Annotated in this window: 200 protein-coding genes, 1 other RNA gene and 3 pseudogenes (1 of these 204 running past the window's edge); 115 read left to right on the forward strand and 89 right to left on the reverse strand. The window is 59.9% G+C overall.

Going from position 1 to position 220,029, the window contains the following annotated elements:
• The 5 genes from ligA to M2400_RS06815 all read left to right on the forward strand — a co-directional run.
• A protein-coding gene (gene ligA, locus M2400_RS06795; protein WP_177113361.1) for an NAD-dependent DNA ligase LigA crosses the window boundary here: on the forward strand, window positions 1–847 show its 3' end. It extends 1,514 nt beyond the left edge of the window; 847 of the gene's 2,361 nt are visible here — the last part of the coding sequence; its start codon lies beyond the left edge, outside the window; its stop codon occupies window positions 845–847.
• Between the two features lie 138 nt (window positions 848–985).
• Entirely contained in the window at window positions 986–2,149 is a 1,164-nt protein-coding gene (locus M2400_RS06800) for a putative zinc-binding metallopeptidase (RefSeq protein WP_259196172.1), read from the forward strand.
• A gap of 208 nt (window positions 2,150–2,357) precedes the next feature.
• An RNA gene (ffs, locus tag M2400_RS06805) (signal recognition particle sRNA small type) lies at window positions 2,358–2,454 on the forward strand.
• 662 nt (window positions 2,455–3,116) lie between these two features.
• The gene (locus M2400_RS06810) at window positions 3,117–4,163 is read left to right on the forward strand and encodes an N-acetylmuramidase family protein (RefSeq protein WP_177045745.1); all 1,047 of its coding nucleotides are present in this window, start codon (window positions 3,117–3,119) and stop codon (window positions 4,161–4,163) included.
• Window position 4,164: 1 nt separating this feature from the next.
• Window positions 4,165–4,776 carry a hypothetical protein gene (locus tag M2400_RS06815; RefSeq protein WP_259196170.1) on the forward strand — a complete coding sequence of 204 codons (612 nt, stop codon included), beginning with the start codon at window positions 4,165–4,167 and terminating at the stop codon, window positions 4,774–4,776.
• A gap of 57 nt (window positions 4,777–4,833) precedes the next feature.
• Here the strand turns inward: M2400_RS06815 and M2400_RS06820 are convergent, their stop codons facing one another.
• Both M2400_RS06820 and M2400_RS06825 read right to left on the reverse strand, forming a co-directional pair.
• Entirely contained in the window at window positions 4,834–5,745 is a 912-nt protein-coding gene (locus tag M2400_RS06820; protein ID WP_259196169.1) for a DUF2167 domain-containing protein, read from the reverse strand.
• A 61-nt stretch (window positions 5,746–5,806) separates the two neighbouring features.
• The gene (locus M2400_RS06825) at window positions 5,807–6,670 is read right to left on the reverse strand and encodes a LysR family transcriptional regulator (RefSeq protein ID WP_177113351.1); all 864 of its coding nucleotides are present in this window, start codon (window positions 6,668–6,670) and stop codon (window positions 5,807–5,809) included.
• A gap of 97 nt (window positions 6,671–6,767) precedes the next feature.
• On the opposite strand from M2400_RS06825, the gene M2400_RS06830 reads away from it, so the two are divergent.
• On the forward strand, window positions 6,768–7,736 hold the full coding sequence (locus tag M2400_RS06830) for a DMT family transporter (protein ID WP_259196167.1): 969 nt from the start codon (window positions 6,768–6,770) through the stop codon (window positions 7,734–7,736).
• On the opposite strand, the gene M2400_RS06835 is transcribed toward M2400_RS06830, so the two are convergent.
• Together M2400_RS06835 and M2400_RS06840 are read right to left on the reverse strand one after the other, a co-directional pair.
• The gene (locus tag M2400_RS06835; protein WP_177120654.1) at window positions 7,650–8,021 is read right to left on the reverse strand and encodes a VOC family protein; all 372 of its coding nucleotides are present in this window, start codon (window positions 8,019–8,021) and stop codon (window positions 7,650–7,652) included. The two genes, M2400_RS06830 and M2400_RS06835, sit on opposite strands and share 87 nt — an antisense overlap.
• A 147-nt stretch (window positions 8,022–8,168) precedes the next feature.
• Window positions 8,169–8,483: a helix-turn-helix domain-containing protein gene (locus M2400_RS06840; RefSeq protein ID WP_003219061.1), complete on the reverse strand. Its 315-nt coding sequence runs from the start codon at window positions 8,481–8,483 to the stop codon at window positions 8,169–8,171.
• A gap of 310 nt (window positions 8,484–8,793) precedes the next feature.
• On the opposite strand from M2400_RS06840, the pseudogene M2400_RS33490 reads away from it, so the two are divergent.
• The 3 genes and pseudogenes from M2400_RS33490 to M2400_RS06850 form a co-directional block, all read left to right on the forward strand.
• Window positions 8,794–9,222 (forward strand): annotated as a pseudogene (locus M2400_RS33490) (PAS domain-containing protein); the annotation flags it as partial.
• A 795-nt stretch (window positions 9,223–10,017) separates the two neighbouring features.
• Window positions 10,018–10,509 (forward strand): annotated as a pseudogene (locus M2400_RS33495) (methyl-accepting chemotaxis protein); the annotation flags it as partial.
• Between the two features lie 18 nt (window positions 10,510–10,527).
• Window positions 10,528–12,219: a bifunctional diguanylate cyclase/phosphodiesterase gene (locus tag M2400_RS06850; RefSeq protein ID WP_259196165.1), complete on the forward strand. Its 1,692-nt coding sequence runs from the start codon at window positions 10,528–10,530 to the stop codon at window positions 12,217–12,219.
• Window positions 12,220–12,269: 50 nt separating this feature from the next.
• Here the strand turns inward: M2400_RS06850 and M2400_RS06855 are convergent, their stop codons facing one another.
• Entirely contained in the window at window positions 12,270–13,019 is a 750-nt protein-coding gene (locus tag M2400_RS06855; RefSeq protein ID WP_259196164.1) for an ABC transporter substrate-binding protein, read from the reverse strand.
• Window positions 13,020–13,152: 133 nt separating this feature from the next.
• Here M2400_RS06855 and dnaX point away from each other — a divergent pair, with 133 nt between their 5' ends.
• The 5 genes from dnaX (at window position 13,153) to M2400_RS06880 (ending at window position 18,972) form a co-directional block, all read left to right on the forward strand.
• Window positions 13,153–15,210 carry a DNA polymerase III subunit gamma/tau gene (dnaX, locus tag M2400_RS06860; protein WP_259196163.1) on the forward strand — a complete coding sequence of 686 codons (2,058 nt, stop codon included), beginning with the start codon at window positions 13,153–13,155 and terminating at the stop codon, window positions 15,208–15,210.
• A 43-nt stretch (window positions 15,211–15,253) separates the two neighbouring features.
• Window positions 15,254–15,592, forward strand: a complete 339-nt coding sequence (locus M2400_RS06865; RefSeq protein ID WP_003193199.1) for a YbaB/EbfC family nucleoid-associated protein — start codon at window positions 15,254–15,256, stop codon at window positions 15,590–15,592.
• Between the two features lie 299 nt (window positions 15,593–15,891).
• Window positions 15,892–16,926, forward strand: a complete 1,035-nt coding sequence (locus tag M2400_RS06870) for an NADP-dependent oxidoreductase (RefSeq protein WP_177045725.1) — start codon at window positions 15,892–15,894, stop codon at window positions 16,924–16,926.
• Window positions 16,927–16,992: 66 nt separating this feature from the next.
• Window positions 16,993–17,595, forward strand: a complete 603-nt coding sequence (gene recR, locus M2400_RS06875) for a recombination mediator RecR (RefSeq protein ID WP_003219049.1) — start codon at window positions 16,993–16,995, stop codon at window positions 17,593–17,595.
• Between the two features lie 228 nt (window positions 17,596–17,823).
• The gene (locus tag M2400_RS06880; RefSeq protein WP_259196160.1) at window positions 17,824–18,972 is read left to right on the forward strand and encodes an acyl-CoA dehydrogenase family protein; all 1,149 of its coding nucleotides are present in this window, start codon (window positions 17,824–17,826) and stop codon (window positions 18,970–18,972) included.
• A 150-nt stretch (window positions 18,973–19,122) separates the two neighbouring features.
• Here M2400_RS06880 and M2400_RS06885 read toward each other — a convergent pair whose 3' ends face one another.
• Together M2400_RS06885 and fnr are read right to left on the reverse strand one after the other, a co-directional pair.
• Window positions 19,123–19,671, reverse strand: coding sequence for an adenine phosphoribosyltransferase (locus M2400_RS06885; protein WP_177045721.1), 549 nt, complete (start codon window positions 19,669–19,671; stop codon window positions 19,123–19,125).
• Between the two features lie 80 nt (window positions 19,672–19,751).
• Window positions 19,752–20,486 (reverse strand): fumarate/nitrate reduction transcriptional regulator Fnr, encoded by a 735-nt coding sequence (gene fnr, locus M2400_RS06890; RefSeq protein ID WP_003219044.1) that lies wholly within the window; start codon window positions 20,484–20,486, stop codon window positions 19,752–19,754.
• Window positions 20,487–20,639: 153 nt separating this feature from the next.
• Between fnr and M2400_RS06895 the strand changes: the two genes are divergently transcribed.
• Entirely contained in the window at window positions 20,640–21,113 is a 474-nt protein-coding gene (locus M2400_RS06895) for a hypothetical protein (protein ID WP_259196158.1), read from the forward strand.
• A 5-nt stretch (window positions 21,114–21,118) separates the two neighbouring features.
• On the opposite strand, the gene hemN is transcribed toward M2400_RS06895, so the two are convergent.
• The 16 genes from hemN to ccoN (M2400_RS06975) all read right to left on the reverse strand — a co-directional run bounded on the left by hemN (window position 21,119) and on the right by ccoN (M2400_RS06975) (window position 35,981).
• Window positions 21,119–22,501, reverse strand: a complete 1,383-nt coding sequence (gene hemN, locus M2400_RS06900) for an oxygen-independent coproporphyrinogen III oxidase (protein ID WP_259196157.1) — start codon at window positions 22,499–22,501, stop codon at window positions 21,119–21,121.
• 103 nt (window positions 22,502–22,604) lie between these two features.
• The gene (locus M2400_RS06905; RefSeq protein WP_259196156.1) at window positions 22,605–23,288 is read right to left on the reverse strand and encodes a sulfite exporter TauE/SafE family protein; all 684 of its coding nucleotides are present in this window, start codon (window positions 23,286–23,288) and stop codon (window positions 22,605–22,607) included.
• Window positions 23,281–23,499, reverse strand: coding sequence for a cbb3-type cytochrome oxidase assembly protein CcoS (ccoS, locus tag M2400_RS06910; RefSeq protein WP_003219033.1), 219 nt, complete (start codon window positions 23,497–23,499; stop codon window positions 23,281–23,283). The genes M2400_RS06905 and ccoS overlap by 8 nt, the downstream gene beginning before the upstream one ends.
• A gap of 22 nt (window positions 23,500–23,521) precedes the next feature.
• Window positions 23,522–25,972: a heavy metal translocating P-type ATPase gene (locus M2400_RS06915; RefSeq protein WP_177120651.1), complete on the reverse strand. Its 2,451-nt coding sequence runs from the start codon at window positions 25,970–25,972 to the stop codon at window positions 23,522–23,524.
• A 113-nt stretch (window positions 25,973–26,085) separates the two neighbouring features.
• Complete coding sequence (locus tag M2400_RS06920; RefSeq protein ID WP_259196154.1) at window positions 26,086–26,625, reverse strand: FixH family protein; 540 nt, start codon at window positions 26,623–26,625, stop codon at window positions 26,086–26,088.
• Between the two features lie 14 nt (window positions 26,626–26,639).
• The gene (gene ccoG, locus M2400_RS06925) at window positions 26,640–28,043 is read right to left on the reverse strand and encodes a cytochrome c oxidase accessory protein CcoG (protein ID WP_177120650.1); all 1,404 of its coding nucleotides are present in this window, start codon (window positions 28,041–28,043) and stop codon (window positions 26,640–26,642) included.
• A gap of 207 nt (window positions 28,044–28,250) precedes the next feature.
• The gene (locus M2400_RS06930) at window positions 28,251–28,661 is read right to left on the reverse strand and encodes a type II toxin-antitoxin system VapC family toxin (protein WP_177045707.1); all 411 of its coding nucleotides are present in this window, start codon (window positions 28,659–28,661) and stop codon (window positions 28,251–28,253) included.
• Entirely contained in the window at window positions 28,661–28,915 is a 255-nt protein-coding gene (locus M2400_RS06935) for a type II toxin-antitoxin system Phd/YefM family antitoxin (protein WP_259196152.1), read from the reverse strand. Before M2400_RS06935 ends, M2400_RS06930 begins: the two co-directional genes overlap by 1 nt.
• Before the next feature lie 170 nt (window positions 28,916–29,085).
• Window positions 29,086–30,063, reverse strand: coding sequence for a cytochrome-c oxidase, cbb3-type subunit III (gene ccoP, locus M2400_RS06940; protein WP_177045703.1), 978 nt, complete (start codon window positions 30,061–30,063; stop codon window positions 29,086–29,088).
• Window positions 30,060–30,245: a CcoQ/FixQ family Cbb3-type cytochrome c oxidase assembly chaperone gene (locus M2400_RS06945; RefSeq protein WP_008437575.1), complete on the reverse strand. Its 186-nt coding sequence runs from the start codon at window positions 30,243–30,245 to the stop codon at window positions 30,060–30,062. Before M2400_RS06945 ends, ccoP (M2400_RS06940) begins: the two co-directional genes overlap by 4 nt.
• Window positions 30,246–30,250: 5 nt before the next feature.
• Complete coding sequence (gene ccoO, locus M2400_RS06950; protein WP_003193167.1) at window positions 30,251–30,859, reverse strand: cytochrome-c oxidase, cbb3-type subunit II; 609 nt, start codon at window positions 30,857–30,859, stop codon at window positions 30,251–30,253.
• Entirely contained in the window at window positions 30,859–32,301 is a 1,443-nt protein-coding gene (gene ccoN / locus M2400_RS06955; protein WP_177045701.1) for a cytochrome-c oxidase, cbb3-type subunit I, read from the reverse strand. Before ccoN (M2400_RS06955) ends, ccoO (M2400_RS06950) begins: the two co-directional genes overlap by 1 nt.
• A 473-nt stretch (window positions 32,302–32,774) precedes the next feature.
• Window positions 32,775–33,722, reverse strand: coding sequence for a cytochrome-c oxidase, cbb3-type subunit III (gene ccoP / locus M2400_RS06960; RefSeq protein ID WP_177075732.1), 948 nt, complete (start codon window positions 33,720–33,722; stop codon window positions 32,775–32,777).
• Complete coding sequence (locus tag M2400_RS06965) at window positions 33,719–33,925, reverse strand: cbb3-type cytochrome c oxidase subunit 3 (RefSeq protein WP_177045697.1); 207 nt, start codon at window positions 33,923–33,925, stop codon at window positions 33,719–33,721. The genes ccoP (M2400_RS06960) and M2400_RS06965 overlap by 4 nt, the downstream gene beginning before the upstream one ends.
• Window positions 33,926–33,928: 3 nt before the next feature.
• Window positions 33,929–34,537 (reverse strand): cytochrome-c oxidase, cbb3-type subunit II, encoded by a 609-nt coding sequence (gene ccoO, locus M2400_RS06970; protein WP_177045695.1) that lies wholly within the window; start codon window positions 34,535–34,537, stop codon window positions 33,929–33,931.
• 10 nt (window positions 34,538–34,547) lie between these two features.
• Window positions 34,548–35,981 (reverse strand): cytochrome-c oxidase, cbb3-type subunit I, encoded by a 1,434-nt coding sequence (gene ccoN, locus M2400_RS06975; RefSeq protein ID WP_177045693.1) that lies wholly within the window; start codon window positions 35,979–35,981, stop codon window positions 34,548–34,550.
• A 79-nt stretch (window positions 35,982–36,060) separates the two neighbouring features.
• On the opposite strand from ccoN (M2400_RS06975), the gene M2400_RS06980 reads away from it, so the two are divergent.
• On the forward strand, window positions 36,061–36,753 hold the full coding sequence (locus tag M2400_RS06980) for an alpha/beta family hydrolase (RefSeq protein ID WP_177045691.1): 693 nt from the start codon (window positions 36,061–36,063) through the stop codon (window positions 36,751–36,753).
• 84 nt (window positions 36,754–36,837) lie between these two features.
• On the opposite strand, the gene M2400_RS06985 is transcribed toward M2400_RS06980, so the two are convergent.
• The 3 genes from M2400_RS06985 to acnA all read right to left on the reverse strand — a co-directional run bounded on the left by M2400_RS06985 (window position 36,838) and on the right by acnA (window position 42,133).
• A complete protein-coding gene (locus M2400_RS06985; protein ID WP_177130714.1) occupies window positions 36,838–38,403 on the reverse strand; it encodes a PAS domain-containing methyl-accepting chemotaxis protein in 1,566 nt (521 codons plus the stop codon).
• Between the two features lie 85 nt (window positions 38,404–38,488).
• Complete coding sequence (locus tag M2400_RS06990; protein ID WP_177045687.1) at window positions 38,489–39,280, reverse strand: CPBP family intramembrane glutamic endopeptidase; 792 nt, start codon at window positions 39,278–39,280, stop codon at window positions 38,489–38,491.
• 111 nt (window positions 39,281–39,391) lie between these two features.
• A complete protein-coding gene (acnA, locus tag M2400_RS06995) occupies window positions 39,392–42,133 on the reverse strand; it encodes an aconitate hydratase AcnA (protein WP_177045685.1) in 2,742 nt (913 codons plus the stop codon).
• Between the two features lie 191 nt (window positions 42,134–42,324).
• Here acnA and rlmM point away from each other — a divergent pair, with 191 nt between their 5' ends.
• Both rlmM and tusA read left to right on the forward strand, forming a co-directional pair.
• On the forward strand, window positions 42,325–43,398 hold the full coding sequence (gene rlmM / locus M2400_RS07000; protein ID WP_177045683.1) for a 23S rRNA (cytidine(2498)-2'-O)-methyltransferase RlmM: 1,074 nt from the start codon (window positions 42,325–42,327) through the stop codon (window positions 43,396–43,398).
• A gap of 106 nt (window positions 43,399–43,504) precedes the next feature.
• The gene (tusA, locus tag M2400_RS07005; protein ID WP_003218998.1) at window positions 43,505–43,756 is read left to right on the forward strand and encodes a sulfurtransferase TusA; all 252 of its coding nucleotides are present in this window, start codon (window positions 43,505–43,507) and stop codon (window positions 43,754–43,756) included.
• On the opposite strand, the gene M2400_RS07010 is transcribed toward tusA, so the two are convergent.
• Window positions 43,753–45,141, reverse strand: a complete 1,389-nt coding sequence (locus M2400_RS07010) for an MATE family efflux transporter (RefSeq protein WP_310503517.1) — start codon at window positions 45,139–45,141, stop codon at window positions 43,753–43,755. The two genes, tusA and M2400_RS07010, sit on opposite strands and share 4 nt — an antisense overlap.
• A 310-nt stretch (window positions 45,142–45,451) precedes the next feature.
• Between M2400_RS07010 and pdxB the strand changes: the two genes are divergently transcribed.
• Window positions 45,452–46,594 (forward strand): 4-phosphoerythronate dehydrogenase PdxB, encoded by a 1,143-nt coding sequence (gene pdxB / locus M2400_RS07015; RefSeq protein WP_259196137.1) that lies wholly within the window; start codon window positions 45,452–45,454, stop codon window positions 46,592–46,594.
• A 51-nt stretch (window positions 46,595–46,645) separates the two neighbouring features.
• Here pdxB and M2400_RS07020 read toward each other — a convergent pair whose 3' ends face one another.
• Complete coding sequence (locus M2400_RS07020; RefSeq protein ID WP_259196136.1) at window positions 46,646–46,819, reverse strand: PA1571 family protein; 174 nt, start codon at window positions 46,817–46,819, stop codon at window positions 46,646–46,648.
• 255 nt (window positions 46,820–47,074) lie between these two features.
• On the opposite strand from M2400_RS07020, the gene M2400_RS07025 reads away from it, so the two are divergent.
• The gene (locus M2400_RS07025; protein WP_177045676.1) at window positions 47,075–48,847 is read left to right on the forward strand and encodes an ABC transporter transmembrane domain-containing protein; all 1,773 of its coding nucleotides are present in this window, start codon (window positions 47,075–47,077) and stop codon (window positions 48,845–48,847) included.
• Between the two features lie 182 nt (window positions 48,848–49,029).
• Here the strand turns inward: M2400_RS07025 and M2400_RS07030 are convergent, their stop codons facing one another.
• Window positions 49,030–50,958: a transglycosylase SLT domain-containing protein gene (locus M2400_RS07030; RefSeq protein WP_259196134.1), complete on the reverse strand. Its 1,929-nt coding sequence runs from the start codon at window positions 50,956–50,958 to the stop codon at window positions 49,030–49,032.
• A gap of 212 nt (window positions 50,959–51,170) precedes the next feature.
• On the opposite strand from M2400_RS07030, the gene M2400_RS07035 reads away from it, so the two are divergent.
• The gene (locus M2400_RS07035) at window positions 51,171–53,090 is read left to right on the forward strand and encodes an ATP-binding cassette domain-containing protein (protein ID WP_259196133.1); all 1,920 of its coding nucleotides are present in this window, start codon (window positions 51,171–51,173) and stop codon (window positions 53,088–53,090) included.
• 115 nt (window positions 53,091–53,205) lie between these two features.
• Here M2400_RS07035 and M2400_RS07040 read toward each other — a convergent pair whose 3' ends face one another.
• Window positions 53,206–53,643: a universal stress protein gene (locus M2400_RS07040; RefSeq protein ID WP_003218985.1), complete on the reverse strand. Its 438-nt coding sequence runs from the start codon at window positions 53,641–53,643 to the stop codon at window positions 53,206–53,208.
• 105 nt (window positions 53,644–53,748) lie between these two features.
• Here M2400_RS07040 and M2400_RS07045 point away from each other — a divergent pair, with 105 nt between their 5' ends.
• The 7 genes from M2400_RS07045 (at window position 53,749) to M2400_RS07075 (ending at window position 62,161) form a co-directional block, all read left to right on the forward strand.
• Entirely contained in the window at window positions 53,749–54,186 is a 438-nt protein-coding gene (locus tag M2400_RS07045; protein ID WP_177045657.1) for a hypothetical protein, read from the forward strand.
• Between the two features lie 452 nt (window positions 54,187–54,638).
• Window positions 54,639–56,786 carry a fatty acid oxidation complex subunit alpha FadB gene (gene fadB, locus M2400_RS07050; protein WP_063032264.1) on the forward strand — a complete coding sequence of 716 codons (2,148 nt, stop codon included), beginning with the start codon at window positions 54,639–54,641 and terminating at the stop codon, window positions 56,784–56,786.
• Window positions 56,787–56,815: 29 nt separating this feature from the next.
• Complete coding sequence (gene fadA, locus M2400_RS07055) at window positions 56,816–57,991, forward strand: acetyl-CoA C-acyltransferase FadA (protein WP_076017236.1); 1,176 nt, start codon at window positions 56,816–56,818, stop codon at window positions 57,989–57,991.
• Window positions 57,992–58,088: 97 nt separating this feature from the next.
• Window positions 58,089–58,325 carry a DUF1653 domain-containing protein gene (locus M2400_RS07060; RefSeq protein ID WP_088424511.1) on the forward strand — a complete coding sequence of 79 codons (237 nt, stop codon included), beginning with the start codon at window positions 58,089–58,091 and terminating at the stop codon, window positions 58,323–58,325.
• A 114-nt stretch (window positions 58,326–58,439) separates the two neighbouring features.
• The gene (gene topA / locus M2400_RS07065) at window positions 58,440–61,061 is read left to right on the forward strand and encodes a type I DNA topoisomerase (RefSeq protein WP_177045655.1); all 2,622 of its coding nucleotides are present in this window, start codon (window positions 58,440–58,442) and stop codon (window positions 61,059–61,061) included.
• Window positions 61,062–61,208: 147 nt separating this feature from the next.
• Window positions 61,209–61,730, forward strand: a complete 522-nt coding sequence (locus M2400_RS07070) for a DUF6586 family protein (RefSeq protein ID WP_088424509.1) — start codon at window positions 61,209–61,211, stop codon at window positions 61,728–61,730.
• 197 nt (window positions 61,731–61,927) lie between these two features.
• Entirely contained in the window at window positions 61,928–62,161 is a 234-nt protein-coding gene (locus M2400_RS07075; RefSeq protein WP_003218969.1) for a hypothetical protein, read from the forward strand.
• A 112-nt stretch (window positions 62,162–62,273) separates the two neighbouring features.
• Here the strand turns inward: M2400_RS07075 and sulA are convergent, their stop codons facing one another.
• The gene (gene sulA, locus M2400_RS07080) at window positions 62,274–62,747 is read right to left on the reverse strand and encodes an SOS-induced cell division inhibitor SulA (protein WP_259196129.1); all 474 of its coding nucleotides are present in this window, start codon (window positions 62,745–62,747) and stop codon (window positions 62,274–62,276) included.
• A 10-nt stretch (window positions 62,748–62,757) separates the two neighbouring features.
• A complete protein-coding gene (lexA, locus tag M2400_RS07085; RefSeq protein WP_003172575.1) occupies window positions 62,758–63,366 on the reverse strand; it encodes a transcriptional repressor LexA in 609 nt (202 codons plus the stop codon).
• A gap of 262 nt (window positions 63,367–63,628) precedes the next feature.
• Between lexA and M2400_RS07090 the strand changes: the two genes are divergently transcribed.
• Window positions 63,629–64,336: a TetR/AcrR family transcriptional regulator gene (locus M2400_RS07090; RefSeq protein WP_177045651.1), complete on the forward strand. Its 708-nt coding sequence runs from the start codon at window positions 63,629–63,631 to the stop codon at window positions 64,334–64,336.
• 181 nt (window positions 64,337–64,517) lie between these two features.
• The gene (gene nagZ, locus M2400_RS07095) at window positions 64,518–65,516 is read left to right on the forward strand and encodes a beta-N-acetylhexosaminidase (RefSeq protein WP_259196184.1); all 999 of its coding nucleotides are present in this window, start codon (window positions 64,518–64,520) and stop codon (window positions 65,514–65,516) included.
• A 93-nt stretch (window positions 65,517–65,609) separates the two neighbouring features.
• On the opposite strand, the gene M2400_RS07100 is transcribed toward nagZ, so the two are convergent.
• The 3 genes from M2400_RS07100 to mfd are packed head-to-tail and all read right to left on the reverse strand — an operon-like array spanning window position 65,610 to window position 72,340.
• A complete protein-coding gene (locus M2400_RS07100) occupies window positions 65,610–68,300 on the reverse strand; it encodes a DEAD/DEAH box helicase (RefSeq protein WP_177045648.1) in 2,691 nt (896 codons plus the stop codon).
• A gap of 9 nt (window positions 68,301–68,309) precedes the next feature.
• Window positions 68,310–68,879, reverse strand: a complete 570-nt coding sequence (locus M2400_RS07105; RefSeq protein WP_177045647.1) for a CsiV family protein — start codon at window positions 68,877–68,879, stop codon at window positions 68,310–68,312.
• An 11-nt stretch (window positions 68,880–68,890) separates the two neighbouring features.
• Window positions 68,891–72,340 (reverse strand): transcription-repair coupling factor, encoded by a 3,450-nt coding sequence (gene mfd / locus M2400_RS07110; RefSeq protein WP_177075711.1) that lies wholly within the window; start codon window positions 72,338–72,340, stop codon window positions 68,891–68,893.
• Window positions 72,341–72,679: 339 nt separating this feature from the next.
• On the opposite strand from mfd, the gene M2400_RS07115 reads away from it, so the two are divergent.
• A complete protein-coding gene (locus tag M2400_RS07115) occupies window positions 72,680–74,143 on the forward strand; it encodes a glyceraldehyde-3-phosphate dehydrogenase (RefSeq protein ID WP_177045645.1) in 1,464 nt (487 codons plus the stop codon).
• Between the two features lie 162 nt (window positions 74,144–74,305).
• Here the strand turns inward: M2400_RS07115 and M2400_RS07120 are convergent, their stop codons facing one another.
• Entirely contained in the window at window positions 74,306–75,604 is a 1,299-nt protein-coding gene (locus M2400_RS07120) for an MFS transporter (protein ID WP_177045644.1), read from the reverse strand.
• 172 nt (window positions 75,605–75,776) lie between these two features.
• The gene (locus tag M2400_RS07125) at window positions 75,777–76,319 is read right to left on the reverse strand and encodes a chalcone isomerase family protein (RefSeq protein ID WP_259196124.1); all 543 of its coding nucleotides are present in this window, start codon (window positions 76,317–76,319) and stop codon (window positions 75,777–75,779) included.
• A 157-nt stretch (window positions 76,320–76,476) separates the two neighbouring features.
• Between M2400_RS07125 and M2400_RS07130 the strand changes: the two genes are divergently transcribed.
• Together M2400_RS07130 and sthA are read left to right on the forward strand one after the other, a co-directional pair.
• Entirely contained in the window at window positions 76,477–77,394 is a 918-nt protein-coding gene (locus M2400_RS07130) for an FAD:protein FMN transferase (RefSeq protein ID WP_405046178.1), read from the forward strand.
• Between the two features lie 189 nt (window positions 77,395–77,583).
• Complete coding sequence (gene sthA / locus M2400_RS07135) at window positions 77,584–78,978, forward strand: Si-specific NAD(P)(+) transhydrogenase (RefSeq protein ID WP_177045641.1); 1,395 nt, start codon at window positions 77,584–77,586, stop codon at window positions 78,976–78,978.
• Window positions 78,979–79,020: 42 nt separating this feature from the next.
• On the opposite strand, the gene M2400_RS07140 is transcribed toward sthA, so the two are convergent.
• Together M2400_RS07140 and M2400_RS07145 are read right to left on the reverse strand one after the other, a co-directional pair.
• Window positions 79,021–79,743, reverse strand: coding sequence for a glycerophosphodiester phosphodiesterase family protein (locus M2400_RS07140; RefSeq protein ID WP_017477211.1), 723 nt, complete (start codon window positions 79,741–79,743; stop codon window positions 79,021–79,023).
• A 66-nt stretch (window positions 79,744–79,809) separates the two neighbouring features.
• Window positions 79,810–80,394, reverse strand: coding sequence for a PilZ domain-containing protein (locus tag M2400_RS07145; RefSeq protein WP_177045637.1), 585 nt, complete (start codon window positions 80,392–80,394; stop codon window positions 79,810–79,812).
• Window positions 80,395–80,488: 94 nt separating this feature from the next.
• On the opposite strand from M2400_RS07145, the gene M2400_RS07150 reads away from it, so the two are divergent.
• The 3 genes from M2400_RS07150 to M2400_RS07160 are packed head-to-tail and all read left to right on the forward strand — an operon-like array spanning window position 80,489 to window position 83,733.
• The gene (locus tag M2400_RS07150; RefSeq protein ID WP_177075705.1) at window positions 80,489–81,739 is read left to right on the forward strand and encodes a lipoprotein-releasing ABC transporter permease subunit; all 1,251 of its coding nucleotides are present in this window, start codon (window positions 80,489–80,491) and stop codon (window positions 81,737–81,739) included.
• 7 nt (window positions 81,740–81,746) lie between these two features.
• Window positions 81,747–82,430 carry a lipoprotein-releasing ABC transporter ATP-binding protein LolD gene (lolD, locus tag M2400_RS07155; protein ID WP_017477213.1) on the forward strand — a complete coding sequence of 228 codons (684 nt, stop codon included), beginning with the start codon at window positions 81,747–81,749 and terminating at the stop codon, window positions 82,428–82,430.
• Window positions 82,431–82,488: 58 nt separating this feature from the next.
• A complete protein-coding gene (locus M2400_RS07160; RefSeq protein WP_010176339.1) occupies window positions 82,489–83,733 on the forward strand; it encodes a lipoprotein-releasing ABC transporter permease subunit in 1,245 nt (414 codons plus the stop codon).
• Between the two features lie 115 nt (window positions 83,734–83,848).
• Here M2400_RS07160 and M2400_RS07165 read toward each other — a convergent pair whose 3' ends face one another.
• Together M2400_RS07165 and M2400_RS07170 are read right to left on the reverse strand one after the other, a co-directional pair.
• The gene (locus tag M2400_RS07165) at window positions 83,849–85,201 is read right to left on the reverse strand and encodes a heavy metal sensor histidine kinase (RefSeq protein ID WP_310503518.1); all 1,353 of its coding nucleotides are present in this window, start codon (window positions 85,199–85,201) and stop codon (window positions 83,849–83,851) included.
• Complete coding sequence (locus tag M2400_RS07170) at window positions 85,201–85,881, reverse strand: heavy metal response regulator transcription factor (RefSeq protein ID WP_177045634.1); 681 nt, start codon at window positions 85,879–85,881, stop codon at window positions 85,201–85,203. Before M2400_RS07170 ends, M2400_RS07165 begins: the two co-directional genes overlap by 1 nt.
• A gap of 156 nt (window positions 85,882–86,037) precedes the next feature.
• Between M2400_RS07170 and M2400_RS07175 the strand changes: the two genes are divergently transcribed.
• Together M2400_RS07175 and queF are read left to right on the forward strand one after the other, a co-directional pair.
• Window positions 86,038–86,562, forward strand: a complete 525-nt coding sequence (locus M2400_RS07175) for a plastocyanin/azurin family copper-binding protein (protein ID WP_177045633.1) — start codon at window positions 86,038–86,040, stop codon at window positions 86,560–86,562.
• A 57-nt stretch (window positions 86,563–86,619) separates the two neighbouring features.
• Window positions 86,620–87,450, forward strand: a complete 831-nt coding sequence (gene queF, locus M2400_RS07180) for an NADPH-dependent 7-cyano-7-deazaguanine reductase QueF (protein ID WP_259196112.1) — start codon at window positions 86,620–86,622, stop codon at window positions 87,448–87,450.
• Window positions 87,451–87,576: 126 nt separating this feature from the next.
• Here queF and M2400_RS07185 read toward each other — a convergent pair whose 3' ends face one another.
• On the reverse strand, window positions 87,577–87,843 hold the full coding sequence (locus M2400_RS07185; protein WP_003218929.1) for a DUF4404 family protein: 267 nt from the start codon (window positions 87,841–87,843) through the stop codon (window positions 87,577–87,579).
• 110 nt (window positions 87,844–87,953) lie between these two features.
• Window positions 87,954–88,565, reverse strand: a complete 612-nt coding sequence (locus M2400_RS07190; RefSeq protein ID WP_177120636.1) for an HAD family phosphatase — start codon at window positions 88,563–88,565, stop codon at window positions 87,954–87,956.
• A 196-nt stretch (window positions 88,566–88,761) separates the two neighbouring features.
• On the opposite strand from M2400_RS07190, the gene M2400_RS07195 reads away from it, so the two are divergent.
• From M2400_RS07195 to rssC, 3 genes are all read left to right on the forward strand, one after another.
• Window positions 88,762–89,451 carry a VacJ family lipoprotein gene (locus M2400_RS07195; RefSeq protein ID WP_029616133.1) on the forward strand — a complete coding sequence of 230 codons (690 nt, stop codon included), beginning with the start codon at window positions 88,762–88,764 and terminating at the stop codon, window positions 89,449–89,451.
• Between the two features lie 346 nt (window positions 89,452–89,797).
• The gene (rssB, locus tag M2400_RS07200) at window positions 89,798–90,979 is read left to right on the forward strand and encodes a two-component system response regulator RssB (protein ID WP_177045630.1); all 1,182 of its coding nucleotides are present in this window, start codon (window positions 89,798–89,800) and stop codon (window positions 90,977–90,979) included.
• Complete coding sequence (gene rssC, locus M2400_RS07205; protein WP_003218919.1) at window positions 90,979–91,461, forward strand: anti-sigma factor antagonist RssC; 483 nt, start codon at window positions 90,979–90,981, stop codon at window positions 91,459–91,461. Before rssB ends, rssC begins: the two co-directional genes overlap by 1 nt.
• Window positions 91,462–91,548: 87 nt before the next feature.
• Here rssC and tal read toward each other — a convergent pair whose 3' ends face one another.
• The 3 genes from tal to M2400_RS07220 all read right to left on the reverse strand — a co-directional run bounded on the left by tal (window position 91,549) and on the right by M2400_RS07220 (window position 94,042).
• Window positions 91,549–92,475 (reverse strand): transaldolase, encoded by a 927-nt coding sequence (gene tal / locus M2400_RS07210; RefSeq protein ID WP_010176330.1) that lies wholly within the window; start codon window positions 92,473–92,475, stop codon window positions 91,549–91,551.
• A gap of 328 nt (window positions 92,476–92,803) precedes the next feature.
• Complete coding sequence (gene dusA / locus M2400_RS07215; RefSeq protein ID WP_259196109.1) at window positions 92,804–93,799, reverse strand: tRNA dihydrouridine(20/20a) synthase DusA; 996 nt, start codon at window positions 93,797–93,799, stop codon at window positions 92,804–92,806.
• 105 nt (window positions 93,800–93,904) lie between these two features.
• Entirely contained in the window at window positions 93,905–94,042 is a 138-nt protein-coding gene (locus tag M2400_RS07220; RefSeq protein WP_259196108.1) for a hypothetical protein, read from the reverse strand.
• 245 nt (window positions 94,043–94,287) lie between these two features.
• Here M2400_RS07220 and M2400_RS07225 point away from each other — a divergent pair, with 245 nt between their 5' ends.
• A complete protein-coding gene (locus M2400_RS07225) occupies window positions 94,288–94,509 on the forward strand; it encodes a hypothetical protein (RefSeq protein WP_259196107.1) in 222 nt (73 codons plus the stop codon).
• A gap of 101 nt (window positions 94,510–94,610) precedes the next feature.
• On the opposite strand, the gene M2400_RS07230 is transcribed toward M2400_RS07225, so the two are convergent.
• Window positions 94,611–95,798: an MFS transporter gene (locus M2400_RS07230; protein WP_177045626.1), complete on the reverse strand. Its 1,188-nt coding sequence runs from the start codon at window positions 95,796–95,798 to the stop codon at window positions 94,611–94,613.
• A 493-nt stretch (window positions 95,799–96,291) separates the two neighbouring features.
• Here M2400_RS07230 and mqo point away from each other — a divergent pair, with 493 nt between their 5' ends.
• Window positions 96,292–97,938, forward strand: a complete 1,647-nt coding sequence (gene mqo / locus M2400_RS07235) for a malate dehydrogenase (quinone) (RefSeq protein ID WP_259196106.1) — start codon at window positions 96,292–96,294, stop codon at window positions 97,936–97,938.
• A gap of 89 nt (window positions 97,939–98,027) precedes the next feature.
• Here the strand turns inward: mqo and M2400_RS07240 are convergent, their stop codons facing one another.
• Both M2400_RS07240 and M2400_RS07245 read right to left on the reverse strand, forming a co-directional pair.
• A complete protein-coding gene (locus M2400_RS07240) occupies window positions 98,028–100,955 on the reverse strand; it encodes an HD domain-containing phosphohydrolase (protein WP_259196105.1) in 2,928 nt (975 codons plus the stop codon).
• Between the two features lie 113 nt (window positions 100,956–101,068).
• Window positions 101,069–101,740, reverse strand: a complete 672-nt coding sequence (locus M2400_RS07245; protein WP_177045622.1) for an NADPH-dependent F420 reductase — start codon at window positions 101,738–101,740, stop codon at window positions 101,069–101,071.
• A 97-nt stretch (window positions 101,741–101,837) separates the two neighbouring features.
• Here M2400_RS07245 and M2400_RS07250 point away from each other — a divergent pair, with 97 nt between their 5' ends.
• A complete protein-coding gene (locus M2400_RS07250; RefSeq protein WP_259196104.1) occupies window positions 101,838–102,734 on the forward strand; it encodes a LysR family transcriptional regulator in 897 nt (298 codons plus the stop codon).
• Here the strand turns inward: M2400_RS07250 and M2400_RS07255 are convergent.
• Complete coding sequence (locus M2400_RS07255; RefSeq protein WP_259196103.1) at window positions 102,731–103,579, reverse strand: LysR substrate-binding domain-containing protein; 849 nt, start codon at window positions 103,577–103,579, stop codon at window positions 102,731–102,733. The genes M2400_RS07250 and M2400_RS07255 overlap by 4 nt on opposite strands.
• Window positions 103,580–103,676: 97 nt before the next feature.
• On the opposite strand from M2400_RS07255, the gene M2400_RS07260 reads away from it, so the two are divergent.
• Together M2400_RS07260 and M2400_RS07265 are read left to right on the forward strand one after the other, a co-directional pair.
• Window positions 103,677–104,576 (forward strand): DMT family transporter, encoded by a 900-nt coding sequence (locus M2400_RS07260; RefSeq protein ID WP_259196102.1) that lies wholly within the window; start codon window positions 103,677–103,679, stop codon window positions 104,574–104,576.
• A gap of 158 nt (window positions 104,577–104,734) precedes the next feature.
• Entirely contained in the window at window positions 104,735–105,064 is a 330-nt protein-coding gene (locus M2400_RS07265) for a YXWGXW repeat-containing protein (protein ID WP_063032202.1), read from the forward strand.
• A gap of 15 nt (window positions 105,065–105,079) precedes the next feature.
• Here the strand turns inward: M2400_RS07265 and M2400_RS07270 are convergent, their stop codons facing one another.
• From M2400_RS07270 to M2400_RS07280, 3 genes are all read right to left on the reverse strand, one after another.
• Window positions 105,080–105,454: a hypothetical protein gene (locus M2400_RS07270; RefSeq protein ID WP_177045614.1), complete on the reverse strand. Its 375-nt coding sequence runs from the start codon at window positions 105,452–105,454 to the stop codon at window positions 105,080–105,082.
• A 74-nt stretch (window positions 105,455–105,528) separates the two neighbouring features.
• The gene (locus tag M2400_RS07275; protein ID WP_177045612.1) at window positions 105,529–105,924 is read right to left on the reverse strand and encodes a PIN domain-containing protein; all 396 of its coding nucleotides are present in this window, start codon (window positions 105,922–105,924) and stop codon (window positions 105,529–105,531) included.
• Entirely contained in the window at window positions 105,921–106,235 is a 315-nt protein-coding gene (locus M2400_RS07280; RefSeq protein WP_177045611.1) for an AbrB/MazE/SpoVT family DNA-binding domain-containing protein, read from the reverse strand. The genes M2400_RS07275 and M2400_RS07280 overlap by 4 nt, the downstream gene beginning before the upstream one ends.
• 98 nt (window positions 106,236–106,333) lie before the next feature.
• Between M2400_RS07280 and M2400_RS07285 the strand changes: the two genes are divergently transcribed.
• Window positions 106,334–106,726 (forward strand): RidA family protein, encoded by a 393-nt coding sequence (locus tag M2400_RS07285; protein WP_259196099.1) that lies wholly within the window; start codon window positions 106,334–106,336, stop codon window positions 106,724–106,726.
• Between the two features lies 1 nt (window position 106,727).
• Here the strand turns inward: M2400_RS07285 and ppnN are convergent, their stop codons facing one another.
• Together ppnN and M2400_RS07295 are read right to left on the reverse strand one after the other, a co-directional pair.
• Complete coding sequence (gene ppnN / locus M2400_RS07290) at window positions 106,728–108,101, reverse strand: nucleotide 5'-monophosphate nucleosidase PpnN (RefSeq protein WP_017477293.1); 1,374 nt, start codon at window positions 108,099–108,101, stop codon at window positions 106,728–106,730.
• A 147-nt stretch (window positions 108,102–108,248) separates the two neighbouring features.
• On the reverse strand, window positions 108,249–109,073 hold the full coding sequence (locus tag M2400_RS07295) for an aspartyl/asparaginyl beta-hydroxylase domain-containing protein (RefSeq protein ID WP_177075669.1): 825 nt from the start codon (window positions 109,071–109,073) through the stop codon (window positions 108,249–108,251).
• Window positions 109,074–109,458: 385 nt separating this feature from the next.
• On the opposite strand from M2400_RS07295, the gene fabV reads away from it, so the two are divergent.
• Window positions 109,459–110,652 (forward strand): enoyl-ACP reductase FabV, encoded by a 1,194-nt coding sequence (fabV, locus tag M2400_RS07300; RefSeq protein ID WP_177045604.1) that lies wholly within the window; start codon window positions 109,459–109,461, stop codon window positions 110,650–110,652.
• A 65-nt stretch (window positions 110,653–110,717) separates the two neighbouring features.
• On the opposite strand, the gene M2400_RS07305 is transcribed toward fabV, so the two are convergent.
• Window positions 110,718–111,950, reverse strand: a complete 1,233-nt coding sequence (locus M2400_RS07305) for a CyaA/EF/ExoY family adenylyl cyclase toxin (RefSeq protein WP_259196097.1) — start codon at window positions 111,948–111,950, stop codon at window positions 110,718–110,720.
• Window positions 111,951–112,145: 195 nt separating this feature from the next.
• Here M2400_RS07305 and M2400_RS07310 point away from each other — a divergent pair, with 195 nt between their 5' ends.
• Window positions 112,146–112,769, forward strand: coding sequence for an HAD family phosphatase (locus tag M2400_RS07310; protein ID WP_259196096.1), 624 nt, complete (start codon window positions 112,146–112,148; stop codon window positions 112,767–112,769).
• Here M2400_RS07310 and M2400_RS07315 read toward each other — a convergent pair.
• Window positions 112,766–113,671, reverse strand: coding sequence for a LysR family transcriptional regulator (locus M2400_RS07315; RefSeq protein WP_177045600.1), 906 nt, complete (start codon window positions 113,669–113,671; stop codon window positions 112,766–112,768). The genes M2400_RS07310 and M2400_RS07315 overlap by 4 nt on opposite strands.
• 103 nt (window positions 113,672–113,774) lie before the next feature.
• Here M2400_RS07315 and M2400_RS07320 point away from each other — a divergent pair, with 103 nt between their 5' ends.
• A complete protein-coding gene (locus M2400_RS07320; RefSeq protein WP_259196095.1) occupies window positions 113,775–114,944 on the forward strand; it encodes an aspartate aminotransferase family protein in 1,170 nt (389 codons plus the stop codon).
• A 165-nt stretch (window positions 114,945–115,109) separates the two neighbouring features.
• Here the strand turns inward: M2400_RS07320 and punR are convergent, their stop codons facing one another.
• The gene (gene punR, locus M2400_RS07325) at window positions 115,110–116,021 is read right to left on the reverse strand and encodes a DNA-binding transcriptional activator PunR (RefSeq protein ID WP_177045596.1); all 912 of its coding nucleotides are present in this window, start codon (window positions 116,019–116,021) and stop codon (window positions 115,110–115,112) included.
• 122 nt (window positions 116,022–116,143) lie between these two features.
• Between punR and punC the strand changes: the two genes are divergently transcribed.
• Complete coding sequence (punC, locus tag M2400_RS07330; RefSeq protein ID WP_177045594.1) at window positions 116,144–117,328, forward strand: purine nucleoside transporter PunC; 1,185 nt, start codon at window positions 116,144–116,146, stop codon at window positions 117,326–117,328.
• 142 nt (window positions 117,329–117,470) lie between these two features.
• On the opposite strand, the gene M2400_RS07335 is transcribed toward punC, so the two are convergent.
• Window positions 117,471–118,304 (reverse strand): nucleoside-binding protein, encoded by an 834-nt coding sequence (locus tag M2400_RS07335; protein ID WP_259196093.1) that lies wholly within the window; start codon window positions 118,302–118,304, stop codon window positions 117,471–117,473.
• Window positions 118,305–118,448: 144 nt separating this feature from the next.
• The gene (locus tag M2400_RS07340; RefSeq protein ID WP_177045590.1) at window positions 118,449–119,399 is read right to left on the reverse strand and encodes a LysR family transcriptional regulator; all 951 of its coding nucleotides are present in this window, start codon (window positions 119,397–119,399) and stop codon (window positions 118,449–118,451) included.
• A gap of 173 nt (window positions 119,400–119,572) precedes the next feature.
• Between M2400_RS07340 and M2400_RS07345 the strand changes: the two genes are divergently transcribed.
• The gene (locus M2400_RS07345; RefSeq protein WP_259196092.1) at window positions 119,573–121,084 is read left to right on the forward strand and encodes a nucleobase:cation symporter-2 family protein; all 1,512 of its coding nucleotides are present in this window, start codon (window positions 119,573–119,575) and stop codon (window positions 121,082–121,084) included.
• Between the two features lie 116 nt (window positions 121,085–121,200).
• On the opposite strand, the gene M2400_RS07350 is transcribed toward M2400_RS07345, so the two are convergent.
• Both M2400_RS07350 and M2400_RS07355 read right to left on the reverse strand, forming a co-directional pair.
• Entirely contained in the window at window positions 121,201–122,127 is a 927-nt protein-coding gene (locus M2400_RS07350; RefSeq protein WP_259196090.1) for a proline iminopeptidase-family hydrolase, read from the reverse strand.
• Between the two features lie 94 nt (window positions 122,128–122,221).
• A complete protein-coding gene (locus M2400_RS07355) occupies window positions 122,222–122,986 on the reverse strand; it encodes a LuxR family transcriptional regulator (protein WP_177045584.1) in 765 nt (254 codons plus the stop codon).
• A gap of 182 nt (window positions 122,987–123,168) precedes the next feature.
• Here M2400_RS07355 and M2400_RS07360 point away from each other — a divergent pair, with 182 nt between their 5' ends.
• The 6 genes from M2400_RS07360 to M2400_RS07385 are packed head-to-tail and all read left to right on the forward strand — an operon-like array spanning window position 123,169 to window position 129,342.
• On the forward strand, window positions 123,169–124,056 hold the full coding sequence (locus M2400_RS07360) for a proline iminopeptidase-family hydrolase (RefSeq protein ID WP_008437674.1): 888 nt from the start codon (window positions 123,169–123,171) through the stop codon (window positions 124,054–124,056).
• A 3-nt stretch (window positions 124,057–124,059) separates the two neighbouring features.
• Window positions 124,060–125,007: an ABC transporter permease gene (locus M2400_RS07365; RefSeq protein ID WP_259196089.1), complete on the forward strand. Its 948-nt coding sequence runs from the start codon at window positions 124,060–124,062 to the stop codon at window positions 125,005–125,007.
• Window positions 125,004–125,861 (forward strand): ABC transporter permease, encoded by an 858-nt coding sequence (locus M2400_RS07370; RefSeq protein WP_003218837.1) that lies wholly within the window; start codon window positions 125,004–125,006, stop codon window positions 125,859–125,861. The genes M2400_RS07365 and M2400_RS07370 overlap by 4 nt, the downstream gene beginning before the upstream one ends.
• Window positions 125,858–126,814: an ABC transporter ATP-binding protein gene (locus M2400_RS07375; RefSeq protein WP_259196088.1), complete on the forward strand. Its 957-nt coding sequence runs from the start codon at window positions 125,858–125,860 to the stop codon at window positions 126,812–126,814. Before M2400_RS07370 ends, M2400_RS07375 begins: the two co-directional genes overlap by 4 nt.
• On the forward strand, window positions 126,811–127,812 hold the full coding sequence (locus tag M2400_RS07380; RefSeq protein WP_259196087.1) for an ABC transporter ATP-binding protein: 1,002 nt from the start codon (window positions 126,811–126,813) through the stop codon (window positions 127,810–127,812). Before M2400_RS07375 ends, M2400_RS07380 begins: the two co-directional genes overlap by 4 nt.
• 15 nt (window positions 127,813–127,827) lie before the next feature.
• Window positions 127,828–129,342: an ABC transporter substrate-binding protein gene (locus M2400_RS07385; protein ID WP_177075651.1), complete on the forward strand. Its 1,515-nt coding sequence runs from the start codon at window positions 127,828–127,830 to the stop codon at window positions 129,340–129,342.
• 127 nt (window positions 129,343–129,469) lie between these two features.
• Here the strand turns inward: M2400_RS07385 and M2400_RS07390 are convergent, their stop codons facing one another.
• The 4 genes from M2400_RS07390 to M2400_RS07405 all read right to left on the reverse strand — a co-directional run bounded on the left by M2400_RS07390 (window position 129,470) and on the right by M2400_RS07405 (window position 133,159).
• On the reverse strand, window positions 129,470–130,210 hold the full coding sequence (locus M2400_RS07390; protein ID WP_003218829.1) for a YciK family oxidoreductase: 741 nt from the start codon (window positions 130,208–130,210) through the stop codon (window positions 129,470–129,472).
• Between the two features lie 179 nt (window positions 130,211–130,389).
• Window positions 130,390–131,061, reverse strand: coding sequence for an N-acetylmuramic acid 6-phosphate phosphatase MupP (gene mupP, locus M2400_RS07395; RefSeq protein WP_177045568.1), 672 nt, complete (start codon window positions 131,059–131,061; stop codon window positions 130,390–130,392).
• 4 nt (window positions 131,062–131,065) lie between these two features.
• Window positions 131,066–131,764: a bifunctional 2-polyprenyl-6-hydroxyphenol methylase/3-demethylubiquinol 3-O-methyltransferase UbiG gene (gene ubiG / locus M2400_RS07400; protein ID WP_177045567.1), complete on the reverse strand. Its 699-nt coding sequence runs from the start codon at window positions 131,762–131,764 to the stop codon at window positions 131,066–131,068.
• A 63-nt stretch (window positions 131,765–131,827) separates the two neighbouring features.
• A complete protein-coding gene (locus M2400_RS07405; protein ID WP_177113287.1) occupies window positions 131,828–133,159 on the reverse strand; it encodes a TRZ/ATZ family hydrolase in 1,332 nt (443 codons plus the stop codon).
• Window positions 133,160–133,267: 108 nt separating this feature from the next.
• Between M2400_RS07405 and mtnA the strand changes: the two genes are divergently transcribed.
• The 28 genes from mtnA to M2400_RS07545 all read left to right on the forward strand — a co-directional run bounded on the left by mtnA (window position 133,268) and on the right by M2400_RS07545 (window position 170,845).
• Window positions 133,268–134,344 (forward strand): S-methyl-5-thioribose-1-phosphate isomerase, encoded by a 1,077-nt coding sequence (gene mtnA, locus M2400_RS07410; RefSeq protein ID WP_177045565.1) that lies wholly within the window; start codon window positions 133,268–133,270, stop codon window positions 134,342–134,344.
• A 302-nt stretch (window positions 134,345–134,646) separates the two neighbouring features.
• The gene (gyrA, locus tag M2400_RS07415; RefSeq protein WP_177045564.1) at window positions 134,647–137,301 is read left to right on the forward strand and encodes a DNA gyrase subunit A; all 2,655 of its coding nucleotides are present in this window, start codon (window positions 134,647–134,649) and stop codon (window positions 137,299–137,301) included.
• A gap of 219 nt (window positions 137,302–137,520) precedes the next feature.
• Window positions 137,521–138,606 (forward strand): 3-phosphoserine/phosphohydroxythreonine transaminase, encoded by a 1,086-nt coding sequence (gene serC / locus M2400_RS07420; RefSeq protein ID WP_177045562.1) that lies wholly within the window; start codon window positions 137,521–137,523, stop codon window positions 138,604–138,606.
• Window positions 138,606–139,700: a prephenate dehydratase gene (gene pheA / locus M2400_RS07425; RefSeq protein ID WP_003218812.1), complete on the forward strand. Its 1,095-nt coding sequence runs from the start codon at window positions 138,606–138,608 to the stop codon at window positions 139,698–139,700. The genes serC and pheA overlap by 1 nt, the downstream gene beginning before the upstream one ends.
• A gap of 9 nt (window positions 139,701–139,709) precedes the next feature.
• Window positions 139,710–140,822, forward strand: a complete 1,113-nt coding sequence (hisC, locus tag M2400_RS07430; RefSeq protein WP_259196081.1) for a histidinol-phosphate transaminase — start codon at window positions 139,710–139,712, stop codon at window positions 140,820–140,822.
• A gap of 28 nt (window positions 140,823–140,850) precedes the next feature.
• Entirely contained in the window at window positions 140,851–143,061 is a 2,211-nt protein-coding gene (locus M2400_RS07435) for a bifunctional prephenate dehydrogenase/3-phosphoshikimate 1-carboxyvinyltransferase (RefSeq protein ID WP_259196181.1), read from the forward strand.
• Entirely contained in the window at window positions 143,058–143,747 is a 690-nt protein-coding gene (gene cmk / locus M2400_RS07440; RefSeq protein WP_016971485.1) for a (d)CMP kinase, read from the forward strand. The genes M2400_RS07435 and cmk overlap by 4 nt, the downstream gene beginning before the upstream one ends.
• Window positions 143,748–143,866: 119 nt before the next feature.
• Complete coding sequence (gene rpsA / locus M2400_RS07445) at window positions 143,867–145,561, forward strand: 30S ribosomal protein S1 (protein ID WP_003218806.1); 1,695 nt, start codon at window positions 143,867–143,869, stop codon at window positions 145,559–145,561.
• 337 nt (window positions 145,562–145,898) lie between these two features.
• A complete protein-coding gene (gene ihfB, locus M2400_RS07450) occupies window positions 145,899–146,195 on the forward strand; it encodes an integration host factor subunit beta (protein ID WP_003218804.1) in 297 nt (98 codons plus the stop codon).
• Window positions 146,196–146,220: 25 nt separating this feature from the next.
• Window positions 146,221–146,466 carry a LapA family protein gene (locus M2400_RS07455; RefSeq protein WP_177045556.1) on the forward strand — a complete coding sequence of 82 codons (246 nt, stop codon included), beginning with the start codon at window positions 146,221–146,223 and terminating at the stop codon, window positions 146,464–146,466.
• A 389-nt stretch (window positions 146,467–146,855) separates the two neighbouring features.
• Window positions 146,856–148,238, forward strand: a complete 1,383-nt coding sequence (locus M2400_RS07460) for a Wzz/FepE/Etk N-terminal domain-containing protein (protein ID WP_177075641.1) — start codon at window positions 146,856–146,858, stop codon at window positions 148,236–148,238.
• Between the two features lie 783 nt (window positions 148,239–149,021).
• The gene (gene wecB, locus M2400_RS07465; RefSeq protein WP_177075639.1) at window positions 149,022–150,152 is read left to right on the forward strand and encodes a non-hydrolyzing UDP-N-acetylglucosamine 2-epimerase; all 1,131 of its coding nucleotides are present in this window, start codon (window positions 149,022–149,024) and stop codon (window positions 150,150–150,152) included.
• Between the two features lie 9 nt (window positions 150,153–150,161).
• Window positions 150,162–151,427 carry a UDP-N-acetyl-D-mannosamine dehydrogenase gene (wecC, locus tag M2400_RS07470; protein ID WP_177113283.1) on the forward strand — a complete coding sequence of 422 codons (1,266 nt, stop codon included), beginning with the start codon at window positions 150,162–150,164 and terminating at the stop codon, window positions 151,425–151,427.
• A complete protein-coding gene (locus tag M2400_RS07475) occupies window positions 151,424–152,872 on the forward strand; it encodes a mannose-1-phosphate guanylyltransferase/mannose-6-phosphate isomerase (RefSeq protein ID WP_259196080.1) in 1,449 nt (482 codons plus the stop codon). Before wecC ends, M2400_RS07475 begins: the two co-directional genes overlap by 4 nt.
• Before the next feature lie 26 nt (window positions 152,873–152,898).
• Window positions 152,899–153,936: a GDP-mannose 4,6-dehydratase gene (gmd, locus tag M2400_RS07480; protein WP_177045547.1), complete on the forward strand. Its 1,038-nt coding sequence runs from the start codon at window positions 152,899–152,901 to the stop codon at window positions 153,934–153,936.
• Window positions 153,920–154,834: a GDP-mannose 4,6-dehydratase gene (locus M2400_RS07485; protein ID WP_259196079.1), complete on the forward strand. Its 915-nt coding sequence runs from the start codon at window positions 153,920–153,922 to the stop codon at window positions 154,832–154,834. The genes gmd and M2400_RS07485 overlap by 17 nt, the downstream gene beginning before the upstream one ends.
• 81 nt (window positions 154,835–154,915) lie before the next feature.
• Complete coding sequence (locus M2400_RS07490) at window positions 154,916–155,896, forward strand: glycosyltransferase (protein ID WP_256348150.1); 981 nt, start codon at window positions 154,916–154,918, stop codon at window positions 155,894–155,896.
• Between the two features lie 47 nt (window positions 155,897–155,943).
• Entirely contained in the window at window positions 155,944–157,191 is a 1,248-nt protein-coding gene (locus M2400_RS07495; RefSeq protein WP_177113278.1) for a lipopolysaccharide biosynthesis protein, read from the forward strand.
• Window positions 157,188–158,519 carry an O-antigen polymerase gene (locus M2400_RS07500; RefSeq protein ID WP_177045542.1) on the forward strand — a complete coding sequence of 444 codons (1,332 nt, stop codon included), beginning with the start codon at window positions 157,188–157,190 and terminating at the stop codon, window positions 158,517–158,519. The genes M2400_RS07495 and M2400_RS07500 overlap by 4 nt, the downstream gene beginning before the upstream one ends.
• A gap of 10 nt (window positions 158,520–158,529) precedes the next feature.
• The gene (gene asnB, locus M2400_RS07505) at window positions 158,530–160,458 is read left to right on the forward strand and encodes an asparagine synthase (glutamine-hydrolyzing) (RefSeq protein WP_259196078.1); all 1,929 of its coding nucleotides are present in this window, start codon (window positions 158,530–158,532) and stop codon (window positions 160,456–160,458) included.
• A 99-nt stretch (window positions 160,459–160,557) separates the two neighbouring features.
• Window positions 160,558–162,702: a bi-domain-containing oxidoreductase gene (locus tag M2400_RS07510; protein WP_259196077.1), complete on the forward strand. Its 2,145-nt coding sequence runs from the start codon at window positions 160,558–160,560 to the stop codon at window positions 162,700–162,702.
• The gene (locus M2400_RS07515; protein ID WP_259196076.1) at window positions 162,699–164,528 is read left to right on the forward strand and encodes a heparinase II/III-family protein; all 1,830 of its coding nucleotides are present in this window, start codon (window positions 162,699–162,701) and stop codon (window positions 164,526–164,528) included. Before M2400_RS07510 ends, M2400_RS07515 begins: the two co-directional genes overlap by 4 nt.
• A gap of 2 nt (window positions 164,529–164,530) precedes the next feature.
• Window positions 164,531–165,748 (forward strand): glycosyltransferase family 4 protein, encoded by a 1,218-nt coding sequence (locus tag M2400_RS07520; RefSeq protein ID WP_259196075.1) that lies wholly within the window; start codon window positions 164,531–164,533, stop codon window positions 165,746–165,748.
• Window positions 165,745–166,341 (forward strand): sugar transferase, encoded by a 597-nt coding sequence (locus tag M2400_RS07525; protein WP_177045527.1) that lies wholly within the window; start codon window positions 165,745–165,747, stop codon window positions 166,339–166,341. Before M2400_RS07520 ends, M2400_RS07525 begins: the two co-directional genes overlap by 4 nt.
• Window positions 166,338–166,964, forward strand: coding sequence for an acetyltransferase (locus tag M2400_RS07530; RefSeq protein ID WP_177045525.1), 627 nt, complete (start codon window positions 166,338–166,340; stop codon window positions 166,962–166,964). The genes M2400_RS07525 and M2400_RS07530 overlap by 4 nt, the downstream gene beginning before the upstream one ends.
• A gap of 99 nt (window positions 166,965–167,063) precedes the next feature.
• Complete coding sequence (locus tag M2400_RS07535; protein ID WP_177045523.1) at window positions 167,064–168,242, forward strand: DegT/DnrJ/EryC1/StrS aminotransferase family protein; 1,179 nt, start codon at window positions 167,064–167,066, stop codon at window positions 168,240–168,242.
• 164 nt (window positions 168,243–168,406) lie between these two features.
• A complete protein-coding gene (locus M2400_RS07540) occupies window positions 168,407–170,401 on the forward strand; it encodes a nucleoside-diphosphate sugar epimerase/dehydratase (RefSeq protein ID WP_177045521.1) in 1,995 nt (664 codons plus the stop codon).
• A 111-nt stretch (window positions 170,402–170,512) separates the two neighbouring features.
• Window positions 170,513–170,845 carry a helix-hairpin-helix domain-containing protein gene (locus M2400_RS07545; protein ID WP_259196074.1) on the forward strand — a complete coding sequence of 111 codons (333 nt, stop codon included), beginning with the start codon at window positions 170,513–170,515 and terminating at the stop codon, window positions 170,843–170,845.
• A gap of 27 nt (window positions 170,846–170,872) precedes the next feature.
• Here M2400_RS07545 and M2400_RS07550 read toward each other — a convergent pair whose 3' ends face one another.
• The 3 genes from M2400_RS07550 to eat all read right to left on the reverse strand — a co-directional run bounded on the left by M2400_RS07550 (window position 170,873) and on the right by eat (window position 173,194).
• Window positions 170,873–171,451, reverse strand: coding sequence for a TetR/AcrR family transcriptional regulator (locus M2400_RS07550; RefSeq protein WP_177120573.1), 579 nt, complete (start codon window positions 171,449–171,451; stop codon window positions 170,873–170,875).
• Window positions 171,452–171,551: 100 nt separating this feature from the next.
• On the reverse strand, window positions 171,552–171,719 hold the full coding sequence (locus M2400_RS07555; protein ID WP_177045515.1) for a DUF2897 family protein: 168 nt from the start codon (window positions 171,717–171,719) through the stop codon (window positions 171,552–171,554).
• Window positions 171,720–171,829: 110 nt separating this feature from the next.
• Window positions 171,830–173,194, reverse strand: coding sequence for an ethanolamine permease (eat, locus tag M2400_RS07560; protein WP_259196072.1), 1,365 nt, complete (start codon window positions 173,192–173,194; stop codon window positions 171,830–171,832).
• 343 nt (window positions 173,195–173,537) lie between these two features.
• Here eat and kdpF point away from each other — a divergent pair, with 343 nt between their 5' ends.
• From kdpF to M2400_RS07590, 6 genes are all read left to right on the forward strand, one after another.
• A complete protein-coding gene (kdpF, locus tag M2400_RS07565; RefSeq protein ID WP_003218754.1) occupies window positions 173,538–173,627 on the forward strand; it encodes a K(+)-transporting ATPase subunit F in 90 nt (29 codons plus the stop codon).
• Window positions 173,628–173,636: 9 nt separating this feature from the next.
• A complete protein-coding gene (kdpA, locus tag M2400_RS07570; protein ID WP_259196070.1) occupies window positions 173,637–175,334 on the forward strand; it encodes a potassium-transporting ATPase subunit KdpA in 1,698 nt (565 codons plus the stop codon).
• 24 nt (window positions 175,335–175,358) lie between these two features.
• Complete coding sequence (gene kdpB / locus M2400_RS07575; RefSeq protein ID WP_259196068.1) at window positions 175,359–177,416, forward strand: potassium-transporting ATPase subunit KdpB; 2,058 nt, start codon at window positions 175,359–175,361, stop codon at window positions 177,414–177,416.
• Between the two features lie 67 nt (window positions 177,417–177,483).
• Window positions 177,484–178,029, forward strand: coding sequence for a potassium-transporting ATPase subunit KdpC (gene kdpC, locus M2400_RS07580; RefSeq protein WP_259196067.1), 546 nt, complete (start codon window positions 177,484–177,486; stop codon window positions 178,027–178,029).
• Between the two features lie 156 nt (window positions 178,030–178,185).
• Window positions 178,186–180,837, forward strand: coding sequence for a sensor histidine kinase KdpD (locus tag M2400_RS07585; RefSeq protein ID WP_177113270.1), 2,652 nt, complete (start codon window positions 178,186–178,188; stop codon window positions 180,835–180,837).
• 37 nt (window positions 180,838–180,874) lie between these two features.
• Window positions 180,875–181,570, forward strand: a complete 696-nt coding sequence (locus M2400_RS07590; RefSeq protein WP_259196066.1) for a response regulator — start codon at window positions 180,875–180,877, stop codon at window positions 181,568–181,570.
• Window positions 181,571–181,693: 123 nt separating this feature from the next.
• Here M2400_RS07590 and M2400_RS07595 read toward each other — a convergent pair whose 3' ends face one another.
• Window positions 181,694–182,731, reverse strand: coding sequence for a patatin-like phospholipase family protein (locus M2400_RS07595; RefSeq protein ID WP_177045505.1), 1,038 nt, complete (start codon window positions 182,729–182,731; stop codon window positions 181,694–181,696).
• A gap of 217 nt (window positions 182,732–182,948) precedes the next feature.
• Between M2400_RS07595 and M2400_RS07600 the strand changes: the two genes are divergently transcribed.
• The 3 genes from M2400_RS07600 (at window position 182,949) to M2400_RS07610 (ending at window position 184,969) form a co-directional block, all read left to right on the forward strand.
• Entirely contained in the window at window positions 182,949–183,227 is a 279-nt protein-coding gene (locus M2400_RS07600) for a hypothetical protein (RefSeq protein ID WP_177045503.1), read from the forward strand.
• 79 nt (window positions 183,228–183,306) lie between these two features.
• Entirely contained in the window at window positions 183,307–184,071 is a 765-nt protein-coding gene (locus M2400_RS07605; protein ID WP_177075605.1) for a CHAD domain-containing protein, read from the forward strand.
• A 100-nt stretch (window positions 184,072–184,171) separates the two neighbouring features.
• On the forward strand, window positions 184,172–184,969 hold the full coding sequence (locus M2400_RS07610) for an acyl-CoA thioesterase II (RefSeq protein WP_177045499.1): 798 nt from the start codon (window positions 184,172–184,174) through the stop codon (window positions 184,967–184,969).
• A 19-nt stretch (window positions 184,970–184,988) separates the two neighbouring features.
• Here the strand turns inward: M2400_RS07610 and M2400_RS07615 are convergent.
• From M2400_RS07615 to M2400_RS07625, 3 genes and pseudogenes are all read right to left on the reverse strand, one after another.
• Window positions 184,989–185,246 (reverse strand): annotated as a pseudogene (locus M2400_RS07615) (terminase); the annotation flags it as partial.
• A 108-nt stretch (window positions 185,247–185,354) separates the two neighbouring features.
• The gene (locus M2400_RS07620) at window positions 185,355–186,836 is read right to left on the reverse strand and encodes a methyl-accepting chemotaxis protein (RefSeq protein ID WP_259196065.1); all 1,482 of its coding nucleotides are present in this window, start codon (window positions 186,834–186,836) and stop codon (window positions 185,355–185,357) included.
• A gap of 96 nt (window positions 186,837–186,932) precedes the next feature.
• Window positions 186,933–187,739 (reverse strand): TatD family hydrolase, encoded by an 807-nt coding sequence (locus M2400_RS07625; RefSeq protein ID WP_177075601.1) that lies wholly within the window; start codon window positions 187,737–187,739, stop codon window positions 186,933–186,935.
• A 238-nt stretch (window positions 187,740–187,977) separates the two neighbouring features.
• Here M2400_RS07625 and M2400_RS07630 point away from each other — a divergent pair, with 238 nt between their 5' ends.
• From M2400_RS07630 to M2400_RS07640, 3 genes are all read left to right on the forward strand, one after another.
• Entirely contained in the window at window positions 187,978–189,399 is a 1,422-nt protein-coding gene (locus M2400_RS07630; RefSeq protein WP_259196064.1) for a transglycosylase SLT domain-containing protein, read from the forward strand.
• 103 nt (window positions 189,400–189,502) lie between these two features.
• Complete coding sequence (locus M2400_RS07635; RefSeq protein WP_177130564.1) at window positions 189,503–189,937, forward strand: DoxX family protein; 435 nt, start codon at window positions 189,503–189,505, stop codon at window positions 189,935–189,937.
• 255 nt (window positions 189,938–190,192) lie between these two features.
• Window positions 190,193–190,501, forward strand: a complete 309-nt coding sequence (locus M2400_RS07640; RefSeq protein WP_177045487.1) for a class I SAM-dependent methyltransferase — start codon at window positions 190,193–190,195, stop codon at window positions 190,499–190,501.
• A gap of 4 nt (window positions 190,502–190,505) precedes the next feature.
• Here M2400_RS07640 and M2400_RS07645 read toward each other — a convergent pair whose 3' ends face one another.
• From M2400_RS07645 to M2400_RS07655, 3 genes are read right to left on the reverse strand one after another with little or no spacing between them, the layout of a single operon-like run.
• On the reverse strand, window positions 190,506–192,311 hold the full coding sequence (locus M2400_RS07645; RefSeq protein ID WP_259196063.1) for a Gldg family protein: 1,806 nt from the start codon (window positions 192,309–192,311) through the stop codon (window positions 190,506–190,508).
• A gap of 15 nt (window positions 192,312–192,326) precedes the next feature.
• On the reverse strand, window positions 192,327–193,052 hold the full coding sequence (locus M2400_RS07650) for an ABC transporter permease subunit (RefSeq protein WP_177075591.1): 726 nt from the start codon (window positions 193,050–193,052) through the stop codon (window positions 192,327–192,329).
• Window positions 193,049–193,975, reverse strand: coding sequence for an ABC transporter ATP-binding protein (locus M2400_RS07655; RefSeq protein WP_177045481.1), 927 nt, complete (start codon window positions 193,973–193,975; stop codon window positions 193,049–193,051). The genes M2400_RS07650 and M2400_RS07655 overlap by 4 nt, the downstream gene beginning before the upstream one ends.
• A gap of 321 nt (window positions 193,976–194,296) precedes the next feature.
• On the opposite strand from M2400_RS07655, the gene M2400_RS07660 reads away from it, so the two are divergent.
• Together M2400_RS07660 and greB are read left to right on the forward strand one after the other, a co-directional pair.
• Entirely contained in the window at window positions 194,297–195,457 is a 1,161-nt protein-coding gene (locus tag M2400_RS07660) for a hypothetical protein (protein WP_177045479.1), read from the forward strand.
• Window positions 195,458–195,611: 154 nt separating this feature from the next.
• Window positions 195,612–196,085 (forward strand): transcription elongation factor GreB, encoded by a 474-nt coding sequence (greB, locus tag M2400_RS07665; RefSeq protein WP_010176181.1) that lies wholly within the window; start codon window positions 195,612–195,614, stop codon window positions 196,083–196,085.
• A 46-nt stretch (window positions 196,086–196,131) separates the two neighbouring features.
• Here greB and M2400_RS07670 read toward each other — a convergent pair whose 3' ends face one another.
• On the reverse strand, window positions 196,132–198,642 hold the full coding sequence (locus M2400_RS07670) for an ABC transporter permease (protein WP_177075587.1): 2,511 nt from the start codon (window positions 198,640–198,642) through the stop codon (window positions 196,132–196,134).
• Complete coding sequence (locus tag M2400_RS07675) at window positions 198,642–199,325, reverse strand: ABC transporter ATP-binding protein (protein WP_003218726.1); 684 nt, start codon at window positions 199,323–199,325, stop codon at window positions 198,642–198,644. Before M2400_RS07675 ends, M2400_RS07670 begins: the two co-directional genes overlap by 1 nt.
• A gap of 10 nt (window positions 199,326–199,335) precedes the next feature.
• On the opposite strand from M2400_RS07675, the gene M2400_RS07680 reads away from it, so the two are divergent.
• The 3 genes from M2400_RS07680 to M2400_RS07690 all read left to right on the forward strand — a co-directional run bounded on the left by M2400_RS07680 (window position 199,336) and on the right by M2400_RS07690 (window position 201,328).
• The gene (locus M2400_RS07680; protein WP_259196062.1) at window positions 199,336–199,941 is read left to right on the forward strand and encodes an arylesterase; all 606 of its coding nucleotides are present in this window, start codon (window positions 199,336–199,338) and stop codon (window positions 199,939–199,941) included.
• Between the two features lie 58 nt (window positions 199,942–199,999).
• Complete coding sequence (locus tag M2400_RS07685) at window positions 200,000–200,293, forward strand: hypothetical protein (protein WP_003218723.1); 294 nt, start codon at window positions 200,000–200,002, stop codon at window positions 200,291–200,293.
• Between the two features lie 72 nt (window positions 200,294–200,365).
• A complete protein-coding gene (locus M2400_RS07690; protein WP_177045471.1) occupies window positions 200,366–201,328 on the forward strand; it encodes a L,D-transpeptidase family protein in 963 nt (320 codons plus the stop codon).
• Window positions 201,329–201,487: 159 nt separating this feature from the next.
• On the opposite strand, the gene oprI is transcribed toward M2400_RS07690, so the two are convergent.
• Window positions 201,488–201,739, reverse strand: coding sequence for an outer membrane lipoprotei OprI (gene oprI, locus M2400_RS07695; protein WP_003172710.1), 252 nt, complete (start codon window positions 201,737–201,739; stop codon window positions 201,488–201,490).
• A gap of 626 nt (window positions 201,740–202,365) precedes the next feature.
• On the opposite strand from oprI, the gene M2400_RS07700 reads away from it, so the two are divergent.
• Window positions 202,366–202,647, forward strand: a complete 282-nt coding sequence (locus M2400_RS07700; protein ID WP_003189869.1) for a GNAT family N-acetyltransferase — start codon at window positions 202,366–202,368, stop codon at window positions 202,645–202,647.
• Between the two features lie 58 nt (window positions 202,648–202,705).
• Here the strand turns inward: M2400_RS07700 and M2400_RS07705 are convergent, their stop codons facing one another.
• The gene (locus M2400_RS07705) at window positions 202,706–203,782 is read right to left on the reverse strand and encodes a 3-deoxy-7-phosphoheptulonate synthase (protein WP_003218719.1); all 1,077 of its coding nucleotides are present in this window, start codon (window positions 203,780–203,782) and stop codon (window positions 202,706–202,708) included.
• Between the two features lie 133 nt (window positions 203,783–203,915).
• Window positions 203,916–204,350, reverse strand: a complete 435-nt coding sequence (locus tag M2400_RS07710; RefSeq protein ID WP_259196059.1) for a PilZ domain-containing protein — start codon at window positions 204,348–204,350, stop codon at window positions 203,916–203,918.
• Here M2400_RS07710 and M2400_RS07715 point away from each other — a divergent pair.
• The 5 genes from M2400_RS07715 (at window position 204,349) to cysB (ending at window position 208,279) form a co-directional block, all read left to right on the forward strand.
• Window positions 204,349–204,741, forward strand: a complete 393-nt coding sequence (locus tag M2400_RS07715; protein WP_177045460.1) for a thioredoxin — start codon at window positions 204,349–204,351, stop codon at window positions 204,739–204,741. The genes M2400_RS07710 and M2400_RS07715 overlap by 2 nt on opposite strands.
• Window positions 204,738–205,703, forward strand: coding sequence for a putative 2-dehydropantoate 2-reductase (locus M2400_RS07720; protein ID WP_259196057.1), 966 nt, complete (start codon window positions 204,738–204,740; stop codon window positions 205,701–205,703). The genes M2400_RS07715 and M2400_RS07720 overlap by 4 nt, the downstream gene beginning before the upstream one ends.
• A 15-nt stretch (window positions 205,704–205,718) precedes the next feature.
• Window positions 205,719–206,636 carry a 5'-nucleotidase gene (locus tag M2400_RS07725; protein ID WP_003218711.1) on the forward strand — a complete coding sequence of 306 codons (918 nt, stop codon included), beginning with the start codon at window positions 205,719–205,721 and terminating at the stop codon, window positions 206,634–206,636.
• 63 nt (window positions 206,637–206,699) lie between these two features.
• On the forward strand, window positions 206,700–207,200 hold the full coding sequence (locus M2400_RS07730; protein ID WP_017477371.1) for a universal stress protein: 501 nt from the start codon (window positions 206,700–206,702) through the stop codon (window positions 207,198–207,200).
• A gap of 104 nt (window positions 207,201–207,304) precedes the next feature.
• A complete protein-coding gene (gene cysB / locus M2400_RS07735) occupies window positions 207,305–208,279 on the forward strand; it encodes an HTH-type transcriptional regulator CysB (protein WP_010176165.1) in 975 nt (324 codons plus the stop codon).
• 5 nt (window positions 208,280–208,284) lie between these two features.
• On the opposite strand, the gene M2400_RS07740 is transcribed toward cysB, so the two are convergent.
• A complete protein-coding gene (locus M2400_RS07740; RefSeq protein ID WP_177075581.1) occupies window positions 208,285–208,767 on the reverse strand; it encodes a GreA/GreB family elongation factor in 483 nt (160 codons plus the stop codon).
• Window positions 208,768–208,782: 15 nt separating this feature from the next.
• On the reverse strand, window positions 208,783–209,154 hold the full coding sequence (locus M2400_RS07745; RefSeq protein ID WP_177075579.1) for a hypothetical protein: 372 nt from the start codon (window positions 209,152–209,154) through the stop codon (window positions 208,783–208,785).
• 253 nt (window positions 209,155–209,407) lie between these two features.
• Here M2400_RS07745 and earP point away from each other — a divergent pair, with 253 nt between their 5' ends.
• Both earP and M2400_RS07755 read left to right on the forward strand, forming a co-directional pair.
• A complete protein-coding gene (gene earP / locus M2400_RS07750) occupies window positions 209,408–210,541 on the forward strand; it encodes an elongation factor P maturation arginine rhamnosyltransferase EarP (protein ID WP_259196051.1) in 1,134 nt (377 codons plus the stop codon).
• 49 nt (window positions 210,542–210,590) lie between these two features.
• Window positions 210,591–211,163 (forward strand): elongation factor P, encoded by a 573-nt coding sequence (locus M2400_RS07755; protein WP_003218698.1) that lies wholly within the window; start codon window positions 210,591–210,593, stop codon window positions 211,161–211,163.
• Window positions 211,164–211,321: 158 nt separating this feature from the next.
• Here M2400_RS07755 and M2400_RS07760 read toward each other — a convergent pair whose 3' ends face one another.
• The 4 genes from M2400_RS07760 to M2400_RS07775 all read right to left on the reverse strand — a co-directional run bounded on the left by M2400_RS07760 (window position 211,322) and on the right by M2400_RS07775 (window position 214,414).
• A complete protein-coding gene (locus tag M2400_RS07760; RefSeq protein ID WP_259196050.1) occupies window positions 211,322–212,338 on the reverse strand; it encodes an alpha/beta hydrolase fold domain-containing protein in 1,017 nt (338 codons plus the stop codon).
• 25 nt (window positions 212,339–212,363) lie between these two features.
• Window positions 212,364–212,783: an organic hydroperoxide resistance protein gene (locus M2400_RS07765; RefSeq protein WP_177113251.1), complete on the reverse strand. Its 420-nt coding sequence runs from the start codon at window positions 212,781–212,783 to the stop codon at window positions 212,364–212,366.
• A gap of 150 nt (window positions 212,784–212,933) precedes the next feature.
• Entirely contained in the window at window positions 212,934–213,386 is a 453-nt protein-coding gene (locus M2400_RS07770; protein WP_010176158.1) for a MarR family winged helix-turn-helix transcriptional regulator, read from the reverse strand.
• Window positions 213,387–213,463: 77 nt separating this feature from the next.
• Window positions 213,464–214,414, reverse strand: coding sequence for a LysR family transcriptional regulator (locus M2400_RS07775; RefSeq protein ID WP_259196049.1), 951 nt, complete (start codon window positions 214,412–214,414; stop codon window positions 213,464–213,466).
• Window positions 214,415–214,522: 108 nt separating this feature from the next.
• Between M2400_RS07775 and M2400_RS07780 the strand changes: the two genes are divergently transcribed.
• Entirely contained in the window at window positions 214,523–215,272 is a 750-nt protein-coding gene (locus M2400_RS07780) for a sulfite exporter TauE/SafE family protein (protein ID WP_259196048.1), read from the forward strand.
• Here the strand turns inward: M2400_RS07780 and M2400_RS07785 are convergent.
• Complete coding sequence (locus M2400_RS07785) at window positions 215,262–216,143, reverse strand: LysR family transcriptional regulator (protein WP_177130545.1); 882 nt, start codon at window positions 216,141–216,143, stop codon at window positions 215,262–215,264. The genes M2400_RS07780 and M2400_RS07785 overlap by 11 nt on opposite strands.
• A gap of 70 nt (window positions 216,144–216,213) precedes the next feature.
• Between M2400_RS07785 and M2400_RS07790 the strand changes: the two genes are divergently transcribed.
• Together M2400_RS07790 and M2400_RS07795 are read left to right on the forward strand one after the other, a co-directional pair.
• Window positions 216,214–216,420 carry a DUF1127 domain-containing protein gene (locus M2400_RS07790; protein ID WP_177045440.1) on the forward strand — a complete coding sequence of 69 codons (207 nt, stop codon included), beginning with the start codon at window positions 216,214–216,216 and terminating at the stop codon, window positions 216,418–216,420.
• Window positions 216,421–216,465: 45 nt separating this feature from the next.
• Window positions 216,466–217,695, forward strand: coding sequence for a winged helix-turn-helix domain-containing protein (locus M2400_RS07795; RefSeq protein WP_259196047.1), 1,230 nt, complete (start codon window positions 216,466–216,468; stop codon window positions 217,693–217,695).
• Here the strand turns inward: M2400_RS07795 and M2400_RS07800 are convergent.
• Window positions 217,675–219,021 carry a class II 3-deoxy-7-phosphoheptulonate synthase gene (locus tag M2400_RS07800; protein WP_017477382.1) on the reverse strand — a complete coding sequence of 449 codons (1,347 nt, stop codon included), beginning with the start codon at window positions 219,019–219,021 and terminating at the stop codon, window positions 217,675–217,677. The two genes, M2400_RS07795 and M2400_RS07800, sit on opposite strands and share 21 nt — an antisense overlap.
• Before the next feature lie 118 nt (window positions 219,022–219,139).
• On the opposite strand from M2400_RS07800, the gene M2400_RS07805 reads away from it, so the two are divergent.
• Complete coding sequence (locus tag M2400_RS07805) at window positions 219,140–219,895, forward strand: spermidine synthase (protein ID WP_177045434.1); 756 nt, start codon at window positions 219,140–219,142, stop codon at window positions 219,893–219,895.
• The last annotated feature ends 134 nt before the right edge of the window (window positions 219,896–220,029 follow it).

Genomic DNA, 220,029 nt, shown 5'->3' on the forward strand with positions numbered 1-220,029 from the left:
CGACGTTTCCAGCAAGAAGCTGATCACCGCCATCGAAAACAGCAAGACGCCAACCCTCGCACGGTTTATCTACGCCCTCGGCATTCCCGATGTAGGCGAGGAGACCGCCAAGGTGCTGGCGCGCTCCCTGGCGTCCCTGGAGCGCGTGCAGCAGGCCTTGCCGGAAGTGCTGACGTACTTGCCGGACGTCGGCCTGGAAGTGGCCCACGAGATTCACAGCTTCTTTGAAGACAGCCATAACCAGGAAGTGATCGGCGCCTTGGTCTCCAAGGAGGAGTGCGGCCTGGAGTTGCAGGAGCAGGGTGAGCTGAGCGCCGAGTTCGCGGCCAGTACCACGTTGGGTGGTTTGCTCGACAAGCTGCACGTGCCGTCTGTTGGTCCGGGTGCTGCGCAGAAACTGGCGGACAAGTTTGGCTCCCTCGAAGGCGTGATCAAGGCCGACTGGCTCGACATGCGCCAGGCGTTGCCGGAGAAGCAGGCCAAGGCCGTACGGGATTTCTTCGACGTTGAAGAAAACGCCCATCGCGCGCTGGCCATCGAGCAGCAGCTCAAGGACTTCGGCATGCACTGGCAGAGCGAGAAGAAGGTCGTCGAAGGCCTGCCCGAGGCCGGTCACACCTGGGTGCTCACCGGCTCCCTGGAACTGATGAGCCGCGACGTCGCCAAGGAAAAACTTGAAAGCCTGGGCGCCAAGGTGGCGGGTTCTGTGTCGGCGAAAACCCATTGCGTGGTGGCCGGGCCGGGCGCGGGTTCGAAGCTGGCCAAGGCCAGTGAGTTGGGCTTGAAGGTGCTGGATGAAGAAGCATTCGTCGCGTTCCTCACCCAGCACGGCATAACCGTTGCCTGACGCTCATCCTGTAGGAGCCGGCTTGCCGGCGATGGCGTTTTCAAGATCGCCATCGCCGGCAAGCTGGCTCCTACAATTCGTGGGAACGATCATCGGCAGGAAATGATCTAGTCTTGGGCAGCCCAGGGAGAGATCGCCATGTACCGCTTCTTCGAACAACTCAGTTCGCGCATTGCCGCACCGTTCATGGCCGAGACCTCGCGCAACAGCAAGGTCTGGCAGTGCCGCTGTGGGCAGTCGCTGTTCTTTCGCAACAGCCAGTGCCTGGCCTGTTCGGCGCTGCTGGGCTATCAGCCGGAGCAGAGTCGCCTGTCCTCACTGCAGCCCGGCCCGTACGCCGATACGTGGCTGCTGGACGCCGACCCCGAAGGCGTTGCCTTTCGCCGCTGCGCCAACCTCGACACGCCGGCCGCCTGCAACTGGTTGCTGCCCGCCAACAACGGCCAGACCTTGTGCATAGCCTGCAGTCTGAATCGCACCATCCCCGACCTGTCGATCCCCGAAAACCCGGAACGCTGGCGCAAGGTCGAAACCGCCAAGCGCCGCCTGGTGGCGCAACTGATCAGCCTGGGTTTGCAGGTCATCCCCAAGACCGTCGATGAAGACACCGGCCTGGCCTTTGATTTCGTCGGCATCGACCTGGAAGGCAACGCACCGACCACCGGCCACGCCAACGGCCTCGTCACCCTTGATATCAAGGAAGCAGACGACGCCCACCGCGAAAAAATCCGTGTGCAGATGCGCGAGCCTTATCGCACCTTGCTCGGGCATTTTCGCCATGAAGTCGGCCACTACTACTGGGACCGCCTGATCGCCAACAGCCACTGGCAGGAAGCGTTTCGCACGCTGTTCGGCGACGAGCGCGCCAGCTACGCCGACGCCCTTGAGCACCACTACCAGAACGGCCCGCGCCCGGACTGGCAGCAAACCTGCGTCAGCGCCTACGCCACCATGCACCCTTGGGAAGACTGGGCGGAAACCTGGGCGCATTACCTGCACATGATGGACGCCGTCGACACCGCGCTGGGCTTCGGCATGAGCGCCCGGGAGATGGACCTGGATTACCAGCCATTCCCTCTGAGCACCCTCTACGACCCTGAGCATCCCGGTGGCGCGGCATTCCTGTCATTCGTCAATGCCTGGATCGAGCTGGCCGGCATGCTCAACGAACTGTCCCGCAGCATGGGCCAGCCGGATTTCTATCCGTTCGTCCTGCCGCCGGCGGTGATTGCCAAGCTGCACTTCATTCACCTGGTGATCCAGCAAGAGGGCGGCAGGGCAGATGAGGTCGTGCTTTTGTAGGAGCAAGCTTGCTCGCGATGGTCGTCAACGATGACGTGCCTATGCTGAATGAACGCGGCGTGTTTGCGGTCTTCGCGGGCAAGCTCACTCCTACAGGCAAGTACTTGAACCATCAGATATTTTTAATCCCGCACCAACGGTTGTAACTTCCGATGAGATCGGTACAATGGCGCGGCTTGCCGAGAGGCGAGCGTCGTTATGGTGACCCCATCGGTCCCCCCGCAACGATTACCCGTGAACCTGGTCAGAGCCGGAAGGCAGCAGCCACAGCGGGAACATTGTGTGCCGGGGTGTGGCTGGTGGGGTTGCCTCCATAACGCCCCTTCTGCAGTAATTCTTTCTCCATATTCCGACTCAAAGCGCCAGATTCAGATCAGCGTTTGATTTTCTCGTGCCTGAATTTCAAGTTTCTCCCTTGATCATTTGGCGGAAAGTCTCATGTCTGAAGGAAATTAGGTGTGATATCGTTGCGCCACTAATCGCGTTGTGTAACCAGTGTTATAGGGAGATGGCATGAAAAAAATAATAGTTTTGTCCGTTTTAGCTGTGGCAGTAGCCTTTTCATCCAGCAGTGTTTTCGCTCGTGGCAGCAGCTTTGGTGGGCACTCGTCATCCCACTCCGGTTACTCCTCGTCCAGTCGCTCCGATCACACTATTCGAGCGTACACCAAAAGCAATGGTACCCACGTAGGCTCCTCTCATGCGACGAACCCGGATGCTACTCGCAACAATAACTACAGCACCAAGGGCAACGTGAATCCCTACACCGGAAAGCTCGGGACCAAAAGCCGTGATGGCTTCAAATAGTCGGGTGCTTCACAACGAGTGAAAGTCCTTCTGGACAACCCAAATTCGCCTTGTTAGTTTGCGCCAGCGACATATTTCTAAATATGTCGACGGCACATGGATGATATTAAAGTGATGGCGCTTTATGGCTCATCTACTCCAACTAACAAGGATGTCGGTAATGAAAAGCCTGCAAGGGTTGCCTACTCTCATCAGCGCTTCCGTCGGTGCGCCGGGCAAAGCCCGCAACTTGCCCGCCGACGTTCAGTGCGTCCAGTACTTGTTCAACTTGATCATTCCCAAGTTGGGTTTTCCCCTCGCCGAAAACGGCAAGTGCGACGGTCAGTTGGTGCAGTGCATCAGCCAGTATCAGTTCCGCTATCTCAAGTACGCTCATCCTGATGGCGTGATCGACCCCACCGGGCGCACGTTCAATAGCCTGATCGAAGAGGCGGTGAAGGTGCCGGTCAAGCCGCACCCGACCCTGCGCATTCCGACCTTCCTGAATGTGTTCGGCAATACCAGTTCCGACATGGTCCAGGCGACCGTCAACCATTACCTGGACCGCATGCGGGCAATGATCGAGGCCGAGCGGCGCAACCGGCAGATGATGCTCCAGGCCACGTGCGACGGCGGTACGACGCTGACGGATACGGACTTTCAGAACGCCGCCACGCAGTTGGGTAACGGTATTTCCGTCAATATCATCAAGGCCTTCGCCACGGTGGAGTCGGGCGGGCGCTCAGGGTTCGGGCCCGCCAAGTTGCCGGTAATCGCTTTTGAAGGGCACCACTTTCGCAAGTACACCCATCATAAATACGATCAGACCCACCCGCTGTTGTCGTACCCCTACGTGAAAAAAGCCGGCCCCCAGTGGAAGGCCAACAACAAGGACCAGACCAAGGCCTGGGAAACCATGGCCACCGCCTTTGCACTGGATCAGGAAGCAGCCTTGAAATCGGCCTCCTGGGGCATGTTTCAGATAATGGGCTCCAACTTCACGGCATGCGGTTATAAAACGGTGTTTGAATTTGTGGTGGCCATGAAGATTAATGCCGGGCAGCAACTAAAGGCCTTCCTCGGTTTTTGCAGCCAGAGCCCGGCCCTGGTCAAGGCCATGAAGAACAAGGATTACGCCGCCATGGCGCTGAACTATAACGGCAAGGATTATGGCGACTATGACCAGCGCATCAAAAAAGCCTACGAAGCACTTGAAGGGAAAAAATAGTATGCCGTTCAAACATTGCCTGTCTCGTTTGTGGGTTGCCTCTTTCGTGTGTGTGGTGGGAGCGCCCGCGTTTGCCGCCACGTTGCACTCGGGCAAGTACGAAGGGCTGATGCTGGCCGTGACGCCTGAGCATCAGGTGGAAGGTTTTTATTCTGAGGAGATGGGCGAGGGCGTGACCCGCACGTGCACGTTCTTCCTGCAGGGCAAGGTCGACGGTGCGAAGGCGTCGGTGTCCACCTGGCTGGATGCGACTTATCCGGGAACCGTGGCTGCCTCCTCGGACGGCGTGACGCTGACCGTGGAGAAGGGCCGCGAACATCCCGGTTGCGTCAGTGTGTTGATGCCTGAAATTGCCACCGGCCTGGACCTGAGCCAGACGGCTGCCAAGAAGTGGATTGGCCTGGTGACCGTTTCGTCCGACAAGGCCTTCCTGCAGAAAACCCCGGACGCCAAGGCCAGTCATCGTGCCTACGTGGTCAAGGATGATGTGGTCGCGGTGCTGGCGTTCAAGGATGGCTGGGCCCAGGTGGAGTACATCAACGGCGAGGGCCGCTCTTCCAAGGGCTGGATCAGCCAGGACCAATACGCCAGGCTGGCTCCTGCGAAAAGCTGAAGCTGTTCTGTGAGCCGCGGTGTGCCAGGCACGCCGCGGCTTTTTTATGCCTGCAACTCAGGCCTTGTTGCGATTGAACAGCTTGCGGATGACGGCGAACAGCGCCACGACGCCAATCACCAGGAACTTCTTCGCTGCCAGCAGGAAGATGCCGATCTTGGCGAACAATCCGGCCTTGGCGGCGATCCCGCCGGCGACCAATGCGGCGAGGCCGTAGGTCGCGAGTTTGTCAGTCTTCGGGTTGAAGTCGGTGTACAGGTTGCCATCCGTGAAGTTGGTAAAGGCCAGGACCTTGGGCAACTCCTGCTTGATGGTGGCCAGGTCGGACATCCCGGCGACGGCGTTGAGTTCCAGCACGCCTTCACGGCCCAGCACGCGGATGCTGTAGTTGAGGGTGGTCTGCTTGGCGTCGTCGGCTTTCAGTTCACGGGCCCAGTACATCTTGTGGGTGGTGTCGTCGTAGTGCGGCGGCTCAGCCCAGCCCAGCAGGTGCAGGCCGGCGTAGCCTTGCTTCTGGCGTTGCTTGTTGTCTTCGACGTCTTCTTCCTGCATTTGCTTGAGCAGTTCGGCGTAGTCGATTTTCGCCGCGTCCTCGTCGGAGATGTGCCCGTCGGCCTTGTAGCTGACGATCACGCCCCAGCCGCGTTCCGACAATGGGCTGCCGGCTTTCGGCACGATCATGCCCAGCGTCTTGAAGCCTGGCGGGTTGCCCCAGCCATCGGTCAGCAGGCGCTCGGTGTCTGCGGGGTCGAGGTAGTAGAACTCGTCGTTGAGCTTGAGGGTGGCGATGCCGCCGGGCAGGGTGACCGTACCGGTCTTCTGCTTGAGGGAGCCGAGAAAATGTTCTGCGGTTTCGGGGGCTTCGGCGGGTGCAGTGGCTTCAACAGGCGCCGGCTTGGCGGCGGCAAAAGCGGGTGCGACAGGCAGGCTCAGAGCGGCCGCCGCCAACAACAGGCGGAAGTAATTCATGGTAGTCCCTTACAATTTGAATTAATTTCGCGGCAGGATAACTGAAACATGTTGCAACGGGTTAGCCGAATGTCTCTCGCAGCAGCCCCGCAAATGCGTCCCGCGCCAGGTGGCGTTGGGTGTCTTTGTGCCAGAACAGCAGGTTATCCACTGCCGCCAACTCGTCGAAGCGGTAGGACGTCAGCTGGTTGGCCTGTTCGTAGCGCGCCAGGATGCCTTCCGGCGCCAGCGCCACGCCAATCCCCGCGCTGACGCAGCCAATGATCGTGCCCCAGCTGGCGTAGCTGGCGATGGCCGGTTTGATGTCGTGGGGCTTGAGCCAGTTTTCCAGGGCGGCGCGGTACGGGCAGCCGGGCGGCCAGACCAGCAGGGTGCGGCCGGCCAGGTCCCGGGCATCTTCGATGGGCGCGCTGGAAGCGCTGGTGATCAGCACCAGGCGCTCGCTGTAGACCACACTTTGTTCAAGCTTCGCGCGTTTGCCGCCGGCGGCCACCAGCGCGGCATCGATGCGGTGGTGCTGCAGGTCATCGAGTAGCTGGGCCCAGGCGCCGGTCACCAGTTCCAGCTCCACTTGTGGATAGCGTCGATGGTATTCGGCCAACAATGGCGGCAGCCGGCCGCTGGCGCTGGATTCCACCGCGCCGATGCGCAGTTTGCCGCGGGGAATCGCATTGCTGTCGACGGCGCGCTTGGACTCTTCCACCAGCGCCAGGATGCGCTCGCAGTAGTCGAGAAACACCTCACCGGCCGCACTGATCGCCAACCCGCGCCCGGCGCGAATGAACAGCGGGGTGCCCAACTCGCTTTCCAGCTGCTTGATGCGCGTGGTGATGTTGGACGGCACGCAGTGCAATTGCAGGGCGGCCTGGGCCACGCTGCCGGTTTGCGCCACGGCTTTCACCATTTTCAGTTGGGCCAGTTCCATCGCTCAGTTCCAGTGATTACAGAAGTCAGAAACGGTTAATTGTCCTGCACCTTGGCGGGGCCAAGACTGACGGCATTCCCACTGCTGGACGCCGTTCATGAATACCCCGTCACCTGTAAAGCTTACGCTAGTCACTGCCAGCGTCATCCTCTGTTGGGCGTATTCGCCAATCGGTATTCATATGGCCTTGCACAGCTACAGTCCGGGGCAGTTGGCCCTGGGGCGGTTTCTGATTGCGTCGGTGTTGATGGCCGGCGTGGCATTGGTCATGAGGATCGAGCGGCCGCGTCTGCGGGACTTGCCATGGCTGCTGGTGCTGGGGTTCTTCGGGATTTTCCTGCATCACCTGACCATCAACTTCGGCCAGCAATTTGTTACGGCGGCCGCCTCCAGTGTGCTGGCGCAGTCGGTTCCGCTGTTTACAGTGTTGGTGGCGTTTTTCGCCTTGAAGGAGCGCGTCACCAGCTGGCGCTGGGGTTGCGTGCTGTTGGGGTTGAGCGGGGTGCTGGTGGTGATCTGGGGCGAGCATGGCCTGGGCGAGATTGATCCGCGTGGCTTGATGATCCTGGTGGCGGCGCTGTCGTGGAGCCTGTACTTCACGATCCAGAAACACTATTCGCGGCGCTACAGCCCGCTGACTACCGTGTGCTACACCGTGTGGTCGGGCACGTTGCTCTTGTGTGTCTATTTGCCGGGTTTGCCGGCAGTGGTGTGGCAGGCATCAACGCAAGCCAACCTGGCGGTGTTGTTGCTCGGCGCCTTTCCCAGCGCCCTGGCGTACCTGGCCTGGGCCTATGTGTTGCGGCATGTGGAGGTCAGCCGCGCTTCGGTGGCGTTGTACCTGGTGCCACCCGTGGCGATGGTGATGGCCGCCACGTTGCTGGGCGAGCAGGTTTCGCTGCGGGTGGTGTTGGGTGGCCTGATCGTGCTGGCCAGTGTCGGCGCCATCAGCCTGGAAGGGCGCTGGCGCCGCAAGCCGTTAAGGGTTCACGGTGAAGACCCGCAGGCGGTGGCCGTCGGGGTCCTGGGCGACAAAGGTGTAGCCGAAATCCGCCTCGACCGGTGACTGGATGATGCTCATCCCCAGGTCAACCCAGCGCGCGTGCAGCTCATCGACCGTTGCCACGTCGGCGACGCAGAATCCCACCTCGCCACCGCCAACCGTAGCCTGGGCCGCGGGCTCTACGGTGTGGCGCGACCACAGGCCGAGTTTCACCCCGTTGTCGAGAATGAACAGGGCGAAAGTTGGCCCCAGTTCCACGGGAGGCTTGTCCAGCAACCGGCTATAGAGGTTGGCGCTGGTGGCCGGGCTGTCGACGTACAACAAAAAGTAATGGGCAATGCTATTCATGATGACTCCCTGATAATGCGCAGCAATGGCGCGGCTCAGTCCCTAGTCTAAGGGGCTGTCCTGTCAGTTCATGTCAGGAGTCATCCAGCAAAGAGCAGACAGTCGCGCTGCCTGCTCTTTTTATTGCGTGCACTTGTGTTACGAGCTCTAAGGCTTGGACAAGGCCTGGTCTACCGCTGCGATCAGCTTTCCCAGATCCTTCGGGGTGGCTTTATGAATGACACCGAACAGATAAGCGCGCTGTTCCTCTTCGTCGACCAAATCTGCGAAAAAGACTTTCAGCTTCACTCCCAGCGCCTCTGCGAACAAGAACAGAGCCTCGACGCTGGGTGTATAGGTGCCGGTTTCGAAGCGGCTGATGGTTTTAGGGTCAAAACCGGTTTTTTCACCTAGTTCAGCCTGAGTAAGCCCTGCGACCTTGCGGTAACGTCTGATGGCTGGACCCAAACTTGAAATGTGCATCGCTCAATTCCCATTTAGAATCAAGAACTTAACGATAAATCTTAAAATTAGACAACCGCACGTACCATCACCTTTTCTTGCAAAATGTGATGTAATTCGTAGAATCGGCATCTAGGACAAGTATTTGGTGGTCTCGTTTCAGAAGGCAGGTTTATGAAACAGGAAATCATTGCTTTCTCCTTACTCTCATAAATGTGCCCACAAAACGGACGCTTGGCAGGGACTGAAATGTCGCTCGTCAGTGCCACGCATCATTGCGCCTCACGTGCCGGATACCCGAATTAAAGCCTAGTTGATCATCACTGAATGGATGGTGAATTGCTGTGCAAAATCGTGGGTTTGCGTACCTCTGCGGCCAATCAGCCGATCGACGGCGCAGCCCGACTGGAAATACGAATACGCCTGTCCCGCCTACCCGGTGGTCCAGCGAGCGATCGAATGCTGTCCATGGAGCTTTAACGTGCGTCTCAATTTGCCGGTCACTGCTGTTGAACAGACTTTTGGGGAGCAGCAACGGCTAATTTCCGCGACTGACGTCAACAGCCACATTACCTACTGCAACGCCGAGTTTGCCGCCATGAGCGGCTTTACCCAGGCGGAGCTGATCGGCAGCACCCACAACCTGGTGCGCCACCCGGACATGCCGCCCGCCGTGTTCCAACTGATGTGGAGCTACCTCAAGGCCGGGCACAGCTGGATGGGCGTGGTGAAGAACCGCTGCAAGAACGGCAACTATTACTGGGTCAGTGCCTATGTGACGCCGATTCTCGAAGACGGGCGGCTGACGGGTTACGAATCGGTGCGGGTCAAGCCCACCCGCGAACAGGTGCGCCGCGCCGAAGCGCTGTATGCACGGTTGCAGGCGGGTGGGGCGGCGGTCTCGCCGCTGCGACGCCTGGCGCCCGTGGCCCAGGCCTTGGCTTTGCCACTGGCGGCCGCCGTGGCCAGCCTTGCCGCCTTCCAATGGATCCCCGGCGCGTGGGCCCAGACGCTGACTGTCGGATTGTTTCTGGGGGTAGGCATCTGGGGCCATCAGCGACTGGGGCTACAGCTCAAGCGGATTGTGCAGAACACACCCAATGCTTTTTCCGACCCCATCAGCGCCATGACCTACAGCGACGCCCTGGGCCCCACCGCGCAGTTGGAAATGATCCTGATCAGCGAAGAGGCGCGGCTTAAAACCGCCCTGACGCGCCTCAGCGACCTGGCCAACCAGATGGCCGAAGCCGCGGCCCACTCCAGTGTGCTGTCGAGCACCACCGAGTCGGCACTGCTGGAGCAACGTGCCGAGACCGACATGACCGCCGCAGCCATGACCGAGATGGCCGCCTCCATCGCCGAAGTGGCGGTGCACGTGCAACAAACCGCCAGCGAAGCCCACACCGCCAACACCCTCGCCGAGCAGGGCAGCCAGGTGGCCGGCACTTCCCGCGAGGCAATCCAGTTGCTGGCCGGCACCGTCACCCAGATCAACCAGGCGGTGGGCAACCTGGCCGGGCAGACCCAGCAGATCCAGGTGGCTGCGAGCATGATCCAGGCGATCGCCGACCAGACCAACCTGCTGGCCCTCAACGCAGCCATTGAAGCAGCCCGCGCCGGCGAGCAAGGCCGCGGCTTTGCCGTGGTGGCCGACGAGGTGCGCGCACTGGCGGGCAAGACGCGCGAATCGACCCAGCAGATCCAGGGCATCATCCAGAACCTGCGGGCCGGCGCCGATGAGGCGGTCGAGATCGCGAGCCTGGGCATCCACGAAGCCGAGCAGGGTGTGCAGCAAGTGCTTGAGGCGCAACAGGCGCTGCAAGGCATTCGCCACGCGGTGGAGCGAATTACCGACATGAGTCAGCAAATGGCTGCTGCCTCACAGGAACAATCCCACGTCGCCGAGGAAGTTTCACAACAGATCAATAACGTCGCCGCCACGGTGCAAAAGACAGCGGGCACTGCCAACGCTGCAGTCACCCGTGGCCGGGAACTCGAAAGCATCTCTTCCGGGTTGCGCGCCCTGGTCGAGCGGTTCAACCGCTAGCCACAGTGAGCCTGACTCATGGACGAGAAATACCGCAGGGCCGTGGATGCAGCCGCCATTTTCTCCGAGACTGACCTGGCGGGCTGCATCACTTACGTCAATGACCAGTTCTGCGCCATGTCCGGCTACGGGCGTGACGAGTTGCTGGGGCAAAACCATCGGATTCTCAGCTCTGGGCTGCACCCCGCGGGGTTCTTCCAGGGCATGTGGCAAGCCATCAGCGAAGGCCGGGTGTGGCGTGGGGAAATCTGCAACCGGGCCAAGGATGGAACCCTGTATTGGGTGGACAGCACCATGGTGCCGCTGCTCGATGAGAAGACCGGGCTGGTGCAGAAGTATGTGTCGATCCGCTTTGATGTCAGCGAAAAGCGCCAATTGCTGCACACGCTGCAATGGCGGGTCGGCCACGACGTACTGACGGGCTTGCCGAACCGTGCCTACCTGTCCGAGTTGCTGAACCAGTCCCTGGAATTCTCCCGCAACGAAGACATCCCGCTGGCGCTGTGCATGCTCGACCTGGACGGCTTCAAGGCGGTCAACGACGGCTATGGGCATGCCTGTGGGGACCTGTTGTTGGTGGAGGTGGCCACGCGGCTGCGGGAGATCATTCGCGGCGAAGATGTGGTGGCCCGGCTGGCCGGTGACGAATTTGTGCTGATCCTGCGTTACGTGCGGGATATCGACGAGCTGAACGCGGCCTTGCTGCGCATCCTCAAGGCGATCTCCGAGCCGTATTCGATCCAGGGTGCGGAGCTGAACGTGTTCGCCAGCATCGGCGTCACGCTGTTCCCTCTGGATGACGAGGACGCCGACACCCTGCTGCGCCATGCCGACCAGGCGATGTACGTGGCCAAGCAGAGCGGGCGTAACCGTTACCAGTTGTTTGACGTGTCCCTGGAGCAGGAGGCCAAGGCCAGCCACCAGACCGTGGAGCAGATTCGCCAGGCCTTGGCGGCGGGGCAGTTGTGCCTGCATTACCAGCCCAAGGTCAACTTGCGCAGCGGCACGGTGGTGGGATTCGAGGCGTTATTACGCTGGCAGCACCCGGAGCGTGGGCTGGTGACGCCAGGGGATTTCCTGCCGCTGATCGAGCAGACCGACCTGATTGTCGACATCGGAGAATGGGTGATCGCCCAAGTGCTGGAGCAGATGCATCACTGGCAGGTGCAGGGGCGCTGGTGGTCGGTGAGCGTGAACATCGCGGCGCGGCATTTCCAGCGCGAGGATTTTGTCGAGCGCCTGCAAGACTTGCTGGCGCAATACCCGCAAGTGGAGCCGCAGCGGCTGGACCTGGAAATCGCCGAGTCAGTGGCCATCGACAATATCCAGCGCGTTACCCAGCACCTGGAAGCCTGCCAGGCGTTGGGCGTGCAGTTTTCCCTGGATGATTTTGGCACTGGCTATTCCTCCCTCAGCTACCTCAAGCGCCTGCCGACCCAGACCATCAAGATCGACAAGTCGTTTGTGCGCGACATCCTCCACGACAAGGACGACCTGGCGCTGACCAAGGCGGTGATCGGCCTGGCCCGGGCGTTTGGCCGCGAAGTCATCGCCGAGGGCCTGGAAACCCTGGAGCACGGGCAGTTGTTGATGCGCATGGGCTGCGAAGTGGCCCAGGGCTATTTCATCGCCCGGCCGATGCCGGCGGGGGAGGTGCCGGGTTGGGTCGAGGGATTTGCGCCGCCGCCGCAGTGGCAAAAGCTCGAGTGATGTTCACTGTGGGGAGGGAGCTCCCTCCCCACAGAGTAAATCAGATGATCTTAAGGGGCGGGGGCGCTGTCCCCGGTGTACAGCTGGATGATTTCATCAATTTCGCCGGACATTTTCATGCGCAACAAGGTGCGCAGAATCTGTTGCCCGGGCACCTGCGGATCGTTGCGCACATAGCAGCCCAGGCTTTGCTCCTCGATCACGGCCACGGTGTGCAGGCGCTGTGTGGGCGGTAGTTGCTGATTGAAACGGTCGAGTATCCATTCATTGGTCACCGCATACTTGAAGCGCCCGGCCACGAGCTTTTGCAGCACCTGCTCCTCACTGCGGCTGTCGTCGCGGGTGAACTGGCCGCTGGCGAAGCTCGGTTCCAGGGGCGGGTAGCTATAGCCGAGCACCGTGCCGATATGTTGCGGTGCAAGGCTGTCCAGCCGCACTGACAGCGGCGGCACGTGGGCAGTCGCCAGCACATTGCGTTGCACCATCAGCGGGATGCTCCAGGTGTAATCGCCCGACAGGTTGTTCAGCCACGCGGGTGTCACGTAGCAGCGCACATCAACGTCCCCACGCTCCATGGCGGTGTCGATGCGCGCACGGGGCAATACATGGAATTTTGCGGGGCGCCCGACCTGAGTTGCCAGGCTCAACATCACGTCATACAAAATACCCTGGGTCGGCTGGCCCTGGTCGAGTTGCACCATGGGCATGGTCCAGCTGTCGGAAATGGAGAAACGCAGGGGTGCGGGTGCCGCCAGGCTGACCGTGGCAATCATCCACAAGGCGCCCAGGACTGCGCGCATAAACTCTCCGGGTTCAGCCTTTTATAGGCTTGGTTAGAGCAGCTTAGTCAGATTAGACGAGCGTGCCGGATGCAATTTCCCCCTTGCTCCGCTAGCATTACCCGCTTCCGCTTCCCAGTTGCGACGGTTTTCGATGAGTTATCAGGTTCTTGCACGTAAATGGCGTCCGCGCTCGTTCCGCGAAATGGTCGGCCAGACCCATGTGCTCAAGGCTCTGATCAATGCCTTGGACAGCCAGCGGCTGCACCACGCCTACCTGTTCACCGGTACCCGCGGTGTGGGCAAGACCACCATTGCCCGCATCATCGCCAAGTGCCTGAACTGTGAAACCGGCATTACCTCGACGCCGTGCGGTACGTGCTCGGTGTGCCGGGAAATCGACGAAGGGCGCTTTGTCGACCTGATCGAGATCGACGCCGCAAGCCGCACCAAGGTCGAAGACACCCGCGAGCTGCTCGACAACGTGCAGTACGCGCCCAGCCGTGGCCGCTTCAAGGTCTACCTGATCGACGAAGTGCACATGCTTTCCAGCCACTCTTTCAACGCGCTGTTGAAAACCCTGGAAGAGCCGCCGCCCTACGTCAAATTCATCCTGGCCACCACCGACCCGCAGAAACTTCCTGCAACGATTTTGTCGCGGTGCCTGCAGTTCTCCCTGAAAAACATGACCCCGGAGCGGGTGGTCGAGCATTTGACCCACGTGCTGGGGGTCGAGAACGTACCGTTCGAAGACGACGCCCTGTGGCTGCTGGGGCGTGCCGCCGACGGTTCGATGCGTGACGCCATGAGCCTCACCGACCAGGCCATCGCCTTCGGTGAAGGCAAAGTCATGGCCGCCGACGTGCGCGCCATGCTCGGCACCCTCGACCACGGCCAGGTGTTCGATGTGCTGCACGCGCTGATCGAAGGCGACGCCAAGGCATTGCTCGAAGCCGTGCGCCACCTGTCCGAGCAAGGCCCGGATTGGAATGGAGTGCTCTCGGAAATCCTTAATGTGCTGCACCGCGTTGCCATCGCCCAGGCCTTGCCTGAGGGTGTCGACAACGGCCATGGCGACCGCGACCGCGTGCTGGCCCTGGCCCAGGCGCTGCCGGCCGAAGATGTGCAGTTCTACTACCAGATGGGCCTGATTGGCCGGCGTGACTTGCCGCTGGCACCCGACCCGCGCGGCGGCTTTGAAATGGTCCTGCTGCGGATGCTGGCCTTTAGGCCCGCCGACACGGCGGATGCGCCGAGACAGCCGCTAAAGCCAGTGGGGATCAGCCAGGCCACAGTTGATTCCGCCAAACCAGTGGCTGGCCCGGCTGTTGTCGCGCCAGTGGTTGCGCCGCCTGCGCCGGTTGCTCCGGCACCGGCCCCTGTTGTCGCCGAGCCGGTGGCGCCTGTGGTGGCGCCAACGCCTGCGGTTGAGCCCGCGCCCGTGCCGGAAGTCGATCTGCCGTGGAATGACCCGGTAGAAGCCGAGGTCGAGCTGCAGCCAGCCGTCGAGCCAGTGCTGGAAACCACCAGTGAGCAGCCTGAACTGACACCCATGCCAGCGCCGACCCCGGACAGCGTGGTGCCGGACGCCCCCGAATGGGTGTCGGCCCCGGTGCCGGAGCCGACCGTCGCTCAAGTGGACGCCGCCACTCCGGGCACCGACCTCGACGACGAGCCGCCGCTGGACGAAGACTACATCGAGCCGGACATGGACTCGGCCTACAGCTACCTGGACGACCTGGCCAGTGAGCACACCGCCGAGCCCGCCCCGGAGCCTGAGCCGGAACCGGCTGCCATGCCGGCCACCGGCCTGGCGCTGCAATGGCTGGAGCTGTTCCCGAAACTGCCGATTTCCGGCATGACCGGCAGCATCGCCGCCAACTGCACGCTGATTGCTGTCGATGGCGACCATTGGTTGCTGCACCTGGACCCGGCCCACAGCGCCCTGTTCAACGCGACCCAGCAGCGCCGGCTCAACGATGCCCTGAACCAGTTCCACGGACGCACGCTGACCATCAGCATCGAGCTGATCAAGCCCGAGCAGGAAACGCCGGCCCAGGCGGCGTCACGTCGCCGGGTCAACCGCCAGCGCGAGGCTGAAGAGTCGATCCACGGTGATCCGCTCATCCAGCAGATGATGGAGCAGTTTGGCGCGGTGGTGCGTCACGATACTATTGAACCTGTAGAAGCCCCGGTTCCCCAGGCGTCATAAGCCGGGGCCAATAATTGATCCACGTACTTTTGAGGTGATTCCCATGATGAAAGGTGGCATGGCCGGCCTGATGAAGCAGGCGCAGCAGATGCAGGAAAAGATGGCCAAGATGCAGGAAGAACTGGCCAACGCCGAAGTCACCGGTAAAGCCGGTGGCGATATGGTCAGCGTGGTGATGACCGGTCGTCACGACATCAAGCGCGTGAGCATCGACCCAAGCGTATTGCCGGGCGTGGGCGAAGACGACCTGGAAATGCTCGAGGCGCTGTTCGCCGCGGCCGTCAACGACGCCGTGCGCAAGATCGAAGCCAACAGCCAGGACAAAATGTCCGGCGTGACCGCTGGCATGCAACTGCCGCCGGGTATGAAGCTGCCGTTCTGATCGGCAAGCCCGCGACTGAAGATGCCAGGCCCCGTGCCTGGCATTTTTTTGCGCGGAATATTTTCCGCATACGCATACGCATACGCATACGCATACGCATCCGTAGCAGCTGCCGAGCGCCAGCGAGGCTGCGTCGGCGGCGACTCGGTCCCGCGTCTGGCATGAAGACGGCGGTGCGGCTAACGTAGCCTCGCTGGCGCTCGACAACTGCTACGGGAGTTTTGTCGAACCCTGGACCCTCTCTTGGGGTCTGCACCCTATACCGTTGAATTCAATCACCGATAGAAGGAGCCTCGCTGATGACCGAATCACTGACCCTCAACCAGCGCATCGTGCTGGTCTCACGCCCCCACGGCGCACCGGTGCCGGAAAACTTTCGCCTGGAACGCGTCGCGCTGCCGGAACTGGCCGACGGCCAAGTCCTGCTGAAAACCCTTTACCTGTCTCTGGACCCGTACATGCGCGGGCGCATGAGTGATGCACCGTCCTACGCCGCGCCGGTGGAAATCGACGAGGTGATGACCGGCGGCGCTGTCAGCCGTATCGAGCAATCCCGTAATCCCAAGTTCGAGGTGGGTGACCTGGTGGTCGGTTCCACCGGCTGGCAGAGCCACAGCATCTCCGATGGCCGCAACCTGATACCGGTGCCCAAGGGCCTGGCGAGTCCTTCGATGGCATTGGGCGTGCTGGGCATGCCCGGGATGACCGCCTATATGGGCCTCACGGACATCGGCCAACCCAAGTCCGGGGAAACCCTGGTGGTGGCGGCGGCTTCCGGCGCGGTGGGCTCGGTGGTCGGCCAGGTGGCGAAGATCAAGGGCCTGCGGGTGGTCGGCGTGGCGGGTGGTGCCGACAAGTGCCGCTATGTAGTGGAAGAACTGGGCTTTGATGCCTGCATCGACCACAAGGGCGACAACTTTGCCGAGGAGCTGGCCCAGGCTTGCCCGAAGGGTATCGACATCTACTTTGAAAACGTCGGTGGCAAGGTATTCGACGCGGTCGTGCCGCTGCTGAACGCCAAGGCGCGCATTCCCTTGTGCGGACTGATCGCCGGCTACAACGCCCACGAAGCCCCCAGCGGCCCCGACCGGCTGCCTGCGTTGCAACGTACCTTGCTGACCAAGCGTGTGCGGATCCAGGGCTTTATCGTGTTCGATGACTATGGCGACCGCCAGCCGGAGTTCCTCAGTGCCATGGCGCCGTGGGTGCGGGACGGCAAGATCAAGTTCCGCGAGGACGTGGTGGAAGGCCTGGAGCAGGCACCTGAAGCCTTTATCGGTTTGCTGGAGGGGCGCAACTTCGGCAAGTTGGTGGTGCGCGTCGCACAAGATTGAGCATTTGACGCTAATCCGGGGCGCGGGTATAAACCGCGTCTCGTTGTTTTGTCGGACCTTTCCCCCATGAGCTTCAGCCCCCTGATTCGTCAACTGATCGACGCCCTGCGCACTTTGCCGGGCGTGGGCCAGAAAACCGCCCAGCGCATGGCGCTGCAACTGCTGGAGCGTGATCGCAGCGGCGGCTCCCGACTGGCCCAGGCCTTGAGCCAGGCCATGGAAGGGGTAGGCCACTGCCGCCAGTGCCGCACCTTGACCGAAGAAGAACTGTGCCCGCAATGCGCCGACCCTCGCCGCGACGACACGCTGCTGTGTGTGGTCGAAGGGCCGATGGATGTGTATGCGGTGGAGCAGACCGGTTACCGCGGGCGCTACTTTGTGCTCAAGGGCCACCTGTCGCCGCTGGACGGGCTGGGGCCGGAGGCCATCGGTATTCCGCAACTGGTGACGCGGATCGAGGAGCAGGGGACCTTTGTCGAGGTGATCCTGGCCACTAACCCGACGGTGGAAGGCGAAGCGACAGCCCATTACATCGCGCAATTGCTGACCAACAAGGGCCTGATCACTTCGCGTATCGCCCATGGCGTGCCGCTGGGTGGCGAGCTGGAGCTGGTGGATGGCGGAACCCTGGCGCATTCATTTGCCGGGCGTAAGCCGATCGCCCTCTAAAAACACCGCAGAACGACATGTGGGAGCTGGGCTTGATGTGGGAGCTGGCTTGCCTGCGATGCAGACAACTCGGTCTTTCAGTTAAACCGAGGTGATGCTATCGCAGGCAAGCCAGCTCCTACATTTGATCTCTACTGTTCATCTAAGTCTTCGTCAGGCTCCGCCTTGTATCTTGATAGCCAAGCAAGCGCTTGGTAAGTTCGCTCCACCTTCCCGTGGAGCTTGCCGATGTCTGCCTATCAGGAATACTTCGACCCCAGTCACCAATTGGTTCGCGACAGCGTGCGACGTTTCGTCGAGCGCGAGATGTTGCCGGGCATCGAGCTGTGGGAAGAAGCCGAGAGCTTCCCCCGGGAGTTGTACCTCAAGGCCGGCGCCGCCGGGATCCTGGGCATCGGTTACCCCGAAGCCCTGGGCGGCAGCCACGAAGGTGATCTGTTCGCCAAGGTCGCCGCCAGCGAAGAGCTGATGCGCTGCGGCTCTGGCGGCGTGGTGGCGGGGTTGGGCTCGCTGGATATCGGTTTGCCGCCGATCGTCAAATGGGCCCGGCCCGAGGTGCGCGATCGCGTTGCGCCGCAGGTCTTGTCCGGCGAGAAGATCGCCGCCCTGGCGGTCACCGAGCCCGGCGGCGGCTCCGACGTCGCCAACCTGCAAACCCGCGCCGTGCGCGACGGCGACCATTACCGCGTCAGCGGCAGCAAAACCTTTATCACCAGCGGCCAGCGTGCCGACTTCTATACCGTGGCGGTGCGTACCGGCGGGCCGGGCTTTGGCGGTATCAGCCTGCTGTTGATCGAAAAGGACACTCCGGGCTTCACCACCGGTACGCCACTTAAGAAAATGGGCTGGTGGGCGTCGGACACTGCCGAGCTGTTCTTCGACGATTGCCGCGTACCGGTAGGAAACCTGATTGGTGTCGAGAACATGGGCTTCGCCTGCATCATGGGCAACTTCCAGAGCGAACGGCTGGCCCTGGCATTGATGGCCAACATGACGGCGCAGATGGCCCTGGAGGAGAGCCTGAAATGGGCGGCCCAGCGTGAGGCCTTCGGCAAACCCATCGGCAAGTTCCAGGTACTCAAGCATCGCCTGGCGGAAATGGCCACGGCGGTGGAGGTCTCCCGGGAGTTCACCTACCGCCAGGCCGCCAAGATGGCCGCTGGCAAGAGTGTGATCAAGGAAATCTCCATGGCCAAGAACCTCGCCACCGACACCGCGGACCGCGTGACCTACGACGCTGTGCAGATCCTCGGCGGGCAGGGTTACATGCGCGGCAACCTGGTGGAGCGGCTGTATCGCGACAACCGCATCCTGTCCATTGGTGGCGGGACTCGGGAGGTGATGAACGAAATCATCAGCAAGCAGATGGGTTTCTAGAAAGCGCTTTTGTGGCGGGGGGGCTTGTGTGGCGAGGGAGCTTGCTCCCGCTGGGCTGCGTAGCGGCCCCAAGATCTTTGGGAGCGCTGCGCACTCCAGCGGGAGCAAGCTCCCTCGCCACACAAGCTCCCTCGCCACACGAGTCCCGGCTTACTGATCAGTCAGCGCAAACTGCGTCAGGCAGAACGTAGGAATACCCATGTCTTCCAGGCGCCGGGACCCACCCAGCTCCGGCAGATCAATGATCGCCGCTGCTTCGAAAATCCGTGCGCCCATGCGCCGCGCCAGGTTGGCCGCCGCGATCAGCGTGCCGCCGGTGGCGATCAGGTCATCGAACATCAGCACCGAATCCCCTTCACACAGGCTGTCGGCGTGCACTTCCAGGAACGCTTCGCCGTACTCGGTCTGGTAACCCTCGGCCAGCACGTCAGCCGGCAGTTTGCCTTGCTTGCGGAACAGGATCAGCGGTTTGTTCAACTGGTAGGCAATGATCGAACCGATCAAAAAGCCCCGGGCATCCATCGCGCCGATGTGTGTGAACTCGGCTTCGACGTAGCGGTGCACGAAGGTATCGGCCACCAGGCGCAAGGCCTTGGGCGACTGGAACAGCGGCGTGATGTCGCGAAAGATCACCCCAGGCTTGGGGAAGTCGATGACTGGGCGAATCAGGGATTTGATGTCGAACGAATCGAAGACCATCGTCGAAGAGTCCTGGGGCGGAAAACGGACTCGAAGTATACCTGCGGCCCAGCCGATTGGCTCGGCCGCAAGCGTCTGGATCAGCCGTCGAGCGAGCCGCCAGCCAATGCGCAGAGCTGGATCGGGTCGAGGATATGCACTTCCTTGCCTTCAGCCGCAATCAACTCGTTCTGCTGGAAGCGGGTGAAGACGCGGGACACGGTTTCCACCGCCAGGCCCAGGTAGTTGCCGATTTCGTTGCGCGACATGCTCAGGCGGAACTGGTTGGCCGAGAAACCCCGGGCGCGGAAACGCGCGGAGAGGTTGACCAGGAAAGTCGCGATCCGCTCGTCGGCGGTTTTCTTCGACAACAGCAGCATCATCTGCTGGTCGTCGCGGATTTCCCGGCTCATCACGCGCATCAGTTGGCGGCGCAACTGTGGCAATTGCAGGGCCAGTTCGTCCAAACGTTCGAACGGGATTTCACACACCGAGGTGGTTTCCAGGGCCTGGGCCGACACCGGGTGAATCTCGGTGTCCATGCCCGACAGCCCGACCAGCTCGCTGGGCAGGTGGAAACCGGTGATCTGTTCTTCGCCGCCATCGCTCAGGCTGAAGGTTTTCAACGCGCCCGAGCGTACTGCATAAACGGAATCAAACTTGTCGCCCTGGCGAAACAGGAACTCGCCTTTCTTCAGTGGGCGACCGCGTTTAACGATCTCGTCCAGCGCTTCCATGTCTTCCAGATTCAACGAAAGTGGCAGGCAGAGGGGGGCCAGGCTGCAATCCTTGCAATGAGCCTGGCTATGAGCGCGCAGTTTAACTGGCTCGGACATTTCTTAAATCCTTGTGGGAAAACACACATAAGACGTAAGGGTACCGCACTGGGGGATGATCAGGCCAGCGTGTACAAAAAAGCAGCAACGGTATAAAGGTTTATGTATCGGCGCCGATACATAAGTGTCTCTCTATGAGCTGGAGCTCAGATCATGTCAGTCAGCACTGTCCAAAATCCGGTTATCAACGTGCCCGCGGTGTCGGTTTGGAAGGCTGCCGATGCAGCCAAGGAAAAAGACGACGCCGCCAAGGTGCCGGCTTCTGAAACCAAGGTCACCGAAGGCGTGAAGGTCACTATTTCCGGGGCGGGGATGGGCATGGCCTCTGCGAAGAAATCCTCCAATAGCGATATTGATGAGAGCAGCCTGAGCGACAGCGCCAAGCAACTGTTGAAAATGATCCGCGAGCTGAAAAAGCAGCTTGCGCAGAAGATGGCCGAGCTCTCCGCAGCCATGGCCAACACCTCCCTGAGTCCGGAGGCACGCCAGGCCAAGGTGGCAGGCTTGCAGGGCGACGTGGCGACCATCCAGGCCGGCTTGATGACAGCCCAGACGCAATTGGCCAAAGTCTTGAAAGACGAGACGCCTCAGGCCCAGATGGAAGCAATGAGCCTGATGGCGAAGTAACACCCTCAGATCACCCGCGAAAATCGTTGCCGGTTCTGATGCTCCAGATAGGCATCGAACACCATGCACACCGAGCGCACCAGCAGGCGTCCCGCCGGTAATACGCGGATGCCCTGTGGGTCGACTTCGATCAGCCCGTCCTCGCTCATTGCTTCCAGCTGTGGCCAGAGTTCGTCGAAATAGCCGCGAAAATCGATATTGAAGGCTTGTTCGATCTTCTCGAATGTCAGGCTGAAGTTGCAGATCAGCTGCTGGATCACCTCCCGCCGCAACCGGTCATCCGTGGTGCACAACAAGCCCCGGCTGGTGGCCAGTTGTGCGCCAGCCAGGGCGTTCTGGTAGTGGTTCAGGTCGCTGCTGTTCTGGCAGTACAGGTCGCCAATCTGGCTGATCGCCGACACCCCGAGCCCGATCAAGTCGCAATGCCCGTGAGTGGTGTAGCCCTGGAAGTTGCGTTGCAGGGTGCCTTCTTCCTGGGCGATGGCCAGTTCGTCATCCGGCAGGGCGAAGTGGTCCATGCCGATGTAGCGGTAGCCGGCGTTGGTCAATTGTTCGATGGTGGTTTGCAGCATCAACAGCTTTTCGGCCGGTGACGGCAGGTCCTCGGTATTGATCCGTCGCTGGGGCATGAACCGTTCCGGCAGGTGCGCGTAGTTGAACACCGACAGGCGATCCGGTTGCAGCTTGATCACTTCCTCCACCGTGCGGGCGAAGTTCAGCGGCGATTGCTTGGGCAGGCCGTAGATCAGGTCGATATTGATCGAACGAAATTGCAGGGTGCGCGCCGCGTCGATCACCGCCCGGGTTTCTTCCAGGCTTTGCAGGCGGTTCACCGCGCGCTGCACGTCGGGGTCGAGGTCCTGCACGCCGATGCTGACGCGGTTGAAGCCCAGTTCCCGCAGCAGGCCCATGGTTGCCCAGTCGGCTTCCCGCGGGTCGATTTCAATCCCGTAGTCGCCGGAATCATCGTCCAGCAGGTTGAAGTGCTGGCGCAGCCGGGCCATGACCTGGCGCAATTCATCGTGGCTGAGAAAAGTCGGGGTGCCACCGCCAAAATGCAGCTGCTCCACCGGCTGTTTCGGGTCGAGGTGGCAGGCCACCAGTTGGATCTCCTGCTCCAGGCGTTGCAGGTAGGCGTGAGCCCGCCCTCGGTCCTTGGTGATGACCTTGTTGCAGGCGCAGTAGTAGCAAATATTCGCGCAGAACGGCACATGCACATACAGCGACAATGGCCGGACGGCCTTGCGACTGTCGCGCAGGGCGTGGAGCAGGTCGAAGGTGCCGACCTGGCTGTCGAATTGTACGGCGGTGGGGTACGAGGTGTAGCGCGGCCCCGCCAGGTCGTAGCGGTGAATCAGATCAGTGTCCCAACGAATGGCGTCGAGCATGCGGGCGTTCCCCCGGATAGGCTAGTGGGCCGAGTCTAGGGGCTGGGTGCAGGGGCCATCTTGATTTGCATCAACGGGGAGCGGCGCTATGCCACATGGCGATCTAATGGCCCATCAGCCAGTGCTGGTGGGGGCCGGGCAACGTCCATAGGCCAAACACAATCACCAGCAGGCCACCGGTCATGCGCACACTGCGTTTGCGCAACAGTGCAGTGACACGCTCGGCCGCCAGCCCGGTGGCCAGCAGTACCGGCCACGTGCCGAGGCCGAAGGCGAGCATCAACACCGCACTGTCCAGCGCATTGCCCTGGCTGGCCGCCCACAGCAGGGTGCTGTAGACCAACCCGCATGGCAGCCAGCCCCAGAGCGCGCCCAGCAGCAAGGCCCGGGGCAGGCTGGACACCGGCAGCAAGCGGTTGGCAATCGGCTGGATATGGCGCCACAGGCCGCGCCCGAGGCGTTCGATACGTGTCAGGCCGCTCCACCAGCCGGCCAGGTACAACCCCATGCAGATCAGCAACAGCCCGGCGAGGATGCGCATGAACATCGCCGCCGGGCTGTTGGCCACCGCCCAGCCGGCGAGGCCGATCAGCAGGCCGGCGGTGGCGTAGCTGAGGATACGTCCCAGGTTGTAGGCCAGCAGCAGGCGAAAACGTCGGCTGCGTTGCTCCTTGGGAATCGCCAGGGTCAGCGCGCCCATCAGGCCGCCGCACATGCCCAGGCAATGGCCGCCGCCCAGCAGGCCGAGGATCACCGCCGAGACCAGCAGGGGCGCGAGTTCAAGCATGGGGCGGGTCTTTCGGCTTGGGCGGTTGCTCAGGGCCGTTGGCTTCATCGACGGCGGCCAGGTGATTCGGGTCCTGGTCGTCGAACAGCACGCTGTGGGCCGGGCCGTCGAGGTCGTCATACTGGCCGCTGTCCACCGCCCAGAAGAAGATGTATATGGCGATGGCCACGATCAACAGCGCCGCCGGGATCATCACGTAAAGAGCTGGCATCTGCACTCCATGCCCGGGCGGCTCACGCCGGCAGCGGACGGGTTACGGGGGCGGGGCTCGCGGCTGGCGTGCTCGGCATGCGAGTCAGGCGCAGGGCATTGAGCACCACGGTCAACGAACTGAGGGACATGCCGATCGCGGCCCAGATCGGGGTGATCCAGCCGAGGGCGGCAAACGGCAACATCAGTCCATTGTACAGCCCGGCCCACAGCAGGTTCTCAATGATTACCCGGCGGGTGCGCCGGGCCAGGGTGAAGGCTTGCACCAGGGCATCCAGACGGTTCGACAGCAGCACTGCGTCGGCGCTGGTCTTGGCCAGGTCGGTGGCCGAGCCCATCGCCACGCTGATGTCGGCAGCGGCCAGTACCGGCACGTCGTTGACCCCGTCGCCGAGCATCAGCACCTTGCGGCCTTCCTTGTGCAACTGTTGCAGCATGTGCAGCTTGTCGTCGGGGCGTAGGCCGCCGTGGGCTTCGTCGATCCCCAGTTCAGCCGCGACACTGGCGACCATCGGCGAGCTGTCCCCCGAGAGCAGCAACGTGCGCCAGCCGCGGGCCTTGCAGGCGGCGAGCAAGGCTGGCGCGTCGCTGCGCAGGCGGTCGTCCAGGACAAACCAGGCCAGGACGCCGTCGGTATCGCCCAGCAGCAGCCATTGGCCGGCGTCCTTCGGCGAGGCGGGGAGGGCGCAACCGCTCAGTTCGCAGACAAACCCCGGCTGGCCAATGCGCAACTGGCGGTTGCCGACGCGTCCTTCCAGGCCCAGGCCCGGCGTGCTGAACACCTCGTCCGCCGCCAGTGGTGCACGGCCAAATGCGCGGGCGATCGGGTGTTCGGAGCGTTGTTCCAGCGCGGCGGCAAGGCTCAGGCATTCGTCGCTGCCCAGCACGCCCAGCGGACGAATCGCACGCAAAGCCAGGCGGCCTTCGGTGAGGGTGCCGGTCTTGTCGAAAATCACTGTGTCGATCTGGTTCAGGCCTTCCAGCACGTGGCCACGGGTCAGCAGCAGACCGAGTTTGTGCAGGGTTCCGGTGGCCGCCGTCAGGGCGGTGGGCGTGGCCAGGGACAGAGCGCAAGGGCAGGTCGCAACCAGCATCGCCAGGACGATCCAGAAGGCTCGCGATGCATCCAGCTCCCACCACAGCAAGCCGATCACTGCCGCGGCGATCAACGAGCACAGCAGGAACCATTGGGCGGCGCGGTCGGCGATTTCCGCCAGCCGGGGTTTCTCTGCCTGTGCGCGCTCCAGCAGGCGCACGATGGCCGACAGGCGCGTGTCGTGGCCCAGGGCACGGACTTCGACGGTCAGTGCGCCTTCAACGTTGAGGGTGCCGGCGGTGACGGCATCGCCGACCTGTCGTGGCTGCGGCAGGTACTCGCCGGTCAGCAGGGATTCGTCGATGCTCGACTGGCCATCGAGGATGATGCCGTCTGCCGGCAGCACTGCTCCGGGATGTACCAATACCCGGTCGCCCAGGGCCAGCTCGCTGAGCAGGATGCGTTCACTTTGCCCGTCGGCACTCATGCGCAGGCACGAGGCCGGCAGCAGGTTGACCAACTGTGCGGTGGCCGCCGCCGTACGTTCCCGGGCGCGGCGCTCCAGGTAGCGCCCGGCCAGCAGGAACAGGGCAAACATGCCCACCGCATCGAAATACAGCTCCCCGGTGCCGGTAATGGCGGTCCAGATCCCGGCCAGGTACGCACCACCGATGGCCAGCGACACCGAAACATCCATGGTCAGGTGGCGGGTGCGCAGGTCACGCATCGCGCCTTTGAAGAACGGTGCGCAGCTGTAGAACACGATTGGAGTTGTAAGAAACATCGCGACCCAGCGCAGGATCACGTGCAGTTCCGGGCTCAGGTCGATATTGAATTCCGGCCAGGTGGCCATCGTCGCCATCATCGCCTGGAACCACAGCAGCCCGGCCACGCCCAATTGGCGCAAGGCCAGGCGGTTTTCGCTGGCCAGCTGTTCGGCGGCGCGGTCGGCTTGATACGGGTGGGCGGCGTAGCCGATATGGCGCAACTCGCCGAGCAGTTGGCTCAGTGGCAATTGCCCGTCGGCCCAGCGCACGTGCAGGCGGTGGTTGGACAGGTTCAGGCGCGCCTCGGCCACGGCGGGCAGGTTGCGCAGGTGTTTTTCGATCAGCCAGCCACAGGCGGCGCAGCTGATGCCTTCCATCAACAGCGTGGCTTCCGACAGCTCGCCGTCGTGGCGTACGAAGGGTTTTTGCACATCGGCGCGGTCATACAGCGCCAGTTCGTCCACCAGTTGCACCGGCAGCGCCTCGGGGTTGGCCGAGGCTTCACTGCGGTGCTGGTAATAGCTTTCCAGGCCACCGGCGACAATCGCCTCGGCCACCGCCTGGCAGCCCGGGCAGCACAGCTCGCGGGACTCGCCGAGGATCACGGCGGTGAACCGGCTGCCGGGCGGCACGGGCAGGGCACAGTGGTAGCAAGGGATGGGCGTGGTCATGGTTTGAATCTATGGTGGCGGGTAGGGCCTCATCGCGGGCAAGCCCGCTCCCACAGGGGAATGCATTCCAAATGTGGGAGCGGGATTGCCCGCGATGCGCGGAGCGCGGCTTTTTATTTTTTCAGGTCTTCAGCACCCTGCAGCGGCTCGTCGCCCAGCAGCAAATCCTTGTCATGGCTGACCTGTTCTTCTTCAAACATGCGCCAGGTCCGGTTGCCTTCCACGCCCAGCAATTCGACGAAGCGGCGGCCTTCGACCTTGTCGGTCACCTGGCCGATGTAGCGGCCGGGTTCGCTGTCGCTGCGGGTCAGGATGATCTTGCGATCCTTCTCCGGCTGGGTCGGCGAAATCAGGTTCAGTTCCAGGGTGCCGGGCCCGCTGTTGCCGGTCAGGTGCAACTCGACTTCGCCGGTCAGCTCGTCCAGGTGCACCTTGGCGCGCAGTTGCAGGGTCTGGGCCAGCAGTTCGCGGTCCAGGGAGCGGTTGATGCCTTTGCCCGCCTCGTAGTAGTTGTCGTTGACCAGGTTATCGGGGTTCTTCACCGCGATGGTCACCATGGACAAGGTCAATGTCACCGAGCAGGCCAGGATCCCGATGATGATCCAGGGCCAGAGGTGCTTGTACCAGGGGCTTGCGGCAGTAGCTGCGGGCATTGTTGTGCTCTCTATTAACGAACTTGTGGGCCGATGAATCGGCTCTTGGCTTCAATGTGGACGCTGTCGTCATCGGCATCCCTGAGGATGAATTTCACCTCGTTGGTGCTCGAAGGCAGTTGTTCCGGCGCGCTGGACAGCTCCACCGGCATGCTGAAAATTTCCCCGGCAGCCACCTTGATCTCGCGTCGGCCTTGCAGCTTGAGGTCTGGCAGGCCGGCGGCGTCGAGCACGTAGGTGTGGTCGCGCTGGTCCTTGTTCATGATCTTCAGGCTGTAGACGTTTTCGATCCGGCCTTCGGCGTTTTCGCGGTACAGCACGCGGTCCTTGCTGACGTCGAAACCCACCAGCGAACGCATGAAGAACGCGCCCGCCAACAAGCTGATCATTGCCAGCAGCACCAAGGCATAACCGATCAGGCGCGGGCGCAGCTTATGGGTTTTCTGCCCTGACAGGTTGTGCTCGGTGGTGTAGCTGATCAGGCCGCGAGGGTATTCCATCTTGTCCATGATGTTGTCGCAGGCGTCGATGCAGGCCGCGCAGCCGATGCATTCGATTTGCAGGCCGTCTCGGATGTCGATGCCGGTGGGGCACACCTGCACGCACATCGTGCAGTCGATGCAATCCCCCAGGCCCTCGGCCTTGTAGTCGATGCCTTTTTTGCGCGGGCCACGGGTTTCGCCACGGCGCGGATCGTAGGAAACAATCAGGGTGTCCTTGTCGAACATCACGCTCTGGAAGCGCGCATACGGGCACATGTAGATACACACTTGCTCGCGCAGCCAGCCGGCGTTGCCGTAGGTGGCGAGGGTGAAGAAACCGACCCAGAAGTACGACCAGCCATCAGCCTGGCCGGTGAAGAAGTCGAACACCAGTTCACGGATCGGCGAGAAGTAGCCGACGAAGGTCATGCCGGTGACAAACCCGATGATCAGCCACAGGCTGTGCTTGCTGAACTTGCGCAGGAATTTGTTGGCGCTCATCGGCGCCTTGTCCAGCTTGATGCGCTGGTTGCGGTCGCCTTCGGTGACCTTTTCGCACCACATGAAGATCCACGTCCACACGCTTTGCGGGCAGGTGTAGCCGCACCAGACGCGGCCGGCATACACCGTGATAAAGAACAGGCCAAACGCCGCGACGATGAGGATGCCCGACAGCAGGATGAAATCCTGGGGCCAGAAGGTCGCGCCAAAAATGAAGAATTTACGCTCCGGCAGGTTCCACCAGACGGCCTGGTGACCACCCCAGTTCAGCCACACGGTGCCGAAGTAGAGCAGGAACAAAGCCGCGCCTCCGAGCATGCGCAAGTTGCGGAACAGGCCGGTGAAGGCGCGGGTGTAGATCTTCTCTCGCGAAGCGTAGAGGTCGACGGTTTTGGCAGGCGGGGTAACGTTATGTACCGGTATCTGGTCGCTCATCATTGCATCCCACGGCGGTGGAGATTTGCCTCGGCCAGTACGTGCCAACCGGGGTCAAATTGGGGGTGTTGCAGTGGCGTAATGATACGCCCCCGATCCCTCTCAAGGGGTGCGACCTTTGGTCGCGTTGGGGGAAATCAATTGATGGTGTACGTGATCTGGATCAATTGACTTGTGAAGTATGGACGGTATTTACGGCCTTAGAGGTCATTCGTCCCATGGATTGATCAGCGTGACGCCGCTGGATTGAAAGTCACGGATGTTGCGGGTGACCACTGTCAGGCCATGAACCAGGGCGGTTGCAGCGATTAGCGCGTCACTTTCGTTGGCTTGGTCTGGCACATGCAAGGTGGCACAGCGTAGTGCCACTGCCGCATCAATCGGCAGGATTCTGGCATCAAACGCCGGCATTACATGGCGCTTGAGCCAGGTACGTAAAATCTTCCCCTGAGCGGGGTCACGCCGCTCCATTCGCAGGATTCCTGTTTCCAGTTCCTTCAAGGTGATGGCTGAAATATACATCCGTGGTGCGATGACGCTTTTGGCCCAGGCGACGACGTTCACGTCAGCCTGGGGTTTACGAAGTTCAGAGATGACATTGGTGTCGAGTAGATACATCAAGAGAGGTCCACGGGTCGATGGATGATCACGGCACGTTCGGTTTCGAACTCGATATCTGCCGCTTCCGACATCACCAACAGGTCAACAATATCCGCATTGAGCCCCGTCAGTTTTTGGTAGTCCTCAATGCTTAGCAGTACATGGGCCGGCCTGCCTCTGTCGGTGATAAAAACCGGGCCTTGGCGGGCGGCTTTTTTGGCACCGCTTGTGTCTTGATTGAATTCACGGCTGGAAATGGTGGTGATGGTCATGGTGGCTAGCCTCCTCATGGAGTACGAATGTAGATACGTTACTACTGCTGTTTTTCTTGATCAATCTCAAATGTAGATACGTTGCTGGAGGGTGACGACTTTTTCGATGTGCAAACAAAACGGCCCCGCCAATTTCCACTGGCGGGGCCGTTTTTTATTGCCGCTTTGCCTTACTCGGCCTCAGCCGCCTTATCCCCATGGGACAGGCTGTAAACATACGCCGCCAGCAAGTGCACCTTGTCATTGCCTTGCAACTGCTCCTGCGCAGGCATCTGGCCCTGACGGCCATAACGGATGGTCTGTTGCAGTTGCGCGAAGCTCGAGCCGTAGATGAACGCGCCCGGGTGGGTCAGGTCAGGTGCGCCCATTGCCGGGGTACCTTTACCCTGTGGGCCGTGGCACGCCACGCAGTTGGCGGCGAACAGTTTCTCGCCGTTGGCCACGTCTGCCTTGGCGCCTTCCGGCAGTTTGCGGCCATCGAGGTTAGTCACCACAAAACCGGCCACATCGGCCACGCCTTGCTCGCCAATGACTTCGGCCCAGGCCGGCATCACCGCGTGGCGGCCTTTCATGATGGTTTCCTTGATGGTCGCCGGCTCACCGCCCCAGCGCCAGTCGGCGTCGGTCAGGTTAGGGAAACCGTAGGCACCCTTGGCGTCGGAACCGTGGCACACCGAGCAGTTGGAGGCGAACAGGCGGCCACCCATCTTCAAGGCTTGCGGGTCCTTGGCCACTTCTTCAATCGGCATGGCGGCGAATTTGGCGAAGATCGGCCCGAACTTGGCGTCCGACTTGGCCATTTCCTTTTCCCATTCGTGCACGCCGGTCCAGCCGGTCTGGCCGTTGGCAAACGGGGTTTGCTTGTCGTTGTCGAGGTAGGCGTAACCCGGCAGCAGGCCTTTCCAGTTGCCCAGGCCAGGGTACAGCGCCAGGTAACCCAGGGCGAAGATGATGGTGCCGACGAACAGCATGAACCACCACTTTGGCAGCGGGTTGTCGTACTCCTCGATGCCGTCGAACGAGTGCCCAACGGTTTCATCGGTTTGCTCGGCGCGCTGGCCCTTGCGGGTCGACAGCAGCAGCCAGGTCAGGGCGAAAATGGTACCCAGACTGAGGACTGTGACGTACAGACTCCAGAACGTAGTCATTCTTTGTTACTCCTAGACGCTTCCACGACGTGCTTGATGGCTTCGGGATCATCCGCGAAGGGCAGCAACGTCGCGTCTTCAAACTCCGACTTGCGCTTGGGGCTGAACACCCACAAGGCCAGGCCGATAAAAGCCACCATCACGACAACGGTGCCCAGGCCTCGAATCATCCCGATATCCATCCAGATCACCGTTTGCTTTTGATGATGGTGCCAAGGCCTTGCAAGTAGGCCACCAGTGCGTCCATTTCGGTCTTGCCCTTCACGGCAGCGGCCGCGCCGGCGATGTCTTCGTCGGTGTAGGGCACGCCGAGGGTGCGCAAGACTTCCATCTTCTTGGCGGTGTCCTTGCCGTCGAGCTTGTTTTCGACCAGGAACGGGTACGCCGGCATTTTCGACTCGGGCACCACGTTGCGCGGGTTGTACAAGTGCGCACGCTGCCAGTCATCGGAGTAACGACCGCCGACACGGGCCAGGTCCGGCCCGGTACGCTTGGAACCCCACAGGAACGGGTGGTCCCACACGCTTTCACCGGCCACCGAGTAGTGGCCGTAGCGTTCGGTTTCGGCGCGGAACGGACGGATCATTTGCGAGTGGCAGCCGACACAACCGTTGGCGATGTAGACGTCGCGGCCTTCCAGTTCAAGCGCGGTGCGCGGTTTCATGCCTTCCACCGGCTTGTTGGTCACGTCCTGGAAAAACAGCGGAACGATCTGGGTCAGGCCGCCGATACTCACGGCGATGACCATGAAGAAGGCCAGCAGGCCGATATTCTTCTCGACTACTTCATGCTTCATCAGTGAGCTCCCACAACGGCGATCTTGGTAGCGGCTTCGGCTTCTACAGGGTCGGACGCACGCACGGTGCGCCACACGTTGTAGGCCATGAACAGCATGCCGCTGGCAAAGATCGCACCGCCCAGGGCGCGCACGATGTAACCCGGATGGCTGGCTTGCAGCGCTTCGACGAAGGAGTAGGTGAGGGTGCCGTCATCGTTGATTGCACGCCACATCAGGCCCTGGGTGATGCCGTTGACCCACATCGAAGCGATGTAGAGCACGGTACCGATGGTGGCCAGCCAGAAGTGGGTGTTGATCAACGCGACGCTGTGCATCTGCGCCCGGCCGAACAGTTTCGGGATCATGTGGTACAGCGCGCCGATGGAGATCATCGCTACCCAGCCGAGGGCGCCGGCGTGTACGTGGCCGATGGTCCAGTCGGTGTAGTGGGACAGCGAGTTGACCGTCTTGATGGCCATCATCGGGCCTTCGAAGGTCGACATGCCGTAGAACGCCAGGGAGACCACGAGGAACCGCAGGATCGGGTCGGTGCGCAATTTATGCCAGGCGCCCGACAGGGTCATCATGCCGTTGATCATGCCGCCCCAGCTCGGCGCCAGCAGGATGATCGACATCGCCATGCCCAGGGACTGGGCCCAGTCCGGCAATGCGGTGTAGTGCAGGTGGTGCGGACCGGCCCAGATGTACAGGGTGATCAGCGCCCAGAAGTGCACGATGGACAGGCGATAGGAGTAGATCGGACGCTCGGCCTGTTTCGGCACGAAGTAGTACATCATCCCCAGGAAGCCGGTGGTGAGGAAGAAGCCTACGGCGTTATGGCCGTACCACCACTGGATCATCGCGTCCGTCGCACCGGCGTAAGCCGAGTAGGACTTGAAGAGGCTCACCGGCAAGGACGCGTGGTTGACGATGTGCAGCATCGCCGTCACCAGGATAAACGCCCCGTAGAACCAGTTGCCGACGTAGATGTGCTTGGTTTTGCGCTTGACGATGGTGCCGAAGAACACCACCGCGTAGGTCACCCAGACGATGGCCAGCAAAATGGCGATCGGCCATTCCAGCTCGGCGTATTCCTTGGTGGTGGTGTAGCCCAGCGGCAGGGTGACGATCGCGCCAACGATGACCGCTTGCCAGCCCCAGAAGGTAAAGGCAGCCAATGCATCGGAAATCAGTCGCGTTTGGCAGGTTCGCTGCACGACGTAATAAGAAGTGGCAAACAGTGCACATCCACCGAAGGCGAAAATCACCAGGTTGGTGTGCAACGGGCGCAGGCGTCCAAACGTCGTCCATGGCAGGCCAAAATTCAACTCTGGCCAAACCAGTTGCGAGGCGATGAAAACGCCGAGCCCCATGCCAAGGATCCCCCAGACCACCGTCATGATGGCGAACTGGCGGACTACCTTATAGTTATAAGCAGTCGGACTGATTGCTGTGCTCATTCTAAGGTTCCACGGTTTAGGTTTTTTTATAGGGTAAAAATCGGTCGCAAGTATGGAGAAAGCAAGATTCCATTGCAACGCAAGGTGACCTGCGTCAATGCGTTCCAAACCAGATTCTGCGCCCTTTCCATGTTTGGCGTAAGGACAAAATTCAGGGTTAAAAGCTGACGACTTGGACAGGATTTTAGAAGGGTCGAAGGTACTTGTAACTAGGTGTGTGTAAACAAGCGGCCCGGACGACGAACGGTCAGTGGCACGACAGCCGGTAAGTACCAGCCTTTGCGCCTGTCATCGAGCAGAAATGTTTCAACCCATCGAGTGCAAGTCGGCCATCGACCGGCCAATGCCGGTCCATTGTGCAAACAAGCGTAGACCCGAATGGCAGGAGGGGAAAGTCAGCGATCGGAAGGGTGCGACAATGGGTCGCAAAAAAGCCGCACCTGAATCAGGCGCGGCTTTTGGGTAGTGCGCGGTTACTTGGGTTGGCTGTCAGGCGTTGCGCCATCGGCGTTGTGGGACAGGCTGTAAACGTAGGCGGCCAGCAGGTGCACCTTGTCATTGCCCTGCAGCACTTCCTGCGCCGGCATCTGGCCCTGGCGACCATGGCGGATGGTCTGCTGCAACTGCGCCAGGCTGGTGCCGTAGATGAAGCCGCCTGGCTGCGTCAGGTTCGGCGCGCCCATGGCTTCCATACCGTGGCCTTCAGGGCCGTGGCAGGCAACGCAGGTGGTATTGAACGCCGCCTGGCCGGCGGCCACATCGGCCGTGCTGTCAGCCGGCAATGGCAGTTTTGCCAGGTCATGGCGCACATAGGCAGCGACGTTCTTCACACCGTCTTCACCGAGTATTTCACCCCAGGCCGGCATCGCGGCATGACGGCCATTCATGATGGTCATCTTGATGGCATCGGCCGAACCGCCCCAGCGCCAGATGTTGTCCGCCAGGTTCGGGAAGCCGTAGGCGCCCTTGGCGTCCGAGCCGTGGCACACCGCGCAGTTGGAGGCAAACAGGCGACCGCCCATTTTCAGCGCTTGCGGGTCCTTGGCCACTTCTTCCACGGGCATGGCCGAGAATTTGGCGAAGATCGGTCCGAACCTGGTGTCGGCCTTGGCCATTTCCTTGTCCCACTCCTTGGCCGAGGTCCAGCCGTCTTCATAGCCCGGCAGTACGCCTTTCCAGTTGCCCAGGCCCGGGTAGAGGATCAGGTAGCCGACGGCAAACACCAGGGTGCCGGCGAACAGCATGAACCACCATTGCGGCAGCGGATTGTCGTATTCCTCGATCCCGTCGAAGGCGTGGCCCATGGTCTGGTCGACGCTGCCCTTGGTCTCGCCCTTGCGGGTGCCGATCAACAGCCAGGTCAGGCCGATCAGGCTGCCGAGGGTCAGTACGCAGATCCATGTACTCCAGAAGGTAGTCATGGCCGGTTGCTCCTTGTTGCAGGCTCTTCTTGAGCGTCGGGGGTTGGCGGTTGGGGTTCATCGGCAAACGGCAGCAGGCAGGCTTCTGCGAACTCCGCATTGCGCCGGGAGTTGAACACCCACAGCGACAGGCCGATGAAGGCGATGGCCACGACCAGCGTGCCGAGGCCGCGGATGGTTCCCGCATCGAATTCAAATCCCATGGCTCACCTCTTGCTCTTGATGGCAGTGCCGAGCACTTGCAGGTAGGAAACCAGCGCGTCCATCTCGGTCTTGCCCTTGAGGCTGGCCACGGCGCCGGCGATGTCCTCGTCGGTATACGGCACGCCGAGGGTGCGCATCACTTTGAGCTTGGTCTCGGTATGGCTGCTGTCGACCGCGGCGGTGACCAGCCACGGGTACGCCGGCATCTTCGATTCCGGCACCACGTTGCGCGGGTTGTACAAGTGTGCGCGGTGCCAGTCGTCCGAGTAGCGTGCGCCGACGCGGGCCAGGTCCGGCCCGGTGCGCTTGGAGCCCCACAGGAACGGGTGATCCCACACGCTTTCACCGGCCACCGAGTAGTGGCCATAACGCTCGGTCTCGGCGCGGAACGGACGGATCATCTGCGAGTGGCACTGTACGCAGCCTTCGCGGATATAAATGTCGCGGCCTTCCAGTTGCAGCGCGGTGTAGGGCTTCATGCCTTCCACCGGTTTGTTGGTCACGTCCTGGAAAAACAGCGGCACGATCTGGGTCAGGCCGCCGATGCTCACGGCGAGCACCATCAGCAGCATCAGCAGGCCGACGTTCTTTTCAATGGTTTCGTGTTTCATCATCGACTCCTCAGGCCATCTGCGCCGCAGCGGGGTGTTCGGCGGCTTGGAGGGATGGCGCCGAACGCACAGTGCGCCAAGTGTTGTAAGCCATCAGGAACATGCCGCTGAGGAAGATCGCCCCGCCCACCAGCCGCACGATGAAGCCTGGGTGGCTGGCCACCAGGGTTTCGACGAAGGAGTAGGTCAAGGTCCCGTCTTCGTTGACTGCACGCCACATCAGGCCCTGGGCGATACCGTTGACCCACATCGAAGCGATGTAGAGCACGGTGCCGATGGTGGCCAGCCAGAAGTGCGCGTTGATCAGGCCGAGGCTGTACATCTGCTCGCGACCGAAGACTTTCGGGATCATGTGGTACAGCGCGCCGATGGAGATCATCGCTACCCAACCGAGGGCGCCGGCGTGTACGTGGCCGATGGTCCAGTCGGTGTAGTGGGAGAGGGCGTTGACCGTCTTGATGGCCATCATCGGCCCTTCAAACGTCGACATGCCGTAGAACGCGAGGGACACCACCAGGAAGCGCAGGATCGGATCGCTGCGCAACTTATGCCAGGCGCCCGAGAGCGTCATCATCCCGTTGATCATCCCGCCCCAGCTTGGCGCCAGCAGCACCAGCGACATCACCATGCCCAATGACTGTGCCCAGTCCGGCAGCGCGGTGTAGTGCAAGTGGTGAGGGCCGGCCCAGATGTACAGGGTGATCAGTGCCCAGAAGTGCACGATGGACAGGCGATAGGAGTACACCGGGCGCTCGGCCTGTTTCGGCACGAAGTAGTACATCATCCCGAGGAAGCCGGCGGTGAGGAAAAAGCCTACCGCGTTATGCCCGTACCACCACTGCACCATGGCGTCTGTCGCACCGCCATACAGCGAGTAGGACTTGGTCAGGCTGACCGGGATTTCCAGGTTGTTGACGATATGCAGGATGGCCACGGTGATGATGAACGCACCGAAGAACCAGTTACCGACGTAGATGTGCTTGGTGTTGCGCTTCATCACTGTGCCGAAGAACACGATGGCGTAGGCCACCCAGACGATGGTGATCAGGATGTCGATCGGCCATTCCAGCTCGGCGTATTCCTTGGAGCTGGTGTAGCCCAGCGGCAAGGTGATCGCGGCCAGCACAATGACCAACTGCCAGCCCCAGAAGCAGAACTGGGCGATCTTTGGCGCGAACAGTTGTGTCTGGCAGGTGCGTTGCACCGAGTAGAAGGAACTGGCAAACAGCGCGCAACCGCCAAAGGCGAAGATCACCGCATTGGTGTGCAGTGGGCGCAAGCGGCCGAAACTGGTCCAGGGCAAATTGAAGTTGAGTTCGGGCCATACCAACTGGGCGGCGAGAAAAACCCCGAGCCCCATGCCGACGATGCCCCACACCACCGTCATAATGGCGAATTGGCGGACCACCTTGTAGTTATAGGCGGTACTTAAAGTAGTGTTCATGGTTCCCCATCCACGGTTCAACCCAAGCAAATGCGGCACTTGGGCTGGAGTTATAGGCAGACTAAAAAGCGAGGCAAGCATGGGCAAAGAGCACAAGGCCAGTATTGACGGGGATCAATGGGCGCAGTGTGTGCGGGAACGCGGCTGGTTGTGGGATGTCGCGACAGGGTCTATCGCGCGTACGCCGGTGACGCTGATCCTGGCCCACGGTGCGGGTGCGCCGATGGACTCGGGCTTTATGAATGACATGGCTGCACGCCTTGCCGGGCATGGCGTGAACGTGTTGCGTTTCGAGTTTCCGTACATGGCCCAGCGTCGGGTGGACGGGGGGAAACGCCCGCCCAATCCTGCCCCGAAATTGCTGGAATGCTGGCGTGAGGTGTACGCCGAGGTGCGACGTCATGTCGCTGGGAAACTGGCGGTTGGCGGCAAATCGATGGGCGGGCGAATGGCCAGTTTGCTGGCGGATGAATTGGGTGCAGACGGGTTGGTATGCCTGGGTTATCCGTTCTATGCGGTGGGCAAGCCGGAGAAGCCGCGGACCGAGCATCTGGCCGGGTTGAAGACGCCGACGTTGATTGTGCAGGGCGAGCGGGATGCACTGGGTAATCGGGCGGCGGTGGAAGGGTATGTGTTGTCGCCGTGCATCGAGGTGATGTGGCTGGTGGCGGGGGATCATGATTTGAAGCCGTTGAAGGCTTCAGGGTTTAGTCATGAGCAGCATCTGGAGGCTGCGGCGGTGAAGGTTTCAAGCTTTCTTGCTGATCTTTAGGGCCTCATCGCAGGCAAGCCAGCTCCCACATTTTGATTTGCGAATACATTCAAATGTGGGAGCTGGCTTGCCTGCGATAGCTGTCTACCGGTTAAAGCGCTCCACCAGCGAATACTGGGTATTCGCCGTATGCGTCAGCTCTTCACTCAACTGCGCCGAATTCAACGCCTGTTCCGACGTCTGGTCCGCCAACAACGCAATGGTGCTGATATTGCGGCTGATCTCTTCCGCCACCGAACTCTGCTCCTCGGTCGCCGCGGCAATCTGCGCCGTCATGTCGGTGATGTGCGCCACTGCCTCACTGATCCCGATCAGCGCCTGATCCGCTTCCATCACCCGCGCCACACCTTCCTCGGCCTGGCGATGCCCGGCGTCCATGGTCTGTACGGCGGCATTGGCGGTCTGCTGCAGCTTGGCGATCAGCGCATGAATCTGCCCGGTGGACTCGCTGGTGCGCTGCGCCAGTTGCCGAACCTCGTCCGCCACCACCGCAAAACCCCGGCCCATCTCACCGGCACGGGCCGCTTCGATGGCCGCGTTCAGGGCCAGCAGGTTGGTCTGGTCGGCGATGCCTTTGATCACATCCACTACGCCGCCGATCTCGTCGCTGTCCTTGGCCAGTTGGGTCACGGTCACGCCGGTTTCGCCCACGGCCACCGACAGGCGTTGAATCGCCTCGCGGGTTTCACCGGCGATATCCCGGCCACGCCCGGTCAGGCGATTGGCTTCCTGGGTGGCGTCGGCCGTGCGTTGTACATGGCTGGCGACCTCCTGGGTCGTCGCGGCCATCTGGTTGACGGCCGTGGCCACCTGCTCGGTTTCCACGCGCTGGCGCTCAAGACCGCTGGAGCTGTTATGCGCCAGGGTATTGGACTGTGCGGCCTGGTCGTTGAGGTGTTCGGCAGTGTCCTGCAAGCGCGTCAGACACGTCTTCAGGCGCGCCTCCTGGCTGAGGATCGACATCTCCAGGCGGGCCTGGGCGCCGCGGCTGTCGGTGTACATCTGCGCGATCAACGGGTCGGACGTGGTCTGCTCGGCCAGGCGCAGCAAACGCTTGAGTCCGCGCTGTTGCCAGCTCAGGCCCAGCAGGCCCAGCGGCACCGACAGCGCGGCGGCCAGGGCAAAGCCCCAGTGGGAATTGAGCCAAACGCCAATCAGAAAGCTCAACTGGCTGACCAGGATAAACGGCAGCCAGTCCTGCAGCACCGGCAGCCACTTGTCGCGGCGCGGAATGGCTGGCTTGCCCTGGTTGATGCGCTGGTAAAGCGCTTCGGCACGGCGGATCTGCTCGGCGGTGGGCTTGACCCTTACCGACTCGTAGCCAATCACCTGATTGCCGTCGAAGACCGGCGTCACATAGGCGTTGACCCAATAGTGATCACCGCTCTTGCAGCGGTTCTTGACGATGCCCATCCATGGCAAGCCTTGTTTGAGCGTGGACCACATGTGTGCAAACACTGCCGCCGGAACATCCGGGTGACGAACCAGGTTGTGCGGAGCACGCAGCAGTTCGTCACGGGAAAACCCACTGATCTCGACGAAGGCGTCGTTGCAGTAGGTGATCACGCCTTTGGCATCCGTGGTGGAGATCAACCGTTGCTGAGCGGGGAAGGTACGTTCGCGCTGGGTAACGGGTTGGTTATTACGCATGAGTTTTCAATCCGCAAGGCTTTGACAGGTTGTCGACCGTTGCGGGGTTTTATTTAACTTATTTTTTGCAACAATCGGCTCCGCCTCAGCCCGCCAGCATCGGATACGTAAATAACCCGAAATGCAGCAAATTCAGCCCGAAATGCGTAACGATCGCCGCGCCCAACCCGCCAAAACGATACGCCAGCCCGTAACCGACGCCAGCAATAGTCGCCAACAGCGTCCACTGCCAACCTGCGCCCAGGTGCACCACTCCGAACAATAGCGCCGCCAGCAGCAGTGCCAGGTTTTCACCATAGGGCAACTGCCTGAAACGCCGGCTCAACCCGCCCTGGATATAGCCCCGAAACAACGCTTCTTCCACCAGGGTCACCAGCAACAAGTTGTTCAACACCCACAACCACGCCTGCTCAGGCCATTTCGGCGCCCAGCTGATGACGCCCAACAACGCAGCGCCGCCCAGTGCGGCAATCGCCGTCAGAGTCAATGCCATGGCCGTCGCATAGATCGACAGCCGCAATGACCTGCGAGCCACGATCCACGGGCACGCCAGCAACAACCAAAAGCCGATCAGCGGCTTATCCTGATTCAAATACATCGAGAACGGCACGGCATCGTCAGTAAAGCGCTGCGGGGCGATGCCCCGACCGTTGTAGAAACCCGGCAGCCAATGCATCGCCAACCCCAGCGCCAGCACGATAAACAGCCCATGGCCCAGATAACGCACCCAAGGGTTGCGCTGCTGGCGCACGGCAAACCCGGCCAACAGCAGCATGGCGACGGACAATCCCGCCAACAACCCCAATTGCCCGTAGCTCAAGGCGAGTACATAGCCGATGGAAAGAAGCGCCAGGTACAGCCATGGCATCGCGAGCATGGGAAATCCTTGTGACTATCAAAATCTGAGGCCGGCAGTATAACGACCGTCTCCCGCGGCAAAAATGAAAACACCGCCTTCGAAGGCGGTGTTTTGTGTAGCGCGTGTTAGTTACGAGGCAATCAACTGCCGCAACACGTAGTGCAGGATCCCGCCCGCCTTGAAGTACTCGACCTCATTCAGGGTGTCGATGCGGCACAGCACTTCAACCTTCTCGCTGCTGCCATCTTCCCGGGTGATCACCAGTGTCAGGTTCATGCGCGGCTCGATCTCGGCATCGGTCAGCCCGAGGATGTCGATCTTCTCTTTGCCGGTCAGCTTCAACGCCTTGCGGTTCTGGTCCAGCTTGAACTGCAGTGGCAGCACGCCCATGCCCACCAGGTTGGAGCGGTGAATCCGCTCGAAGCTCTCGGCGATCACCGCCTTGACGCCCAGCAGGTTGGTGCCCTTGGCCGCCCAGTCGCGGCTTGAGCCGGTGCCGTATTCTTGGCCGGCGATCACCACCAGCGGGGTGCCGGACGCCTGGTATTTCATGGCGGCGTCGTAGATCGGCATTTTCTCGCCGGTGGGGATGTAGATCGTGTTGCCGCCTTCCTCACCGCCCAGCATTTCGTTGCGGATACGGATGTTGGCGAAGGTGCCGCGCATCATCACTTCGTGGTTGCCGCGACGCGAACCGTAGGAGTTGAAGTCTCGCGGCTCCACGCCTTGCTCGCGCAGGTATTTGCCCGCCGGGCTGTCGGTCTTGATGTTGCCGGCGGGGGAGATGTGGTCGGTGGTCACCGAGTCCCCCAGCAACGCCAGCACGTTGGCACCTTTCACGTCCTCGATCACCGGCAGCGGGCCGCCGATGTCGTCGAAGAACGGTGGATGCTGGATGTAGGTCGAATCCTTCTGCCACACGTAGGTCGCGGCCTGTGGCACTTCAATGGCTTGCCACTGTTCATCGCCGGCAAACACTTCGGCGTATTCCTTGTGGAACATCTGGGTGCTGACTTGCGCGACGGCGTCGGCAATTTCCTTGCTGCTGGGCCAGATGTCCCGCAGGTACACCGGTTTTCCGTCGGAGCCGGTGCCCAGGGGTTCGCTGCTGATGTCCATGCGCACGGTGCCGGCCAGTGCATAGGCCACGACCAGGGGCGGGGAGGCCAGCCAGTTGGTTTTCACCAGCGGATGTACGCGGCCTTCAAAGTTACGGTTGCCCGAGAGCACCGAGGCGACGGCCAGGTCGGCTTTCTGGATGGCTTTTTCGATCGGCTCGGGCAGCGGCCCGGAGTTGCCGATGCAGGTGGTGCAGCCATAACCCACCAGGTCGAAGCCCAGCTTGTCGAGGTACTGGGTCAAGCCCGCCGCTTTATAGTAATCGGTGACCACTTTCGAGCCGGGCGCGAGTGAGGTTTTCACCCACGGCTTGCTCTTCAGGCCTTTTTCCACGGCCTTTTTCGCCACCAGGCCGGCGGCCATCATCACGCTCGGGTTGGAGGTGTTGGTGCAGGAGGTGATCGCCGCGATCACCACCGCGCCGTTTTTCAGGCGATAGGTCTGGCCTTCGAAGTCGTAATCGGCTTCACCGATCAGGTCGGCGTTGCCGACGGCAACCCCGCCGCCGCCTTCGCTTTCCAGGCGGCCTTCTTCCTTGTTGGTGGGTTTGAATTGCAGGTCGAGGAAGTCGCTGAAAGCCTGGCCAACGTCAGGCAGCGAGACGCGGTCTTGCGGGCGTTTCGGCCCGGCGAGGCTGGCTTCGACGCTGCCCATGTCCAGGGCCAGGCTGTCGGTGAAGATCGGTTCCTGGCCAGCGTTGCGCCACAGGCCCTGGGCCTTGGTGTACGCCTCTACCAACTTGACGGTTTCTGCAGGACGGCCCGACAGACGCAGGTAGTCCAGTGTCACTTCATCCACCGGGAAGAAGCCGCAGGTAGCGCCGTATTCCGGAGCCATGTTGGCGATGGTGGCACGGTCGGCCAGCGGCAGGTCAGCCAGGCCGTCACCATAGAATTCGACAAATTTACCGACCACGCCTTTTTTACGCAGCATCTGGGTGACGGTCAGCACCAGGTCGGTGGCGGTGATGCCTTCTTTCAGCTTGCCGGTGAGCTTGAAGCCGATCACTTCGGGGATCAGCATCGAAACGGGCTGCCCGAGCATCGCTGCTTCTGCTTCAATCCCGCCCACGCCCCAGCCCAGTACGCCGAGGCCGTTGATCATGGTGGTGTGGGAATCAGTGCCCACCAGGGTGTCGGGGAAGGCGTAGGTGCGGCCGTCTTCATCCTTGGTCCACACGGTGCGGCCGAGGTATTCCAGGTTGACCTGGTGGCAGATACCGGTGCCCGGCGGTACCACGCTGAAGTTGTCGAAGGCGCTCTGGCCCCAGCGCAGGAAGGCGTAGCGTTCGCCGTTGCGCTGCATTTCGATGTCGACGTTTTCCTGGAAGGCGCCGGTGGTGGCGAATTTGTCGACCATTACCGAGTGGTCGATCACCAGGTCCACCGGTGACAGCGGGTTGATGCGCTGCGGGTCACCGCCGGCCTTGGCCACGGCGGCGCGCATGGCGGCCAGGTCGACCACGGCGGGGACGCCGGTGAAGTCTTGCATCAGTACCCGGGCGGGGCGGTATTGAATCTCGCGGTCGGAGCGGCGCTCTTTAAGCCAGGCGGCAATGGCCTTGAGGTCGGCGCCGGTGACGGTCTTTTCGTCTTCCCAGCGCAGCAGGTTTTCCAGCAGCACCTTGAGGGACATCGGCAGCTTGTCCAGATCACCCAGGCTCTTGGCGGCTTCGGGCAGGCTGAAGTAGTGATAGGTCTTGTCGTCGATCTGTAAGGTTTTAAGGGTTCTCAGACTATCAAGGGATGACATTACATGACTCCTTATGGTCCGCACGGCTACGGACCTGACGGGACGAACAGAGCTTATAAATTAGCCCTGTTTTAGGTAGCTGGCTAATTACTGGACTCTATGGATAAGTCCAAGGTTCCGAACTCGGCTATCATGCGCGCGTTTTCATGACAGGCATTGCGCTATCGCAAGCCCGTGATCCAGGAGAGTTGATGAACACCCTTTTTATGCACTGCCGCCCGGGTTTTGAGGGCGAAGTCTGTTCCGAGATCGCGGAACACGCCGCGCGCCTGAATGTTTCGGGCTACGCCAAGGCCAAGACCGGCAGCGCCTGCGCCGAATTCGTGTGCACCGAAGAAGACGGCGCCCAGCGCCTGATGCGCGGCCAACGCTTTGCCGAGCTGATCTTCCCAAGGCAATGGGCGCGTGGGGTGTTCATCGATTTGCCGGAAACCGACCGTATCAGCGTGATCCTGGCGCACCTGCGGGATTTCCCGGTGTGCGGCAGCCTGTGGCTGGAGATGGTCGACACCAACGACGGCAAGGAACTGTCGAACTTCTGCAAGAAATTCGAAGGGCACCTGCGCAAGGCGCTGATGGCCGCCGGCAAACTGGTGGAAGACGCCAGCAAGCCGCGCCTGTTGCTGACCTTCAAAAGCGGCCGTGAAGTGTTCATGGGCCTGGCCGAGTCGAACAACTCGGCGATGTGGCCGATGGGCATTCCCCGCCTGAAATTCCCCCGGGACGCGCCAAGCCGCTCGACCTTGAAGCTGGAAGAAGCCTGGCACCACTTTATCCCTCGGGATCAGTGGGACGAGCGCCTGCACAGCGACATGACCGGCGTCGACCTCGGCGCAGCGCCTGGCGGCTGGACCTGGCAGTTGGTCAACCGCGGCATGCTGGTGACCGCCATCGACAACGGCCCGATGGCCGAAAGCCTGATGGACACCGGCCTGGTGCAGCACTTGATGGCCGACGGCTTCATCTATACGCCCAAGCAGCCGGTGGACTGGATGGTCTGCGACATCGTCGAGAAACCGGCGCGCAACGCGGCCCTGCTGGAAACCTGGATTGGCGAGGGACATTGCCGCGAAGCGGTGGTCAACCTGAAGTTGCCGATGAAGCAGCGTTATGCCGAAGTACGGCGCTTGCTCGACCGCATTGCCGACGGCTTCAAGGAGCGGGGCATTCGGGTGGAAATCGGCTGCAAGCAGCTGTACCACGACCGTGAAGAAGTGACCTGCCATTTGCGTCGGCTGGATGTGAAGAAGCCAAAGGCCCGGTAAACCCGCCCCTGTAGGAGCGAGCTCGCTCGCGAAAACCTTGAGGGCGCCGCTGACTACCTGGCGCCCCGCATTACCGCTAAAATGCCGGCCTGTTTAGGAGTAAACCATGAGCCTGACCCCTGATTTACCCGTCGACGCCGTTCTCGACGCCACCGGCCTCAACTGCCCGGAACCGGTGATGATGCTGCACCAGCACATCCGCGACCTGGCGCCTGGTGGCTTGCTCAAGGTGATCGCGACCGATCCGTCGACCCGTCGCGACATCCCCAAGTTCTGCGTGTTTCTCGACCATGAACTGGTGGACCAGCAGGAACAGGCCGGTACTTACCTGTACTGGATCCGCAAGAAGTCCGCTTAAACCCGGCGAATCCGCTTGCGTGCACTGCGCACCAGGCGGATCACCAGCATTGCGGCCGCACAGCTCAGGCCAACGATCAGCCCCTGCCACAAGCCGCTCGGGCCGCGTGCCTGGCCGAGCCAGTCGGTCAGCCCCAGCGCATAGCCCACCGGCAACCCTACGCCCCAATACGCAAACAGCGTCAGCACCATGGTCACCCGTGTGTCCTGGTAACCGCGCAATGCGCCGGCGGCCGTGACCTGGATCGCGTCCGAGAACTGAAACAACGCCGCAAACACAATCAGCATCGCCGCGACCTGGATCACCCTCGGGTCGGAGGTGTAGATAGTGGAAATCTGTTCGCGAAACAGCAGCATCAGGCTGCAGGACAGGCAGGCGTAAACCAGCGCCGTGCCCATCCCCACACCGGCGGCGAAACGCGCCTCGCGGGGTTCGCCACGGCCCAGGGCCTGGCCCACGCGCACGGTGACCGCCATGCTCAGGGAGTAGGGAATCATGAACACCAGCGAGCTGAAGTTCAGGGCGATCTGGTGCCCGGCCACCACCGTGGCACCAAGGCTGCCGATCAGCAGTGCGATCACCGCGAAAATGCTCGACTCGGCAAACACCGCAATCCCGATGGGCAAGCCAATGCTCAACACACGCTTGATCACCGACCACTGCGGCCAGTCAAAGCGCTTGAACAGCTCGCTGCTCTGATAGACCGGCGCCCAGCGGGTCCAGGCGGCCAGGCCGAGCATCATCACCCACATCACGATCGCCGTGGCCCAGCCACAACCGATGCCGCCCATGGCCGGCACGCCGAAGTGGCCGTAGATGAACACATAGTTCAGCGGAATATTCAGCGCCAGCCCGCACAGGCCCATGACCATGCTCGGCCGCGTGCGGCCCAGGCCGTCGCTGAAGCAGCGCAGCACGTAATACAGCGCAATCGCCGGCATGCCCGAGGCGATGCCGTGCAGGTAGCCCATACACGGCTTGATCAGCTCGGGGTCGACCTTCATCAGGTGCAGGATCGGTTCGGCGCTGATCAGCAACAGCAGAGCGGTAATCCCCACCACCAGCGCCAGCCACATCGACTGGCGCACCAGCGGGCCGATCTCGCCGTGGGTACCGGCGCCAAAGCGCTGGGCGACCTTCGGCGTGGTGGCCAGCAGCGTGCCGGTCATCAGCAGGTACACCGGGATCCAGATGGAGTTGCCCAGGGCGACCGCCGCCAGGTCCCGGGAGCTGACACGCCCGGCCATCACCGCATCGACAAAGCCCATGGCCGTGGTCGCCAGTTGCCCGATCATGATCGGCAGGGCCAGCGCCAGCAGGTTGCGCACCTCAAGGCTGACGCGGGCGGGGCGAGAGAGGGCGGGGGTAGTTGCGGCAGTGTTCACGTACGGATGTCCAGAGAGGCGGAGCGCAGGACGGCGCATTCTACGCCCTGACGTGTTGGTCAGGAAAAAACCTGTGTTGTGGATTTGTAAGCACTTGCGCGCGCAAAGATTGCTTTTTGTGGCGAGGGAGCTTGCTGTGGCGAGGGAGCTTGCTCCCGCTGGGCTGCGCAGCAGCCCCAGGACGGGCAACCGATGTGTACCTGAAAAAAAACGTTGCTTCATTTGGGAGCGCTCCGCACTCCAGCGGGAGCAAGCTCCCTCGCCACAAGGAAAACCGCTGTACACTGCTGATCCGCGAAAGGAGCCTGCCATGCTGATTGTTGCCGACGAAAATATCCCGCTGCTCGATGCATTCTTCGAAGGATTTGGCGAGATTCGCCGGGTTCCGGGGCGGTCCATCGACCGTGCGACCCTTGAGCAGGCCGACGTGCTGCTGGTGCGTTCGGTGACCAACGTCAACCGCGCCTTGCTCGAAGGCACACCGGTGCGGTTTGTCGGCACCTGCACCATCGGCACCGACCACCTCGACCTCGATTACTTCCAGCGCGCCGGTATCCAGTGGTCCAGCGCCCCCGGCTGCAACGCCCGTGGCGTGGTCGACTATGTGCTGGGCAGCCTGCTGACCCTGGCCGAAATCGAAGGCGCTGACCTGGCCCAGCGTACCTACGGCGTGGTGGGCGCCGGTGAGGTCGGCGGGCGCCTGGTCAAGGTGCTCAAGGCGTTGGGCTGGAACGTGCTGGTGTGCGACCCGCCCCGGCAGATCGCCGAGGACGGCGATTACGTCAGCCTGGAACAGATTATCGAGCAATGCGATGTGATCAGCCTGCACACGCCGCTGAACAAATCCGGCAACGGTTCGACCTGGCACCTGTTTGATCGCGAGCGCCTCAACCAACTGAAACCCGGCACCTGGTTGATCAACGCCAGCCGCGGCCCGGTGGTCGACAACGCCGCCCTCAAGGACGTGCTGCTGGACCGCGAAGACCTTCAAGCAGTGCTGGATGTATGGGAAGGCGAGCCCCAGGTGGACGTCGACCTGGCCGACCTGTGTGTGCTGGCCACCCCGCATATCGCCGGCTACAGCCTGGACGGCCGGCAGCGCGGCACCGCGCAGATCTACCAGGCGCTTTGCCAGTATCTGGGCCAGGAGCCAACCATTCAACTCAGCGACTTGCTACCAGAGCCCTGGCTGGCCGAGGTCAGCCTCAACGCCAATACCGACCAGGCCTGGGCGCTGGCGGCTATTTGCCGTGGCGTGTACGACCCGCGCCGTGATGACGCGGATTTCCGCCGCAGCCTTGTAGGCACAGTTGACGAGCAGCGCAAGGCATTTGACCAACTGCGCAAGCACTACCCGCCGCGGCGTGAGATTGATGGCTTGAAGGTGCGGATCAGCGGCGAGTCTGCCGCCTTGTCGAACATCGTCTCGGCGTTGGGTGCACAGGCAATCTGACCCCATAAAAAACCCGGCTAACAAGGCCGGGTTTAAAAGAGCTTGGGCGAATCAGCCTTGCTTGGCAGGCTTGACCAATTTCTGCTCCAGTTCGGTGCATGCGCTCTGGATCATCTCTTCGGTGATTTGCACTTCGCGGCCTTGAGCGTCGATGTACGAGCAAGGCAACTGCTGCGGTTGGCGGATCACTTCAATTTTGGCGTTGCTGCTGTTTTGCAAGGACATGGCCCGTCTCCTCATCAGGTTGTGTACCTACTCTAAATCCCCCGCGTGAACGCGTTGTTACAACTCCATACACGTCCAGCGGATCGAATGCCCAGTCCAGCAGAAACCGATACAAATTTCCAGCCGAGCCTTAGACCGATAGCCTCTAGGGGCTAGGTTCGCTAAGCATAATTAACCTGACTCATTGTGATTCACTCAAGTTCCCCCCATGTAACGGTGCAGGTTCCCGTCTCCAACCTTCAGGTGAAACCCTCCATGCTCTCAGCCCGTCAACGCCGCGCGATTCGCCTGGCCAGCCGCTTCGTCGCTCCCTACCGCTGGCAGGCCCTGGGGGCCTTGTTGGCGTTGATCGTCACCGCAGGCATCACCTTGTCCATGGGGCAGGGCATCCGCCTGCTGGTGGACCAGGGCTTCATGACCCAGTCACCGCACCTGCTCAACCAGTCCATCGGCCTGTTCATGATTTTGGTGATGGGCCTGGCGGTGGGCACGTTTGCGCGGTTTTACCTGGTGTCGTGGATCGGCGAGCGGGTGGTGGCGGACATCCGGCGGCAGGTGTTCAATCACTTGATCTACCTGCACCCGGGTTTCTATGAAAACAACCGCAGCTCGGAAATCCAGTCGCGGCTGACCACCGACACCACCTTGCTGCAATCGGTGATCGGCTCCTCGCTGTCGCTGTTCCTGCGCAACGCCTTGATGGTGATCGGCGGGATCGTGCTGTTGTTTGTCACCAACCCCAAGCTCACCAGTATCGTCGTGATCGCGCTGCCGCTGGTGCTGGCACCGATCTTGATCTTCGGCCGCCGGGTGCGCAGCCTGTCGCGGCTGAGCCAGGACCGTATCGCCGATGTGGGTAGCTACGTGTCCGAGACCCTCGGCCAGATCAAGACCGTGCAGGCCTACAACCACCAGGTGCAGGACGAACAACGCTTTGCCGTGACGGTGGAAGAGGCGTTCACCACCGCGCGCAAACGTATCCTGCAGCGTTCATGGCTGATTACCCTGGTGATCATGCTGGTGCTGGGCGCCGTGGGCGTGATGCTCTGGGTGGGCGGAATGGATGTGATCAGCGGGCGGATTTCCGGTGGTGAACTGGCGGCGTTCGTGTTCTACAGCCTGATCGTCGGCAGCGCCGTCGGTACGTTGAGTGAAGTGTTGGGTGAACTGCAGCGCGCAGCCGGTGCGGCAGAGCGGATTGGCGAGTTGCTGCAATCGAGCAATGAAATCAAGGCCCCCGAGGCCAATGTCATCAAGCTGCCAGAGCGGGTCAGCGGTCGGTTGGAGTTGCAGGACCTGCGCTTTTCCTACCCGTCGCGGCCAGACAGCTACGCCATTGATGGCCTGAGCCTGACGATCAATGCCGGCGAAACCCTGGCCTTGGTCGGCCCGTCCGGTGCGGGTAAATCAACCATTTTTGACCTGTTGCTGCGCTTCTACGATCCACAGCAAGGTCGCGTTCTCCTGGAAGGTCACCCGCTGACCGAACTCGACCCGCTGGACCTGCGCCGCTGTTTCGCCCTGGTATCCCAGAGCCCGGCGCTGTTTTTCGGAAGCGTTGAAGAAAACATTCGCTACGGCAATCCGTCGGCCACCTTCGCCCAGGTCGAAGAGGCAGCACGTATCGCCCACGCCCACGACTTCATCCTGCAAATGCCCGATGGCTACCAGACTCACCTGGGCGACGGCGGCATGGGCCTCTCCGGTGGCCAGCGCCAACGCCTGGCCATTGCCCGGGCGTTGCTGGTGGATGCACCGATCCTGCTGCTGGACGAAGCCACCAGCGCCCTGGATGCCCAGAGTGAACACCTGATTCAGCAAGCGTTGCCGCAGCTGATGGAAGGGCGCACCACCCTGGTGATTGCCCACCGCTTGGCCACCGTGAAGAACGCCGACCGGATTGCCGTGATGGACCAGGGCAAGCTGGTGGCGGTGGGGACGCATCAGCAGTTGATCGCGAGTAATCCGCTGTATGCGCGATTGGCGGCGTTGCAGTTCAGTGATGGTGATGAGCCGGTTAGGCACTGACCTGACGACCATACCGGATCGTTGTGGCGAGCGAGCTTGCTCGCGTTGGGCTGCGAAGCAGCCCTGAATCCTTACAACCCGATCTATCTGAATAACGCCGCGACATTACTTGGGGCTGCTGCGCAGCCCAACGCGAGCAAGCTCGCTCGCCACAGGTTATGTATCAGCCTCTGAAAGTCGTGTTACTGATCATCAAAATACCGCTCATGCCAATCCACCAACGGCTGTGGCGCATTGAGCTTCTGCCCGTAGATCACCGAATAAGACAGCACGTTCTGCACATACTGGCGGGTTTCGTCGAAAGGTATGCTTTCCACCCACACGTCGAAACTCAGGTGGTCGGCGCCACGCAGCCATTGGCGCACACGGCCGGGGCCGGCGTTGTAGGCGGCGGTGGCGAGTACGCGGTTGCCGTTGAACTGAGCGTGGACCTGGCTCAGGTACGCCGCGCCGAGCTGGATGTTCTTGTCCGGGTCGAGCACTTGCTGTTGCGAGGCCAGCGGGATGCTGAACTTGCGTGCGGTCTCTTTCGCGGTGCCGGGCATCAGTTGCATCAGCCCGGTGGCGCCGACGCCGGAGCGGGCGTCGTCCATAAAGGCGCTTTCCTGGCGGGTGATCGCAAACACCCAGCTTGAATGCACGCCGCGGACCTTGGCTTCACGCACCAGCGTGTCGCGGTGGGCCATCGGGAAGCGGATGTCCAGGTCGTCCCAGTACTGCGCCTGGCTGATGGTGCGGATCGCCGGGAAGTACCACTTCATGTCATAGGCCAGCTTCGCCTGGGCGACCATTTCGTCGCGGTTGAAGTGTCGGCTGACGTGGTACCACTCGCGACGGCCATCAACGACCTGGCCACGGGCGTAGAACTCCAGGGCACGGCGTACGCCGGGGGTGTTACGCACCTTGTTCATCAGCGCCTGGCTCATCATCAGCGGCTTGTTGTTCAGTTGGTACGGGGACTGGGAGCGATCTGCCGCGAGGAAACCGTAGAAGTCGCGCTCTTTGGCCAGGCCCTTGTACAGCACCAGGGCTTGCGGGTTCTTCGGCTCTGCCAGCTCCAGGCTGCGGGCCTGCCAGTAGCGCCAGCGGTTGGTGGTGGCCAAATCCTGCGGCAGCTTGCGGGTCAACTGATAAGCATCTTCCCAGCGCGCCAGGCGTAGCAGCAGGCGCAGGCGCCATTCGGAAACGGTGTTGTCCCGCAGTTCCGGATCGTATTTGGTCATCACGTCGAGGGCGCGCGGGTCGTAGCGGCGTGCCAGGGTCAGGCCGATTTCCCGGGCGATCGACACTTTTTCGTCACGAGAGAAGTGCATGCTGCTGGCATAACCGTCGAGCAGGGCCATGGCCTTGTCCGGGTCCTGGCGTGCCAGGCGGCGAAGCCCCAGGCCGACGGCGTCGGACATGGCCTCGTTGGCCGGCAGGAAGCGCGACGGGTCGCTGAGCATGTCGGGCTTCTGCGCCACGTCCACCATCAGGCGGCCTTGGGCGCCAAGGGTCGGCAAGGTTTTTACCAGGCTGTTGGCCAGCGGGTAATTGCGCGCTTCGGTGGCCAGCTTGGCGCGGTCCCAGATTTTCTGTTCGGTCAGTTGGCCGTCAGCGGCCCACTGGCCAAAGGTTGCATCACAGGCGGCAGGCTGGGATTTACCGGTCAGCCACAGCTTCTCGGTGGTTTTGTAGCCTTCGGCTTTTTGGTTATGGGTCAGCTGGAATTGGCCGTGGAGGCAGTCCAGTTCGACGAAATTGAGTTTTGGGTCGTAGTACTTTTCAAAGGTTTGCCAATCGCCACGGTCGGCCAGCCAGCGCAACCAGCGCAGTTTCATCCAGTTGGCCTGGGGCAGGTCGCCGTTCTTGGCGAGGAATTGTTCGATTTCCTCATTGCTGGCGGTTTTCAGGCGTGCGGTCAGTTCGTCGTAGGCCAGGTACGGCGTCAACGGGTAGTCGGCCAGGGCCTGGCTGTATTGGAAATACGGGCCGCTGTCGCCTTTGGCGAGGGCTCGTTTGGCTTCATCGTAATATTTACGTTGGGTGGTGAGGTCCACGGCCTGGGCGGATTGAACGGCGGTGGCAGAAAGAAGCAGACAAGATAAAAAGCTGAAAAGGCGACTGCGCATGAGACGTCCGTGCAGAGGAAACTGGACTAGTGCCGACGTCGCCGACACTGATTGCCCCTAGCTTAGCCTTTTGGCCGCAACCGGTGAAAGCTTTGCCGGTCGCTTCATTCAAGTTCATCTGAAATGTCCGACAGAACGTGTCAACGGCGAAAATGCCGGCCGCCTCGAGCCCTAAGTCAGGTAGAATGCGCGCCCAGTTTTTGGAGAAGCGTATGACCCTGCTCAAATTCAGCGATGTGTCCCTTGCTTTCGGCGCTATGCCGTTGTTGGACAAGGTGTCCTGGCAGATCGCCCGTGGTGAGCGGGTGTGCATCATCGGCCGCAACGGCACCGGCAAGTCCAGCATGATGAAGCTGGTTAAAGGCGACCAGAAGTCCGATGAAGGCTCTGTGTGGCGCGCCCCGGGCCTCAAGATCGGCGAATTGCCGCAAGAATTGCCGGTGGCCGACGGACGGACAGTGTTCGACGTGGTAGCCGAAGGCCTCGATGGCGTAGGCGCACTGCTTGCCGAATACCATCACCTGGCGCAGAACTGCGTCACCGAAGCCGACCTGGACAAGCTGATGCACGTCCAGCAAGACCTCGAAGCCCGTGACGGCTGGCGCTTGCAGCAACTGGTCGACAGCACCCTGAGCCGCCTGCAGTTGCCGGCCGACAAGACCCTCGCCGAATTGTCCGGTGGCTGGCGTCGCCGTGTCCTGCTGGCCCAGGCCCTGGTGTCCGAGCCGGACCTGCTGCTGCTCGACGAACCGACCAACCACCTGGACATCGGTGCAATCGCCTGGCTGGAAGAAGCCCTCAAGGATTTCCAGGGCGCCGTGCTGTTCATCACGCACGACCGTTCCTTCTTGCAGAACCTGGCAACCCGCATCCTCGAACTGGACCGCGGTGGCCTGATCGACTGGAACGGCGACTACGCGAGCTTCCTGGTGCACAAGGAAGCCGCGCTGTCCGCCGAGGAAACCGCCAACGCCCTGTTCGACAAAAAGCTGGCCCAGGAAGAAGTCTGGATCCGCCAGGGCATCAAGGCCCGCCGCACCCGTAACGAAGGCCGCGTACGCGCCCTGAAAGCCCTGCGCGTTGAGCGCGGCGAGCGTCGCGAACGCACCGGCAAGGCCAATATCCAGCTGGATACCGCCGACAAGTCGGGCAAGCAAGTGATGGTGCTGGAAAACGTCAGCTTCCATCACCCGGACGGCCCGTTCCTGATCAAGGACTTCTCCATGGTCCTGCAGCGCGGCGACCGTATCGGCCTGCTCGGTGCCAACGGTACCGGCAAGACCACCTTGCTCAAGCTGATGCTCAACGGCCTGCAACCCACCAGCGGTAAAGTGGAAGAGGGCACGCGCATCGACGTGGCCTACTTCGACCAGTTGCGCCACCAGTTGGACCTGGAAAAAACCGTGATCGACAACGTCGCCGAAGGTCGCGACTTTATCGACATCGACGGCCAGAGCCGCCACGTGCTGAGCTACCTGGGCGACTTCCTGTTCAGCCCGCAGCGTGCACGTACGCCGGTTAAAGCCTTGTCTGGTGGTGAGCGTGCGCGCCTGCTGCTGGCCAAGCTGTTCAGCAAACCGGCCAACCTGCTGGTGCTCGACGAACCGACCAACGACCTCGACGTTGAAACCCTCGAGCTGCTGGAAGAGGTCTTGCTGACCTTCAACGGCACTGTGCTGATGGTCAGCCACGACCGGGCATTCCTCGACAACGTGGTCACCAGCACCCTGGTCTTCGAAGGTGAAGGCAAGGTTCGCGAATACGTCGGTGGTTACCAGGACTGGCTGCGCCAGGGCGGCTCGCCGCGCCTGCTGGGCGTGACCGAGAGCAAATCCGGCAAGGCTGACCTGACCTCGGCCGTGGTTGCCCCGGTGGCTGCCGAGCCAGCTCCAGCCCAGGAAGCGCCTGCTGCGAAGAAGAAGCTCAGCTACAAGCTCCAGCGTGAGCTGGAAGCACTGCCGGGTGATATCGACGCCAAGGAACAGCAGATCGCTGCCGTGGAAGCCGAAATGGCTGACGCGGGTTTCTATATGCGTCCTGCTGCAGAAACCGCCAAGGTGATTGCCTCCCTTGAGCAGTTGAACAGCGAGCTGGAAGCACTGGTTGAACGCTGGGCCGAGCTGGATGCCTGAGTGATTCAAGCGCAATAAAAAACCGGCGCTCATTTATATGAGCACCGGTTTTTTTATATGAAATACAGTTCAAATGTGGGAGCGGGCTTGCTCCCACATTAGATCGCCTTTGGTCTTACGAGCTCTTTACCAGTTTCACTGCCAGCACATCGCAAGGTGCGCCGTGCAGCACGTCATTGGCTGTAGATCCCAGCAGCAAGGCCAGGCCGTGGCGGCCATGGCTGCCGACCACGATCAGGTCGCAACCTTGCTCCTTGGCCAGGTGGTGGATTTCCTGGCGCGGCTGGCCGTAGGTCAGGTGGCTCTGGTCTTTTTTCAGGGCGGGATACTTGTTGATCAGGCGATCAAGGCGTTCCTTGGCCTGGTCGAACTGCTGCTGTTGCAGTTGGGACAGGTCCATCGGCACGTCGCCGCCAAAGGCCATGGCCATCGGCTCGACGATATGCACCAGGGACAGTTTCACCGAGTCACCTGCAAGGCCTACGGCCCGCTTGATCACGGGGTCGCATTCTTCGGTCAGGTCCACGGCGACCAGAATATGTTCGTAGGGCATGAGGAGTTCCTCCAAAGGAAAGCGATAAGTTCAGTATGGCTGGTTTCAAGCGGATGGGGTTGCGTCAGGTCAAATCCGCTCATCAAGAAATTCGGGAGTACACATATGACGGTCTGGATAGTGGTGTCAATCCTTGCGCTGGTTTTAAGCCCTCTGGCGTGGTTGCGTCCGTCGCGCCATTCGAGCGGGCGCATGGCCCTGCGCATGGAGGCGCGACGCATCGGTTTGGCCATGCAACTGACGCCCCAGGACTGGCCGCACTGGCTCAAGCACGAGCCGCCCAGCCCGTGTGCCCAATATCACCGGCCACGGCGCGGCACCAAACTGGTCACCTGGAGTTATTGGCAGTTGGAACCGGGGGTTTGGGTCAATCAGTGGCAGGAAAGCTGCGTCGATGAAAAGTTGTTGCCACATTTTGCGACGCTGCCGGCGAACGTCTACAAAGTCGAAGCCGACAAGCAAATGATCACCCTGTACTGGGGCGAAAAGGGCGAGTTGAGCGTGTTGCAGGACATTGATGCGGTGCTCAAGGCGCTGGCCTGAGTTTTCTGCGGGCATTAAAAAGCCCGAAAGCATCATCGGGCTGGAGTTGGCCAGGCAGGCCGGTAATTCGTTAAACGTGCCGCTAGCCTAGCCGCATATTCGGTTCTGTACAGCCCTTTAAATCAAATTTCTTATTATTGATTTCGTGAATGATTAAACATTGGCGAGGCGATGCCGGCTGCCCCGGGTTCTGAAATGACTGAAAAGTCGCGTTTTTGCTGCCCTTTCGAGCGATTGACAATTCTTCGGATTTGGCTGAAGGTGACGTACCCAAATCAAACGGGCGTATGAATTGAGCGTTTGTCTTTCAGACCGTTCGTACAGAATCCCGACTATCGCGTTGGCGGGTGTGCCTGGCAAATTGGCGTTAGCATCGACGGTAACGTCAGTGCCTACGCTGAATCCTGCGTCCGACGTGTACTGTTCAGCTTCCATATCGTGGAGATCAGTTGATGATTTACGAAGGTAAAGCCATCACGGTTAAGGCTCTTGAAAGTGGCATCGTCGAATTGAAATTCGACCTCAAGGGTGAGTCCGTCAACAAGTTCAACCGTCTAACCCTGAATGAATTGCGTCAGGCCGTAGACACCATCAAAGCAGATGCATCGGTCAAGGGCGTGATCGTCTCCAGCGGCAAGGACGTGTTCATCGTCGGCGCTGACATCACCGAATTCGTCGACAACTTCAAGCTGCCCGATGCCGAGCTTGTGGCTGGCAACCTCGAAGCCAACAAGATTTTCAGCGATTTCGAAGACCTCAACGTGCCTACCGTTGCCGCGATCAATGGCATCGCCCTGGGCGGCGGTCTGGAAATGTGCCTGGCCGCCGACTTCCGCGTGATGTCGGCCACCGCGAAAATCGGCCTGCCGGAAGTCAAGCTGGGCATCTACCCAGGCTTCGGCGGTACCGTGCGCCTGCCGCGCATCATCGGTGCCGACAACGCCATCGAGTGGATTGCCGCCGGCAAGGAAAATCGTGCTGAAGACGCGCTGAAAGTCGGCGCCGTGGATGCCGTGGTTGCTCCCGACAAGCTGGCAGAAGCCGCACTGAACCTGATCAAGGGCGCCATCAGCGGTGAATTTGACTACAAGGCCAAGCGTCAGCCAAAACTCGAAAAACTCAAGCTCAACGCCATCGAACAAATGATGTCGTTCGAAACCGCCAAAGGTTTCGTGGCAGGCCAGGCCGGCCCGAACTACCCGGCGCCGGTTGAAGCGATCAAGACCATCCAGAAGGCCGCGAACTTCGGTCGCGACAAAGCCCTGGAAATCGAAGCTGCCGGCTTCGTCAAACTGGCCAAGACCTCTGCCGCGCAGAGCTTGATCGGTCTGTTCCTGAACGATCAGGAACTGAAGAAAAAGGCCAAGGCCTACGACGAAATCGCCCGCGACGTGAAACAGGCTGCCGTACTCGGCGCCGGTATCATGGGCGGCGGTATTGCCTATCAGTCGGCGTCCAAAGGCACGCCGATCCTGATGAAGGACATCAACGAGCACGGCATCGAGCAGGGTCTGGCAGAAGCCGCGAAACTGCTGGTGGGCCGCGTTGATAAAGGCCGCATGACTGCAGCGAAAATGGCTGAAGTGCTTAACGGCATTCGTCCTACGCTGTCCTACGGCGATTTCGGCCACGTCGACCTGGTGGTCGAAGCGGTTGTCGAGAACCCGAAGGTCAAGCAGGCGGTACTGGCTGAAGTTGAAGCCCAGGTTAAGGAAGACACTATCCTGGCTTCCAACACCTCGACCATTTCCATCACCTTGCTGGCCAAGGCCCTCAAGCGCCCGGAAAACTTCGTCGGCATGCACTTCTTCAACCCGGTGCACATGATGCCGCTGGTGGAAGTGATCCGTGGCGAGAAGTCCAGCGAGCTGGCAGTCGCCACCACCGTTGCCTACGCCAAGAAAATGGGCAAGAACCCGATCGTGGTCAACGACTGCCCGGGCTTCCTGGTCAACCGCGTACTGTTCCCGTACTTCGGCGGTTTCGCCAAGCTGGTCAGTGCTGGTGTGGACTTCGTGCGCATCGACAAGGTCATGGAAAAATTCGGCTGGCCAATGGGCCCGGCGTACCTGATGGACGTGGTCGGCATCGACACCGGTCACCACGGTCGCGACGTAATGGCTGAAGGCTTCCCGGATCGCATGAAAGACGACCGCCGCTCGGCGATCGACGCACTGTACGAGGCCAAGCGCCTGGGCCAGAAGAACGGCAAGGGCTTCTACGCCTACGAGACCGACAAGAAAGGCAAGCAGAAGAAAGTGGCCGATCCTTCGGTTCACGAAGTGCTCGCGCCGGTCATCTACGAACAGCGTGAAGTGTCCGACGAGGACATCGTCAACTGGATGATGATCGCCCTGTGTCTGGAAACCGTGCGCTGCCTGGAAGACGGCATCGTTGAAACCGCAGCCGAGGCCGACATGGGCCTGGTCTACGGTATCGGTTTCCCTCCATTCCGTGGTGGTGCGCTGCGTTACATCGATTCCATCGGTGTGGCCGAGTTCGTTGCCCTGGCTGATCAATACGCTGATCTGGGCCCGCTGTACCACCCGACTGCGAAGCTGCGTGAGATGGCCAAGAACGGCCAGAGCTTCTTCGGTTAAGCGCCCCAGACACTTGAGCGAGAATATTTATGAGCTTGAATCCAAGAGACGTCGTGATTGTCGACTTCGGTCGTACTCCGATGGGCCGCTCCAAGGGCGGCATGCACCGCAACACCCGCGCTGAAGACATGTCGGCGCACCTGATCAGCAAATTGCTGGAGCGCAACGTCAAGGTCGACCCTAACGAAGTCGAAGACGTGATCTGGGGCTGCGTCAACCAGACCCTGGAGCAGGGCTGGAACATCGCCCGCATGGCTTCCTTGATGACGCAGATCCCGCACACTGCTGCCGGCCAGACCGTCAGCCGCCTGTGTGGCTCGTCCATGAGCGCACTGCACACTGCTGCACAAGCGATCATGACCGGCAACGGTGATGTGTTCGTGGTCGGCGGCGTGGAGCACATGGGCCACGTCAGCATGATGCACGGTGTGGATCCGAACCCGCACATGTCCCTGTACGCGGCGAAAGCCTCGGGCATGATGGGCCTGACCGCAGAAATGCTCGGCAAAATGCACGGCATCACCCGCGAAGCCCAGGATGCATTCGGCCTGCGCTCCCACCAGCTCGCCCACAAGGCGACGCTGGAAGGCAAGTTCAAGGATGAAATCATCCCGATGAACGGCTACGACGAGAACGGTTTCCTGAAACTGTTCGACTACGACGAAACCATTCGTCCGGACACCACCCTGGAAAGCCTGGCGGCCCTGAAGCCTGCCTTCAATCCAAAGGGCGGCACCGTGACAGCGGGTACTTCGTCGCAGATCACCGACGGTGCTTCGTGCATGATCGTGATGTCGGCCCAGCGTGCCCAGGACCTGGGCATCCAGCCGATGGCGGTGATTCGTTCGATGGCGGTCGCAGGTGTGGACCCGGCAATCATGGGCTATGGTCCAGTACCGGCCACACAAAAAGCATTGAAGCGCGCAGGCCTGAGCATCTCCGACATCGACTTCTTCGAGCTCAACGAAGCTTTCGCCGCACAGGCCCTGCCAGTGCTGAAAGATTTGAAAGTGCTCGACAAGATGAACGAGAAGGTTAACCTGCACGGCGGCGCGATTGCCTTGGGTCACCCGTTCGGGTGTTCCGGTGCACGTATCTCCGGCACGTTGCTTAACGTGATGAAGCAAAATGGCGGCAACCTGGGTGTTGCAACCATGTGCATTGGTCTCGGCCAAGGCATCTCCACCGTCTTCGAACGTATCTAAACGTTTCGTTGACGGAAGCCGGGGCCCAGTGCCCCGGTTTTTGTTTTTTGGAATTTTTTATATTTTTTTTTAACAAATTTTGTAAGAGGGCCAGAGCATGAAAGTCGAACCAGGGCTCTACCAGCATTATAAAGGTCCGAAGTACCGCGTTTTTAATGTGGCGCGGCATTCCGAGACCGAAGAGGAAGTGGTGTTTTACCAAGCACTGTATGGCGATTACGGCTTTTGGGTGCGTCCCTTGAGCATGTTCCTGGAGACCGTCGAAGTTGACGGCGAACAGGTCCCGCGCTTTGCTTTGATCCAGGTCGAACCCAGCCTTTTTTCCGCGCAATAAAGGCAGGCCGCGCAGAATGCTGCGCTTGACCTCACCTTGTTGCCACTATATATAGCGTTGCCGCGTCAGGCGCCAACCGCCTTTCACTTCTCGAATTCAGGAATTTTCCGATCCATGGGCAAATCGCTGGTCATTGTGGAATCCCCGGCTAAGGCCAAGACCATCAACAAGTACTTGGGTAACGAGTACGTGGTGAAGTCGAGTATCGGCCATATCCGAGACCTGCCCACCAGCGGTTCGGCTAGCGCCAGCAAGGAGCCTGCCGCCAAGCGCGGCAAGGCGGCTGCGGGCGAAGGTCCGGTGCTCACGCCTAAAGAGAAAGCGCGCAAGCAGCTGGTCTCGCGCATGGGTGTCGATCCCGATCATGGCTGGAAAGCCAAGTACGAGATCCTCCCGGGCAAGGAAAAGGTCATCGAAGAGCTGCGCCGGCTCGCCAAAGATGCCGACACCATCTATCTCGCAACCGACTTGGACCGCGAAGGGGAGGCTATTGCCTGGCACCTGCGGGAAGCCATCGGTGGTGACGACAGCCGCTACAAGCGCGTGGTGTTCAACGAAATTACCAAGAAGGCGATTCAGGAAGCCTTCTCCAAGCCGGGCGAACTGGACATTGACCGCGTCAATGCCCAGCAGGCCCGTCGCTTCCTCGACCGCGTCGTGGGCTACATGGTCTCGCCGCTGCTGTGGGCGAAGATCGCCCGTGGCCTGTCCGCCGGCCGTGTGCAGTCGGTTGCGGTAAAACTGGTCGTGGAACGTGAGCGCGAGATTCGTGCGTTCAACCCCGAAGAATACTGGGAAGTGCACGCTGATCTGGGCACTGCCAAGGGCAACAACGTGCGCTTTGAAGTGGCCCGCGAGAAAGGCGAGGCCTTCAAGCCGCTCAACGAAGCCCAGGCCATGGCTGCGCTGGAGAAGCTCAAGGCTTCCAGCTACAGCATCGTCAAGCGTGAAGACAAGCCCACCAGCAGCAAGCCGTCGGCGCCGTTCATCACTTCCACCCTGCAACAGGCCGCGAGCAACCGCCTGGGCTTCGGGGTGAAGAAGACCATGATGATGGCCCAGCGTCTGTATGAAGCGGGCTACATCACGTATATGCGTACCGACTCCACCAACCTGTCGCAAGACGCGGTGGCGATGGCGCGCACTTATATTGAAAGCGAGTTCGGCAAGAAGTACCTGCCGGAGAAGCCGAACGTCTATAGCAGCAAGGAAGGCGCACAAGAGGCTCACGAAGCGATTCGTCCCTCCGACGCCAACACCGAGCCAAGCAAGCTGAGCGGCATGGAGCGCGACGCTGAGCGCCTCTACGAGCTGATCTGGCGCCAGTTCCTGGCTTGCCAGATGCTGCCGGCGCAATACCTGTCTACCACCGTCAGCGTGGGTGCCGGTGACTTCGAGCTGCGCGCCAAGGGCCGTATCCTCAAGTTCGACGGTTACACCCGCGTGATGCCGCAAATCGCCAAGCCGGGCGACGACGACGTTCTGCCGGACATGGCCCAGGGCGATGTGTTGAAGCTGATCAAGCTCGACCCGTCCCAGCACTTCACCAAGCCGCCGGCGCGTTATTCGGAAGCCAGCCTGGTAAAAGAGATGGAAAAACGTGGCATCGGTCGTCCTTCGACCTATGCGGCGATCATTTCCACCATCCAGGACCGCGGCTACGTGGCGCTGCACAACCGTCGCTTCTACTCGGAGAAGATGGGCGACATCGTCACCGAGCGCCTGTCCGAGAGCTTCTCCAACCTGATGGACTACGGCTTCACCGCCGGCATGGAAGAGAACCTCGATGACGTGGCCCAGGGCGAACGCGACTGGAAAAACGTGCTCGACGAGTTCTACGGCGACTTCAAGAAGAAACTTGAAGTAGCTGAAAGCGCCGAGAACGGCATGCGTGCCAACCAGCCGGTGATGACGGACATTCCGTGTCTCACTTGCGGCCGCCCGATGCAGATTCGTACGGCATCCACCGGCGTATTCCTCGGTTGCTCGGGTTACAGCCTGCCGCCGAAAGAGCGCTGCAAGGCCACCGTCAACCTGGTGCCGGGCGATGAAATCGCTGCCGATGACGAGGGTGAATCCGAGTCGCTGGTACTGCGTGGCAAGCACCGTTGCCCGATCTGCAGCACGGCGATGGATGCCTACCTGCTCGACGAGAAGCACAAGCTGCACATCTGCGGTAACAACCCGGATTGCAACGGCTACGAGATCGAAGAGGGCACTTACCGCATCAAGGGCTACGAAGGTCCGAGCCTGGAATGCGACAAGTGCGGGAGCGAGATGCAGCTCAAGACCGGCCGTTTCGGCAAGTTCTTCGGTTGCACCAACCCGACCTGCAAGAACACCCGCAAACTGCTGAAAAGCGGTGATGCGGCGCCGCCGAAGATGGACCCGGTGAAGATGCCTGAACTCAAGTGCGAGAAGGTCAACGACACCTACATCCTGCGTGACGGCGCGTCGGGGCTGTTCCTGGCTGCCAGCCAGTTCCCGAAAAACCGCGAGACTCGTGCCCCGCTGGTGATGGAGATCGTGCCCCATAAAGACGAGATCGATCCGAAGTACCACTTCCTCTGCGAAGCGCCGAAGAAGGACCCGGACGGTCGCCCGGCCGTGATCCGCTACAGCCGCAAGACCAAGGAGCAGTACGTGCAAACCGAGGTTGAAGGCAAGCCTACCGGCTGGAAAGCGTTCTACGACGGTGGCAAGTGGAAGGTCGAGGACAAGCGCCAGGGCGCTTGACCCAGGCTGTAGGAGCGAGCTTGATCGCGAAGGTCGTTAACGATAACGCGGGCATTCTGGCTAAACGCGTTATCCTTTAGGTCTTCGCGAGCAAGCTCGCTCCTGCACAGCCAGCATCACGCCTTATTCGTTGTGGAGACTGCCTTCATGGCCAACGAACTCTATACCCGCACCAACCAGAAAATTTACTTCGCGGGTTTGTCCCTGGAAGCCCTTGGCCGTGCCGAGGAAGGAAAGGAGATGAACGCTATCGCGCTGGTACAGGCCGGGCGTGAAGCCGCGCTGTTCCACCTGTATGGCGCCTTGCTTGGCTTGTGCCATGAGATCGCCGGGTTCTATCGTTTGCCTCAGGCCGGTTCGCCGCGTGCCGAGATGATCATCAACCGGGATGTGCTGGAATCCATGGCCATCCCGGAGTTGGCCGAGTTGGTCGAGATGGCGCAGAGCCCGGACAGTTGGCTGGCGCGGTTGCTGGTAGCCCACGCCGAAATGTTTCAGCCGCCACGGGTGAAACACACGCCCAAGGGTGATGTGACGCAGCCGCTGATCGTGGCCGTGAGCCTGGATGAAGAAGGCCCTGAGCCGTTGAGCCGGGAAGAGCTGGAAAGCTGGCGGCAGGAGCTGAAGAAGCTGGCCATTCGGTTTCGGGATGGGTTGAACGAGTGCTGAGGGCTATTTAAGTCTCTCACTGGCAGCTAGCGCTTTTGTGGCGAGGGAGCTTGCTCCCGCTGGGCTGCGAAGCGGCCCCAAGGCTTTTCCGGTCTGGCAATGTCAGCTGTCGGAGGGCTGCTGCACCGCCCAACGTGGGCAAGCCCGCTCGTCACAACACTGATATAATGCCGGCCTTTCGTGGAGAACAGACTTTTATGCCAACGTCCTTTCTGGAAATTGTTGAACTGCCCGACGGCCGAATCGAGCTGCGCCGGGCTGAGGACGAGGGTTCTCTGGTTATTTTGGATTTTTCCGAGGACGCAAAAGCGTTCCTGCAAGGCCAGCACGTGGAAGTGGCAAAAGCCATGTTGAGCGTAGGTGTGCAGATGGCGGGGCGCCTGGCTGAAGGCGAGCCGGAGAAGGAAGACGGCCCACGGATTCTTCACTGAGTCCGTCTGTCGGCTTTTTTGTAAGTTTCAATTATGCAGATCGGCTTCTCAATCCTGAAGAAGCCTCGTGTCATCGCGGACCCTGGCAGCAGCCAGTCGCCCGCACATCGTTTTATCCCAACCGAATGTTCAAACTCTGTGCATCGCCTGTGCGTGCGGCGCTGATCAGTTGCTGCCTGGCCGCTGTACTCAGCGGGTTCAGCCAGCTGACCACCGTATGGCTACGGCCCAGGCGCAAGGCTTCACAGGTCAACTGCTGGGCGCTCTGAGCGCCGCGGGGTTGCAGCAACAGGATGCGTTCGCGATTCAGTCCGGCGTCCCGTAGCCAAGCCTGGGTCAGGCTGGATGGCGGGGCGATCAGCGTTAGCCAGCGTGCGTCCTGCTCCTCGCTCAACTCGCGCAGAATCGGCGCCAGCAGGCTCAGGCAGCTCCCGGCAGCCCCGCGCAACGACAGTTCACTGAACGCTTCGGGTTCGGCGCTCCAGGGCGCTTCGACCGTTTCCTTGAGGATGGGCGCAAGGGGCTGGGCCATGAAGGCCTCAAACAGCGAAAGCTGGGTGTGTTGTGGGGTCTGTAGGAACTGCATGATGCCTCCGTTAGCGGCGAATAACGCCGACGCTCAAGCCTTCAATCACCAGGTCCTGATCCTTCAGGTTCACTTCAATCGGCGCGAACTCAGGGTTCTCGGCCAGTAGCCAGACCTTGCTGCCTTCGCGCTTGAAGCGTTTGACCGTCACTTCATCACCTATACGGGCGACGACGATCTGGCCGTTGCGGGCTTCACGTGTGGTGTGGACGGCCAGCAGGTCGCCGTCGAAAATGCCCACGTCCTTCATGCTCATGCCATGGACCCGTAGCAGATAGTCGGCACGAGGATGGAAGAAGGTCGGGTTGATATTGCAGGATTCCTCGACGTGCTGTTGTGCCAGGATCGGCGCACCGGCTGCGACCCGGCCGATGATCGGCAGTGTCGACTCGTCGGCCTTGGCTTCGAAGCCAGGGATACGAATGCCGCGCGAAGCACCCGGGGTCATCTCGATCGCGCCTTTGCGGGCGAGGGCCTTGAGGTGTTCTTCAGCGGCGTTGGGCGACTTGAATCCCAGTTCCAGCGCAATTTCCGCCCGGGTCGGCGGGTAGCCGTTGTCATCGAGGCAGCGCTTGATAAAAGCCAGAATCTCAGCTTGGCGTGGCGTCAGTTTTAGCATGTTGATCGCTCTGTCTTTTTATACAGTGACTGGGATTATATACAGTGGACTGCGCTTGGCAATCACCGTTTTCAGTCACTCCGCTGGACGGTCATTTATCACCTGTCCTACAGGCTGGAGATAGCGCTGCCTACAGACCTCAGCGAATGTGATTAAATGGCCATGAATTAACTGACCGACCGGCCGCAAACCGACCTGCAGGCTTGACAAGACATAGCTTGAAACGTATGTTTCAAACAAGTGTTTGTCAGGCGGAGTAGCCATGGCCCAGTCGGAAACCGTTGAACGCATTCTCGATGCTGCCGAGCAGTTGTTCGCGGAAAAAGGATTTGCTGAAACTTCATTGCGGCTGATTACCAGCAAGGCCGGGGTCAACCTGGCGGCAGTGAATTATCATTTCGGCTCCAAGAAAGCGCTGATCCAGGCCGTGTTCTCACGGTTCCTGGGGCCTTTCTGCATCAGCCTCGACCGTGAGCTGGAGCGCCGCCAGGCCAAGCCTGAAAACAAGCCGAGCCTGGAAGACCTGCTGGAAATCCTCGTCGAGCAAGCGCTGGTAGTCCAGCCTCGCAGTGGCAATGACCTGTCGATCTTCATGCGCCTGTTGGGCCTGGCGTTCAGCCAGAGCCAGGGTCACCTGCGGCGCTACCTGGAAGACATGTACGGCAAGGTGTTCCGTCGCTATATGTTGCTGGTCAACGAAGCCGCACCGCGTATTCCGCCGATCGAACTATTCTGGCGCGTGCACTTCATGCTCGGCGCCGCGGCGTTCAGCATGTCCGGGATCAAGGCCCTGCGTGCGATTGCCGAGACCGACTTTGGCGTCAATACATCCATCGAGCAGGTCATGCGCCTGATGGTGCCGTTTCTTGCCGCCGGCATGCGTGCCGAAAGCGGCGTCACCGACCAGGCCATGGCGGCTGCCCAGTTGCGCCCCCGCAGCAAGTCGGTGCCGGCTCCGGCCAAGGTTTGACCCGCCCGGGTGTGCGCGGCCGCTTGCATCCGCTAAGCTAGCCGCCCATGCCGATTTCAGCTATTTACCCACAGCCCGTTGCGCTCGCTGAGCGTCCGTCTCCAGGTTCAATCCTGGCGATGCGATCTCGCGGAGGCTTCGGGCTGCGTGCGTTATTTAAGGAAGCTTTATGACCCAAGCCCTGCAAGGCTCATTGATGGTGGACGTCGCCGGTACCTGGCTGACGGCTGAAGATCGTCACTTGTTGCGCCAGCCCGAGGTGGGTGGCCTGATCATTTTTGCGCGCAATATCGAGCACCCGCAGCAGGTGCGTGAGTTGAGCGCCGCGATTCGTGCGGTGCGCCCGGACCTGCTGCTGGCGGTCGACCAGGAAGGCGGCCGGGTGCAGCGCTTGCGCCAGGGATTTGTGCGGCTGCCGGCGATGCGTGCCTTGGCCGACAACCCGAATGCTGAACAGCTGGCCGAGCAGTGTGGCTGGATCATGGCCACCGAAGTGCTGGCGGTCGGGCTAGACCTGAGCTTCGCCCCGGTACTGGACCTTGATTACCGGCGCAGCGCCGTCGTGGGCACTCGCGCGTTCGAAGGCGATCCTGAACGTGCCGCTTTGCTCGCTGGTGCCTTTATCCGTGGCATGAACAGCGCGGGCATGGCGGCCACCGGCAAGCACTTCCCTGGTCACGGCTGGGCTGAGGCCGATTCCCACGTCGCGATTCCCAATGATGAACGCAGCCTGGAACAGATTCGTGCCAATGACCTGGTGCCTTTCGCACGATTGAGCAAGCAGTTGGCGGCCGTTATGCCCGCCCACGTGATTTATCCACAGGTCGACGCGCAACCCGCCGGCTTCTCTCGGCGCTGGCTGCAGGACATCCTGCGCGGTGAGTTGCAGTTCGACGGGGTGATTTTCAGTGATGACCTGTCGATGGCCGGCGCCCATGTGGTCGGTGATGCCGCCAGCCGTATCGAAGCCGCGCTGACGGCTGGCTGCGACATGGGCCTGGTGTGTAACGACCGCGCCGCCGCCGAGTTGGCCCTGAGTGCCGCCCAGCGCATGAAAGTCACGCCGCCGGCGCGTATCGCGCGGATGCGTGGCCAGGCGGTGGCGTCGACCGAGTACAAGCAGGATCCGCGTTGGCTGGCTGCGTTGGGTGCCCTGCGGGATGCTCAATTGATTGATTAAGACCGTGTCGCGTCCATCGCAGGCAAGCCAGCTCCCACAGGGAAATGCATTCCAAATGTGGGAGCGGGCTTGCCCGCGATGGCGGTCTTAAAGTCAGCGCTTCTCTTGCTTGTGAGGCAACGGCGCAAACAACGCCTCGATATCCTCATTCCCCAGCTTCCAATCCCCTGTCGTGCGCCCATCCAGAACGCCCGCCGCCAGATCAGACTTTTCCTTCTGCAAATGCTGGATTTTCTCTTCCACCGTGCCCCGGGCAATCATCTTGTAGACGAATACCGGCTTCTCCTGGCCAATGCGATACGCACGGTCGGTCGCCTGGTTTTCCGTCGCCGGGTTCCACCACGGGTCATAGTGAATCACCGTGTCCGCTTCCGTCAGGTTGAGCCCGACGCCGCCGGCCTTCAGGCTGATCAGAAAAATCTGCAGCTTGCCGCTCTGGAAGTCCTTCACTGGTGTACGCCGATCCCGGGTTTGCCCGGTCAGCAGCGCGTAGGCCACACCACGCTTCTTCAGCTCGGCCTCTATCAGGCTCAGCATCGAGGTGAACTGGGAAAACAGCAGAATCCTGCGTCCTTCGGCAAACAGCTCTTCGAGCATCTCCATCAAGCTGTCGAGCTTGCCCGAGCTGCTGCCCTTGGCCGGCAGGGTTGCGTCATTGACCAGGCGCAAATCGCAGCACACCTGCCGCAATTTGAGCAGCGCTTCGAGGATGATGATCTGGCTGCGGGCCACGCCCTTGCGGGTGATCTCGTCGCGGACTTTCTTGTCCATCGCCAGGCGCATGGTTTCGTACACGTCGCGCTGGGCTTCGTTGAGGTCGACCCAGTGGATGATCTCGGTCTTGGGCGGCAATTCCGTCGCCACCTGCTCCTTGGTACGGCGCAGCAGGAACGGTTTGATCCGACCATTGAGGTGCTGCAATCGCACGTCGCTGCCGCGCTTTTCAATCGGCACGCGGTAATCGCGGTTGAAGCTTTTCACATCACCCAGCCAACCCGGCAACAGGAAGTGGAACAGCGACCACAACTCGCCCAAGTGGTTTTCCAGCGGTGTACCACTGAGGCACAGGCGCTGGCGGGCGTTCAGCTCGCGGGCAGCCTGGGCTGCCTTGCTGTTGGGGTTCTTGATGTACTGCGCTTCATCGAGGATCAGCACGTGCAAGGGCAGGGCGGCCAGTTGCTCGATGTCCTTGGGCAGCAGGGCGTAGGTGGTCAGTAGCAGGTCGTAGTCCTGCAACTGCGGGAAATGTTTCTTACGCCCTGCGCCATACAGCGCCAATACTTTGAGCTGCGGCGTGAAGTGTGCGGCTTCGTCGAGCCAGTTCGGGATCAGGCTGGTGGGCATCACCACCATGCACGGCCGATCCAGGCGCCCGGCGATTTTCTCGCTCAGAATATGCGCCAGGGTTTGCAGGGTTTTGCCCAGGCCCATGTCATCCGCGAGAATCCCGCCGACATCGAGCTGGCGCAGCGACTGCATCCAGCTCAAACCTTCCAACTGATAAGGGCGCAACGTCGCGTTCAACCCTTCGGGCGCTTCGCAGCTGAAATCCTTGATATCCCGCAGGCGCTGGGCGAAGTTGCGGATCTTTTCGCCGCCTTCCCATTGCAGTGGCAGGTCTTCCAGCGGGTTCAGGCGAATGGCGTCTGCCTTGGCCAGGCGCAGCGCGGTGGTGCCGGGCTCTTGCAGGTAGAACTCGCCAAGGGTCGCCAGCACCGGTTTCAGCCGGCCGTAAGGCAGCGCCACTTGCAGCGGGCCGTGGCCGTTGGGCAGGCCGGGGATGTTCACCAGAATCAGTTCGTCGTCGCGCCGCCGGGCGAGTTTTTCCGGGTTGAGGATCTCGGTGTGGGAGCGCATCAGGTTCAACAGGATCGGCAGCAAACTCAGGCGTTCGCCGTTGACGATGATCCCCAGCTCCAGGTCGAACCAGTCGCGTTCCGGCACTTCGTCGACGCTGGCGTACCAGTCGTCGACGGCGCTCAAGTCGAAACCGAAATCCTCATCGATCTGCAATTCCCAGCCTTGGGCGCGCAGGGTCGGTGACGCATTCAACGTGAAGGTCAGCCAGGCGCTGTCATTGACCATTTCGAACAGCTCACCCGCACTTTCCGGCAAGGCCTTGCTCTGGCGCGTGGCAATCTTGAAGCCCAGCAGGCGCAGTTGTTCGCGAAACTGTTGCTCAACCTCGGGGTGGCGCTTGATCCGCAGGCTCTGCTGTTCCTGGCGCACGATGATGTCGGCGTTCTTCTGGCCGCTGACGTAGTTGCCCAGATAGTTGAAGGACAGCGCCGCGCGATGCTGGATGTAACGCTGCATCTTGCCGTTGCGCGGTTCGAAGGCGCTGAACTCGATACTCGCCAGCCACAGGCGCGGCACCGGCTGCACGTCTTCCATCACCACTTGCGGCAGCACCACGCGGTTATCCAGCACCGCCTGGAGTTTCTCCAGCAGCTCGGCATCCTGTGCCGCCGCCGGGTAGGCCAGGGTTTCCTGGACCTTGAGCAGCACGGCGGCGATGTGTTTGCAATTGGTGTGCACGGGGCAGGTGCAGCGGCTGTCCACCAGGATCAGCGTGCCCTTGGCGGATTCGCGCAGGGAGATGGTCTGGCGGTAGACATTGCCGCCCGAGCCTTCGCAGCTGGCAATGATGGTGCTGTCGCCGGACTCGACGATACGCACGCGGTTTTCCAGGGCGTAGCGCCGGCCGCGCTCAAGGCTTTGCTCTTTAAAGCGATTGGCCCACGAAGGGGCCAGGGGTTTGGTCAACGACGACGTCAGGGGCATGGTGCTGGATCAGTCCTGGACGTCGGGCGGTGGCGCGCTGGGCGGCTTGGCGGTCAGCGAGGTGATTTTGATCAGCAGGGCGAGGTGGCCGCCGTCCAGGTAGTTGAGCTGGTTGTTCTTGGTGCGCACGTCTTGCTGGCTGAGGTGCTCGCTGGCGATGACGCTGCCGTTGGCGTCGAACTGGTTGACCCAGAAGTCTGCATCGATATCGGTAAAGCGTCCGAGTTGCAGGCTCAGGGTGCCTTCGATAGGAAACTGGCCGAACTGCTCTGTGCCGTCACTGATCGCCAGCTTGATCGGCTGCTCACCGAGGTTCTGTTCCCAGGTGCGATGCAGCAACACCGTGTAGCTATTGTCGGCATTGAGTTTTTCGACGATGTTGCCCAGCCGCGGCGGGCTCATTTTGTCGGCCGGCAGGCGTGGCGCGCCGGCGTCCCAGTTTTCCGGCGCCGCACGGCTAGTGATCACCGGCTCGGCGTTCTGGCGCACCAGGATCATCTCCACCAGGTACGGGCTGTCGGCAAACGCCGAAGGGGCAACGACCACCAACAACAAGCTCAAAATGCGGAACAGGCGCATTGGGGCGTCCTTCAAGCAGTTTTCGGGATAAGGCGCTCAAACAGCGCCTCCAGTGTATTAAAGCGTTCTTCGGCGCGTTCCATCGGCACCATGAATTTGAACAGCGTAGCCCCTTCGAACTTGTAGCGATTGGGTTGGCCCTGAATCAGCTTGATCAGCACCAGAGGGTCCACCGGCGTCTGCGCCTCGAACTCGATACGCCCGCCTTGCGGCCCGGCATCAACCTTCTTGATACCCAGTTGCTCGGCCTGCAATTTCAGCAGGGTCAGGCGCACCAGGTTCTTGGTCGGTTCCGGCAGCAGGCCGAAGCGGTCGATCATCTCCACCTGCAGGTCCTTGAGGCCTTCTTCGTCGGTGGCCGAGGCGATGCGTTTGTACAGGATCAGCCGCGCGTGCACGTCCGGCAGGTAGTCTTCGGGGATCAACGCCGGCAAGCGCAGGTTGATTTCCGGGCCGCCACCCAGCGGTTGGTCGAGGTTCGGTTGTTCGCCCTTGCGGATGGCTTTCACCGCGCGCTCGAGCATCTCCATATACAGGGTGAAACCCACGGCCTGGATCTGCCCGCTCTGGCCGTCGCCCAGCAGTTCGCCGGCGCCACGGATTTCCAGGTCGTTGGTGGCCAGCACAAAGCCGGCGCCAAGGTCCTGGGTATTGGCGATCGCTTCCAGGCGCTTCTCGGCGTCGGAGGTGATCTGCTGGCGCGGCGGCGTCAGCAAATAGGCATACGCCTGGTGGTGACTGCGACCGACCCGGCCGCGCAACTGGTGCAGCTGCGCCAGGCCGAACTTGTCGGCCCGCTCGATGATGATGGTGTTGGCGCTTGGCACGTCGATGCCGGTCTCGATGATGGTCGAGGCGATCAGCACGTTGAAGCGCTTGTGGTAGAAGTCGCTCATCACCTGTTCGAGTTCGCGTTCACGCATCTGCCCGTGGCCGATGGCGATCCGCGCTTCCGGCACCAGTTCGGCGAGGTCGGCGGCGCATTTCTCGATGGTTTTTACATCGTTGTGCAGGTAGTAAACCTGGCCGCCGCGCAGCAACTCACGCAACAGGGCTTCCTTGACCGTGCTTTTGTTCTGCTCCATGACGAAGGTGCGCACCGACAGCCGGCGCGCCGGCGGCGTGGCGATGATCGACAGGTCGCGCATGCCCGACACCGCCATGTTCAGCGTGCGCGGAATCGGCGTGGCGGTGAGGGTCAGGATGTCGACTTCACTGCGCAGGGCCTTGAGCTGTTCCTTCTGACGGACACCGAAGCGGTGCTCTTCGTCGATGATCACCAGGCCCAGGTTCTTGATCTTCACATCATCCGACAGCAGCTTGTGAGTGCCGATCACGATGTCGATCTTGCCTTCCGCCAGGTCGGCAATCGCCGCGTTCACTTCCTTGGCCGACTTGAAGCGGCTCATCACTTCCACGGTCACCGGCCAGTCGGCAAAGCGGTCGCGGAAGCTGTTGTAGTGCTGTTGGGCGAGCAGGGTGGTCGGTACGAGGATCGCCACCTGGCGGCCGCCGTGCACCGCAATAAAGGCGGCGCGCATCGCCACTTCGGTCTTGCCGAAGCCCACGTCGCCGCACACCAGGCGGTCCATTGGCTTGGGCGCCAGCATGTCGGCGCGCACGGCGTCGATGGTGGTTTGCTGGTCCGGGGTTTCTTCGAAGGCGAAGCCGGCGCTGAAGGTGGCGTAGTCGGCCTTTGGGTCGGCAAATGCATAACCTTCGCGGGCGGCGCGGCGGGCATAGATGTCGAGCAGTTCGGCAGCCACGTCGCGCACCTGTTCGGCGGCCTTGCGCTTGGCTTTCTGCCAGGTCTCGGAGCCCAGGCGGTGCAACGGCGCGAGGGCGTCGTCGCTGCCGGTGTAGCGGGCGATCAGGTGCAGGTTGGCCACCGGCACATAGAGCTTGGCGCCCTCGGCGTATTCCATGGTGAGGAATTCGGCCACCTGGTTGTCGATCTCCAGGGTTTGCAGGCCCAGGTAGCGGCCTACGCCATGGTCGATATGCACCACCGGCGCGCCTTCGCGCAGTTCGGTAAGGTTCTTGATCACCGCGTCGTTGTTGGCGTCGGCGCGTTTCTCGCGACGGCGACGCTGCATCACCCGCTGACCAAACAGCGGGCTTTCGGCAATCAATGCCAGGGCCGGGTCGTCCAGCAGCAGGCCTTCGTCCAGCGGCGCGATGGTGATCGCCAGGCGATCCTTGCTCGCGACAAAGTCCGGCCAGCTGTCGACGGTTTTCGGCCGCAGCTTCAGGCGCTCCAGCAATTCCAGCAGCACCTCGCGGCGCCCGGCGGACTCGGCGGTAAACAGCACACGGCCGGGGAAGTCACCGAGAAAGTTCGACAGCGCTTCCAGCGGCTGGTTGGCCTTGGCTTCAATCGCCAGGTTCGGCAGTGCTTGCGCCGGGAAGCGCTCGCGGCCGGCGCCTGCGTCCACGTCCTGTTGGCTGGCGACCACACGCGGCCAGTTTTTCAGGCGGGCGAAGCAGTCTTCCACCGGCAGGAACAATTCGGCCGGTGGCAATAAAGGACGGGACGGGTCGACGCGGCGCTCTTCATAACGGTTGCGCACGTCATTCCAGAAGTTCTCTGCCGCCTGTTCGATGCCCGGCAGCGAGAACACCTGGGTGTCCTGGGGCAGGTAATCGAAGAGGGTGGAGGTTTCGTCGAAGAACAACGGCAGGTAGTACTCGATACCGGCGGGGGTAATCCCGCTGCTCAAGTCCTGGAAGATCGGGCAGCGGCGGAAGTCCACGTCAAAGCGCTCGCGGAAACGTGCCTTGAAGCGCGTGACCGCATCTTTTTGCAGCGGGAATTCCCGGGCCGGCAGCAGCTTGACCGACTCCACCTTGTCGATGGAGCGCTGGTTTTCCGGGTCGAAGGTACGCAGGGTTTCGATTTCGTCGTCGAACAGGTCGATCCGGTATGGCAGTTTGCTGCCCATCGGGAACAAGTCGATCAACGCGCCACGTACCGCGAACTCGCCGTGCTCGTACACCGTGTCGACGCAACGATAGCCGCTGGCTTCAAGCCGGGTGCGCATCTGTTCCACATCGAGCTTCTGGCCGATATCCAGCACCAGGCTGCTGCCCAGCAGGAACTTGGTCGGCGCCAGGCGATGCAGGGCCGTGGTGATCGGCACCACCAGCACGCCGTGGGCCAGTTCCGGCAAGCGGTACAGGCTGGCGATGCGCTGGGAAATGATGTCCTGGTGCGGCGAGAACAGATCGTAGGGCAGGGTTTCCCAGTCCGGGAAATGCAGCACCGGCAAATCGGGGGCGAAGAAACTCAGCTCCTGTTCCAGCCGCTCGGCACTTTGGCTGTCGGCGGTGAGCAGCAGGGTAAAGCGCTTGGCAGCGCTGGCAGCCTCGGCGATGGCCAGGCTGAGGGCGGCACCGGGCAGGTTGCCCCAGTGCTGTTTACCTGCCGCGGCAGGGAGAAGCGGTAGACGCAGAACGGGCACGGAAGGTTGAGCTCCAAGCGTTGCGACAAAGTCGGTAATTGTAACGGCCCGGAGTGCCGCCTGTCAGTTGCTGACTGAGCCTATTACTGTTTGCAGGAAATGTAGTGGCTAAGACAAACAAAGGCGTCTTTTGACTCATTATGTAGTGCCGAAATCGGCGTATGTTTCGGAGGGTTACGGACACTTTGTCACAATGGCCCGGAAGGGGGTGCCCTGAAAGCCACGTATTTACTGGGCTCCAGCGCGGCGTTATTTTTTTGCAAGGGGTTTTGTTGCTGGCCGCGCATTGCTCCGAGGGCGGTCGGGCGGCATAATGTAGCCCCTTTTTTCTGCCCCTACATGTGGAAGGTTCCCGTGACTCAGAAGCCCGACCAGTGTCTTGGTGAATGGATCGACCGTGAAGCACTCGCTGAAGCGATGATTCCGCTTATCGGTCAGCTCTACCGCAATAACAACGTGGTGAGCTCGATCTATGGCCGCAGCCTGATCAACCAATCAGTCATCGCGATTCTCAAGGCTCATCGCTTTGCTCGCCATCGCTCCGCCGACGACAGCGAACTCTCCGTCCACGAAACATTCCCTCTGCTTAAAGCCATGAGCGAGCTCAAGCTCGGCGCGGCCTCGGTAGACCTGGGCAAGCTGGCCTACAAATTCCGCAAGGAAGGCGCTGGCCGTACCGCCGAGCAGTTCGTGCGTGAAGAAATGGCCGACGTGGTTGGCCAGCAAAACGCCGCCGCCCGCAAAGGCACCGACGTTGTGCTGTACGGCTTCGGTCGTATCGGCCGCCTGCTGGCGCGCATCCTGATCGAAAAAACCGGTGGCGGCGACGGCCTGCGCCTGCGTGCCATCGTGGTGCGTAAAGGTGCAGAAAACGACCTGACCAAACGCGCCAGCCTCTTGCGTCGCGACTCGGTACACGGTCCGTTCAACGGCACCATCGTCATCGACGAAGAAAACAACACCATCACCGCCAACGGTAACCTGATCCAGGTGATCTACGCGAAGAACCCGGCTGAAGTGGACTACACCCAGTACGGCATCAAGGACGCACTGCTGGTGGACAACACCGGCGTGTGGCGCGACGCCGAGGGCCTGGGCCAACACCTGGCTTGCCCGGGTATCGACCGCGTTGTCCTGACCGCGCCTGGCAAGGGCAAGCTGAAGAACATCGTGCACGGCATCAACCACGGTGAAATCACCGCGCAAGACAAGATCGTCTCGGCTGCTTCCTGCACCACCAACGCCATCGTGCCGGTGCTGAAAGCGGTGAACGACAAGTTCGGCATCGTTAACGGTCACGTTGAAACGGTTCACTCGTACACCAACGACCAGAACCTGATCGACAACTTCCACAAGGGCGATCGCCGTGGCCGCAGCGCCGCGCTGAACATGGTGATCACCGAGACCGGTGCTGCCACCGCTGCTGCCAAGGCCCTGCCTGAGCTGGCCGGCAAGCTGACCGGTAACGCGATCCGTGTTCCGACGCCGAACGTGTCGATGGCCATTCTCAACCTCAACCTTGAGAAAGCCGCCACCCGTGAAGAGATGAACGAGTACCTGCGCTACATGGCGCTGCACTCCGATCTGCATAAGCAAATCGACTTCGTGAACTCGCAGGAAGTGGTTTCCACCGACTTCGTAGGCTCGCGCCACGCCGGTGTGGTGGACGCGGAAGCGACCATTACCCAGGATAACCGCGTTGTTCTGTACGTTTGGTACGACAACGAATTCGGTTACAGCTGCCAGGTGGTTCGCGTGATGGAAGACATGGCCGGGGTCAACCCGCCAGCGTTCCCGCGCTAAGCATCAGCAGTAAATGAAAAAGCCCCGACTGGTTCGGGGCTTTTTTATGTCTGTGGGTTTTGTGTTGTTTGTACCGGCCTCATCGCAGGCAAGCCAGCTCCCACATGTTGATGTGCGATTCCACTCAAATGTGGGAGCTGGCTTGCCTGCGATAGCGATCCATCAAGCGCCGCCGACTATCGAAGCCTGCGCAGTCCGCAGCTCATGACGGTTGCCTTTGAACAGGATCAACGTGGCGACCAACCCGAGCACCGCCGCACCGCTGAGCCAGATCCCCGGCGCGGCCTTGTTGTCCAGCACGTGGATCAGGTAGGTACAAGCCGCCGGAGTAAAGCCACCAAAGGTCGCCGTCGCCAGGCTGTAGGCCAGGGAGAACCCGGTGGTACGTACTTCTACCGGCATGATTTCGGTCAGCGCCACCACCATCGCACCGTTGTACGAGCCGTACAGGAACGACAGCCAGAGCAGCACGATCAGCAGATGGCTGAAGCTCGGGTTGGCCACCAGCCAGGACAGCGCCGGATAAGCAGTGAGGATCGCCAGAATTGTCGCGCCGAGCAGCAGGGGTTTACGGCCGATCTTGTCGGACACCGCGCCCATCACCGGCAGCCAGATGAAGTTGGAGATGCCCACGCACACCGTTACCAGCAATGCGTCGAAGTCCGACAGGTGCAGTTCGGCCTTGCCGAAGGTCGGGGTGTAGGCGGTGATCAGGTAGAACGACACGGTGGTCATCACCACCAGCGCCATGCCGGCGATCACGATGCCGAAGTTCTGGCCGATGGAGCGCACGATTTCCTGCAGGGTAGGGCGGTGTTTGCGTGCCTGGAATTCCGGGGTTTCTTCCAGGGAACGACGAATCACGAAGATCACCGGCACGATCAGGCAACCAATCAGGAACGGCACGCGCCAGCCCCAGTCACCCATTTGTTCGGGGCTGAGCCAGTGGTTCAGGCCCACACCCAGCAGGCCGGCGAATACCACCGCGGCTTGCTGGCTGGCGGACTGCCAGCTGACGAAGAAGCCTTTGCGGCCCGGAGTGGCGATTTCCGCCAGGTACACCGATACACCGCCCAGCTCTACACCGGCCGAGAAGCCTTGCAGCAGGCGACCGAACAGCACGATCAGGGGCGCCGCAACGCCCAGGGTGGCGTATCCGGGGACACAGGCAATCAGCACCGTGCCGGCAGCCATCAGCGCCAGGGTGATCACGAGGCCCTTTTTACGGCCGTGACGGTCGATGTAGGCACCGAGGAAAATCGCGCCCAGCGGACGCATCAGAAACCCGGCACCAAAGGTTGCCAGGGACAGCATCAGGGAGGCGAAGGCGCTGTCGGTGGGGAAAAAGGTCTTGGCAATGGCCGTGGCGTAGAAGCCGTAGACCATGAAGTCGAACATTTCGAGGAAATTACCGCTGACAACGCGAAAGATCGCCTTGCCCTTGCCCGTTGTAGTGGACATGTCATGCACTCATTTTGGCTATCTTATTAGTAATCCCTGGTCGCAACCGTCCTTGCTGTTGAAGCCTCGGCACGAAGCTGGCGCTGAACAGTTTTGTAACGATATGTGTATAAGCCACCACAGGCAACAAAAAACCGATAGCAAGCTGGCAAATTGCCGCAGGGTGCGGGGATTAATTCAGGAGGGTGTTGCGCAGGCTGTCGGACAAGCCTTTCGGTGCCAGCCAGATGCCGAGATACGCTTTGGCCAGCTCGTCATTGCGACTGCTGAACACTACCGTGTCGTTGATTTCCAGGTTCAGGCCACGCTGAGGCCGAAAATCCAGCGCATAACGGTCACCACTGCGGATATCGCGAAAGCTTTGGTGCAGTTGATCCAGTTCCGGCTTGAGGCGCGCGAGGGCGGCGGGCGCTTGCTGGCGTTCGAGGGTGGCGGTGGCGGCCTTGATCACATCGTTGCGGTCGATGTCGCGAAAGTAATACAGCTCCAGGCGCAGGTCCTTTTGCTGATCCAGGGCCTGCTTGGCGCTCAGGTCAGCCTGGGCGAACAGCGCCGCCGCATACACATCTGCCCACAGGTAGGTCAGGACGGCCTGGTTTTTCAGCACCAATTGATGTGATTGCGCAGGAAAGTCGGCTTGTTTGAGCCGATCAGCCTCATTCGCCAACACCGGGACCGAAAACATCAGCAATAAACAGAAAACGACATGCCGCATAATGGCCAGTCCTGAAAAGGTGCTTGCCTACAGGTTAATTCAATTTCCGACAGTGAAAGGTTTTATGGGCGGCGTGCGGCATATTTTGGTTTTAGCCGGGCTTGCGGCGCTGGCCGGCTGCGGCGGCGACTCGCTGGAGCGCTTCGGTGGCCCGACCATGGGCAGCACCTATTCCATCCAGTATGTGCGCACGCCAGGGGTGCCTGGCCCGGCCGAAGTCCAGCGCCAGGTAGAAGGCGTTCTCGCAGAGGTCGACCGCCAGATGTCGACCTACCGCAGCGACTCCGATATCGAACGTTTCAACGACCTGCCGGCCCACAGCTGCCAGCCGATGCCGGAGCCCGTCCTGCACCTGGTGCGCACCGGCGAGCAGTTGTCCCAGGCCAGCGATGGTGCGTTTGACCTGACGGTCGAACCACTGATGAACCTGTGGGGCTTCGGCCCTCAGGCCCGTGAGATAAAAGTCCCGGACGCCACCACCCTCGAGCAGGTCCGCCAGCGTGTCGGCCATCAGTATTTGCGCATCGACGGCAACCAGTTGTGCAAGGACGCGGCCGTCGAAGTCGACTTCAACAGCATCGCCGCCGGTTACGCCGTCGACCGCATTGCCGCGCAACTCACCCAGCTTGGCATTCATAGCTACCTCGCCGAAGCCACCGGCGAACTCAAGGCCGCTGGCGTCAAACCCGACGGCTCGCCCTGGCGCATAGCCCTGGAAGAGCCCCGCGACGATCAGCAAGTGGCCGAAAAAATCATCGCCGTGGATGGCTTTGGTGTGTCGACATCGGGTGACTATCGCAATTATTTCCAGCAGGATGGTCGGCGTTATTCCCACACCCTGGATGCCCGGACCGGCACGCCGATCACCCATCAGCTGGCGTCGGTGACGGTATTGCAGCCTTCGGCACTGATGGCCGATGGATTGTCGACGCTGCTGCTGATCCTCGGGCCCGAACAGGGTTGGGAATACGCCGAAAAACACCAGGTCGCCGCGTTTTTTGTGATGCGCGAGGGCGCTGGTTTCGTCACACGGAGCAACAAGGCATTCGAGCAACTGACGGCAGTGAAGCCGTAACGAATGCCGTGTAGTAAAGGCAAAACTGGCCTACGACGCGACCAAGGGTTAATGTGCGCGGCGTTAAGCCTTCTATAGACTGTGCCCCGGCTCACACACTGAGCCTATTTGATCCTTCATGACCGCTGGCCGCGGCATGATTTAGCCAGGCGCCCAACCGTGCGCCTTGGCCTGTTCTGAGGAGTACGCATGGCTGTCTACAACTACGACGTGGTAGTACTGGGTTCCGGCCCTGCTGGAGAAGGTGCGGCGATGAACGCCGCCAAAGCAGGGCGCAAGGTGGCGATGGTCGATAGCCGTCGCCAGGTCGGCGGTAACTGCACCCACCTGGGTACCATCCCGTCCAAGGCCTTGCGTCACTCGGTGCGCCAGATCATGCAGTTCAACACCAACCCGATGTTCCGGGCCATTGGTGAGCCGCGCTGGTTCTCGTTCCCGGACGTGCTCAAGAGCGCTGAAAAAGTCATTTCCAAACAGGTTGCCTCGCGTACCGGCTTCTATGCCCGTAACCGCGTCGACCTGTTCTTCGGCACCGGCAGCTTCGCCGACGAGCAAACCGTCGAAGTGGTCTGCGCCAACGGCGTGGTCGAGAAACTGGTGGCCAAGCACATCATCATCGCCACCGGCTCGCGCCCGTATCGCCCGGCCGATATCGATTTCCACCACCCGCGTATCTACGATAGCGACACCATCCTCAGCCTGGGCCACACCCCGCGCAAACTGATCATCTATGGCGCCGGCGTGATTGGCTGTGAATACGCCTCGATCTTCAGCGGCCTGGGCGTATTGGTCGAGCTGGTGGATAACCGTGACCAGTTGCTGAGCTTCCTCGACTCGGAAATTTCCCAGGCGTTGAGTTACCACTTCAGCAACAACAACATCACTGTGCGCCACAACGAAGAGTACGAGCGGGTCGAAGGCCTGGACAACGGTGTGATCTTGCACCTCAAATCCGGCAAGAAGATTAAGGCCGACGCCTTGCTGTGGTGTAACGGCCGTACCGGCAACACCGACAAGCTGGGCATGGAAAACATCGGGGTCAAGGTCAACAGCCGTGGCCAGATCGAAGTCGACGAGAACTACCGCACCTGCGTGCCGAACATCTACGGTGCCGGTGACGTGATCGGCTGGCCAAGCCTGGCCAGTGCCGCCCACGACCAGGGCCGTTCGGCCGCTGGCAGCATTGTCGACAACGGCAGCTGGCGCTACGTCAACGACGTGCCGACCGGGATCTATACCATTCCCGAGATCAGCTCGATCGGCAAGAACGAGCACGAACTGACCAAGGCCAAGGTGCCTTACGAAGTCGGCAAGGCGTTCTTCAAGAGCATGGCGCGTGCGCAGATCGCCGGCGAGCCGCAGGGCATGCTGAAGATCCTGTTCCACCGCGAGACCCTGGAAGTCCTCGGCGTGCATTGCTTCGGCTACCAGGCGTCGGAGATCGTGCACATCGGCCAGGCGATCATGAACCAGCCGGGTGAGCTGAATACCCTCAAGTATTTCGTCAACACCACGTTCAACTATCCGACCATGGCTGAAGCCTATCGGGTAGCGGCCTACGACGGCATCAACCGGCTTTTTTGAGCGGCTCCGGCCGGTGGCCTGAGCCGGCCGGGGAGACCGATTTCAGTAATTCCCGAGAGTGGCAGTGGCCAAACCGGGAAAGTCTGTAATCAGGCTATCTACGCCGAAGTCGGCGAGCCTGCGCATCAGCGCGGGTTCGTTGACGGTCCACACGGACACGTGCAAACCCTGGCGCTGGGCTTTTTCCAGACGCTCAGGGGTGCACAGCGTCCAGTTCAACGCCAGAATCTCACAGCCATAGTTGGCCGCTACCTTCAACGGGTCGAGCCAGGCGTATTCGGCTACCAGTCCGCGGGACAGGTCCGGGGTGAGGTCCAGCGCAGCTTTCAATACTTCCCGCGAGCTTGAGGTGACCGTGACCTTGTCCATCAGCCCGAAACGCTGGGCCATTTCCCGGATCGCCAGCACGGTGGTTGCCGCGCGGGTGCGTGACGCGCTTTTGACTTCCAGTTGCCAGTGATCGAAGTCGCATTTTTCGAACAGTTCTTCCAGGCGTGGGATCGGGCAGGGATTGACCCAGCCCGGGCCGCCTTTGCGTGCGTCCATCTTCACCAGGTCGGCGGCTGAGTATTCGACGACCTTGCCGCGCCGGTCGGTGGTGCGCTTGAGGGTCGGGTCATGGATGACCATCAGCTCGCCGTCCATGGACAGGTGCAAATCCAGTTCGCAACGGCGCACGCCGTGCTTGAGGCATTCCTGGAAGCTGGTCAGGGTGTTTTCCGGTGCTTCGCCTTTGGCACCGCGGTGGCCATAAATCAGGGTCACAGTTGCTCCTTTACGCCAGGGTTCCTGGCTGGATGGATGACGCGACGCGCCATTCATTGTTCGTCTTCAGGTGTCGGATTCTTCGCTTTTTTCCCGCGCCAGGCGCCGTTCCTGCGCCTGCTTTTGCAGGATATAGCGCGCCAGCAGTTGGCGTTGGGCATCGGTCATGGCTTCGAATTCAGTGCCGACTTCAAAGCCGCCGGTCTTGGCATCGCAATGGGTGACCTTGGCCCGCAGCAACAGCCCGAGGGCTTGTGGCATCAGCACCAGCTTGACCGCCAGGTGGCTGTCGGGCTGGATTGCCGTAGGGTTCAGGAACTCGATGCCGCCTTCGGAGATGACCACGGGCTGCGGCGTACCGATCTCGCCCAGCAGGCTTTGCGCCATGATCTGGCTGAGCAAATCCATGCGTTTGTTCTGCACTTTGAGGAAGGCGGCGAGGGTGCGGTCCCGCTCGCCGATCTGGCGCAGCAGGTGCTGGGATTCGAATTCACTCAGGTGCAACTCGCTGAGCAGATTGAACAGCGGAGAATCATCCAGCAATACTTCCTTGCTCAGCGCTTCCGGGCCCGACAGCGGGGTAATTTCCAGTGCGATCATGTCCTCGATACGGTAGTATTCGCGGCGATCTTCTTCATCTAATGTCGACATGGCGAACCCAAGGCAGCGGTGATGGTCTGAGTGTAAAGCTGCTTACCAGACCCCGCCACCGGGACGTCTTCTTTTCCTCCGAACAAGCCCCGACATGTTCAGACCTCTCTTCGTCTTTATTGGCACGCGTTATACCCGTGCAAAGCGTCGCAATCATTTTGTGTCGTTCATTTCCTTGACCTCGATGATCGGGCTCGCCCTTGGCGTTGTCGTGATGATCGTGGTGCTTTCGGTGATGAACGGTTTCGATCATGAGATGCGCACCCGCGTGCTGGGCATGGTGCCCCACGCGACCATCGAGTCGGGTGAGCCCATCAGCGACTGGCAAAGCCTGGCCGCCAAGGTCAAGCAGAACCCCAAAGTGCTGGCGGTTGCGCCCTTCACCCAGATGCAGGGCTTGCTGACCAACGACGGCAAAGTGCAGAAAGTCCTGCTCAATGCCATCGATCCGGCACAGGAACGCAACGTCTCGATCATCGATAACTTCATGCAACAGGGCAAACTGGACGACTTGTCGCCCGGCAGCTTTGGCATTGTTATCGGCGACAAGGCCGCGGCCAAGCTCGGCGTGAGCATCGGCGACAAGCTGACCTTCGTCGCGCCGGAAGTCACCGTGACCCCGGCCGGCATGTTCCCGCGCATGAAGCGTTTCACCGTGGTCGGCATCTTTCATGTCGGCGCCGGCGAGATCGACGGCTACCTGGGCTTGACCAACCTGACCGATCTGGCCCGCCTGCATCGCTGGAAGCCGGACCAGGTGCAGGGCCTGCGCCTCAAATTCAACGACCTGTTCGACGCGCCGCGTACCTCGTGGGAAATCGCCCAGCACCTGGGTGAAAACCAGTACTACGCCCGCGACTGGACCCGTACCCACGGCAACCTGTACCAGGCCATCCGCATGGAAAAAGCCATGATCGGCCTGCTGTTGCTGCTGATCGTCGCCGTGGCGGCCTTCAACATCATCTCCACGCTGGTGATGGTGGTGAACGACAAGAAGGGCGATATCGCTATCCTGCGCACCCTCGGCGCCACGCCGGGGCAGATCATGGCGATCTTCATGGTCCAGGGCACGGTGATCGGCGTGGTCGGCACCCTGATCGGCACCGTGGTGGGGATTCTCGCTGCGCTGAACGTCAGCGCCGCCATCGCCGGGCTGGAAGTGTTGATCGGCCACAAATTCTTGAACTCCGACGTCTACTTCATCGACTACTTGCCGTCCCAGGTGCAGAGCCAGGACGTGTTGATGGTCGGCGCCGCTGCGTTGGTCCTGAGTTTCCTTGCCACCCTGTATCCAGCCTGGCGCGCGGCACGTACCCAGCCGGCGCAGGCTTTACGTTATGAGTGAATCGGGCATGAGTGAAAAAGCAATCCTGAGCTGCCGCAACCTGGGCAAATCCTACGAGGAAGGCCCGGAATCCGTGGTGGTGTTGTCCAACCTGCAGTTGGAACTGCACCCGGGCGAGCGCGTGGCGATCGTCGGCAGTTCTGGTTCCGGTAAAAGTACCTTGCTCAACCTGTTGGGCGGCCTTGATACGCCGTCCCAGGGCAGCGTTTGGCTGGCCGGCGAAGAACTGTCGGCCCTGGGCGAGAAGGCCCGCGGCCAGTTGCGTAACCGTTCGTTGGGCTTTGTGTATCAGTTCCACCACTTGCTGCCTGAGTTCACCGCCCTGGAAAACGTCTGCATGCCGCTGTTGATCGGCAAGACCGCGATCCCGGAAGCACGCCAGCGTGCCAAGGCGTTGCTGGAGCGGGTCGGCCTGGGCCATCGCCTGGAGCACAAACCGGCTGAACTGTCCGGCGGCGAGCGCCAGCGTGTGGCGATTGCCCGCGCCCTGGTCAACAACCCGGGCCTGGTGATGCTCGACGAGCCTACCGGCAACCTCGACTCCCACACCGCCCAGGGCATCAAGGACTTGATGCTGGAACTGAGCACCCAGATGCGCACCGCGTTCCTGGTGGTGACCCATGACATGAGCATGGCCCGTCAGATGGACCGTGTGCTGCACCTGCAGGAAGGTCATCTGGTCGCCATCTGACCTGTTTCAAGCCCGGCGCCTGACGCCGGGTTTTCTATTTTTTCAACGGTGCCCGCGAATGTTCAGACCGTTATCGATTTTCATCGGCACGCGCTATACCCGCGCCAAGCGCCGCAACCGTTTTGTTTCGTTTATCTCGATGACCTCGATGATCGGCCTCGCCCTGGGCGTGCTGGCGATGATCGTGGTGTTGTCGGTGATGAACGGCTTCCAGCGGGAAATGAGCTCACGCATCCTCGGCATGGTGCCCCATGCGACCATCGTTGGCGTGAAGCCCATCAGCGACTGGCAGCCGGTGGCGGATGCGGCGATGAAGAATCCTGAAGTCACCGCTGCGGTACCGTTCACACAGATGGACGGCATGCTTTCCTACAAGGGCGCGATGCAGCCGATCGAGATCAGCGGCGTTGATCCGGCCCAGGAAGGCAAGGTGTCGATCGTGGCCCAGCATATTGTCCAGGGCCATCTGGAAGACCTGAAACCGGGCGAGTTCGGTGTGGTGATCGGCGAAATTACCGCTCGGCGTTTCCGCCTGAACGTGGGCGACAAGCTCACCCTGATCGTGCCGGAAATCAGCAGCGCACCCGGTGGCATCACCCCGCGCATGCAGCGTCTGAACGTAGTCGGTGTGTTCAAGGTGGGCGCCGAACTGGATGGCTCCATGGCCCTGATCCACATGGCCGACGCGGCAGAGATCCAGCATTGGGAACCGAACCAGGTGCAAAGCGTGCGCTTGGCGGTGAAAGACCTGTATGCGGCGCCCAAGGTCTCGGCGGATATCGCCGCCAGCCTTGGCGCTGACTACAAGGCGGACGACTGGACCCACACCCAGGGCAGCCTGTTCAGCGCGATGAAGATGGAAAAGACCATGATCGGCCTGCTGTTGCTGATGATCGTTGCCGTGGCGGCGTTCAACATCATCGCGACCTTGATCATGGTGGTGAACGACAAGGGCGCCGACATTGCGATCCTGCGCACCATTGGTGCCACGCCGCGGCAGATCATGGCGATCTTCATGGTGCAGGGCACGGTGATCGGCATCGTCGGTACGTTGATCGGCGGCATCCTCGGCGTGATTGCGGCGCTGAACGTCAGTGAACTGGTGGGTTGGCTGGAGCGGGTGACCGGGCAGCATATCTTCAGTTCGGACGTGTATTTCGTCAGCAACCTGCCTTCGGAACTGCAGGGTGGGGATGTGCTGCTGATTTGCTCGGCGGGGTTTGTGTTGAGCTTTCTGGCGACGATCTATCCGGCGTATCGGGCGGCGAAGATCGAGCCGGCGCATGCCCTCAGGTATTCGTAGTTCTTAAGACCGCTATCGCAGGCAAGCCAGCTCCCACATTTGACCGAGTTCGCCAGAACAACTCAGTCTAATGTGGGAGCCGGGCTTGCCCGCGATGAGGCCGGAACAGCTTGCATCAATGCCCTAGCGGCAACTCGATCACAAACCGCGTCCATCCCGGCCCAGACTCACAGAAGATCCGCCCGCTATGGGCCCGCACAATCGACTGTGTAATCGCCAGCCCCAGCCCCGCGTGCTCGCTACTCCCTTCATGCCGCGCCGGATCTACCCGGTAAAACCGGTCAAACAGCCTTGGCAACAACGCCTCTGGAATGCCTTTCCCGGTGTTTTCCACACTCAACCTCACCCCTTGCACACCCTCGACAACCCGCACACTGACTTCGCCCCCCGCCGGCGTGAACCGCAATGCGTTATCCAGCAGATTGGAAATCGCCCGGCGCAACATGCTGCGGTCACCTGAGGTATTGGCGCCGCCTTCTTGAACCAGGCGCACCTGGACGTCCTCTGCCAACGGCGCAAAAAACTCCAGCAAGGCATCCACTTCGTCCGCCAGCATCAGGGTTTCGCGCTTGGGCACCAGCAGCCCATGGTCGGCCTTGGCCAGGTACAACATGTCATTGACCAACTGCGCCATCCATTGCAGTTCTTCCAGATTGCTGTGCAGGGCCTCGCGGTAGTCCTCCAGCGGCCGTGGCTGCGTGAGGATGACCTGGGTCTGTGTCAGCAGATTCGACAGTGGGGTGCGCAACTCATGGGCGATGTCGGCAGAAAACGCCGAGAGCCGCTGGAACGCATCATCCAGGCGCCCAAGCATGGCGTTGAAGGACTGGGCCAGCTCCGCCAGTTCGGCGGGCATTTGCTCCTGGGGCAGGCGCTGGGTCAGGGAGTGGGCGGACACGCTGCTGGCCACTTCGCTCATGCGCCTCAAAGGGCGCAAGCCGCTGCGGGCGGCCCATGCACCGAGCAGGGCGGTGGCCAGGGCGGAAAGGCCGACGGTCAACCAGATCAGATGCTGCATGCGTTGCAGGAAGTGTTGGTGGTGGGTGATGTCGAGCATCAGCGTCAGTTGGGGGGCGTCCGCGTTCCCGGGAACGAGCGGCGCGTTGTACACGCGGTACTGGGTTCCGGCGTTCTGCACACTGTGCAGGCCAGGTGTCCGGGGCAGGGTGACGCCCGGTGCGCTGTCGAACCAGCGCTGATCGCCTGCAGTAATGCGTAGCGCAAGATCGGGCTGGCGATTGAGTTCTTCCCGCAGCTTTGGTTCTTGCCGCGCAAACAAGGCGGGCGTGTCGGCACCCTTTAGCGTACTGCGCAGTGCCAGCAGCTTGCCGTCGAGCAACTGCTGGTCCAGCTCGATAAAGTGCGCCTCGCTGGCGTGGTTGAACAGCACGCCGGCCAACAATGAAACCACGGCGGTGCAGCCGGCAAACAGCAGCGCCAGGCGGCTGGCCAGGGAAATCCGTTTCATCAACTGAACCGCTCCTCGAGCACATAGCCCATGCCGCGCACGGTATGGATCAACTTGTTGGGGAAGTTGTCGTCGACTTTGAGGCGCAGGCGGCGGATCGCGACTTCGATGATGTTGGTGTCGCTGTCGAAATTCATGTCCCAGACCTGGGAGGCGATCAGCGATTTGGGCAACACTTCGCCCTGGCGGCGCAGCAGCAGTTCCAGCAGGGAAAACTCCTTGGCCGTGAGGTCGATGCGTTGGCCGTCGCGCTCCACCCGGCGGCGGATCAGGTCCAGGCGCAGGTCGGCCAGTTGCAGGCTGGTTTCCTGGGGCGGGCTGCTGCCACGGCGCAACAGGCTGCGCACTCGGGCCAGCAGCTCGGAAAAGGCGAAGGGCTTGACCAGGTAGTCGTCGGCGCCCAGTTCCAGGCCGTGCACCCGGTCTTCCACGGCGTCCCGCGCGGTGAGGAACAGCACCGGCATATCGAGCCCGGCACCGCGCACGGCCTGGAGGATTTGCCAGCCATCACGGCCCGGCAGCATCACGTCGAGGATCAACAGGTCGTAGTCACCGGTCAGCGCAAGGTGCTGACCGCTGGTGCCATCGGCCACCAGCTCGGTGTTGAACCCGGCCTCGGCCAGGCCCTGGCGCAGGTAGTGGCCGGTTTTCGGTTGGTCTTCGACGATCAGCAGTTTCATGGGCGGCTCATGGCTTTACGTAAACACAGACTTTATACAGCGCACACCCGGCGGTAGGCTCAAGCTGACAAAGTTGTAATCTGGCCGTCAGTTGGCTGGCAGCGGCGCGCTCGTAAAGTGTCCCACAGACTGATTCCGAACCTTTGGAGTGTGAGCATGTTTTTGCGTAAATCCTGGCTGTTGGCCGGCTGCCTGATGGCGCTGAGTCTTCCGGTGCTGGCGTCCCCGGCTGAAACTTTCGCCTTCGGTGAAGCTGCACCGGCCGCCAAGGCCACCCGTACAGTGGAAGTGGTGCTGCAGGATATTTCCTTTTCGCCCAAGGCCATCGATGTAAAAGCCGGTGAGACCGTGCGCTTTGTGCTGGTCAACAAAGGCCAGTTGCTCCACGAGTTCAACCTTGGCGACGCCGCCATGCACGCGGCACATCAGAAAGAAATGCTGCAGATGCAGGCCAGTGGCATGCTGACCGCGACAGGCATGGGCAAAATGGACCACAGTGCGATGGGCCACGGCGACATGGGCGGCATGAAACACGACGACCCCAACAGCGTGCTGGTGGAGCCGGGCAAGACCGCCGAACTGACCTGGACCTTCACCAAGGCCACTGGCCTTGAGTTCGCCTGCAACATCCCCGGCCACTACCAGGCGGGCATGGTGGGCAAGCTGACGGTCAGCCAGTAAGCCACGGGGGTGCAAAGGCGGGTAGAATGGCCGCGTTTATTTAGCCAGGTTTCCGCCATGCATCCCGCAGCCGAACATTCGCCGCTGGGCAAGTCCAGTGAATACATCTCCACCTACACCCCTTCGTTGCTGTTCCCGATCCCTCGCGCCGCCAAGTGGGCCGAGCTGGGCCTGAGCGCCGAGACCCTGCCGTATAAAGGCGTGGACTTCTGGAACTGCTTCGAACTGTCCTGGCTGCTGCCTTCCGGCAAGCCCGTGGTGGCCATCGGTGAATTCAGCATTCCGGCCGACTCGCCGAATATCATCGAGTCGAAATCCTTCAAGCTGTACCTCAACTCGTTGAACCAGACGGCGTTTGCCGATGTGCCGAGCCTTGAAGCGACCTTGCGCACCGACCTGAGTGCAGCCGCCGGCAAGCCGGTTGGCGTGCGCATCCGCAGCCTGGGCGAGGTTGAAGCCGAAGGCGTGGTCGCGTTGCCGGGCGTGTGCATCGATGATCTGGACATTACCGTCAGCAACTACGAGCACCCGCGCCCGGAACTGTTGCGTTGCGATGACTCGCGCGTGGTGGAGGAGAGCATCCACAGCCATCTGCTCAAGTCCAACTGCCCGGTGACCAGCCAGCCTGACTGGGGCAGCGTGGCGGTGGAATACCGTGGTGCGGCGCTGGATCACGCCAGCCTGCTGGAATACCTGGTGAGCTTCCGCCAGCACTCGGACTTCCATGAACAGTGCGTGGAGCGGATCTTTCTCGACCTGCAACGCCTGCTCAAGCCGGAGAAGTTGACGGTGTATGCGCGGTACGTGCGTCGCGGCGGGTTGGATATCAACCCGTATCGCAGTACGGAAGCTGTGCAGTTCCAGAACTTGCGTCTGGCGCGCCAGTAACCTTCACACAAAATAAATGTGGGAGCGGGCTTGCTCGCGAAAGCTGTGTGTCAGTCACCAGGTGTATTGACTGACCCACCGCTTTCGCGAGCAAGCCCGCTCCCACATTGGGTAGGTGTCCGGCTTTTAGATCCCGATGTTGCCCAGGGTCACCACGATATTGCGCAAGGTCCCGGCAATTCCCGGGTGGTCCAGCTCAAAGCGTTCCACCGCCAGGTTCACACCGTCGGCGATACTTGGATCCTGAATGGCGCCTTCCAGCGGCTCCTGAACTTCCAGTTCAGCAATCAATGTTTGCAGCTCTTCGCGCTTTTCGAGTGGCATCTCTGGATTCTGATCCAATTGCTCGCGCAAAATTTTGACCTGTTCTTGCAGTTGTTCGCGGGCAGGCATGGCGTTCTTCCTTTTATCGATAGGCACTGGCATAGACCGCGGCACGCCGTGAAAGGTCTACGGGCTGACCTGTAGATTAATCCACTGGCGCCGACTGTGCATGATCTCGATCAGGGCTTCTCGCCTTTGAGCTGGCGCAGGCTGATGTCTGCCAGGCAGGTGTGCAGTTCGCCGAGGTGGTCAATCACCGAATGCACGCCCAGTCCATACAGCGCGACAGTGGCCTTGGCACGCTTATGCTCGCGTTCCTTTTCGCTGAGTGCCTGCCATTGCTCCGGGGAAAGCCCGCACAGTGAGCCGCAGGAAGCCAGGCCGATGGTCCACAGGCCGGCGTTGAGCCCGGATTGCAGCAGGCGCGGCTCGCCGCTCACCAGCACGCAGCCTTCCAGGCGCTCGATGTTCAGTTCCATCAAAGCCTGCCAGCAAGCGTGGGGCGCGGGCCAGCGGGTGGAGGAGGGCTGGGTGGCCTTGATCCAGCGGGGTAGCCCGGCGGCCAAGGGTGTGGAAACCGACAGAGGGAGCTCGTCCAGCCACGCACAAGGCACACGCTGTTCTTCGAGGCTGCGCAGGATCTTCAGGGCGCCGACGGTGGCGTGGGGGTCGATTGAGGGCGCTGAGTCCGCGCGGGCCTGGGAACCAAAATCCACCAGGCAACCACTCAGCCCGAACAATACGGCCGTCAAGGACGGGGCGCTGGCAGCAACAACTTCGGCGTGGGGCATTTCGACGTCCCTGAAATAGCAGTCACGCTAGCGGACGCCGATGACAAGCAGGTTACATCGGTTCTATTTGTAGGAATTTTGTGCATTTACCGGAATGACATTTCTGCAAGGCTGCCTAATCTGACACTTCCGTCATATACTGACGGCCACATTCAGGGCATAGCGCCCATGACAGACCATTCAAGGAGTTCAAGCTATGCGCTGGAGCCAATGTCTAGCTCAGCTATCCGTATGTGCCAGCGTATTGCTGGTTCCTTTCGCGGCCCAGGCGGCCTCGGAAGATGATCCATGGGAAAGCGTCAACCGCCCGATCTTCACCTTCAACGACACCGTTGACACCTACGCCCTCAAGCCTTTGGCCCAAGGCTATCAGTTCGTGACCCCGCAATTTGTGCAGGACGGCGTTCACAACTTCTTCCGCAACATCGGCGACGTCGGCAACTTTGCCAACGACGTGTTGCAACTCAAGCCGCACGCTGCCGGCGTCGACACTGCCCGCTTGCTGGTGAACACCACGTTCGGCGTGCTGGGTTTCATTGATGTCGGCACCAAAATGGGGCTGCAACGCAATGACGAAGATTTCGGCCAGACCCTCGGTCACTGGGGCGTTGGCAGTGGTCCTTACGTAATGCTGCCACTGCTGGGCCCAAGCACCCTGCGTGACGCGCCGTCCAAGTACGTGGACAGCTACACCCAGCCCTACCGCTACATGAACGACATCGGCTGGCGCAACAGCACCTTCGGCCTGAATATCGTCGACACACGTGCCAGCCTGCTGTCCTCCGAGAAGCTGATCAGCGGCGACAAATACACCTTTATCCGTAACGCCTACTTGCAGAATCGCGAGTTCAAGGTCAAGGATGGCAAGGTTGTAGACGACTTTTAAGCCTGAGGCTTAAATGAAGAAGGCGGCCCTCGGGTCGCCTTTTTCGTGGGCGGGATTCGAGGTTTATCCGTGAGTTACGTCCTTACTTTAAGTCGCGGTTTTATACGTTCTTATAACTACCGGTGATTTGCGATGTAAAGACGCCCGGCGACCATCGCCATGAGCTTGAAACCCCTGGCGGATGGGAGTACCGTCTGCGCCTTAGAAGGGCACCTCTGCTTTACCTTTGTGCACGGGAAATATCCCAGCGTTTTGTAGGACAGAGAGGCTAGAAAGCGAATCCAGTAGTAAGCCCGGCCATTGTCGAGCTGCCTACGCCAACCTAATTCTGGCGCCGTTTGCCCACATGCAGAAAACCAGTGCCACGCTGCTGATAATCGATGACGACGAAGTAGTGCGCGCGAGTCTCGCGGCCTATTTGGAAGACAGTGGCTTCAGTGTCCTGCAGGCCAGCAACGGCCTCCAGGGTCTCCAGGTGTTCGAGCGCGACAAGCCCGACCTGGTTATCTGCGACCTGCGCATGCCTCAGGTGGGCGGCCTCGAGCTGATCCGCCAGGTGACCGACATTGCCCCGCAGACGCCGGTGATCGTCGTGTCCGGTGCCGGCGTGATGAACGATGCTGTCGAGGCCTTGCGCCTGGGCGCCGCCGACTACCTGATCAAGCCCCTGGAAGACCTGGCTGTGCTGGAGCACTCGGTGCGCCGTGCACTGGATCGTGCACGGTTGCTGCTGGAAAACCAGCGTTACCGTGAAAAGCTCGAAACCGCCAACCGCGAACTCGAAGCCAGCCTGAACCTGCTCCAGGAAGACCAGAACGCCGGTCGCCAGGTGCAGATGAACATGCTGCCGGTGAGCCCGTGGAGCATCGACGAGTTCAAGTTTGCCCACCAGATCATCCCGTCGCTGTACCTGTCGGGTGATTTTGTCGACTACTTCCGTGTTGATGAGCGGCGTGTCGCGTTCTACCTGGCCGACGTTTCCGGCCACGGCGCCTCCTCGGCATTCGTGACCGTGTTGTTGAAATTCATGACCACACGGCTGTTGTTCGAATCCAAGCGCAATGGCACCTTGCCGGAGTTCACTCCGTCGCAAGTGCTGGGCCACATCAACCGGGGCCTGATCAGCTGCAAGCTGGGCAAGCACGTGACGATGGTCGGCGGCGTGATTGATGAAGAAACAGGTCTTTTGACCTACAGCATTGGCGGTCACCTGCCATTGCCGGTTTTATACACTCCAGACAGTGTGCGCTACCTGGAAGGGCGTGGTTTACCGGTTGGCTTGTTCAATGAAGCCACTTACGAAGACCACATCCTGGAACTGCCGCCGACATTCAGCCTCACGCTGATGTCTGATGGCATCCTGGACCTTTTGTCAGAGCCTACACTCAAAGAGAAAGAAGCCGCCTTACCCCAACGGGTCAGGTCGGCGGGCGGCAGCCTGGATGGCCTGCGGCAGGTTTTTGGATTGGCCACGCTAGGGGAGATGCCGGATGATATCGCCCTATTGGTGTTGAGCAGGAATCTTTGATGAGTACCGGAAGAATCCAATTCGCCGAGCAAGACGGGACTTTTGTCCTGAAGTTTGTCGGTGAAGTGCGCCTGACCTTGTGTTCAGCGCTGGATGCGACGATTGAGCGGATTTTCACAGCCTTGAATTTCTCGGCGATCGTGATCGATCTGACCGAAACCCGCAGCATCGATAGCACCACCCTTGGGCTGTTGGCCAAGTTGTCCATTCTGTCTCGGCAGAAGGTCGGACTGCTGCCGACCGTCGTCACCACCCACGAAGACATCACCCGTCTGTTGCAGTCCATGGGCTTCGATCAAGTGTTCAACATCGTTGACCGCCCGATCCCGTGCCCGGAATGCCTGACCGACCTGCCGTCCCAGGACCAGTCCGAGGAAGTGGTACGGGTCAAGGTGCTGGAAGCCCACAAGATCCTGATGGGCTTGAACGACTCCAACCGCGAGGCGTTCCACGACCTGGTGAATGCACTGGAGCGCCATTGAGTTTATAGCTGCCTCTTTTAAAAAAGAGCCAGGCACGAAAAAGGGCGGTACCCGCGAGGGTACCGCCCTTTTTGCCGTCGCCCGTTTTTAGAGCTTGGCGGTCAACAGCGCTTCGAGTTTTTCCTGGTCACGGGCGAACTGACGAATGCCCTCGGCCAGTTTCTCGGTGGCCATCGCATCTTCGTTGGATTCCCAACGGAACTGCGCTTCGGTCAGGTGCACACGCGCCTCACCGGCGTGGCCTGGTGCCAACTTGCGCTCCAGCTTGCCGTTGTCGGCTGCCAGTTTTTCCAACAGGTCCGGGCTGATGGTCAGGCGGTCGCAACCGGCCAGCTCTTCGATCTGGCTCAGGTTACGGAAGCTCGCGCCCATCACCACGGTCTTGTAGCCGTTGGCCTTGTAGTAGTTGTAAATGCGCGTTACCGACTGCACGCCCGGATCATCGGAACCGGTGTAGTCGTTGCCGTTGGCCTTCTTGTACCAGTCGTAGATACGGCCCACGAACGGCGAAATAAGGAACACGCCGGCTTCAGCGCAAGCCACGGCCTGGGCGAAGGAGAACAGCAGGGTCAGGTTGGTCTGGATGCCTTCCTTTTCCAGCTGCTCGGCGGCGCGGATGCCTTCCCAGGTGGAAGCGATCTTGATCAGCACACGGTCGCGGCCAATGCCGGCCTTGTCGTACAGGTCGATCAGGCGATGGGCACGCTTGAGTACTGCGTCGGTATCGAACGACAGGCGGGCATCCACCTCGGTGGAAATGCGGCCCGGCACCACTTTCAGGATTTCCTGGCCTACGGCCACCGCGAAACGGTCGCTGGCCAGGCCTACATCGCCGTTGCAGTCGGCAACAGCCTCGTCCAGCAGCTTGGCGTAGCCTGGGATCGACGCGGCCTTGAGCAGCAGGGAAGGGTTGGTAGTGGCGTCTTGTGGCTTGAGCTTGGCGAGGGTAGAAAAATCGCCGGTATCGGCTACTACGGTGGTGAATTGCTTGAGTTGTTCCAGCTTGGAAGTCATGGGCGTGCTCTGTCCTGTGGGTCTGATGACATTACCCGAGCGCTGACAGCCGCTCAAGGGCGCAAATGCATTCGATCGTTTGCGAGGGCAACAACCTGAAAACAGCCGTTTGAAACACCGGCCACTGCTAACTAGGAGGCCAAAACCGCCGGCAGGTTCAACCCGACTGCCCGATGACCACCCCGCTCAAACTGTGGGAGCTGGCTTGCCTGCGATGAGGCCCTCAAAACCACACCAATCTCCCTGATGCGCCCCCATCCAAATGTGGGAGCGGGCTTGCTCGCGAAAGCATCGTATCAGCCACCCAATAAACCCACTGACACCCCAATCACCGCCCCTCCAACAACTCCCCGGCCTTATCCAGCAACGCCAGCGGATCACTGGCCTTATGAATATCCACCGACAACAACTGCCGAAACTTCCGCGCCCCTGGGAAACCGGTCCCCAGCCCCAGTACGTGGCGCGTGATGTGATGCATTGATCCACCTGTCGCCAGGTGTTCGGCTATATAGGGACGCAACTGCGCCAACGCCTCGGCGCGCGTGATCACCGGCGCAGTGCTGCCAAACAGTTGTTGATCCACCTCGGCCAGCAAATACGGATTGTGATAAGCCTCGCGGCCCAGCATCACGCCGTCGAAGGTCTGCAGATGCTCCTGGCACTGCTCAAGGGTCTTGATCCCACCGTTGAGAATGATCTCAAGCTCCGGGAAATCCTGCTTCAACTGCGCCGCCACGTCGTAGCGCAATGGCGGAATATCCCGGTTTTCCTTCGGTGACAGACCTTCCAGGATGGCGATTCGTGCATGCACGGTGAAACTGGTGCAGCCTGCGTCTTTCACCTGGCCGACGAAATCGCACAGCTCGGCGTAACTGTCCCGGCCGTTGATACCGATGCGGTGCTTTACCGTTACAGGGATCGAGACCACGTCCTGCATGGCCCTCACACAATCTGCCACCAGAGCAGGGTGCGCCATGAGGCAGGCGCCGATCATATTGTTCTGCACCCGGTCGCTGGGGCAGCCGACGTTGAGGTTCACCTCGTCGTAGCCGGCGTCCTGGGCCATGCGGGCACAGGCGGCCAGGTCAGCCGGGACGCTACCGCCCAACTGCAACGCAAGCGGATGCTCGGCCTCGTTGTGGCGCAGGAAGCGGTCGTGATCGCCGTGGAGGATTGCGCCGGTGGTCACCATCTCGGTGTAGAGGAGTGCGTTTTTGGAGAGCAGGCGCAGGAAGTACCTGCAGTGCCTGTCCGTCCAATCCATCATCGGAGCAACAGAGAAGCGACGGGAGAACGATGGCGTTGGTGCTATAGGTGAGGACATTAGGATCTGAGGTGGATAAGGCGAAGGGCGGATAGTTTAACAGGAATGTGCCTGCTCCCGTGGCGGTCAGTGCCAGAGCTTCCGCCGCCCTGGCGCCGTTCCAACCTATTTCTTCTTTTTTTCCGGCGCTTGAGTCAGCGCCGACGCTGCGACAGATTTTACATCCGGCGGAGTGCTTGGATCCGCCAGCAGCTTGGCTGCCTTTGAAGCGACGCTTTCACTGGTTTTTTCGTCTTTAGCCATTACTTGAGCTTCCCTGTACGTAGGTCGCAGGTTCATCTGAATTGATGCCTGGTCGGCTTTAATATGTAGGGGCTAACTGTTGATATCGCCAATCAGAATATGTGCCGGGATAATTCGTCGCCAAAACGACATCAAGCTGAACCAATCCTGTCGTACGGCAAAGTTTCATAATTCCCACTGACATTGAGGTCTACGCTCGCCTCATAAGCGTATATGCCTACGCGTCCAGCCAAGGGAACTGAAAAATGATCTCCAATCTCGTCAAGGTCGTGATGGTCGCTGGCACTTTGCTGTTGAGCGCTTGTTCGACGGGTTCGTCGGAAGTGAGCAGCGACCCTTGTTTCACCGGCGGATGCCAGGCCTTTGGCGACCATAGCCCCAGCAAAGCCGCCAAGATGAATTTCGGGGGCAGTGCGCTAGGGAGTAGTTATGGCGAGTATGGTTCTGGGTTGATGCATGATGACTGACTGAGCGGGTGGGGCAGTCATTTACTCAGTGACTGACCCACCGCTTTCGCGAGCAAGCCCGCTCCCACACTGGATCGTGGGCAGGCTTTGGAGGTGTGGCGTTAGTGACCGCCTTTCATGCGTCGGGCGATCAGGTAGATGCCCAAACCTACCAACGCTGTTGCAGCACCGATGTATCCAGTGCTGGTCCACCCATACCCCGCTGTAATCGCCATCCCACCCAACCAAGGCCCCAGCGCATTCGCCAGGTTGAATGCCGCGTGGTTGGACGCCGCCGCCAGGCTCGGCGCTTCATGTGCAATGTCCATCAAGCGGATTTGCAGCGGCGCGGCCATGGCGATCATGGTGCCGACCAGGCCGATGCCCAGCAGTACGCTCCATAGCGAACTCGCGGCGAAGGTGAAGAAGATCAGCACGGCCATCGACCACACCATAATCCAGCCCACCGCGCGAAATTGCAGGCGATCAAACAGTTTGCCGCCGGCGATGTTGCCGATGATGCCGCCTACGCCAAACGCAGCCAAACCGAATGGAATCCACTGCGGCGAGACTTTGGTCACTTCAAGCATGGTCGGCGCCAGGTAGCTGAATACGCAGAACATCCCGGCAAAACCAATAGCGCCAATGGACAGCGCCATCCATACCTGCGGTTTGGTGAAGGCGCGCAGTTCTTTGCGCGGGTCGCTGCGGGGTTCGTCGTGGCGATCCGGTACGAACTGCCAGACCAACGCGATGGTGCACAGGGCAATCACGCTGACCAGTGCAAACGCCGAGCGCCAGCCCAGGTGTTGGCCGAGGAAGGTGGCGATGGGGTTGCCGAGCAGCATGGCCAGGGTCAGGCCCATCATTACGCGGGCCACGGCGCCGGCGCGTTTGTCGTTGGGCACCATGCTGGAGGCGACCACGGCGGCGATGCCGAAGTAGGCGCCGTGGGGCAGGCCGCTGATGAAGCGGAAGGCCACCAGCGAGCCGAAGGTCGGGGTGAAGGCGGTGGCGAGGTTGCCCAGGGCGTACAGGCCCATCAGCAACAGCAGCATGTGTTTGCGCAGCAGCTTGGCGCCGAGGATGGCCAGCAGCGGGGCGCCGACCATTACGCCCAACGCGTAGGCACTGATGGCGTGGCCGACCTGGGGTTCACTCAAATTCAAATTGTGGGCGATGTCGGGCATCAAGCCCATGATGGCGAATTCGCCGGTGCCGATCGCGAAGGCGCCCACGGCCATGGCAGCTTCCATTTTGGCGGCGCTGCGCGCGGGCAGCACGTGCCCGGGTGTTTGCTGGATAGTCATGGGTAACTCTGTTTGGAAGAAGTGCACGAAGGACAGCCGCCGATGCTACGCAAGCAGCGACGAAGCTGTCTAGAACAGCCTTATGCCGCAGAGTTCAGTTTCATCAAACGGCCTGTGACCCCACGTCGCGCCTGTCGCGCTTGACACTTGGGCGTTAAAACCCGCGATTTAGAGCTGTCAATTGGCCAAACAGCGCATACCGGCTGTTTGCCGTGATATTCTGCGCGCCGTCTTGGTCTAGTCTTTCTCCGGTGCGTACACCCGTATACGTCCCGGCGGTTGGCTGTCGTCCAGGTAGCTGAAGCCAATAATGATAAGAAGTCAGCGCAGAAGGGACATAAAAGTGAGGTCGATACGTCGGCCTTGTGTGCCCACCCTGCGGTCCTCATGTGAATGTGCAAACCCCGCGGTGCGTTGCCTGGCGCAGCGTGATTGAGGGTTGCCCATGATCAGGGGCGGTGGGGCGGATGGCGTTTTATCATAGGTGCTACTGATGTTTAAAAAAGTAAACACTGCCCTGCTGGGGCTGGCTTTGTCGATGGGGATCACGTCCGTTCACGCGGAAGAGGCAAAGAAAGTCGATGTGCTGCTGATCGGCGGCGGCATCATGAGTGCGACCCTGGGTGTGTGGCTCAACGAGCTGCAACCGGACTGGTCGATGGAGATGGTCGAGCGCCTCGATGGCGTGGCCGAAGAAAGCTCCAACGGCTGGAACAACGCCGGTACCGGTCACTCGGCTTTGGCTGAGCTGAACTACACCCCGGAAGACAAGAACGGCAACGTTGAAATCCCGAAAGCGGTCGAGATCAACGAAGCGTTCCAGATCTCCCGTCAGTTCTGGTCCTGGCAGGTTCAGCAGGGCGTCCTGAAGAACCCGCGTTCGTTCATCAACTCCACTCCGCACATGAGCTTTGTGTGGGGCGATGACAACATCAAGTTCCTGAAGAAGCGTTACGACGCGCTGCAAGCGAGCCCGCTGTTCGCCGGCATGCAGTACTCCGAAGACCCGGTGCAGATCAAGAAGTGGGTCCCGCTGATGATGGAAGGGCGTGACCCGAACCAGAAAATCGCGGCCACCTGGACCCCGATCGGTACGGACGTGAACTTCGGCGAGATCACCCGCCAGTTCGTCGCTCACCTGCAAACTACGCCGAAGTTCGACCTGAAACTGTCGAGCGAAGTGCAGGACATCACCAAGAACGCCGACGGTTCGTGGCGTGTCAGCTACAAAAACCTGAAAGACGGCACCAAGACGTCGACTGACGCCAAGTTCGTGTTCATCGGCGCGGGCGGCGGTGCACTGCACCTGCTGCAGAAGTCGGGCATTCCTGAAGCCAAGGAATACGCAGGCTTCCCTGTTGGCGGTTCGTTCCTGGTGACCGATAACCCAACGATTGCCGAGCAGCACCTGGCCAAGGCCTACGGTAAAGCGTCGGTTGGCGCACCGCCGATGTCGGTTCCGCACCTGGACACCCGCGTGCTGGATGGCAAGCGCGTGATTCTGTTTGGCCCATTCGCCACCTTCTCGACCAAGTTCCTGAAAGAAGGCTCGTACCTGGACCTGCTGACCAGCACCACCACCCACAACATCTGGCCAATGACCAAAGTCGGTATCCGCGAATACCCACTGGTCGAGTACCTCGCCGGCCAACTGATGCTGTCGGATGACGACCGCTTCAAGGCGCTGCAAGAGTACTTCCCGAACGCCAAGCAATCCGACTGGCGCCTGTGGCAAGCCGGTCAGCGCGTGCAGATCATCAAGCGTGACGAAGAGCAGGGCGGCGTCCTGAAACTCGGTACCGAAGTGGTCAGCTCCGCCGACAACACCATTGCAGGCCTGTTGGGTGCATCGCCAGGCGCGTCCACCGCGGCTCCGATCATGCTGACCGTGCTGCAGAAAGTGTTCAAGGAACAGGTTGCGTCCCCGGCCTGGCAGGAAAAGCTGCACCAGATCGTGCCTAGCTACGGCACCAAGCTGAACGACAGCCCTGAAGCTGTTGCTAAAGAATGGGCCTACACCGCCAACATTCTGCAGCTGACGCCTCCGCCAGCGATTCCGCAGCTGACTGCTCCAAAAGCCACCGAGGCTGCCAAGCCTGCGGCTGAGCCGAGCAAGCCAGCTTCTGACCTCGCACTGTAAGACGCCGGTGAGGTCCTGATTCAGGACCAAACCGATGTAAAAAGCCCGCTGAACCGGTAACGGTCAGCGGGCTTTTTGTTGGCTGCAAATCAAGCGTCTTCAGTGCAGTTCATGTCCAGGTAGGGCTGGATATCCACCGCATCAATCAATTCCTCGGGCAGGTAACGCCGGGCGTATTCAAGGTAGATCCCCGAGCGCAGGAACAGGTCGAAAATCTCCGGGTCGATGTGCCGATCCTTTTTCATAAAGCCCATGATCTTGATCGCCTCCGACAACTTCTTGCCCTTTTTATAGGGCCTGTCGACGGCTGTCAGCGCCTCGAAAATATCCGCGATCCCCATCATGCGTGCCGGCCAACTCATCTGTTCGCGGGTGAGACGCTTCGGGTAGCCGTTGCCGTCCATTTTCTCATGGTGGCCGCCAGCTATTTCCGGGACTTGCTGGAGGTGACGCGGGAACGGCAGTTTTTCCAGCATGCTGATGGTCTGGATGATGTGCTCGTTGATCTTGTAGCGCTCTTCTTCGGTCAGGGTGCCGCGGCTGATACACAGGTTATAAAGCTCCCCGCGGTTGTAGAGGTGTTCCGGAACCTTGACCTTGAAGCCGTACGGATTGTCATCACTCAGGGTTTCGCGGCTGCTGCGCGGGAACAGGTGATCGGCACGATCTGCCAATAAGGGTTCCATGGTTGGAAGTTCTGCTTCGGCCGAACGTTGTTTACGGGCACTTTCTTCGTTGGAAACGCCGATACGGTCCGAGAGGGTGCGACGCCACGTGTAGTTGGCCAGCTTCTGCACGCGTTCAACACGGTCCGGCGCCATAAACTCTCCGCCAATATTGCACTGGGCCACAAAGGCAAAATCGTCATCCAGTTGCGCGAGCTTCTCAGCCAGTTCTATCTGAAATGTTTCGGCCGCACCTCCAGCGGCGATACTTTTCCAGTAGTCGAGTTCGGCGTCGCGCTTGAGCACTTCGAAACGCATCCGCACTTCATGAATTCGGTCGTACAGCGTTTCAAGTTTGGTGGCTTTATCCACCACATATTCAGGCGTGGTGACTTTGCCGCAGTCGTGCAGCCACGCCGCGATATGCAGCGCCTCCCACTGCTCCTCATTGAGCGCGAAATCCTTGAATGGCCCGTCTCTTTCAGCACAGGCCGCGTGGGCGAGCATCTTCGTCAGCTCAGGTACGCGCTGGCAGTGGCCGCCGGTGTAGGGGCTCTTGGCATCGATTGCGCCGGCGATCAGCTGGATAAACGACTCCAGCAAGGTCTTCTGCTCATCGATCAGGCGCTGGGTGTTAAGGGCGATGGCGGCGGTGCTCGACAAGGCTTCCACGAAGGCCATGAGCGAGGGTGTCAGTCGCCGTTCGTTCTCATCCACCAGCAACACGACGGCGCCCAGCAACAGGCCGCTGCGGTCCTTCAGCGGTAAAGCCCAAAGCGTCAGTGAGGTTTGGATATCCTTCAGAAAACCAAAATGAGTCTGCAGTTGTTCCCGGCTCAATCGCGCAGGCTTTGCCTGGGGCGTATTGAGTGCCTGCACCAGTGGGTGGTTCGGGTTGTCGGCCAGTTCAATCGGCTTGCCCTCGGCGGTTTCCTGTAACTCATTGCCCCAACGCACTCGCGCCACTTTCAAGTGGCCGGCATGGGCATCGGCCAGATAGATCAAGCCGCCTTTGGCACCGGTGGTCTCCTGCATTTCCATCAGCAAACGCGCCAGCAGGTTCTGGAAGTTGGTCTCGCTGGACAGCACCGTCGATAGTTCCAGAAAGTGCTGAATGGTGGACTTCATGCTGCCCATGGCATGTGCCAGGTCGATGACCTCGGCGATGTTCGATTTAACCTGCGTTGATGCCTCAAAGTTGAATTGTTCTATTTGCGTAGCCTGATGGGTGAGTGCCGCCAACGGCCGGGATGCCGCACGGGACATGGCCAGGGCCACCAGGATACTCACGACAAGAAACGCCAGGGAGATGAACAAGCCGTGATTGCGGGTGGCAATCGCATTGGCCATCAGCTCTCGATACGGCGTTGTCATCCATAGGGAAAGATTTTCCGTGCCCGCCAACGGCAGTTCAACGCGCATGCCTTGCCATTCACCGTCGCGGGTACCGAGGCTTAATCGGTCGTTGTGTTGGGTGGCCGCTGCCGCCACAAATTGTTGAGTCACCGGCAGGCTTAGCTCATCCAGGCGCGCCAGGCGATTTTCGCCATTGCTGTTCGATATCAGCCGCGAACCCTTTTCAGAGCTGATCACCTCGTTTTTATGATTGAGGATGGTCAGGTGTGAGCCCGGGGTGATTTTGGCCGACTGCAGAAGTTGGTCGATAGAGTGCAAGCTGATATCGATGCCAGCGACTCCGGCACCATTTTGCGTAGGCTGAGCAAAACTGACCCCCACGTCCTCGGTGCCGAAAAACGGGTATGGCTGGGTTGCAAACAGCTTTCCTGCGGATTTCGCGCCTGTGTACCAGCTGCGGGTGCGGGGATCGAACTGGTTGGCTGGATCAGCCCGGCGCTCCATCACGGACAGATCGGCGTTCAAGTAGAGATACTCGCCGACAGGTTTGCCATCGTGTGCCTGGATGTTCTGCAGGGTCCAGGCGGTGCCTGTTGGCGGTGCCAGCCTTGGATCTCGTGCAGGGTTTTCATCCCCGCGAAACAGCATGAAAAAATCGCCATTGCCGTATCCCATGTAAACCCCTCGCACCGCCGGCTGCGCCTTCAGCATCGTCACCAGGAAGGGCAGGCTGTCGAGGCGTTCATCCAGGGTGGTGGCGTTCATCAGGCGCTGCTGTGACAGCAGGCCAACGGTGAGCTGGGCGGGTCCGTACAGGTTCTGCAACTCTTTGAGGGTGAGCTGGCCGGCGATCTCGAAGCGCGAACGGGCTTCATCGGCCATGAACCGCTTGGTCTGCAGGAATTGATAGCTGAGGTTGATCAGCGCAAAGAGCAGCAGCAACCCGACGAACAGGTAGGAAAGGTGCACATAGAGAGGGACGCGACGAGATGGCATTTTGCAGCACCCCTGCGAAATTGATCGTCGTGTGACTATAGGTCGTATTTACGGGGCCGGCAGTGCCTGGGGATCCGCCGAACACGACAGTGGCCGGCGGGGTTTTACAGGGTTTACGGTCTGGACGTGTACCAGTCACCGGCGGGCAGCTCTACTTGGCGCTCCGCCGCCGCCAGGGCCGCCTTCAGCCCCTCTTTGTCCAGTGGAATGCAGTACGCAGGTTTGGCGCGTTCAAACCGCCAGCTCTCATCCAGCCCGCCGGCATCCACTGCGTCAAAGCCTATGTCGTCCAGCAAGGCAATCACTTGCGCCTTGGCGGCCGGATCATCCGCAGCGACCGGCAGCGCACGCCGATCGGGTGCGCCGCTGCTGCGCGCGTCCTGGGTCAAATCCGGCGCCAGGATGGCGTTGAACACTTTCACCACCGTCGACTGCGACAGGTGCTCGGCGACCAACCGGCTGGTGGTGGTTTCAAAACGGTCGAGCACTGGAATATGGCCATCGCGATCCGGGTAGTAGTTGTTGGCATCCATCACGATTTTGCCTTCCAGCCACTGCGCCGGCACGCTGCGGTAATGCTCGAACGGAATGGCCAGCAGTGCCAGGTCGCCAAATTGCGCTGCATCTTGCGCAGTGCCCACTTGAACCCCGCGAATGCCGCTGCGCACGCTGGTCATTGACTGAGGGCCACGGGAGTTGCTCAACATCACTTCATGGCCGGCGGCCAATGCCAACTGCGCAACGGCGCGTCCGATAAAGCCTGCTCCGATGATGCCAATTTTCATGTCGGTGCTCCTGGGTTGAGAGAGCCGTTATGATGATTAGCGACTGGATGGCGATAAATGGCCATTCTGATCTTGGTGTTGTTACTGGGAGTGGTGAATGATGGACCGCCTTTCAAGCATGAATGCCTTTGTGACGGCTGCCGAGATGGGGTCCTACGCCCGTGCGGCGGAGCGTTTGAGCCTGTCGCCGCAGATGGTGGCCAAGCATGTGGCGGCCCTGGAGCATCGGCTGGGCGCCCGCTTGCTCAACCGCACCACGCGTCGGCAAAGCCTGACGGAGCTCGGGAGTGCTTACTACGAGCGCTGCAAACATATCCTGACGGAGGCTGAGGCGGCGGACTCCCTTGCACAGATCATGAATGACACGCCGCGGGGCAAGCTCAAGATCAGCGCTCCCGTGACGTTTGGCTCCTACAGCCTGATGCCGCTGGTGACCGGGTTTCTACGGGACAACCCCGAGGTGGAAATCGACCTGCACCTGACCGACCGGTTTGTCGACTTGGTGGAGGAGGGCTACGAAGTGGCGTTCCGTATCGGCCCTCTGGCAAGCAGCAGCCTCACCGCCCGGCCGTTGCAGCCCTACCGTCTGGTGGTCTGTGCCGCACCCAAATACCTGGCCGAGCGCGGTACGCCGCTGACGCCGACAGACCTTGAACACCACGAGTGCCTGGGATACGCCTACTGGTCGCGCCCGGTCGATCGCGAATGGTCGTTCTACCAAGGCGCCGTCTTGCACAAGGCGCAAGTCACCAGCCGCCTGCACGTGAATGAAAGCCGGGCGTTGATGACTGCGGCGCTGGATGGCTTTGGCATTGTCCTGGGGCCAGAAGATTTTTTGCGTTCGGCCCTGGCGCGCGGCGAACTGGTGCGCGTGCTGCCGGAGTTTGAAGCGCCGAGCCGGCAGATGCATTTGCTCTACACCGCGAACCGCCAGCGCACCGCCAAGCTGCGGCGATTTGTCGACGCGGTGCTGTTGCGTTTCGGCCCGCCCTAGACGCTGAAGCCGACTTTGACCTGCTCATACACATGCAGCGCCAGCAGGTTGCTGCTATCGCAAAGCAGATACAGGTGATGCACCGGCAATGGAGGCAATTGGGCCCCGGCAATCACTCGGGTCAATCCCTTGCCCATGCGGCTTTCTTCCACCAGGCCCACCGCCATGCCACTGCGAATGCACGCTTCAACGGCAGGCGAACTGGCACTTTCCAGCAGCACCCGATAGTAAGTGCCGTGCTCCTTCAGCGCCCGAATCGCGGCGGCGCGATAAGGGCAGCCTGACAGTTGCACCGCAATCGGTAACGGCGCCTGCTGTGGATAGCTGAAGTGTTCGGCGGCGACCCACAGTGGCTGGATTTCCCCCAGGCGTTCGCCCTGTTCCAAGGGCAGGGCGCTGACAATCAGGGCCAGGTCCAGCTGTTTGCTGCCGAACAACGTGAGCAGTTCGCCACTGGAACGCGCTTCCACCTCCAATTCCAGCAGCGGGTTGTCGGCCACCAGGCGCGGCAGAAAATCCTGCATGAAGTCTGGTGCGTAAGAGTCAGGCAGGCCAAGGCGGATCTTGCCCTGCATGCGTTGCGGCGTGATGGAGGCCAGCAGGCGATCATGGCTCTTGAGGAACTCGGTGGTTTCACCCAGGAGTTTCTTGCCGTACATGGTCAGCTCAACCCCCTGGTTGCTGCGGCTGAACAGGCGCTGGCCGACTTGCTCTTCGAGCTTTTTAATCTGTGTGGTCACCGTGGAGGCACTGCGGTGCACGTGGTTGGCCGCTTCGTTGAATCGCTGAAAGCGGGCTACCGCGTGAAAGGTGCGCAACAGGTCGATGTTCAGTTGTTTACTCATGATTCCACTTTTATGGATTAGTGGTGCAGACTATTCAAATATACAGAATCATGCGCGGCCCTTAGCCTTTCGGTCAATCAAGCGAACCGGAGGCTCAATGAAACGATCGACCTTAGGGCTGCTGCTGTTACAGATAGTCTTCGTGCTGTCGTGGAGTTCGGGCTTTATCGGCGCGAAATTGGCGGCCCGTAGTGATGGGGTGTTCAACGTGCTGTTCTGGCGTTTTCTGCTGGTGTCGCTGTGCCTGGCGCTGTTCTTGAACGTGCGGCTGCTGAAGGTTTCCTGGGCGCGGATCCGCCATCACGCCGTAATCGGGTTCCTCTCGCAATTTCTCTATTTGAGCTGTGTCTACGTGGCGATCCAGAACGGGTTGCCACCGGGGATTGCGGCGATCATCGCGGCCTTGCAGCCGTTGATGACGGCGGCCCTGTCATCGGGCAGCGTGGCCGAGCGCAGTGGTGGCTGGCAGTGGCTGGGGCTGATGATCGGTTTTGCCGGCGTGGCGATTGTGATCTCGGGGCAATACCGCAACAGCGGAGCCGATGTCGGGCTGGTCATGTATGCATTGCCCCTGGTGTCGGCGCTGGGGCTGACCGTCGCCACGCTGTATGAACGACGTTCGGCCCAGGCTCAGTCCGGCGACCTTGCCCTGGCGTTGTTTATCCAGTCGTCGTTGACCTTGATCGGTTTTGCCGCAGCGGTGCTCTACACCGATACGTTGAGCATTCCCCGGGCCCCCGATGTGTTGATCTCCATCCTTTGGCTGACGGTGTTTTCTACCTTCCTCGCTTACCTGAGCCTGTGGATGTTGTTGCGGGTGATGACGGCCACCCATGTGGCGGCGCTGGTGTACCTGGAGCCCCCGGTGACATTGGTCTGGGCCGCACTGATGTTCGGCGACGTGATTTATGCATCGACGTATATAGGGATCGCCGTGGTGGTGGCAGGCCTGATTCTGGTGCGCCTGAAACAACCGGTCGCAGTGTGTACCTCTTGAAAAGGTCAGTTTTTCTTTACCTGCCGTCTGCCCGCAGGTTCAGCAACCTGACAGTTGGCACCTGTTAAAAAGTCTTATAGCCAAGCAGGAGCGCGGCTGGAACAAGGGGGCATTTTTTACTGGTGTAAACGCTGGGCGGTGACGCCCGAGGATTCTGTATGTTGTTACGTTATGCGGCATTGGCGGCGCTGGTCGTCGCGGCTTCCGGGTGTGTAGAGGAGCGGGTCGTGCATGATCGACGACCGGTGCAGCGTGAATATGTAGAAGTCGTCGCGCCGCAACCGCCGCCGGTGCAGGTCATCGAGGTCGAGCCCGAAGGGCGGCCAGGCTACCTGTGGTCGCGGGGTTACTGGCGCTGGGAAGGCGGGCGTTATGTGGCGGTGCACGGCCACTGGGAGCCGGAGCGTCCAGGTTATCGCTACGTGCATCCGCATTGGGTACAACGCAATGACGGCTATCACTGGCAGGGCGGCGGTTGGGTTCGCTGACCGTATTGCAGTCGCTTAAATCGGCTTCTGTGTACCCAGAAGCCGAACTTCCCTGAGCAGCGCCGCGCCCAACTGGCCGGTGCCCAGCTCCTTGTAGCCCACGGCTTTTACATCGCCATTCTCTTCCGCCTGGATGAGGATCACTGGTGTTTGCTTGCCTGTGGCTTCGTCGACATGCATCGCGTACTGCGGGATATCCAGCTTGATCGGCGTGCCTGCCGCCTGGCCTTTCACATTGATCAGAAATGCCGCACAACCGGTATCCACATCCTGGCTGGTGGCGGAGCGGCCACTGACGAAGCAGGTGGAGGGCAGGTCGGGCCAGGTGATGGTTTCGGCGAAGGCCAGTGGGGACGTTAACGTCAAGCCGGCGAGAAGAAGCGTGCGCACGTTGGTCGTATCTCTGGATAAAGTCGGTAACGGCATTTTCTACCAAAGCCTGAACGCTGCTGCAACGCGGCGTCTCATGTCAGCCGCCGCATGCCTGTAGCCTTGGCTGCGTTGGTGTCAAATGTCGCCGTATATTCACATCCAGCTGCGTGGGCACAGCGTTCAATCAGGCAGTCGGCGAAGTCGGCCTTGGTGCTTGTGAATCGCCGCAGTGCCTGCCAGATGACTTCGGCGTGTTCTACAGTCAGTTCCCGGGTGCGTAGCAGCGTTTCCAGGACGGCAACCACTTCACTCTTGGCGCACTGGTAGCTGGATTGGAGGACCCATACCAACTCCACCACTGAAACCAGGCTGACGAAACCCGGCGAGGAAGTGGTGAGAGATTCGATCAGTCTGGATGCTTTTGGCGATTGAACGGGGTCATCTTGGGTGACATAGCGCACCAGCACATTGGTATCCAGTCCGATCATCGTGCTTTTGCCCCCTGCGCAGCGATGGCCAGGTTCATTGCTTCGATGCTGACAGGTTTGGCGGGTTTGCGGATCAGCCCTTTGAGGTCCAGTACGGTTTTGCTGGCCGCGATGATGGCGAATTTGCCTTCTTCCATTTCCACAAATTCGACCCGGTCGCCAGTGTCCAGCCCAAGCGCGGCGCGGACTTGAACAGGGATGGTGATTTGTCCTTTTGAAGTAAGTGTGGCGGTAGCCATGTTGAAAGCCTCTCTCGTGATACTCCTTACCTTAGGGTAAGGAATTGTGGAGGGCAAGATCCATTGGTCCATAGATTACTCATCTGGCGTGGGTGGGTCGGAACAGGTAAAACGATAGTCCGAACTGTCCCTGTCGACACGCCTGATACCGGCCTCAAGAGATACAACATATGACCGACCGCCACCTCATCATCCCCACCTCCATGCAACCCATCGTCGAGCGCGCCGGCTACGTGCCGGCCGTAAAAGTCGGCAAGACGTTGTACTGCGCAGGCCAGATCGGCCGCACGGAAAGGCTGGAAGTCATCACCGACCCCGAGGCGCAATTCGTCGCAGCCTGGGAGAGCCTGCGGCTGGTGTTGGAGGAGGGGGGTTGTACGTTTGAAGACGTGGTCGACATGACCACTTACCACGTGAACATGAGCGAACACATGGCGGTTTTCCGTGAAGTGAAAAACCGCCTGTTCCCGCGAGGGTTGTGCGCCTGGACGGTCATTGGCGTATCGGAACTGGCCAATCCAGGCTTGCTGCTGGAGATCAAGTGCGTCGCGGTTCAGCGCTGACTTACTGCACCACGCGATAGCACGGCACGTACGCAGCGCCGCCCGGCAGTTTCATCCGGTGCTGCTCCACAAATGCCTTCAGCAACTCATCCAGCGGCTTCATGATCGCCGGGTCGCCATGAATCTCATACGGCCCGTTCTGCTCGATCAGGCGAATGCCCTTGTCCTTGACGTTGCCCGCCACGATCCCGGAGAACGCCCGGCGCAGGTTGGCCGCCAGTTCGTGGGGCGGCAGGGCGTGGCTCAGTTGCAGGCTGGCCATGTTGGCGTGGGTCGGGTCGAACGGGCGCTGGAAGCCTTCGTCGATCTTCAGCAGCCAGTTGAAGTGGAACGCGTCGTTGCGCTCGCGGCGGAACTGTTTGACCGCTTTCAGGCCGGCCGTCATCTGCCGCGCCACTTCTGCCGGATCATCAATGATGATCTGGTAGTGAGCCTGGGCCGCTTCCCCCAGGGTTGCGCCCACAAACGCGTGCAGCTGTTGCAGGTACGGCGCGGCGTGTTTCGGCCCGGTGAGGATCACCGGGAACGGCACGTCGTGGTTGTCCGGGTGCATCAGGATGCCCAGCAGGTACAGGAACTCTTCAGCCGTGCCGGCGCCGCCCGGGAAGATGATGATGCCGTGGCCGACGCGCACGAAGGCTTCCAGGCGCTTTTCGATGTCCGGCAAAATCACCAACTCGTTGACGATCGGGTTCGGCGCCTCGGCGGCGATGATCCCCGGCTCGGTCAGGCCCAGGTAGCGCCCGCCGGTAATGCGTTGCTTGGCGTGGGAAATGGTCGCGCCCTTCATCGGGCCTTTCATCACGCCGGGGCCGCAGCCGGTGCACACGTCGAGGCTGCGCAGGCCCAGTTCGTGGCCGACTTTCTTGGTGTATTTGTATTCTTCGGTATTGATCGAGTGCCCGCCCCAGCACACCACGATCTTCGGCTCCACGCCCGGGCGCAGGGTGCGGGCGTTGCGCAACAGGTGGAACACGTAGTCGGTGATGCCCTGTGAGCTGCTCAGGTCGATGCGCTGGCTGTCCAGTTCGTTTTCGGTGTAGACGATGTCGCGCAGGGCGCTGAACAGCATTTCCCGGGTGCTGGCGATCATTTCGCCATCGACGAAGGCGTCAGCCGGGGCGTTCAACAGTTCGAGGCGCACGCCACGGTCCTGCTGGTGGATGCGTACTTCGAAGTCTTTATAGGCGTCGAGGATGGTCTTGGCGTTGTCGATATGCGCGCCGGTGTTGAGGATGGCCAGGGCGCATTGACGGAAGAGGGTGTAGATGCTGCCGGTACCGGCTTCGCTCAGTTGCTGGACTTCACGTTGCGACAGCGTTTCAAGGCTGCCTTTAGGGCTTACGGAGGCATTGATGACTTGTCTTTGGGGCATTCTGATTCCCTGAAAGCACAGCCACCGGACCATGGAAGGCCAGTGGCTTGAGGATAGTGCGCGCCGTTAACGGTCGCATTGGACTGGCATTTTCCCCGGCACTGGAGCCGAGCGCAAATACCGTCGCGCACCATCATGCCGCAGAAGTTACTGAATCAGCTTCCAGTTTTTGTAGAAAAACCGCCGCAAGGTAAAGACCGCTCCGGCAAAGCCGGCGATCAGGCCGTTGAGCACGGACGGCACCCGGGTGGGCCGCACGATATCGATGAACAGGCAGTAGCGCTTGGCGTCGTTCTTGTTGAAGGAGGCGTGCATCAGCGTGTCATCGAAGATAAACAGCGGGTCATCGTGCCAGTAGTGCTTGTGCTTGCCGACCTGGATGTAAACGCCGTCGTGATGGGGCGCCGGTGCCATGTTGTAGAGCACCCGGAACATCATGCGTAGCGGGCCGAAGTGAAACGAGGTGGAGCGGTTTTCATTGAACACCGACACGCCGATGGTTTTCACATAGGGCAGTTTTTCCCGCAGTTGCGGAATATCCAGAGTGGTCTCGATCGGACGGCCGTACCACTGGAAGAACAACATGCCGCGCTTTTTCTCGGCCATGCGCTCATCCAGGTACTGAATGATTTCGTCCTTGTTGGCCATGGCGTCGTCGATGACCTTCTGCAGGTCTTCGCGCCAGGCCGGTGGCAGGTCGTTCATTTTATAAACGTGGCGATTGCGCTGGCTCAACAGGTCAAACAGCGTGTTGAAGGGTGCCAGCAGCCAGGTATTGCGACCATTGCCGATGAAATACTTCTTGATGGTCGTGCCGTCGTACAGGCCATTGCGCAGGAAGTCATACAGCCCGCAGAACACCACCAGCAGCAGAAACACCAGGGTGGTTTTCGGGAAGCAATAGATGAACAGCAATACGCCAAGGACCCAGGCGGCGGACGCCAGGCGTTTGCGGATGACACTCTTACTCATGAAACTTGGCTCCATCGGGCGGTTTTCGATTGCTTCAAAACCGTCCGCGATCGACTGGCAGGCCAGGCAAAGGAGTCAGTCAACCCGTAGGGCATCATGCCCGAGCTGAAACATATCGAAATAATATGGTCATGATAGGGTGTTATCGCGCTCAGGTGGCGTTTTAAATGCTGGAAATTTGTGAAGTCACTGCACAGTTTTTTACCGTTGTCCCTTTAAAACACCTCGGCTAATAGCCGGATCAGCAGTGTTGCGGATAGCATTTTGTGAACAGAAGATTTGCGACTATCGTGACGCTTCGGTTTTCCGGGCGTCATAGACCGGTACGATTGACGCTGTAATGGCCACCATTGGCCTTCGGCACCTTGGAAGAGGCAGAAATTTTATGATCATCAAACCGCGGGTTCGTGGCTTTATCTGTGTGACCGCTCACCCGGTTGGCTGTGAAGCGAACGTCAAAGAGCAGATCGACTACGTGACCCAACACGGTGCCATTGAAGGCGGCCCGAAAAAGGTGCTGGTCCTCGGGGCTTCCACCGGCTACGGCCTGGCCGCGCGCATCAGCGCTGCCTTTGGCTGCGGCGCCGACACCCTGGGCGTGTTTTTTGAGAAAGAAGGCGAAGAGGGCAAGCTCAGCTCTGCCGGCTGGTACAACAGCGCCGCCTTCGAGAAGTTCGCACTGGAAAAAGGCCTGTACGCCAAGAGCATCAACGGCGACGCGTTCTCTGACGAGATCAAGCGCCTGACCATCGAAACCATCAAGAAAGACCTCGGCAAGATCGACCTGGTGGTCTACAGCCTGGCCGCGCCACGCCGTACCGACCCGCAAGGCGTGGTGCACACCTCCACCCTCAAGCCGATCGGCAAGGCCGTGACCCTGCGCGGTATCAACACCGACAAGGGCGTCGTGGTCGACACCACCCTTGAGCCGGCCACCCAGGAAGAAATCGACGGCACCGTGAAAGTCATGGGCGGCGAAGACTGGCAGCTGTGGATCGACGCCCTGCGTGACGCCGACGTGTTGGCCGAAGGCGCCAAGACCACCGCGTTCACCTACCTCGGCGAGAAGCTGACCCAGGACATCTACTGGAACGGTTCCATCGGCGAAGCCAAGAAGGACCTGGACAAGAAAGTCCTGACCCTGCGCGAAAACCTTGCTGCACTGAAGGGCGACGCCCGTGTGTCGGTGCTCAAGGCCGTGGTCACCCAGGCCAGCTCGGCGATCCCGATCATGCCGCTGTACCTGTCGCTGCTGTTTAAAGTGATGAAAGAACAGGGCACCCACGAAGGTTGCATCGAGCAGGTCTATGGCCTGTTCAAGGACAGCCTGTACGGCAAAGAGCCCAAGCTCGACGCCGACGGCCGCCTGCGTGCCGACCTCGCGGAACTTGAGCCGAAGGTTCAGGACGCGGTCGCGGCACTGTGGAATCAGGTCTCCGACGACAATGTCAACGAGATCAGCGATTTTGCCGGCTACAAGGCGGAGTTCCTCCGCCTGTTCGGTTTCGAGATCGACGGCGTGGACTACGACGCTGACGTCAATCCAACCGTGAAGATCCAGGGCCTGGTTCAGGCCTGAGCGATGTGAGCAGGCCGCGACCTTGAAGAGGTGTCATCAAGGCCGCGGCGGGTTACTTCACAACTTCAGGCGGTGCGGGATGAAGAGAGGCGCGCCTGTGCCTCGCTGAACGCGGGCCGCCTGACGTTTACCACTTCTTTTTCCCACAGTGGGTTCAAGGGCATGTGGTAACCACTGTCTTTGGCTGTCCGGATCAGTTCTGCCATTTCCTTGCTGTCATTGATGATGGCGATTTCGTCGAACCGTCCGAGTTTGGCCGGCAGGAAAAAGGTTACCGGGTAGTTGGCAGCAACATCAGCCACCGGGCTCCCTGAATCCGTACTGTGGTGAACCACCCGCTCTCCCTTCCCCACCAGCGCCTCATTGATCGCCGGGATCATGTTCGCTATTCGCGACGTGGCATTGCCGATGTTGCTGTCTTCCTTTTGATAAAAACGATCAGCGCTTTCATAGTCTTCGCGCAGTTCATTTGGCGCCTTGTATTGATTGGGATCTGCACTGCGTTGTTTATAGCCATCAACCCGCTCCTTAAATACGCTGTGGGCGACATCCGGCACGAGTAGCTTGTCTTGCGGGCCGAGGTCACTCATGTGCGGGCCGATCAAGTGCAAATCATAGTCAGCCGTCAGGGCTTTGCCGCCTTCGGTTTTTGCCAGCACTTCGACAGGCTTGCCTTGGTGGGTGATTTGAAAGTCGTTATCTAAAGGTGATTGGCGCTTGCCTTCGAATGCGTAGATTTTATGGCTGGGTCCCTGTGCATTGAAGCGTATGACGCCGTCAGGAGTCTCGGGTTGGAGTTGATCGATTTTGCCGAGCTTCAGCAGGTCGTTAAGGCGGTTGCTCGCCACCGTCAGCGGAACTGAAACCGCATAGCCATCCTGGATGCAACTGGTGGTTTGCTCGCTGGCCTTGGCGATTCTCTGCGGATTGGTTTCAGAAAACTTCTCCAGTTTACTGAGCCCCTGATCCACGCAGATCAGGCCGGCCTGCGGCCCCCAGTCGGCACTTTTGCCTTTGATATGAAAGTCTTTGGTGGGATGCCCTGCCTCGATCAGCCCGGTTGCCACTGGCTCGACGGCACGTACACCTATGATGGTGTTGTGCTCAGCGGCCAGGCGCTGGAAAGGTGCAAGATGGCTTGACGCAATTGCGGTCTGGTCCTTGACCCGTTCGATAACCGACTGCACGGACCGTTTTTCCAGCGTGACCGATCCGCCGTGCTGTTCAATTTGGCGATTTTCCAGTATTGCTCTGCTGGCGCTGGATGGAGAAATAAGAGAACTATTAAGAGTGTTCATGGGTTACCTCCAATTCGTTGCGACATGTCGTAAGTTTTATGGAGTTCCCTTCCAGACAAATGTGTGACCGATTGCACCTTCGACACTAAGCAACCCGTCTAGTCCGTGCTGTCGGAAATATCTGAAGTGTTTCGATGCATATTTATGTAATCCATTTATCCTGCATCTGCAGGTGTTTTAAACGGAGATGTCCTTATGACGATTCGCGCAGTTGTTTTTGATTTCGGCGGTGTCCTGTTCGACTGGAACCCGCACCATCTCTACCGCCAACTGATTGCCGACGACCACGAGCGCCAGCAGTTCCTGGACACGGTCTGCACTCAGGCCTGGAACACCGAGCAGGATGCCGGCCGCAGCCTGGCCGATGCGACCCGCACGCTGATCGCCGAACACCCCCAACACGAACGCTTGATCCAGGCGTACTACGACCGCTGGCACGAGATGCTGCGTGGCGCATTGCCTGAAGGCGTGGCGATTCTGGAAGCGTTGCATGAGGCGAAGATGCCACTGTTCGGCCTGACCAACTGGTCCGCCGAGACCTTTCCCTACGCCCGTGCCAACTATCCGTTCCTGCAGTATTTTCGCGACATCGTGGTGTCTGGCGAAATCAAGTTGATCAAGCCCGATGCCGCGATCTACCACGCCAGCCTGGCGCAGGTGCGTGCCCATCTGCCAGATATCCAGCCGGCTGAAGTGGTGTTTATTGATGACGTGGCCGGTAATGCCGAGGCGGCCATTGCCTTGGGCTGGCAGGGGATTCATCACGTGTCTGCCGGGCAGACACGCGAACGCTTAGGTGAGCTCGGAGTGAGCCTTTAGCGCGCCCACTTTTCCATGACGAAATCCACAAAGGCCCGCAGCTTGGGCAGGCGATAGCGGTCCTGGGCGTACAGTAAATGCATCGGCCGGCTGGGCAGTTGGTAGGACGTCAATAACGCCACCAGCTTCCCGGCCCGCAGGTCGGGCTCTACCAGTGCGTCCGGCAGCATCACGATGCCCATGCCTTCCAGTGCCGCCTGGCGCAAGGCCTGGGAACTGTTGATGGTCAACGAGCCGGAAACGGGAATTTCCACTTCGCCCTCTACACCGCGCATGCGCCACAGTTTGTCGGCGTTGCGCCAGTCGTCGGTCGCCGGGTAGGCGAATGCCAGGCAGTCGTGCTCCTGCAGATCATCGGGGAGTTGGGGCGTGCCACGCCGCGCCAGGTAACCCGGGGAAGCGCAGAGGGTGATGGTGTAATCCAGCATCGGCCGGGCAATCAGGCTAGGAGCGTCCAGCTCCCCCAGGCGGATGGCCACGTCGAAGCCGCTGTCGACCATGTCCATCCGCTGATTGCTCAGCACTACGTACAGCTTGATCTGGGGATAGCGCTGGGAAAATTCACTGAGTGCCGGTGCCAGGCGCTCGGTGCCAAAGGCCGGTGGCGCAGTGATCCGCAGCAGGCCCTTGGGTACGTCGCTGTTGGCTTGTTCGGCCATCTGTTCGGAGTCGGACACCAGCCCGAGTACTTCCAGGCAACGCTGGTAATAAATCCCGCCAAACTCGGTCAGGCTTTGCTTGCGGGTGGTGCGCTTGAGCAGGCTGACGCCCAGGCGTTGCTCCAGGGCGCGCAGGTGATTGCCGACCATGGTGGTGGACATGCCGCACGCCTGCGCCGCCGCCGTCATGCTGCCGGCTTCCACCACTTTCACGTACACCGTCATCGCCTGGAACAGATCCATTATAAAGCCTTGATTTAAAGTGATTGCAGGAATGCGCAGTTTATCCAGCTCGGGTGGCTAACGATACTGGCGCCATCACTACGATGCACTGGAGCCTCACGCCATGACCGCCGCCTGCCTGATGACCACTTATCAACCGTCGCCCCTGAGCTTTACCCGTGGCCTTGGCACGCGCCTGTGGGACCAGCAGGGTCGTGAATACCTGGATGCCGTGGCGGGTGTGGCGGTGACGAATGTCGGCCACTCCCACCCACGGTTGGTGACGGCCATCAGTGAGCAGGCCGGTTTGCTGCTGCACACCTCCAACCTCTACAGCATCGACTGGCAGCAGCGGCTGGCCCAGCGCCTCACCCAGCTTTCCGGGCTGGACCAGGCCTTCTTCAACAATTCCGGGGCCGAGGCCAACGAAACGGCGCTGAAGCTGGCGCGGTTGCATGGCTGGAAAAAGGGTATCGAACAGCCTCTGGTGGTGGTGATGGAGAATGCTTTCCACGGGCGCACCCTGGGCACTATGTCTGCCAGCGACGGGCCTTCCGTGCGGCTGGGGTTTCAAAAGCTGCCGGGGGACTTTATCAAGGTCGGCTTCGGTGACTTGAAGGCGCTGGAGGCGGTGACCGAGGAGTTCGGCGCGCGGATTGTCGCGGTGCTGCTGGAGCCGATCCAGGGCGAAAGCGGTGTGCAAGTCGCGCCGGCGGGTTACCTGAAAGCCTTGCGCGAGCACTGCACTCGCCAAGGTTGGTTATTGATGCTCGATGAGATCCAGACCGGGATCGGCCGCACCGGTCGCTGGTTTGCCTTCCAGCATGAAGGCATCGTGCCCGATGTGATGACCCTGGCCAAAGGCCTGGGCAACGGCGTGCCGATTGGTGCGTGCCTGGCCCGGGCCGCCGTGGCGCAATTGTTTACGCCTGGCAGCCATGGCAGCACCTTCGGCGGCAATCCGCTGGCCTGTCGGGTGGGGTGTACGGTGCTGGAGATCATCGAAGAACAAGGCCTGCTCGACAACGCGGCACAACAGGGCGAGCGGTTGCTGGCGCGCTTGCGGGTGGAGTTGAGCGAACATCCCCAGGTGCTGGCGATTCGCGGGCAGGGGCTGATGATCGGCATTGAGCTGGCGACGCCTCACCGCGACCTGGCCCAGCGCGCGGCGCACGAGCATGGGCTGCTGATCAACGTGACGCGGGGCAAGATCATTCGGTTGTTGCCGCCGTTGACCATTGACGGCAAGGAAGTGGAAATGATCGTGCGGGCGCTTTCCCGGCTGCTGGACTAGATCTACCCACCTTCCGTAGCAGCTGTCGAGCGCCAGCGAGGCTGCGTAGGACGCACCTCGGTCACGGGTCAAACTCGATGGCGGTGGTGCTGCCGACGCAGGGTCCCTGGCCAAACTCGATGGCGGTGGTGCTGCCAACGCAGCCTCGCTAAAGCTCGACAGCTGCTACGCGGGGCCGTTCAACCATTCCTGATTCAGGGTCTCGGTATCCCCCAGATAGTCGAGCAACCAGGCCATGGCCGGCGACAATTTGTTCTGCGCCCACGCCACGCACGACGGGCTGGCTGGGAAGGGCCGGGACAGTTGCAGGGCGCTCAGCTCGCCGCGTTCGATCCACGGTTGCACCAGGTGCGCCGGCGCCATGCCGACGCACAGGCCATCTCGCAGGCAATCAATCGCCGAGGCCCAATGGGGCACCACTAAACGACGCTGGTTATCCAGGGTCCAGGTGTCGCGCTTGGGCAGGTTGCGCGAGGTATCGGTCATGCACAGGGAGGCGAAAGGTCGCAGTTGGTCATCGCTGAGCAAGCCTTTTTCCGTCGCCAGCGGGTGCCGGCTGCTGACCACACACAGCCAGTTCAACAAACCCATGTCGCGAAACGTGAACTGGCTGGCCACCGGCACCGCGCTGGTGGCACCGATCACAATGTCGGTGCGGTCGTCGGCCAGGGCATCCCACACCCCGTTGTACACCTCGTAATCCAGCAGCAATTCCACCTCCGGGAACTGGCGATAGAAATCCAGCACCAGTTGCCGGCAGCGCTGCTGTTTGACGATGGAGTCCACCGCGACTTTCAGTTGGCCACTCCAGCCATTGGCCACTTGCTGGCACAGCCGGCGGGTGCCGAGCATTTTTTTCATGACGCCGCGGGCTTCGTCGATAAACAATCTACCGGCGGGCGTCAGTTCCACATCCCGATGACGTCGGACAAACAGCGGCACCGCCAGCCATTCTTCGATTTGCCGCACGGTGTAGCTGATGGCCGACGGCACGCGGTGCAGTTCCTGGGCGGCGGCGCTGAAACTGCCGTGGCGGGCCACTGCATCCACTACATCCAGGGAATATTCAGACCACATGGGTGTTGCCTTCAAAAATATTGATAGGAAAGTCCAATTATTCTCGCTTCACAGGGAAGTATGCAGCTTCATAATAGGCGCCAGTCAGCAAATAGTTTGATGGCAGGTTATACAAGGCTTCAATGAAAAATTCTTTTGGATTCACCTGGTACCTGGCGGGGCTGAGCATGCTCGGCTATCTGGCCATGGATATGTACTTGCCGGCGTTTGGCGCCATGGGCGAGCAACTGCAGATTTCACCCGGCGCAGTGGGCGCGAGCCTGAGCATTTTCCTCGCCGGCTTTGCCGTCGGGCAGTTGCTGTGGGGGCCGCTGTCCGACCGGCTGGGGCGCAAACCGGTGCTGCTCACCGGGCTTTCGCTGTTTGTGCTCGGTTGCCTGGGCATGTTCTGGGTCGAGACCGCACCGCAGTTGTTGGCCTTGCGCTTTGTGCAGGCAATTGGCGTGTGTTCAGCCGCCGTCAGCTGGCAGGCGCTGGTGATCGACCGTTACCCGGCGGATAAGGCCCATCGGGTGTTCGCTGGCATCATGCCGCTGATGTCCCTGTCACCCGCCCTGGCACCACTGCTGGGGGCATTGATGTTGAATCACTGGGGTTGGCAGGCGATCTTCGGTGTGTTGCTGGTGGTTTCGTTGCTGTTGCTGTTGCCGACGTTGTTTCTCAAGCCTTTGCCGAAACGCCTGACAACCGACGGCGAACCTTCCCGACTCGGTTATGGGCAACTGCTCAAGTCGCGGGTGTTCACCGGCAACGTGATGATTTTTGCCGCGTGCTCGGCCAGTTTCTTCGCCTGGCTCACCGCCTCGCCGTTCATCCTCGGCGGCATGGGCTACAGCCCCAACGACATTGGCTTGAGCTATGTACTGCCAACGCTGTCATTCCTGATCGGCGGCTACAGTTGCCGGAGCGCGTTGCAGCGCTTCCAGGGCAAGACCTTGTTGCCGTGGTTACTGTTGGCGTACTGCGTCAGCATGGTGGCGCTGTACCTGGTGGCCACCTTGACCGTGCCCACGCTCGCCACCTTGCTGATCCCGTTCTGCCTGATGGCTTTGGTCAACGGCGCCAGCTACCCGATCGTGGTGGCGAATGCGCTGATGCCGTTTGCAGAAAATTCCGGCAAGGCAGCGGCATTGCAGAACACCTTGCAGTTGGGCCTGTGCTTTCTTGCAAGCCTGATCGTGTCGTCGATGATTGACCAGCCGCTGTTGATTACCGCGATTGTGATGCTGGCGACGGCGCCATTGGCGGTGTTGGGCTACTGGCTGGCGCGGCCGAAGGGTAGTGACTCGGAGCTTGCACCTGCTTGACCTGATAATGCCGTCAAACTGTGGGAGCTGGCTTGCCTGCGATGAGGGCGGCATATCCGACATCATTATTGGCTGACCCACCGCTATCGCAGGCAAGCCAGCTCCCACAGTTGATCGGGTTCCTTGAGCAAGCATGGGGGGATTAGAAAGTCACTTCCATGTTCACCGTCGGCGTTGAAGTGCGGCTGCCCCGGCCGCCGTCCACACCGAACTTGTTATGCCAGTACTCGTAGCCCACGCCCAGGTACAGGTTGGGCTTGACGCTTTTGCCCGGGCGCACCGCCACCATCAGCGCGGTGCGCATCAGGGTTTCCGGCGCGGTGTCGCGGCCGTGGAAGTCCTCGCCCTTTTCCCCGACATGATTGATAAACCCCTGAAACTTCGCCCCGTGGTTGCCGATCTCGAAAGGGCGCATCCAGGTCAGGTTGAGCATGTAGGTATCGTCGAAGGCGTGGTCGGGTTCTTTCGCGCCGGGGATGCCGGAATGGTTCCTTTCCTTGTAGTACATCAGACTCAGGTCCAGCACGCCGACGGTGTTGAACTTCAAGGTCGGGCCAATCACCAGCGCGCGCTTTTTCGCCGACGCCAGGTTGTTGTTGCGGTTGGCGTCAAAGCCGAAGGTCAGTGCGTAATCCTTGATCACCCCGGTGCCCAGCGGCACATCGAAGACCCTTGAAGCGTACAACTGGTGCCGGTACACGGCGTACACCTCGCTGCCGCCGTGGTCGGTACCCTTGCGCGGGTCGCGGCTGTCGGACAGGAACACATCGAGGTTCAGGTAATTGCTGCCGTACTGGTAGCCGCTGGCGTGGGTGAAACTGTAGATGCGCTTGCTGAATTCATCCGGGTTGTTCGGATTGGTGAACTGTTGGCCGTAGCGAAATCCTACGCTGTTGTTCATCCACTCCAGCGCGACAGCCTCCCCGCCGCCGAACAGTGTGAGTAATACGGTTGCGCCGTGCAGTGCCTTTTTCATTGTTTTAATTCCTTTGGCGTTTTGGCTCATGGCAACCGTGCAAGGGTCGCCGGGCGCAGTATCCGCACATCCGTTGTGGGTTCCAAAGAACAGAATCTCGCCTGGGCCGATGCCGAAACGGCAGCACTGAAGCTGGCCTGGAAGTCAGGAAATACGCGGTGCCCGGGGTGTTTCCTGATGTTCACGCAAGCTGATTTCTTCACTGAGCAGATGGGCCATGGCTTGCACCGCAATCGGCAAGTCCCGGTCTTTGCGGGCGTACAGACCGAGGTCGCTGAAGATCCCGCCCTGGTCGCTCAGCGGAATGTGCAGGAGTTCACCGCGGGCCAAATCCACCTCCACGCCGATGCGTGTCTGGAACGCGATGCCCAGTTGCTGGCGCGCCAGTTGCCGGGCCAGTTCCATGGAGTTGCTGTGCAGCAGCGGTTTGTTCGTCGCCGCCGAGCGCTTGTGCAGAGGCGCGATCAGGTGATGAACCGACAGCTCGCTCTTGGCCTGGATCACCCCATGTTCACAGCAGCGCGCGTAACTCACGCTGGCCTCGCCCGCCAGGGGATGCCCCGGCGCCATCAACGCGCCCAGGCGGAAATGGCCGACACACACCTGGATGGTTTCGCTGCTGCGCGGTAAGGCAAAGGCCAGCCCCAGATCAGCCTGGCCGTTGACCACTGCGCCTGGAATTGACTGCGAACCCTGCACCGTGACGCCAATGGTCACCTTCGGGTAGCGCTCACGCATGCGCTTGAGGGCGGCGGGCAACAGCTCCACGGTGGCACCTTCCACCGTGGCGATTTCCACATGACCGGTCTGCACACCGTTCAAACCGTCCAGCTCACCGCGTACACGTTCCACATCCTGCAACAGGATGCTCACGTGACGGGTCAGGATCTCGCCGGCGGCGGTCAGGCGCAGCCCGCCGGGCAGCCGCTCAAACAGCGACGCGCCCACTTCATCCTCCAGCTTGAGGATCTGCCGGTTCACCGCCGAAGAGGCGACGTTCAGGCGGCGCGCGGCTTCGCGGATCGAGTGGCAGCGGCGAACCATGTCGAAGTAGTAAATCGCCGGGGCGTGAATGCGCAGCTTGCGGTTGAGCATTTTTTTTCAAGTCCTTGTGCGCAGCGCTTCAAGCCACGTGGCAGGGCGGCTGAATGGATTTTTGTAACATCGTTGATGATGGTTTTGTGAAATTGATTGTATACAACTCTATGGACATCCAATCTTTCTATTGCATACAGTGAGTGCACAACAAAAACAGAGAACCCCTCACCATGACTATCCCGAAGGCGTCACCGCAGCGGCCAGAAGATGAGAATCTCGGCGTCGCAGCCAACATGGCTTACGGCCTGCAGCATGTGCTCACCATGTACGGCGGCATCGTGGCCGTACCGTTGATCGTCGGCCAGGCGGCCGGATTGTCGCCGGCGGATATTGGCTTGCTGATCGCCGCCTCGCTGTTTGCCGGTGGCCTGGCCACACTGCTGCAAACACTCGGGTTGCCGTTCTTCGGCTGCCAGTTGCCGCTGGTGCAAGGGGTGTCCTTTGCCGGGGTGGCGACCATGGTGGCAATTGTCGGCAGCGATGGCGCGGGCGGCATTCCGGCGATTCTCGGCGCGGTGATGGCCGCGTCGTTGATCGGGTTGTTGATCACCCCGGTGTTCTCACGAATCACCAAATTCTTCCCGCCGCTGGTCACGGGCATTGTGATCACCACCATCGGCCTGACCCTGATGCCCGTCGCCGCCCGGTGGGCCATGGGCGGTAACAGCCGCGCCGCGGATTTCGGCAGCATGCCGAACATCGGCCTGGCGGCACTGACCCTGGTGCTGGTGTTACTGCTGAGCAAGATCGGCAGCGCGACCATCTCGCGGCTGTCGATCCTGCTGGCGATGGTGATCGGCACGATCATCGCGGTGTTCCTTGGCATGGCTGACTTCTCCAGCGTGACCCAGGGCCCGATGTTCGGCTTTCCCGCACCATTCCATTTCGGCATGCCCACCTTCCACCTGGCGGCGATCATTTCCATGTGCATCGTGGTGATGGTGACGCTGGTTGAAACCTCGGCGGACATCCTCGCGGTGGGCGAAATCATCGACACCAAGGTCGACTCCAAGCGCCTCGGCAATGGCCTGCGTGCCGACATGCTGTCGAGCATGTTTGCGCCGATCTTCGGTTCGTTCACCCAAAGCGCGTTCGCCCAGAACGTCGGGCTGGTGGCGGTGACCGGGGTCAAGAGTCGCTACGTGGTCGCCACCGGCGGGATATTCCTGGTGATCCTCGGCCTGCTGCCGTTCATGGGGCGGGTGATTGCGGCGGTGCCGACTTCGGTGTTGGGCGGTGCCGGGATCGTGCTGTTCGGTACGGTGGCGGCCAGTGGGATTCGTACCTTGTCCAAGGTCGATTACCGCAACAACATGAACCTGATCATCGTCGCCACTTCCATCGGTTTTGGCATGATCCCGATTGCGGCCCCGAGTTTCTATGATCAATTCCCGAGCTGGTTTGCGACTATTTTCCATTCGGGGATCAGTTCGTCGGCGATCATGGCGATCCTGTTGAACCTGGCGTTCAACCACTTCACCACCGGCAACTCGGACCAGCAGTCGGTGTTTGTTGCCGGCACTGAACGCAGCTTGTGCTTCCAGGATGTGGCGGCGTTGCGGGATGGGGATTACTTCAGCGGCGGCAAGCTTTTTGATGCCGAGGGCAAAGAGATTCCATTGCTGGCGGAAGTGCCGAAGAAAGCGGCGGTGCAGGGCAGGGCACAGACCAGCGAGGTGTAACAGCCAATCATTGTGGCGAGGGAGCTTGCTCCCGTTGGGCTGCGAAGCGGCCCCAGCTTTTGCGACTGCTTCGCAGTCGAGCGGGAGCAAGCTCCCTCGCCACATACACGGTGTTGTCAGCTGACTTTTCTGTGGGGCACCGAGCACGCCTCATCCAAAAACTGCACCACCGTCCCCATGCACGCCTGCCGCTCTTCAACATGCGGCATGTGGCTGGAGTCTTCGAACAGCGCCCAGCGCACATCGGCAATCTCATCCAGGAACGGCTTGACCACCAGTGGCGTGGCCTCATCATGCCGGCCGGAAATCACCAGGGTCGGCACATTGACCTTCGACAGCCGGCCAATCACGTTCCAGTCTTTCAAACTGCCAATCACATGGAATTCCGTCGGGCCGCTCATGGCGTGATACACCGTCGGGTCCGAATCCACCTGGGCGAATGTGCGAGCCACTTCTTCCGGCCACGGATTGACCCGGCACACGTGCTGGTCATAGAAAATCCGCGAAGCGGCCAGGTATTCAGGGTCTTGGTAGGTGCCGGCCTGTTCGTGCTTGAGCAGGGTCTCGTGCACGCCTTCAGGCAACAGCTTGCGCAGGCGGTTGGCCTCACTGACCCAGGTACGCATGCAGGTCGGCGAGTTGGCCGGGATAAACGCACGCAGGCCCTCGGGTTGCAGGATGGCGTGTTCGCTGCCCAGCATGCCGCCCCAGGATTGCCCCAGGATTGCGTAGTTGTTGCTGATTTGCAGGTGGTCCAGCAGGTTGTCCAGTTCTTCCAGGAACAAGCCGACGGTCCAGAACGAGGGGTCTTTGTCAGGCAGGTGCGTGGAGCGGCCGTTGCCCAGTTGGTCGTAGTGAATGACCGCGTGGCCACTGGCAGCAACGTCCTTGTAGGCGTCGACATAATCATGGGTACAACCCGGGCCGCCGTGGAGGATGACCAGCGGCGTAAGGCCGCTGTCCAGGTTGCCGGTGACCCGATACCAGGTTTGGTAGTCGCGAAAGGCCGCATAACCTTCGCGGATTGTTTCGATGAATTCCATTTCGTGCCCTGCCTTGAGAAAAAATGATCAGGCACACGATAGTCGGCACGGAAAGTTTAAGTAACTAGCAAAACAGCTAGGTTTTTCCTTCGGATCAGTCTTCCAGCAACCGGTAGTGGGTGGCTCGTACCACCGCCTGTACCCGGTTCTTGGCCCCCAGTTTGTGCATGGCCGAAGCCAGGTGCAGGGTGACTACGGCCAGGGAGCGGCTCAATTGCGTGGCAATCTCGGCGGCGGTCAGCCCGTCGGCGGCCCATTTCAGGCATTCACGTTCACGCTTGGTCAGGCGGATATGCGGGTAGGAACGCAGCTCCTTGCTGAATAGCGGGTAGGCTGCTTCCTGCAAGGCGTGGGTAATCAGGCTGAAGTCTGACAACGTGCGGCGGGCGTCCTGCAACACCGTACTGGCCTTGCCGGTGCGCAGGCCGGTCAGCGAGGCGAAGCCGCCCCGTGGCAAATGGATCGGCACGCTGACGCCGCAGGTCATCTGCCGGTCGTGCAGGTAGCTGGAAACCGGGGCGTGGCAGGGGTCGATGATCTTTTGCAGTGCCGTATCGGCCTTGGCCTCGTAGGACCAGACAAATGGTGAAACCGTAGACAGTGCCAGGTGCTGCACCGGATCGATCTGATAGAAGCCAGCGCTGCACCACAAGCTGTACCAGTCGGGTGGCGTATTGCGCAGTTGCAGCACAGAAGGGGTGATCAGTGCACCATTATGGTCAATGGGCACGGGGGTGTAGTCGTAGACCAGCGCATCGAAACCCAGGTCCTGGGCCAATACGAGGGTGTTGTCCATCTGTTCATCCAGGCTCCTGCCGGGGATGAGACGGTCATTAAACGCCGTTAGCCTGGCCAGCATCCGTTCTGCTCCCGAATTCGTTTGAATCTCGTCTTGCTGCAAGTAGAATGCCACGCCCCGGCGAAGGACTGCCAGACCAAACCTATAAGAATTACCAGGTTATGGACGCGCGGCATCCTCGGTAGTGTTGGCCTTTAAACGGCCACTATTCCCAGGGCCGACACACAACAAGGAATGTATGCATGTGGCGTGAAATTGCCCCCGACCAGCGGTACAACGTGCAAGTCGATGGTCACAACCTCGTGGCCTATAGCTTTGGCGAAGGCGATGAGGTGTTGCTGTGTCTCAATGGCGGCCCGGGCCTGCCTTGCGACTACTTGCGCGACGCTCATGGCTGGCTCAAGGACAACGGCCTGCGAGTGGTTGCATTCGACCAGCTTGGCACGGGCGCTTCAGCCAGACCGACTGATGTTTCGCTGTGGGAAATCAGCCGTTATGTCGAAGAAGTCGAAACCGTGCGCCAGGCCCTCGGCCTTGGTCGCGTGCATTTGCTGGGGCATTCCTGGGGCGGATGGCTGGGCATCGAATACGCCATTCACTACCCCGACGCGCTGAAAAGCCTGATCCTGGAAAACACCGTCGGCGACATTCCGCACCTGTCCCTGGAGCTGGAGCGCCTGCGCGGCGCCCTGGGCAGCGAAACCGTGGCGATGATGCAACGCCATGAAGCCATGGGCACCCTCGATCACCCGCAGTACCAGGCCGCCATCACCTTGCTCAACTACCGCCACGTCTGCCGCCTGGACGAGTGGCCGGCGCCGGTCCAGCGTTCCCTCGGCGACTGGAACATGGGCCCCTACGAAACCATGCAGGGCCCCAACGAATTCCTCTACATCGGCAACCTCAAGGACTGGAACCGCATCCCCGAGATGGCCGAATTCAAAATGCCGATACTGATCACCACCGGCCAGCACGATGAACTGACCCCGGCCTGCGCCATGCGTATGAAAAGCGCCGCCCGGCACGCTGAATTGCACGTGTTTCCCAACAGCAGCCATATGCCGTTCTACGAAGAGCCCCAGGCTTACTTCCCGGTGCTGCTGGACTTCCTTGCTCGTCACCGAGGCTGACGGATGAACCTGGCGCGTTACCGTTTTGTGCTGTCCCGGCCGCTGCAGTTGCTGCCGGTGCTGTTTGGCATCAGCCTGATCACCTTTGTACTGGTGCGCTCGATTCCCGGCGACCCGGCGCGTGCCCTGCTGGGATCGCGCAGCACGCCGGATGCGTTGCTGAAGATCCGCGCGCAGTACGGCCTCGACCAGCCCTTGTGGCTGCAATATTTCTACTTCCTGAAAAACCTGCTCAAGGGCGATTTGGGCCAGTCGCTGCTGTACAAGGTCGACGCGCTGAAACTGATCGTCACCCGCATCGAGCCGACCCTGTTCCTGGTGCTCGGCAGCGTGCTGCTGGCGCTGTTGATCGCGGTGCCGATGGCCACCGTGGCCGCACGTAACAAGGGCGGCTGGGCGGATAACCTGATCCGGCTGTTCACCACGGTCGGCCTGGGCATGCCGGCGTTCTGGCTGGGCTTGATGCTGATCCTGTTGCTCAGCGTGCAGTGGGGGCTGTTCCCGGTCTCCGGCTATGGGCGTACCTGGCTGGACAAGGTGCACCACATGGTCCTGCCATGCTTGACTATCGCCCTGGCGCTGTCGGCGGTGCTGGTGCGTAATCTGCGGGCGAGCATGTTGATGGAGTTGCAGGCCGATCACGTCACCGCCGCCCGGGCGCGCGGTTTGTCGGAGGCGGCGGTGTTTCGTCGCCACGTATTGCCCAACTCCCTGGTGCCGGCGGTCAACCTGCTGGCGGTGAACATCGGCTGGCTGATCAGCGGCACGGTGGTGATCGAAAGCCTGTTCGCAATTCCCGGGATCGGCCAGTTGCTGGTACGCGGGATCTTCACCCGCGACTACATGGTGGTGCAGGGCGTGGCGATGGTGCTGGCTTGTGCGACGGTGCTGGTCAACTTTGTCGCCGATGTGGTGACGGTCGCGCTGGACCCTCGAGTGAAAATGCAATGAGCAGCCGCCCCTTGATTGCCCCGTGGCGCTTGCGCCTGCGCTTCGGTTTTCGCAATGGCCGGCTGACGGCGGCCTGGGGCCTGTTGATTCTGCTGACATGGCTGGCACTGGCCGTTTTTGCACCGTGGATCGCACCCTTTGACCCGATTGCGCAAAACACCGACATCAGTTTGCTGGGTCCCAGCCAGGCCCATCCATTTGGCACGGATAACTACGGGCGAGACATCCTTTCGAGGGTGATATGGGGTGCACGTATCGACCTGCAACTGGCAGTGGTAGGGGTGATCTTTCCGTTCCTGATCGGCACCTTTGTCGGCGCGGTGTCCGGTTACATCGGTGGGCGTTTCGACAGCTTCTGCATGCGGGTGATCGACGTGATTCTCGCGTTCCCCTTCCTGGTATTGATGCTGGCGATCATGGCCATTCTCGGCCCGGGCTTGAAGAGCTTTTATATCGCCATGGCGCTGGTGGGCTGGGTGTCCTACGCGCGGCTGATTCGTTCGCAAATCCTGGTGCTCAAGGAAAGCGACTTCGCCCTGGCCGCCAAAAGCCTGGGTTTTGGCCATGGGCGCATTCTGTTCCGGCATCTGTTGCCCAACGCGATGTTCGGCTCGATTGTGTTCTCGATGTCTGACGCGGTGCTGGTGCTGCTCAACGGTGCGGCGGTCAGCTACCTCGGTTTGGGCGTGCAACCACCGACAGCCGAGTGGGGCACCATGGTTGCCGAAGGCCAGGCGTTCATCACCACCGCCTGGTGGATCTGCACCTTCCCGGGCCTGGCCATCGTGACATTGGCCATGGGCTTCAGCCTGCTGGCCGATGGTGTGGCGCAAGTGTTGGGGGACCGCTCATGAGCCTTCTGCAAGTGCGCGACCTGAGCGTGATCGCCAATAACACCGGGCGTGATGTGACGCTGGTGGACCGGGTGTCTTTCGACCTGGCCGAAGGTGAAATCCTCGGCCTGGTGGGTGAAAGCGGCTCGGGCAAGACCATGGCCTGTCGCGGGCTGATGCGCTTGCTGCCGTCCCCGAGCCTGCGGGTGCAAGGCGGCTCGGTACGTCTGGCCGGCCAGGAGCTGCTCACGCTGGATGATGCCGGGATGCGCGCGGTGCGCGGCGGGCAACTGGGGATGATTTTCCAGAACCCCAGCAGTCACCTCGACCCACTGATGCGCATCGGCGAGCAGATCGCCGAAGGTATCCGCCTGCATCAGGGTGCGTCGAAAAAGGACGCGCGCTTGCAGGCCATCGAAGTGCTGCGCCAGGTTGGCATTCCCGATCCTCAAGCGCGTATCGACAATTACCCTCACGAGTTTTCCGGCGGCATGCGCCAGCGGGCGATGATTGCCGTGGCCCTGGGTTGCAATCCCAAGGTGCTGATCGCCGACGAACCCACGACAGCCCTCGACGTCACCGTACAGGCGCAGATCCTGCGCCTGCTGCTGGACCTGCGGGACCAGCGTGGCCTGTCGATCATCATGATCACCCACGACCTGGGCGTGGTGGCGCAAACCTGTGATTCGATCGCCGTGATGTACGCCGGCCGCCTGTGTGAGCACGGCAGCAAATACGAGCTGCTGGCGCACCCGCAACACCCTTACACCGCCGGCCTGATCGAGTGCCAGCCTGCCACGAGCAGCGGCCACGCCTTGTTGCGCACCATCGCCGGGCAGCCGCCATTGCTCGACGCATTGCCCAAGGGCTGCCGGTTCAACCCGCGCTGCCCGCAAGTCGGCACCTTGTGCACCGAGCTGTTGCCGGAAGGCGCGCGAGTGGTCTGTCACTATCCCTTGGGAGCTCGCCCATGACGCTGTTACAGGTGAATGACCTTGAGGTGCGTTTTGCCGCCAGCGGCGGCGGCCTGTTGGGTCTGAATAAACAGTGGGTGAGGGCGGTCAACGGCGTGTCCTTGACCCTGGCCGCCGGTGAAACCCTCGGTTTGGTGGGCGAGTCCGGCAGCGGCAAAAGTACGTTGGGGCGGGCGATCCTGCACCTCAACCCGATCAGCGCCGGGCAGGTGGTGTTTGATGGCATCGATATGGCCCACGCCGGGCCGGTCGATATCGCGCGTTTGCGGCACGAGACGGCGATGATCTTCCAGGATCCTTACGCGGCCCTGAACCCGCGTCTGACGGTCGGCGAAACCATTGCCGAAGTGCTGCGGGTGCAACGCAAGGTGTCGTCAGAAAATATCCCGCGCCGGGTCGACGAATTACTCGACCTGGTAGGCCTGCGCCCCGAGCTTGCCAGCCGCAAGCCCGGCTCCCTCAGCGGCGGCCAGTGCCAGCGCGTCGGCATTGCCCGGGCGCTGGCGGTAGAACCGCGGCTGATTATTGCCGACGAATGTGTGGCGGCTCTGGATGTGTCGATCCAGGGCCAGATCATCAACCTGCTGCTGGAACTGCAACAGCGCATGAACCTGGCGATCCTGTTTATCGCCCACGACCTGGCCATCGTCCGCCGTCTGTGCGACCGGGTGGCGGTGATGTACCTGGGGAAAATCGTCGAGGAAGGCCCGGTGGAGGCGGTGTTCACCACGCCGCGTCATCCGTACACGGCGGCCCTGATCCAGGCGATTCCGGAGATTGATCCGTACCGCCCGCTGCCCAGCGAACCGTTGCCAGGCGAGCCACCGAGCCCGCTGAAACTGCCCGATGGCTGCGCCTTTCACCCGCGTTGCCGGCATGCACGCGCCGTGTGTGCCGAGGTATTGCCGCCGACTCACTTTGTGCAAACGCATCGGTACAGTTGCGTGCTTGAAGAGCCTTTGACCCTATCTGCCACTCGTGAACAACCGCCGTTATAGACAAGGAGTTATGACATGCAATCCCGTCACTTGAAGTTGCTCGCCGCCGCCACGCTCACCGCCTGGTCGCTGACCGCCGGTATCGCCCATGCGGCGGGTGTACTCACCATCGGCTGCCGCGAAGACAGCACCACCTTTGACCCGATCAAAAGTGCGCAGAACCGCGACACCTGGGTGTTCGCCAACGTCTACGACACCCTGGTGCGCGTGGATAACCTGGGCACCAAGATGGAACCGGGGCTGGCAGAAAGCTGGGACATTTCCAAAGACGGCCTGACGTATACCTTCAAGCTGCGTGCCGCGAAGTTCTCGGACGGCTCGCCGATCACCGCTGACGACGCCGCGTTCAGCCTGTTGCGCATCCGCGACAACAAGGCCTCGCTGTGGAGCGACCCGTTCAGCCTGATCAACACGGCCAAGGCCAGCGACCCGCAAACCCTGGTAGTGACCTTGAAAACCCCGGCGGTCGCCTTCCTCTCGCAACTGGCTTCGCCGACGGTATCGATCCTGTCGGAAAAGGCCATGACCAAGATGGGCGAAGACGCCTACTCGGAGAACCCGGTGACCTCCGGCGCGTTTACCGTGGGCGAGTGGCGCAAGGGCGATCGGGTGATCCTGAAGAAGAACCCGAACTTCTGGCAGGCCGGCAAGGTGAGCCTGGATGGCGTGGAGTGGGTGTCGGTCACCGACGACAATACGCGCATGCGCATGGTGCAGAACAACGAGCTGGACACGGCGATCTTCGTCCCGTTCTCCCGGGTTGAAGAGCTGAAAAAAGACAAGAACGTGGTGGTCCACTCCGACCCGTCGACCCGTGAAGATCACCTGTTGATCAACCATGCCCACGGCCTGCTGGCCAAGCCGGAAGTGCGCCAGGCGCTGGACATGGCCATCGATAAACAGTCGCTGGTAAAAACCGCCACCTTCGGCCAGGGCACTGTGGCCTATTCCTACATTCCCAAAGGCTCGCTGTACCACTACGCCAACAACCTGCAACGCCCGTATGACCCGACTGAAGCCAAGAAACTATTGGCCGCTGCCGGCGCTCAGGACTTGAAGCTCAACTACGTGGTCAACGCCGGCAACGAAGCCGACGAGCAGATCGCGGTGATGATCAAGGATCAGTTGGCCAAGGTCGGCGTGACAGCCAACCTGCAAAAGGTCGACCCGACCCAAAGCTGGCAGATGCTGGTGGACGGCGAATACGACATTTCGGTGATGTACTGGACCAACGACATCCTCGACCCGGACCAGAAGACCACCTTCGTGCTGGGCCACGACACCAACCAGAACTACATGACCCGCTACAAGAACGACAAGGTCAAGGACCTGGTGGCGGCCGCACGGATCGAGGCCGACCCGGCCAAGCGTGAGCAGATGTATGTCGACCTGCAGAAAATGGCGAAACAGGATGTGAACTGGATCGACCTGTACTACAGCCCGTACATCAACATCTCACGCAAGAACGTGAGCAACTTCCTGCAAAACCCGTTGGGGCGCTTCACGCTTGAGGAAGTGGTGAAGAACTGAGTTTTTAACCACACCACCAACCAATGTGGGAGCTGGCTTGCCTGCGATGCGGGCACCTCGGTGTTTAAGTCACACCGCGGTGATGCTATCGCAGGCAAGCCAGCTCCCACACAGACCGTGTCAGTTGTTATTGCGCGTCAAACGCCTGGCCATTGATGCCGGTACTGTCCGGCCCCATCAGGTACAGGTACACCGGCATGATTTCTTCCGGTGTCGGGTTATCGGTCGGGTTCTCCCCTGGGTACGCCTGGGCCCGCATGCTGGTGCGGGTAGCGCCCGGGTTGATGCTGTTGGCACGCACTGGTGCGACGTTATCCAGCTCATCGGCCAGGGTCTGCATCAGGCCTTCTGTGGCAAACTTCGATACCCCATACGCGCCCCAATAAGCGCGGCCCTTGCGGCCCACGCTGCTGGAGGTGAACACCACCGACGCATCCTGGGACAGCTTGAGCAGCGGCAGCAGCGTGCTGGTCAGCATGAACATCGCGTTGACGTTCACGTGCATCACCCGCATGAAATTCTCACCCGACAACTGTTCGATCGGCGTGCGCGGGCCGATGATCGAGGCGTTGTGCAGCAGGCCATCGAGGTGGCCGAATTCCTTTTCGATCATCGCTGCCAGCTCATCGTATTGATGGGGCAGGGCGGTCTCCAGGTTGAACGGGATCACCACGGGCTGTGGCTGGCCGGCGGCTTCGATTTCGTCATAGACCTGCGCCAGGTTGGCTTCGGTCTTGCCCAGCAACAGCACGGTGGCGCCATGGGCGGCATAGGTTTTTGCCGCCGCCGCGCCAATCCCGCGACCGGCGCCGGTGACCAGGATGACCCGGCCCTTGAGCAGTTCTGGACGTGCGGAGTAATCAAACATAAACAACCTCGACAAAGTTCACAGAAAATCCATGTGATTGAGTGCGGCTAAGGCTCTTGTGGCGAGGGAGCTTGCTCCCGCTGGGGTGCGCAGCAGCCCCGGCTTTTCGCGACTGCTGCGCAGTCGAACGGGAGCAAGCTCCCTCGCCACAAAGGCACATCAACCTCAAGCATTCCCGATCAGCAACTGCACAGCGCGCTATCCAGGACCTTGCGCAATTCCAGCGGGTGATCCACCACCACGTCGGCACCCCAGTTGCGCGGGTTGTCGTCCGGGTGGATATAGCCATAGGTGACCGCCGCAGTGCGGGTGCCGGCGTCGCGGCCCGACTCGATGTCCCGCAGGTCATCCCCCACGAACAGTACGCTGGCCGGGTCCAGGTCGAGCATCTTGCACGCCAGGATCAGCGGCTCCGGGTCCGGCTTGCTGTTCTTCACGTGGTCCGGGCAGATCAGCAGCGCCGAGCGCTCCGCCAGGCCCAGTTGCTGCATGATCGGTTCGGCAAAGCGCAGCGGCTTGTTGGTGACCACGCCCCAGATCAGCCTGGATTTCTCGATATCCGCCAGCAGCTCTTCCATGCCCTCGAACAGCTTGCTGTGGATGGCGCAGCCCTTGAGGTAGCGCTCCAGGAATTCCTGGCGCAGCTCTTCAAAGCCTGGGGATTCGGGGTCCATGGAAAAGGTCACGGCGACCATCGCCCGGGCGCCGCCGGAGATTTCATCGCGGATGTGCTGGTCGTTCATCGGCGCCAGGCCGCGGTCAGCCCGCATGGCCTGGCAGATGGCGATAAAGTCCGGCGCGGTATCCAGCAGGGTACCGTCCATGTCGAAAAGAACCGCTTGCAACTTCACAGGCTCACTCCTCGCGCAGGGTCTGGATCATGTAGTTGACGTCAACGTCGCTGGCCAGCTTGTAGTGCTTGGTCAGCGGGTTGTAGGTCAAGCCGATGATGTCCTTGACGGTCAGCCCGGCCTGGCGGCTCCAGGCACCCAGCTCGGAAGGGCGGATGAATTTTTTGAAGTCATGGGTGCCGCGGGGCAGCAGCTTCATGATGTATTCGGCACCGATGATCGCGAACAGGTACGCCTTCGGGTTGCGGTTGATGGTGGAGAAGAACACCTGGCCGCCGGGCTTGACCATGCGGAAGCAGGCGCGGATCACCGAGGACGGGTCTGGCACGTGTTCGAGCATTTCCAGGCAAGTGACCACGTCGAACTGCTCGGGCATCTCTTCGGCCAGCTCTTCGGCGGTGATCTGCCGGTATTCGACGTTCACGCCCGACTCCAGTTGGTGCAACTGGGCCACGGCCAAGGGCGCTTCGCCCATGTCGATGCCCATCACGGTGGCGCCGCGCTGGGCCATGGATTCGCTGAGAATGCCGCCGCCGCAACCCACATCCAGCACCTTCTTGCCGGCCAGGTTGACGCGCTCGTCAATCCAGTTGACCCGCAGCGGGTTGATGTCGTGCAGGGGTTTGAACTCGCTTTCGCGGTCCCACCAGCGGTGGGCCAGGGCTTCGAATTTGGCGATTTCAGCGTGGTCGACGTTGCTCATGGGGAATCCTCTAAATCTGATAAAGCGTTTTGCCGGTCCTGGCATGCACTGCCAGGGCGGGCGTTATTCGGTGTGTCCGCTGATGCGTTGGCCCCAGGCGATGGCCGTGGCGCACAACTGTTGCTCATCCAGGCGGGTCAGTTGCCGGTCGTCGAGCAATTGCTTGCCGCCGACCCAAAGGTGTTTCACACAATCGCGTCCGGTGGCATATATAAGCTGTGAGACCGGGTCGTAGATCGGTTGTTGCGCCAGGCCCGACAAGTCGAAGGCCACGATATCGGCGGCCTTGCCCACTTCCAGCGAGCCGATTTCACTTTCCAGGCCCATGGCCCGGGCGCCGTTGAGGGTGGCCATGCGCAGGGCGCGGTGGGCATCCAGGGCGGTGGCCGAGCCGGCGACGGCCTTGGCCAGCAGCGCGGCGGTGCGGGTTTCGCCCAGCAGGTCGAGGTCATTGTTACTGGCGGCGCCGTCTGTGCCTACTGCCACATTGACGCCGGCTTGCCACAGGCGTTCCACCGGGCAGAAGCCACTGGCCAGTTTCAGGTTGGATTCCGGGCAGTGGATCACGCTGGTGTTACTTTCTACCAGCAAAGCCAGGTCGTCCTCGCTGATTTGGGTCATGTGAACGGCCTGGAAGCGCGGCCCCAGCAAACCCAGGCGACCCAGCCGTGCCAGCGGGCGTTCGCCGCGCTGTTCAACGGACTGCTGCACTTCGAAGGCGGTTTCATGCACATGCATGTGGATCGAGGCGTCCAGCTCCTCGGCGATCACCCGGATTTTTTCCAGGTTTTCATCGCAGACGGTGTACGGCGCGTGCGGGCCGAAGGTGATTTTGATTCGCGGGTGATGCTTGAGGTCGCCGAACAGCTCGACGCCCTGGCGAATCGCCTCGTCGGCGTCAGCAGCGCCGGGAATCGGGAAATCGAGGATCGGGATGGCGATTTGTGCGCGAATGCCCGCGTTGTGCACGCGTTCGCTGGCGACTTTCGGGAAGAAGTACATGTCCGAGAAGCACGTGATGCCGCCCTTGATCTGTTCGGCGATCGCGAGGTCGGTGCCGTCGCGCACGAAGGCTTCGTCGACCCACTTGGCCTCGGCGGGCCAGATGTGGTTTTCCAGCCAGGTCATCAGCGGCAGGTCATCGGCCAGGCCGCGAAACAGCGTCATCGCCGCGTGGCCGTGGGCGTTGATCAGGCCGGGGCTGAGCAGCATGCCCGGCAGTTCACGTACCTCGGTAGCCTTGAGCTTCAAGGCCGCCGCGCGTGGGCCGATAAACGCAATGCGCCCGTCGCGAATGCCCAGGCCGTGTTCCTTGAGCACGACACCGGCAGGCTCGACAGGTACCAGCCAGGTGGGCAGCAGCAATAAGTCGAGCGGGGCGGCAGTCGGTGTCATCGAGGGCGGTTTCCCAGGCATCTATAAAGAACGGCGAAGTATACCCGAGCGTCCTGGCTGGCGGATCGCTATAATCGGCGGCTTTTGTTCATGAGTGCGGGGTGAAGGATGCGCGATCGACTGTTGGCAGCGGAGACGGTGAAGGCCATTGATTGGCGTGATGGCGCACTGTACCTGCTCGATCAGCGTATTTTGCCGTCCTCGCAAACCTGGGTCGCCTGCACCAGTGCGGCCGAGGTGGCCGAGGCCATTCGCTCGATGGTGGTGCGCGGAGCACCGGCCATTGGCATCAGTGCGGCGTATGGCCTGGTGCTGGCCGCGCGTGCGCGCATCAAAGAGGGCGATGACTGGCAGGCCGCCTGGGAAGAGGACTACGCGCTGCTGGCGGACACCCGCCCGACGGCGTCGAATCTTTTTTGGGCCATGAAGCGCATGCGCGATTGCCTCGATCGCCTCAAGAAACACGCCGACCCGTTGAAGGTGCTGGAGGCCGAGGCGGTGGCGATTCACCAAAGCGACCGTGAGGCCAACCTGACCATGGCGCAGTTGGGTGTGGAGCTGATCCGCAAGCACCAGGGCAATGTCCAGGCGATCCTCACCCATGGCAATGCCGGTGCGCTGGCCACGGGCGGCGTGGGTACGGCCCTCGGTGTGATCCGCGGGGCGTTCCTGGAAGGCATGGTGGAGCGGGTCTACGCCAACGAAACCCGGCCCTGGCTGCAAGGCTCGCGGTTGACGGCCTGGGAGTTGTCCAACGACGGCATTCCGGTCACCGTGAATGCCGATTCGGCCGGCGCGCATATTCTCAAGACCAAGGGTGTGACCTGGGTGATCGTCGGTGCCGACAGCATTGCCGCCAATGGTGACGTGGTCAGCAAGATTGGCACCTATCAGTTGGCAGTGTGCGCGATGCATCACGGCGTACGTTTCATGGTGGTGGCGCCCAGCTCCACCATCGACCTGATGGCGGCCAGTGGCGATGACGTGCCGCTTGAAGAGCGCGACGCCCGTGAGCTGCTGGAAGTCGGCGGCACCCGTGTGGCGGCCGATGTAGACGCCTTCAACCCGGTGTTTGACGTAACGCCGGCGGACCTGATTGACGTCATCGTCACCGAAAAAGGCATCGTCGAACGGCCCGACACGGCGAAGATGGCGCAACTGATGTGTCGTAAACGCCTGCATTGAGGCAATTCGCCCGCAAAAATCCCCTTGGATCCGGCTCTAAGCCCCTCTCGTCGCCGTCAAGCCTGTCATCCGTCAACTTACTATGCTCCATGCGCATCAGGGGGATAGGTGCGTGGCGGCGATTGTGATAACATCCGGCGGTTTCCAGGGTCACCCCAAGGGGTAACCTTTAATGCGCAGATCCGTGTCATAACTCGTTGATTTGTCGTAAGTCGTTGCCAGGCATCATGCCAGCAGCGGCGAGCTTCGTTCGTCCCATAGGATGTGACGAGGTTTCACCCGAAAAAGGAATCAGGCTTCTCATGGGCGAACTGGCCAAAGAAATCCTCCCGGTCAATATCGAAGACGAGCTGAAACAGTCCTACCTCGACTACGCGATGAGCGTAATTGTCGGTCGGGCACTGCCTGATGCGCGCGATGGCTTGAAGCCCGTGCACAGGCGTGTGCTGTTCGCGATGAGCGAGCTGGGTAACGACTGGAACAAGCCGTACAAGAAATCTGCCCGTGTTGTCGGTGACGTGATCGGTAAGTATCACCCTCACGGCGACACTGCGGTGTACGACACCATCGTTCGGATGGCTCAGCCGTTTTCCCTGCGCTACCTGCTGGTAGACGGCCAGGGCAACTTCGGTTCGGTCGACGGCGACAACGCTGCGGCCATGCGATACACCGAAGTGCGCATGACCAAGCTGGCGCACGAGCTGCTGGCCGACCTGCATAAAGAAACCGTGGACTGGGTGCCGAACTACGACGGCACCGAAATGATCCCGGCGGTCATGCCGACCCGTATTCCCAACCTGCTGGTCAACGGCTCCAGCGGTATCGCCGTGGGCATGGCCACCAACATCCCGCCACACAACCTCGGTGAAGTCATCGACGGTTGCCTGGCCCTCATCGACAACCCCGAGCTGACCGTCGATGAGCTGATGCAATACATCCCGGGTCCGGACTTCCCGACCGCCGCGATCATCAACGGTCGCGCCGGCATCATCGAAGCCTACCGCACCGGTCGCGGCCGCATTTACATGCGTGCCCGCTCGATGATCGAAGACATCGACAAGGTCGGTGGCCGTCAGCAGATCGTCATCACCGAACTCCCGTACCAGTTGAACAAGGCCCGTCTGATCGAGAAGATCGCCGAGCTGGTTAAAGAGAAGAAGCTGGAAGGCATCACCGAACTGCGCGACGAGTCTGACAAAGACGGTATGCGCGTAGTGATCGAGTTGCGTCGTGGCGAAGTGCCTGAGGTGATCCTCAACAACCTCTACGCCCAGACCCAGCTGCAAAGCGTATTTGGTATCAACGTGGTCGCGCTGATCGACGGCCGCCCGCGCATCCTGAACCTCAAGGATCTGCTGGAAGCCTTCGTGCGTCACCGCCGCGAAGTCGTTACCCGTCGTACCGTATTCGAACTGCGCAAGGCCCGTGAACGCGGCCATATCCTGGAAGGCCAGGCGGTTGCGCTGTCGAACATCGACCCGGTTATCGCCCTGATCAAGGCTTCGCCGACACCGTCGGAAGCCAAGGAAGCCCTGATCAAGATGCCGTGGGAATCCAGCGCCGTAGTGGCGATGGTTGAACGTGCCGGTGCCGATTCGTGTCGTCCGGAGACCCTGGACCCGCAATACGGCCTGCGCGACGGCAAGTACTTCCTGTCCCCGGAACAGGCCCAGGCGATCCTGGAATTGCGTCTGCACCGCCTGACCGGCCTGGAACACGAGAAACTGCTGGCCGAGTACCAGGAGATCCTCAACCAGATCGGCGAGCTGATCCGCATCCTCAACAGCGCCGTGCGCCTGATGGAAGTGATCCGCGAAGAACTGGAAGTGATCCGCGCCGAATACGGCGACGTGCGTCGCACCGAGATTCTCGATGCCCGTCTCGACCTGACCCTGGGTGACATGATCCCGGAAGAAGATCGCGTCGTGACCATCTCCCACGGTGGCTATGCCAAGACCCAGCCTTTGGCTGCGTACCAGGCCCAGCGTCGTGGCGGTAAAGGCAAATCGGCTACCGGCGTCAAGGATGAGGACTACATCGCTCACCTGCTGGTTGCCAACAGTCACACCACGCTGCTGCTGTTCTCCAGCAAGGGCAAGGTGTACTGGCTGAAAACCTACGAAATCCCGGAAGCGTCCCGCGCTGCCCGTGGTCGTCCGTTGGTCAACCTGCTGCCGCTGGACAGTGATGAATACATCACCACCATGCTGCCGGTGGACGAATACACCGAAGGTCACTTCATCTTCATGGCCACCGCCAAGGGCACCGTGAAGAAGACCCCGCTGGAATCTTTCAGCCGTCAACGCAGCGTGGGCCTGATCGCCCTCGAACTGGATGAAGGCGACGTACTGATTTCGGCCGCCATTACCGATGGCGAGCGTGAAGTCATGCTGTTCTCCGACGGCGGCAAGGTGACGCGCTTCAAGGAATCCGACGTTCGCGCCATGGGCCGTACCGCCCGCGGTGTGCGCGGCATGCGTCTGCCGGAAGGGCAGAAGCTGATTTCGATGCTGATCCCGGAAGAAGGCAGCGAGATCCTCACTGCTTCGGCCCGCGGCTACGGCAAGCGTACGGCCATCAGCGAGTTCCCTGAGTACAAGCGTGGCGGCCAGGGCGTTATCGCCATGGTCAGCAACGATCGCAACGGCCGTCTGGTCGGCGCGGTCCAGGTGCTGGATGGCGAGGAAATCATGCTGATTTCCGACCAGGGCACCCTGGTACGTACCCGGGTTGATGAAGTGTCGAGCCTGGGGCGTAACACCCAGGGCGTGACCTTGATCAAGCTGGCAAGCGACGAGACGTTGGTAGGCCTGGAGCGTGTCCAGGAGCCATCGGAAGTCGAGGGCGAGGAGCTGGAAGGTGAAGAGCTTGAGGGCGAGGTAATCGCCGGTGGCGATGACAACGTCGACGAGCCAACACTCGACGCTGCCGCAGACGAAGAAGAACCGCAGGAATAAGCGGACACACAGGGGGGCGGATGAAGATTCGCCCCCTTGTTGTTTGTCCCTTTTGAAATACGACGCCGCGCCGCTCTTGTAGGAGCCGGCTTGCCGGCGATGGCATCAACTCGGTTCAAGTGAAGTGCCGAGTCGTTTGCATCGCTGGCAAGCCAGCACCTACAGGGGTCCGCGTTGCGGGATGTTGATTGCAGTCCCACCAGATCAGAGAGATTGGATGTGAGCAAGAGAGCCTATAACTTCTGTGCCGGTCCCGCGGCGCTTCCTGAAGCAGTCCTGCAGCGCGCGCAGGGTGAACTCCTCGACTGGCATGGAAAAGGCCTCTCCGTGATGGAAATGAGCCATCGCAGCGATGAGTTCGTGTCCATTGCCACCAAGGCCGAGCAGGATATGCGCGACTTGCTGGACATCCCGTCCGACTACAAAGTGTTGTTCCTGCAGGGTGGGGCGAGCCAGCAGTTCGCTCAGATTCCGCTGAACCTGCTGCCGGAAAGCGGCACTGCCGACTATATCGACACCGGTATCTGGGGGCAGAAAGCGATTGAAGAGGCCTCCCGTTACGGTCACGTCAATGTCGCGGGCACGGCCAAGCCTTACGATTACTTCGCCATTCCCGGTCAGAACGAGTGGAAACTCTCGAAGGACGCGGCCTACGTTCACTACGTGGCGAACGAAACCATCGGCGGCCTGGAGTTTGACTGGGTTCCCGAGGTGGGTGATGTTCCGCTGGTGTGCGACATGTCTTCGGACATTCTTTCGCGCCCGATCGATGTGTCCAAGTACGGCATGATCTACGCCGGCGCGCAGAAGAACATCGGCCCGAGCGGCATCCTGGTCAATATCATTCGCGAAGACCTGTTGGGTCGTGCCCGTTCGCTGTGCCCGACCATGCTCAACTACAAGGTCGCGGCCGATAACGGCTCGATGTACAACACCCCGCCGGCCTTCGCCTGGTACCTGTCGGGCCTGGTATTCGAGTGGCTGAAAGAGCAGGGCGGTGTGGCTGCCATGGGCAAGCTCAACGAAGAGAAGAAACGTACCCTGTACGACTTCATCGACGCCAGCGGCCTGTACAGCAACCCGATCAACCTGACTGATCGTTCTTGGATGAACGTGCCGTTCCGCCTGGCGGACGACCGTCTGGACAAGCCATTCCTGGCCGGCGCCGACGAGCGCGGCCTGTTGAACCTCAAGGGCCACCGTTCGGTAGGTGGCATGCGCGCCTCCATCTATAACGCTGTCGATATCCACGCCGTCAAGGCGCTGGTGGCTTACATGGCAGAGTTCGAAAAGGAACACGGCTAATGTCTGAGCAAGAACTCAAGGCCCTGCGCGTACGCATTGACAGCCTGGACGAGAAAGTCCTGGAGCTGATCAGTGAGCGCGCGCGGTGCGCCCAGGAAGTTGCACGGGTGAAAATGGCGTCCCTGGCTGAAGGCGAAGTGCCGGTGTTCTACCGTCCGGAGCGCGAAGCCCAGGTGCTCAAGCGGGTGATGGAGCGCAACAAGGGCCCGTTGGGCAACGAAGAGATGGCGCGGTTGTTCCGCGAAATCATGTCTTCGTGCCTGGCGCTGGAGCAGCCGCTGAAAGTGGCTTACCTCGGGCCTGAAGGCACCTTCACCCAAGCCGCGGCCATGAAGCACTTTGGCCACGCCGTGATCAGCAAGCCAATGGCCGCGATCGACGAAGTGTTCCGTGAAGTGGCCGCCGGGGCGGTGAATTTTGGCGTGGTGCCGGTGGAAAACTCCACCGAAGGTGCCGTCAACCACACCCTCGACAGCTTCCTTGAGCACGACATGGTGATCTGCGGCGAAGTCGAGCTGCGTATCCACCATCACCTGCTGGTGGGCGAAAACACCAAGACCGACAGCATCAGCCGCATCTACTCCCACGCCCAGTCCCTGGCCCAGTGCCGCAAGTGGCTGGACGCGCATTACCCGAACGTGGAGCGCGTGGCGGTATCCAGCAACGCCGAAGCGGCGAAGCGGGTCAAGGGCGAGTGGAATTCGGCGGCGATTGCCGGCGACATGGCTGCTGGCCTGTATGGCCTGACGCGCCTGGCCGAGAAAATCGAGGACCGCCCGGATAACTCCACGCGCTTCCTGATGATCGGCAGCCAGGAAGTGCCGCCGACCGGCGACGACAAGACCTCGATCATCGTCTCCATGAGCAACAAGCCCGGCGCGCTGCATGAGCTGCTGGTGCCGTTCCACGACAACGGGATTGACCTGACGCGAATCGAGACTCGTCCTTCGCGCAGCGGTAAATGGACTTATGTGTTCTTTATCGACTTCGTCGGCCATCACCGCGACCCACTGGTCAAGGGTGTGCTCGAGAAAATCAGTCAGGAAGCCGTGGCACTCAAGGTGCTGGGCTCTTACCCGAAAGCGGTTTTGTGAGGCTTTAACATGAGTGGCAACTTCCTCGCCCTGGCGCAGCCGGGCGTGCAACAACTGTCGCCTTACGTTCCGGGCAAGCCTGTGGACGAGCTGGCGCGTGAGTTGAATCTGGATCCATCGAAGATCGTAAAGCTGGCCAGTAACGAAAACCCGATGGGCCCAAGTCCCAAGGTATTGGCCGCGATTCGTGATGCGCTGGCCGAGCTGACCCGCTATCCCGATGGTAATGGCTTTGCGCTCAAGTCCCTGTTGGCGGAAAAATGCCGGGTTGAGCTGAACCAGGTGACCCTGGGTAACGGTTCCAACGACATTCTGGAGCTGGTCGGGCGCGCCTATCTGGCAACTGGCCTGAACGCGGTGTTCAGTGAGCATGCGTTTGCGGTCTATCCGATCGTCACTCAGGCCGTTGGCGCCGAGGCGCGCGTGATTCCTGCGAAAGACTGGGGTCATGACCTGCCGGCCATGCTGGCGGCCATCGATGACCAGACCCGCGTCGTGTTTATCGCCAACCCGAATAACCCGACCGGTACCTGGTTCAGCGCCGAGGTGCTGGACAACTTCCTGCAAGAGGTGCCGGAGCACGTGCTGGTGGTGCTGGACGAGGCTTACATCGAGTACGCCGAAGGCAGTGACCTGCCGGACGGCCTGGACTTCCTCGCGGCTTATCCGAACCTGCTGGTCTCGCGCACCTTCTCCAAGGCCTATGGCCTGGCGTCGCTGCGGGTTGGCTATGGCCTGTCCACCGCCGTGGTGGCCGATGTGCTGAACCGTGTTCGCCAGCCCTTCAACGTCAACAGCCTGGCGCTGGAGGCGGCTTGCGCTGCGGTGCAGGATGCCGAGTACCTGGAAGAAGGCCGTCGCCTCAACGAAAGCGGCATGCTGCAGTTGCAGGAGGGTTTCCGTGAGCTGGGCCTGGGCTGGATTCCGTCCAAGGGCAACTTCATCTGTGTCGATCTCGGCCAGGTAGCGGCGCCGGTGTTCCAGGGCCTGCTGCGCGAAGGCGTGATCGTGCGTCCGGTGGCCAACTACGGCATGCCGAACCACCTGCGTATCACCATCGGTTTGCCTGCTGAAAACAGTCGCTTCCTTGAGGCGCTGGCCAAGGTTCTGGCTCGTGGTTGATGTCACTGCATTGCAACCTGCTGTGCCTATGATCGGTCGCCTGGTGGTGGTCGGTCTGGGATTGATCGGCGGCTCCTTCGCCAAGGGCCTGCGGGAAAGCGGCCTGTGTGGCGAAGTGGTCGGTGTGGACCTGGACCCGCAATCGCGCAAGTTGGCGGTTGAATTGGGCGTGGTGGATCGCTGTGAGGCGGACCTTGCGGTTGCCTGCCGGGGCGCGGATGTCATTCAGTTGGCGGTGCCGATCCTGGCCATGGAGAAGTTGCTGGCGCTGTTGGCTGGCATGGACCTTGGACAAGCCATCCTGACCGACGTCGGCAGTGCCAAGGGCAATGTCGTTCGTGCCGCCCGGCTGGCCTTTGGTGGCATGCCTGCGCGCTTCGTGCCGGGGCACCCGATTGCCGGTTCCGAGCAGAGCGGGGTGGAAGCCTCCAATGCGCAGCTGTTCCGCCGCCATAAAGTGATTCTGACGCCACTGGATGAAACCGATCCTGCGGCATTGGCCGTGGTGGATCGGCTCTGGCGCGAGCTGGGGGCGGATGTCGAGCACATGCAGGTCGAGCGCCACGATGAAGTGTTGGCGGCGACCAGTCATCTGCCGCATTTGCTGGCGTTTGGCCTGGTGGATTCGCTGGCCAAGCGCAACGAGAACCTCGAGATTTTCCGTTACGCCGCCGGTGGCTTCCGCGACTTTACCCGGATCGCCGGCAGCGACCCGGTGATGTGGCATGACATCTTCCTCGCCAACCGCGATGCAGTGTTGCGCACTCTGGATACATTCCGCAGCGACCTTGACGCCTTGCGCGACGCGGTCGATGCCGGCGACGGGCATCAGTTGTTGGGCGTGTTCACTCGTGCGCGGGTGGCGCGGGAGCATTTCAGCAAGATTCTGGCGCGTCGGGCTTATATGGATGCTGTTGTAAACGCGGATGATCTGGTCTTCCTCGCCAGCCCCGGTGGCCACTTGAGCGGGCAGATTCGGGTGCCTGGGGATAAATCGATCTCCCATCGTTCGATCATGCTGGGCTCCCTGGCGGACGGTGTCACCGAGGTGGAAGGCTTCCTGGAAGGCGAAGACGCCCTGGCGACCTTGCAGGCGTTTCGTGACATGGGCGTGGTGATTGAAGGCCCGCACCATGGGCGCGTCACCATTCATGGGGTTGGCCTGCATGGCTTGAAGCCGGCGCCAGGCCCGATCTATCTCGGTAATTCGGGCACTTCCATGCGGTTGTTGTCCGGTTTGCTCGCGGCCCAGAGCTTCGACAGTGTGTTGACGGGCGATGCGTCGCTGTCCAAGCGCCCAATGAATCGCGTGGCCAAGCCATTGCGCGAAATGGGCGCGGTGATCGAGACCGGGCCGGAAGGCAGGCCGCCGCTGACGATTCGTGGTGGCCAGGCACTGAAAGGGCTGACCTACGCATTGCCGATGGCCAGTGCCCAGGTTAAATCCTGCCTGTTGCTGGCCGGGTTGTATGCCGAGGGTAAAACCTCGATTACCGAGCCGGCGCCGACCCGCGACCATACCGAGCGGATGTTGCGCGGTTTTGGTTATCCGGTGGAGGTGGTGGGTGCTACGGCTTCGGTCGAATCCGGTCACTCGCTTGTTGCGACCCATATTGAAGTGCCGGGTGATATTTCCTCCTCGGCGTTTTTCCTGGTGGCGGCATCGATTGCCGAAGGCTCCGAGTTCTTGCTTGAGCATGTGGGCATCAATCCGACACGTACCGGGGTGATCGATATCCTGCGGCTGATGGGGGCGGATATCACCCTGGAAAACCAGCGCGAGGTCGGTGGTGAGCCGGTTGCTGACCTGCGTGTTCGTGCGGCGGCGTTGAAGGGTATCGAGATTCCCGAAGCCCTGGTTCCGTTGGCTATCGATGAGTTTCCGGTACTGTTCGTGGCTGCGGCGTGTGCCGAAGGCCGGACGGTACTGCGCGGGGCAGAGGAGCTGCGGGTCAAGGAGTCTGACCGGATCCAGGTCATGGCCGACGGTCTGCTGGCCCTGGGTGTGAAGTGTGAACCAACACCTGATGGGATTATCATCGAGGGTGGCGTGATAGGTGGTGGTGAGGTCCATGCCCATGGAGATCACCGGATTGCCATGGCCTTCAGCGTGGCATCCCTGCGAGCGGCTGCGCCGATTCGTATCCATGACTGTGCCAACGTGGCTACGTCTTTTCCGAATTTTCTTACACTGTGTGCCCAAGTCGGCCTCCGTGTAGCCCAAGAGGCTCAATTGTGAATATCAAAGCACCGGTGATTACCATCGACGGGCCAAGTGGCTCGGGCAAAGGCACGATCGCCGGCATCCTGGCCAAGCGCCTGGGCTGGTGCCTGTTGGATTCCGGGGCGCTGTACCGCTTGCTGGCCTTTGCGGCCCGCAACCATGGCGTCGACCTGACCAACGAAGAATCGCTGAAGTTGTTGGCTGCGCACCTTGATGTGCAGTTCGTCGGGGCGACGGAAGGTCATCCCCAGCGCATCATCCTGGAAGGGGATGATGTGACCGATGATCTACGTAACGAGCAGGTCGGTTCCTGGGCTTCCCAGGTCGCCGCACTGCCTGCGGTGCGCGACGCTTTGCTGCAGCGCCAGCGGGCTTTCCAGGAACCGCCGGGCCTTGTGGCTGACGGCCGCGACATGGGCACGGTGGTGTTTCCCGATGCGCCACTGAAGATTTTCCTGACTGCCAGCGCCGAGGAGCGGGCCCGTCGCCGTTACTTGCAGTTGAAGGGCAAAGTCGATGGTGTTAGTCTGTCGAGTCTGCTAGATGAGATCCGTGCACGCGATGAGCGTGATACCCAGCGTGCGGTAGCCCCGCTCAAGCCGGCGGCTGACGCCATACAGCTGGATTCCACGGAGTTGTCCATCGAGCAGGTGCTGGAACGCATCTTGAGTGAAATCGCCATTCGCGATATCGCCGGGTGACCAAGAAGGCTGCAGGGGACCAGTCATAGTCCTGCGGTGCTTCTTCTAATTGAAACTAACCCACACCGTCTGGGGTGTGGAGATGGGCGTATTCTTCGCCCTTATCAACAGGAATTAAAATGAGCGAAAGCTTTGCGGAACTCTTTGAAGAAAGCCTAAAAACCCTGAACCTTCAGGCAGGCTCCATCATCACCGGTGTTATTGTTGATATCGATTACCAAGCTCGCTGGGTAACCGTTCACGCTGGTCTGAAGTCTGAAGCTCTGATCCCGCTGGAACAGTTCTACAACGATGCTGGCGACCTGACTATCAATGTCGGTGACGAAGTTCACGTTGCTCTGGACTCGGTTGAAGACGGTTTCGGTGAAACCAAGCTGTCCCGTGAAAAAGCCAAGCGCGCTGAATGCTGGATTGTTCTCGAAGCAGCCTTCGCAGCTGAAGAAGTGGTCAAGGGCGTTATCAACGGTAAGGTTAAAGGCGGCTTCACTGTCGACGTTAACGGCATCCGTGCGTTCCTGCCAGGTTCTTTGGTCGACGTTCGTCCTGTGCGCGACACCACGCACCTGGAAGGCAAAGAACTCGAATTCAAGGTCATCAAGCTCGACCAGAAACGCAACAACGTTGTCGTTTCCCGTCGCAGCGTCCTGGAAGCAGAGAACTCCGCCGAGCGTGAAGCTCTGCTGGAATCCCTGCAGGAAGGCCAACAAGTCAAAGGTATCGTCAAGAACCTCACCGATTACGGCGCATTCGTCGATCTGGGTGGCGTCGATGGCCTGCTGCACATTACCGACATGGCTTGGAAGCGTATCAAGCATCCATCGGAAATCGTCAACGTTGGCGACGAGATCGATGTCAAGGTTCTGAAGTACGATCGTGAGCGCAACCGTGTCTCCCTGGGCTTGAAACAGCTGGGCGAAGATCCATGGGTCGCTATCAAGGCTCGTTACCCAGAAAGCACTCGCGTCACCGCGCGTGTTACCAACCTGACCGACTACGGCTGCTTCGCAGAGCTGGAAGAAGGCGTGGAAGGCCTGGTACACGTTTCCGAAATGGACTGGACCAACAAGAACATCCACCCTTCGAAAGTCGTACAAGTCGGCGACGAAGTGGAAGTTATGGTTCTGGACATCGACGAAGAGCGTCGTCGTATCTCCCTCGGCATCAAGCAGTGCAAATCTAACCCATGGGAAGATTTCTCTGGCCAGTTCAACAAGGGCGATAAAATCTCCGGCACCATCAAGTCGATCACCGATTTCGGTATCTTCATTGGTCTGGACGGCGGCATCGACGGCCTGGTTCACCTGTCCGACATCTCCTGGAACGAAGTGGGCGAAGAAGCTGTTCGTCGTTTCAAGAAGGGCGACGAGCTGGACACCGTTATCCTGTCGGTTGACCCAGAGCGCGAGCGCATCTCCCTGGGTATCAAGCAACTGGAAAGCGATCCGTTCTCCGAGTACGTTCAAGAGAACGACAAAGGCGCAATCGTTAAAGGCATCGTGAAAGAAGTTGACGCCAAAGGCGCCATCATCACTCTGGCCGACGATATCGAAGCGACTCTGAAAGCCTCCGAAATCAGCCGTGACCGCGTTGAAGACGCGCGCAACGTTCTGAAAGAAGGCGAAGAAGTAGAAGCCAAGATCATCAGCGTTGACCGCAAGAGCCGCGTAATCCAGCTCTCCATCAAGTCGAAAGACGATGCTGAAGAGAAAGAAGCCATCCAGAGCCTGCGCGACAAGCCAGCTACCTCTGAGCCTTCTGCTGGTCCTACCACTCTGGGCGACCTGCTGCGTGCACAAATGGAAAAACAGAACTAAGTTCTGTCAGACCATAGAAAAAGGGCGACTTCGGTCGCCCTTTTTTGTGCCTGGGATTTGGTGTTGCGCGAACTTCGTCTGGGTGTTCTGCAGCTGGCGCGCTGTGGTCTTGCTGGTAGCGCATTCGCGCTCATAGGCTCCCTCAGCCAGTTACCACGCTTGAGTGGCTTCTGTGCCTCTACGCGAGGCGAGGGGTGGTGGGCTCTAAAGCTGTGGCTCCGAGAGTTACGCCCCAACTCTTTGAATATAAGTCAATACTTGGGCTGTTCAAATTCCTCCGGTCATGCTAAAACCTTCGAAGCGCTTTTCCTAGCTGCTTGAAAAAGAAGGGAAAAATATGACGAAGTCGGAGTTGATCGAACGAATTGTCACCCATCAAGGGCTGCTCTCATCCAAGGATGTGGAGCTGGCCATCAAGACCATGCTTGAGCAGATGTCCCAGTGTCTTGCTACCGGCGATCGGATTGAGATTCGTGGGTTTGGTAGCTTTTCGCTGCATTATCGGGCGCCGCGTGTGGGGCGTAATCCGAAGACTGGCCAATCCGTTAGCCTCGATGGCAAGTTCGTGCCTCACTTCAAGCCGGGGAAGGAATTGCGGGACCGGGTGAACGAAGACGAAGAAGAAGGCGTCTGAGTGTTTTTTGGGGTAGGAGAAGGTTATGCGTGGGATTAAGCGCGTTGTTCTCGTGCTGGCGATGCTGATTGTCGTGCTGGCAGTGTTAGGGTTCGTGCTGGAAAACCAGCAGGGTGTGTCTCTTTCATTCCTGGGGTTGGTGACCGGGCAGATGCCCGTATCGGTGTTTGTGGTGGTGGCCTTGATAATTGGAATGCTGCTGGGGCCGCTGTTAAGTGTCATCGTTGGATGGAATCGACGTGAAAAGTCTATGACTGCAGGGCGCGGGTAGAGCTTCCATGGGTATTGCAGTGAACTCCTGAACCGTTCGTCGGACGATTCTCGTGCAGTACACATCAGTGCTTGGAGTGATCTGGCAGGTGGTAAATCCGGCGATACCACTGATTATTGTCTCGTTGCTACAAAATTTTCTTTCTTGTCCTTCTCGGACGACCTTTATCAGGGTTGCCCCTAGGTGTTAAGGAAGCGCCCTACGGATAAGTCAAGACTTGTAATATGTCAGCGAGATGGCAGAATGGAATCTGTTCTCGATAACAGGCATTTTTTGCGCTCAAAACTCGGCAGCGACGCTGGGTTTTTCGGTCATATAACTAGAATAAAAATACACAATTTTGTCTGCATAACGAGCCCGCAGTTTCTCTTTGAAGGCAGGTTTTTGTTGTGAGTAGTAGCTTCCGTGCTCCCCCGGTTCGATCATCCGAAGAAATTGATTTTGTGCGGCTTTTCGCGTCTGTCTGGCAACAAAAAAAACTTCTGCTTTTTGTCACCATCGGCGCGGGATTGATTGCTGCATCCTACGCATTTTTAGCTGATCCTTTATATAAAGTCAGCAGTGTTTTGCGTCCTGCCGCTATTAATGATTTAGATGCGTTAAATCGTTCAGAGATTTATCAACTACCTCCTTCCGAAGCGCTCCTCAAAGTAGGCGCGGCACTTGACTCCTATGATACCCGTCTGGGCTATTTCAGGAAAAATCAGAAGCTTTTCGAGAAGTTTGTTCGTCCTGGGCAGACGCTGGAGCAGAGTTTTCAAGAATTCAATCATGACTCTATCCGTTTGATTCTTCCTGATGCAGATAAGAAAAATTCGCTGAGTGCCTACATCAAGCTCGAGATGATGTATCCGAAAGGCGTCGACGGCGTCTCTATTCTTAATGGCTTTGTCGACTACGCTATCGCAAGTGAGCGCGAGCGCATCACGGCTGATTTGAATGTGATCGCTAAAAACCGTTTGAGGGAGCTTAACGGCAAGCTCGATTCGGCTCGCTCAAACTACGATATTGAAAAAGAAGCCAAAATAGCATCATTGCGAGAATCCGACTCCTTGAGGCGGGCGCAATTGCAAGATGAGTTGAAGGCGCTGCGGTCTCAGCTGAAGACCTTGCGTAGTGACCGTATCGCTCAACTGAATGAGGCAATAGGGATTGCCCGTTCCTTGGGTATTCAAAAGCCAGCTACGCCTTCCTCACTTGGCGAATCGGCTGTAACAGGTGCTGGCAGTGTGATGCGTACTGAAGTGAACAATCAGCAGATTCCGCTCTATTTTATGGGGGTGGATGCGCTTAAGGCTGAGCTTGCTGCATTGCAGTCGCGGAAGTCGGACGACTTTACCGAGTCGCGCATCGCTCAAATCGCCAAGGAGCTTCAGTTGCTGGCCTCCAACCGAGAGGTTGAAGTGCTGGATGCTCGAAAAAATGAAGATATCTTTCTTGCGGGTGTTCAACCGCTGCGAACAGAGATTTTCCGCTTGAGCAGTCTGAATATTGATATGGCGAAGCTGAAGTTGGTGAGCATTGACCAGCAAGCCCTTGAGCCACTGGTTCCGTCGAGTCCTAATCGCCCATTGATCATTTTGCTTGGCCTGCTCTTCGGCGCTGTTGCCGCGATAGGTATTGCGCTGGTCAGGCAGGCGTTACGTGCTGCTCGGGTTAATACAGAGCACGATAGGCACGACCTGGCAGCTTCGCTTCTTCAGTCCTCGGGCTCCGGGGCCGCTCAGCTGGATCGGCAACAAGAGCTTGGCAATAAGTTACTCCAAAAATAATTCCACGCACGTGAAGCCTTTCGCCTCACGTGCTTCCCCCGGGCCGTATGTCTTGTTTTCGTGCGGAATCTATATTACACGCCAGCGCAAATCTGAACGGTCATCTGAAAGGCTCTTCTGGGCGGCTTTCGACTATCGGAAGTTACCTGAATTTCGCGACGGGTCTTCATGACGTTTCGATGTTTGATCTGTATTTACTTGTGCGTGCGGTCAAGCGTGCTGCGCAAGTTTATATTGTTAGCTTAATAGTTGAAGGTTGCGCCGGCCAACGAGGTTTGATGTCACTGATTTGCGTGTGACTTCTTGATTAGTGGCTTATGGCTAGTATCTGGTGAGAGTTGGATAAAGGTGCGGCCTGCTCAGGTTGGCTGCGCGAAGTGCGCCGGCGAGCACCAATGAGCTAGGTGGTACGGTCGAGCGTGGGCTCAATCGTCACGGGGAATATACAGATGGGGCGGGATCCTTATGGGACAACGACCCAATTTCAATGAATGGTTGCGACGCGCCGCTGCCGTGAAACGACGCATTGCAAATGTTGCGGTAAAACGTTGTCCGGTCCTGAACTGGGCAGGGGTGGTGGGGTCTCATACGCAGTATAGGGGACCAGCGAGGCGTTATGTCGGCACGCTTGGTGATGATATGCTGCAGAGCAGAAGTGGTTGCAGTTGGAGCGGCAAAAGGTCGCTTGCGCGTAATCGGTAGGTCAGGCAGGAGCAAGGCAGCGTTGCTGGTTTCCAGACTGATTCTCTGACTAAATAATGATATGGAATCGTTGGTAATCTAATGACTTTAAAGATCTTGAGTGTTTTCGGTACGCGACCGGAAGCTATAAAAATGGCTCCATTAGCTTTAGCGTTGAATGCAGATGAGCGTTTTGAGGCCAAAATCTGCGTCACGGGCCAACACCGTGAAATGCTGGATCAAGTGTTAGAGTTATTTAAACTTGAGCCTGACTTTGATCTGAATATCATGAAGTCGGGTCAAGACCTTACCGATGTGACAACTGGTATTCTTCAGGGAATGAAGGAAATCTTCCGGACCTATCGGCCGGATATTGTTTTGGTGCATGGTGATACCGCCACGACCTTTGCAACTACATTGGCGGCGTATTATCAGCAAATTCCTGTCGCTCATATCGAAGCAGGACTTCGTACCGGGAATTTATACTCTCCCTGGCCGGAAGAGGCCAATCGAAAGTTGACGGGAGCGCTCGCGTGTCTTCACTTCGCTCCTACCGAAAGATCGGAGCAGAATTTACTGCGTGAAGGGGTTGCACCTGACGCAATTCATGTGACGGGAAATACTGTAATTGACGCTCTGCTTGAGGTCGTCCAGAAGCTCGAGTCCAATGAACAGTTAAAGCAGAAATTTTCTCAGCAGTTCGCTTTTTTACCCACTCAGCGCCGCGTCATCCTCGTGACAGGGCATCGACGTGAAAGCTTCGGCGATGGATTCGAAAGAATTTGCAGTTCGTTGGCTACGATTGCCCATGAGTTTGATGATGTCGAGATTGTCTACCCTGTTCATTTAAATCCAAATGTCCGTGAACCGGTCAATCGTTTGTTGGCTGGCATAAAAAATATTCACCTCATAGAACCCTTGGATTATCTGCCTTTCGTATATTTGATGAATCGGTCGTATTTGATTCTGACTGATTCCGGTGGCGTGCAGGAAGAGGCTCCTTCTTTGGGCAAGCCTGTCCTGGTAATGCGGGACACTACTGAGCGGCCTGAGGCGATTGAGGCCGGTACCGTCAGATTGGTCGGTACAGAGAAGGACAAGATAGTTCACCATTTGCGTGAGCTTTTACTTGATCAAAAGGCTTACGAGGAAATGAGCTTTGCTCATAATCCTTATGGTGATGGTAATGCCTGCGTGCGCATTGTTAATGCTCTAGCCACTTTCAAAAATTAAGGTTTGGTCATGGAATTTTCCACTATTTCTGTCATTGGTCTGGGCTACATTGGTTTGCCAACCGCAGCCGTTTTTGCCGCGCGAAAGTTAAAGGTCATTGGTGTCGACGTTAATCAAAAGGCCGTCGACACGATCAACGGTGGACAGATTCATATCGTTGAGCCTGATTTGGACATAGTCGTGCATGCGGCCGTGACCGAGGGGTATCTGCGCGCGAGCACTCGACCAGAGCCGGCGGATGCTTTCCTGATTGCCGTGCCCACTCCGTTCAAGGATGGTCATGCTCCAGATCTTTCTTACATTGAGTCCGCAAGCAAATCCATTGCGCCAGTACTGAAAAAGGGTGACCTGGTCATTCTTGAGTCCACCTCACCGGTGGGAGCGACCGAAAAGATGGCGTCGTGGCTGGCTGAAGCACGTCCTGACCTGACGTTTCCGCAGACCCATGGCGAGGCGTCGGACGTTCGCGTTGCGCACTGCCCTGAGCGTGTACTTCCAGGTCATGTTTTGCGTGAGTTGGTACAGAATGATCGAGTCATTGGCGGGATGACCCCCAAGTGCTCGGACGCGGCGACACGTCTCTACAAGTTGTTTGTAGAGGGCGAGTGTATTATCACCAATGCCCGAACCGCAGAAATGTGCAAGTTGACAGAGAACAGCTTTCGCGATGTCAACATCGCCTTCGCGAACGAATTGTCGATGATATGCGATAAGTTTGATGTCGACGTCTGGGAGCTTATCAAGCTTGCCAACCGGCACCCTCGCGTTAATATTCTCCAGCCAGGGCCTGGCGTGGGTGGACACTGCATCGCCGTTGACCCTTGGTTCATCGTCAGCCAGGCTGATGGTCAGGCGAAACTGATCAAAACGGCACGTGAGGTCAATGACTCGAAACCATCGTGGGTTATTGAAAAGGTTGATGCTGCTGTGGCCGATCATCTGTCGAGTCACCCCGAGAAGTCGGAAAAAGACATTGTTATTGCGTGCTTCGGCCTGGCATTCAAGCCCGATATTGACGACCTGCGTGAAAGTCCATCTCTGGAAATTACGAAAAATATCTCAAACCGTCACGCCGGGAAAGTTATTGTCGTAGAACCTAATATTGATTCTCTGCCTGCGACGTTGCCGAATGTTGAGTTATGCACAATAGAAGAAGCGTTTGAGCGAGCGGATGTCTTATTGTTGTTAGTGGATCACAAGCCATTCAAAAGTGTTCCTTCTTCACTTCTCCAGGGGCGTCAGATTGTTGATACTCGGGGAATCTGGCTTGTATGAAAATTCTTCCTGTTATTATGTCTGGGGGCTCTGGAACGAGGCTCTGGCCGCTTAGCAGAACTCTTTACCCCAAGCAGTTTCTGGCAATTTCGGGGCGAGAGACGTTGTTTCAGCAGGCTATTGCCCGACTGTTGAAGATCGGCGGTCAAGGCTCGGATTTGCTGGCCCCATGCATCGTTGCCAATGATGAGCATCGTTTCCTGTGTCTCGACCAGATACGGGAGATGAGCGTTTCTACAGCTGTAGTCATTCTTGAGCCGGTAGGACGCAATACTGCTCCTGCGCTTACGTTGGCGGCGCTCTATGCGCGCGATGAAGTGGGTCAGGAAGTTGACCCTGTCCTGGTTGTTGTCCCGGCCGATCAGATGATTCTCGATATTCAAGCCTTTACTGATACGGTCAGTAAAGCTATCGACGTTGCAAAAGACGGCAGCATTGTGATCTTGGGGATCACGCCTGACCGTCCTGAAACGGGTTATGGTTATATCCACTCGGCAGATCCCTCTAACGTCAAGAGGGTGGACGCGTTTGTTGAAAAACCTGAGCGGTCAACTGCAGAAAAATACCTGGAAGATGGAAGCTATTTCTGGAATAGCGGCATTTTTGTGCTGCGTGCGTCAGTCTGGTTGAAAGCACTGAGCGCGTTCAGAAGGGACATCTTCGATGCCACTGAAGCCGCGTGGAAGGGCCGAGTTCAGGATAATGGGTTTATTCGACCACAACTCGAAGCGTTCTCCCTGATACCGCCAGAGTCAATTGACTACGCCGTGATTGAGCATTGTGCGAAAACGCCTTCAGCCGGTCTGACGCTAAAAATGCTGACGATGGACGCCGGTTGGTCTGATCTGGGTGCATGGGATGCTGTTTGGCGTTCGAGTGAAAAGGACGAAAAACAAAACGCTACTCATGGCGATGTAATCATAGACTCCAGCTCCAATACATTGGTTTACGCCTCTCACCGTTTGGTAACGGCCGTGGGGCTTGAAAATATTGTTATTGTCGAAACGCCTGATGCGGTATTGGTTGCGGATAAAGACCGTAGCCAGGGTGTCAAGGCCATTGTCGAAGCATTGAATGTCAAGGCCAGGCCAGAGTCAAAGCTTCATCGTCGTGTTCATCGCCCCTGGGGCTGGTACGACAGCATAGATTCCGGCTCGCGCTTTCAGGTGAAGCGAATACTGGTGAAGCCGAAAGCAACATTGAGTTTGCAGAAGCATTACCACCGCGCGGAACACTGGATTGTTGTGTCTGGCACCGCTGAGGTCACCTGTGAAGATCGCGTTTTTCAGCTGAACGAGAACCAGAGTACTTATATCCCTATTGGCCATGTTCATCGCCTTTCCAATCCCGGCACCATTCCTCTTGAGATCATTGAGGTGCAGTCAGGAACGTACTTGGGTGAGGATGATATTGTTCGATTTGACGATACCTATGGACGTGTTTAAGGCTTAAATTTTTAGGAGTTGTACAGATGCAGAAGCATGCGCTGGTTACTGGTGTTACAGGTCAGGATGGGGCTTACCTTGTCGAACTGCTGCTGTCCAAGGGGTATAAGGTTTATGGCGCCTATCGCCGGACAAGTTCTGTAAGTTTCTGGCGATTAGAGGAACTTGGCGTTTTTGGGCATGATGATCTTCACCTCGTCGAATTTGATTTGACTGACCTCTCCGGGACCATTCGTTTAATTCAGAATTGCGCCCCGGACGAGGTGTATAACCTGGCGGCTCAAAGCTTCGTAGGTGTTTCCTTCGATCAGCCTATTACAACCGCGCAGATTACGGGTGTCGGTGCGCTTAATTTGCTGGAAGCGATCCGAATAGTAAATCCGAAGATTCGCTTCTATCAAGCTTCGACATCTGAAATGTTTGGATTGGTACAGGCTGTTCCTCAATCTGAAAGCACACCCTTCTACCCGCGTAGTCCTTACGGCGTTGCGAAGTTGTTTGCGCATTGGACAACCATTAATTATCGCGAGTCATATGGCATTTTTGCCACCAGCGGCATTCTGTTCAACCATGAGTCTCCGCTGCGAGGAAAAGAGTTTGTTACTCGGAAAATTACCGATGCTGTAGCCAGTATCGAAATGGGCGAGCAGCAAGTCTTGGAACTTGGAAACATGGATGCCAAACGAGACTGGGGTTTTGCTAAAGAGTATGTAGATGGCATGCACCGGATGTTGCAAATCGACACGCCGGAAACATTTGTGCTGGCCACAAATCGCACGGAAACTGTTCGTGATTTTGTTGCCATGAGCTTCAAAGCTGTAGGCGTTGATATTGATTGGTCCGGAAGTGGCGAGAATGAATTCGGCGTTGATCGTCGGACCGGCGTCACCCGGGTAAAAGTCAATCCACGCTTCTATCGACCTGCGGAAGTAGAGTTGTTGATTGGCGATGCGTCCTTTGCAAAAGAGCGGTTAGGCTGGGAACCAGAAACGACGCTGGAGCAACTGTGCCAGTTGATGGTTGAAGCTGACTTGAGAAGGGTTCGCAATGGCACTTCAAAGTAACGATCGGACAGTACTGATTACAGGGCTCTCAGGTTTCACCGGGAAGCACTTGGCGGAAAGCCTCACCCAAGCTGGCTGGCGGGTCGCCGGCCTGGGAGGGGAGCGGCTGGCGTGTGAGTTTGACCATCTGGACGCGGACCTGAATGACACGGAGCGGCTCAGTGGTTGGATCAAGCAGGTTCAACCCACTCATATTATTCATTTGGCCGCGCTGGCGCATGTCACTGGCAGCGATGCCTTGTCATACTACCGGGTCAATGTGTTGGGTACGGAAAGCCTTCTTAATGCGATTAAGGAGGCAGCGGTGGCTGTTGAGAAAATCATCATTGCAAGCAGTGCAAATATTTACGGAAACGCCATTTCATCGCCCATTTCAGAGAGCAGTGAACCGCAGCCCGTTAACCATTACGCATTGAGCAAGCTGACGATGGAGGCCCTGGTCCGCAAGTGGTTTTCTCGTATGCCTATATTGGTGGTGCGGCCATTCAACTACACCGGACCAGGCCAGTCGGAGTCATTCGTTTTCTCCAAGATCGTGGGCGCGTTTGCTCGTGGGGAAAAGGAACTCAGGCTAGGCAACCTGGATGTTTCCCGGGACTTGTCTGATGTCGGTTTTGTGGTGGAGGCCTATTCGAGGCTGTTGACGTCTGATCAACGCGGTGAGTTTATAAATATTTGCTCAGGTCGCAGCATTTCTTTACTGAGCGTGATTGATGAAATGGCACAGATTGCAGGTTATCGGCCAACGATAATAGTTGATCCTGCCTTTGTCAGGGAAGATGAAGTTAAAGAGCTTTACGGTAGTCCGGCCAAGCTCTTTGATGCGGTGGGTGAAATTGATGTGCCTAATTTGCACGATACATTGCTTTCAATGTATCAGCAGAAGGTGGTTGTTTAATACTGGTGGCTGGTAACGGGTTGGTGCACTGTGCGTATATGTTTTTTTGCTAATATGTCCGCTCACGCTAATTGGCGCGAGATGTTTGATAAAGTCGAATTTTATCGGGTCGATATTCGTATTCTCAAGGAGCTTGGACACGAAGTCGTTTTGTCGGGGACGCCGGGCACATTAGATTGGAAGGCGGATCTCTATTTTTGTTGGTGGTGGGGGCATTCACCGCTTCCGTTGCTTGCCGGAAAACTACGTCGTCGTCCAGTAATTGTAACTGGGGCCTTTGACTATTCCACCTGCCGGAAGGAAATTCCGGGTCTGTGTTACCTGGACCGCCCGTTATGGCAGAAGGCAGTACTGCGCACCTCGCTGTTGTTGGCTGATCGAAACCTGTTTATCTCAAGATCTGAGTGTGAGGAAGTCACAACCAACCTGCCGGTCAGAAACCCAGTGTACGCAACGCTGGCGATCGATACAGACTACTATTCTCCTAGCGAGCTTCCGGCGGTTGGATCGGATTACTTTTTTACGGTGACCTGGACAAGTCGTACAAATGCCATTCGTAAAGGGCTCATTCCGACGATTGAGGCGTTTGCAAAGGTTTCGGCTAACGCACGTCATCTTCGACTGGTTGTTGCTGGTAAGCATGGTGACTACCTGCAGGAACTAAAAGACCTGGCGCAGCGCCTGGGTGTAGGAGACAAGGTGGAGTTTGTCGGGATGATCTCCGATGAAGAGAAGCTGCACCATTACCGCAATTGCCTGGCCTATGTTCAACCAACGCTTTATGAAGGTTTCGGGCATGCGATCGGCGAGGCCCTGGCGTGTGGAGCGCGAGTGATAACTTCGCCTCGGGGCGCGGTGCCTGAGGTCGCGGGTGACTTCGCTTACTGGGTTCAACCAGATAGCCAGGAAGAAATTGCTGCGGCCATGGAGGCGGTTGTCGCCACGCCGACTTGCGCTGAAGATGCCAAAGCCAGGCATCAGTGGATTTCTTCCAATTATTCCATCGCAGCTCGTCGTGTGGCGCTTAAAAATGTCCTGGATTCCTTGTCGCTGGTGAAATAAAGGAGAGCTTCGTTGATAGTGTTTATCAAGATTCATGGTGGTAGCGTGTGTTGAATCGTCTGATCAGCATGTTTGAAAGTTCGAAGCTGTTACAGCTGATCGTTATTACTGCCTGTATTCAAGGTGGGGTAATAATAAGTCAGTTTTTGATCACGTCTTGGGTTGATCCGTCGGTCGTGGGTGTGGTGCGCTCGCTGGAAACAATTATTGCTCTTGTCGTACTGGCAGGAAGTTTGGGCATGCAAAGCATCGCGATTCGCGATACGGCGGCGAGTCATGGTACTTCTCGTCAAAGTGAAGTGCTTCGGCAAGTGTTTTTGTTGGTCGGGATCGCTTCAGGTGTCGTGATTGCTGGCATATACGTCGCGCATGAGTTTGTGTTGACTTCGGCGATTAGTTCTTATGTTTTTACAACCTGTGGCTTGGTGTTGTTGACTAATTTACTTCGTGTAACGACTGGCTTTGCTCAGGGGGCGAAGGCGATACGCGAGATCTACTTCGTTCTGATGCTGGTTACCGGGGCGGGCGTTATTCTGCATGTTGTGTTGACGAAGTTGTATGGTATCCAAGGCTGGATGGCTGCTCGTTATCTTGGTGAGTTCTTTTGTCTCGCTGCCGTTTGGTGGAAGCTGCGAGCGCATATCTTTCTGGCGCTTGATTTTCGCCAGGTGAACCGGCGCGAATTAATTACAACGGCCAAGTCCGGTGTCATTGTCAATGCCAGCCTGTTTGTTCGTCTGTTGGTGGATAGTCTGCCTGTCCTGATGTTGACTGCTTATCATGTGAAAACCGACGAGATCGGTTTTTTTGGTATTGCTATATTGAGCCTTATTCTTGGCTTGCTGCCATTGGCAATCATTGCACAAAGGGCCCTTCCTGAGTTGGTCGAGGTCATCCATGATAAAAGCGAGCTGCGCGAAAGGTATCATGCATTCTCCAAAAGCATGTTAAAGATCTCATCCGCAGTTGCTTTGCTGTTGATCTTTTTCTCTTGTATATGGTTGGTGTGTGTGGGCGGTGTTTATAAGCAGACGGCCATGTATATCATTGTGTTGGCGTTGACTTTGCCCTTGAAGGCTATGGCTCTCGCTTGCGGTACAATACTGGTCGCATTGCGTGTTTTTAGTTTAAGCCTTAAAACCAATATTGTAGAGGGCTTGCTTGTTCTTTTAATTCTATACGTCGGTATCCCTGTTTTGGATGCTTGGGCTGGCGTTTTGGGGTATGTGGTTGGTGCTGTTTTGTCCGCCGTGCTGCTTCTGATTGCGGTGAGAGTCCGCCTCGCTGATTTATGACCCAAGAGGTTGATACCTTGGAAGAAAAATATTTAGGGCCTGAGCACTTGCGGGTCCCGCTTGAAAAAAAAGCGTTTGATTGTTTTGGCGTTGGTTTTTTCTTTCTGGTGATCTGGCTTGCAGGCGTTATTGTCCCGTTATATCCCTTTATCATGGGATTTGATGGGTTTAGTCAGTTTTGGGAGTTTGATTTTTTCGATAAGCAGAGTTCTATTGATTATGCCATTTTGCTGTATGTTGGGGCTTTAATTTTTGTTTTGATGGGGTGTTGGTTAGGACGGAAAACGCATTTTAATTTTCCCGTCGGGATACGCTACATAGTAAGTCCACGGATTTTTTCGCAACGGGCCTTAGGTTTTTCGTTAGTGGCGCTGCTGGCGTTTACAACTATTCTTGTAATCCTAGGCGGGGTCTCGGGGTTGCTTCAAGGTGCCAGTGACAGGATAAGGGCGTTTGCAGGTTTGAACGGCTTGTTCCTCTTGGAGAACTTGTTGCTATCTGTCTCGCTGGCCTGGTATATAAGGCTGACCCGTGCCGGGAAGAAGTCACTTTCCGAGCGGTTTTGTTTCTGGTTATATTTTTTGGGCGGTTTGTTTATTTGCGCTCTCCAAGGGCAGAAATCGACAATTTTTATTATCGTATTGTCGTTGATTATAGTTCGGCATTACCGCGTCAAGCGTGTCAGTCTTGTAAAAGGGGCTGTGCTTGGGGCTGTAATGTTTGTTTCTCTAATGGCGTATCACCTGGTCAAGCAAGAGTTTCTCGCAACAGGGAGGTTCTTTTTTATTAATGAGGATCAGGGCGTTTTCCTGTCGTTCATTCATTTTTTGGCGACTCAGTTTACGGGCAATCTAATGCAGTTGCAGACTATGACTGTGCTTATAGATGCTATGCCCGAGAGGCTTGAGTGGCAAAATGGTACGACGCTGCTGATGGTTGTATTGATTTTAATACCCTCGGGTCTGTTTCCGGGTAAGCCACTCACCGCCGCCGGGGTATTTACAGGTGCCTTTTGGCCAGATAAGTGGCTTATGGAAGGTACGACATTGCCGCCAGGTATTTTTGGTGAGCTTTATATGAACTTTGGCACTCTGGGTGTACTGTTTGGCGGCTTCTTTCTAGGGGTTATAGGAGGGCGGCTTTATGGCGCAGTTGTCTGTAATCCTAAAAGCGACCGCGCGTTAGGTCTTTATGCATTGGCAGTCGCCTCTCTGCTTCACCTTTTTCGAGGAGAATTGGCGTCGGTCGCTCTTCTCATAGCGTCTATATGGCTTCCTTTTTTATTCTTGAGCTCAAAGCGCGAAGAGCCAGTTAATAACCCAATCTAGAGAAACTGATATGTGCGGAATTTTGGGCTACATTCATAACGGAACGCGGGAATCTATTGATTTCTCTTCGGCGCTTTCGTTTATTAGACGTCGTGGGCCTGATGATCAAGGCGTTTGGGCCGATACCGACGTTGGTGTATGGCTCGGCCAGGTGCGCCTTTCCATTCTCGATACGACTTCAGCCGGTCACCAACCAATGGTCTCTGCCGATGGGCGAGTGGTCATGGTGTTTAACGGTGAAATCTATAACTTTCGAGAATTAAGGGCTCATCTCGAAGCGGCGGGGGATCACTTTTCCAGCCAGTCCGACTCCGAAGTATTGCTCGCACTGTTCTGTCGTTATGGAATTGAGTGTTTAAACCGCTTGAACGGGATTTTTGCGGTCGTATTCTGGGAGCGCGACACTGAAACACTTTGGGTGGCTAGAGATCAGATGGGTGTCAAACCCCTCTATATCCATTCCAATGATGGTTGTTTTGCATTTTCAAGTGAGATGAAAGGCTTGATCCGAGGCGGCTTCAGTAAAACTGAAATTGACCCGCAAGCCGTACTCGCGCACCTTGGTTTTCTCTGGTCACCAGGTGATCGGACGATTGTGCGGGATATCAAAAAAGTTTTACCTGGCCAAGCGTTATGCGTTCGTAATGGGCATATTGAGAAGAGCTGGTTTTACTACGAACTGCCAATTTCCGAGAAACCCCTGACAAAAACGGTTGCGGATGTCGCTGTTGATGTTGCCGATGCGGTCAGGACTGCCGTCCAGCGTCAGTTGGTGTCCGACGTACCGTTGGGTTCATTCTTGTCAGGCGGCTTGGACTCCAGCGCCATCGTCGCGTTTGCAGCGCAGGAAATGCGGGACAAGGGGCGGTTGCAGTGCTTCAGTATCCGTGTAGACAACGGCTCCACTGCAAACGAGGGGTTCGCCGATGACCTTCCGTACGCACAGCGCGTTGCCAAGCATCTGGATGTCGACCTGCATGTCGTAGGCGTCGGTGATGAGATGATGGATCGTCTGCCGGAAATGGTTTACCTGCTCGATGAACCTACGCCGGATCCGGCCGCGTTGAATGCGTTGTTCATCTCGGAACTGGCGAGCCAGAACGGTATCAAGGTCCTGCTGTCGGGTGCCGGGGGAGATGATATTTTTACAGGCTATCGTCGTCATTTCGCTCTGGCACAAGAGCGTTGGTGGGGCGGCATGCCTCGACCGCTGCGTTCGGTACTGGCCCGTAGCTCAAGCTTGCTTCCGGCGTCGTCTCCGCTGTCTCGTCGCCTCGGGAAGGCTTTTCGCTACGCGGACTTGCCTGCTGATGATCGCTTGATCAGTTATTTCCTCTGGCTTGAACCTGATCAGGCGTATGGGCTGTTGGCGCCAGACTTGCGACACCAGTTGGCGGCCGATGATCTGTTTGCGCCTATGCGAGAAACACTTTCGCGGCTGCCTTCGGATGCAACACCTCTTGATAAAATGCTCACCCTGGAGTGCAAGCATTTTCTCACCGATCACAACCTCAACTACACCGATAAAATGGGTATGGCGACGGGCGTTGAAGTGCGTGTTCCGCTGCTGGATCTTGACCTGGTACGCCTGGCGGGTTCACTGCCATCGCATATCAAGCAAAAAGGCCGGGAAGGGAAATGGATTTTCAAGAAGGCCATGGAACCCTATCTGCCTCACGACGTCATCTATCGGCCCAAGACGGGCTTCGGTGTACCGCTTCGCAACTGGTTGCAAGGACGCCTGAAGCCTTTGGTCGATGAGGTGCTTTCTCCGGCATCCCTGCTGAAAAGGGGGATTTTCGACCCCAAAGCAGTGGCGCATCTGATCGAAGCAGATCGTTCAGGCCGAATAGACGCTGCTTATACGTTGTTTGGCATCGTTTGCATGGAGCTGTGGTGCAAACAGTATCTGGACGGCGATTTTGCCCTGGACGGTTGAGTCGGCGGGCACGTCCCGGTCTTATCCGATGGTAGGATAGATAGCTCTATACAAGTTTCTCAGTGATGAGTGAATTTTTAACTTTATTGGTGTGAATGCATGAAGCAGGTTGTTCAGAACATGGCTAGCGGTGAGACGTCATTGGTTAATGCACCCGCTCCCGCCGTTCGCAGTGGCACGCTAAAGATCAATACAACCAATACGCTGATTTCTGCCGGCACGGAACGCATGCTTGTAGGATTTGGCCGGGCCAACTGGTTGGAAAAAGCTCGCCAGCAACCTGACAAGGTTCGCATGGTTCTGCAAAAGGTGCAGACCGATGGTTTGGCGACAACGGTAGAAGCCGTTCGCTCGAAGCTTGCACAGCCGTTGCCGCTTGGATACTGCAACGTGGGTGTTGTAGGCGCCGTGGGCAGTGACGTATCCGGGTTTAAGCCCGGCGACCGCGTGGTTTCCAATGGCCCTCATGCCGATATCGTTATCGTTCCCAAGAATCTGTGTGCCTTGATCCCGGATTCGGTCAGCGACGAAGCCGCCTCGTTTACCGTGCTGGCCAGCATCGGCTTGCAGGGGATTCGGCTGGCTCAGCCTACGCTGGGCGAGACCTTTGTCGTCACCGGCGTAGGTCTGATCGGACTGATGACGGTTCAGCTCCTGCGAGCCCAGGGCTGCCGAGTACTTGCCATTGACTTTGATGAGCAAAAACTGGCGTTGGCTCGCAGTTATGGCGCCGAAACCTGCAATCCCGGCAAAGGGGAAGATGTTGTATCGGCGGGGATGACGTTCAGCCGCGGAAGAGGCGTGGATGGCGTCATCATTACCGCGTCGACCAAGTCTTCCGATCCGGTCACCCAGGCGGCACACATGTGCCGCAAGCGTGGGCGCATTGTTCTGGTGGGGGTCACCGGGCTTGAGTTGAGTCGAGCTGACTTCTACGAGAAGGAACTGACATTCCAGGTTTCATGTTCTTACGGGCCCGGGCGCTATGATCCGAGTTACGAAGATCAAGGCAACGACTTCCCGATAGGTTTTGTTCGTTGGACTGAGCAGCGCAACTTCGAAGCCGTCCTGGATATGCTCGCCAGCGGCCAATTGGAGGTCAACTCGTTGATCTCCCATCGGGTTGCATTTGAAGATGCCGCGGATGCTTATCAGACGCTTACGACGGATAACTCGGCGCTGGGTATCATTCTTCAGTACACCTCGGAAGATACCGAGCGAAACATCAAGGAAGTCGTGCTGGCACCTGGTGCGGTAGCCAGTTTCGACCCGGTCAAACCCGTGGTTGGCTTCATCGGTGCAGGAAACTATGCATCAAGAATGCTGATACCGGCGTTTAAGGCCGCGGGCGCTCAGTTCCATACGATTGTGACTGCCGGTGGTATCAACGGTGTAATACACGGCAGCAAGGCTGGATTTGCACAAGCCTCGACTGATATCAGTGCGATGCTTGGCGAGAGCACGATCAATACCGTTGCAATTGTCACCCGTCACGACAGCCACGCCCGTTTTGTCGCTCAAGCGCTGGAGGCGGGTAAACATGTGTTCGTCGAAAAGCCATTGGCAATTGAATCCCAGGATTTGGCAACGGTTGAAGAGGCCTATCGAAAGGCTGTCGAACAAGGGCTCAAGCCACATTTGATGGTTGGGTTCAATCGACGCTTTTCGCCACAGGTCCAAAAGATGAAGGCGTTGCTCTCGGCTGTAAAAGAGCCCAAGTCTTTCATCATGACGATGAATGCCGGAGCGATTCCCGCGAATCACTGGACCCAGGACCCGTCAGTCGGCGGTGGGCGTATTATTGGCGAAGCGTGTCATTTCATCGACCTGATGCGTTTTCTGGCGGGCAGCAAAATTGTTTCGATTCAGGCCCGCAGAATGGGAGATACGCCTGCTGTTGCCATTACGGAAGATAAAGCGGCGATTACCCTGGGGTTTGAGGATGGCTCTTTCGGCACCATCCTCTATCTGGCCAATGGCGCTTCAAGCTTTCCAAAAGAGCGAGTTGAAGTTTTCGCTGCCGGACGCGTCCTGCAACTGGATAACTTCCGCAAGTTGAAAGGTTTCGGCTGGCCGGGCTTCAGCAAGTTGAATCTCTGGAAACAGAACAAGGGGCAAAGCGAGTGCGCTGCGGCTTTCCTTGCAGCGGTGCAAAACGGGGTTGTCACGCCGATCACTTCCGATGAAATTTTCGAAGTGGCGCGCGTGAGCATTGAAGTTGCCCGGATTCTGCGCGAGCAATGAGCCTTCTTCTTGTTAAAGCCAAAACTGCGATAGCTCTCGGTTTTGGCAATCTGGCGCGTGCATTGACGTATCGGCTTGGGGTCAAGACTGGCTTGAACCCTGTCAGACGCCTTCGGGCTGAAATTCCCCAGGGCCCGTTTTTTGCGGAAAGTGCGAGACAGGCCGGCTCGTTGCCATGTGCGTCCCAATGGGATTCCCAGGTCCGATATTTCGGGTTCTGGGAATGTCCGGTATCGGACGCACCTCCTGACTGGCATTTGAATCCGCTGAATGGAGTTCGAGTGCCTGATCCCGGCCGGGAATGGTGGCGGATTCCGGATTTTGATGCCGCTGTCGGTGATATCAAGAATATCTGGGAAGCTTCGCGATTTGACTGGACATTGGTCTTTGCCCAGAAGTCCTGTGTTGGCGGATCTTCAGGGACGGCGCAGTTAAACGGTTGGTTGGCGGATTGGTGTGTCAATAATCCTCCCTATTGCGGTCCGAACTGGAAGTGCGGTCAGGAGGCGTCCATTCGTGTCCTGCACCTGGCGATGAGTTCGGTCATTCTTGAACAGTTTGCCCAACCGTTGCCGGGGCTTGTGGATCTGGTTCGACTGCATCTCAAACGTATTGAGCCGACGCTGAGCTATGCGATGGCTCAGGACAATAACCACGGGACTTCCGAGGCTGCCGCACTTTTTGTCGGCGGCAGTTGGTTAACGTTAAGCGGTTGCCCCGAGGGCGAACGCTGGCAGCGATTGGGGCGCAAATGGCTCGAAAACCGGGCCGCTCGGTTGATTGAGCAAGATGGCAGTTTCAGCCAGTACTCCGTCAATTATCATCGGGTGATGCTCGACACGTTTTCCATGGTTGAAGTCTGGAGAAACAAACTGGGGCTCCCGGCGTTCTCCGCTACCTTCCAACTCAGGGCTCGCGCAGCCGCGCTTTGGTTATTTTCGTTAGTCGACGAGCACACTGGAGATGCTCCGAACATTGGCGCAAATGATGGTGCCCGGCTGCTGCCACTGACGGATACGGACTATCGCGACTTCAGGCCTGCGGTCCAGTTGGCCATGGCGTTGTTTGCCGGAAAGAGAGCCTATGAGTCGGCAGGTGAATGGGATTTGTCACTGCGCTGGCTGCTCCTGCCTGGCCCATCGGCGATAGCGGAGCGTCCAGGTAGTCAACTGTTTGATCAGGGTGGTTATGCATTGTTACGGCGTGAACAAACCTATGCTGTATTGCGCTACCCGCGCTTCCGATTTCGCCCCAGCCAGGCAGATGCTCTGCATGTGGATCTATGGCGTGCAGGCATTAACTTGCTCCGGGATGCAGGTACCTTCAGCTACAACACCTCTGCCCAGTGGCTGAGTTATTTTCCGGGTACCGCCAGCCACAACACCGTTCAATTTGATGGGCAAGACCAGATGCCCAGGCTCAGCCGGTTTCTGTTCGGGGAATGGTTGCGTACGCGCCAGGTCGAAAGTCTGGTTGAGCAGGCTGGAACCAGCTCCTGCGGCGCCACGTACATCGACGGCAACGGCGTCCGTCATAAGCGGCATGTCAGCCTGACCGATACCGGCATGAAGGTCAGGGATGAATTCACCGGATTCAAGGATCGTGCAGTTCTACGCTGGCGTTTGCAGCCTGGGGACTGGCGGCTTGAGGGCGAGGTTCTGACCAACGGCTCGCATCGAATATCCGTTGCGGGCAGCATGCCTATCGTTCGGCGGGAACTCGTCCAGGGTTTGGAGTCTCGTTACTACTTACAAAAAACTGAGGTGCCGGTGCTTGAGGTTGAGGTGACTTCGGCGGGCGTTTTGACTACGGAGTATCACTGGTAGACATGAAAGTCCTTTATTTTCATCAGCATTTTTCAACTCCGAAAGGAGCAACTGGTATCCGGTCTTATGAGATGGCCCGCCGCCTGGTTGCCAGGGGTCACCAGGTGACGATGGTCTGTGGCAGCTATGGTGGTGGCCAAACGGGGCTGGAAAGCTCTTTCGTTGGTGGAAAACGCAAAGGTACCGTCGACGGTATTGAGATCATCGAATTTGACTTGGCGTACTCCAACAGCGATGGCCTGTTCGTTCGAGCGCTCAGCTTTTTGAAGTTTGCAGTGCGCAGTATCGGTATTGCACTAACCGCGCGTTACGACCTGGTTTTTGCGACCACGACGCCTTTGACAGCCGGTATACCCGGGATATTCGCCCGGTGGTTTCGCAATAAGCCGTTTATATTCGAGGTGCGGGACCTCTGGCCCGAGCTGCCGAAAGCGATGGGTGTCATTCGTAATCCGGTAATCCTTGCCGCCATGTCTTTTCTTGAGTGGGCAAGCTATCGCTCGGCTCACCGGGTCATTGGGTTGTCGCCGGGTATTGTGGATGGCATTGCGCACCGCGGTGTGGCGCGTGATCGGATCGAAATGATCCCAAACGGTTGTGACCTGGATATTTTCAACACGCCTGCTGAGCCATGGTTGCCGGCTGGAGTGGATAAAAGTCATCTGGTAGCGGTCTTTGCGGGTACGCATGGGGTGGCCAACAAGCTGGACGCGGTGCTCGATGCGGCTCGAGAGCTGAAACTGCGAAAGCGCGACGATATCCGGCTGGTTTTGATCGGGCAGGGCAAGCTCAAGCCCGCGCTTCAGAAGCGTGCAACGGAAGAACAGCTGGACAATGTGATATTTCATGACCCGGTGAACAAAGCCCGGTTGTCCGGTTTGATGGCCAACGCGGATCTGGGGCTGCAAATATTGGCAAACGTACCGGCCTTTTACTACGGAACGTCGCCTAACAAGTTTTTCGACTATATCGCTTCGGGGTTGCCTGTTTTAAATAACTATCCAGGCTGGCTCGCCGAGATGATTTCCACGGAAAACTGCGGTTTTGTCGTACCTCCTGATGATGCTGCTCTTTTCGCAGATGCGTTGATACAGGCGGCAGATGATCGTGACGAGCTGCGGGCCAAGGGCGCACGAGGCAGAGAATTGGCGGTCAGAGAGTTTGACCGACGTAAGTTGGCTGATCGGTTTGTGGATTGGCTGGAGGGTGTTGCCAGATGATCAAGCGTGGTTTTGATTTATTTGCGTCATTACTTGGACTAATTCTGCTTTCTCCGGTCATAGCAGTAATTGCCTGGAACATTCGCAAGAAATTGGGATCTCCTGTTCTGTTTCGTCAGGTTCGTCCAGGTCGTAATGGCAAGCCGTTCGAAATGATCAAGTTCCGTACGATGCGAGATGCTCATGATGCAAACGGTGAGCCTTTACCTGATTCCCAGCGCATGACAGCCTTTGGCAGTTTTCTGCGATCCAGCAGCTTGGATGAATTGCCCGAGCTGTGGAATGTGGTCAAGGGCGATATGAGCCTGGTGGGCCCACGACCGTTGCTGATGGAATACCTGCCTCTCTACAGCGCCGAACAATATCGTCGCCATGAGGTGCGCCCTGGCGTCAGCGGCTGGGCACAGATCAACGGGCGGAATGCAATTGAATGGGAAGAAAAGTTCAAGCTGGACACCTGGTATGTCGATAATCAGTCTTTTTGGCTGGATATGAAGGTGATCTTCCTGACGATCAAGAAAGTTCTGGTACGTGACGGTATCAGTGCCGAAGGCGAAGCGACAGCATCGAAGTTCACAGGCTCCAAGTCATGAGCCGCCTCGCGGTGCTGGGTGCTAGCGGCCATGGCAAAGTCGTCGCGGATACAGCCGAATGCTGTGGTTGGGACACCATTGAGTTCTTTGATGATGCCTGGCCCGGGTTGCTTCGAAATGGTGCCTGGAACGTCGTAGGCAACACCGAGAGACTGTTGGCGGCTGTGGATGAATATGATGGAGTGCTGGTGGCGATCGGCAATAATCGGGTACGCCAGGCAAAACTGGACCAGCTTAAGGCGGCAGGCGCTGCGCTGGTTACGCTGCGCCATCCGGATTCAACCGTCAGCCGGTATGCCACGCTTGGTGAAGGATCGGTGGTTTTTGCTGGCGCTGTGGTAAATGCCGATGCCAGAGTAGGCAGTGGCGCTATTCTCAATACGGGCAGCAGCGTCGACCACGATTGTCTATTGGGATCGTGTGTGCACATCAGCCCCGGCGCCCGGCTTGCAGGCGGCGTCTGCGTGCAGGATTTGAGCTGGATTGGCATAGGTGCCTGCGTGCGACAACTTGTGAACATCGGTTCACAGGTCATGGTTGGCGCGGGTGCCGTAGTTGTCAGAGATGTGCCAGACAAGGTTACGGTCGCCGGAGTGCCGGCCAGGTTGTTTGACGGTTCTTGAAATATCGTCGCCGCGTGAACAGCGTATTGAGCGAATTGCAACGGGGCTCGTGTTGACGAGTCTTTCATATTTTCGAATGAAAACTGACGGGTACTGGTTGTGTTGAATTCACCATTTTCTCCTTGGCCTTCTTTTAGTGAAGAGGAGGCTGATGCCGTACGTGATGTGATTCTGTCCAATAAGGTCAACTACTGGACCGGTACACAGGGGCGTGAGTTTGAAAAGGAGTTCGCTGCATGGGCGGGCACCGAATACGCCATCGGACTGGCCAACGGAACGGTTGCCCTGGACCTTGCCTTGAAGGCCTTGGGTATCGGTGCTGGCGATGAAGTAATTGTCACCTCACGCACGTTTCTTGCTTCCGTCTCGAGCATTGTGAATGCCGGGGCTGTTCCGGTTTTCGCCGACGTGGATCGCGATTCGCAAAACTTCAGCGCGCAGACTATCCGCGCTGTGCTGACGCCTCGCACCCGGGCCGTAATTTGTGTGCATTTGGCTGGCTGGCCTTGCGATATGGATCCGATCATGTCCCTGGCCGAGGAATTCGACCTTAAAGTGATCGAAGATTGTGCCCAGGCCCATGGCGCTCGTTACAAGGGGCGCTCGGTGGGGTCAATTGGCCACATCTCTGCCTGGTCCTTTTGTCAGGACAAGATCATGACCACAGGCGGCGAGGGCGGAATGGTCACAACCAACGATCGCAAGTTGTGGTCGGACATGTGGTCGTTCAAGGATCATGGCAAAAGCTGGGAAGCAGTCTACGAACGCAACCATCCCCCAGGTTTTCGCTGGTTGCACGAAAGCTTCGGTACGAACTGGAGAATGCTTGAGGTTCAGGCCGTGATCGGCCGGATTCAACTCAAGCGCATGACCGATTGGCAGGCCAGTCGGCTAGCGAATGCCGGGCAGATCTGGGAGTGCGCCAGCCAACTCAAAGGTTTACGTGTGCCAGTCATGCCTGAGGACAGTGTTCACGCGGCGTATAAGTGCTACGTGTTTGTTGAGCCTCAGGCGCTCAAGGCCGGATGGGATCGCGATCGTATTCTGGCGGAGATTTCGGCACGGGACGTTCCGGTATTTTCCGGTTCCTGCTCTGAGGTCTATCTTGAGAAGGCGTTTGACAATACTGGCTGGCGTCCGGCGAGCCGGTTGCCGGTAGCACGAGAACTCGGCGAAACAAGTGTGATGTTTCTCGTGCACCCAACGTTGACGCAGCTTGAAATTGACAAGACATGCTCGGTGCTCAAGACCGTTATGCAGTTGGCTACCGAAGAGTAATCAGTTAGACAGTCAGGAATGCCCGTCTTTGTTTGCAACGCAGAAGGACTTGAGCTGCGGGCCGGTCAAATGGAGTTTTCCATCATCATGGGATGAGGTCCCTTGGAATCATTCATGGTGGTGGCGGATGTACTTTAGGAGTAACAGAGGTGTTTCAAGGCGTTATGGATAAGTTGAGAACCTTATTACTGGGTTTAACGCGGCGGCAGAAACGTGCCTTCCAGGTAGTGACCGACGTTTTTCTTGTCTGGTTTGCCCTTTGGATGGCCTTTGTCGTCCGTCTGGGGATTGATGAGCTGATCAATCCTTTCACTGAATACCTATGGTTATTCCTGAGCGCCACGGTCATTGCGATTCCGCTGTTTGTACGGTTTGGTATGTACCGTGCAGTCATGCGCTATTTTGGAAACGATGCGCTGATCGCAATTATCAAGGCCGTCAGCCTGTCATCGTTGTTTCTCGCGCTGGTTGTTTACTGGAGCGGCAACCATCAAATGTTTGTTCCACGCTCGGTCATCTTCAATTACTGGTGGTTGAGCATGGTCATGATCGGGGGGCTACGCCTCGCGATGCGCCAGTATTTCCTGGGAGACTGGTTTACGGCTGCGCAACATGTTCCTTTTACCAACCGGGATGATGGACTACCGAAGGTGGCCATTTATGGTGCGGGGGCAGCCGGTAATCAGTTGGTTGCTGCGTTGCGCATGGGGAGGCTGTTGCGTCCTGTCGCCTTTATTGATGATGACAGCAGCATTGCCGATCGTGTGATTTCAGGCTTGCATGTCTATAAGCCAAAGCATATCCAGCAGATGGTTGATGTAACCGGTGCCCAGCAGATTCTTCTCGCCATTCCGTCTGCCAATCGCGGGCGTCGCCGGGAGATATTGACCTTTCTGGAGGGCTTCGCGCTCCATGTGCAAAGCGTGCCCGGTTTTATGGATTTGGCCAGCGGGCGAGTGAAAGTTGACGATATCCAGGAAGTTGATATTGCTGACTTGTTAGGCCGCGACTCTGTCCCCCCTCAGGATGAGCTGCTTGAACATTGCATTAAGGAGCAGTCGGTTCTTATAACCGGGGCGGGCGGTTCAATCGGGTCTGAGCTTTGCCGGCAGATTCTCACGCTACAACCCACGACACTGCTGTTGTATGAGCATAGCGAGTTCAATCTCTACAGCATCCTGCAAGAGCTTGAGCAGCGAATCGTACGTGAGTCGCTTTCAGTTAAGTTATTGCCAATCCTGGGCTCTGTCCGCAATCAGGAAAAGCTCTTTGACGTCATGAAAACCTGGCGCGTGAACACGGTCTACCATGCGGCGGCCTACAAGCATGTACCGATGGTCGAACATAATATTGCTGAAGGCGTACTGAATAATGTGATGGGCACGTTGAGCGCCGCACAAGCCTCTTTACGCGCCAACGTGGCGAACTTCGTGCTGATTTCTACTGATAAGGCGGTGCGTCCGACCAACGTTATGGGAAGCACCAAGCGTCTCGCAGAAATGACGCTGCAGGCGCTCAGCAGTGAGATAGCTCCGGTGCTTTTCGGTGAAACGTCCAATGTTTCCCGTGTGAACAAGACCCGCTTTACCATGGTGCGGTTCGGCAACGTGCTGGGTTCATCCGGATCGGTGATCCCGTTGTTCCACAAGCAAATAAAATCTGGTGGCCCGCTGACGGTTACACACCCCAAGATTACCCGGTATTTCATGAGTATCCCTGAAGCCGCTCAATTGGTTATCCAGGCGGGTTCCATGGGGCAGGGCGGTGACGTATTTGTTCTGGATATGGGCGAGCCGGTGAAAATCGTCGAGCTGGCAGAGAAGATGGTGCATCTTTCCGGTTTGAGTATTCGTTCTGATAAAAATCTTCAAGGTGACATCTCCATTGAGTTCACGGGGTTGCGTCCTGGCGAAAAGCTCTATGAGGAATTGCTGATCGGCGACAACGTAGTCACGACTCCGCACCCCATGATTATGAGTGCCAATGAGGACTACTTGCCTTGGGACGTCTTGAAGGCCCGTTTAACGGAGCTGCTCAGCGCCGTCGAACAGGATGACTACACGCGTGTGCGCCAACTGCTGCGCGAAACGGTCAGCGGCTATTCCCCGGACGGTGAAATCGTTGACTGGATTTACCAGCAACGCCGCCTGGAACCCTGAACTCACACCCTGTAACTCACCCATTTTTGACTCTCCCCAAACATCGCCTAAGTTTGAAAAGCAGCTTCGGAAAAGCTGCTTTTCCCTTATCGATGTCATGGAGCCTCACCAATGCATAAAGCGTATTTCTCATTCCTCATCTTTGCCTTCCTCACCAGCTTCTCGCTAGCCAGCACTGCCGCCCCCTCCACCAAAACCGAAGCCCCAACCCCCATCACCACCCAGATCACCAAGGTCGAACAATCCTCCAAGGTCAGCCTCAACTCGGCAGACGCCGAAACCCTGCGCCGCGACCTGTTCGGCATCGGCGCCGCCAAGGCCAAGGCCATCATCGCCTACCGCGAAACCAACGGGCCGTTCACGGCGATAGATGAGTTACTGGAAGTAAAAGGCATCGGCAAGGCATTGCTGGAAAAGAACCGCGACCGGCTCGAGGTGAACTGAGGATCTAAAAGCAGGCGAGGAGGCCGGTCATTGACCGGCTTTCTTCTGTTCAGCGAGTTCTGCTTTCAAGCTCCCCCTCACCACATCGAGAATCCGTGTCGCCAATTCGGCACTCTCGACACTTCTCGCCAACACCAACGCCCCCACCAGCGTCGACATCAGCACCAGGCTCTGCTCCCCGGCATTCGGGTTGCCAAGCGCCGTTTCAACCTGCTTGAGTCGAGCATTGAGGACTTCATCCGTGGTGCGGCTGTTCTGCCCACGCAACCCCATCTCCGATGACATCGTCGTCAGCGGGCAGCCTTGATCCGGCGAGGTCTGGTGCCATTCAGACAGATAGCTGTCGATGAACGCCTCCAACGGCCGCTCCTGGCTGAACAGCTGTTCGCAATGTTCATCCAGCTGCGCGGCGGCCTCCTGCAAGGCCTTTTCCACCAACTCGTCCTTGGACTTGAAGTGCGCATAAAACCCGCCATGGGTCAGGTTAAGCGCTTTCATCAGCGGCTGGAGGCCGGTCGCGCCAATGCCGTCGCGGCGAAAGCGTACAGAGGCCTCCTTGATGATGCGCTGGTGGGTTTGAGCTTTGTGATCTTGTGAATAGCGCATGGGGAGGCCTCCGAAACATCAGGCCATATTAACCAAGCTTGCCTGGGCATAGGCGGGTGTTTACAAAATTGTGCGGCTCCTCGGTGGAGCCGCCTCAGGCTCAGCGATCCTGCGCATCCTTGGCGTCCGCTTGGGCATTGCGCTCGGCTACACGTCGGCGCTGTTCGTCGGTCAATTCAACCTTGTTGGCGCTGTCTCGCAGCATCAGCAAACCACCGACGATCGAGCCGATCGCGACCACTAAAATCAACCAGGCATACCACGGCATAGGGCTCTCCTTGAGGCAGCAAACCGTGGGGAAATTTCCCACGGTAATAGCTGCTTTGAGTAACGGGCTTTCTTAGTAGTTCATTGTAGGCCCGTTCTGCCCCGGTAACCTTATAGCCCGGTCAGCATCGCGTCCGCCGGCGCATCGGCGCGGTCTTGTGCGGTCAGTTGGAAGTACACAAAACCCACCACCATGAAGCCCAGGAAGATCAGCCCGATCAGCGCGTTGAACCACGCCATTGCCACCAGGCACACCACGGCCAGTACCAGCGCAATCCCCGGCACGATTGGATAGCCCGGTGCACGGAAGGTGCGTTCCAGCAACGGTTCGGTCTTGCGTAGCTTGAACAGGCTGAGCATGCTCATGATGTACATCACGATCGCACCGAACACCGCCATGGTGATCATTGCCGCGGTCAAGGTCATACCGCCCAGGTTGATCAGCCCGTCGCTATAGATAGCAGCGATACCGACGATGCCACCGGCGATGATCGCCCGGTGCGGCGTCTGGAAGCGTGAAAGCTTGGCCAGGAAAGACGGCAGGTAACCCGCGCGCGCCAGGGCGAAGAATTGGCGCGAGTAACCCAGGATGATCCCGTGGAAGCTGGCCACCAGGCCGAACAGACCGATCCACACCAGCATGTGCAGCCAGCCCGAACTGTCGCCGACCACGGTTTTCATCGCCTGGGGCAGGGGATCGTTGATGTTCGACAGCGTGCGCCAGTCACCGACGCCGCCGGCGAAGAACATCACGCCCATCGCCAGAACCACCAGGGTCAGGATGCCGCTGATGTAGGCCTTTGGAATGGTGCGCTTGGGATCTTTCGCTTCTTCGGCCGCCATGGCGGCACCTTCGATGGCGAGGAAGAACCAGATGGCAAATGGAATCGCCGCAAACATCCCGGCAATCGCCGGCGCGCCGAAGGTGTCGGAGCCGGCCCAGCCATTGAGGGCAAAGTTGCTGAAGCTGAACGCAGGGGCGACCACGCCCATGAACACCAGCAACTCGGCGACCGCGAGCACGCACACCACCAGTTCAAAGGTCGCGGCCAGTTTCACGCCGAGGATGTTCAGGCCCATGAATACAATGTAGGCGCCGACTGCCGCGTGTTTCGGATCAAGGGCCGGAAACTGCACATTCAAGTACGCGCCAATGGCCAGTGCGATGGCGGGCGGGGCGAAGACGAATTCAATCAGCGTCGCCAGTCCGGCGATCAGACCGCCTTTCTCGCCAAACGCCCGGCGGCTGTAGGCAAACGGGCCGCCAGCGTGGGGAATGGCGGTGGTCAGTTCGGTGAAACTGAATATAAAGCAGGTGTACATGGCGGCGACCATCAATGAGGTCACCAGGAAGCCCACCGTTCCTGCCACGCCCCAGCCGTAGCTCCAGCCAAAATATTCTCCGGAAATTACCAGGCCGACGGCGATGCCCCATAAATGCAGGGTGCCCAAGGTGGGTTTGAGTTGTGTGTTCATCGTGTAGCTCTCCCTGAACGGTTTGGAATGTTTCAGGGCATTGCAGCGGGCATGCCATTAACCCATGCCGTGTCGTAAAGGCGCCGAACTGTCGCCGAGGGAACGGTTTGGCGTTTGAATCATTTCAAGCGCTGCACCAGATGAGGGCGTGGGTGTCTGGTCTGACGCCATCGCGGGCAAGCCCGGCTCCCACATTTGAAGTGCATAGCCCTGTAAACGCCGCATAAACCCACTCTTTACGCCGTCTTTACGCCCCACCCATACCGTCGCTCTCGTTCCTTTACGCCACTCCTGCGGACAATCCTCCTACACGCGGCAGTCGCCGCACGACGGAGAAACTTCCATGAGCGTTCTGGACGGGGTGTCACTGCTGTTGGCTGTGGCGCTGTTCATTTATCTGCTGGTTGCGCTGTTACGCGCGGATCGGAACTAGGAGCAGGCTATGCACAGTTATGACTATTGGCTGATCATCGCCTTCTTTGCCTTGGTGCTGATTCCGGCACCGGCCCTGGGGCGGTTCTACTACAAGGTAATGGAAGGGCAGCGAACCTGGCTCACGCCGGTGTTCGGCCCGGTCGAGCGCGTTTGCTATCGCCTTTCGGGTGTCGATGCCGACCAGGAGCAGAGCTGGCAGAAGTACGCGCTGGCGTTGCTGGCGTTCAACCTTGCCGGTTTCGTTCTGCTTTTCGGCATCCTGGTGTTCCAGGAGTACCTGCCGCTGAACCCGCAGAAGTTGCCGGGTCAGGAATGGACCCTGGCGTTCAACACCGCTATCAGTTTCATGACCAACACCAACTGGCAGAACTACAGCGGTGAAGCGTCCCTGAGCTACCTCAGCCAGATGGCCGGCCTCACCGTGCAGAACTTCGTCAGCGCTGCCACCGGCCTCGCCGTACTGGTCGCGTTGTGCCGTGGGATCGGTCGCAAATCCACCAAGACCTTGGGCAACTTCTGGGTCGACATGACTCGCGCCACCCTCTACGGCCTGTTGCCGTTGTGCCTGGTGCTCGCGTTGTTCCTGGTGTGGCAGGGCGTGCCACAAACCTTCGCTCACTACGTTAACGCCGTGACCATGCAAGGCGTTGACCAGGTAATTCCACTGGGTCCGGCCGCCAGCCAGATTGCGATCAAGCAACTGGGCACCAACGGCGGTGGCTTCTTCGGCGTCAACTCGGCGCATCCCTTCGAGGACCCGACTGCCTGGGCCAACCTGTTTGAGCTGGGCGCGATCATCCTGATTCCGGTGGCGCTGGTATTCACCTTTGGCCACTACGTGAAAGACCTGCGTCAGAGCCGGGCGATCCTCGGTTGCATGCTGGCCTTGTTCATCATCGGCGGTGCAACCGCGATGTGGGCCGAGTATCAGCCCAACCCTGCGCTGAACAACCCGGCGGTGGAACAGGCCGCGCCGCAGGAAGGTAAAGAAGCGCGCTTCGGCACCACCGGCACCGTGCTGTGGTCGGTGGCTACCACCGCCGCGTCCAACGGTTCGGTCAACGGCATGCAGGACAGCCTCAACCCCCTGAGCGGCATGGTGTCGCTGGTCAACATGATGGTCGGCGAAGTGATCTTCGGCGGCGTCGGTGCCGGCATGTACGGCATGTTGCTCAACGTGTTGATCGCGGTGTTCCTTGCCGGCCTGATGATTGGTCGCACGCCGGAATACCTCGGCAAGAAACTCCAGGCCCGGGAAGTGCAATTGCTGGTGGTGACCTTGCTGGTGATGCCGGTGGGCACCCTGGTACTCGGCGCCATCGCCGCCAGCCTGCCTGGGCCGGCCGGCGCCATCAGTAACCCTGGGCCCCACGGCTTCAGCCAGTTGCTGTACGCCTACACCTCGGCCAGTGCCAACAACGGTTCGGCGTTCGGCGGCTTCAGTGCCAACACCGCGTTCCACAACCTGATGTTGAGCCTGTCGATGTTGCTCGGCCGCTTCGGCTACATCCTCCCGGTTCTGGCGTTGGCCGGCAGCCTGGCGATGAAGAAGACCGCGCCGATTGGCCAGAACAGCTTCCCGACCCACGGCCCGCTGTTCGTGACCCTGTTGACCGTGACCATTTTGCTGGTGGGCGGCCTGACCTTCCTGCCGACGCTGGCACTTGGGCCTATCGCTGAACATTTGAGCATGGCTGCTTTTTAAATGAAGAGCCTAGGGGATATGAAAATGAATATGCCTGCAAAAAACGCGGCTCCGGTGAAAACCCAGGAGCCGGCCAAAACCGCAATGTCGGCCCTGTGGCGCCCGGCGCTGGTCCAGGCCTTCGTCAAGCTGGACCCGCGCCAACTGCAACGCTCGCCGGTGATGCTGGTGGTGGAGCTGACGGCGATCCTCACCACAATCCTGTGCTTCGTGCCGGAGGTGGCCGTACCGACCTACGTCTCCGTACAAATCGCGGTGTGGCTGTGGTTCACCGTACTGTTCGCCAACTTCGCCGAAGCCCTGGCTGAAGGTCGCGGCAAGGCCCGCGCCGACAGCCTCAAGGCCGGCAGCGAGGGCCTCAGCGCCCGCCGCAAGGAAGCCGACGGCAGCTTCAAGGTCGTACCGGCCGCCAGCCTGCGTAAAGGTGATGTGGTACGGGTGGCCGCCGGGGAAATGATCCCTGGCGACGGCGAAGTCATCGAAGGTATCGCGGCGGTCAACGAGGCGGCGATCACCGGCGAATCCGCCCCGGTCATCCGTGAGTCCGGCGGCGACCGTTCGGCCGTCACCGGCAACACCCGCCTGGTTTCGGACTGGTTGATGATCCGCATCACCGCCAACCCGGGCGAGTCGACCCTGGACCGCATGATCGCCCTGGTGGAAGGCGCCAAACGCCAGAAAACCCCCAACGAAATCGCGCTGGACATCCTGCTGATCGGCCTGACGCTGATCTTCCTGCTGGTGGTGGTGACCCTGCAGCCGTTCGCCCACTTCGCCAATGGCAACCTGCCGCTGGTGTTCCTGGTGGCGCTGCTGGTCACCCTGATTCCGACCACCATCGGCGGCCTGTTGTCGGCCATCGGTATCGCCGGCATGGACCGCCTGGTACGCCTCAACGTGATCGCCAAATCCGGTCGCGCGGTGGAAGCAGCAGGGGACGTGCACGTGCTGTTGCTGGACAAGACCGGCACCATCACTTTCGGTAACCGTCGTTGCACCAACGTGATCGCCGCACCCGGTGTCAGCGGCAAGGAGCTGGCAGAAGGCGCGTTGCTGGCGTCCCTGGCGGACGACACGGCGGAAGGCAAATCCATCGTCGAATACCTGCGTGGCCTGCACCCGCAAGCCGAGCCGTCGACGGATGAGTTGACCTCCGTACCGTTCAGCGCAGAAACACGCTTGTCTGGCGTCGACTATCAGGGCCGCGTGTTCCGTAAAGGCGCGGTGGATTCGCTGCTGGCCTTCATCGGCCTGCAACGCCGCGACCTGCAACCGGCGCTGTCCCGTGAAATCGACAAGATCGCCCAGAGCGGCGGCACGCCGTTGCTGGTGTGTGCCGATGGCAAGTTGCTTGGCGCGATTCACCTCAAGGACGTGGTCAAGCCCGGCATTCGCGAGCGTTTCGCCGAGCTGCGCAAGCTGGGGATTCGCACCGTGATGGTGACCGGTGACAACCCGCTGACCGCTGCGGCGATTGCTGCGGAAGCCGGCGTGGATGACGTGCTGGCCGAAGCCACGCCGGAGAAAAAACTCGCGCGCATTCGTCACGAACAGAACGACGGGCGCCTGGTTGCGATGTGCGGCGACGGCGCCAACGACGCCCCGGCGCTGGCCCAGGCGGACGTCGGCATGGCAATGAACGACGGCACCCAGGCCGCCCGTGAAGCCGCCAACATGGTCGACCTCGACAGCGACCCGACCAAGCTGCTGGACGTGGTGCAGATCGGCAAGGAATTGCTGGTGACCCGCGGTGCGCTGACGACGTTCTCCATCGCCAACGACGTGGCCAAGTACTTCGCAATCCTGCCGGCGCTGTTCGCCTCCATCTACCCGCAACTGGGTGTGCTCAACGTGATGCACCTGCAAAGCCCGCAGAGCGCGATCCTCTCGGCCATCGTGTTCAACGCCCTGATCATCGTGGTGCTGATCCCGCTGGCCCTGCGTGGTGTGCGTGTGCAGGCGGCGAGTGCGGCAGCGTTGCTGCGTCGCAACCTGCTGATCTACGGCCTGGGCGGGATTGTGGTGCCGTTCGTGGGCATCAAGGCGATCGACATGCTGCTGACCGCGCTGCACCTGGTTTGACCCGATGCCTGCGGGTGCCGGGAAACCGGTGCCTGCAGGTTGCAATGACCGAATTGAGGAATTTGAAATGTCCAACATAATCCGCCCGGCCCTGAGCCTGCTGGTGTTGATGACCCTGATCACCGGCGTGGCCTATCCCCTGGTGGTCACCGGCGTGGCGCAAGTCGCGTTCCCTGACCAGGCCAACGGCAGCCTGGTGCGCGATGCCAGCGGCAAGGTGCGTGGTTCGAGCCTGATCGCCCAGGATTTCAGCGGTGACGGCTGGTTCCACCCACGGCCATCCGCCGGGGCGTTTGCCACTGTCTCCAGCAGTGCCAGTAACCTCGGCCCAAGCAATCCGACGCTGGCTACCCGGGTGTTCGACGACGCCAACAAACTGCTGGTGCCAGGCCAGGGGCCGGTGCCGATGGCAATGCTGACTACCTCCGGCAGCGGTCTTGATCCACACTTGCCACCACAGGCGATTGCCTATCAACTGGCGCGGGTGGCGGCCGCACGTAACCTGCCGGTGGCGACCCTGGAGCGCTTGATGGATGAGCACATCGAAAGCCCACTGGTGGGGCCGCCGGTGGTGAACGTTTTGGCGTTGAACATGGCGCTGGAAAAGTTGTAAGCAGTGGCGCCGCGAATCGCGGGCAAGCCCGCTCCCACAGTTGATCTTTGTTGAACACAAAGTCTGGATTCACTGAAGATCAAATGTGGGAGCCGGGCTTGCCCGCGATGGCTGCATCACAATCACTACATCAACACCTGAAGGAAGACCGCCCGCATGAGCGACTCCGGCCGCGCCGATGCCCTGTTAGCCGAACTACCCCGGGACGGCCGCGGCCGGCTCAAAGTCTTCCTCGGCGCCGCCCCCGGCGTGGGCAAGACCTACGCCATGCTCCAGGCCGCCCACACCCAGCTGCGCCAGGGCGTGCGGCTGATCGCCGGCGTAGTGGAAACCCACGGCCGCGCAGAGACCGAAGCCTTGCTCAGCGGCCTGCCGCAACAACCGCTGCTGCGCTCCGAATACCGCGGCGTGATGCTGGAAGAAATGGACCTCGACGGCCTCCTCGCTGCCAAGCCCAAACTGGTGCTGGTGGACGAGCTGGCTCACAGCAACGCACCTGGCAGCCGCCACGAAAAACGCTGGCAAGACATCCAGGAACTGCTCTCTGCCGGCATCAACGTCTTCACCACGGTCAACGTCCAGCACCTGGAAAGCCTCAACGATCAGGTACGCGGTATCACCGGCGTGCAAGTACGCGAGACCTTGCCCGACTGGGTCTTGCAGGAGGCCGACGAACTGCTGCTGATCGACCTGCCATCCCGCGAACTGCTGGAGCGCCTGCGCGACGGCAAGGTCTACGTGCCGGAACAGGCTCGCGCGGCCATCGACGCCTTCTTTACCCAGACCAACCTCATGGCCTTGCGCGAGTTGGCGATGCAAACCGCTGCGGCCCACGTCGATGACGACCTGGCCCAGGGGTATCGCCAGTTGGGCCAGGCTGCGCCCGCTGTGCGTGGCCGGTTGTTGGTGGGCGTGGACGGCGATGCCCAGGCCGAACGCCTGGTGCGCCACGCCAGCCGCGTGGCCCAGCGTCGGCATTTGCCGTGGAGCCTGGTGCATGTGGATAACGGTCGGGTGCGTGATGAACAATCGCGTCTGCGCCTGCAAAACGCCCAGCAATTGGCCGAGCGCCTTGGCGGTGAAGTGGTGTTGCTGCGGGCGGGGGAGGTGGCGAAGACGCTGATCCAGCATGCGGGCGAACGACGCGCCAGCTTGATTCTGGTGGGGCAATCACGTCCGCGCTGGCATCGCACCCTGTTTGGTGGTGGCCTGGCGTCACGCCTACTGCGCAATGCCCGGGGCCTGGAAATCAACGTCCTCGACAGCGACGAAATCCCGGCCCCACCACGCCTGCCGGATGTGCGTGGGTTGGTGTGGTTTGACTACGCGCTGGCAGTGGTAGCAACCGTGATCGCGGCGGCCGTCGCCTGGGGTGTCGCCAGTGTGCTGCCGTTGCCGAACATCTCGCTGGTGTTCCTCGCTGCCGTGCTGCTGGTGGCGGTACGCAGCAGCCTGGGCCCGGCGCTGGCGTGTGCGGCGTTGTCATTCCTGAGCTACGACTTTCTGTTTATCCCGCCGAATTTCTCTTTCGCGATCCAGCGTGAAGAGGACGTGCTGACCCTGTTGTTCTTCCTGCTGATGGCGGCGCTCACCGGCAACCTCGCTGCGCGCCAGCGTCGGCAGTTGCAGGCGCTGCGCGATACCCAGGAAGAAACCACCGAGTTGCTCGACCTGTCGCGCAAGCTCACCGCCGCCACCGATCGCCAAGCGGTGATCAGTGCCGCCGCGCATCATCTGGAAGGCTGGAGCGACCTGCAATTGTGCCTGCTCAACCGTGACGGGCAGGGCGACTGGAAGGTCGAGACCGGCGGCCCGATCACCTTCACCGAAGCCGAACGCGCCGCCGCCGATTGGGCCTGGCAGCACGATCAACCGGCAGGCATGGGCACCGGCACCTTGCCGTTTGGGCGCTGGTGGTGGTGGCCGTTGTCCGGCGAAGAAGGTCCGTTGGGTTTGTTGGGTGTCAGCCCGAAAGCCGGCCTGGAATTGAGCGGCCAACGCCGTCGCCTGCTCACAGCCCTGAGCCAGCCCTTGGCCCAGGCCCTGGCCCGGGCGCAACTGGGCCAGGAGCTGGAAGCCGCTCGCCTGCATGGCGAAACCGAACAGTTGCGCAGCGCGTTGCTGGCTTCGGTGTCCCATGATTTGCGCACGCCACTGACCTCCATGCGGGGCAGCATCGACAGCCTGCTGGCCCTCGGCGAAGCGATTCCCCTGGAGGATCGCCGGGAGTTGCTGGAAGGCACCCGCGATGAAGCCGAGCGCCTGGACCGCTACATCCAGAACCTGCTGGACATGACCCGCCTGGGCCATGGCGCCCTGAAGCTGGCGCGGGATTGGGTTTCCCCCGGCGATATCGTCGGCAGTTCCCTGGGCCGTTTGCGTGCGGTATTGGCGCCGCTGCAAGTGACCACCGACGTACCGCCCGAGTTGCCACTGCTCTACGTGCATGCGGCCTTGATCGAACAGGCGCTGGTCAACGTATTGGAAAACGCTGCACGCTTCTCGCCGCCCCAAGGCCGCCTGAAACTCAGTGCGGGTGTGGTGGATAACCAATTGTTTTTTGCCGTCGCCGATGAAGGCCCGGGCATTCCCGAGGAGGAGCGCGCGAAGATCTTCGACATGTTCTACACCGCCGCTCGTGGTGATCGCGGAGGGCAGGGCACCGGACTCGGCCTGGCGATCTGCCAGGGCATGGTCGGCGCCCACGGCGGGCATATCAGCGTGGCCGACGGCATTGAAGGCCGCGGCACCTGCATCACTTTATTCCTGCCATTGCAGGCCCAGCCTGGCCTGGAAAGCGAACCTTGAGCTACCCTCTTTTCTTCACGGATTTTGATTGGACACCATGAGCCAGACTGCGACGATTTTGGTCATTGACGACGAACCGCAGATCCGCAAGTTCTTGCGTATCAGCCTGGCCTCCCAGGGCTACAAAGTGATCGAGGCCGGCACCGGCAACGAAGGCCTGGCCCAGGCCGCCTTGAGTAAACCGGACCTGCTGGTGCTCGACCTTGGCCTGCCGGACATGGACGGCCAGCAGGTGCTGCGCGAGTTTCGTGAGTGGTCCACGGTGCCGGTGCTGGTGCTGTCGGTGCGGGCCAGTGAAGTGCAAAAGGTCGAGGCACTGGACAACGGCGCCAATGACTACGTGACCAAGCCGTTTGGCATCCAGGAGTTTCTGGCGCGGGTGCGGGCGTTGCTGCGCCAGGCGCCGGCGGGGGAGGCCCAGGAAGCGGCGTTGCGTTTCGGCCCGCTGACGGTCGACCTGGCCTATCGGCGAGTGCTGCTGGACGGTGTGGAAGTGGCTCTGACCCGCAAGGAATACGCAGTGCTGGCACAGTTGGCGCGGCATCCTGGGCGGGTGATTACCCAGCAGCAACTGCTCAAGGATATCTGGGGGCCAACCCATACCGAAGACAGCCATTACCTGCGGATTGTGGTGGGGCATCTGCGTCAGAAGCTGACGGATGATCCGACTCAGCCACGGTTTATCGTGACCGAGGCGGGTGTTGGGTATCGGTTGTTAAATAACGAATCCTGATTGTCCGTAGCAGCTGTCGAGCGCCAGCGAGGCTGCGTTGGACGCAACCCGGTGTTGTGCCAGTCTCGAATCGGTGGTGAGGCCAACGCAGCCTCGCTGGCGCTCGACAGCTGCTACGGGGCGTCAGTGTTGCTCACTCTCATACCGGTCCAGCGTATCGCTCGCAATCTCCCGCCCCAGGGCGATCAACTCCGGCGCCTTGTAAAACTCGAAAAACCGGCACACCCGCTTCGGCACGTTGATCAGGACATCCGGCGGATACCCTGCGATCTTGTACTGCGCCAGGGACGTCTGCATCACCTCGAAACTCTGGTTGATCAAATCCAGCAGCGACGCCGGTCCCACGTTATCGATGATGAACGAGCCGGTCGCCGACTTCGGCGCGCCGGCCTTTTCCGGGGCCGCCGCCGGTTGCTGCGCTTCGGGTTCGGCCGACTCCAGCCACGGGTTGATATCCGCGGCCTGGGCCAGCAGCGCTTCCTGTTCCAGCAGCAACAACTGCTCGGCCTGCTTGCGGCGGAACGGCAGGTGCGAACCCAATGAACGCACCAGGTTATCGAAGCGGCTCTTGAACGCCGGCGGACGCTGGATCACCGGCAGCGTGTAGTGCTTCTGGTTGGTGGAGTTGAGGTTGACCGCAATGATCAGGTCGCAGTGGCTCGACACCACCGGCACGATCGGCAAGGGGTTGAGCAGGCCGCCGTCCACCAGCATGCGGTTGCCTTGCATCACCGGGGTAAACAGGCTGGGAATCGCCGCCGAGGCACGCATGGCCTGGTGCAGGCAGCCTTCCTGGAACCAGATTTCCTGTTGGTTGGTGAGGTCGGTGGCCACGGCGGTGTAGGGAATGCGCAGGTCTTCGATGTTGATCTCGCCGACGATCTTGCGGATCTGCCCAAAGACCTTCTCGCCACGGATTGCTCCCAGGCGAAAACTCACGTCTACCAGGCGCAGCACGTCCAGGTAATCGAGGCTTTCGATCCAGTTCCGATACTCGTCCAGCTTGCCCGCGGCATAGATCCCGCCCACCACGGCACCCATGGAGCAGCCGGCAATGCAGGCGATGTCATAGCCGCGCCTTTCGATTTCCTCGATCACGCCGATATGGGCGTAGCCCCGGGCGCCACCGGAGCCCAGCACCAATGCAACACGTTTCTTCATGACCTGATCCTTCGCAAAACAGGTGCCCACAATGCACCCATCGAGGGGCACGCTTCAATCATCACGGTCGCAACCGATTATTTTCGCAAGTGGGCTACTCCGCTCGGGTATGCTCTGGCAATCGGCGCTGCGGATTCAGGCAGTCGGATAAGGCACTTTTCGGTGTGGGCAACGTCTACTCCTGTGACTGTTTTTTCTTTTCTTGAGGTGTCATTTGATGAAAGCCTGGATGTGTGTACCTGTGATCGTGTTGGCCTTGGCCGGTTGTGCCGGGAAGACCGCTTATCGCGACAGCTGCGGCACGCAACTGGATGCAGCGTGGCACGAGCTTGACCTGGCCAAGGCCGAAGGGTTTGCCGGCACCGTGAGTTACTCCAAGGCCCTGTCGTTGTTGACGGGCGCCAAGACCCAGCAGCAGTTCGAAGCGTTTCAAGGCTGCTCGGAAAAGGCCGAGAAAGCCCGTTTCTACATTCGTGAGTCTCGCGCAGGACGTTGACCCGTAGCAGCTGTCGAGTGCAACGAGGCTGCGTCGGCGGCCTCAAGCCCACCCAGGATTAATCATTGAGGAGGAAAGGATGTCAGCCTTGGTAGATCAGTTGGTCGCTCAGGTCATAGGCCTGGAAGTAGGGTTGCTGAACTGCCAGGCGCGACTCGCCGCCGTCACGGATGACGAGGCCCTGCATGATCTGCGCACCACCGTGCGGCGCTTGCGCAGCCTGTTGCGGCCATTGCGCGGGTTGCCCGGTGTCGAGCAACTCGAACAGTCCGCCAGTGCCGTCGGCCAACTGACCACGCCGTTTCGTGACCGGGAAGTGTTGGCGGCGTACCTGCACCAGCACGGCCATCATGAGGCGGCTGACCGGCGTATCCGTCAGCAACCAGCCACTTATCGCTCGGTCGCACAAGGGCCGGAGCTGGCGCATTTGCTGCTGATCCTCGAGGCATTCCCCCGCTTTATCCGTGCATCCCAACGGCAGAAATTGCTCAAGGGCTTGCGCACTCGGATTGAAAAGCGGCTGGCCAAGCAATGGAAAAACCTCGGCGAGGCGCTGAACGACCCCAACCATGATCGTCATCGCCTGCGTCTGCTGATCAAGCGCGTGCGCTATGCCGCCGAAGCTTATCCCGAGCTGGACAAGCTGCCCCCCAAGGCCGTGTCCCGTCTCAAGGCGGCCCAGGGTGCCCTTGGCGATTGGCATGATTGCTGGCAATGGCTGGCGCAAGCCGGGCACGAGCCGGATTTGCAGCCGTGCGTGTCGGGCTGGCATCGCACCATGGCCGAGGCCGAAGGGCGGGCGGATCGTGTGCTGGATAAACTGAGCGCCGACTGCTTCGCTTGAGCCCGCGGCCTATCTGTCCGGACTTTTGGCTGGAATAGGTGCTGTACGGCGCAGGCTGGCTGGTTAAGATCCCTCAATCCTTTTTCAAGTTGAGATCGCCATGCGCTTTAGTGATTTGCTCGACGCTGCCCGCAGCCATCCCCTCGACATTTCGATTCCGGCCGAATGGGCCCAGGGCCGCGCCAGCTTTGGCGGCCTGGTCGCGGCGTTGGAGTACGAGGCCTTGCGCGCGCAGGTTCCGGCGGATCGCCCGTTGCGTTCGCTGGCGATTACCTTTGTCGGCCCGGTGGCGCCGGAGGTGTCCGCCCGCTACGAAGTCGAAGTGCTGCGCGAAGGCAAGGCCGTCAGCCAACTGCTGGGCCGCGTGGTGCAGAACGGCGAAACGATGACGTTGGTGCAAGCGAGTTTTGGCGCGTCGCGCCCGTCACAGATCGACGTCGCGGCTGAACCTGCGCCCACCTTCAAACACTGGGACGAGTGCCAGGAGTTGCCGTACATCAAAGGCGTGACGCCGGAGTTCATGCGGCACCTGGCGATGCGCTGGAGCGTGGGCGGCCTGCCGTTCACCGGCAATAAATCCCGTGAGATGGGCGGCTGGGTGCGCTTGCGTGGCGATGTGAAAGAGGAGCCGCTGACCGAAGCGCATCTCCTCGCGCTGGTGGATGCGTGGCCACCGTCGGTGCTGCCGCACCTGACCCGGCCGGCCGCCGGCAGTACCCTGAGCTGGACCATCGAGTTCGTCCAGCCGCTGCAAAAACTCAGCACCCTGGACTGGTGCCAATACCTGGTCCACATCGAACATGCCCGCGACGGCTACGGCCATGCGGCTGCGCAGCTGTGGAGCCCGGACGGCCAGTTGATCGCTATCAGCCGCCAGTCGGTGGTGGTGTTCGCCTGACCCGTCAGACCAATAGGTGTTGATCGTGGGAGGCGTCGCTGGCGCGCGCCTCCAGGCTACGACCGTGATGCTGCAAAGCCAGCGCGGCCACAATGCCGACAACCCCGATAGCAACGCTCGCCAGGTTCTCGCCGAACACGCCAGACACCATCAGCAGAAAGCCGATCACCAGCAGCGGCAGCGCCAGCAGCTGCAACACTTGATTGGTCGCGTGCTGATGATTCTGCGGTTGGTTGCGCCATTGCCAGGCGGGGAGATTTGGATGACGTTTGCCCATGATCGTGATTCCTCTGTCCGTTGAAACATCTTGGACCGAGTGTAGGACGGGCAGGGCGGCGCGGCGAATCAAGGATGGCTATGGGGGCCATAGCCATCCCTTCAGGGTCTACAGCTTCAACTGTCCGATGGCCTTGCTCAGTTCCCCGGCCAGGGTCGCCAGCTCATTGCTGGTGGTCGCCGAGTCCACGGTCTGTTGCACGGTGTTCTCGGTGACGTCACGAATGCTCACCACCGCTCGATTCATTTCCTCGGCCACGTGACTTTGCTGTTCGGCCGCGACGGCAATCTGCGTGTTGCTCTCGCGCATCTGCGCCACGGCGCCGGTGATTTCGGCGAGGGCAATCCCAGCTTCCTGGGCCTGCTGCACGCAGTCGTCGGCCTTGAAGGAGCTTTCCTGCATAAAGTCCACCGCGTCCCGGGTGCCGGCCTGCAGGGCGGACACCATGCGTGTGATCTCATCGGTGGAGCTCTGCACGCGCTTGGCCAGGTTGCGCACTTCGTCGGCCACCACGGCAAAGCCCCGGCCCATCTCGCCGGCGCGGGCGGCTTCGATGGCGGCGTTGAGGGCCAGCAGGTTGGTCTGCTCGGCGATGCTGTGAATCACCCCGACAACGCTGTTGATTTTCTGGCTGTCCTCGGCCAGTTTCTGGATCATCTCGGCGGTCTGCTGCACGCCGCTGGACAGCCCGGCAATCGAGCGTTGCACCCGGCTGACCACTTCCTGGCCGCTGCCGGCGAGGGTGTCGGCCGTCTGGGACAAGTCGCGGGTGGCGCCGGCGTGCTGGGCGATGTGGTAGACGGTGGCGGTCATCTCGTTGATCGCGGTGGCGGCCTGGTCGGTTTCGCTTTGCTGGCCGAGCATGCCGTGCTGCACCTCGTTCATGCTGCTGGCCAGGCGAGCGGCACCGTCGTCCAGTTGCTTGGCGGTGCGTGCCACGGTGTTGACCACCCGCTGATAACCCGCCTGCATCGCGTTAAAGGCACTGGCCATCTGCCCGACTTCGTCCTTGCAGGCCAGGGGCACGCGGGCCGAGAGGTCGCCGGTTTTCTCGACGTGAAGCATCACGTCTTTCAAGGTATTGAGCTGGCTGAGCAGAAAACGGATCAGCAGCTGTGAGGCGCCAAGCATGGCCAGCATCAGAATCATCACTGCTACGGCGTAGTTGGCGAAACGCTCTTCGAAGACCTGGCTCAAGCTGGGTGCATAGGCCAGCACAGCGACCTGTTGGCCGTCGGCACGGCTGATCACCTCGGCGCCCATCAGCGGGTTTTCGCCGAACAGTGGCATGGGATTGATATCCACCCAGCCGGTGGCTGTGGCGAGGGCTGACAGATCCTGGTCGCCCAGCTGCGGGATTTTGCCCTTGGCAAACGTCAGCCAGTGCTCGCCCTTGGGCAGTGGCTGGCCGGCGGGCCAGGCGCCGAGCAGGTGGGCCTGGGCTTGTGCTGAAGCCTGAGAGGCTTGGCTGCGGGCCTGTTGTTCGAGCTGCACGGCGTACAACACCAGCAACAGGGTGGTGATGAAGGCGACCGCGTTGACGGCCCAGAATTTGTACTTCAGCGAGATGTTGCTAAGCCAGGCACCCATGGAAGGTTTTCTCTGATAGCGGAAACAGCATTGGCAAGGTGCCATTATTGTGCCGCTATCGAGCCAGCGGGTTTTGATATGGGTCAATGCGCCGCGTCAATCCGGCACAGGCAATCCAAAAAACGCGCGGGCGCAGGCGGTGCTGTGTTGCGCCAGGTCTTCCACGGTTTCTTCGCGGTGCAGGGCAACTTCCCGCAGGACTTCCGGCAAATAGGCGGGCTCGTTGCGACCGTTTTTCGGCTTGGGCCGCAGGGTTCGTGGCAGCAGGTAGGGCGCATCGCTTTCCAGCATCAGGCGGCCCCTGGGAATTTCCCTGACCAGCGGATGCAGGTGCGTCCCACGGCGCTCGTCGCAGATCCAGCCGGTGATGCCGATATGCAGGTCCAGGTCGAGGTAGCTGAACAACGCACTCTGCTCGCCGGTAAAGCAGTGCACCACGGCGGCCGACAGGTGATCGCGATAGTCCCGCAGGATTTCCAGCAGGCGCTGGTTGGCGTCGCGTTCGTGGAGGAACACCGGAAGTTTCAACTCCACGGCCAGGGCCAGGTGTTCTTCGAGGACTTTTTCCTGCTGGGGGCGTGGCGAGAAATCCCGGTTGAAATCCAGCCCGCATTCACCCACCGCACGCACGCGGCTTTCGTTGAGCAAGCCGCGCAGGCGCTTGGCGCTCTCGGCGTTCCAATCGCTGGCGGAGTGGGGATGGATGCCGGCGGTAGAGAACAGGCGCTGGCCACTTTCGTCCAGTCGCTGGCACAGCTCCAGGGCCTGTTCGCTGCCGTCGACACTGGTACCGGTGAGCACCAATTGGCTCACCCCGGCGGCGTAGGCACGGTCGAGGACGGCCTGGTGCTTTTCGTCGAAACTTGGGTTGGTCAGGTTGACGCCGATATCAATGAGTTGCATGGTGCTACCTCCGCCTGCGGTCGGAAAGCATATCAGAGCTGTAGATTTATAAGAAAAGCCAAGAACTACAACGAGTTAAAGCTGTCTTTGAAAGTCGCAAGTAACACCGTGTTTGGTTTATTGCCATCTGCCGTGCCACCCTTGCGCCCAAAGCCTGCGCTCATGGCGCTCTGTTTCTGTCCCCCAACGCCTCGTTTTTCGCGACGCAATGGGCAGTATTCTTTCTTCCGGAGAGCGGATGATCCGACCCTCGGCGTTGCTTATGTTGTGCCTGACGTTACTGCTGCCCATGGCGGCGGTTGCGCGTCTGGACGGGCCGCTGGAAGTGACCCGGACCGGCAAGGTCCGCGACCTTGCGGAGATCCGCAGCAGCCGCACGTTGCGGGTGTTGGTCAACCAGAGCCGTAACAGCTCCGGCGAAGTCCAGGGCCAGGCCATCGGTGTTGAATACCATCGCCTGCGGGCTTTCGAGCAGTACCTCAACGGTCACGCCCGTGACGGTGAGGAAATCAACCTCAAGATTATTCCCAAGGCCAAGGACCAGTTGATCGGTGCGCTGGCCCGTGGCGAGGGCGACCTGGTGGCCCCCGGTGAATTGCTCGACGTGAAGGCCGCCCACAAGATAGCCACCAGTGACCCGATCGCCAGTAACGTGCCGTTGTGGCTGGTGGGGCTCAAGGGCGAGCGACGGTTTACCAAGCTGGAGCAACTGTCCGGGCGCACGCTGGCCCTTACCACCGGCAGCGCCGCGTCGGATGCAATCAATCAGGTCAACCAGAAGCTGGCGCTGCACAAGTTGCCGCCGGTGAAGGTGGAATGGGTAGACCCCAGCTTGGCGGTGGAAGACGTGCTGGAGATGGTCCAGGCCGGGATTTTTCACCTGACGATTGTCGAGCGGCCGATTGCCGAGCGTTGGGCGAAGATCCTGCCCAAGCTGCGTTTTGACCGGCAGGTGACCATCAGCGAGCCGGGCGAAGAGTATTGGTTCGTACGCCAGGATGCCTCGATGCTGCGGGCCAGCATCGACCGTTTCCTCAAGACCTACCGAACGCCGTCTGACCAGGATGTGGCGTTCCAGCGCATCTATCGTCGCCTGTATCAAGTGCGTTACCCACTGGCCAGGGCCGACCGCCAGCGCCTGGAAAAGCTGCGCCCGGTGCTGCAAAAGCATGCGCACGAGCAAGGCATGGACTGGCTGAACCTGGCCGCGCTGGCGTTCAAGGAGTCGGCCCTCGACCCCGGCGCGCGAAGCAGCGGCGGCCCCACCGGGTTGATGCAGATCACCCCGTCGGCGGCGCAGCGGGTTGGGGTCAACAACATCGAAAGCCTGGATAACAATGTACAGGCGGGCGCGCGTTACCTGGCGATGATCCGGCGCAAGTTTTTCTCCAGCCCCAAGCTCAACGAGCGCGAGCGCATGGCCTTTGTGCTGGCGGCCTACAACATGGGGCCGGAGCGGGTCCAGGGCATGCGCGCTGAAGCCCGGCGCCGGGGGCTTAACCCGAATCAGTGGTTCTTCCAGGTCGAGCGCATTGCCATGGAGCAGGTGGGAATGAGTGGCGTCAGCTATGTTAATAGCGTGAACAAGTACTACCTGGCGTTTGACCGGGAGCGGGAGTCTCTGGAGCCTGCAGCGCCAAGGGTAGCCTCACGCAAATGATCTATTAAGTCGATTATAATTAGCCGTTTTATCGGCTTTTATCATTGTTTAAACTGATTAATATAGCGGCCAACCACCCCCTACATTGAAAAGGATTATCAGCATGAGCCCATTGATCACCCGCGTCCTCTCCACCCGCGCCGGTTACGGTTTGACCGTCCTGCGGATTTTTGTCGGGATCATCTTCGCCGCCCACGGTTCGCAGAAACTCTTTGGCTGGTTTGGCGGCGGCGGCCTGGCGGGCACAGCCCAATGGATGGAAAGTATCGGCCTGACCCCGGGCACCCTGATGGCGCTGTTGTCCGGCGGTACCGAGTTCTTCGCCGGGCTCGCGCTGATCATCGGTTTGCTGGCGCGGCCTGCGGCGTTGGGCTTGTCGATCATTTCCCTGGTAGCGATTTTCTCGGTGCATATCCATAACGGTTTGTTCATGGCCAACAACGGTTATGAGTTCGCCCTGGCGTTGCTGGGCGGTACGCTGGCGGTGTTGGTGGAAGGTGCAGGCAAACTGTCTGCCGACCGCGCCATCACTCACTGATACTGCGCAACGCCCTCTAAAGGCCCGCCCGTGCGGGCCTTTTCATTGCTCGGGATTCTTGACACCGCCCTACGGGCTTCTCTAGGATGTTGCCCATGCGCCGATTTAAACAGCTAATTGCGGGGCGCCACCGGTGACTGATCACAGTCCCGACAGAAGCCAGAGCCCATGGGCCGGTTTCGAAATTCCGCTAAAGCGCTGGTTCGGTGTTGCCTCTCACCTGCCCGCAGACTTTTGAGGCAGAGACACGACACGATGAATGCACTACGCCCCCTCATACGCTTGGCCCCGATCACCGCGGACCTTACCCAACGCAATCCAAAAATCCTTCTGGGCGGCAAGCATCAGCCGACGCTGTTGCGTTATCTGGATGGCTGGCCGCGCCGTACCGGGCGGCCTTCAGCCTTTCTGATCCAGTTCGTGGAAGATGGCGACTCCCTTGCGCGCTTTGCGTCCAACAGCTTTGACTTGGCCGTTATTCAAGCGCCGAGCGCGAGTGATGCGCACGAAGTGATACGCCAGTTGACCCGAATTGCCCGGCAAGGGCTGATCGCCCGGCGCTGAGCCTTCAATAAAACGCCGTTGAAGGCAGGTGCCGGCGACGGCGGCGCCACCAGCAGATGGTCCACGCAATCAGGCACAGTATCAGCGGTATCGGCAGGATATTGAGCAGCTTCACCTTGCGCTCCAGGGCATGAACCTGGGCGTATGCCTGAACCTTAATCGCGTGAACTTCCATGGGGATGCGCAAACGCTCCTTGTTGAGTGCTTGCAGCAGTGCGTTGGAGGTTACCGCCTGGGTCGCGGGGGAAATTGTCCGGGGGGTCAGCAATTGCCATTCCTTCTCCGTTCGTTCCAGGCGTTGCACCCGTTCGGCCGACTTTTCCCGATAGGCCTGTTCAGCCTCTTCATGCATAGCCAGCAGCACCTGCAGTGATCGACCGCCGCCTGCGCGGGGGCGAACGTTCATCAGCGCGTCGGGTGCTGCCAGGTTATCCAGGGTGTTCAAGACAAACATTGCGTTGTTCGACGAGGCTCCGCTCATCGCGCGATTGTTTTGGGGCACTCCTGCCACACGGTCGCTGAGCAGATCGGTATCGGCGACCACCACGACGTGGATGTTCTCAGACTTTTGCAAACTGGCCTCACGCCCGCCTTGCCCCTCAGGAAAAGCGGAATAGGCGGGTCCCTCCACACGGGCTGCGATCACATGCTGTTGGCCGCGTGTGGCTGCCTCGTTGATCAGTGAATCAAACGGTGCCGGCTCGGCAACGCGCTTGGCATCAAGCAGGGCCGCTTGGCCGGAGCTTTGGAGCAGGGGAGTGAAGGTCATGCGGCTTTTCTTCGCGGGCGCCAGTGCACCACTGCTCAAGACATTCACGCTGTGGAGTTTCCAGGTGCTGATGTCATCCTGTGTCATCGCCTGGCGGGGCAAGGTCAGTGCAGCGGGATGGCGCACCGCTGGCTGGCCGGTGGCGATGATTACTGAGGTGGCATAGTTGCGGTCGGCAATGACCTTATTCGCAGGCATCTGGATACTCCAGGCTGTCAGCAGTGTTTGCAGCTTGGGGTTTTCAGGGGGGTAGGGGCTGGTATCCAGCCCGGTTAGCGGGTCGATAAACATCATCAGCCTGCCTGAGCCAAGCACAAACTGATCGATCGCGTACAAGGTTTGATCCGGCAGTTTGCCGGGGTGAACCACCATCAAGGTTTTGACGTGTTCGGGGATTTTCTCGATACCGGGTGCCAGGCTCACGAGATTGAATTGGCGGCGCATCGCTTGAACCACCTGCCAGTCAGGCGTATTCACGCCGTTGCGCTCGTCGCGTTCACCGTCCATTGGCAGCCCGGATATCAGACCTATAACGGGTTGCTCCGGGTGGATGACTTTATGAATCAAATGGCTGATTTCATATTCCAGCAGCGACTCCCGGTCCGGGCTGAATGAATCAATGCTGTGTGGCCCATGGCCGGCGCTGGTGCCGACAAGGCCAAAGAACCCTTGTTGGTCGTCAAGCCCCAGTAGCCTGGCTTTGTATTCATCTTCCGAAAAAGGGGCGGGGTCGATGAGGTGCAGGTTGATTTTGCCCTGTGCCGCTTCTTCATACTCTTTGAGCAGCAACTCCACACGTTTACCGTAGCTTTCTATCGCGCTGGTTTTTTTCGGATGTTTGCTTGAGTTGAAAAAGTACAGATCAACCGGCTGTTCCAGTGAGGCAAGTAACGTCTGTACCGGGGCAGAGAGTGTGTGGATTTTTTGTTCTGAAAAATCCAGCCGCAGATTGGGAAGTTTCAGTGCCCATACCAGGTTAAAAGCGAGAAAGAGTAGCAGTAGGGTGATAATGGTGAGGCTGGCGCTTAGTGGCGATTTCATCGTGATTTGTCCTTCTCAACCGTTTCTGGCATTCAGGGCAATGATCGCAGCAGCGAGAAAGGCAACGATCATGCTGATGAAGTACACACTGTCTTGAAGAGCAAAGACGCCTTGGCCAATGGCATCAAAGCGTGTCGACGGACTCAGGGAAAGAATACGATCAATGAGCCAGATTGGCGCTTGGTGTTCAATGGCATCAAGAATGGAGGACAGCCCGCTGGCGGCCAGGAGCAAACACAGTGTGACGGTAAATGTAACGGCGCGGTGATTCGTCAGTGTGCAAATAAGGCAGCCAGCCGATAAGTAGCTTCCCGCTAACAACCAACTTGCCAGGTACTGGGAAGCAATGACTGTATTGTCCGGGTTTCCCAAATAGTTGACGGTGATGACGATGGGAAAGGTCAATAACAAGGCAATACCGGAAACGACCCAGGCGGCCAGAAATTTCCCGATAACGATTTCGAAACAAGTGACCGGCAGGGTCTTTAGAAAGTTCATGGCGCCCGCGTTGGGCTCGTCTGCCCAAAATTGAATGGCAAGAAAAGGTATCAATAGTAAATAAAGCCATGGATGCAGTTGAAAGAAACCGTATAAGTCAACACTGCTTTGTTCCAGTAGCTGGCTTGTATGGAAGCCAAAGGCAGTGGCGGCTGTCAGGAAAACAGCAGTGCTCAGATACGTGACGGGTGCTGAAAAGTAACTGACAAGTTGACGCTTGAATATCACCGGTAGAAGTTTCAATTCGAGGCCTCCTGGCTCATGTGGCGGACCACTTCGTGCAGGCGCCCGAGTTCGAGGTTCAGGGCGTTGATTTTCCACCGGCGGTGGGCGATCAGGGCATTGATCTGGGGATAAATCGTTTGCCCCGGGATAGCGAGTATGGTCACCGTGCCGGGGGTCTCACGGTCTTCCTCGATGCCGGCGACGCCTGGCAATACTGCCAGGGCCAGCAGGTCCAGTGGCGTATCGGCTGCAAGGGTGACCGCCTGGTAATGACGGGAACTGCGTTGCAATTCGGGCAGGGAAGTGTCTGCCACCAGGCGGCCGTCGGCGATCACCAGTGCCCTGTTACAAATACTGGTCAGCTCTTCAGGAGAGCGGGACGCGACGATGATCGTCATTTCATCGTTGAGCGACTTGATGAGCATTCTGACTTTGTGTTTTTGATCGGCGCTCAGCCCTTCCGTTGGCTCGTCGAGCAACAGCAGGCCGGGGTCATGCAGGATTGCCTGGGCGATGGCGACTTTGCGTTTCAAGCCTGCCGTGAGCGTTTCGATCGGGCATTTGAGTATCCGCCAGAGCTCCAGCCGTGCGACCGCCCGGTCAATCATCTTGCGCTTTTGCGCGCCGCGGAATCCGCGTACGTCAGCAATAAAATCAAGATATCCTTTCACGCTCATTGCGTTATGGCTTGGAAGTGATTCTGGCTGGTAGCCCGTCATCTTCTTTGCCTGGAATGCATTGAGGGCTATATCGTTACCGAATATTTTTATTTGGCCTGAAGAGGGTGTGATCGAGCCTGATATCATTTTGATGATAGTTGTTTTCCCTGCACCATCATTTCCAAATAATCCCAGGCATTCCTGGGTTTTGGCGTTGAATGACATATCATGGATAATGCTTTTTGCGCCCATGTTTTTTGTCAGGCTCGTTATCTCGATCATTATGCTTTTCTACTGAATGAATATGGCGAGGCCCGATTGAATCGATACCCCGATTAACCTGCATGACCCGCAGGTTGTGAGTGCTCGAAAAGTCAAAATTTGAAATATTTATGATTGGCGTATGTCCAGTGTCGTACTGTTAAAAAATGGTACGTTCAATAGGCTGTCTTGGAAACGCCGAAGTGCCCGAATAAGATAAGTCCTACGTACAACGCGATAACGCGCATCAACAATTGTTATATTGTTGATGCGTCAATTGTTGTCATATTTTATTTGGTGTGAATTTGACGTTCTGCCAATTTCAAATGGAGCCTGATCATCATGCTGCTTCTACGTACCCTTGTTCTTGAGCAGTCCGGGCATGATGCGCCGGTCAACGGTGCACTGCTTTGTAGTTTTGCGGTGGCTCAGATTGCTTCCAATTTCCTTGCCTATAGCCTGGATGAAGAGACAGAGCCCGGTAGTTCACGGGTATATCTCGCGGCGCTGCGTAAAAAGTCCGAACGCTACTTTCTCGGAGCGATAGATTCCAAGGAAGACCTGCAAACAGCGACCCGTGTCTTCAAGCAGATCCTGACACTTGCCGCTGCGCCCGTGGCAAAATCCGCAAGCACCGGTGAGCCCCAGATTCCCTATCATTTCGTTGATCTGAAAGGCTGCAAACTGCCACCTGCCAGGCCTGAAGATCATCATTCGTTGACGATCAAGAAATCCCTGGTGATGAAGGTGATCACCCTCGGCACTTCCGCGCCCGGCTTGCCCGCTATCGAAAGCAACTCATTGATCGTGCCGTCGATTCGTTTCTCCTCAACGATGGTTTCTCCTCCACGGGCCCTTGAACATTCAGAGCCTGCGCCGCCGGTACCCGAACCCCTCGTTGAACCGCCACCCTCAGCATTGGTCGAGGCACCCGTGGTCGCCGCTCCACTGCAGGCCCCGGTAATCCGACAACCTGAACCCGCCCGGCAAGACTCGCCCACACTATTCGAGGTGGACGATACGCTCGCCAATCTTTCCCGAGTGGCGCAAGAGTTGACGCAGCAGAAGCTCGCTGTGCTCAGGCAGGAGGAAGCGCTCGAGCAGCTGAGTCTGGAACTTCGTCAGGAAAAGGCCGACTTCGAGCAGGAGAGCCAGCGCAGCGGCGAGAGCATTGCCGAGAAAGAAGCGTCCCTGCAGTTGTTGGCCCACACGCTGACTGCCCGGGAGGAACAACTGGCCGGCAGCGCCGCGTTAAACCAGGCGGAGCAGCGTCGAATGGATGAGCGTGCGCGCTATCTGGAGAGCCAGGAAACCCGGTTGCATGACCGTGACCTGGCGGTTCGCCACAAGGAGCAACAGTTGGCGGCAGCACTGTTTCAATTGCCGGTTCTGCGGGACAACCTGAGGGTCGCGCTTCAAACCCTGGATGAGTCTCTTGCTTGGCTGAGCGAGACTGGGCGCTCCCAGCCTGAAGGGCACCCGCTTCAACCGGATGCGAACTGACGCGGCGTTGGCTGCCGGAATCCAGCGCTGGGTCTGGCTACTTTCCTGCGTTCATTTATCATCGACCCCCACAGTCTGCATCGGGCGTTAATTGCGCTGTGCAGGCCGCGGCTGCGGGTCTGAAAAATGGAAACTTCCAGGGGATGTAGAGCTTTTGAGCACCAAGCTGATTACCAAAGAAGGTCATGAAGCCCTGAAAAAGGAGCTTGATTACCTGTGGCGAGAAAAGCGCCCTGATACCACCCGTAAAGTGACGTGGGCCGCTTCCCTGGGAGACCGGAGCGAGAACGCCGACTACCAGTACAACAAGAAGCTGCTGCGGGAGATTGATCGCCGTGTGCGCTATCTGCGTAAGCGCCTTGAAGACATGCGCGTGGTCGAGTACATGCCGGAGCAGGAAGGGAAGGTATTTTTCGGCGCCTGGGTAGAGATTGAAAACGAGCAGGGGGAGACCAAGCGTTTTCGCATCGTGGGTTACGATGAGATCTATGAGCGCATGGACTACATCTCCATCGACTCACCCATGGCCCGGGCATTGTTGCGCAAGGAAGTGGATGATGAAGCGCTTGTGCAGACTCCAACCGGCGAAGTGTGCTGGTGGATCACGGCTATCGAATATGTGAAGTAACAGCGGATGGCCCGTGCTTTTTAAAGAGCGCGGGCCATCTGCGTTTTCAGCCCTCGCGCAGCACCGTTAACGGGCTGGCATTCAACGCGCGGCGGGTGCCGAACACGCCGGCGCCGCCGATCAGCACCGCGCCGATCACCGGCAGCAGCAACAGCCATGGATGCGGGTGCCAGGTCAGGTCGAACGCATAGCGATACAGCACCAGCGTCACCAGTTCCGTGCCCAGCGCTGCCAGCAGGCCGCTGACCGCGCCCAACAACCCGAACTCGATACGCCGGGCCTTGACCAGCAACTTGCGCTCCGCCCCCAGCGCCCGCAGCAGGGCACCTTGGCGAATCCGTTCATCAAGTGTGGCCTGCAGGCCGGAGAACAACACGGCCATCCCCGCAGCCAGCACAAACAACAGCACGTACTCCACCGCCAGGGTGACCTGGGCCAGGATGCTGCGCAGTTGCTCCAGCAGGGCCTCCACTTGCAGGATGGTCACCGCCGGAAAGGCCCGGGAGAGGTCGACGATCTGCTGGTCATGACCGGGCGCCAGGTAGAAGCTGGTCAGGTAGGTCGCCGGCAGGTCCTTCAAGGTGCCGGGCTGGAAGATCATGAAGAAGTTGGGCTGGAAGTTGTCCCAGTTGATTTCCCTCAGGCTGGTAACTCGCGCTTCACGGTTCTCCCCGCCGACGGTGAACACCAGGTGATCGTTGAGCTTGAGTTTCAGGCTATCGGCAACCTTGGCCTCCACCGAGACACCGGGAATCTCGTCGCTCGGTTGCGTCGTCCACCAGGATCCTGCCGTGAGTTTGTTACCCGGTGGCAGATCGGCGGCCCAAGTCAGGCTCAAGTCCCTCTGTACTGCGCGGTCGCCGCTGGAGTCCTTGCTGACGATCTCCTGCACCGGCGCGCCATTGATACTGATCAGTCGCCCCGGCACCACCGGGTACAACGGCGCAGACTGCGCCTGCAACTCCAGGAGGCGGGCGCCGAAGGTGTCTTTGTCGGCGGGCAGGATGTTCAGGGCGAAATAGTTGGGGGCGTCCTTGGGCAACTGGTTTTGCCAGGTGTCGAGCAGTTCGCCACGCAACAATGCAATCAAGCCCATGGACAACAGGATCAACCCGAACGCCAGGGACTGGCCCGCCGCGGCCAGTGGATGACGCAGCAACTGGCCCAACCCCAGGCGCCAGGGCAGGGAGGCCCGGGCCAGCAGGCGACGCAGGCTCTGCAACAGCAGCAGGAGCAGTCCGCCGAGAACCAGCGCGGCGATCACGCCGCCACCCAGCAGGGCGAAGGTCAGCACCAGGTCGAGACTCAGGCGCCACATGATCAGGCCCAGGGCGAAGAGCGCCGCGCCGTAGACCATCCAGGTGCTGGAAGGGATCGGCAACAGGTCGCGCCGCAGTACCCGCAGCGGTGGCACACGACCCAGCGCGGCCAGTGGCGGCAGGGCAAAACCGGCGAGGGCCACCAGCCCGGTGCCGATCCCGGCGATGGCCGGGAACAGCCCGCCAGGCGGAACATCCGCCGGCAGCAGGTCATGCAACAGCGCAAACAGCCCCAGTTGCGCCAGCCAGCCGAGCAGGGCGCCGGTCAGGCTGGCCAGCAGCCCCAACACGGTCAGTTGCAGGCTGAACAGCAACATGGTCTCGCGCCGCGACAACCCGAGGCAGCGCAGCAAGGCACTGGCATCAAAGCGTCGACTGGCGAAGCGGTTCGCCGAGAGTGCCACCGCCACCCCGGAAAGAAGCACTGCCACCAGACTGGCCATGTTCAAGTAACGCTCGGCCTTGCCCAAGGCACCACCGATCTGCTGGTTGCCGTCGCGAGCATCCTGCAGCCGCTGGTTGGCCGCGAGGCCGGGCTTGACCAGGTCGCGATAGGTTTGCAGCACGGTGCCGCCCTGGGGCGCGCGCCAGAGGTCGCGATAGCTCACGCGGCTGCCGGGCTGCACCACGCCGGTGGCATTGAGGTCGGCGAGGTTGATCATCACCCTGGGCGTCAGGCTATAGAAGTTGCCGGCGCGATCCGGTTCGTAGGTCAGCACGCGAGCCAGACGCAGGGTCTTCATGCCGACGTCGATACTGTCGCCGATCTTCAGGTTCAGCGCCGTCAGCAGCCGCGCTTCCACCCAGGCTTCACCGGGTTTGGGACCACCCCCGGCGGTTTCTGCGCCGAAGGGCTCGGCGGCGCTCTTCAGCTCGCCGCGTAACGGATATTCCTCGTTGACCGCCTTGATGCTGGACAGCTGGATGCCATTGTCAGTGGCAATCACGCTGGAGAACTCCACGACCCGGGCGTGCTGCAAGCCCAACTCGGTGCCGCTCTGGATTTGCTCGGTGCGGGCGGGCGAACTGCCCTCAAGCACCAGGTCGGCCGCCAGGAATTCGGTGGCGCGCAACATCATGGCGCCGTTCAGGCGGGCACCGAAGTAACCGATGGCGGTGCTGGCGGCGACGGCCACCAGCAGCGCGAAGAACAGCACGCGCAGTTCGCCGGCGCGGGCATCGCGCAGCAACTGGCGAAGGGCAAGGCTGAACAGGCGCAACAGCGGCAAACGTGCCATCAAGGCTCCAGGGGCGCGACCATCAGGCCGGCTTCAAGACGGATCAGGCGTCGGCAACGGTGGGCCAGGCGCTCGTCATGGGTGACGAGCACCAGGGTCGTGCCGCTCTCTTTGTTGAGTTCGAACAGCAGGTCACTGATGCGCTCGCCGGTGTGGCTGTCGAGGTTGCCGGTGGGTTCATCGGCAAACAGCACATCCGGTTCGGCGGCAAACGCCCGGGCAATCGCCACTCGCTGCTGTTCGCCGCCCGATAGCTGGCGGGGCGAGTGGGTGAGGCGCTGGCCCAGGCCGACGCGTTCCAGCAGGTGTTTGGCGCGTTCGCGGGCGTCCTTGCGGCCGTCCAGTTCCAGCGGCAGCATCACGTTTTCCAGCGCATTGAGACTGTCGAGCAACTGGAAGGACTGGAACACAAAACCCACGTGTTCGGCGCGGATGCGCGCACGTTGATCTTCGTCGAGGGTGCTCAGGGCCTGGCCGGCGAGGGTGACTTCGCCGCTGCTGGGCAGGTCGAGGCCGGCCAACAGGCCGAGGAGGGTGGATTTGCCGGAACCGGAGGCACCAACGATAGCCAGGCTATCGCCCTTGTTCAGTTCCAGGCTCAGTTCGTGCAGGATAGTCAGTTCACCTTCCGCGCTGGGAACCACTTTGCTAAGGTTTCGCGCGGTGAGAATGCTTGCGCCCATGGAGAATCCAATGCGAATGTGGTTTTTGAGTGCTGGCCTGGCCTTGATGTGCATGGCCCAGAACGCAGCGGCGGGTACAGTCCTGATCGTTGGCGATAGTATCAGTGCCGGTTTCGGACTGGATACCAGCAAAGGGTGGGTAGCGTTGTTGGGACAACGGCTCAAGAGCGAAGGTTTCGAGGATAAAGTGGTCAACGCCTCCATCAGCGGCGACACCAGTGCCGGAGGCCTGGCGCGGCTGCCGGCGGCGCTTGCAGAGCATAAGCCGGACGTGGTGATCATTGAGCTGGGCGGCAATGACGGCTTGCGTGGACAGCCGCCGGCGCAATTGAAACAAAATCTTGCATCGATGATCGACCAGTCCAAGGCCGGCGGTGCCAAGGTGCTGTTGTTGGGCATGCAGTTGCCGCCCAATTATGGGCCGAAATACACCACGGCATTTGCCGAGGTCTACGGGGCCCTGGCCAAGGAAAAAAGCGTTCCGCTGGTACCGTTTTTCCTGGAGGGCGTTGGCGGTCATCCGGAGCTGATGCAGGCTGACCAATTGCACCCGGCGGTTGGCGCGCAGGGCAAGTTGCTGGAAAATGTCTGGCCAACGCTAAAACCACTGCTATGACGCTTTTCTAGCAGCGGTCTTTCGGCTAAGGTGGCGCCCCCCCGATTTGGAGCCCCCGATGTCGCGTCCTGCCTGGTCCCTGTTTGCCTACCAACTGATCGAGCCTGACGAGCAGCTGGATCTGTTCGCCTGCCAGGAAGTCCGGGTGCATCTGGTGACGCGTCAATTGGAGTTGGGCGGGTCCATCGACCGTACCCTCTGCGGTACGTTATTGCCCGCTCAGCCACGCTGGTCGTCGGTGGATCGCTCGATCTTCCAGGACCAGCGTTTGTGCCCCTTATGCCGGGCGATCCTTGAGTCGCAAAAGCGCGGCACACCGCCGATCTGGCCAGAGCTGCGCTTCGAACTTTGAATATGGGTGCCCGCCGGGCAGCCGTGTACAATCCATTTTTTACTACCCGTCGATCTGCGAAGGAATTCCCGGATGTTGTCGCGCCTCTCCGTCGTCACCTGCTGCCTGTCTCTTGCTGCGCTCTGCGCGGCCGGTTCCGCTGCAGCCTTGCAGTTGCCTTTGCCGCCACCGGGTGAAGATATCGTTGGCCAGGTCCAGGTGATCAAGGCCAAGTACGAAGATACCTTCGCCGACCTGGGCACGACCTACGACCTGGGTTATTCGGAGATGGTCGCGGCCAACCCGGGCGTCGATGCCTGGTTGCCGGGGGCGGGTACCGAGATTGTGCTGCCGACACGCTTCATCCTGCCGCCGGGCCCGCGTGAGGGCATCGTGATCAACCTGGCGGAATACCGGCTCTACTACTACCCCAAGGGCCAGAACGTGGTGTACACGTTCCCGCTGGGTATTGGCCGTGAGGGCTGGGGCTCTCCGGTCGCCCACACCACCATCACGGGCAAGATCCCCAACCCGACCTGGACCCCGCCCGCCTCGATCAAGGCCGAACACGCTGCCAACGGCGACCCGCTGCCCAACGTGGTGCCGGCCGGCCCGGACAACCCGCTGGGGCCGTTCAAGTTCACCCTCGGCACCCCGGGTTACCTGATCCACGGCTCCAACATGAAGTTTGGTATTGGTACCCGTACCAGCCACGGCTGCTTCCGCATGTTCAACAACAACGTGCTGGAAATGGCGAGCATGGTGCCGGTGGGCACGTCGGTGCGGATCATCAACGATGCCTACAAGTTCGGCGCAGCCGGTGGCAAGGTGTATCTGGAAGCCCATACGCCGCTGAACGACGACGGCACCCCGTCGGTGGTCGATAAGCACACTGCGGTGATCAACGCCTTGCTCAAGCGTGAAGACCTGTCCAGCAACCTGCGGGTCAACTGGGACCAGGTGCGTGACGTAGTTGCCGCCGAAGACGGTTTGCCGACCGAAATCGGTGTGCCGGGCGGGGCGCCGATGGTGTCGAGCACGCCGGTCGATCAGTAGGAGCAAGCTTGCTCGCGAAAAACTCCCGAGCACCGCGTTCTTTCAGGCTGCACGCGTCATCGTTGACGATCTTCGCGAGCAAGCCCGCTCCCACGAAATTCCAGGCAAAAAAAAGCCGATCCAAGAATGGATCGGCTTGATAACAACCCCGAAGGATTATTACTTGCGGCTTGCTTTTTCAAGCATGCGCAGAGCGCGCTCGTTAGCTTCGTCAGCAGTCTGTTGTGCTTTTTGAGCAGCAGCCAGAGCTTCATCAGCTTTACGGTAGGCTTCGTCTGCACGAGCCTGGGAGCGAGCTGCTGCGTCTTCAGTTGCAGTCAGACGAGCTTCGGTTTCTTTGGAGACGCTGCTGCAACCGGTAGCCAGAACTGCGGCCAGAGCCAGAGCAGAGAATTTCAGAACGTTGTTCATCGTGTTCCCCTTCAAGGACTTTCTATTAAATGGCTACTTTCTCAGAGTGAGCTAATAGCCGGCGTACATACTACCCATTACTTGTAGTAAGTAAACTGACGTAGCGCAAGAAGCAAAAAAAATTCTCGCGGCCAATCTATTTTGGCTAATCTTTTGAGAGTCTGTATAAAAATTATCCAGATTTTTGCACTCTGCCGGGGATTGGATCCAGCCTGAAAGGGCCGGCTGGCATGTGTTAAGCCATGTAAACATAAGTCAATTTATATATCGTCCCCGACACTATTGTTCAGAATGTCTTTTCGCCACCCGGTATCTTTTGTGCATGTAGAGGTGACTTTAAGAGCGCGTGTTCGTCTCAAGCTTCAACTGCCGGCAATGTTCAGGCCATCGACCTAAGGATGCTCGATTGGCCCTTTCTATGTCCGCCAGCGCAACGGAGGACGAGCGTGTCTTGAGCAATTGTGCGATTGGCGCCTACTATTTCCCTGTGCTGGTTGTGAGCGTTAGTGCAAGGCACTGGCGACTTTTCTCGTTGTCGAAACCGGCACCGGGTGGCGTAGATGTTCCTTCGCCGGAAAAACATCGGTAAGGTAGGGGTCAGAAACCAAGACCCGCGAGGAGTAGTGATGAGCGAGGCGTTGTCCATCCACCATGACCAGGCTGGTCATCAGTTCGAGACCAATGTGGACGGTCATCGTGCCTATCTGACCTATATGGACCTTGGGAAACAGACCCTGGATATCTATCGCACCTTCGTGCCCAACGCGCTGCGGGGCCGTGGCATTGCTGCTGCGCTCACCGAGGAAGCGTTGAAGTTCGCCGAGGAGGCAGGTTATACGGTGATCCCGTCCTGCTCCTACGTGGAGCGCTACATGGAGCGCCATCAGCGCCATGCCGCGAAGCTCTGACGAGCAGGCATAAAAAACGCCGGGCTTAGCCCGGCGTTTTTGTGTCCGCAGTCTTTGCTCAGCCGCGTTGGCGCTTGGGCAAGACGTCCTTGAGCTTGGCGTGCATGCTGCGCAAGGTGGTCTCGGTGGCGGACCAGTCGATGCAGGCATCGGTGATCGACACGCCGTATTGCAAGTCGGCCAGGTCCTTCGGAATCGCCTGGCAACCCCAGTTCAGGTGGCTCTCGACCATCAGGCCGATGATCGACTGGTTGCCTTCCAGAATCTGGTTGGCCACGTTCTCCATCACCAGCGGTTGCAGGGCCGGGTCCTTGTTGGAGTTGGCGTGGCTGCAGTCGACCATGATGTTCGGCTTGATCTTCGCCTTGTTCAGCGCCTGTTCGCACAGGGCCACACTGACCGAATCATAGTTGGGCTTGCCGTTGCCGCCACGCAGCACCACGTGACCGTAGGCATTGCCCTTGGTGGTAACGATGGACACGCCACCTTCCTGGTTGATGCCCAGGAAACGGTGTGGGCTGGAGACCGATTGCAGGGCGTTGATCGCCACGGTCAGGCCGCCGTCGGTGCCGTTCTTGAAGCCGACAGCCGAGGACAGGCCGGAAGCCATTTCCCGGTGGGTCTGGGATTCGGTGGTACGCGCACCAATCGCCGACCAGCTGATCAGGTCTTGCAGGTACTGCGGGGAAATCGGGTCCAGGGCTTCGGTTGCCGTCGGCAGGCCCATTTCCGCCAGGTCCAGCAGCAGTTGACGACCGATGTGCAGGCCATCCTGGATCTTGAACGAGTCGTCCAGGTACGGGTCGTTGATCAAGCCTTTCCAGCCCACGGTGGTACGCGGTTTCTCGAAATAGACGCGCATCACCAGGTACAAGGTGTCGGACACTTCCGCCGCCAGCACTTTCAGGCGCTCGGCGTATTCGTGGGCAGCCTTGAGGTCATGGATCGAGCACGGCCCGATGACCACGAACAGGCGGTGGTCGGTGCCGTCGAGAATCTCACGGATGACTTCGCGGCCCTTGGTGACGGTCTGCAGGGCAGCGTCGCTCAGGGGGATTTCGCGCTTGAGCTGATCGGGTGTGATCAGGGTCTCGTTGGATTCGACGTTAAGGTCGTTGATCGGTAAATCAGCCATCGTGTTACTCGTCAGGGTCACGGGTGCCGGCCGCCAGCGATCCCCGTGCGGCGGAGCACAGCATGATTTAAGTGCAGCGGGGAGCCGAACCTTAGCGCGTTACAAGGCTGGGAGACAATGGGCAAAGGCCGCTTTAATCCAGTGCTGGCTGCACAAAAGCCTCATGGGAGAACTCGCCGGCATGGCGCGTGACCCATTCCCGGGCCAGGGCTTCGTTCTGCCTGGGTGTCGGCCCGCTGCCTTCGTGCAGCCGGCAATAGCGTTCGATCTGGCACACTTGCTCGCCCATCCGCGCACCGAACAAGGCCTGCTCATCGGTAAAGGCAATGCCGACGCGGTAGCCGTGTTCGCCTTTGCGGCACCACGCTACATAGCCCGGATAGCGGGCCGTGAGGCCCAGTGCAGGGATGTGCATTTCGATGGCCGTGCCCTGGCGCCAGGCGCGCGGGCAATTGCATGCGACGCCGCCCAGGCCGATAGTGTGCAGCCGTTGGCGGGAAATGCCGGAAAGGGGGCGTTGGGTTATTTCGACAGCGACATCATCAGGGTGAGGAAAGAAACGACCCATGCACACGGACTCCGAGCACCGTCCAGTTGACGGCGGTGGCAGCAGTATAGTGAAAGAACTGCAACTTACCGATCTGGATATCGACCAGCAATTATTGGGGCTGCCCGGCACCTCGCTGGTGGTGTTTACCGGTGAGGGTTGTTCCCGTTGCCGCTTCCTTCACCAGCAACTGCCGGGTTGGGATTTGCCGGTGGACCGGGTCTGCTGGGTGGATGCGGGCCACAATGGTGGCGCGGTGGAGCGCTACGAGATCTTTCACCTGCCGGCGCTGTTTGTGGTGTGTGACGGGAAATTCCATGGAATATTAGCGTCATTGACGCGTCTGACCGCCAGCGACCTGACTCAGGGTGTGCAGCAGGCGCTCAAACGAATACCAGAGGAGTTGCCATGACCGACGTTGCAAAAACACAGTCGCCCCGGATCGGGATTATCGGCACCGGGGCCATTGGTGGTTTCTACGGCCTGATGCTCGCGCGTGCCGGCTTCGATGTGCATTTTTTGCTGCGCAGCGAATACGCCGCGGTGAGCGAGCGCGGCTTGCAACTTAACAGTACCGTCCATGGCACCTTGCACCTGCACCCGGTGCAGGCCTATGCCCGTGCCGCCGACATGCCGCCTTGCGACTGGCTGCTGGTGGGTACCAAGTCGACGGGGAATGTCGAGCTGGCCCCGACCATCGCCCAGATCGCCGCTCCGGGCGCCAAAGTTGTGCTGCTGCAAAATGGCCTGGATGTCGAAGACAGCCTGCGCGAACACCTGCCGCCGTCGCTGCACCTGCTGGGTGGCCTGTGCTACATCGGCGTGCACCGTTCCGGCCCCGGGATTGTCGAGCATCAGGCGCTGGGCCGGGTCAACCTGGGTTACCACAGTGGCCCCGCGGCCAACGATGACACCGGTCGGCAGGCGATTGTCGAAGAGGGCGCCGCACTGTTTCACCAGGCCGGCATCGATTCCCAGGCCATGGCCAATGTGCATCAGGCACGCTGGCATAAACTGGTGTGGAACGTGCCGTACAACGGCCTCTCCGTATTGTTCGGCACCGGCACCACGGCGATGATGGCGGATGAGTCCAGTCGTGAACTGATCCAGGCGCTGATGGCCGAAGTGGTGCAGGGCGCCCACGCGTGCGGGCATGAAATCCCCGCCAGTTACGCCGGGCAGATGTTCACCATGACCGAAAGCATGGATGACTACCTGCCCAGCATGTATCACGATTACGTGCACAAGCGCCCGCTGGAGCTGGCGGCGATCTACGCGCGCCCCTTGGCGGCCGCAATGGCCGCCGGTTGTGAGCTGCCACGAATGCAGGCGCTGTACCAGGCCTTGAGTTTTATGGATCGGCATAACCGCTGATTGGGGGGAACACACATGGCAAAGGGATTGGGCGACAAACTGGTGCTGGCGATTTCCTCGCGGGCACTGTTCGACCTGAGCGAAAGCCACAAGGTCTACCTGGCACAAGGCGTCGAGGCGTACCGCAAGTACCAGATCGACCACGAGGAAGAAACCCTCGAGCCCGGTGACGCCTTCCCGCTGGTGAAAAAACTCCTGAGCCTCAACGCCAGCCTCGGCCGTGCCCGGGTCGAGGTGGTGCTGGTGTCGCGCAACAGTGCCGACACCGGCTTGCGCGTATTCAATTCGATCCAGCATTACGGCCTGGATATCTCCCGCGCCGCGTTTGTCGGCGGGCGCAGTCCTTATCCTTATCTGGCAGCGTTTGGCTGCCACCTGTTTCTGTCCACCCATGCCGAGGACGTGCGCAGCGCCCTGGATGCCGGGTTTGCCGCCGCGACCATTCTTTCAGGCGGTGCAGGTCGGGCCTCCAGTGCAGAATTGCGGATCGCCTTCGATGGCGACGCGGTGCTGTTTTCCGACGAGTCCGAGCGCGTCTACCAGTCCGGAGGCCTGGAAGCGTTCCAGGCCAGCGAGCGGGAGTCGGCACGGGAGCCGTTGCGTGGCGGTCCGTTCAAGGGCTTCCTGGCGGCGCTCAACCTGTTGCAGCGTGAGTTTCCCGACGAGTCCTGCCCGATCCGCACCGCGCTGGTGACCGCCCGTTCGGCACCTTCCCACGAGCGGGTAATTCGCACGCTGCGCGAGTGGGATATCCGTCTCGACGAGTCGCTGTTTCTCGGCGGCCTGGAAAAGTCGGCGTTCCTCGAAGCCTTTGCCGCCGATGTGTTTTTCGATGACCAGGAAGGGCATTGCGAGAAGGCCCGGGAGTTCGTGGCCACCGGGCACGTGCCCCATGGCATCAGTAACGAGTTGAAAATTCAGACCGAGGGCTGAGCACTGCCAAAGGCGCTGCTAAGCTGAATCAATCTCCGCCATCCTGGCTATCCAGGAGGTTCTATGATTCGTTCGATGTTGTACGCCACGGACCTGGGTCTGTACGCGCCTTATGTGATGCAACATGCCCTGGCGCTGGCGCGAACGTTCAAGGCTGATCTGTATGTGATTCACGTGGTCGAGCCCATCGGGCTGTTCGCCGAATCGGTGTTGCAGAGCTACCTTGATGAGAAGGCCCTGAGCGAATGGCAAAGCCAGGGGCTGACCACGGTGATGGCGACCATCGAGCAACGGGTGCTCGACAGTTTTCGTGAAGAGCTGGGGGAAGGGGAGCAGGACCTCAAGTTGATCCGTTCGGTGCGGGTGATCCAGGGCGACCCCTGTGAAGTGATTCTCGACCAGTCGCAGAAACTCTCTGTGGATTTGTTGATCGTAGGTAGTCACAGCCAGGCGGTCGGGGTGGCGACACCTCTGGGGAGAACCGCCGCACGGGTGTTGCAGCTGTCGCAGGTGCCGGTGTATCTGGTGCCGCTGTTGCAGCGTCGACGCAGTGATGACGTGTGATTGGTAGAAAACGATAAAAAGTTCTAGATTTATCCGTCTAACCTTTAATATAGTTATATACCGTCGCTGATACCCGTGGCGTCTATCCGCTTTGAGGGACACATATGAAGCTTCAACAACTGCGCTACATCTGGGAAGTGGCGCACCACGACCTCAACGTTTCCGCTACTGCTCAAAGCCTTTACACCTCGCAACCTGGTATCAGCAAGCAGATCCGCCTGCTCGAAGACGAGTTGGGCGTTGAAGTGTTCGCACGCAGCGGCAAGCACCTGACCCGCGTCACCCCGGCCGGTGAGCGAATCATCACCACCGCCGGCGAGATCCTGCGCAAGGTCGAAAGCATCAAGCAGATCGCCCAGGAATTCTCCAACGAGAAAAAGGGCACCCTGTCGATCGCCACCACCCACACCCAGGCGCGTTATGCGTTGCCGCCGGTGATCAGCAGCTTTATCAAGCAGTACCCGGACGTGGCCCTGCACATGCACCAGGGTTCGCCGATGCAGATCGCCGAGATGGCCGCAGACGGCACCGTCGATTTCGCGATTGCCACCGAAGCCCTGGAATTGTTCGGCGACCTGGTGATGATGCCGTGCTACCGCTGGAACCGCTGCGTTGTGGTCCCGCAAGGTCACCCGCTGGCCAAGCTGCCGAAGCTGACCCTGGAAGCCCTGGCTGAATACCCGATCGTGACGTACGTATTCGGTTTCACCGGCCGTTCGAAACTCGACGAAGCCTTCAGTCACCGTGGCCTGACGCCGAAAGTAGTGTTCACCGCTGCCGACGCCGACGTGATCAAAACCTACGTGCGCCTGGGCCTGGGCGTTGGCATCGTCGCCAAGATGGCGGTCGACACCAAGCTCGACAGCGACCTGGTGGTGCTTGATGCCAGCGAGCTGTTCGAATCCAGCGTGACCAAGATCGGTTTCCGTCGCGGCACCTTCCTGCGTGGTTTCATGTGCGACTTCATCGAGAAGTTCGCCCCGCACCTGACCCGCGAAGTGATGGCCAAGGCCATCCAGTGCCACAACAAGCAGGAACTGGAAGAGCTGTTCGACGGCGTTGAACTACCGGTTCACTGATCGGCTTACTTCACCTCGGTAACAGCAAACTGTTGCCGAGCGCCTCCCACCAGAATCTCCACCTCATCCCCTTCGAACTTGCCCAGCAGGCTTTTGCCCAGGGGCGAGCGCGGGGTGATGACGGTCACCGGTTGCCCCACCACATCGACTTTCAAACCTGCGCCGTCCGGTGCCAGGAATAGCCACTGCTGGCGATCGTTTTCATCCACCAGGCCCAGCAATGCGCCCACCTCGATCCCGCGCTGCTCGTCGTAGGGGCGCAGCTGCATGTTCTGGCAGAGCGTCAGTGCCTGCTTGATCTCTTCGACGCGCCGGGCCTGGCCGGCGGCCAGGTAGGACGCCTCCAGCCCCAGGGTGTCGTACTTGTTCTCGGCGATGTTTTCTTCGTGGGTCGCGGTTTCGTAGGCGGTTTGCGCCGCGCGCTGGGCGATATCGAGATCGACCGCGAGCTTGTCCAGAACCAGTTGGTGAACGGCGTGCTTATTCATGGGCGGCTTTCGTGATCAATCGCAAAATTGCAGGACGTTGGCCCGGCTCTTGTCGTTGGGGGCGTTCTGGTCCTGTTGCAGCCAGAACTGGCATTTGGGGTTGGACAGGTTGCGCGGGTTGTTGCGGGCCTGGTCCAGGGTCTGCTGTTGCTCCTGTTTGCGAAGGTTCTCCTGATACTGCTCGAACATGCGGTTCGGCGGCTCCGGTGCGACCACTTCGGGTTTGCCCAACTGCTGCACCACCCGAGCCACGGGCGCCACGGTTTGCTCAGGCAAATAGCGGGACGCCAGCCATACGCTCAGCACGATGGCGATAAACCCCAGCCACAGGCCGAAGGCCACGGCGATACTGAGTTTGAACAGCGAGAACGGTGCGCTGGTGGCCATTATGAACATCCCCTTAAATGAACAACGTAGCGACGTAGCAGCTGTCGAGCCCTGGCGAGGCTGCGTAGCGGTGTTCCAGCCAAAGTAAATCGTCAGATTCACCACCGTCACGCAGCCTCGCCGAGGCTCGACAGCTGCTACGGGGCAGGATGGCGCTGATTGTCCCACAGCCGCGCGCAGAATAATCGCGATCAACCCTTCGCAATCGGGGCATTTGTGCGGACAATCGAGCCTTTGAGCGTTGGAGCCCGGAATGAAAGCCCGCTGGGATATTTTTTGCAGCGTCGTCGATAACTACGGCGACATCGGCGTGACCTGGCGCCTGGCCCGGCAATTGGTGGCGGAACAAGGTTGTGCGGTGCGCCTGTGGGTCGATGACCTGCGGGCGTTCGAACGCATGTGCCCCGAAATCGATGTGCAGGTGCACCAGCAATGGCAGGAGGGCGTCGACGTACGCCACTGGCCTCGCGACTGGCCGGCAACCGACGCGGCAGACGTGGTGATCGCCGCGTTCGCCTGCCAGTTGCCGCCTGACTATATGGAAGCGATGGCCGCACGGGAACGCACGCCGCTGTGGATGAACCTGGATTACCTGAGCGCCGAGGACTGGGTGGTCGGCTGCCACGGTTTACCGTCGGTGAAATTCAAGGGCGTGCAAAAGTACTTCTTCTTTCCCGGATTCCGTCTCGGTACTGGCGGTTTGCTGCGCGAAGCCGGGCTGCTGGAACAGCGCGATGCCTTCCAGCAAGACGCCGCCGCCCGGCAGCAGTTTCTGCAGGCGCTTGGGGTTTTCCCGACCACGGGCGCGCGGATCATGTCGTTGTTTGCCTACGAAAACGCCGGACTGGCCAGTTGGCTCGACGTGCTGGCCGCCGATGGGCGCGCCACTCATCTGTTGGTGCCGGAAGGGCGGATCCTGGGTGACGTGCAGCGCTGGCTGGGTGTCGCGTCGCTAAATGTGGGCGAGGTGCACCAGCGCGATGCCTTGACGGTGCAGGTGCTGCCGTTCGTGCGCCAGGAGCAATACGATCGATTGCTCTGGTGCTGCGACTTCAACGCCGTGCGCGGCGAAGACTCGTTCGTGCGGGCGCAATGGGCCGGGCGACCCCTGCTGTGGCACATCTACCGCCAGGACGAAGACATTCACCTGGACAAGCTGGACGCTTTCCTTGAGTTGTACACCGAGGGCTTGTCACCGGCCGCGAAAGTCGCGTTGGTCACCCTTTGGCAGGCCTGGAACGCTGATGGCGATATGGCACATAGCTGGAAAATGCTCCTCGAACACTGGCCGGAAGTGACGGCGAACGCTGAAAAATGGGCTCTGGAACAAGGCTCGCGGACCGATCTTGCGACGGCGCTGGTACAGTTTTATGTAAATTGGATATGATACGCGACCTTGATTTTTGTAAATCCCATCCAAATTTCGGATATTCGCAATGAAAACTGGTAAAGAACTGAAACCCGGTACAGTGATCCGTCTCGAAAACGACCCTTGGCTGGTTCAGAAAGCTGAGTTCACCAAGTCTGGTCGTAACAGCGCAATCATGAAGACCAAGCTGAAGAACCTGCTGACCGGTTACAAGACCGAGATCGTCTACAGCGCCGATGACAAACTGGACGACGTGATCCTCGACCGCAAAGAAGCGACCCTGTCCTTCATCAGCGGCGACACCTACACGTTCATGGACACCACCGACTACACCATGTACGAGCTGAACGCTGAAGACATCGAAGCCGTTCTGCCGTTCGTGGAAGAAGGCATGGAAGACGTCTGCGAAGCTATCTTCTTCGAAGACCGTCTGGTTTCCGTAGAGCTGCCGACCACCATCGTGCGTAAGGTTGCCTACACCGAAGGTTCCGCTCGCGGCGACACTTCGGGCAAAGTGATGAAGCCTGCCAAGCTGGCTAACGGTACCGAACTGCAAGTGGCCGATTTCATCGAAATCGACGACCTGATCGAGATCGACACCCGTGAAGGTGGTTCGTACAAAGGTCGCGCCAAGAAGTAATTCTTGCGCCACCGGTACGACAAAAGCCCGCTGTAGGAGCGAGCTTGCTCGCGAAAAACTTCAACGATAACGCGTACATCCTGGATATACGCGGTGCCTATGAGTTCTTCGCGAGCAAGCTCGCTCCTACAAGTGGGCTTTTTTGTGGGCGACGCTTTTTACTTCAAGTGTTGCTTCAGTTCCTCGGACGCCTGCAGCAGCGCCGAGCGAACTTCCGGTACCTGGCTGACGACGTTCAGCAAACCGTAGTCGTGGATCATGCCGTTGTAGCGCACGGCGGTCACCGGTACACCGGCTTCGTCCAGCTTGCGGGCGTAGGCTTCGCCTTCATCCCGGAGCACATCGGAGCCGGCGGTCTGAATCAGCGCAGGTGGCAAACCCTTGAGCTGTGCGGTGGTGGCCCGCAACGGCGAGGCATATATCTCGGCGCGTTGCTTGGCATCGGTGGTGTAGTTGTCCCAGAACCACTTCATCATGTTTCGGGTCAGGAAGTGGCCTTCGGCAAACTGGTTGTAGGAACCGGTGTCGAAGTTGGCGTCGGTCACCGGCCACAACAGCAGCTGGAACTTGATCGCCGGGGTGCCCTTGTCCTTGGCCATCAGGCTGACCACTGCCGCCATATTGCCGCCGACGCTGTTGCCGGCGACGGCCAGGCGTTTGCCATCGAGGTTGATCTCGCTGCCGTGTTCGGCCACCCATTTCGTTGCGCCGTAGGCCTGATTGATGGCCACCGGGTAATGCGCTTCAGGTGATGGCGTGTAGTTGACGAATACCGCCGCCGCCCCCGAACCCACCACCAGGTCGCGCACCAGCCGCTCGTGGGTCGGGAAATCCCCGAGCACCCAGCCCCCGCCGTGGAAGAACATGAACACTGGCAGCGTGCCCTTGACCCCGGCCGGACGCACGATGGTCAGGCTCAGCGGCTGGCCGTCGACCTGAATGGTCTTCTGGCTGACGTCGGCCTTGGGCAGTGTGAGCTTTACACCCGACTGTGCACCTGTCAGCACCGCACGGGCTTCCTTGGGTGTCAGTTGCTCCATCGGTTTGCCGGTGCCGGCGTTCAGTACATCGAGAAACGCCTGGGTGTTGTGTTCCACGTCACCGCTGGCCGCAAAGGCATTGGTGATCGAGAAGGCGAGCAGGGTGCCGGTGAGTACTTTGCCAAATGTGTTCATGTTCTTCTCCAAAAAACCGCGTGGGTTAGACGGTTACGTGCAGGCGTACATCGACGTTGCCACGGGTGGCGTTGGAGTACGGGCAGACTTGGTGCGCCGCGTCGACCAGGCTTTGCGCGTCGTCCTGGACCAGGCCGGGCAGGCTGATGTGCAGGTCGATGTCCAGGCCGAAACCGCCGGGGATTTGACCGATGCCGACGTGGGCAGTGATCGAAGCGTCATCCGGGATTTTGCGTTTGGTCTGGCTGGCGACGAATTTCAGGGCGCCAATAAAGCAGGCGGAGTAGCCGGCGGCGAACAGTTGTTCCGGGTTGGTGGCCTGGCCGCCTGCGCCGCCCAGCTCTTTTGGCGTGGAGAGTTTTACGTCAAGGATGTTGTCGCTGGAAACAGCACGACCATCACGGCCGCCGGTGGCGGTGGCTACTGCGGTGTAGAGAGTTTGCATGGTGATTTTCCTCGTCTGTTTTGCGCTAATTGTTTGCGCGCTAAGTAAGTGGCGAGGTGAATGTATCGCGCTAATAGTTAGTGCGCAAGATAAATTTACAAAAAAATCCGCGTATGAGGGTTGGAGCCCTCTGGCACGCGGGTTCCGGGGTTAAACGCTACGCTGCAAATTCCCGCGCAGCGCCAGCAAGTCACCCTGCAGCTTGCGCAGTTGTTCGATGTCCAGCCCGCTGGCGCCCAGAATGCACTGCGGTATGTCCATTGCCTTGTCTCGCAGGGCACGCCCGGCCTCGGTCAATTCAACCACCACCACGCGCTCGTCTTCGCGGCTGCGGGTGCGGCTGAGCAGGCCTTCGGCTTCCAGGCGCTTGAGCAGCGGCGTCAGGGAGCCGGGGTCCGTCAGCAGGCGGTTGCTGATTTCCCCGACGGTCAGGCCATCTTCTTCCCACAGCACCATCATGGCCAGGTATTGCGGGTAGGTCAGGCCGAGGGCTTGCAGCAGCGGTTTGTAGACCTTGGTCATCAGCAACGAGGTGGAATGCAGGGCAAAACACAGTTGGTTGTCGAGCAGCAAGGATTCGCAGGTATCGAGGGGCTTGGTCATGGCAGTGCCTTAAAACGTGTCTGGTTTTGAATCTAGCGGGCAAACCTTTAACGCGCCAGACAATTCTGTCCGGCCGGTCAGCCCAAGCCGCTTTGCAGCGCCAGATCCCACGGCGGCACCGGGCTGAAGCGTGCCTTGAGGTATTCGAGCAATAACCGGCTGCGGGCGTTGGCGTGTTGCTCCAGGCGCAGCGCATAGATGCCGGCGGTTTCAGGCGTCGGCAGGCCGTTCTCGCAGAACAGCGGCACCAGTTCGCCGCGCACCAGGTATTCACTGGCGAGCCAGGTCGGGAGGTGGGCAACCCCAAGCCCGGCCAGCGCCCCGGAGAGCAGGGCTTCGGCGTTGTTGGCGCTCATGCGGATGCGTTGCGGGCGGTAGGTGGTCTTGCGCCCATCCAGCTCAAAACGCCAGGCGAACATCGGTGCCAGGCCTTCCCAGTCCAGGCCGTCGTGTTCGTTCAACTGGCTGGGATGGGTCGGTGTGCCACGGCTCTTCAGGTAGGCCGGGCTGGCGCAGGCGATGCGCACGATGCTGGCCAGGGGCGTGGCGATCAGGCGGGTGTCGACGATATGCCCGGCCCGCAGCACCAGGTCGACCTTGCCCAGATGCTCGCCCTGCATGTCGACAAAGCTGTCGATCAGGTGCAGGTGCACGTCGAGGCCCGGATACACGTTAAGAAAGTCGGCAATGGCAGGCGCCAAGTGACGTCGGCCGAAGGCGGCAGGGGCGTCCACGCGGATCAGCCCTTCAGGTGCGTGGCTAAGCGACACCGCTTCGGCCCGCGCCAGTTGCAGCTCACTGACAATCCGCCGCGCGCGCTCGGCAAACGCCAGCCCGGCGGGCGTCGGCACCACGGCATGGGTGCTGCGTTGAAACAGTCGGCTGCCTACCGAGCTTTCCAGGCTGTCGATGCGCCGCGCCACGGCCGAGGGTGTGAGCGGATGACGGCGCGCCGCGGCGGAAAAGCTGCCGGCTTCCAGCACATCCAGGAACAGGCCCAGTTGGTCGGTCAGCGTATTAGGGTTCATCAGCGGCTGCTTATGCGAAGTTGGCACAGCCATTGTGCGTTGCTGTGCGTTTCCGCGCTAGAGCGGACTGCGTAGCATGCGAGGCCTGGGATCGGCGGGAGCGCAGTGGTGGCAGATTTAGCGTTGTATTTGATAATGGGTGTGGCGTTGGGCACCGTCGGCGGCTTGTTCGGGATTGGCGGCGGGCTGATTGCCATCCCCGTGCTGGGGGTGTTTTGCGGCCTGGACCAACAGATCGCCCAAGGCACGGCCCTGGTGATGGTGGTGCCAAACGTGATGCTCGCGTTGTGGCGTTATCACCAGCGCAATCGCATCGAACTGCGTCATGCCTTGCCGCTGGGTGTGATGGGGTTTTCCTTCGCCTGGCTGGGCTCGATCTGGGCGGTGGGCATTGATGCCGGCGTGATGCGGGTGGGGTTTATCGCGTTTCTGCTGGTGTTGGCGTCCTACAACCTGCTGCGAATGTTTACCCACAACGCACCGCCTTCGGCGCAGATGCGTTATTCCTGGCCATGGTTGGGGGTGTTGGGCGCGGCTTCCGGGTCCATGGGTGGCTTGTTTGGCGTCGGCGGCGCGGTGGTGGCCACGCCGGTGTTGACCAGCATCTTCGGCACCAGCCAGGTGGTGGCCCAAGGGCTGTCGCTGGCCCTGGCCCTGCCGAGCACCAGCGTGACCCTGGTGACCTACGCCTGGCACCATGAGGTGGACTGGTTGATCGGCGTGCCGCTGGCCGTCGGCGGCCTGCTCAGCATCAGTTGGGGCGTGAAAGTCGCCCACGCCATGCCCGAGCGTCTGTTGCGCGGGCTGTTCTGCGGGTTCCTGGCGCTGTGTGCGGTGATGCTGACCTTTAAAGTTTGAAGCCTTCGATGATGTACTCGGCGAGGCATTCGGTAATCGGCGAGGTGGTGCGCGGGTTGCGCAACAGCCGCAGATTGACCGACGGCAGCGCCGGGAAACCATCCGCTGCGCCCAATATGCGCAGGTCCTCGGTCACCAGGCTCTCCATGTTGATCGTGACTGCCAGGCCGGCACCCACCACGGCGAGGATCGCGGCCCCGTTGGAGCTGTGATACGCCAGCCGATACTCCTGCCCTTGGGCGTCCAGCGCGGCGCGTGCCCACTGCGTGCAAAAGCTGTCGAGGCCGGAAATGGCCAAGGGCACGGCGCTGTGCTCATCCATGCAGAAGCAGGGCGCCGCCACCCATACCATGCGCTCATGGCGCAGCAGTTCACCGATTTCATTTCCCGGTTCGCGGCTGATCACCGTCAGGTCGAGGTCCCGGCGCTGCATCAGCACCGGCGACGATTCACAGTGCATTTCAATCTGGATCAGCGGGTAAGCCTTGGAAAAGCGCTTGAGAATTCCCGGCAGGTAGCGCATCACGTAGTCATCCGGCGTGCCGATGCGCACCAGTCCCACCATGTGCGGCTCGCGCAAGGTGTTGAACACCTCGCTGTGCAGCTTGAGGATCCGGCGGGCATAGCCCAATAGCACTTGGCCCTCGGGCGTCAGCCGCACCTGGCGGCCATCGCGCTCGAACAGCTTGCGCTGCAACACATCTTCTTCCAGGCGTTTCATCTGCATGCTCACGGCCGACTGGGTGCGGTTGACCTGCTCGCCGGCGCGGGTAAAACCACCCTGATCGGCGATGGCGACGAAGGTGCGAAGGACTTCGGTATCGATACTCGGGTAGCTGGACAATCGATCAATCTCCGAGATGTATTGCATAAGAAACATTCGTTGGATTGATCATAGCGCCAGGCACAGACTTCAGTCATCCCCACTGGAGGGCGAGATGATGAAAGGTCAAAGAGGCTTTGTACTGATGGCTAAACGGCCGTTTTCCGGGTTGCTTCAATTGGGTTCCCGCTGGATCGCCGTGCACCGTGAACGCCAGCTGTTGATGAGCATGAGCGATGAGGCGCTCAAGGATATCGGGCTCAACCGTGGTGATGTCGAGCAGGAAAGCCGCCGGCACTTTTGGGAAGATCCGCTGCGAAAATGACTCGGGATGCAGTAGGGTGGTTCGCGAGCACACAAGGAGATGCACATGCCCGCAGAACTGTCCTTTTCCCTCAAGCAGGCGCGACGCCTGGCGCTGGCCGCCCAGGGTTTTTCCGGGCGCCAGCCGCCGGCGTTGATCAAGGCCGCGCAGGTCAATCGCCTGGTTGAGCGTTTGGGCGTGTTGCAGATTGATTCGGTAAATGCGGTGGTGCGCTCGCACTACCTGCCGCTGTTTTCCCGCCTGGGTAACTACTCTCCGTTGATTCTCGAACAGGCCGCCTGGAGCTCGGGCCGGCGCCGTTCGCTGTTCGAGTATTGGGGCCACGAGGCTTCGTTGCTGCCGATGGCGCTGTACCCGTTGATGCGCTGGCGCATGGATCGGGCGGCCCAGGGGCAGGGGATCTATCAGCAAATGGCGCGTTTTGGTCGCGAGCAGCAGGCGACCATTGCGCGAGTGCTGGGCATCGTCGAGCAACAGGGCGCCTTGGGTGCGGGCAGTTTGTCCACCCGTGAGGAACGCGCCGGCCCGTGGTGGGACTGGAGCGATGAAAAGCATGCCCTGGAATGGTTGTTCGCAGCAGGCTTGGTGACCGTCGCCGGGCGGCGGGGTTTTGAGCGGCTGTATGACTTGCCGGAGCGGGTAATCCCGGCGGAAATTCTCCAGCAAGCCCCTTTGAATGAAGCTCAAGCCCAGCGCGGCCTGCTGTTGCACAGCGCCACGGCGCTGGGTGTGGGCACCGAAAAAGACCTGCGCGATTACTTCCGCCTGGACCCGAGCGACAGCCGCGGTCGCCTGGCAGAGTTGGTCGAGGATGGGCAGTTGATCACGTGCCAGGTCCAGGGCTGGAAGCAGCCGGCGTATTGCCTGCCGGAGCCAAAAATCCCGCGCAAGGTGCCCGCCAGCGCGTTGCTATCGCCTTTTGATTCGCTGATCTGGGAGCGCAGCCGTACCGAGCGTTTGTTCGATTTCCGCTATCGGCTGGAAATCTACACGCCCCAGGACAAGCGGGTGTATGGCTATTACGTGTTGCCGTTCCTGCACAACGAGCGGATCGCGGCGCGGGTGGATCTACGCGCCGAGCGAGCGGCCGGGCGCCTGGCGGTGCATGCCGTTCACGAGGAAGAACCGGGGCTGGACGAGGAGGGCATGCAGGCGCTGGCCCTGAATCTGCGGCAGATGGCCGACTGGCTCGGGCTTGAGCAGATACAGCTCAATTGCCAGCGGGCCAGTGCAGCGCGGTTGCGGGTAGAGCTCTTAGCGCTTGACCTGTTTTAGTGTCTCGGCAATCAGGAACGCCAACTCCAGCGACTGATCGGCATTCATCCGTGGGTCGCAGTGGGTGTGGTAGCGGTCCGACAGGCCATCCTCGGTAATCGGCCGTGCGCCGCCGATGCACTCGGTGACATTCTGCCCGGTCATCTCGATATGAATCCCGCCGGCATAAGTGCCTTCGGCTTCATGCACCTGGAAGAATTCCTTCACCTCACTGAGGATCTGCGCGAAGTCCCGGGTTTTGTAGCCGCTGCTGGCCTTGATGGTGTTGCCGTGCATCGGGTCGGAACTCCACAACACCTGCTTGCCTTCACGCTGTACGGCACGGATCAGGTTCGGCAGGTGGTCGCCGACCTTGTTGGCACCCATGCGCGCAATCAGGTTCAGGCGGCCCGGGTCGTTGTCCGGGTTGAGGATGTCGATCAGGCGGATCAGGTCGTCGGGGTTCATGCTCGGGCCGACCTTGACCCCGATCGGGTTGTTCACCCCGCGCAGGAATTCGACGTGGGCACCGTCCAGTTGGCGGGTGCGGTCACCGATCCACAGCATGTGTGCCGAGCAGTCGTAGTAGTCGTTGGTCAGGCTGTCGCGGCGCACGAACGCTTGCTCGTAGTTGAGCAGCAGGGCCTCGTGGGCGGTGAAGAAACTGGTCTCGCGCAATTGCGGCGAGCTGTCCATGCCGCAGGCGCGCATGAAGGCCAGGGTTTCGTCGATACGGTCGGCCAGTTGGCTGTATTTTTCCGCTAGGGCCGAGTTGGCGATGAAGTCCAGGTTCCACTTGTGCACCTGGTGCAGGTCGGCAAAACCGCCCTGGGCAAACGCTCGCAGCAGGTTCAGGGTGGCGGTGGACTGGTGGTAGGACTGGAGCAGGCGGTCCGGGTCTGGCACGCGGCTTTTTTCGTCGAAGCCGATGCCGTTGACGATATCGCCGCGATAGGCGGGCAGGGTGATGCCGTCGATGGTTTCATCGTTGGACGAGCGCGGCTTGGCGAACTGGCCCGCCATACGCCCGACCTTGACCACCGGGCAGCCGGCGGCGAAGGTCATCACAATGGCCATCTGCAGCAGCACCTTGAAGGTGTCGCGGATTTTCGCTGCGGAGAACTCGGCAAAACTCTCGGCGCAATCGCCACCCTGCAACAGGAAGGCGCGACCCTGGGTCACCTCGGCAAACTGACGGCGCAACTCACGGGCCTCACCGGCAAACACCAGCGGCGGATAACTCGCCAGGTTTTGCTCGACTTGCGCCAGGTGCGCCGCGTCAGGGTACTGGGGTTGTTGCTGGATCGGCAGGGCGCGCCAGCTGTCGGGGCTCCAGGGTTGGCTCATCATGAACTCGAGTGATTGACGGTCGGGCGGCCATGTTATCAGCAATTAGTACGTGACCTGCTGCTGCCGGTTCGCCCACAATCCCGGCTTTCCCGTTGGCACGCCGTTAGGAGTTGCAATGTCTGAGGAGCGCGTCGAGCGCCTGCTGGCCGAGGTCCATGATGACTTCGGCATGATCCGCGTGCTGGAAGTGGCCGATTACCGCTTTCTCGAGTTTGGCGATGCCATCGAGCAGAGCTGCGTGTTTACCGCCGACCCGAGTTGGCTGGAATACGACTACACCCGCGCGATGTTGATTGGGGCGTTGTGCCATGAGCGGCCGGAGAGTGCGTTGTTTCTTGGTTTGGGCGCGGGGACTTTGACCCAGGCGTGCCTGAAGTTTTTGCCTCTGGACGATGTTGAAGCCATCGAGTTGCGGCCGGATGTGCCGCGCCTGGCCATTGAATTTTTGGGGTTGGATGATGATCCGCGGTTGTACATCCGCGTTGGGGATGCGCTGGAGTTGTTGCCCACGGCGGAGTCGGCGGACCTGATTTTTGTCGACCTGTATACGGATGTTGGCCCGGGGGTGGGGCACCTGGCTTGGAAGTTTCTGGAGAACTGCCAGAAGAAGCTGAATCCTGGGGGGTGGTTGGTGATCAATCAGTGGGCTACTGATGATGGCAAGCCGCTGGGGGCTGCGTTGTTGCGTGGGTTGTATCACCGGCATTATTGGGAGCTGCCGGTGAAGGAGGGGAATGTGATTCTGCTGGTGCCGGCGGATTTGGATCAGGTGCTTGATGTGGCTGCGTTGTCGGCTCGGGCTGAGGGGTTGGCGCCGAGGTTGGGGTATTCGCTGCAGTCGCTGATTAAGGCGATTCGGTCGGCTACTTAGGTGTTATTGCGTACATATCCGTTTCTTCGGTAATGGCGACTTATGGTTCCGCTCTTACAGCGGGTCACTTTTGGCAAACGCCCGGAATGCCGGCCCAGCCAAAAGTAACCAAAAGGTCTTTGCCCCACCACTCG

Source organism: Pseudomonas sp. BIGb0558, from assembly GCF_024807515.1.
In the GTDB taxonomy this organism is placed as follows: domain Bacteria; phylum Pseudomonadota; class Gammaproteobacteria; order Pseudomonadales; family Pseudomonadaceae; genus Aquipseudomonas; species Aquipseudomonas yamanorum_A.

Excerpts from the sequence above, each read along its gene's own strand:
- M2400_RS07020 (WP_259196136.1), bottom strand. The coding sequence starts at position 46,819 with ATGTCCTTGCAAAACAGCAGCAACGCCAAAATTGAAGTGATCCGCCAA.
- M2400_RS06880 (WP_259196160.1), top strand. The coding sequence starts at position 17,824 with ATGTCTGCCTATCAGGAATACTTCGACCCCAGTCACCAATTGGTTCGC.
- M2400_RS07585 (WP_177113270.1), top strand. The coding sequence starts at position 178,186 with ATGAGCGACTCCGGCCGCGCCGATGCCCTGTTAGCCGAACTACCCCGG.
- M2400_RS07145 (WP_177045637.1), bottom strand. The coding sequence starts at position 80,394 with ATGTCGACATTAGATGAAGAAGATCGCCGCGAATACTACCGTATCGAG.
- M2400_RS07545 (WP_259196074.1), top strand. The coding sequence starts at position 170,513 with ATGCATAAAGCGTATTTCTCATTCCTCATCTTTGCCTTCCTCACCAGC.
- punC (WP_177045594.1), top strand. The coding sequence starts at position 116,144 with ATGAAAAATTCTTTTGGATTCACCTGGTACCTGGCGGGGCTGAGCATG.
- M2400_RS07630 (WP_259196064.1), top strand. The coding sequence starts at position 187,978 with ATGATCCGACCCTCGGCGTTGCTTATGTTGTGCCTGACGTTACTGCTG.
- M2400_RS07455 (WP_177045556.1), top strand. The coding sequence starts at position 146,221 with ATGCGTGGGATTAAGCGCGTTGTTCTCGTGCTGGCGATGCTGATTGTC.
- M2400_RS06985 (WP_177130714.1), bottom strand. The coding sequence starts at position 38,403 with ATGCGTAATAACCAACCCGTTACCCAGCGCGAACGTACCTTCCCCGCT.
- M2400_RS07625 (WP_177075601.1), bottom strand. The coding sequence starts at position 187,739 with ATGCAACTCATTGATATCGGCGTCAACCTGACCAACCCAAGTTTCGAC.
- M2400_RS07120 (WP_177045644.1), bottom strand. The coding sequence starts at position 75,604 with ATGTCCACTACAACGGGCAAGGGCAAGGCGATCTTTCGCGTTGTCAGC.
- M2400_RS07265 (WP_063032202.1), top strand. The coding sequence starts at position 104,735 with ATGTTGTTACGTTATGCGGCATTGGCGGCGCTGGTCGTCGCGGCTTCC.
- M2400_RS07690 (WP_177045471.1), top strand. The coding sequence starts at position 200,366 with ATGTTGTCGCGCCTCTCCGTCGTCACCTGCTGCCTGTCTCTTGCTGCG.
- M2400_RS07765 (WP_177113251.1), bottom strand. The coding sequence starts at position 212,783 with ATGCAAACTCTCTACACCGCAGTAGCCACCGCCACCGGCGGCCGTGAT.
- M2400_RS07090 (WP_177045651.1), top strand. The coding sequence starts at position 63,629 with ATGGCCCAGTCGGAAACCGTTGAACGCATTCTCGATGCTGCCGAGCAG.
- M2400_RS07365 (WP_259196089.1), top strand. The coding sequence starts at position 124,060 with ATGAACCTGGCGCGTTACCGTTTTGTGCTGTCCCGGCCGCTGCAGTTG.
- rssB (WP_177045630.1), top strand. The coding sequence starts at position 89,798 with ATGCAGAAAACCAGTGCCACGCTGCTGATAATCGATGACGACGAAGTA.
- M2400_RS06810 (WP_177045745.1), top strand. The coding sequence starts at position 3,117 with ATGAAAAGCCTGCAAGGGTTGCCTACTCTCATCAGCGCTTCCGTCGGT.
- M2400_RS07725 (WP_003218711.1), top strand. The coding sequence starts at position 205,719 with ATGGCAAAGGGATTGGGCGACAAACTGGTGCTGGCGATTTCCTCGCGG.
- M2400_RS07790 (WP_177045440.1), top strand. The coding sequence starts at position 216,214 with ATGAAAGGTCAAAGAGGCTTTGTACTGATGGCTAAACGGCCGTTTTCC.
- M2400_RS07745 (WP_177075579.1), bottom strand. The coding sequence starts at position 209,154 with ATGGCCACCAGCGCACCGTTCTCGCTGTTCAAACTCAGTATCGCCGTG.
- M2400_RS07490 (WP_256348150.1), top strand. The coding sequence starts at position 154,916 with ATGTTTGATAAAGTCGAATTTTATCGGGTCGATATTCGTATTCTCAAG.
- ccoS (WP_003219033.1), bottom strand. The coding sequence starts at position 23,499 with ATGCCAGCTCTTTACGTGATGATCCCGGCGGCGCTGTTGATCGTGGCC.
- M2400_RS07510 (WP_259196077.1), top strand. The coding sequence starts at position 160,558 with ATGAAGCAGGTTGTTCAGAACATGGCTAGCGGTGAGACGTCATTGGTT.
- gyrA (WP_177045564.1), top strand. The coding sequence starts at position 134,647 with ATGGGCGAACTGGCCAAAGAAATCCTCCCGGTCAATATCGAAGACGAG.
- tal (WP_010176330.1), bottom strand. The coding sequence starts at position 92,475 with ATGACTTCCAAGCTGGAACAACTCAAGCAATTCACCACCGTAGTAGCC.
- kdpA (WP_259196070.1), top strand. The coding sequence starts at position 173,637 with ATGCACAGTTATGACTATTGGCTGATCATCGCCTTCTTTGCCTTGGTG.
- M2400_RS06930 (WP_177045707.1), bottom strand. The coding sequence starts at position 28,661 with ATGTATCTACTCGACACCAATGTCATCTCTGAACTTCGTAAACCCCAG.
- M2400_RS07705 (WP_003218719.1), bottom strand. The coding sequence starts at position 203,782 with ATGGCTGATTTACCGATCAACGACCTTAACGTCGAATCCAACGAGACC.
- M2400_RS07600 (WP_177045503.1), top strand. The coding sequence starts at position 182,949 with ATGAAAGCCTGGATGTGTGTACCTGTGATCGTGTTGGCCTTGGCCGGT.
- M2400_RS07720 (WP_259196057.1), top strand. The coding sequence starts at position 204,738 with ATGACCGACGTTGCAAAAACACAGTCGCCCCGGATCGGGATTATCGGC.
- M2400_RS07385 (WP_177075651.1), top strand. The coding sequence starts at position 127,828 with ATGCAATCCCGTCACTTGAAGTTGCTCGCCGCCGCCACGCTCACCGCC.
- M2400_RS06850 (WP_259196165.1), top strand. The coding sequence starts at position 10,528 with ATGGACGAGAAATACCGCAGGGCCGTGGATGCAGCCGCCATTTTCTCC.
- M2400_RS07075 (WP_003218969.1), top strand. The coding sequence starts at position 61,928 with ATGCCAACGTCCTTTCTGGAAATTGTTGAACTGCCCGACGGCCGAATC.
- hemN (WP_259196157.1), bottom strand. The coding sequence starts at position 22,501 with ATGCTCGACGCCATTCGTTGGGACACTGATCTGATTCACCGCTACGAC.
- pheA (WP_003218812.1), top strand. The coding sequence starts at position 138,606 with ATGTCTGAGCAAGAACTCAAGGCCCTGCGCGTACGCATTGACAGCCTG.
- M2400_RS07770 (WP_010176158.1), bottom strand. The coding sequence starts at position 213,386 with ATGACCAAGCCCCTCGATACCTGCGAATCCTTGCTGCTCGACAACCAA.
- M2400_RS07530 (WP_177045525.1), top strand. The coding sequence starts at position 166,338 with ATGAGCCGCCTCGCGGTGCTGGGTGCTAGCGGCCATGGCAAAGTCGTC.
- M2400_RS07030 (WP_259196134.1), bottom strand. The coding sequence starts at position 50,958 with ATGCGCAGTCGCCTTTTCAGCTTTTTATCTTGTCTGCTTCTTTCTGCC.
- M2400_RS07320 (WP_259196095.1), top strand. The coding sequence starts at position 113,775 with ATGACCGCCGCCTGCCTGATGACCACTTATCAACCGTCGCCCCTGAGC.
- rssC (WP_003218919.1), top strand. The coding sequence starts at position 90,979 with ATGAGTACCGGAAGAATCCAATTCGCCGAGCAAGACGGGACTTTTGTC.
- ppnN (WP_017477293.1), bottom strand. The coding sequence starts at position 108,101 with ATGCCCCAAAGACAAGTCATCAATGCCTCCGTAAGCCCTAAAGGCAGC.
- acnA (WP_177045685.1), bottom strand. The coding sequence starts at position 42,133 with ATGTCATCCCTTGATAGTCTGAGAACCCTTAAAACCTTACAGATCGAC.
- hisC (WP_259196081.1), top strand. The coding sequence starts at position 139,710 with ATGAGTGGCAACTTCCTCGCCCTGGCGCAGCCGGGCGTGCAACAACTG.
- ccoP (WP_177045703.1), bottom strand. The coding sequence starts at position 30,063 with ATGACTACGTTCTGGAGTCTGTACGTCACAGTCCTCAGTCTGGGTACC.
- M2400_RS07370 (WP_003218837.1), top strand. The coding sequence starts at position 125,004 with ATGAGCAGCCGCCCCTTGATTGCCCCGTGGCGCTTGCGCCTGCGCTTC.
- M2400_RS07375 (WP_259196088.1), top strand. The coding sequence starts at position 125,858 with ATGAGCCTTCTGCAAGTGCGCGACCTGAGCGTGATCGCCAATAACACC.
- M2400_RS07175 (WP_177045633.1), top strand. The coding sequence starts at position 86,038 with ATGTTTTTGCGTAAATCCTGGCTGTTGGCCGGCTGCCTGATGGCGCTG.
- M2400_RS07185 (WP_003218929.1), bottom strand. The coding sequence starts at position 87,843 with ATGCCTGCCCGCGAACAACTGCAAGAACAGGTCAAAATTTTGCGCGAG.
- M2400_RS07620 (WP_259196065.1), bottom strand. The coding sequence starts at position 186,836 with ATGGGTGCCTGGCTTAGCAACATCTCGCTGAAGTACAAATTCTGGGCC.
- M2400_RS07475 (WP_259196080.1), top strand. The coding sequence starts at position 151,424 with ATGAAAATTCTTCCTGTTATTATGTCTGGGGGCTCTGGAACGAGGCTC.
- lolD (WP_017477213.1), top strand. The coding sequence starts at position 81,747 with ATGAGTGAAAAAGCAATCCTGAGCTGCCGCAACCTGGGCAAATCCTAC.
- M2400_RS07700 (WP_003189869.1), top strand. The coding sequence starts at position 202,366 with ATGAGCGAGGCGTTGTCCATCCACCATGACCAGGCTGGTCATCAGTTC.
- M2400_RS07225 (WP_259196107.1), top strand. The coding sequence starts at position 94,288 with ATGATCTCCAATCTCGTCAAGGTCGTGATGGTCGCTGGCACTTTGCTG.
- M2400_RS07350 (WP_259196090.1), bottom strand. The coding sequence starts at position 122,127 with ATGGAATTCATCGAAACAATCCGCGAAGGTTATGCGGCCTTTCGCGAC.
- fnr (WP_003219044.1), bottom strand. The coding sequence starts at position 20,486 with ATGTCCGAGCCAGTTAAACTGCGCGCTCATAGCCAGGCTCATTGCAAG.
- M2400_RS06965 (WP_177045697.1), bottom strand. The coding sequence starts at position 33,925 with ATGGGATTTGAATTCGATGCGGGAACCATCCGCGGCCTCGGCACGCTG.
- M2400_RS07515 (WP_259196076.1), top strand. The coding sequence starts at position 162,699 with ATGAGCCTTCTTCTTGTTAAAGCCAAAACTGCGATAGCTCTCGGTTTT.
- sthA (WP_177045641.1), top strand. The coding sequence starts at position 77,584 with ATGGCTGTCTACAACTACGACGTGGTAGTACTGGGTTCCGGCCCTGCT.
- asnB (WP_259196078.1), top strand. The coding sequence starts at position 158,530 with ATGTGCGGAATTTTGGGCTACATTCATAACGGAACGCGGGAATCTATT.
- M2400_RS07160 (WP_010176339.1), top strand. The coding sequence starts at position 82,489 with ATGTTCAGACCGTTATCGATTTTCATCGGCACGCGCTATACCCGCGCC.
- M2400_RS06980 (WP_177045691.1), top strand. The coding sequence starts at position 36,061 with ATGGGCAAAGAGCACAAGGCCAGTATTGACGGGGATCAATGGGCGCAG.
- ccoN (WP_177045701.1), bottom strand. The coding sequence starts at position 32,301 with ATGAGCACAGCAATCAGTCCGACTGCTTATAACTATAAGGTAGTCCGC.
- M2400_RS07250 (WP_259196104.1), top strand. The coding sequence starts at position 101,838 with ATGATGGACCGCCTTTCAAGCATGAATGCCTTTGTGACGGCTGCCGAG.
- rpsA (WP_003218806.1), top strand. The coding sequence starts at position 143,867 with ATGAGCGAAAGCTTTGCGGAACTCTTTGAAGAAAGCCTAAAAACCCTG.
- M2400_RS06935 (WP_259196152.1), bottom strand. The coding sequence starts at position 28,915 with ATGACCATCACCACCATTTCCAGCCGTGAATTCAATCAAGACACAAGC.
- M2400_RS07280 (WP_177045611.1), bottom strand. The coding sequence starts at position 106,235 with ATGGACCAATGGATCTTGCCCTCCACAATTCCTTACCCTAAGGTAAGG.
- M2400_RS07275 (WP_177045612.1), bottom strand. The coding sequence starts at position 105,924 with ATGATCGGACTGGATACCAATGTGCTGGTGCGCTATGTCACCCAAGAT.
- M2400_RS07100 (WP_177045648.1), bottom strand. The coding sequence starts at position 68,300 with ATGCCCCTGACGTCGTCGTTGACCAAACCCCTGGCCCCTTCGTGGGCC.
- M2400_RS07360 (WP_008437674.1), top strand. The coding sequence starts at position 123,169 with ATGTGGCGTGAAATTGCCCCCGACCAGCGGTACAACGTGCAAGTCGAT.
- punR (WP_177045596.1), bottom strand. The coding sequence starts at position 116,021 with ATGTGGTCTGAATATTCCCTGGATGTAGTGGATGCAGTGGCCCGCCAC.
- M2400_RS06855 (WP_259196164.1), bottom strand. The coding sequence starts at position 13,019 with ATGCGCGCAGTCCTGGGCGCCTTGTGGATGATTGCCACGGTCAGCCTG.
- M2400_RS07070 (WP_088424509.1), top strand. The coding sequence starts at position 61,209 with ATGGCCAACGAACTCTATACCCGCACCAACCAGAAAATTTACTTCGCG.
- M2400_RS07760 (WP_259196050.1), bottom strand. The coding sequence starts at position 212,338 with ATGAACACATTTGGCAAAGTACTCACCGGCACCCTGCTCGCCTTCTCG.
- fadA (WP_076017236.1), top strand. The coding sequence starts at position 56,816 with ATGAGCTTGAATCCAAGAGACGTCGTGATTGTCGACTTCGGTCGTACT.
- M2400_RS07355 (WP_177045584.1), bottom strand. The coding sequence starts at position 122,986 with ATGCTGGCCAGGCTAACGGCGTTTAATGACCGTCTCATCCCCGGCAGG.
- ccoG (WP_177120650.1), bottom strand. The coding sequence starts at position 28,043 with ATGAGCGACCAGATACCGGTACATAACGTTACCCCGCCTGCCAAAACC.
- cysB (WP_010176165.1), top strand. The coding sequence starts at position 207,305 with ATGAAGCTTCAACAACTGCGCTACATCTGGGAAGTGGCGCACCACGAC.
- M2400_RS07255 (WP_259196103.1), bottom strand. The coding sequence starts at position 103,579 with ATGAGTAAACAACTGAACATCGACCTGTTGCGCACCTTTCACGCGGTA.
- pdxB (WP_259196137.1), top strand. The coding sequence starts at position 45,452 with ATGCTGATTGTTGCCGACGAAAATATCCCGCTGCTCGATGCATTCTTC.
- queF (WP_259196112.1), top strand. The coding sequence starts at position 86,620 with ATGCATCCCGCAGCCGAACATTCGCCGCTGGGCAAGTCCAGTGAATAC.
- M2400_RS06835 (WP_177120654.1), bottom strand. The coding sequence starts at position 8,021 with ATGAATAGCATTGCCCATTACTTTTTGTTGTACGTCGACAGCCCGGCC.
- wecC (WP_177113283.1), top strand. The coding sequence starts at position 150,162 with ATGGAATTTTCCACTATTTCTGTCATTGGTCTGGGCTACATTGGTTTG.
- lexA (WP_003172575.1), bottom strand. The coding sequence starts at position 63,366 with ATGCTAAAACTGACGCCACGCCAAGCTGAGATTCTGGCTTTTATCAAG.
- M2400_RS07710 (WP_259196059.1), bottom strand. The coding sequence starts at position 204,350 with ATGGGTCGTTTCTTTCCTCACCCTGATGATGTCGCTGTCGAAATAACC.
- mqo (WP_259196106.1), top strand. The coding sequence starts at position 96,292 with ATGTTTAAAAAAGTAAACACTGCCCTGCTGGGGCTGGCTTTGTCGATG.
- M2400_RS07170 (WP_177045634.1), bottom strand. The coding sequence starts at position 85,881 with ATGAAACTGCTGATCGTCGAAGACCAACCGAAAACCGGCCACTACCTG.
- M2400_RS07660 (WP_177045479.1), top strand. The coding sequence starts at position 194,297 with ATGCTGCTTCTACGTACCCTTGTTCTTGAGCAGTCCGGGCATGATGCG.
- M2400_RS06865 (WP_003193199.1), top strand. The coding sequence starts at position 15,254 with ATGATGAAAGGTGGCATGGCCGGCCTGATGAAGCAGGCGCAGCAGATG.
- M2400_RS07730 (WP_017477371.1), top strand. The coding sequence starts at position 206,700 with ATGATTCGTTCGATGTTGTACGCCACGGACCTGGGTCTGTACGCGCCT.
- dnaX (WP_259196163.1), top strand. The coding sequence starts at position 13,153 with ATGAGTTATCAGGTTCTTGCACGTAAATGGCGTCCGCGCTCGTTCCGC.
- M2400_RS07315 (WP_177045600.1), bottom strand. The coding sequence starts at position 113,671 with ATGGATCTGTTCCAGGCGATGACGGTGTACGTGAAAGTGGTGGAAGCC.
- M2400_RS07190 (WP_177120636.1), bottom strand. The coding sequence starts at position 88,565 with ATGCCCCACGCCGAAGTTGTTGCTGCCAGCGCCCCGTCCTTGACGGCC.
- M2400_RS07125 (WP_259196124.1), bottom strand. The coding sequence starts at position 76,319 with ATGCGGCATGTCGTTTTCTGTTTATTGCTGATGTTTTCGGTCCCGGTG.
- topA (WP_177045655.1), top strand. The coding sequence starts at position 58,440 with ATGGGCAAATCGCTGGTCATTGTGGAATCCCCGGCTAAGGCCAAGACC.
- ihfB (WP_003218804.1), top strand. The coding sequence starts at position 145,899 with ATGACGAAGTCGGAGTTGATCGAACGAATTGTCACCCATCAAGGGCTG.
- M2400_RS07040 (WP_003218985.1), bottom strand. The coding sequence starts at position 53,643 with ATGCCCTACGAACATATTCTGGTCGCCGTGGACCTGACCGAAGAATGC.
- M2400_RS06920 (WP_259196154.1), bottom strand. The coding sequence starts at position 26,625 with ATGCCCGCAGCTACTGCCGCAAGCCCCTGGTACAAGCACCTCTGGCCC.
- M2400_RS07740 (WP_177075581.1), bottom strand. The coding sequence starts at position 208,767 with ATGAATAAGCACGCCGTTCACCAACTGGTTCTGGACAAGCTCGCGGTC.
- M2400_RS07295 (WP_177075669.1), bottom strand. The coding sequence starts at position 109,073 with ATGAGTAAGAGTGTCATCCGCAAACGCCTGGCGTCCGCCGCCTGGGTC.
- M2400_RS06825 (WP_177113351.1), bottom strand. The coding sequence starts at position 6,670 with ATGGAACTGGCCCAACTGAAAATGGTGAAAGCCGTGGCGCAAACCGGC.
- M2400_RS07485 (WP_259196079.1), top strand. The coding sequence starts at position 153,920 with ATGGCACTTCAAAGTAACGATCGGACAGTACTGATTACAGGGCTCTCA.
- M2400_RS07060 (WP_088424511.1), top strand. The coding sequence starts at position 58,089 with ATGAAAGTCGAACCAGGGCTCTACCAGCATTATAAAGGTCCGAAGTAC.
- M2400_RS06800 (WP_259196172.1), top strand. The coding sequence starts at position 986 with ATGTACCGCTTCTTCGAACAACTCAGTTCGCGCATTGCCGCACCGTTC.
- fadB (WP_063032264.1), top strand. The coding sequence starts at position 54,639 with ATGATTTACGAAGGTAAAGCCATCACGGTTAAGGCTCTTGAAAGTGGC.
- M2400_RS06870 (WP_177045725.1), top strand. The coding sequence starts at position 15,892 with ATGACCGAATCACTGACCCTCAACCAGCGCATCGTGCTGGTCTCACGC.
- M2400_RS07285 (WP_259196099.1), top strand. The coding sequence starts at position 106,334 with ATGACCGACCGCCACCTCATCATCCCCACCTCCATGCAACCCATCGTC.
- M2400_RS07240 (WP_259196105.1), bottom strand. The coding sequence starts at position 100,955 with ATGCCATCTCGTCGCGTCCCTCTCTATGTGCACCTTTCCTACCTGTTC.
- M2400_RS06990 (WP_177045687.1), bottom strand. The coding sequence starts at position 39,280 with ATGCTCGCGATGCCATGGCTGTACCTGGCGCTTCTTTCCATCGGCTAT.
- M2400_RS07305 (WP_259196097.1), bottom strand. The coding sequence starts at position 111,950 with ATGAACACTCTTAATAGTTCTCTTATTTCTCCATCCAGCGCCAGCAGA.
- M2400_RS07310 (WP_259196096.1), top strand. The coding sequence starts at position 112,146 with ATGACGATTCGCGCAGTTGTTTTTGATTTCGGCGGTGTCCTGTTCGAC.
- M2400_RS07645 (WP_259196063.1), bottom strand. The coding sequence starts at position 192,311 with ATGAAATCGCCACTAAGCGCCAGCCTCACCATTATCACCCTACTGCTA.
- recR (WP_003219049.1), top strand. The coding sequence starts at position 16,993 with ATGAGCTTCAGCCCCCTGATTCGTCAACTGATCGACGCCCTGCGCACT.
- M2400_RS07335 (WP_259196093.1), bottom strand. The coding sequence starts at position 118,304 with ATGAAAAAGGCACTGCACGGCGCAACCGTATTACTCACACTGTTCGGC.
- M2400_RS07035 (WP_259196133.1), top strand. The coding sequence starts at position 51,171 with ATGACCCTGCTCAAATTCAGCGATGTGTCCCTTGCTTTCGGCGCTATG.
- M2400_RS06915 (WP_177120651.1), bottom strand. The coding sequence starts at position 25,972 with ATGACCACGCCCATCCCTTGCTACCACTGTGCCCTGCCCGTGCCGCCC.
- M2400_RS07670 (WP_177075587.1), bottom strand. The coding sequence starts at position 198,642 with ATGGCACGTTTGCCGCTGTTGCGCCTGTTCAGCCTTGCCCTTCGCCAG.
- ccoO (WP_003193167.1), bottom strand. The coding sequence starts at position 30,859 with ATGAAGCATGAAGTAGTCGAGAAGAATATCGGCCTGCTGGCCTTCTTC.
- M2400_RS07340 (WP_177045590.1), bottom strand. The coding sequence starts at position 119,399 with ATGCTCAACCGCAAGCTGCGCATTCACGCCCCGGCGATTTACTACTTC.
- M2400_RS06895 (WP_259196158.1), top strand. The coding sequence starts at position 20,640 with ATGTCAGTCAGCACTGTCCAAAATCCGGTTATCAACGTGCCCGCGGTG.
- M2400_RS07640 (WP_177045487.1), top strand. The coding sequence starts at position 190,193 with ATGAATGCACTACGCCCCCTCATACGCTTGGCCCCGATCACCGCGGAC.
- M2400_RS07390 (WP_003218829.1), bottom strand. The coding sequence starts at position 130,210 with ATGTTTGATTACTCCGCACGTCCAGAACTGCTCAAGGGCCGGGTCATC.
- kdpB (WP_259196068.1), top strand. The coding sequence starts at position 175,359 with ATGAATATGCCTGCAAAAAACGCGGCTCCGGTGAAAACCCAGGAGCCG.
- earP (WP_259196051.1), top strand. The coding sequence starts at position 209,408 with ATGAAAGCCCGCTGGGATATTTTTTGCAGCGTCGTCGATAACTACGGC.
- M2400_RS07755 (WP_003218698.1), top strand. The coding sequence starts at position 210,591 with ATGAAAACTGGTAAAGAACTGAAACCCGGTACAGTGATCCGTCTCGAA.
- M2400_RS07195 (WP_029616133.1), top strand. The coding sequence starts at position 88,762 with ATGCGCTGGAGCCAATGTCTAGCTCAGCTATCCGTATGTGCCAGCGTA.
- M2400_RS07785 (WP_177130545.1), bottom strand. The coding sequence starts at position 216,143 with ATGCAATACATCTCGGAGATTGATCGATTGTCCAGCTACCCGAGTATC.
- mtnA (WP_177045565.1), top strand. The coding sequence starts at position 133,268 with ATGCGCGATCGACTGTTGGCAGCGGAGACGGTGAAGGCCATTGATTGG.
- M2400_RS07230 (WP_177045626.1), bottom strand. The coding sequence starts at position 95,798 with ATGACTATCCAGCAAACACCCGGGCACGTGCTGCCCGCGCGCAGCGCC.
- M2400_RS07800 (WP_017477382.1), bottom strand. The coding sequence starts at position 219,021 with ATGAGCCAACCCTGGAGCCCCGACAGCTGGCGCGCCCTGCCGATCCAG.
- eat (WP_259196072.1), bottom strand. The coding sequence starts at position 173,194 with ATGAACACACAACTCAAACCCACCTTGGGCACCCTGCATTTATGGGGC.
- M2400_RS07540 (WP_177045521.1), top strand. The coding sequence starts at position 168,407 with ATGGATAAGTTGAGAACCTTATTACTGGGTTTAACGCGGCGGCAGAAA.
- M2400_RS07260 (WP_259196102.1), top strand. The coding sequence starts at position 103,677 with ATGAAACGATCGACCTTAGGGCTGCTGCTGTTACAGATAGTCTTCGTG.
- sulA (WP_259196129.1), bottom strand. The coding sequence starts at position 62,747 with ATGCAGTTCCTACAGACCCCACAACACACCCAGCTTTCGCTGTTTGAG.
- oprI (WP_003172710.1), bottom strand. The coding sequence starts at position 201,739 with ATGAACAACGTTCTGAAATTCTCTGCTCTGGCTCTGGCCGCAGTTCTG.
- M2400_RS06820 (WP_259196169.1), bottom strand. The coding sequence starts at position 5,745 with ATGAATTACTTCCGCCTGTTGTTGGCGGCGGCCGCTCTGAGCCTGCCT.
- M2400_RS07595 (WP_177045505.1), bottom strand. The coding sequence starts at position 182,731 with ATGAAGAAACGTGTTGCATTGGTGCTGGGCTCCGGTGGCGCCCGGGGC.
- M2400_RS07025 (WP_177045676.1), top strand. The coding sequence starts at position 47,075 with ATGCTCTCAGCCCGTCAACGCCGCGCGATTCGCCTGGCCAGCCGCTTC.
- M2400_RS06830 (WP_259196167.1), top strand. The coding sequence starts at position 6,768 with ATGAATACCCCGTCACCTGTAAAGCTTACGCTAGTCACTGCCAGCGTC.
- M2400_RS07500 (WP_177045542.1), top strand. The coding sequence starts at position 157,188 with ATGACCCAAGAGGTTGATACCTTGGAAGAAAAATATTTAGGGCCTGAG.
- ccoN (WP_177045693.1), bottom strand. The coding sequence starts at position 35,981 with ATGAACACTACTTTAAGTACCGCCTATAACTACAAGGTGGTCCGCCAA.
- M2400_RS07555 (WP_177045515.1), bottom strand. The coding sequence starts at position 171,719 with ATGCCGTGGTATGCCTGGTTGATTTTAGTGGTCGCGATCGGCTCGATC.
- M2400_RS07130 (WP_405046178.1), top strand. The coding sequence starts at position 76,477 with ATGGGCAGCACCTATTCCATCCAGTATGTGCGCACGCCAGGGGTGCCT.
- M2400_RS07685 (WP_003218723.1), top strand. The coding sequence starts at position 200,000 with ATGTCGCGTCCTGCCTGGTCCCTGTTTGCCTACCAACTGATCGAGCCT.
- wecB (WP_177075639.1), top strand. The coding sequence starts at position 149,022 with ATGACTTTAAAGATCTTGAGTGTTTTCGGTACGCGACCGGAAGCTATA.
- M2400_RS07680 (WP_259196062.1), top strand. The coding sequence starts at position 199,336 with ATGCGAATGTGGTTTTTGAGTGCTGGCCTGGCCTTGATGTGCATGGCC.
- ccoO (WP_177045695.1), bottom strand. The coding sequence starts at position 34,537 with ATGAAACACGAAACCATTGAAAAGAACGTCGGCCTGCTGATGCTGCTG.
- M2400_RS06840 (WP_003219061.1), bottom strand. The coding sequence starts at position 8,483 with ATGCACATTTCAAGTTTGGGTCCAGCCATCAGACGTTACCGCAAGGTC.
- M2400_RS06815 (WP_259196170.1), top strand. The coding sequence starts at position 4,165 with ATGCCGTTCAAACATTGCCTGTCTCGTTTGTGGGTTGCCTCTTTCGTG.
- M2400_RS07220 (WP_259196108.1), bottom strand. The coding sequence starts at position 94,042 with ATGGCTAAAGACGAAAAAACCAGTGAAAGCGTCGCTTCAAAGGCAGCC.
- M2400_RS07605 (WP_177075605.1), top strand. The coding sequence starts at position 183,307 with ATGTCAGCCTTGGTAGATCAGTTGGTCGCTCAGGTCATAGGCCTGGAA.
- M2400_RS07405 (WP_177113287.1), bottom strand. The coding sequence starts at position 133,159 with ATGACACCGACTGCCGCCCCGCTCGACTTATTGCTGCTGCCCACCTGG.
- gmd (WP_177045547.1), top strand. The coding sequence starts at position 152,899 with ATGCAGAAGCATGCGCTGGTTACTGGTGTTACAGGTCAGGATGGGGCT.
- dusA (WP_259196109.1), bottom strand. The coding sequence starts at position 93,799 with ATGTCCTCACCTATAGCACCAACGCCATCGTTCTCCCGTCGCTTCTCT.
- M2400_RS07165 (WP_310503518.1), bottom strand. The coding sequence starts at position 85,201 with ATGAAACGGATTTCCCTGGCCAGCCGCCTGGCGCTGCTGTTTGCCGGC.
- M2400_RS07245 (WP_177045622.1), bottom strand. The coding sequence starts at position 101,740 with ATGAAAATTGGCATCATCGGAGCAGGCTTTATCGGACGCGCCGTTGCG.
- rlmM (WP_177045683.1), top strand. The coding sequence starts at position 42,325 with ATGAACACCCTTTTTATGCACTGCCGCCCGGGTTTTGAGGGCGAAGTC.
- M2400_RS07655 (WP_177045481.1), bottom strand. The coding sequence starts at position 193,975 with ATGATCGAGATAACGAGCCTGACAAAAAACATGGGCGCAAAAAGCATT.
- fabV (WP_177045604.1), top strand. The coding sequence starts at position 109,459 with ATGATCATCAAACCGCGGGTTCGTGGCTTTATCTGTGTGACCGCTCAC.
- M2400_RS07435 (WP_259196181.1), top strand. The coding sequence starts at position 140,851 with ATGATCGGTCGCCTGGTGGTGGTCGGTCTGGGATTGATCGGCGGCTCC.
- M2400_RS07525 (WP_177045527.1), top strand. The coding sequence starts at position 165,745 with ATGATCAAGCGTGGTTTTGATTTATTTGCGTCATTACTTGGACTAATT.
- tusA (WP_003218998.1), top strand. The coding sequence starts at position 43,505 with ATGAGCCTGACCCCTGATTTACCCGTCGACGCCGTTCTCGACGCCACC.
- M2400_RS07675 (WP_003218726.1), bottom strand. The coding sequence starts at position 199,325 with ATGGGCGCAAGCATTCTCACCGCGCGAAACCTTAGCAAAGTGGTTCCC.
- M2400_RS06885 (WP_177045721.1), bottom strand. The coding sequence starts at position 19,671 with ATGGTCTTCGATTCGTTCGACATCAAATCCCTGATTCGCCCAGTCATC.
- kdpC (WP_259196067.1), top strand. The coding sequence starts at position 177,484 with ATGTCCAACATAATCCGCCCGGCCCTGAGCCTGCTGGTGTTGATGACC.
- M2400_RS07520 (WP_259196075.1), top strand. The coding sequence starts at position 164,531 with ATGAAAGTCCTTTATTTTCATCAGCATTTTTCAACTCCGAAAGGAGCA.
- ubiG (WP_177045567.1), bottom strand. The coding sequence starts at position 131,764 with ATGAGCAACGTCGACCACGCTGAAATCGCCAAATTCGAAGCCCTGGCC.
- kdpF (WP_003218754.1), top strand. The coding sequence starts at position 173,538 with ATGAGCGTTCTGGACGGGGTGTCACTGCTGTTGGCTGTGGCGCTGTTC.
- M2400_RS06945 (WP_008437575.1), bottom strand. The coding sequence starts at position 30,245 with ATGGATATCGGGATGATTCGAGGCCTGGGCACCGTTGTCGTGATGGTG.
- M2400_RS07715 (WP_177045460.1), top strand. The coding sequence starts at position 204,349 with ATGCACACGGACTCCGAGCACCGTCCAGTTGACGGCGGTGGCAGCAGT.
- M2400_RS07775 (WP_259196049.1), bottom strand. The coding sequence starts at position 214,414 with ATGAACCCTAATACGCTGACCGACCAACTGGGCCTGTTCCTGGATGTG.
- M2400_RS07150 (WP_177075705.1), top strand. The coding sequence starts at position 80,489 with ATGTTCAGACCTCTCTTCGTCTTTATTGGCACGCGTTATACCCGTGCA.
- M2400_RS07550 (WP_177120573.1), bottom strand. The coding sequence starts at position 171,451 with ATGCGCTATTCACAAGATCACAAAGCTCAAACCCACCAGCGCATCATC.
- M2400_RS07610 (WP_177045499.1), top strand. The coding sequence starts at position 184,172 with ATGCGCTTTAGTGATTTGCTCGACGCTGCCCGCAGCCATCCCCTCGAC.
- M2400_RS07105 (WP_177045647.1), bottom strand. The coding sequence starts at position 68,879 with ATGCGCCTGTTCCGCATTTTGAGCTTGTTGTTGGTGGTCGTTGCCCCT.
- M2400_RS07795 (WP_259196047.1), top strand. The coding sequence starts at position 216,466 with ATGCCCGCAGAACTGTCCTTTTCCCTCAAGCAGGCGCGACGCCTGGCG.
- M2400_RS06905 (WP_259196156.1), bottom strand. The coding sequence starts at position 23,288 with ATGCTTGAACTCGCGCCCCTGCTGGTCTCGGCGGTGATCCTCGGCCTG.
- M2400_RS07635 (WP_177130564.1), top strand. The coding sequence starts at position 189,503 with ATGAGCCCATTGATCACCCGCGTCCTCTCCACCCGCGCCGGTTACGGT.
- M2400_RS07805 (WP_177045434.1), top strand. The coding sequence starts at position 219,140 with ATGTCTGAGGAGCGCGTCGAGCGCCTGCTGGCCGAGGTCCATGATGAC.
- ccoP (WP_177075732.1), bottom strand. The coding sequence starts at position 33,722 with ATGACTACCTTCTGGAGTACATGGATCTGCGTACTGACCCTCGGCAGC.
- M2400_RS07115 (WP_177045645.1), top strand. The coding sequence starts at position 72,680 with ATGTGGAAGGTTCCCGTGACTCAGAAGCCCGACCAGTGTCTTGGTGAA.
- M2400_RS07590 (WP_259196066.1), top strand. The coding sequence starts at position 180,875 with ATGAGCCAGACTGCGACGATTTTGGTCATTGACGACGAACCGCAGATC.
- M2400_RS07380 (WP_259196087.1), top strand. The coding sequence starts at position 126,811 with ATGACGCTGTTACAGGTGAATGACCTTGAGGTGCGTTTTGCCGCCAGC.
- M2400_RS07345 (WP_259196092.1), top strand. The coding sequence starts at position 119,573 with ATGACTATCCCGAAGGCGTCACCGCAGCGGCCAGAAGATGAGAATCTC.
- M2400_RS07045 (WP_177045657.1), top strand. The coding sequence starts at position 53,749 with ATGACGGTCTGGATAGTGGTGTCAATCCTTGCGCTGGTTTTAAGCCCT.